The sequence below is a fragment of the Vibrio sp. NH-UV-68 genome, from assembly GCF_042940635.1.
Classification (GTDB): Bacteria; Pseudomonadota; Gammaproteobacteria; order Enterobacterales; family Vibrionaceae; genus Vibrio; species Vibrio pacinii.
This window is the reverse complement of the sequence record NZ_CP134975.1, coordinates 2,825,904-3,056,589: the sequence shown is the minus strand read 5'-3', so window position 1 is coordinate 3,056,589 and position 230,686 is coordinate 2,825,904. Positions and strand designations below refer to the sequence as shown.

The following is a 230,686-nucleotide window of genomic DNA, read 5'->3' as shown; positions in this document are numbered from 1 at the left end:
CCTGATCAGGCTAAAGCACAGGCTCAAGGCGAGCAGCAACAGTTATTTGCTTTCTGTTTTGAAATGTACCAAAAACAGATGAAAGCGTATAACGCACTCGACTTCGATGACTTGATTTTGCTACCAGTACTCTTGTTGCGCACCAATCAAGAGGTGCGTCAGCGTTGGCAAAACCGTATTCGTTATCTATTAGTCGATGAGTATCAAGATACCAACACCACTCAGTACGAATTAGTGAAGTTGATTGTCGGTGAGCGCGGACGCTTGACGGTGGTAGGTGACGACGACCAATCGATCTATTCATGGCGTGGTGCTAAACCGCAAAATTTAGTCTTGCTCGGCGAAGATTACCCGAATTTGCGCTTGATTAAATTGGAACAAAATTATCGCTCAACCAGCCGTATTCTGCGTGCTGCCAATATCTTGATTGCCAATAACCCCCATGTGTACCAGAAGTCGCTGTTCTCCGAAATTCCTGATGGTGAGAAACTCAAAGTACTGTTGGCTAAAAATGAAGAGCATGAAGCTGAACGTGTGACAGGGGAGCTTATCGCCCACAAGTTCCTCAACCGCACCGATTATATAGATTATGCCGTGCTTTATCGTGGTAACCATCAATCGCGTTTGATTGAAAAGTCGCTGATGCAAAACCGCGTGCCTTATAAGCTATCGGGCGGTACTTCTTTCTTTGCTCGCGCTGAGATAAAAGACATCATGGCTTATCTGCGTGTGCTGGTGAACCCGGATGACGACAATGCGTTTCTGCGTATTGTGAATACGCCGCGCCGCGAAATTGGCCCAGTCACCTTAGAGAAACTCGGTAGTTATGCCAATATGCGTGGTAAGAGTTTGTTCGAAGTCAGCTTTGAGATGGGGCTTGAACAGAGCTTATCGGGGCGCGGCTTAGAAAACTTACGTCGCTTTACCACTTGGCTGGTGAAAATTGCTGATCAAGCGGAGCGAGGCGACACCGTTGAGGCGGTACGTTCACTCGTGCGTGATATTAATTATGAAGATTGGCTGTATGAGACATCAACCAGTCCAAAAGCTGCAGAAATGCGGATGAAAAACGTATCGGACCTCTATTCTTGGATTGTTGCTGATCTTGAGGGTGACAACTACGACCAAGAAGAGAAGAGTTTAAAAGAGGTGGTTCAGCGATTGACCCTGCGTGACATGATGGAACGTGGTGAAGACGATGAAGACAGTGATGCAGTGCAGTTAATGACGCTACATGCTTCAAAAGGCTTGGAGTTTCCTTACGTTTACTTAATCGGTGCAGAAGAGGGGATCTTGCCCCATCAAACCAGCATTGATGAAGAGAATGTCGAAGAGGAGCGCCGTTTGATGTATGTCGGTATCACCCGTGCTCAACGCGAACTGACTTTTACTATGTGTAAAGAGCGCCGTCAGTTTGGTGAGTTGATTAAACCGAGTCAGAGCCGATTCTTAGATGAGCTGCCATTTGACGATGTTGACTGGGAACAGACCAAAAAGCCCGTGACTCAAGAAGAGCGGATGGCGAAAGGGCAGGCACATATTGCCAACCTAAGAGCGATGTTTAATAAGAAATAGACAATAAAAAGGCTTGGTGACAACACCAAGCCTTTCTGCTCTATCTTTCTTCTACCTATCTATTATAGATATAGAAGGCAGTTACAGGTCGGCAATCATATGCTCAATGGCCGCGATGATTTCATCATCGGAACAATCCATACATGAGCCGCGCGCTGGCATAGCGTTGAAGCCATTAATTGCATGGTTAGCCAATACATCTTTACCTTGCGCGATACGTGGAGCCCAGTCTTCTGCGTTACCTGTTTTCGGTGCGCCGCTAACGCCTGATGCGTGACAAGCGATACAGAAGGTACCGTAAACGGTCGCGCCATCACGTGGCCCTGTTGGTTCCGCTTTCACTGGCTCTGCACCGGCTAGGTAAACATCACCGACAGGTTTAATGCGTTCTGCAATAGCGTCATATTGTTCTTGGCTTACATTGGCTGCAAAAGAGGCGCTAGAAAAGGTGATTGCAGCGACCAAAGCGGTTAACATTTTTCGAGACATATCCATTAAACTCACTTTACATTCCTGAAGGTAAGTGCGTGCTTACCCGTTATTAGAGTGGGATTTGATCAACATCGAACCAAAGTGCGTAAAACACCAGTGTTGCTGTTAAATCAATGTAAATAATGGGTGATTATATCCTGTTAACTTGTTGCAATAAACAACAAGTTACTTGCTTTATGGCGGTTATCTAATGGGAAATAGGGGTTTATCACACTTTAATTGCCCAAAAAGGCACCAAACGATAAAAAAACTTTAAAAAGTACTAGACGGCATAGTGTGAACTACGTATTATTCCACTCCGCCGATGGGGCATGCGCCCGTAGCTCAGTTGGATAGAGCGTTGGCCTCCGGAGCCAAAGGTCGAAGGTTCGAATCCTTTCGGGCGTACCATTCGCCAAAGGTTTAATCGGTAGAAGTTTCAATGGTGGCTATAGCTCAGTTGGTAGAGCCCTGGATTGTGATTCCAGTTGTCGCGGGTTCAAGTCCCGTTAGCCACCCCATTATTCAGGTAGCTTTGCTTCCTTTCTTGATTCAAGATCGAGAAGAAATATAAGTCGGTGAATAGTGCGTTTGTAGCGCATCTCGGCTTTTGGAATAAGCGGGACCAGAGGGTTGACCTTCTATAACGTAAACCAAGTAAAAAAATATATCGTCGGTGAATAGCGCAGCTTGGTAGCGCATCTGGTTTGGGACCAGAGGGTCGGGGGTTCGAATCCCTCTTCACCGACCACTATTACTATAATTCTGCATCAGCGGGATTAGAGTTGGGTTTATAGCTAGACTTGGCAGTAAACGACAACAATTTGATGGTGGCTATAGCTCAGTTGGTAGAGCCCCGGATTGTGATTCCGGTTGTCGCGGGTTCAAGTCCCGTTAGCCACCCCATTCTTCCTTAGAAAGAATGAAATTTCCGTGAATAGCGTGTTTGTAGCGCATCTCGGCACTTGGAATAAGCGAAACCAGAGGGTTAAACCTCAGAAACGTAGACCAAGTAAAAAAATATATTATCGGTGAATAGCGCAGCTTGGTAGCGCATCTGGTTTGGGACCAGAGGGTCGGGGGTTCGAATCCCTCTTCACCGACCATCTTTGAAAAGGCTCTGCAGAAATGCAGAGCCTTTTTTGCGTTTAGCGACTTGCGACTCGAATCTGAGGTTCGGGGTCAGGGGTCAGAAGCCTAGCCGAATTCCTCATCCACTGAACAACGTTAAAGAGCAGCAACAGTAAGGTTGCCGTTTTGTCTCCTCCCCTCTCAAGTCTAGAAATATCCACCTTTATTACTCTGTTTATGTCTTTATTCTCCTAGTGAAGTGACTGATCTTTGGGTTGATATTGGCTATTTATTGAAAGTGAGTGCCGTTGTTTGACCTTTTTGCATGAATTTGGCGCTAGTACAATCTTTGACTACAAAATTTCTTAGGTTGATAAATCTATAAATATCGCATTTATTTAGAATATAGTTTGGCGTATATGTGATCAATATCGAATCATTGTCTTAATAAGTCATCTTTAATAGTCTTATGTGTTTTTTTTGTTAAAGCCACTTGCTGTGTTTTAAGTGAATTTTTATTCTTTTTGTTAGTAGGGGGGACTTATAACTAAAAGCAGTATTTAATAACTAAAACTCTTGTTTTATCCGTGTTTTAAATCATTTATACCACAGGTATGACCAAATGATGATCTAGCTGGTTTGCATATTTATTTGGCTATAGTGCTTGGTTTTTATGCGATTTCGACTTTTTATTCTATATTTGTTGCTTTTGTGTGAATTATTTGCCAAATTGATGACCTTATAAATTGCCGGAACACTATTCTTCTGGCTTGAATGGATTCACTTTTCAGACAGGGCAGAAAGCTGCCAAAGCAGTAGAGGTCTGGTTAATGTCACTTTTACAAGTAAAAAACCTTCGCATTGAATACCCTTCGCGTCATGGGGTGCATGCCGCAGTCAAATCGCTGTCATTTAATATTGAACGCGGTGAAATCGTTGGTGTGGTTGGCGAATCTGGCGCTGGTAAATCGACAGTCGGCAATGCAGTCATCGATCTACTTAGCCCTCCGGGACGTATCGCTACTGGCGATGTCTACCTTGATGGCGAGCTTATTTCTGGTTTGAGCCCAGAGCAAATGCGTAAAGTACGCGGCTCTAAAATTGGATTTATCTTCCAAGATCCAATGACCTCTCTAAATCCTCTGTTCACCGTAGAGCAGCAGTTGAAAGAGACCATCCACGCCAATATGAAGGTATCGGATGAAGAAGCGTACCAGCGTGCGCTGTCATTGATGCAGCAAGTGGGAATTCCCCAGCCAGAAAACCGTCTTAAGCAGTATCCGCATCAATTTTCTGGTGGTATGCGTCAGCGTGTGGTTATCGCGATTGCATTGGCTGGTGAGCCAGATCTTATCATTGCCGATGAACCAACGACCGCGCTTGATGTGTCGATTCAAGATCAGATCCTGAGTTTGATTCGTGAATTGTGTATCAAGAACAATGTCGGTTGTATGCTCGTTACCCACGATATGGGCGTGGTATCGAATGTGACCGATCGCGTTGCGGTAATGTACCGCGGTGATTTGGTTGAGTTTGGCCCAACCGCTAAAGTACTGGGCGACCCTGATCATACCTATACCCGTAGTTTGATTTCTGCGGTTCCTCGTTCAGATATGAAACTCGATCGTTTCCCTCTGGTGAGCTATATCGAAGAAGCGACAGAGATGAAGCCTCTTGATGTGAAAAACCACTGGTTAGGGCAGAGTCAAGATGAGCGCGAATACAGTGGTCCTTTGCTCAATGTCGAAAACGTCAATCTACGTTTTGTGACCAAAGATTCTCTGTTCGAAAGTCGTCGCGAGTACGTTCAGGCCTCGAACGATGTGAGTTTTGAAGTGTTTGAAGGTGAAACCTTTGGTCTGGTGGGTGAGTCAGGTTCTGGTAAGTCAACCATTGCTCGTGTCATTGCTGGTCTTTACACGCCGAATTCAGGGCGAGTGACCTTTGAAGGTATCGACCTTACCGCACTGAAATCAGAAAAAGAACGTCGTCCAATGCGTCGTCAGATGCAGATGGTGTTCCAAAACCCTTATACATCGATGAATCCGCGCATGAAGGTACTGGATATCATCGCAGAGCCAATTCGATTTCATAAGCTAACCAAGAATGAAACTGAGACGCGTCAGATCGTTAATGATCTGCTGGATCACGTCGGTCTAGGGCGTATGGCTGGGCTTAAATATCCCCATGAGTTTTCGGGCGGTCAGCGCCAGCGTATTTCGATTGCACGCGCGCTGGCAACACGTCCTCGTTTGCTGATTTGTGATGAGCCGACCTCTGCACTTGATGTGTCGGTACAGGCTCAAATTCTTAACCTGCTCAAAGATTTACAAGATGAGCTTAATCTAACCATGCTGTTTATCAGTCACGATTTACCTGTGATTCGCCAAATGTGTGATCGCGTTGGTGTGATGCAAATGGGGACCTTATTAGAGGTCGCTCCAACTGAACAGCTGTTTAAGACGCCTCAGCATGAATATAGCAAACAACTGATTTCTTTAATGCCGGAATTTACTGGCTTAAGAGAAGATGTAGAAACGGCGTAAGTCGTCGATCTTACCCAGAGCTTTTGGGTGAATAAACAGAAGCAAACACAACAACTAGGGATGAATCCCGCATAAGGAGTTATGCAATGAAAACCATGAAAAGCAAACTAGCAGTGGCTTTAATGGCAGCTGGCCTAAGTTTTAGTGCAGCAGCAGCAGATATCACCGTCGCTTATGATGCTGATCCAGTGTCACTTGATCCACACGAGCAGCTGTCTGGCGGCACACTGCAAATGTCTCACATGGTATTTGATCCACTAGTTCGTTACACACAAAAATTAGATTTTGAACCTCGCTTGGCTGAAAAATGGGAACGTGTTGATGACACGACTTTCCGCTTCTCTTTACGCAAAGGCGTTAAGTTCCACTCTGGTAACGAGCTAACTGCAGATGACGTTGTTTGGACTTTTGAGCGTCTAAAGAACTCTCCAGACTTTAAAGCTATCTTCGAACCATATGAGAAGATGGTAAAAGTGGATGACTACACAGTCGAACTAGTATCAAAAGGGGCTTACCCTCTGGTACTTCAAACCGCTACTTATATCTTCCCAATGGACAGCAAGTTCTACTCGGGCATGACAGAAGACGGTAAAGAGAAAGGCGAAGTGGTTAAGCACGGTAACTCATTCGCTTCCACTAACGTTTCTGGTACTGGCCCATTTATCGTCACGCAACGTGAACAGGGCGTAAAAGTCACGTTCGAGCGTTTTGGCGATTACTGGGATAAAAACACAGGTAATGTCGACAAGCTTACGCTGGTACCAATCAAAGAAGACGCAACGCGTGTTGCCGCGCTTCTATCTGGTGATGTGGACATGATCGCACCTGTAGCGCCTAACGACCACAAACGTGTGAAAGACGCAAAAAATGTTGATCTAGTCACGCTGCCTGGTACTCGTATCATCACGTTCCAAATGAACCAAAACAGCAACGAAGCACTGAAAGATGTTCGCGTTCGTCAAGCGATTGTTCACGCAATCAACAACGAAGGTATCGTGAAGAAAATCATGAAAGGCTTCGCTACGACTGCTGGTCAGCAAGGTCCTGAAGGTTACGCCGGTTACAGCGCAGACCTAGTGCCACGCTACGATCTGAAAAAAGCTAAGCAGCTAATGAAAGAAGCGGGTTATGAAGATGGCTTTGCACTTTCTATGATGGCGCCAAACAACCGTTACGTGAACGATGCGAAAATCGCTCAAGCAGCGGCGGCTATGCTATCTAAGATTGGTATCAAGGTTGACCTGAAGACAATGCCTAAAGCGCAATACTGGCCAGAGTTTGATAAATGTGCTGCAGACATGCTGATGATCGGTTGGCACTCAGACACAGAAGATTCTGCGAACTTCTCTGAGTTCCTAACCATGACTCGTAACGAAGAGTCAGGTAAAGGTCAGTACAACTGTGGTTACTACTCAAACGCGGAAGTTGACAAGCTAGTCATGGATTCAAACATTGAAACGGATCCTGCGAAACGTGCGCAAATGCTGCAGAAAGTGGAAGCAACATTGTACAACGAAGCGGCGTTTGTGCCTCTACACTGGCAAAACCTAGCGTGGGGCGCGAAATCTAATGTAGAGATCGCACCGATCGTTAACGCAATGAACTTCCCTTACTTTGGTGACCTTGTCGTTAAATAAGTAAACTGAGTAAGTCGAAGTTGTGGCATTCGCATGGTGCGGATGCCCGCTTAATTTTTGGCACTTGGCTTTGTTTCAGTCGGGTTGAGTGCCATTTTTAAGACTGAAAATTGCGACCGAATTTGATTCGGTTTTGCAGACTGAATTCTATGGAAAGTAAAGGGGCAAGGAATGTTTTCGTTTCTGGTCAAGCGCCTGTTTCAGGCACTGATAGTGATGTTTGTGATCAGTTTGGTGGCGTTTGCCATTCAGGATAATCTGGGTGACCCATTGCGTGAGCTTGTTGGTCAGTCGGTTTCTGAAGCGGAGCGACAAGCTCTGCGCGATGAGTTAGGCCTTAACGATCCCTTCATTACAAAATACACTCGCTTTATTGGCGCCGCCATACAAGGCGATTTAGGTACTTCATATTTCTTCAAGCGCCCTGCGGTTGAAGTGATTTTAGATAAACTCGTCGCGACGCTAGAGTTGGTGTTTGGTGCGACGGTGATTATCGTGGTTTTTTCTATTCCTCTTGGTGTTTACTCCGCCATTCATCCCAAAAGTATTTTGACCAAAGCGGTGATGGCTTTTAGTAGTATTGGTATTTCGATTCCTGTCTTTCTGACAGCAATCATGTTGATGTATGTCTTTTCGATTGAACTCGGTTGGCTGCCTTCCTATGGCCGTGGTGAAACCGCCAATGTGTTTGGGTGGGAGTCAGGCTACTTTACCCTTGATGGATTAGCGCACCTTATTTTGCCATGTGTGGCATTGGCTTCAATCATGTTGCCGCTGTTTATCCGCTTGGTCCGCTCTGAAATGTTAGAGGTACTCAGCTCTGAGTATATTAAGTTTGGTAAGGCGAAAGGTCTGGCGTTAAACAAAATCTATTACCAGCACGCGCTCAAAAACACCATGCTTCCCGTATTGACGGTCGGTGGTGTTCAGATCGGTACTATGGTGGCATATACCATTCTGACTGAAACGGTATTCCAGTGGCCAGGTACCGGCTTTCTTTTCCTTGAGGCAATCAACCGTGTCGACACACCGCTTATCACCGCTTACGTTATTTTCGTTGGCCTGATATTCGTGGTAACCAATACCATCGTTGACTTGCTATACGGCATCATTAACCCGACCGTAAATCTCACTGGAAAAGGAGCATAATCATGAGTCAAGCAATCGCTGCTCCTTCACGCTGGGAGCGTTTTAAACAGTCTGATTTTCTGTATTACTTTAAGCGCGATAAAGTCGCTATGGCGAGTTTTAGTGTCTTTATGGTCTTTTTGGTGCTGGCTCTTGCGGCGCCGATTCTTTCACCTACCGACCCGTATGACCTTATTTCTATCGACATTATGGACTCAGAGTTACCACCATCATGGATGGAAGGGGGCGAAGAGCGCTTTTTGCTCGGCACTGATGAGCAAGGGCGAGATATTTTGTCGACCATTTTGTATGGTTCGCGTTTGTCATTGACGATCGGTTTCTTAGCCGTTGGGTTGCAATTGATTCTCGGCATTATCATTGGTCTGTCGGCTGGCTATTATGGTGGTCGAATTGACAGCTTCTTGATGCGTTTTGCTGATGTTCAGTTGTCGTTCTCAACCATGATGGTCGCGATCATTGTATCAGCCATTTTCAAAGCCAGCTTTGGCAGTGACTTTTACAGTCAGTATGCGGTGGTGATGCTGGTAGTCATTATTGGTGTGGCTGAGTGGCCGCAGTACGCACGTACCATTCGAGCGTCGGTATTGGCAGAGAAGAAGAAAGAGTATGTTGAAGCTGCACGTGTGATGGGCTTTAAAGCGCCGCGCATTATGTTCCGTCATATCTTACCGAACTGTCTGTCACCGATCTTGGTCATTTCAACGGTGCAGGTGGCAAACGCCATCATGTCAGAAGCGGCACTTTCTTTCCTAGGTTTAGGTTTGCCGGTTGACCAACCTTCACTTGGTGCACTGATTAGTATTGGTTTTAACTACATTTTCTCTGGTGCATGGTGGATTACGGCCTTCCCAGGTGTGGTTTTGATTACTCTCGTTTTGGTCATCAACCTGTTGGGTGACTGGTTACGTGATGTATTTAACCCCAAACTCTACAAAGGGTGATCCAAGCCTAAGATTTGACTATAGAAATTTCATTACACTAAGAGCCGTCATTCATTGCGGCTCTTTTTTTGCATTGATAATAGCAAAGCCGTATAACGTCAATAGTGACGCTTTAGTGAGCGGCGTGAGTGAACCAACACGGATCGAGTTAAAAGAGTAAAGGTATCAATATGGCGTTAAAGCCGAAACAATCGCATTGGAAGCAATGGACGCTGTTGGCAGCACTGACTTTGCCTGCCTGGTCAATGCCAACATTGGCTGACGAATTTTTGTGTGATGCCACACAAGCCGCCACGGATCAACTGCCGGTGCTTGATGGTGCTTGCCCAGTAGGAAAAGGGTTGTGGGGCAAAGCGAAACCGACAGGGTCGCTGTCAACGTTTTGGATTCAATGTGGTGTGTTTAGCAAGCCTTTGCCATTGACCAAAGCGAAACAGCTCTATAAGCATATTTCGACCGATGTTTGGGCTAAACCTGAAGACAAGGCTTATCGTTGCTTGATTGGTCCATACACTGATTTCTCTATTGCTCAGCAAGAGTTAGCCAAAGTAAAAACACAACCAGAGTACAAGCAAGCGTTTATCCGTGAGGTCGTCAAAGGTGCACCGCGCCAATCAGTGCGACCTGCGAACAAACCGATCGCCAAACCTAAGCTGGAAAAACAAGCCACGACCGTGCTTGCTGTGCCCGCAGAAAAGGCGCCAGTCATTGCTACGCAGCCTAAAATGGCTTCAAAACCTAAAATGAACAAACCTATGGATGAGGTGATGATTCGCCTTAGCGCAAACGTGGCCAATCTTGAGTACAAAGTGCCTTATAGCATCGCTGATGGTGAGCAGTTCTACATGGAGCACGACTTAGCATGGAATCGTTTAGACTACCAAGGTGCGTATAAAACCTGCTATCGCTTAGGGATGCGTTTAGCGACCCAAGATGAATGGCAAGACTTGATGGATTCGAAAGTGATGCAGCAAGCTAAATGGCCAATGCATTTACCTTATTGGGGAGCCGAGAAAACGGGGCTCTTTACTAGCGGTAAAGTGACCCAACTGAAAGGCACTTCTTTGCTTAATGTCATGTGCGTAAAGTCGTTCGAGCAGCAGTAAGTTAATTACTGCTGTTCTTTTCTGCCTCTTCAAGCAGTTCAAGGTACTTCTTCTCCACGAACTCCTTCTCTTTCCCTAGGTGATGCAACTGTTGTTGTGACGCCTCTAATTCGGCGCTTAGTGCGGCCGTATCGCCTTGTGCTGACAGTTTTTGCTTGTATTGTTCTATTCGTTCAAGCAATTGTTGTTTCTCTTGCTGGAACTCTTGAGCCAAACTGGCTGCGCCTCCGGCCTCACTGATTTGGATGTACTCCTGTTCAAGTTGGTCAAACTGCTTTTTAAGTTGCTGTTTCTCGATTTGCAGGCCTTCAACGGTATCGGTCTGTTGCATCAGTTTATTCTTGGCTCGGCGCAGACCATTAACGCTCTTATCCAAATCCCCTTTGAGTTTTTTGATCAGCCGATGGGAGTTATTGAGCTTCTGATTAAGCTCTTCAATTGACGCTTGCTCTTGCTCAGTGAGATCTTCTTTGGCGGCTTTAATCTGTGAAACCTGACTTTCTAATGCTTGTTGAATGATGATTAAGTCATTGAGAGTGTCACTGTTTTCTGTTGTGTAGCCGAGCGCTTTGTCGACCGATTGCTGACATAAGTCATAGGTGTCTTTGTCCATATCGCGGTGGTTAACCACTTGGCGGGCAAAGTGGCGAAACTCGCGCAAAATCAGCAATAAAATGATAAACCAAGCCAGAAGGATCAGTAGACCGAAATCGATGGCGAGAGCCACGAGGTTTTCTGAGCTCATTAGGGGCGCTAGATCCATTTATTTCCTCAAAATTTGCCACATACATCGACTCTAAGTTTAGTTGTCTGACAAAAATATGCCTATAATTTAAACAGTTCTGATGCTTTAGGTGATGGTGGTTAGTGAAAATACTGATAGTTGATGATAGTAAAGCGACTTTAGAGATTGTTAGGCGAGGTTTAGAGAGCTTCGGTTACTGCCGCTTGTCGATCAAAAAAACCTGTGATGCCCGCGAGGCTATTGAGTTGGCTAAAGAGTGGCAACCCGACATCGTCTTAACGGATTGGTATATGCCCGAAATGTCGGGGCTAACGGTAACCAAAGAGCTGATGAAACTTAACTCTGAGATTAAAGTTGGCATGATTACGACGGTCGATGATCAGTTGCAGATACAGCAGGCCAAAGCAGCGGGGGCGAGTTTTGTGCTGACCAAGCCGTTTGAAGATAGCCAACTACATCGCTTGCTGCTGCCTTTAGTTCAAGGTGCAGAAGAGAGCCGAAAAACTCTCGACTCGGTGAGCGATGTCCAAAAAGAGCTCGCACTACCTAAGTTGTCACAACTTGAGAAATTACTAAAACGCGAACTGGGTGACGCGCTCAGCCTAACCAACTTAGCGGCGCAGAGCTTTGATGAGAGCAAGATTCCTTGCGTACTGGCGGTGTATGAAGACAGTGCGACACAAAGGCCAAGAGCGGTTGCTATGCTCGACTTAGAGGCAATTTGTCTCTTCTCAAAGGCCAGTAGATCTGAGCGTGAGCAAGTGTTAGAGGAAAAATTGGTGAGTAAAGGCACTTTAGATGCTTGTCAGGAAGTATTAGGCCGCTCGGCACTGGCATTTCTCGATAGTCAAACACGTAAAAGTTTACGCCTGAAAAACATCAGCTTTGTTCCTGCTGAATTTGATAAGCTTAAAACATTGTATGACAAACCCGCTGATAAGCGCGTGGATTTCAGCTGCCAGAATGGTGATGAATTAGTAGGAAAGGTCACTTTAGTGGGTTTCTAGGCGAAATAATGAAACAAAAATATTGTATTTTAGCCGTTGGCCCGATTGCTATCGGGATGACTTCAGGTTCTCGATTGCATCGATGATATGCGCTCGCCGATCGTTGTTTTTAACAGCGGCATAGACATCGATATTTAGGTACTTACTATGAGCGTCAGAAAGCTCTTTATAGCATAAGCCTTCATTGTAAAAGGTACACATCGAACGAGGCATCAATGCCATGGCGTTGCCCTTAGCAATTTTGGAGAGCATCACAATAGTGTCGTCGGGCTCTTTTATTCTTTTGAGCGCGAACGGAAGCTTATCAAACAACTTTTCGCATTTTTCGTAAAAAGAAGGGTTAGCGCTCCATGGAAACCAAAACAAAGGCAACTCAGATACATCTTCAAGTGAGACTTGGCTTTGTGTTGCGGCTTCGTGTGAAGAGGGCATAGCGAGCAAGAGTGGCTCGCGATATATCCAATGGAAAGATATATCTTCTTCTACGCGAGTATTTTGTTCTCCAATGAGAGCGATATCCAATGAGTTTTTCTGTAGGCTGTGAATTAGTTGACTTGAATTCATATTATGAACATCAGCGCTCTCAAGCCCAACGAGAGAGTTTAAAGCCCCTGCGATTGGAGAAATATTCTCGAAATTTAGAGTATTAGTCGCCCCCACTCTAATTTTATCGACACTTCTTGCATTCAGAGCTTTTAGTCCACTAATTAGGCATAAAATTTTTTCTGCTTCAATGAGGAGGTCATTGCCTGATTTAGTTAGGTGTACGGCATGTGTGTTACGAGTAAATAATTCATAACCAAGTAAATCTTCTAGGCACCTTATTTGCCGAGTTAGTGGAGGCTGAGTCATATTTATACGCTCTGCCGCCTTTCGGAAGTTAAGTTCCTGTGCAACGGCCAAAAAACATTGAAGTTGCTTAACGGTCGGTAAACTACTGTTGGTTAAAATGGATCTAATACTCATACAGGTCTTATGGATAAAAACAACGTCAATAACATTAAAGCAATGTCTTTGTTTTATTCAGAATGTGAATGGTTTTCATTATAAAGGTTATTATTTATAAATAACAAGATAAATGTAGCTAAATTTTTGGTGAGTGCCGACACACTAAAAACTTTGAAGTTCTCGTTATTGATATTTATGTTTTTATTTTCTCGCTAGAGTTAATGATGAAATTGAATTTAGTAGTGATTCATAAACAAGTTATAAACTCGAAGTTGATTCAAAAATTAAATTACATAATTAGTAATTCCACAACTATCAATAGCTGTTAGTTTTGTTGCTCCTTAATTAAATGGAGTTAAACATGTCTGTAAACTACCTTTTGGTCTCTCGATACCCCGTTAAAAATATTGATAATAAAACAATTGATAGTATTAAATGTAACGAGAGTTCTAGATATTTTATCAGCGAAGATGGAAATAATGAGTTATTAGAATTGAAGGCTATAAATAAAATTGAAGATATTTCAAACTTAGAGAAAGGCCTCATAGATGCATTTACTGTTAATCAAGATTACTTGTCTGGTGATATAAAACGCGAATTGCTTAGATTCATAGAGGCACCAATTGCTAGTGAGTCAGAGTTGCCAAGTACGGAGTTTGTGCAGTTACGACATGTCGAAGTGCCTGCAGAGCGTTACGATGACTATCTTGAGTGGCGTGAGAGAACAATATTTAATGTAGTACGAGATAATGCCGACAAGATTAATAGCTTTGAAGCCTATCATTCTCTAATTAGTGGTCAGCCAGGTGTTCTGTTCGTATCTTCATTCAATGGAAATGTAGAGGAATATATGCAGCCATTTAATGATGAAAACTATAAAGATATTATTAAGCAAGCTGGTGATGATTATATTACTGGTGGGGATGAAGGACTATATACGCGTCTATATAGAGCAATATAAGAGCAATATAAGAGCAAGTAATATGGAAGTTAGTAAAATTATAGTTGTTGGTGATAAGTATTCAGAGTATGCCAATGGGAAAAAAGCTTTAACTATTTCTCAATTAGAGTTGTTAGCAAAGCTACCAGACAATCTATTTCCTGATGAGCATGAACTCATTGCGGGGCAAGGTGTTTGTAAGCACAAAGCCAAGAAAGTTATTGATGATATTGGTAATAATCTAAAGTTGAAACGCAAGCTCAAAACTTGCTCAGTAGAAAAGTTAGCTTCTGAGCATAAAAATCGTCATACCCACAAATGGGACGAGCGAAATATTCTAATTGGTCAAGCTGAAAAAGTTGATCATAAGTTAGATATGTACGCACTGCCCCTCGTTATTGATGATAACTGCGAATTGATGAGAGACCATCAGACAGGACAACATGTTCAAGGAATGTTATTAGTTGAAGCTTGTCGCCAGGCTTTTATTGCGGTTACTGAAGAGTTTGTTTACCAAAAGCAAAACGACAAGTATTACGTTATCAACAATATGTCGATTGATTTTGCGAATTTTTTATTCCCTCTACCTGCAATCGTACATTTTGAGTTTGTCGAGAAGGATGTGAATGAGCGCCGTGGAAGATTCAAAGCTCGTATGAGTGTGATGCAGAATCAAACCGTGTGCGCCAGTATGGACGTATCTTTTGCTGTCTACTCTGCCAAATCGATAATTGCTAAAGAGGGGGAACTAGCTGAATCCGCCACTGAGGCGGTTGTGAGCCCTAGCCACCATTTTAGTATGGAGCAAGACTGTGCGTAGAAGTTACCAACTATCGGCTACGACACAAGGCCCGCTCTATCCTCCCGCAGAAGTTATGGATGCAGAGGGTAACTTTGTCGTTGTAGGGCAAATCCCAAGTGATAGTGGTGTTTCTTGGTCTGGCGCAATTGTTGCGCCAGAAACCCCTGTACCTGCATTTGGCGAGATCAGACCGTATCACATCGTTACTCAAATAGAACAACTCTCTGAGCAGCAGATGAGGGATATTACCTTGTTCACTCTTCCTTTGCCCTTGCCTTCGAACAACTATCCGATGGTTTTTGCTCCAGAACAGAGGCCGCAAGCCAGTACAGAGGTGAGGCCCAGCCTTCCTCTTCATCAGGGATATATTGAGGACTATCGGTATCAAGATGGTAAGCGGCACATTGCACCGATTAACTTGTACGATTGGCTGCAAGCTAAAGGAGAGCTGACCGTTACCTTAAATGATGATAAGCAGCTAGCTCGTTTTGATTTTCAATTTAGCAACTTGGTTCCTAACAGCCTCTATACCGTAATGAGCCTAAGAGAGAAGGATCTCTGTCCCAAATCTCCTACTCGGCCAGGGCCACTAGGTATCCCGAATGTTTTTGTTACTGACTCTTTAGGAAACGCTCAGTTTTGGGCCGAATTACCTGACCCATTTCCTGCCCATGAATCAGAAGGTAACCGAGTAATTAATGTTGTCGTCTTATATATGAGCTCTCGGCAAAGTTATGGTGGCGCGATTGGTCTACATGGTCTCGGTGGAGACATTCACGCCCAGCTCAAGCTTGAGGGACGCTCGTTTGATGAATTTGTGACTACTACTAATAGGGAAGAATAAGATGCCTTTTATCCATATTACCACTTGGAAAATGAACAACGAAGAGCAAGTAAAAGGGATGCTCGAAGACATAACATTGGCGGTGCATAAGAATACTGGTGTACCTTTAGATAAGATCTCTGTCGCTGTGACAGAAGTCGCTCCAAACCGCTGGGCCGACGCTGGAGTGGTAGGAAGTGAGCCTGACTTTCCAGTGAAGAGTCGTCGCTTAAACTACGAGGAGTGATTATGACCAAAGTCGCAGCATTTTTTGATGTGGATGAAACTCTAATCCACACCAAGAGCATGTTTGATTTCTATGAATTTTGGTGTGAAAAAATCGGACAAGGTGACCTGTTTAAGAGTTATAACGCAAAGCTCAATACAGATAGAGCTGCTGGTGTTGTAAGAGAACAGTTGAACAGAGAGTACTATCAACAGTTTGAAGGACAAAGGTACCAAGCACTTGAGAGCGTTGGACAGGAGTGGTTTCAAAGCCGTTGTGATGTTTCTTTCTTTCTCGAACGTTCCGTTACTGCGTTGAAAGAGCATCAGCGCGCAGGCCATCAAGTGGTGTTTGTCTCTGGTTCGATGTGTCCTATCTTGGAGCCTATTGCCCAGTTTCTGAATGTAGAGCACATCCTGTGTACCTCTCTGATCTTAGACCAAGAAGGGATGTTAACTGGTCAAATCGGTAAACCGCAGACTATCGGAAAAGGTAAAAAAGTTGCCATGTCTGATTTTTGTCAAACACATCATATCGATCTGAAGCATTGCTATGCATACGGAGACGATATCTCTGACGTCGATATGCTTGAAGCAACAGGCAATCCAATCTGCGTAGGCGAAAATCCTCACCTTCTTTATCATGCCAAACAGCATGGATGGAAAACTCTTTAAAATATATGGAATGAAGAATGAGTAATAGTGAAAACTCTCAGAAGATGACGCTTCGAATTTGGTTAGCGTTGTTTGTATTAGCTTTGTCGACGTTTAATATCGTCACGACCGAACTGGCCCCGATTGGGTTGCTTACGCCAATGGCCAATGCCCTCGCAACCTCTGAATCATATGTTGGTATGACGGTGTCTTTATATGCTTGGGTTGGTGCTTTGAGCGCACTCGTGGCTTCTGTGTTCCTTGGTGGGGTCGGCAAAAAAAATCTCTTAATTGCTTTGAGCATAGTGTTGGTCGTTTCCAATGGTCTTGCCGCTAGTGCCGAAACCTTTGAAAACCTAATGCTAGCCAGAGTGATTGGGGCCGTTGCCCATGGTGCATTTTGGTCAATAATTGGTGTTAGTGCTGCGTCGATTGTTCCGTCTAACTATATCGGCCTGGCTACCTCGATCGTATTTGGTGGTGTATCGGTTGCCAGTGTATTTGGGGTGCCTATTTCAAATTACATCGGAATGCATATTGGTTGGCGATCCGCATTTATGGTCATGTCAGGGCTCAGTGTATTGTCGCTTGTTGGGATTGCTAGCTTAGTCCCTCAGATTAGCGAGAAGAGCAGTGTGGGCATAGCAGCGATTAAGGCCGTGTTTAAGTCGAGTTCGCTGATCAAAGTCTATTTTGCGACCATCTTGACCATATCGGCGCACTTTACGGCCTTTACTTACATAGAGCCTATGCTTAATTCCCTAACTCACATTAGTGAAGAGTTCGTTCCAGTTTTATTGTTGGTCTTTGGTGTCGCGGGTATTGTCGGCAATGTCATCACGGCGCTGTTTATTGATAAACACCTTAAGACGATCGCGGTTTTGTCTGTGCTATTTGCCGCATCAATGTTGATTCTTATTGGAGAATTCCATGTGCAATGGTATCAGGCTCACATCGGCACAGCACTCGCTATTTGGGGAGCAACGGCATCCTGTATTTTCGTTGCGCTTCAAACTTGGGTGCTTAGGTTGGCTTCAGAGCAAGCATTTCCTGCATCTGCCCTTTATGTTGCCTTCTTCAATTTGGCAATAGGTATCGGAGCCTTTCTTGGGGCGTGGTTAGTTGCATCTTACAATGTTTCCTTTCTCTACATTTTTGCCGGTGTCGCGATGGCGCTTTCCCTTGTGTTTATCACTATCGTCCCGATGGAGTCCGAAAATGTTCAGCGAACGCAAGAGGCTTAAATTATGAGTAATCAACAAACGACGAGCAAAGGCATGCACGTTATGGATCGTTTGGAAGATGGTTTAGCTGAGAGAGTGATTCATCGGCTTTCCGAGCTAGACAGTGACTTACCTCGACTGATTACGGATTACGCGTTCGGCTCTATTGTCGCTCGTCCTGGTTTAGATTTAAAAGTCCGAGAAATGCTGACAGTCGCTTCACTGATTAGCTTAGGTAACGCGACTCCTCAGCTTGAATTACATATGAAAGCAGCGATAAACGTAGGAGTTTCGCCTGAAGAGCTGCTTGAAGTTGTTATTCAGATGGCCGTTTATGCTGGCATTCCTGCTTGTATGAATGGCCTGGCAAGTTACCGTAAGGTTATGAATGAGAAAGGATTGGTTCTTCCTGGTCTTAAAAAGGAAATGAAGTAATGGAAGATATTGTTGTTGTAGCTGCAAAGCGAACGCCTACTGGTGCGTTTATGGGGGAGCTTTCAGGTTTGTCTGCTCCTAATCTTGGTAGTGTGGTGATTAAAGCCCTACTAGCAGAATCCGGCATTAAACCAGAACAAATCGATAGCGTCATTCTCGGACAAGTTTTAACAGCTGGTTGTGGTCAAAATCCAGCTCGCCAAGCCGCAATTGGGGCTGGGTTGACACATAACGCTCAGTGTTTAACAGTAAATAAAGTTTGTGGTTCAGGCTTAAAGGCGGTTCATTTAGCGATGCAAGCAATTTCTTGTGATGACGCTGAATTTGTTATAGCTGGTGGACAAGAAAGTATGTCAAATGCGCCACATATTTGGCCAAACTCTAGAAAAGGAACGCGACTGGGAGGAACTGAGTTACAAGATAGCTTGGTTCATGACGGTCTTTGGGATGCGTTTAATGACTATCATATGGGAGTGACGGCTGAGAACGTCGCCAATAAGTATGGAGTTGCACGTCCCGAGCAAGATGAGTTCGCTTTTCAATCTCATCATAAAGCACTTGCGGCTCAAAAAGCCGGTTTTTTTAAGAATGAGATAGTGCCGATTGAAATGAGAGATCGAAAAGGCAATGTTCGAGTGTTTGGTCAGGATGAAGGCCCACGAGAAACAAGTGTGGACAAACTTGCCAGTTTGCAGCCCGTGTTTTCTAAGCAAGGTACGGTGACAGCAGGTAATGCGTCATCACTCAATGATGGAGCGTCGGCACTTCTGCTTTGTCATCGCCTTACTGCAGAAAAATATCAGTTGAACGTGCTCGCTAGCTTGGGGAAATTCAGCAATTCAGGCATTAGCCCTGATGTCATGGGAGTTGCCCCGATTGAAGCAATCTCTAAGTGCCTTGATCAATCTGGGTGGGAAGCGAGCGAGGTTGCGCAGCTAGAGTGTAACGAAGCGTTTGCATCGCAAGCCATTGCTATCGCTCGTGCGATAGATATTCCTGACGAAAAAATTAATCCATATGGAGGAGGCATTGCGTTGGGGCACGCGATCGGTTCTTCGGGGAGTAGAATTCTGGTAACTCTTATTCACAGTCTGATAAGAGACAATAAAAGTAAAGGTCTTGCGGCTCTTTGCATTGGTGGTGGAGAAGGTGTTGCGATGAGTGTTTATCGCTAGTGAAAAGCCCAGGTAGCTGGGCTTTTTCTTTTTATACGTTGACTCCTTTCATACCCTCTTCAGAGTAACGTTGCCCTTTTACCTCAAATTGAAGTGGGATGTCATTCAATGTAGAGAGATCTGCTATGTCTAAGATAATTTCAGATGCCTGAACATTTTCTTGGAGATAGTGCAGATTCTTAGTTCCTGGGATCGGAATGATATGTTCATATTGAGCTAATAGCCATGCCAAAGCGATCTGACCAGGTGTCGCTTGATATTTTTGTGCAATCGGCTGAATGATGTCTAGAAGGTTGCGATTATGATTGATATTACCATCTAGGAATCGATCGTTGGTTTTTCGAAAATCACCATCTGGGAGGTCACTATTACGAGTTAGCTTACCTGTGAGGAAACCTCTACCTAGCGGAGAGTAGGGCACCAAGCCGATGTTATTGGTTTTCAGTGTTTCAAGAATATCCTGCTCAATGTCGCGAGTCCAAAGTGAGTACTCTGTTTGTAGAGCAGTGACTGGAAAAACAGAGTGCGCTTTAAGCAGTGTTTTCGAAGAAACCTCACAAAGACCGACATGGGCAATTTTGCCTTCTTTGACTAATTCACCTAGGCAATCCATGCTTTGTTCGATGATCTTGTTGTCTACTCGGTGCAGATAAAACAAGTCTATGCACTCTACCCCCAGGCGCTGAAGAGATTCATCGCAGCATTTTCGTATATAGTCAGGTGTATTATTGATGCTGCGAGCATACGCAGCTTCTGCAGGGCGATCGATACCACATTTGGTGGCAATTTTAAGTTGTTGGCGCTGAGAAGGTTGCAGTTTAGATAGATAGTAACCAATCAGCTCCTCATTGTGGCCACGTCCATAGAAGTTTGCGGTATCTATAAAATCAACACCAAGCTCTAGTAACTGGTCAAGTAACTTTAAAGATTGTAAGTCATTTGTGTTGCCATAGAATTCACTCAACCCCATCGCACCATAGCCAATTGAGCTGACAGTCAACCCATTTGTAAGTTCACGTTTAAGCATAAAGCCTCCTTAGTAGAACTTAATTCTTTCATGATCGAATTTGAGGCTGAATTCTCTTTTTGCTTATACCTAAAAGGTATCACCATGTATTGTTGGCCACTGTGTAGAAGTAGTGGATCAAAAAAGCAGACCCTAGAGTCTGCTTCTTATGTTTAACGTTGTATGAGCGGTTACCTCATGGTAACAAACTCTTCAGAGCCCGTCGGGTGAATTGCGACCACAGAATCGAAGTCAGCTTTGGTCGCGCCCATCTTCATCGCAACAGCGAAACCTTGAATCATCTCATCGACGGTAAAGCCGATACCGTGAAGGCCGACAACTGTCTCTTCTTCGCCGGCGCAAACCAGTTTCATTTTACATGGCTGACGGTGCTTGGTGACGGCGGTGTACATCGCGGTAAAACCAGAGGTGTACACTTTGATGTTATCTTTGCCGTATTTCTGCTCAGCTTCTTGAGTAGTTAGGCCAATAGTACCGATTGGTGGGTGGCTAAATACCACCGTTGGGACCAAGTCGTAATCCATCTTGGCATTGGTTTTTCCATTGAATAGACGCTCAGAAAGCTGACGGCCGGCTTTTACAGCTACAGGCGTGAGCTCAATACCGCCTTCCATGATGTCACCCACACAGTAGATGCCAGGCACGTTAGTCGCTTGGAATTCATCGACCTTAATGTAGCCACGATCATTGGTTTCTACACCAGTAGAAGCTAGGTTAATCGCATCGGTTGCTGGGTGGCGGCCAATCGCCCAAATCAATTGGTCAACGTTTTGTGTATTGCCATTCTCTAGATGCAGTGTCAGGCTGCCGTCTGCTTCTTTGACTACTTGTTTTGGTACCGAATGCGTATGGAGTGTTGGACCTTCTGCTGCCATCACTTCGATCAGTGTTTCGATGATCATCGGGTCAAAACTACGCAGTGGTGATTCTTTACGGCAGAATAGATGCGTCTCAGTGCCAAGGGCATTAAGAACTCCGGCAATCTCAACCGCAATGTAGCCAGCGCCAATCACAGCAACACGTTTAGGTTGCTCGTTTAGCTCAAAGAAGCCGTTTGAATCAATGCCGTATTCTGCACCAGGGATGTTAGGAACGGTCGGGCGACCACCAACAGCGATCAAGATGTGATCGGCCGTGTAGTGTTCTCCGTTGACCTCAACCGTTTTCTCATCAACAAACTTAGCGAAACCCTTGATGACATTGATTTTGTTGTTACCTAGTACGCGATCGTAAGATTGGTGAATACGGCCAATGTAGGCCTGACGACTTTCAACCAGTTTACCCCAGTTAAATCCTTTCACATCAACATCGAAGCCGTAGTCTTCAGCGTAAAGGTGCATCGCTTCGGCAATTTGTGCGCCGTGCCACATGACTTTCTTAGGTACGCAACCGACGTTGACACAAGTGCCACCTAGGTCTTGCGCCTCGATAAGCGCGACTTTAGCGCCGTACATTGCTGCTCGGTTTGCTGATGCGATGCCGCCTGAGCCGCCACCGATACAGATGTAATCAAAATGCGTTGACATGACTTTCTCCATTTCCGCAGGTAACTAGCCAGTAACCAGTCCCTATTCGTTTTTAAAGTTATATATCTCTGATATGGAGGATAGAGTGGTTGAACTCAATCGATCCTCGATAATTTAATTTCTTGCTCGCTTGTGCCTCTGTTACTCTGGCACGATCCATTCGACTTTAAAGTGACCGGTTGCTGGGGCAATTGCTTTCTTGAGGAAAGGTAAAATTGCTTGCATCTGACTCTCTAGCTTCCAAGGTGGATTGATCACTATCATGCCCGATGCGGTCATGCCACGCTCGTTGGTATCAGGAGAGACGCCTAACTCGATTTGTAAGATTTTGCGAATCCCAAGCGCTTCGAGGCCATCGAGCATATCGTCGATATCACAGCGATTGACCACTGGGTACCAAATCGCGTAAATGCCCGTTGCCCAGCGCTTGTAGCTTTGATTGATGGCTTGTACGACATCACGATACTCTTTGGCCAACTCGTAAGGTGGGTCAATCAATACCAAGCCACGACGCTCTTTTGGTGGCAAGCTTGCCTTTAAGCGTTGAAAACCATCTTCTTTAAAGATGCTGACTTGGCGATCGCGATGAAACTCTTGTTCAAGCAGTGGGTAGTCACTCGGGTGCAGTTCAGTCAGCACCATGCGATCACCTGGGCGTAGGTGTGCACGAGCAACACGCGGTGAACCTGGGTAATAACGTAATGTATCGCCATTATTGAGCACTTTGATCGAGTCAAGGTAGCTTTCAAGCTCTTGCGGAATGTCATTTTGCTGCCAGAGGCGAGCGATGCCTTGTTTGTACTCGCTGGTCTTTTCCGACCACTCATGCGTAAGATCGTAACGACCTACGCCAGAATGAGTATCGTGATAGACGAGCGGCTTCTCTTTTTGTTTCAAAGCGTTGAGGATAAGGCTTTGGACAATATGTTTAATCACATCGGCATGATTGCCGGCATGAAAGCTGTGGCGATAACTTAACAAAATGACACTCTCAAATGGGGCGAACAATAATGGTCTTTAGTATACGTTACTATTGAAAATTGCTGAACCTGCCTATATTTACTATTTAGACCAACACAAAATAGTTAAGACGAGCTTGTGAGTTCGCTTAGCCAATGAAAGGAATGATTTATGTCTAATCCACTGCTGAACTTCATTGATTTGCCGCCGTTTTCGCAAATCAAACCAGAGCATGTTAAGCCCGCGATTGAACAGGCGATTGCCGATTGCCGGGCGGAAATAGAACAGGCGCTGGACGGCAACAATGAGCCAACTTGGGATAACTTAGTCGCACCGATTGAGGAAGTGGATGACAAGTTGAGTCGCATCTGGTCACCAGTAAGCCACATGAACTCGGTGATTAACAGTGACGAGTTGCGTGACGCCTACGAAAGCTGTTTACCATTATTATCAGAGTACGGTACTTGGGTTGGTCAGCATAAAGGTTTGTTTGAAGCATACAAATCAATCAAAGCCAGTGAGGCATTTGCTTCATTAACTCAGGCGCAAAAGAAAACCATCACCGATTCGTTGCGTGACTTTGAGCTGTCGGGGATTGGTCTACCTGCCGATCAGCAGCACCGCTACGGTGAAATCAGTAAGCGTATGTCAGAGTTAGGGTCAAAATTCTCTAACAATGTGTTGGATGCCACCATGGGCTGGACCAAGCACATTAGCGACGAAAAAGAGTTGGCAGGTATGCCAGAATCGGCCTTGGCCGCCGCCAAAGCAGCGGCTGAGGCGAAAGAGCTAGATGGTTACTTACTAACGTTAGACATCCCTTCTTATTTGCCAGTGATGACCTACTGTGACAATCAAGAGCTGCGCAGAGAGCTGTATGAAGCGTACGTTACTCGCGCTTCTGACCGTGGGCCGAAAGCCGGTGAGTGGGACAACAGCGAAATCATTAACGAGCAGTTGAAACTGCGCTACGAAATTGCCCGCATGCTTGGTTTCAATACCTTCAGCGAGAAGTCTCTAGCGACTAAGATGGCGGAAACCCCATCTCAGGTACTTGGCTTCCTTAACGATCTTGCCAACAAAGTTAAGCCTCAAGGCGAGAACGAAGTCGAACAGCTGCGTCAATTTGCCAAAAGTGAGTTTGGCATTGATGAGCTCAATTTGTGGGATATTGCTTACTACAGCGAAAAACAAAAACAGCACCTGTTCCAAATCTCAGACGAAGAGCTGCGCCCTTATTTCCCAGAAGCCAAAGTGGTCAGTGGCCTATTTGAAGTGCTTGAGCGCGTGTTTGGTATGACTGTCAAAGAGCGTCAAGGTGTGGATGCTTGGCATGAGTCAGTACGCTTCTTTGATATCTTTGATGCTAACGAGCAGTTACGTGGCAGTTTTTATCTCGACTTGTACGCGCGTGAACACAAGCGCGGCGGTGCGTGGATGGATGAATGTCGCGTGCGCCGCATGACTGTTTCGGGCGAACTGCAAACGCCCGTGGCTTACCTAACCTGTAACTTTAACCGACCGATCGGTGATAAGCCCGCGTTGTTTACTCATGATGAAGTGGTCACGCTGTTCCATGAGTTTGGTCACGGCATTCACCATATGTTGACTCAGGTCGATGTGGGGGCGGTATCGGGGATCAACGGTGTGCCTTGGGATGCGGTAGAATTACCAAGTCAGTTTCTAGAGAACTGGTGCTGGGAAGAAGAAGCGTTGGCGTTTATCTCCGGCCATTATCAAACCGGAGAGCCATTGCCAAAAGCGATGTTAGAGAAGATGCTGGCGGCGAAAAATTTCCAATCAGCGATGTTTATCTTGCGTCAGCTTGAGTTTGGCCTGTTTGACTTTACCTTGCACACTGAGTTTGATCCCGAGGTTGGCCCTCGCGTGCTTGAGACGTTGGCCGAAGTGAAGTCAAAAGTGGCGGTTTTGCCTAGCCTAGAGTGGAATCGCTTCTCACACAGCTTTGGTCATATCTTTGCTGGTGGTTATAGCGCGGGTTACTACAGCTATCTATGGGCAGAAGTCTTGTCTTCAGATGCTTTCTCGCGTTTTGAAGAGGAAGGTATCTTCAATACTGAAACCGGACAAAGCTTCCTCAACAACATTCTTGAAATGGGTGGCAGCGAAGAGCCGATGGAACTGTTTAAACGCTTCCGTGGCCGTGAGCCGCAGATTGATGCATTACTGCGTCATGCGGGTATTAGCGCTTAAATAAGATAAATTGACAATTTTACAAATAACCTATCGCCTTGCTACTGCAGCAGGGCGTTTTTTTGGTTACTATGCGGAACTTGATATTGCATGGAGGTAATATGTTGATACGTTTTAAAATCAGTGTTGTGGCTTTGGTTGTGGGATTGTCGGTTAGTGGCTGCGCGGAACTAAAACAAGCGGGTACAGAAATCGGTCATGCTACGCGTGATGCTGGCACCGCAATTGGTCACGCGACACGAGATACCACCAAAGCGATTGGCCATGCATCCCGTGATGCGGTGAATTCAGTCAAAGACGATCTTAGCGACGATAACTAACCAAGTTTGCTGCGGAGCCATTTATCGAGCGATATTGGCTCTGGCCCCCAAATCAACAGCATCAACCCCCACCATTGGTGATCATAAAAACCTTGTTGCGATAAGACAGGATTAAATCAAGTCTAAGTGATTGAAATTAAATAATTTAAATTTCATCCTTCTTGGCCTTATCAAGCGCTGATGGTGATAATAAGATTTGCGCTCTCGATTTACTGTGTGCCTAGCATCTTCAAGTCACTCGGGTATAATGCAGTTATATGTATAGATAAACAGTAGCTGAGCACCCCCCATGGATCCTTCATTACTTCTCGATGGTTTGAACGACAAGCAGCGTGAAGCTGTTGCCGCCCCACTAGAAAACTTACTCATCTTAGCTGGCGCAGGCAGTGGTAAAACACGCGTGTTGGTTCATCGCATTGCGTGGTTAATGTCGGTCGAACAGGCCTCGCCCTTTTCAATCATGTCGGTAACCTTTACCAACAAAGCGGCGGCTGAGATGCGCGGTCGTATTGAAGAGTTGATGATGGGCAGCTCCTCCGGAATGTGGAACGGGACGTTCCATGGGATCTGTCACCGCATTTTGCGTGCGCACTATTTGGATGCCAAGTTACCGGAAGATTTTCAAATTATTGATAGCGACGATCAGCAGCGTTTATTGCGTCGCTTGATCAAAGCGCAAAATTTAGATGAGAAACAGTTTCCTCCACGTCAGGTGGCGTGGTGGATTAACGGTAAAAAAGATGAAGGTCTACGCCCGAATCATATTGACGCTTATCACGACCCTGTGACCAAAACCTATTTGCAGGTCTACAGTGCTTACCAAGAGGCGTGTGATCGTGCTGGCTTAGTTGATTTTGCGGAAATATTGCTTCGCGCCCATGAGTTGTTGCGCGATAAAAAGCACATTCGCGAGCACTACCAAGCCCGTTTCAAACATATTTTGGTCGACGAGTTTCAAGATACCAACAATATCCAATATGCGTGGTTGCGTATGATGGCAGGCCCGAACTCACACGTGATGATCGTTGGCGATGATGACCAGTCGATTTACGGTTGGCGTGGGGCAAAAATCGAAAATATTGAGAAATTTACCCAAGAATTTCCAAGCGTTAAAACCATTCGTCTTGAGCAAAACTACCGTTCGACCAAAACGATTTTGCAAGCGTCCAACGCTCTCATAGCTAATAACACCGAGCGAATGGGAAAAGAGCTATGGACCGAAGGGGTTGAAGGCGAGCCTATCTCGGTCTATTCGGCATACAACGAGTTAGACGAAGCGCGCTTTGCAGTTAGTAAAATCAAAGAGTGGCAAGAGCAAGGCGGAGCGCTGAATGATGCGGCGATGCTGTATCGTAATAACGCTCAGTCGCGTGTGCTTGAAGAGGCATTAATTCAGTCAGGTTTACCGTATCGAATTTATGGTGGGATGCGATTCTTCGAGCGTCAAGAGATCAGAGACGCACTAAGCTACCTGCGTTTGATGTCGAATCGCAATGATGACGCGGCCTTTGAACGTGTGGTCAATACGCCGACTCGTGGTTTGGGTGACAAGACGCTTGAAACCTTGCGTTTTGCCGCGCGTGATCGTGGCTGTACCATGTGGCAAGCGAGTGTGGCATTGCTCGATGAGCAAGTGCTCCCTGGTCGGGCGGCAGGGGCGTTGAGTCGTTTTGTCGAACTGATTCAGGCGCTAGAAGATGATACGGTCGAAATGTCACTGCATGAGCAGACCGACCATGTGATCAAATACTCTGGCCTGTTTGCCATGTACGAGCAGGAAAAAGGCGAGAAGTCGAAAGCTCGAATTGAAAACTTGGAAGAACTTGTCACGGCAACGCGCCAGTTTGAAAAGCCAGAAGAAGCAGAAGAGATGACGCTCTTGACGGCATTTTTGACCCATGCAGCGCTTGAAGCGGGTGAAGGCCAAGCGGATGAGTTTGACGACGCAGTGCAGTTGATGACTTTGCACAGTGCTAAAGGGTTAGAGTTTCCACTGGTCTTTATGGTCGGTGTTGAAGAGGGGATGTTCCCAAGTCAAATGTCAGCAGAAGAGGCCGGCCGCTTAGAAGAAGAGCGTCGTCTTTGCTATGTCGGCATGACACGCGCGATGGTGAAGCTCTATATAACTTACGCTGAAATGCGCCGTTTATATGGTCAAGATAAGTACCATAAACCGTCACGTTTTATTCGTGAGTTACCAGAAAACTGTTTAGATGAAGTGCGAATGAAAGCGCAAGTGAGTCGCCCGACAAGCTCAGGACGTTTTAGCCAAACGGTGGTTAAAGAGAGCTTTAATGAAACCGGATTTAGTTTAGGCTCACGAGTGATGCACCCGAAATTTGGCGAAGGTACCATTATTAACTTTGAGGGCAGTGGTCCGCAAAGTCGCGTTCAAGTTGCTTTTAACGGTGAAGGCATTAAATGGTTAGTGACGGCTTATGCCAAACTAGAAATGCTGTAAGCGCTAAACTCATTTTCTCAAATATGAAGAGAAAAAATAAAGAAAAACCCCGAGGGCCAAGGCCCATCGGGGTTATAGTCTTACTCGCAGCAATCCGGCTACTAGAGGTGCTCCATGCATCAAATCCTTGATAGTAGGCTGAATCCTTCAGCTTAATCCATTCATCGCCATCCTAGCGGTGTCCTTGACCCTATCCTGGTCTGCTAACCATCCTAGCTAGCTCACTTCGCTTGTTCCCTGAGCGGTGTCCTTTTCATCATCCTGATGATCAGTCCTTTCCTCATCCAGAGGTGTCCATTTCCCATCCTTAGTAGCAACCATCCTAGTTACTATTGCGTCCGTTCAATGTCCGTTTGCTATCCATGCCGATTGTTCATCCTGAGCAACCGTATCTTCTTCCTGAAGATTACCTAATCCGTGGTAATTTCCTGTTCCGTGTCAGCATCCTTCCGACAGGGTTCATATTACCTCTTTAAGCGCGCCGAGCAATAGAGCGCAAACGTTTTTCTACATAAAAATTCGCTGTAATTTTATACAAGTCATTGTAAAACAATTACTTACTATGGTTGTGTTACATTTTTCTTAGCAAAAAAACACTATTTACTCACTTGCTTGTGAGAGATCTCGCACAAGCAAGCGAGTCGATCGGCGTTATTGTCCGATCGCGGCACCTTCACGGCGTGGGTCTGCTGCACCTTGTAGCTGACCATCTTGCAATAAAATGGCATGTATTCCAGAGTTCAGATCGCGAATATTGACCTCAAAGCCCATTTTCTCAAGCTCAGATTTAAAGCTTTCGGCATCTGTGCCTTGTTCAATATCCAGTGGGCCGAAACGGTTGAGTAGGTGAGGTTGATTAGCGGCTTGTTGAATGTCCATTCCCCATTGAGTATGCGCAATAATCGCTTGTGCGACATAACCTATGATACGACTTCCGCCCGGCGAGCCAATTGCCATGTAGGGTTGGTCATTGTGCATAATGATGGTCGGTGCCATTGAAGAGCGAGGGCGCTTGCCGGGCTCTAATCGGTTGGCAATCGGCCTACCTTGGTTATGAGTGCGGAAAGAAAAGTCGGTCAACTCGTTGTTGAGTAAGAAGCCATTGGTCATCAAGCGTGAGCCAAAGGCGTTCTCAATGGTGGTGGTGATTGAGACCACATTGCCTGCTTTATCGACCACATTAAAATGGCTGGTGGATGGCAGTTCAATCGACTCATCGGTGCTTTGGCGCTGAGCGTAGTTCCATGGTGGAGTGCCTGCACTAACGGTAGCCAATGCTTTGCCCGGTTGGATAAGTTGTGCGCGCTGCTTTAAGTACTCTTTATCAAGCAAACCTTGAGTTGGCATGGGCACAAAATCTTCGTCTGCCATGTACATGCCGCGATCGGCAAAAGCTAAGCGAGAGGCATCTGCAATCACTTGCCATGATTTGGCGTTGTTTGGCCCCCAGCCTTTGAGATCGAATTGCTCTGTGATGGATAGAATCTGACTCACGGTTAACGCGCCTGAGCTCGGTGGACCCATGCCACAGATCTCATAGCTTTGGTAGTCTGAACAGACGGGTTGACGTTGCTTGATAGTATAAGCATCGAAGTCTTTTTGTGCTAAGACGCCCGGGTTGCCTGGCGCCGTTTGAACCGTTTTAATGATGTCGCTTGCGATCTTACCTTGATAGAACGCCTTTGCGCCTTGTTTGGCAATCGCGGTCAGTGTGGTTGCGTATTGTGGATTCTTTAGTATGGTTCCGGCGGTTTTTGGTGAACCATCTGAGTTTAAAAAGTACGCGCTGGTGGCCTCGAAGCGACTCAGACGCTGTGCATCGGCTTCAATTAATGTGGCGAGACGCGGAGTAATTTCAAAGCCTTGCTGAGCGAGAGCAATCACTGGCTGAATGAGTTCAGCCCAATCTAGCTGGCCATATTTTTGGTGCATATCCCACATCAGCTTAACGGTACCGGGTGTGCCCACCGAGCGGCCACCGACAACCGCATCGTAAAATTTAATTGGCTCGCCATTTTTATCTTGGAATAGGCGCGGTGTTGCGTTGAGCGGCGCGGTTTCTCGGCCGTCGTAAGTAGTGAGCTGTTGTTTGTCAGCATCCCAGTAAACCAGAAAAGCACCGCCACCAATCCCCGATGACTGAGGCTCAACCAGACCGAGCATCAGTTGCGTGGTCACCATGGCATCAATCGCATTACCGCCTTTGGCGAGCACATCAGCACCCGCTTGGGTTGCGACTGGATTGGCGGCCGTGACCATCCACTCTTTAGCGGTGACCAAGGGTTTGTGTTCTAGGCCACTGCTGTGTTCCGGTGCGACGGAATCGGTCGCTTGGTTAGCCCAGCTAGTGATTGACGTTGTGAGCAAGCAGGTGGTGAGAAGTGTAAGTTTCCACTGCATCTTTATTCTCCTTCTATGTATGCAAAGCTAGAGTGACAGTGGAATCTGAACAGGTCTAAGAGTTTGTTATCAAATTGTAACCTTGAATCAAATATTAGACGGTTGAGAGGTTAAACTTGGCTCAGCAGAGATGTGCTAGATTGCCATAAAATGCTGACGCCAATAAAAGTAAATAGCACACCGCAAAGTCCATCGACATAAATGGCCATCGCTTTTACTTTTCGTTGCATGCGTTGAGTCGATAGCACCCAAGCCAAAAACGAAAACCACAGCAAAGATAAGCTCCACAAAATCACCAAGGCGACGCCTTTTCCCGTTAAGGACATCGTGGCAGGCACTAAGCTCGACATTAAACTGACAAAGAACACTAAGGCTTTAGGGTTAAGAATGTTGGTCGCGAAGCCACGCGAAAAGGCTTGGCGCTTATTGCTTAACAACAGACTGGAACGGTCGCGATTTTCGGCATCGCTTTGCTGCGGGCGACGGATGCTTGACCATGTCGCCCTTAGAGCGCCATAGCCGAGATAAAACAGGTAACTGCCCCCGGCGATCTGGAGTAGGGCAAACAGGGTGGGTTGTTGGTGAACCAAATAGCTGACGCCAGTTAAGCTTAAAATTGAGTGCAGTAAAATGCCACAAGAGAGGCCAAGCGCAATATAAAACCCGGTTTGGCGTCCGTAGCGCGTTGCGTTTTGCACCACGAGGGCAAAATCAGGTCCTGGACTCATCAGAGCGACAAAGTGGACCAGAGCAAGGGTGGATAAAATGGTGATTTCATTCATGGAGAGAAAAACTTATCAGTCGTAATTGATAGCGCTATTGTGCCATCTGACACGCTGTGGCGATTGTAAAAAACTGACACTAATTGATTTGTGAGGGTTTGACACCGTAAGTGGCTTTGAACGCTTTACTAAAGTGCGCTTGATCGTAGAAGCCAACTTGGTGAGCCACCTCAGTACCACTGATCCCAGCCTTAAGTAATTTCATACTTTGTTCCATGCGTAAGCGATTAAACCAAGCGTAAGGCGTTAAACCGACTTTGGCTTTAAAGTGACGTTGAAGCTGAGTTGGACTGAGCTGGCAAAGTTGCGATAAATCGTCGAGACGCACTGGTTGGTCAAGATGACTGAGTAAGTACTCTTTCAGTGTTGCGATTGATTGATTGCCAAGCGGTAGCACGGGTTGTTGTCCGTCGCTCGCATAGTGCTTAAAGAGCCGCTCAAAACCTTCATAGGGTAGGCAGTCTTTAGCCAACTGGCTGATATTGTTTTGCGCGAGTCGTTGATGTAGCGAAGCAAGTGAATGGAAAACTTGCGCATCTGAGATGATCAAGTGTTTAAAGTTAATTAATTGGTGAGCGTTGTTTAATTGCGCCAATTCACTGAGCCACAAAGGGTCGAGCTCAAAAACACGCACTTGATAGCCCGACTCAAGCAGTGATTGACCGTCATGCAATTCATCGGGGGGCATGATCACCAATTGTCCTGCGCCAACATGGTGGCTAGAGCCTTGATAGTGAAACTTCTGTTGTCCGCTTGTGATTAGGCCAATATGAAAATCGAGATGATAGTGGCGTGAAAAGGCGAACGAATGGTAGTTCGCTTCAATCAGACTGATCTCTCTATTTTGCGTGCTGTGGTAGTTGACCTTGTCCATAAAACAAAAAAGCTTGGTGACTATTTCACCAAGCTTATAACCTGCTACAAAGATTGTCTTGTAAAAAACGATCAGCTCAAGGCGGCGGCTTTTTTAATTTGGCGATTATTTTTCAAACCATCGAAACTGAATACCACCAGTGCGCTCCAAATAAAGGCGAAGGTGATCGCTTTATCAGCGGTAAAAGCTTCACCGTAAACCAGTACGGCGAGTAAAAACATCAAGCTAGGGCCAATATATTGGAAGAAGCCCAAGGTCGACAGTTTCAAACGGGTGGCCGCGCCAGTAAAGCACAGCAAGGGCAGGGTAGTAATTACGCCTGCAGCAATTAACAGCAAGTTGAGGGTGGTATCATTGAGAGCCATGTTCGATGTTGCTGTCTCTGCAATCCCGATTAAGTAAATCGCCGCGATGGGCAGCAGCAGCAGCGTTTCAACAAACAGGCCAGTTTGCGCATCTAAGTTGACTTTTTTACGCAGCAAGCCGTAACAACCAAAACTAAAGGCCAGTACTATTGCGACAACTGGTACGGAACCAAAGGCAATCAATTGAACGATGACACCGCCGCAGGCCAATGCCACAGCAAACCATTGCATTTTGCGTAATCGCTCACCCAGAAAGATCATCCCGAGCAACACGTTGAGCAGCGGGTTAATGTAGTAGCCTAAACTGGCATCGAGCATATGATTGGCATTGACGGCCCAAATAAAAATCAGCCAGTTTGTCGCGATGACAATTGAAGTAAAAAACAGGTAAGTCATTTTAACCTTTGAGGCCATGACATCACGAACATTGCGCCAACCTCGACCAAAATGCAGTAAGACAGCAAGCAGGATGAACGACCACACGATACGATGGCTGAGAATCTCTAGCGCAGAAACATCGGCTAATGATTTAAAATAGATAGGGGCGATACCCCACATGGTGTAGGCGCCGATAGCGAACAAGACACCTTGCTTGGCTCGCTGTTGTTGTTCTTCTGCCGTCATGGAGACTCACTTATGTTAAGCAATTTTACAAACTGAAACATGCAGTATACGAATCACTCTCAAAATCACCTAGCAATTTGCGGTTTTATTCGCCTCTAAACCCCACTACAATGTGCCTCTTGCGTGACACGCGCACTGCCCTGCAATTCTACTGAGATAATTCATGACCTCGACACTTTTAGCACAGCAACCACCGGCCGAACAGCCTACGCCACAAAGCATCCTCGAAGATGTTTTTGGCTATCAGCGCTTTCGCGATGGCCAGCAAGAGGTGATCGAGTCTGCGGTCGAAGGCCACGACAGTCTGGTGATTATGCCGACAGGTGGCGGGAAGTCGCTTTGTTATCAAATTCCAGCACTGGTCCGTTCAGGGTTAACCTTGGTGATTTCGCCTTTGATTTCATTGATGAAAGATCAGGTTGACCAGCTTAAGGCTGATGGTGTTGCTGCAGAGTGCATCAATTCGACCATGTCGCGTGAGGCGCTCATATCGGTTTATAACCGGATGCATTCTGGCGCGTTGAAATTGGTGTATGTCTCGCCAGAGCGCGTTCTCATGCGCGACTTTATCGAGCGACTCGAAAGCTTACCGCTGTCGATGATTGCAGTCGATGAAGCGCACTGTATTTCTCAGTGGGGGCATGATTTCAGGCCAGAATATGCCTCGCTAGGTCAGCTCAAACAGTATTTTCCTCATATACCGGTCATGGCATTAACGGCGACGGCGGATGATGCGACGCGCAGTGACATTATGCAGCGTTTGCAATTAAATGAGCCTCATACCTATTTGGGCAGTTTTGACCGACCCAATATTCGCTATACCTTGGTCGAAAAACATAAGCCAGTCTCGCAGGTGGTGCGTTTTCTCGAAGAGCAGCGCGGTCATTGCGGCATCATCTACTGTGGTAGCCGTAAAAAAGTGGAAATGGTGACCGAAAAACTGTGCAATAACGGCCTACGCGCAGCCAGCTATCACGCCGGTTTAGATCCAGATGAGCGCGCTTATGTACAAGAAGCATTTCAGCGTGATGATGTACAAATTGTTGTGGCCACTGTCGCGTTTGGTATGGGAATCAATAAGCCTAATGTTCGCTTTGTGGTGCACTTTGATATCCCACGCAATATCGAGTCGTATTACCAAGAAACCGGACGTGCTGGTCGCGACGGTTTACCCGCAGAAGCCATGATGCTCTATGATCCGGCTGACATCAGTTGGCTACGTCGTATGCTCGATGAAAAAGACGAAGGGCCCCAAAAACAGGTTGAAGCGCATAAGCTCAATGCAATGAGTGCCTTTGCTGAAGCACAAACCTGCCGACGTCAGGTGCTGCTTAATTACTTTGGCGAATATCGCGAAAAGCCGTGTGGTAACTGCGATATTTGTCTGGATCCGCCCAAACGTTTTGATGCAACCGAGCAAGCGCAAAAAGCCTTGTCATGTGTTTATCGCGTTAATCAAAGCTTTGGTATGGGCTATGTGGTTGAAGTTCTGCGCGGAATGCAAAATATCCGTGTGCGTGAAAATGGCCATGATAAGTTGTCAACCTATGGGCTCGGACGTGAAAACAGTCACGACTATTGGGTGAGTGTTTTTCGTCAGCTGATCCATAAAGGACTACTGTCTCAAAATATCACTCGTAACTCGACCTTGCAGTTAACCGAGGAAGCACGCCCGTTGCTACGCGGCGAAATGTCTTTAGAGTTGGCGGTTCCGCGTCTTGATACCGCGGCGCGAGCAGCCAAGTCGAATAAGCTTTCCAGCAAGAACTACGACAAAAAGCTGTTTGCTAAACTGCGTAAGCTACGTAAGTCGATTGCCGATGAAGTGGGTTTGCCACCTTATGTGGTCTTTAGCGATGCGACCTTGATTGATATGGCCGACATATTGCCGACATCTTATGGCGAGATGCTAGCGGTAAATGGGGTCGGTCAGCGAAAATTGGAAAAGTACGCCGATCCATTCTTAGATTTAATTCAGGAGCATTTGACCCATCATGGCTGATTCATTGACCACATCATTTAGCTTGCAAGATTACCGACCCCAGCAGGGCATCATCGTGATTGGGACGCCTGATTTCGACTTTGATTGTTTTCCTGAGTTGGCGCAGCATTTAGTGGATTTGCTCTCTGCACGTGTGATTGAAAAGCAGTGGGACGCCGATATTCACTCTTGGTTGATTGATTTTGAAGGGTGCCAGTTATTTCTTAAATCAGAGCATTACAGTGAGTGTATTTGGCTTGAGGCGGTGGCGAATGGTGAGTCACAGCAAGAGCTCGAATTTCTCGCTGGCCTGTTTCAACGCGGCTTTTAAAGCAAAATACTGGCGCCAACGTTTGCCTAATTTTAACCAGTTGCAGCCTAAGTTGGTTAATGTATAATCGCTCGCCGCGATATTTGTCATCGTAGAAGCGGTAAGGTGCTGACTGCATTTGCTGGTCGTCGCTCTTAAAGGCTAACGTTTTCGAGTATCAAATTTTTTAAATACATCATTGGTAAGACTCGTTCCAATTACTTTACTTGGAGTCGGTCGATTTGGGTTCCCTCACCCCCAAACCAAACTAAAAAGGTATCGCATGAGTAACTTTACCCCTGCGCAGCAGCGCAAAGCCCTTCTATTATTGGTTTTATTCCATCTGATCATTATTGCATCAAGCAATTATTTGGTTCAGCTACCCTTTACTATCTTTGGCTTGCACACCACTTGGGGCGCATTCACTTTTCCTTTTATATTTTTAGCCACTGACTTAACCGTACGTGTGTTTGGTGCCAAGCTCGCACGAAAAATCATTTTCTTAGTGATGTTGCCAGCGCTCGCGGTCTCTTACGTATTGTCAGTACTGTTCTTTGAGGGGCAATTCCAAGGCCTATCTCATTTAAGTGAATTCAACCTATTTGTCGCGCGGATTGCGATTGCCAGCTTTATGGCTTATTTGCTCGGCCAAATTTTAGATGTGCACGTCTTCAATCGTTTACGTCAGCTCAAGCAATGGTGGGTTGCACCAACGTGTTCAACGTTGTTCGGCAATGCGTTGGATACGATGGCTTTCTTTGCGATTGCTTTCTACCAAAGCCCAGATCCATTTATGGCGCAGCACTGGACAGAAATTGCACTGGTGGATTACGGCTTTAAGCTAATCATCAGTTTAGGTCTGTTTGTGCCTATGTACGGCGTGCTGCTTAACTACTTAGTGAGAAGGCTGACCGCGGTAAACCCGAACTTTAAAATGTTGGGTGCTAACTAACCACGTTGACAACATTAAACGAATAAAAAAGCCCGAGGAGTCATCACCCTCGGGCTTTTTGTTTTTTAACATGGATGATTACTGCGCGATCACGGTCAGAGGCCAACCAATATCACTTTGACGGTTAGCTTCGATTTCCAACTCGGCGGCCGTTAGTGGATTAGCTTCTAGCCACTGTGCATCAATGGTTAGAACGAGGTTGTCTTCTTGTGATTCTATACTGATTACTGGCTCAAGCGCGGGATTACGGCGATGGGTCAGCAATACCGCAAGGCGCAATAGACGCAACACGCGTTTAGCGCTTGCTCCAGAAATAGCATGCTGCTCAGGCAGTGAGGTCAGTTGTTCACGGTAGCGGCGTGCAATCTCACCCAGTAGGTGCTTTTGAGCTAAGGTATAGCCTGGTAAATCTAGGCTTTGTAGCAAATACGCACTGTGCTCACCACCTTTCTTGAAATCGATGGTTAAACCAATCTCATGTAGCTTCGCCGCCGTTTCTAGGAGTATTTTACCTTGCTCTTCGGCAATCCAATTGGGTTGGCATTGGCTCAATAATGAACGAGCTAATGTCGCCACCTGATCACCATAAGCGCGATCAATCTGATAACGGCTCTGGATGCTGGTAATGGTACGCGCACGAATATCGTCTTGCTTGAGCTCGTCGACCATCTCGTAGACTAGACCTTCACGCAATGCGCCGCCAGCCAAGGTCATCGAATCAATCTCAAGCAATTCGAAAATCGCAATGAGAATCGACAAGCCACTTGGAAACACTAAGGCACGCTCTAACGTCAAACCTTCAATTTCAAGCTCTTCAAGATGGTCTGCTCGCATGGCCTGTTTTTGTAGACGTTTCAATTTAGTATGGGTGATGACCTCATCCATACCTTGCGCCAACATAATTTCTTGCAGTGCTTGAACTGTACCAGAGGCACCGACACAGACATCCCAACCAATGTTTGTGTACTGCTCTAAAATGGGTTCAAGCGTTTGCTTAGCGGCCAAAATGGCGTTGTTGAAATTGGTCACTGTGAGTTGACGGTCTTTAAAATGACGTTCTAACCAAGTCACACAACCCATCTTTAAGCTGGTTAGGGCCTTAGCTTCAAAGCCTTGGCCAATGATGAGTTCGGTACTGGCACCACCAATATCGACCACCAGTCGACGACCGCTGCCGCCAGAAGTATGCGCAACACCTTTGTAGATGGTTGCCGCTTCTTCTTCACCGCTGATCACGTCAATCTTGTGGCCTAAAATTTGGTTGGCTTTATCGAGGAAAATAGCCACGTTGGTTGCAGTACGCAGGGTTGCGGTACCGACGATGCGGATATTTTCCGTCGGGATATCTTGTAGTCGTTCGGCAAACAGACTCAAGCAGTCCCAACCGCGTTGCATAGCTTCATGGTTTAACGCGTTCGTTTCGTCTAAACCAGCGGCAAGACGCACTTTGCGCTTAATTTTCGCCATGGTCTGAACGCTGCCATCAATATGACGCACCACGAGCATATGAAAACTGTTCGACCCGAGGTCGATGGCGGCGTATAGCGGAGATGAAACTGCTTGGCTCATAGACGACTTACGAATCCTTTTGCTGACGTGGGCGAGAGCGGTTGTTTTGGCGACGGTTACCTGAACGAGAGCCCCCAGTATTGGTGCGACGCTGCTGCGGACGGTTTGAACGCAGACGAACTGGCGCTGGTAGATCTTGGATCAGGGCGCTTGGATCGTAGTCGGAAACGGGAATGCTATGCTCAATGTACTCTTCAATCGGTGGCAAGTTAACCGCGTAATCTTCACACGCAAAGCTGAGCGAAAGACCGCTTTCACCAGCGCGACCAGTACGGCCAATACGGTGGACGTAATCTTCGCAATCATCAGGCAGATCAAAGTTAAATACGTGTGTTACCTGTGGGATATGCAGACCGCGCGCTGCGACATCGGTTGCCACCAAAATATCTACTTCACCTTTAGTGAATTGCTCTAGGATACGCTCACGTTTTTTCTGCGGAACATCGCCAGTTAGCAAACCAACACGATGACCATCAGCAGCAAGGTGGCCCCAAACTGATTCACATTTATGTTTGGTATTGGCAAAGATGATCGCGCGATCTGGCCACTCTTCTTCAATTAGAGTCTGTAGTAGTGCCATCTTGTGCTCGTTAGATGGGTAGAACAGCTCTTCTTGAATGCGATGGCCGGTTTTTTGGTCAGGTTCAACCACCACATGCTCAGGGTTGTGCATGTGTTCAAAAGCAAGCTCTTGTACGCGGTAAGATAGTGTCGCTGAAAACAGCATGTTCAAACGCTCTTTTGGCTCAGGCATGCGACGGAACAAAAAGCGAATATCCTTAATAAAACCAAGATCAAACATGCGATCGGCTTCATCAAGCACTACCGCTTGAATGTTATTGAGGTTAAAGACTTTCTGCTTGTAGAAATCGATAATACGACCAGTAGTACCAATCAGGATATCAACACCTTGTTCAAGCTTGCCCAATTGCTTGTCGTAGCTTTCGCCACCGTAAGCCAGTGCCGCTTTAATCCCAGTGCTGGCGATCAGTGACTCTGCATCGTTGTAGATCTGGATCGCCAATTCACGCGTTGGCGCCATAATGATGGCACGCGGTTGATTTGGCTTACGACCTTCAGGCTCGTCGTGAGTCAGTAAGTGGTTAAAAGTAGCAGTCAGGAAAGCGAGTGTCTTACCTGTGCCCGTTTGGGCTTGTCCTGCAATGTCTTGGCCGGTGAGCAGTACCGGCAACGCCAAAGCTTGGATAGGGGTACAAAATTCGAACCCTTTTTTCTCCAAACCTTCAATGATTTGAGGGTGTAAACTCAAATCGGCGAACTTTTGCTCTGTGATATGCGTCTTTTTCATCACTATAGAATATCAGCTTAAGCTTGCAATACGAAAGTAAATACATTCCAATAGGGCATCTAAATGCTGGTTATCATCCAACCAGTTCCGAAAAAACACATTGGAGTGGAAGATGAGTGATAAGATTTTGCAGCTAACTGATGACGGTTTTGAGAACGATGTGATCAATGCTGCAGGCCCAGTTCTTGTCGATTTTTGGGCAGAATGGTGTGGTCCTTGCAAAATGATCGCGCCAATTTTGGACGAAATCGCTGATGAGTACCAAGGCAAACTCACTATCGGTAAATTAAATATCGACCAAAACGCAGGTACTCCACCTAAGTTTGGTATCCGTGGTATTCCAACGTTGCTTCTTTTCAAAGACGGTAACGTAGCAGCGACTAAAGTAGGTGCGCTGTCGAAAACTCAACTTAAAGAGTTTTTAGACGCTAATCTATAATCCGCTGAATAAATAAGACCGTGCATTATACTTAATGCACGGTTTTGTTTTTGAACATCAACAAAATCTAGACTAGGCTAGTATTTAGTGATAATTTATCGCACGTTAATTAAACAAGAATCTCTTCTTGGTCGATCCTGTGACCAAATTCATCTTAACCAAAAAAACAGATCCTATTTTGACTAAACAAGTATCTAACACCATGAATCTAACAGAACTGAAGAACAGACCTGTGTCTGATCTTGTCAAACTTGGCGAAAGCTTAGGCCTTGAAAACCTAGCACGTCTAAGAAAGCAAGACATCATCTTCGCCATACTTAAAGCGCACGCAAAAAGTGGTGAAGATATTTTTGGCGACGGGGTTCTGGAAATACTTCAAGACGGCTTTGGTTTCTTACGTAGCGCAGACTGCTCATACTTAGCAGGCCCAGATGATATATACGTTTCTCCAAGTCAGATCCGTCGCTTCAATCTACGTACAGGTGACTCAATTGCCGGTAAGATTCGTCCGCCAAAAGACGGTGAGCGATATTTTGCTTTACTTAAAGTCAATACCGTTAATGATGATAAGCCAGATAACGCGCGTAACAAGATTTTATTTGAAAACTTGACGCCACTGCACGCCAACGAGCGTATGGTGATGGAGCGTGGAAACGGTTCGACAGAAGACATTACCGCTCGTGTTTTAGACCTAGCATCTCCGATTGGTAAGGGCCAGCGTGGTCTGATTGTAGCGCCGCCGAAAGCGGGTAAAACCATGCTGCTGCAAAATATTGCACAAAGCATTGCCTACAAACATCCTGAGTGTGTGTTAATGGTACTTCTTATCGACGAACGTCCGGAAGAAGTAACCGAAATGCAGCGCCTAGTGAAAGGCGAAGTGATTGCCTCTACCTTCGATGAACCAGCATCACGTCACGTACAAGTGGCTGAAATGGTTATCGAGAAAGCCAAGCGCTTGGTTGAGCATAAGAAAGATGTGGTTATCCTACTTGACTCTATCACGCGTCTAGCACGTGCTTACAACACTGTTGTGCCTTCATCAGGTAAAGTTCTTACTGGTGGTGTTGATGCCAATGCTCTGCATCGTCCTAAGCGTTTCTTCGGTGCAGCACGTAATGTCGAAGAGGGCGGCAGCTTGACTATCATCGCGACAGCGCTTGTTGATACAGGCTCTAAGATGGATGAAGTTATCTACGAAGAGTTTAAAGGTACAGGCAACATGGAACTGCACCTTAACCGTAAGATTGCGGAAAAACGTGTCTTCCCTGCCATTGACTTCAACCGCTCTGGTACTCGTCGCGAAGAGCTTCTCACCAAAGCTGATGAACTACAGAAAATGTGGATTCTGCGTAAAATCGTTCACCCTATGGGCGAAAGTGATGCCATGGAATTTCTTATCGACAAATTGGCAATGACCAAGACTAACGATGAATTCTTTGACGCAATGCGTCGTCAGTAGTCTTTGCTTACTGCTTTAACAAAAACGCCACCGCTTTTAGCGGTGGCGTTTTTGTTTGCATTATCGGTTTGGAGCGAGCACAATAAAAAAATTGTTACAAGGAGGTTAACATGCAACAAGGAATGTTGTCGTCGCTACTCCTATCCAGCCTATTATTGTTGGGCGCGCATAGTGCGACTGCTACCGAGATGCAGTCGCAGCGGGTTGAGCAATGGCTGCAAGAGCCGCAAGTACACGATAAAGTCGCAGAACTACTGCAATACGCTATCGAAGATGATGTTGATGGGCTTAATTTCGCTTTAAATCGTCTCGCGTTGCCTGTGCAAGAAGTTGTGCGTTTTCTACTGCTGAAAAACATCGAAGATCAGCAATTGATCCTTACTCCTCAGATGGCGTTATTTGTCGAGCAGCAAAAAAATCGGGTTCCAACTTACCAAGTACTCGAGCGAGGAGATGGTTATGAGTTCACGGTTCCTGCCTTTAATTACTCTGCTATTGCTAATCGTTTGTTGAAACAGTGGCGTCAAGATCAGTCAACCTTGGGTTTTGTGCTTGTTGCTGAGCGAGGAGAGTTGGTACTCAAGGAGTGGTTATCGGGTAGTGATTATCAGATTCAAACTCGCGAATCGTTGTTGATTCGAGAGCTCGACAGCTTATCCCCACAAGCGGTTACCCAATTAGTTGAGCAACTCACTCAAGAGGCTGTGACGAGCTGGCTTCCATCATCACAAGTCATGGTGCGTTTGGCACAAGTTAGCCAAGATCCGCACATTTATAAATTGTTGTGGCTAATGAAAGCCGACTTTCACAGTGAGCAAGAGCTCGTTCGCTTAGCGCAAGCGGGCGATGTGTTTTCTCTTAACCAAGTGATCGCCGCCGCTCGTAACCCGAGCTTAAAACAGCGCGCGATCAGTGAGCTGACCAAAGTGCGTCCAATGTCCGATCAAGTGAAGCAATTTTTAATCAGTAAAATGTCTGGATCTGATGAGACTCGCTTTATCGCTGGGGAGCTAGCGTTGCACGGTCATTCATCTTGGCTACGAGAGTTAGTAAGTACCAATCAACAAGTGAATCGTCGTGCGATAAACAGTGTGATCGGCCAGTAGTGGCGTTGAGTATAAGCTCATAAAAAAGAGGGCTCAGTCGAATCCTGTTTTTGTTATACTGCCTGCAGATTAACCAGTCGATAATTAGGTCTATGAGTTTTAAGGATTTACGCGATTTTATCGCCCATCTAGAGCAACAAGGTAAGCTGAAACGCATCGCTCACCCCGTTGACCCCAACTACGAAATGACAGAGATCAGCGATCGCACTTTGCGTGCTGGTGGTCCTGCGTTGTTATTTGAAAACCCAGTTGGCTATGACATGCCAGTGTTAACTAACTTGTTTGGTACCCCTGAACGTGTTGCGATGGGGATGGGGCGCGATGAGGTTAAACAGCTCAGAGAGGTAGGAAAATTACTCGCCTATCTAAAAGAACCTGAGCCGCCCAAAGGGTTCAAAGATGCACTCGATAAGCTGCCAGTGTTTAAGCAAGTGCTTAATATGCCTGCCAAACGCTTACGCAAAGCGCCGTGCCAAGAGGTCGTCTGGCAAGGTACAGAGGTTGACTTAGACAAGATTCCGGTTATGAGTTGTTGGTCGGGAGACGTAGCGCCATTGCTGACTTGGGGATTAACCGTCACTAAGGGGCCAAACAAGAAGCGGCAGAACCTGGGCATTTACCGCCAACAAAAAATCGCCAAAAATAAAATTATTATGCGCTGGCTCGCTCATCGAGGAGGCGCACTTGATTTACGCGACTGGATGGAAATGCATCCTGGGCAACCTTTCCCTGTGTCGGTCGCATTTGGTGCCGATCCGGCCACTATTTTAGGTGCAGTCACGCCCGTGCCGGATACTCTATCCGAATACGCGTTTGCTGGATTATTGCGTGGCAGTAAAACAGAAGTGGTTAAATCACTCAGTAATGATCTTGATGTCCCCGCCAGTGCCGAAATCGTTATGGAAGGTTATATTGATCCAAACGAGTTCGCCGATGAAGGTCCATATGGCGATCATACGGGTTACTATAACGAAAAAGAAAAGCATCACGTATTTACCATCACGCACATCACCATGCGTAAAGACCCTATTTACCACAGTACTTATACTGGGCGTCCGCCTGATGAGCCTGCCGTATTAGGTGTTGCACTCAATGAAGTGTTTGTTCCTATCTTACAAAAACAATTCCCTGAGATTGAAGACTTCTATCTCCCGCCAGAAGGTTGCTCGTATCGTATGGCAGTTGTGACGATGAAGAAGCAATACCCTGGGCATGCAAAACGAGTGATGATGGGCGTGTGGTCGTTTTTACGGCAGTTTATGTACACCAAGTTTGTCATTGTCTGTGATGAAACCGTTGATGCCCGTGATTGGAATCAAGTGGTGAAAGCAATGACAGAGCATATGGATCCAGTTAGAGATGCGCTGTTCATTGATAATACGCCTATCGACTCATTGGATTTTGCTTCGCCAGTGGCTGGGCTCGGCTCAAAAATGGGCTTGGATGCCACCGTGAAATGGCAAGCAGAACAACCAGAGAGTGAACACAGTAATAGCGTTTGCCCGAAACTTAATCAGCAACAGTTGGACGAGTTTATCCGCAGTAATCCGCAAGTGATAGATATCTATCTCCCTGACAGTGTGATTAATAATCGCTTTGCCGTAGTGACGATGGATAAGCAAGCTGCAGGTGAATCACAAGCATTAGCTGAGAAAGTGGAGGCGTGGTTAAGTGAACACGGTTTGCCGAAATTTATCGTGATGTGTGACCATGATGTCAATGCTCGTGATTGGAACGACGTTATTTGGGCTATCACCACTCGCATGGACCCGGCACGGGATACGAAACGTGTCAGTGGTAGTGAGTCTTTGCCATCAAGGCTGATACTGGATGCTACTAATAAAGTACAAGGGGAGGAGGTAACTCGCGAATGGGGCACACCAATTAGCAAAGATCCGCAACTTGTTGCGAAAGTCGATGCGTTCTGGGATAAGTTGGGTATCCTATGAGTCATCGTGTTCTCTTGTTGCCTCATAACATACATTTTGAAGTGCAAGATGGACAAACGGTGTTGGAAGCTGCGCTCAACAATAATATTCGCTTTCCTCACCGCTGCCAGGTTGGTGCGTGCGCTGCCTGTTTGTGTCGTAAACTAGAAGGGACAGTCTCTTATCACCTTGAACCTATGCTCACCGATAAAGAGCAACAACAAGGTTGGATATTTGCTTGCCAAGCCTTCGCAGAAAGTAAATTAGTCCTTACTCTGGAAGAGTAAGTTAGAGGAACACCATGACTATTCAATGTAAAGTAAAGTCAATTCAGCCTTTGGCTTGCAATACTTACCAAATCCTATTGCACCCTCAAAGTTCAATGAACTTTAAAGCAGGCCAGTACCTAATGGTGGTAATGGGAGAAAAAGATAAGCGACCATTCTCGATCGCGAGTAGCCCTTGCCGTCATCAAGGTGAGCTAGAGCTGCATATAGGCGCCGCAGAACATAATGCTTATGCGCATGAAGTTGTCGAAGCGATGAAAACTGCGCTAGAAAGTGGCAGTGAGATTACTATTGATGCGCCACACGGTGACGCTTGGTTAAAACAAGAGAGTGAGCGTCCTTTGTTGCTGATTGCTGGTGGCACTGGGTTTAGTTATGTTCGCTCTATTTTAGATCATTGTATTGCTCAAAACTTGACGAACGAAATCCACCTTTATTGGGGCGGTCGCGATGAACGTCAGCTTTATGCTCAGCAAGAGTTAGAACAAATCGCTGAGCAGCATGCTAATGTCCATTTCATTCCAGTCATTGAGCAAGCACCCGAGGGTTGGTTAGGTAAGGTTGGCAATGTTTTACAGGCGATTGATCAAGACTTTGACTCGCTAGCTGAATACGACATCTATATTGCTGGTCGTTTTGATATGGCGGGTGCTGCGCGCGAGCAGTTCACTTTAAATAAGAACGCACTGGCAGAAAGAATGTTTGCTGATGCTTATGCTTTTATCTAAAGCGCGCAGAAAGTGACGAAAAAGGGAGCGTTTTGCTCCCTTTTTGTGTCTCTTTGCACACAATTTCTACGAACGCTCATTTTTTTGATTTTTTTTAAAGAAAGGGCTTGCGCTTAAATCTCAACTCCCTATAATGCGCATCCACTGACACGGCAGACGCCGCAAGGCTTCAAGCCAGTTTCAGTAAAGCCAGCTAGTAAACTTTCGAGACAATACGTTAGAAAGAAAAAATTCAAAAAAGTGTTTGACACTTTAATCTGAATCGCTAGAATGGCTGCCTCTTCCGAAGTGACGTAAGTCACAAAGAAGAACGCTCTTTAACAATATAAACCTATCAATCTGTGTGGGCACTCGTTGATGATAATCCAATAAGTTGTTGCTTAGGCAATGACCGTTTCTTCGGAAACACATTGGGTTCAATGAACTGAGTGACCAATACGAATAGCTACGTGTAGCTATTTGGCACAGTCAATTCATTATCATTCTGTTGGAATGATAATAGCTTTAAAATTACCGTTTACTTTCGAGTAAGCGCAGTTTTGAAGTCAGTATTCATTGAGCCGAAAAAACTTAAATTGAAGAGTTTGATCATGGCTCAGATTGAACGCTGGCGGCAGGCCTAACACATGCAAGTCGAGCGGAAACGACAACATTGACCCTTCGGGTGATTTGTTGGGCGTCGAGCGGCGGACGGGTGAGTAATGCCTGGGAAATTGCCCTGATGTGGGGGATAACCATTGGAAACGATGGCTAATACCGCATGATGCCTACGGGCCAAAGAGGGGGACCTTCGGGCCTCTCGCGTCAGGATATGCCCAGGTGGGATTAGCTAGTTGGTGAGGTAATGGCTCACCAAGGCGACGATCCCTAGCTGGTCTGAGAGGATGATCAGCCACACTGGAACTGAGACACGGTCCAGACTCCTACGGGAGGCAGCAGTGGGGAATATTGCACAATGGGCGCAAGCCTGATGCAGCCATGCCGCGTGTATGAAGAAGGCCTTCGGGTTGTAAAGTACTTTCAGTCGTGAGGAAGGGGGTATCGTTAATAGCGGTATTCTTTGACGTTAGCGACAGAAGAAGCACCGGCTAACTCCGTGCCAGCAGCCGCGGTAATACGGAGGGTGCGAGCGTTAATCGGAATTACTGGGCGTAAAGCGCATGCAGGTGGTTCGTTAAGTCAGATGTGAAAGCCCGGGGCTCAACCTCGGAATAGCATTTGAAACTGGCGGACTAGAGTACTGTAGAGGGGGGTAGAATTTCAGGTGTAGCGGTGAAATGCGTAGAGATCTGAAGGAATACCAGTGGCGAAGGCGGCCCCCTGGACAGATACTGACACTCAGATGCGAAAGCGTGGGGAGCAAACAGGATTAGATACCCTGGTAGTCCACGCCGTAAACGATGTCTACTTGGAGGTTGTGGCCTTGAGCCGTGGCTTTCGGAGCTAACGCGTTAAGTAGACCGCCTGGGGAGTACGGTCGCAAGATTAAAACTCAAATGAATTGACGGGGGCCCGCACAAGCGGTGGAGCATGTGGTTTAATTCGATGCAACGCGAAGAACCTTACCTACTCTTGACATCTACAGAAGCCAGCGGAGACGCAGGTGTGCCTTCGGGAACTGTAAGACAGGTGCTGCATGGCTGTCGTCAGCTCGTGTTGTGAAATGTTGGGTTAAGTCCCGCAACGAGCGCAACCCTTATCCTTGTTTGCCAGCGAGTAATGTCGGGAACTCCAGGGAGACTGCCGGTGATAAACCGGAGGAAGGTGGGGACGACGTCAAGTCATCATGGCCCTTACGAGTAGGGCTACACACGTGCTACAATGGCGCATACAGAGGGCGGCGAGACAGCGATGTTAAGCGAATCCCAAAAAGTGCGTCGTAGTCCGGATTGGAGTCTGCAACTCGACTCCATGAAGTCGGAATCGCTAGTAATCGTGGATCAGAATGCCACGGTGAATACGTTCCCGGGCCTTGTACACACCGCCCGTCACACCATGGGAGTGGGCTGCAAAAGAAGTAGGTAGTTTAACCTTCGGGAGAACGCTTACCACTTTGTGGTTCATGACTGGGGTGAAGTCGTAACAAGGTAGCCCTAGGGGAACCTGGGGCTGGATCACCTCCTTATACGATGATTACTCACGATGAGTGTCCACACAGATTGATGGTTTATTAGTTTTAAAGACGATACTGGGTCTGTAGCTCAGGTGGTTAGAGCGTTCGCCTGATAAGCGAGAGGTCGGTGGTTCAAGTCCACTCAGACCCACCAATTTTCCTGTTAAGGAAATTGGCACACAGTATCAACACCTGATGGGGCTATAGCTCAGCTGGGAGAGCGCCTGCCTTGCACGCAGGAGGTCTGCGGTTCGATCCCGCATAGCTCCACCATCTTTAAGCGCATTAGCGATAGTGTCTTTAGAAATGGTTTCGATAGAAATCTTTGCTCTTTAACAATTTGGAAAGCTGACGAACAACGACCGTGATTGGTGGTTGTTCAATAAAAGTTCTCAAATCCTAACTTACTTTGAAATAGAGGTGATTTAGGTACCAACACACATTCAAGTGTTCTTGGAAACAGCACAATACGTTGTGATGTTTAATATTTGAGTCCGGCAAAATCGTGTCTGCACATGTATAAAAATGCAGACAACTTTGGTTGCTAACAAAGACCCTTTCGGGTTGTATGGTTAAGTGACTAAGCGTACACGGTGGATGCCTTGGCAGTCAGAGGCGATGAAAGACGTAGTAACTTGCGATAAGCCCAGATTAGGTAGTAACAACCTTTTGAGTCTGGGATTTCTGAATGGGGAAACCCACGTGCATAAGCACGTATCATTAACTGAATACATAGGTTAATGAGGCGAACCGGGGGAACTGAAACATCTAAGTACCCCGAGGAAAAGAAATCAACCGAGATTCCGAAAGTAGCGGCGAGCGAAATTGGACTAGCCCTTAAGCTTTTAATGATGCAGGTGAAGAGTCTGGAAAGTCTCGCGATACAGGGTGATAGCCCCGTAACCGACACATCATAATCAGTGAAATCGAGTAGGGCGGGACACGTGATATCCTGTCTGAATATGGGGGGACCATCCTCCAAGGCTAAATACTACTGACTGACCGATAGTGAACCAGTACCGTGAGGGAAAGGCGAAAAGAACCCCTGTGAGGGGAGTGAAATAGAACCTGAAACCGTGTACGTACAAGCAGTAGGAGCCCACTTTGTTGGGTGACTGCGTACCTTTTGTATAATGGGTCAGCGACTTATATTCAGTAGCAAGGTTAACCATCTAGGGGAGCCGTAGAGAAATCGAGTCTTAACTGGGCGTCGAGTTGCTGGATATAGACCCGAAACCAGGTGATCTAGCCATGGGCAGGTTGAAGGTTGAGTAACATCAACTGGAGGACCGAACCGACTAATGTTGAAAAATTAGCGGATGACTTGTGGCTAGGGGTGAAAGGCCAATCAAACCTGGAGATAGCTGGTTCTCCCCGAAATCTATTTAGGTAGAGCCTCGGACGAATACTACTGGGGGTAGAGCACTGTTAAGGCTAGGGGGTCATCCCGACTTACCAACCCTTTGCAAACTCCGAATACCAGTAAGTACTATCCGGGAGACACACGGCGGGTGCTAACGTCCGTCGTGGAGAGGGAAACAACCCAGACCGCCAGCTAAGGTCCCAAAGTATAGCTAAGTGGGAAACGATGTGGGAAGGCTTAGACAGCTAGGATGTTGGCTTAGAAGCAGCCATCATTTAAAGAAAGCGTAATAGCTCACTAGTCGAGTCGGCCTGCGCGGAAGATGTAACGGGGCTAAGCTATACACCGAAGCTGCGGCAATACAGTTTACTGTATTGGGTAGGGGAGCGTTCTGTAAGCCGTTGAAGGTGAATCGTAAGGTTTGCTGGAGGTATCAGAAGTGCGAATGCTGACATGAGTAACGATAATGGGGGTGAAAAACCTCCACGCCGGAAGACCAAGGGTTCCTGTCCAACGTTAATCGGGGCAGGGTAAGTCGACTCCTAAGGCGAGGCCGAAAGGCGTAGTCGATGGGAAACGGGTTAATATTCCCGTACTTCTTACAATTGCGATGGGGGGACGGAGAAGGCTAGGTGGGCCTGGCGACGGTTGTCCAGGTTCAAGTGCGTAGGCGGAAGGTTTAGGTAAATCCGGACTTTCATAACGCTGAGACACGATGTCGAGCATCTACGGATGTGAAGTCATTGATGCCATGCTTCCAGGAAAAGCCTCTAAGCTTCAGATTGTAAGGAATCGTACCCCAAACCGACACAGGTGGTCGGGTAGAGAATACCAAGGCGCTTGAGAGAACTCGGGTGAAGGAACTAGGCAAAATGGTACCGTAACTTCGGGAGAAGGTACGCTCTTGACGGTGAAGTCCCTTGCGGATGGAGCTATTGAGAGTCGCAGATACCAGGTGGCTGCAACTGTTTATTAAAAACACAGCACTGTGCAAAATCGTAAGATGACGTATACGGTGTGACGCCTGCCCGGTGCCGGAAGGTTAATTGATGGGGTTAGACTTAGGTCGAAGCTCTTGATCGAAGCCCCGGTAAACGGCGGCCGTAACTATAACGGTCCTAAGGTAGCGAAATTCCTTGTCGGGTAAGTTCCGACCTGCACGAATGGCGTAATGATGGCCACGCTGTCTCCACCCGAGACTCAGTGAAATTGAAATCGCTGTGAAGATGCAGTGTACCCGCGGCTAGACGGAAAGACCCCGTGAACCTTTACTACAGCTTGGCACTGAACATTGACCCTACATGTGTAGGATAGGTGGGAGACTTTGAAACCGGTACGCCAGTATCGGTGGAGTCAACCTTGAAATACCACCCTTGTAGTGTTGATGTTCTAACTTAGCCCCATTATCTGGGGTGAGGACAGTGCCTGGTGGGTAGTTTGACTGGGGCGGTCTCCTCCCAAAGAGTAACGGAGGAGCACGAAGGTGGGCTAAACACGGTTGGACATCGTGTGGTTAGTGCAATGGCATAAGCCCGCTTGACTGCGAGAATGACAATTCGAGCAGGTGCGAAAGCAGGTCATAGTGATCCGGTGGTTCTGAATGGAAGGGCCATCGCTCAACGGATAAAAGGTACTCCGGGGATAACAGGCTGATACCGCCCAAGAGTTCATATCGACGGCGGTGTTTGGCACCTCGATGTCGGCTCATCACATCCTGGGGCTGAAGTCGGTCCCAAGGGTATGGCTGTTCGCCATTTAAAGTGGTACGCGAGCTGGGTTTAGAACGTCGTGAGACAGTTCGGTCCCTATCTGCCGTGGGCGTTGGAAGATTGAAGGGGGCTGCTCCTAGTACGAGAGGACCGGAGTGGACGAACCTCTGGTGTTCGGGTTGTCACGCCAGTGGCATTGCCCGGTAGCTAAGTTCGGAATCGATAAGCGCTGAAAGCATCTAAGCGCGAAGCGAGCCCTGAGATGAGTCTTCCCTGGCACTTTAAGTGTCCTAAAGGGTTGTTCAAGACTAGAACGTTGATAGGCAGGGTGTGTAAGTGCTGCGAGGCATTGAGCTAACCTGTACTAATTGCCCGTGAGGCTTAACCATACAACACCCAAAGGGTTTTGATTGGACTCAAAGCAAGAATATTGAATGTGTGACGAACTTTTACAGCTTTCCGAATTTTAAGAATTTGCTTGGCGACCATAGCGATTTGGACCCACCTGATTTCCATGCCGAACTCAGAAGTGAAACGAATTAGCGCCGATGGTAGTGTGGGGTCTCCCCATGTGAGAGTAGGACATCGCCAGGCTTTAATTTAGTGTTTGCCTTTTATAAAGGTGAAGACAAAAAATGGACACTTGCGAATGCGAGTACGCCACTGCGGAGTGGTAGTTCAGTTGGTTAGAATACCGGCCTGTCACGCCGGGGGTCGCGGGTTCGAGTCCCGTCCACTCCGCCATTATACTAAGCCCAAGTCGAAAGACTTGGGCTTTTTTACGTCGGTATAAAATAGGCTTGGTGATGGCTAGGCGTTGAAATGTCTGCGTCTCAGTAAAAAGGCCAGCTAGTGCTGACCTCAAACTCAAAGCTCTACCCTTTACTTTAATTAAGGGTATCGAAATATGGATGCCCAGCTATGCTTCAAGAGCACTTTTCACAACAATGCGAATTGAAATGGTCATTGGTTTCTAAAGATCATTGGGTTGGCAGTATCGATAACGTCGTTGACGTCGAGTTTATCCGCTAGGTCGTGACTCATCTTCTATTGTAAAGGTCGTGATTGCGCCTACCACTCCCTTTTCTACAGTTCAAAATTGTCTCTCTCAGATATACCTCCCCCTTGCTCTGCAGAATAAGGCATAAATGGTCCGTCTGTAAGCTTGGATTAAATAGCTTACTTTTGTTGCTGGTAATTCTCTCAGTAATAAAAAAAGCCACCCAGTAAAGGTGGCTTCGTTGTATTTATGTAGAGAAAGCGTTATGCGGCAGGCTCATTGATTAGAGTAAGTGCCTTTTTTGATACCTCATGTGCTGCATTGGTGAGGTTTTGCTTCTCTAAAGCAATGGCAAGGTAGCTGTAATCTGGCACGCTCGAGCGAACTGAGAGTGCTTTCTCTAAATGGTGTTGTGCATCTTGCCATTTGTCATTACGCAGATAAAGCTGAGCGAGTGCACTATGTGCAGCGGCATTGTTAGCATCTTTACGTAATACGCTCTGCAAGAAGGTTATTACTGGATGAGTATCGGCTAGCTTTAATTCAGGAATTAAGCGATACAGATCGCTGTTGGGGTGTTTGCTCAAGGTCTCTTTGATCAGAGTGAATGCTTCATTATCTGCTTGCCGAGCTATGAGTTGTTCAGCAAAGCAATTGATGAGTTCGAGATCAGACTTCATTTTACGCGGTAGCGAGTTCCAGTGGGCAATTAGACCTTCACTGCCGCTCTGTTCGGCAACTTCATGCAGTAGCCCACATTGAGCACGCAGCATCAGAGGTTGTTGTTCTTCCGTCGTAATAATGTTGTTCTTAACTAACTTTGGAATTAAGTCTAAAAGCGGTTGCCATAGCTTGAGTTCGATATAAACCTGTTTAAGCAAGTTAAGTACAATTGAATTGTTTGAGTATTGACTGTTTAGAGTTGACAGTGTGTCGAACGCAGCATTGTAATCAGCATCGCGAATCTGTTGCTTAGCGCGAGTCAGTTCGACTGCGAGTTGTGAGTTGTCTTGTTGGGCGGCAAGTTCGAGGTAGCGATCTCTTTGCTTTTTGTCGCCTAAACCTTGCGCGGCCTCTGAAGCAACGAGGTAACAGAGTAGTGGCATATCATGATGGTTTGCCCAACGAGTCACTTTTTTCTCTGCCTGTTTAAAATCCCCTTCAAGTAACTTGATGATGCCCTCATTGGTATAACGGCGAGAGCGGCGCATCTTTCGTACGCTGAAGTAGTTCCAAGTTGCAGAGCTTGCGTAAAAGACCTTTTTGATTAGGTACTCTAAGCCAAAGAGAACCGCCAATGTCGCGATAATAAAAATCACCAGAGTAGTGACGCTCATTTCGAGGGTTTTATCTGCGATCGAGACTAGCACGTAACCTTGTTGTCCAGAATATTGAGTGCCAACAAACAACCCTAAACCCAACACGACGAATAGAAAAATCAGTCGAAACATTATTTATCCTCCGTAACTAGAGTCGTTACCTCGCGGCGAAGGCGCTCACGAATTACGTCGGAAAGTTGCTGCTGCGTTTCCAGTTTTACCGGGTAATCAACTTGCACTCGCTGTTTGCTCAGTAACTCTAGTGCTTGATTAAACTCAGCCACCTCTTTTGAATCTTGGTTAAAGAAGGTGGCCGACCACTTATCTGCGGTGGTCAGTGCGGTGGTGTAAAGTTCTTGCTGTTCAACATAGATGGCTTTAATCGCCGTTTCTAACTTCGCTTTGATGTTTTCTTTAAGATAGAAGTGCTGTTGTGGAGAAAGCAGTGGAATCACATTGCCATCGCGAGTGCGGAAAGTAATGAAATTGTCTGAGAAATCCTTAAGCGAGGTGAGCAGGTTATCTTGCCAATCATCAATGTCTTGTGATACCGCTTGTGTTTGTTGCTGCTCGGCTTGCGGCAAAATGGCATTGGCTAACGGCAGAGTATCGACTTGTTGTTGCAGTGCGGTGATTCTTAGTACTAGCCCTTCACGATCAATCAATGGGATGGTTTTGAGTTTAGTAATGTCGTTAGCCATAGACTTACGTAACGGGACTAGGCTCGGGTCGTTAAGTGCAGCAATACGTTGATCGGCACTTTCCATTAATTTGGTTGCGCTAACAGCATCGTGCTCTAGGAAAAGTTTACGCCCAGCAAGTTTGACCAAGTAGTCCGCCTCAGCAAGCAACCAATCGTTAGGACGACGACCTTTCACGTCGGCTACTGCGACTTGCAAACTTTCGATACTTTTTTGTTGTTGGGCTAAAACAGTTTCTGCACGATGGGTGGCCTCAAGGGCTTTGGTTACCGCTTGTTGCTCCACCGATGAAAGTTGTGATTGCAGAGTGGATTGCGCTTGTTGAAGTTGCGCTTGCAAGGCATCGATTTTCGCTTGATATTGCGCATCTTTTTGCTGCATTTGGAAAGTTAAGCCTCCGCCAAATAATAGCGACAGTACAATCGCGAGCGTGCCGAGTTTCACGCCGCGTTTGCCTTGCTTCTCGTCCAATGGAACCGTACTAGGGGAAGGTTGTGGTTCAGCGCTTTTAGCTGCGGTATTTTGAGTAGTTGCCGTGTTTGTTTCAGACGCTTTAGCTTCTACTTGTTTTGCATCCTCTGCCTTGTTGTCTTGGTCAGGGGCAATGTTTTCGTTTTTATTCTTGCTTGTCATTACTTATGTCCTGTTTCGTTGACCGGAGAGCAGCCAATAATACTGGGTTCGAGGCACTGAAAGTGTTGGTAACAACGTTAAAACCGACTTCTCGTGCTTGTTGCGCGATACGCTCACTGGGTACCCATAAGTGAAGCGTAAACAACCAGTTCTGTTGTGATGGAGTAAGATTAGAGAGCAAGTACTCCAACTGGCCTGAACTGGTGACGACTAATTGAGTGATGGGTTTATCTTGCCAGATTGGTAACAGTAAATCTGAGCGGAAAGCGAGGTTTTCTCGTTTATAAACTTCACGATATTCCACCTTGGCGTGCCGGGCGGTGAGCGTGTCAAAGATAAGTTCTCGGCCACCATTGCCGCGCAGTATCAGCACGCGCTTTCCAGCGACATCAGCAAGCACTTTTAGGTTTAGCAGATGTTCACTATCACTAATGTCTGGATAGTGTACTTTTTGTTGAGTGGCTTTGCTTAAAACGTGTGCAGTTTTTTGACCAACGCCAAGGTAGGTCTTGCTGGTTGGCCATGGGTGAGCCAATTGAGAGAGGTAATCTTGTGCTGCCGTGACTGCGTTTTGACTGATGGCGATGATAATGTCGAAGTGATCAATATCGTGCTCAAGCCCGGCAAGTTGTTTGCCGGGCGAAATGTTTATCAGAGGTTGATGAAGGTTGTCTATTCCAAGCTCTGAGAGTTGTTGGCACAACGAGAGGCCTTGTTGTCCCGGCCGAGTGACCAGTACTGCCATAGCGTTTACTCGTGCTCTGCGTAAAGCTTGGTTAAGATCTCTTTGGCTCCCTCAGCGAGCAACTGATTGGCAAGTGTCACACCCAGTGTTTCAGCGTCTGCTCGCGCGCCACGAATCTCACCTCGGACGATTTTTGAACCGTCGGGCTCACCGACTAATGCGCGTAACCAAATATTGTCGCCTTCAATCAGTGAATAACTACCGATTGGCACCTGACATCCACCTTCTAGGGTGAGATTCATGGCACGCTCACACAAGACGCGGTCAGTGGTTTCCTTATGGCTAAGTGGTTCGAGTAGTTTGATTAGGCGTTCATCATCAAGACGACATTCAATCCCTACAGCGCCTTGGCCAACAGCAGGTAATGATTGCTCTGGTTCAATAAAGCTGCGAATACGCTGTTCTAATTTAAGGCGTTTTAAACCTGCGGCGGCAAGTACTATCGCATCGTACTCGCCAGCATCGAGTTTACCTAGGCGAGTGCCGACGTTACCACGCAGATCTTTAATTATCAGATCAGGACGTGCTTCTTTTAACTGACACTGACGACGTAAACTACAGGTGCCGACGATGGCGCCTTGTGGCAGATCATCAATATTGCGGTATGTGTTTGAGACAAAGGCATCGCGTGGGTCTTCACGCTCACAAATTGTCACTAGACCCAACCCTTGAGGAAAGTCGACAGGAACATCTTTCATTGAGTGCACAGCGAGGTCAGCACGACCTTCCAGCATTGCCACTTCCAATTCCTTAACAAACAGACCTTTGCCTCCGACTTTGGCCAGTGGCGTATCCAAAATAATATCGCCTTTGGTGACCATGGTAACCAGTTCAACGGCTAAACCAGGGTGCGCGGCTTGCAAGGCATCCTTGACGAAATGAGCTTGCCAAAGAGCAAGTGGGCTTTTACGTGTCGCGATTCTAATGGGAGTGTTTGCAGTCATAGTATTCTAGTGATAACAAGTGAATGAACATAATCCTACCACTGTCGGGTAAAATTGCATTAGCGCTGATTCAATCGGGTGAAGAATCAGTACGCCCTAGCATAAAATCATCAAAAGAGTGTGATTTGGGTCTCGTTTGTAAAATAGGCTATTATTATTAATAGCAGTTACGTACCACACTAACAGCGGCAATATTAGATGGACAAAAATGTGTCGAATCGATCGTACATTTCTTTACCAATCGAAAGAAAAATGATAGATTGATCACGTTTTGTTGGTGCTTTAGAACAATTAATAGTCAAGGCACCCTCTAGGATATAACCAAGGAAACTCCCTTGCAGGCTTACACCAAGACGCTATTAAATAGACTTGATAATCTAAACCAGCAACGCATTGAGCGTGCGCTGGCACTGATGGATTTGTCCAGTCAGAGAGTTTTCCATCTCATTCCGACTCTGCTCCACTTTAATCACCCGCTTTTTCCTGGCTACTACGACGCGAAAGTTCCTTATGGAATTCGTGATTTTGAGCTAAATGAAATACAGCAACAGTTTGTTGAAGATACCGAACTCACCATAGGTCAGTCATTGGCTAGCAATGTGACTGCTGAGATCTTAGGTCTTTATACTATGGGTAGTACTTCGTCTATCGGGCAAAGTACCTCAAGTGATTTAGATATCTGGGTTTGTGTCTCGTCACAAATGGACTGTGACGCGCGTGAGAGTTTGACCAATAAATGTCTGTTGATTACTGACTGGGCTCAGACTCAAGGTGTAGAAGCGAACTTCTTTTTGATGGATGAAGAACGTTTCCGTTCCAACCATTCTGAAGAGATGACTGGCGATAACTGTGGCTCTTCTCAACATTTATTATTGCTTGATGAGTTTTATCGCAGTGCGGTTCGTTTGGCCGGTCAGCGTCTGTTATGGCAAATTGTGCCGCCGGAAATGGAAGAGTGCTACGATGAATACGTCGCCGATCTATGTAGTAAAGGCTATATCGATTGTGCCGAGTGGATCGACTTTGGTAAGTTGAATCGCATTCCGGCAGAAGAGTATTTTGGCTCCAATTTATGGCAGTTGTATAAGAGTATTGACTCGCCATATAAATCGGTGCTGAAAGCGATTCTTCTTGAGGCTTATTCGTGGGAGTACCCACATACGCAATTGTTGAGTTTAGATACCAAGCGTCGTTTCTTTGCCCATGAGCCTGACCTCTATGGGATGGATGCCTATTATTTGATGCTGGAGAAGGTGACTCGCTACTTAGTTCGAATTGGTGATTTCAATCGCCTCGATTTAGTACGTCGCTGTTTCTATCTTAAAACTCATGAAAAGCTCTCGCGTGAACCGAGTGTGGGGTCGGTCGCTTGGCGCCGTGAAGCGTTAGGTGAAATGATTCAGGATTGGCAATGGTCTGAGGGTGTTATTGCCGAGCTCGATGATCGTCGTAATTGGAAAGTAGAGCAGGTTAAAGTCATGCACCATGCTCTGCTCGATGCTTTAATGCAGAGCTACCGAAACCTGATTCAATTCGCCCGTCGTAACGACATTACGTCAGCGATCAGTCCGCAAGATATCAGCATTCTCGCACGTAAGTTATATGCCGCATTTGAGGTGCTACCAGGTAAGGTTACGCTGCTCAATCCGCAGATTTCCCCCGATTTACACGAACCGGATTTAACCTTTATTGAGGTGCGTCCAGGTCGTACTAATAAAGCCGGCTGGTATCTTTATAAACAGCCGTTAACGCCTCATCGAATTATTGGTCAGGCATCACTAGAACATAATGAGTATTTGAGTAAGTTGGTTGCTTGGTCGTTCTTTAACGGCTTGATCACCGAATCTACTCGTTTGCACTCGGTGGTGCGTGATGCGCATCTTGATATCGACAAGTTTTATCAAATGGTGAGTGATTTACGTAACACCTTCTCACTGCGCAAGCGTCGCCCAACCATGCAAGCTTTATCTAGCCCATGTGAAATTAGTCAGTTGGCGATGTTTATTAACTTTGAAAACGATCCAACGACAGAGTTGAGTGGTAAATCGCTCAAACTCGATCCTAAAACAACCGATATCTTCAGCTTTGGCGCCGAGCAAAAATGCTTAGTCGGCAGTGTCGATTTAGTGTATCGCAACTCATGGCATGAAGTGCGCACCCTACATTTTAAGGGTGATACCGCGATGTTGGATGCGTTGAAAACCATTTTAGGTAAAATGCACCAAGATGCGATTCCACCAGAGTCGGTCGACGTCTTCTGTTACAGCAAAAACCTACGTGGTGTGATGCGTAATAAAGTGTATCAATGGTTAGCTGAGTGCATTGATTTGCGTTTGAAGCCAGTAGAGCAAGAGAAACGTCGCCGCTTTAAGGCCTTGCGTCTAGGCCAAAAAACCTATGGATTGTTCTTCGAGCGTCGTGGTGTCTCGGTGCAGATGTTAGAAAACTCGGTCGACTTCTACCGCAGTATTTCGACCAATAAACTGCAAGGCGCGCCACTTATTGTGCTCGATAAAGAGCAAGATTACCAAATGCCAGAAGTGGTCGATAGTTTTGCCAGTGAAGGCTTGGTGCAGTTTTTCTTTGAAGACAGTGACAAGGGCTTCAATATTTACGTATTGGACGAAACGAATCGGGTTGAGGTGTATCACCAGTTTAAAGGTGGCAAAGACGAGATGATTGCGAGCGTCAACAGTTTCTATACCTCAGGCAAAGATGACAACTCATTGTCGTCTAAACTGATCAACTTTAACTTGCCGCAGTACTATCAGATTGTTCACCCTGACGATGATCAACCTTACATTGTCCCATACCGCAATGATGGTGCCAGCTATAGTAAGCCGAGCAAAATCGTCAATGGTTAGTCACGGTTAATCGTTTTGACCAAAAAGAGCATCTGGGATGCTCTTTTTTAATGTCTGAAAACGAGACAATTACCACTATATCTCTTCATCACAGTGCTTCTCACACTCTTGTTTGACCATCGCAATCAGTTCGATACCGGTTTTAGAGCAACGCCACTGCTGATCGACATACGCAAAGTGAAATCCGCCTGATTTCGACGCCAACCAAATCTCTTTCATCGGTTCCTGGCGGTTGATAATGATCTGGCTACGGTCTTCAAATTCGAGCGTCATTACGTTGCCAGAGGTTTCATAGTCGATGTCCGCACCTGAATCATCAATCATTTCTTCGATGATTTGCATTTGAACATCCACAAGTTGATGAAATTCAGTCTCGTTCATCCAATCTATCCTATTGCTTTTCTTGAGTGTGGTGCGATTATAGGGGGCATTGACAGAATAATCACGATACAACCGATGAAAAAATCTATCTTAGCGTTATTTATCTTTTCAGTCCTTGGCTTGGCTGGCTGTGGTCAAACTGGACCACTTTACATGCCTGAAGATGCTCAACAAAATGAGCAGCCTGCGCAATAAATAAAATCAGAATATAAGGGAAAGTACTTTGGATTACTTCAATTATCAGGATGATGGCCAACTTTGGGCCGAAGATGTCGCATTAACCGACCTCGCCGAGCAGTTTGGCACTCCACTTTATGTCTATTCACGCGCGACCTTAGAGCGCCATTGGCACGCTTTTGATAAATCGGTGGGCGAACACCCTCATTTAGTCTGTTATGCAGTGAAAGCCAACTCTAACCTTGGTGTGCTGAATGCGTTAGCCCGCTTAGGTTCAGGGTTTGATATCGTCTCTGGAGGCGAGCTTGAACGTGTGATTGCCGCGGGTGGCGAGCCGAGTAAAGTCGTGTTCTCCGGTGTCGGCAAAACCGAAATCGAGATGAAGCGTGCCTTAGAGCTAGGCATTAAATGCTTTAATGTTGAGTCCGAGCCTGAATTGGAACGTTTGAATAAGGTGGCTGGAGAGCTAGGGGTGAAAGCGCCGATCTCATTACGCATTAACCCCGATGTTGATGCAAATACCCATCCTTATATTTCCACTGGTCTACGTGATAACAAGTTTGGTATCGCATTCGATCGTGCGCCTGAGGTATATCAATTCGCACAAAGTCTAGCCAATCTCGATATCAAAGGGATCGATTGCCATATCGGTTCACAATTGACCGATATTGAACCTTTTATCGATGCAACTGATCGTTTACTTGCCTTGATTGACGCGCTGAAAGCGCAGGGTGTGATCATCGAACACCTTGATGTCGGTGGCGGCTTGGGCGTGGTTTACCGTGATGAATTGCCACCTCAACCTTCAGACTATGCCAAAGCCTTGCTCGGTCGCTTAGAAAATCATCAAGATCTCGAGCTGATTTTTGAGCCAGGACGTGCCATTGCAGCGAATGCTGGTCTGCTACTGACCCGAGTCGAATTCCTCAAGCATACCGAACATAAAAACTTTGCCATCATTGATGCGGCGATGAATGACCTAATGCGTCCGGCCTTGTATCAAGCGTGGCAAGACATCGTGCCTGTGGTTCCACGCGACGGTGAAGCGGTGACGTATGATCTTGTTGGGCCGATTTGTGAAACGGGTGACTTCTTAGGCAAAGACCGTTCACTCGTGCTGCAAGAGAGCGATTTGCTTGCTGTTCGTTCGGCGGGTGCCTATGGTTTTGTTATGTCCTCGAACTACAACACTCGCTGCCGCGCGGCAGAAGTGATGGTTGATGGCAATCAGGTGCATTTGGTGCGTCAGCGAGAAGCGCTCTCAAGCCTTTGGGCACTTGAAAACGTACTTCCGGAGTAATTGAAGTCTTATGCATTTCCATTTTTCTAAAATGCACGGTTTGGGTAATGACTTTATGGTCGTTGACTGCATTACCCAAAACATATTCTTTTCCCCTGATTTGATCCGTCGTTTGGCGGATCGCAATAAAGGTGTTGGTTTTGACCAACTGCTGGTGGTTGAAGCGCCGTATGACCCTGAAACTGACTTCCACTATCGCATTTTTAATGCCGATGGTAGTGAGGTTGAACAGTGTGGCAATGGCGCGCGATGCTTTGCCCGTTTTGTGCTAATGAAAGGATTGACCAATAAATACAGCGTCAGTGTCAGTACCAAAAAAGGCAAAATGGTGCTCAGCATCGAAGAAGACGATCAAGTGACCGTCAATATGGGGGTGCCGCAGTTTGAACCAAGCAAGATCCCGTTTAAAGCGAAGCAAACTGAGAAAACCTATATCATGCGGACCGAAGACAAGACACTCTTTTGTGGTGCGGTGAGCATGGGTAATCCTCATGTGGTTACGGTGGTGGATGATGTTGCCACCGCTGATGTCGAAACACTTGGGCCCCTATTAGAGTCTCATGAACGTTTCCCTGAACGTGTTAACGCAGGTTTTATGCAAGTGGTCAATCGCAATGAAATCAATTTGCGCGTTTATGAACGTGGTGCAGGTGAAACTCAAGCCTGTGGTAGCGGTGCATGTGGTGCGGTCGCGGTTGGTATCGTCCAAGGTTTACTAGATGAAAACGTCACAGTTCACCTTCCGGGTGGTTCGCTCACTATCCGTTGGCAAGGGCCGGACAAGCCGTTGTACATGACGGGGCCTGCGACGCACGTTTTTGATGGTCAACTAACCTGCTAAGTAAAACAAAAGGAATCGATGTGTCTCAAATTGAAGCGGATGCACTGACGGCTGAAGTCGTGGCGGAATACTTGCGCGACAATCCGGATTTTTTTACCGATCGCCGTGAGCTGGTTGATCGATTGGCGCTTGCTCACCAGGAGCAGGGGTCGGTCTCTTTGGTGCATGTACAGATGAATCGTCAGCGACAAAGAATCGAAGAGTTGGAAGAAGAGATCACCGGGCTGATGTCATTAGCCAAAAGTAACGATCGAACTTTTCACGAATTTATGCAGTTACAGGAAGATATCCTCAAATGTGATTGTTTAATTGATGTTGTCAAAGCGATAGAAGAAGTGGCCAAAAATCTTGGTCTCGTGGCTTACGTTCGTTTGTTCGATAGCGAATCGACTCGTTATTCGTTAACGCGTGAGCAATACCAGCGATTCGCAACCAATCACCTTAACGGTAAGTCGGCTTATCTTGGCCGAATGCGTAAAGTTGACCGAGAGTTGTTGTTAGGTGAGCTTTCGCATCAACCAGAGATGGGGTCGTACGTTGTACTGCCGCTGCAAAAGAAAGCGCTACAAGGGGTGTTGATGTTCTCGAGCTGCGATGGAGGGCATTTTCAGCCGCACATGGATACCCTATTCTTACGCCACCTCGCGTTGGTTGTCTCGCATCTTATCGAAACCCTCCCTTGGCAAAGTGAAGCGCATGAGCGAATCAGTAGCACCTCTGCCTAGTGGTCTCAAGCGGCCCCTTGAACGTTTCTATGAATTTCTAAGAAGCGAGAAGGGGCTTAGCCTACACACCCAGCGCAACTATAAACAGCAGCTAGAAACGATGGCTCATCACTTACATCACCTTGGCCTCAAAGAGTGGCAGCAAGTTGATGCGGGTTGGGTGCGTCAACTGGCTAGTAAAGGCATGAGAGAAGGGATGAAGGCGAGCAGCTTAGCCACGCGCCTCTCTTCTCTGCGTAGCTTCTTTGATTTTCTTATTCTGCGTGGTGAGATGAGTGCCAATCCAGCGAAAGGGGTCTCGGCACCACGTAAAAAACGGCCGTTACCGAAAAACCTCGACGTTGATGAAGTGGGCCAACTGCTTGATGTGAAAGACGATGATCCGCTTTCGATTCGTGACCGCGCCATGATGGAACTGATGTATGGCGCTGGCCTACGTTTGGCAGAAATGGTCGGAGTGAATGTTAAAGACGTCAGTTTGTCGTCTGGCGAGTTACGTGTCATTGGTAAAGGTGACAAAGAGCGCAAAGTGCCTTTTTCTGGCATGGCGGCTGAGTGGGTGGCCAAATGGCTGAAAGTGCGAGCAACATTAGCCACAAGTGGAGAGCCGGCTCTGTTTGTTTCTAAGCTTGGTGGTCGAATCTCCCATCGTAACGTACAAAAACGCATGGCCGAGTGGGGGCAGAAACAGTCCGTCGCCAGTCATATTAGCCCGCATAAATTACGTCACTCATTTGCCACTCACATGTTGGAGTCGAGTAATAATCTGCGTGCAGTACAAGAGTTACTTGGCCACGAAAATATTTCGACGACACAAATCTATACCCACCTCGATTTCCAACATTTGGCTCAAGTGTACGATCAAGCTCATCCAAGAGCGAAAAAGAAGGGGAGTGAGTAATGCAGTTTTTTCGCCATTTAAAACCCGTTAAAGCGATGACCTTTGATCTTGATGATACTCTGTATGATAACCGACCGGTGATTCGTCAGGTTGAAGCCCAAATGGTGCAATGGTTGCATGCTACTCATCCTGTCTCTGCAACCCGATCGTTTGATTGGTGGCGTGATATCAAACGCGATTTAGCTAAGCAAGATAATTGGCTGCCTAACGATGTGACGCTATGGCGTTTTAAGCAGATCGAATATGGATTGGGCTTACTTGGTTACACCTCACAACAAGCAAAACTGGCGGCAGAGCAGGCGATTGAAAAAGTGCTGAGTTTGCGTAGTGATTTTACGGTCCCTGACCAAACGCATCGCGTGATGAGAGAGCTGGCTCAACAGTTACCGTTAATTGCCATCACCAATGGTAATGTTGACGTCGAGAAAATTGGTTTAGCGGACTACTTCACTTTGGTGTTAAAAGCGGGCCCCGATGGGTATGCCAAGCCTCATGGTCAGTTGTTTGATAAAGCGCAGCAACACTTAGGGCTGCCAGCACAGCACATTTTACATGTTGGCGACCACTTGATCAGCGATGTGATGGGCGCCAAGCAAAGTGGACTTCAAGCGTGTTGGTTCAATGACCAACAGGTCGATATTTATCACAGTCATCGGGCGCGTCTATTGCCTGATGTAGAAATTACCGCATTACCGCAACTGTTGACCTTGATCGATTAAACCGCAGCTATGTCGCGGTTTAATCTCAAGACTTCGCTTGGAAGGTATGGCCACTCTTGTCGGCTTGAAAAGCGTTAAGATAGTCATCGAAGAAACCCTCTAATTGCTGTGCTTGATTGGTGTAACCTAACTCACGCAGCACTTCACACCCGACCTCTATAGTGCACAAATGGCCTGGTTGTTGATTGCGGCGCAGTCGATAGCGTGATGGTTGGCTAGGCTCTATGTGTACCTGAGGTAGCGCACGTAACCAATCACTTTTACGCAGCATTTTCCCCGCTTCTTGCCAAGTTCCATCTAAGATGATCAATAACAGTGGCTTATGTTGCGAGTTGGCCTCACGATGAGCGTGTTTAACGGCATCACTGTGTTGGCTAGGAAACAGCAGATAGGGGAGATAGTCGCCACTTGCGATCATCGTTATCAGCTCTGGGCAAGGTTGGGTGCGCTGCCAAATGTGGCGGCTACACGATTGCAGACTCTGCGCTAACCACTGGCCGGTATTGGTCTCGCGCGTGGTTTCATTGGGGTGCATTAGCAGCGCTATATGCAAGTCGGCGCTAAATTGAGTTAACCGATCACACACACATTGAAAGCGCAGTTGACACCCCGGGCAGGGCTTACCTTGTTCGATAGGCTTGCTGCTCACAAGCGCGCACCTTCTTGTTGCGGCGTTAGACCATCGGCAAACAGTTGAACCTGGCTGATATCATCATAACTGGCGATAGGTGCCACACTTGGATTGAGTGGGTATTGGTTGCCATCAAAGATCAATTTATGTTGATTAGGTATCGCGCCGCCGCCACTGACGAAGAAAATTAAATCTTGCCAGCCATGATGATTATGACGGCCAAGATTGAGCGGAGTTCTCACTTGGGTGATGCGACTATTGAAGCGCCAGTTTTGCTGGTGGTTGTCGAAAATCAGCAGCGTACAGCCGCCCGTGCCACACTGATCGAGTTGTACCAGCAGTTCATTATTGCCATCCCGATTAAGGTCATAAGTTAGCCAGCGATAGCGCGTGCCAGTTTGCGGGTTATTGGTTTGTTGGAAATAGGCTCGCAGCGCACTGTCGACCATTGGGTTAAATTCGGCCACCGATGGAACCGCATTGCTATCAAGTGGTATTGACGATATCGATGCTGAGTCGGGGATCTGGCCTTGTGGGATGGAAAACAGCGTTAAGCCTCCGTCTCTTATGTCGTAAACCATGTCGCCCACTTTTTCTTTGTGGGCCGTAATTTTGTTGTCTTCTCGACTAAAGATACGTTGTGAGAGCAAAGGTTGTTGCTGGTGGCGAGTCATCACCACTTGTACTTGAGTCGAATTAAGCGATTGCCAGTACCCTTGCTCAACCGAGTCTGACTCGCCATTATCATAGCGATAGGTAGTGGTGGCACTGTGATCAGGATTTAGCTCAAGAAAAACGCTCAAGTTGTTACTGTTGGCTGAGGTGGCTTGGTAGAAGCCGGCCCAATCTTGGCTATGATCTTGATTGGACAAGGTGGCGCAGCCTTGGTAGTTGGCCCCGTCGAGCGTTAAGCTGGCACTCCAGCCGTACAGTGAGTCACTCATCCCATCAATACAACTGCGTTGGTTAAGCTCTAAGTTGCCACCATCAAATTGATAGCGGCGTCGTTGTGGTTCGATCTTGCTATTAACCAAGTCGAGTGTGCGTTTGTCTTGGCCGATTTGGTCAAATATTAGCTGATTGGGTGCAACGCTCACGGACCAAAAAGGTTCGGTGCCAAAAGCTCGGGTCGGTTTTAGGGCTTGATCGCAACGCTTTGGGTTCTCGGCAGTGAGTATATTGAATGAATCGACCACAAAACGGGCGCGGTAATCAGCAACAAAACCATCGGTTTTACGCGTTTCTAAATGACCAATGACTTCACCATACAGTGGTTCATAAGGACCACGAACCAGTGTTAAAGCTTGTTGAAAACGGTCATTCGATAGATCTAACCAGTATTGGTTTTTGCTGCCACATGGCGTGATTGAACGTACCTCATTGCCAAGCACAATTTCTCCGCGCATGACAAACGGTTGCGAGTGAATCGATTTTGGATTGTCCAAGTTGGCGGTATCGTTCGGTGAAGGGTTGATTGCTGGGGTTAATGACGTCATCGAACACGCTTGCAACGTGAGCAAAGTAATGACGGTGACTGGGTTTCGAAGCGCCTTCATGCTATATCTTCCCTATTGAGAAACTGACGGACTCTATTATGGCATACTGGCTATTCAAAACTGAACCCGACACCTTTTCTATTGACACTCTTCGTACACAAACCCGTTCGTGCTGGGAGGGAGTACGCAACTATCAAGCGCGCAATATGTTGCGTGATGAAGTGAAGCAGGGTGATTGGGTACTCATTTATCATTCATCATGCAAAAAAGTTGGCGTCGCGGGGATCGCTAAGGTGGTGAAAGCAGCGTACCCCGATCATTTTGCGTTTGATGCCGAGAGTGATTATTACGACCCTAAATCCAGCCCAGATAACCCGCGTTGGTTTATGGTCGATATTGAGTTTGTGCGTAAAACCGAGAGGTTGATTTCATTGGCGGTGATGAAGGCGATGCCAGAACTGGCCGATATGCCGTTAGTTAAGCGCGGAAACCGCTTGTCGGTGATGCCAGTGACTGAGTCGCAATGGCAGGCTATTTTAGATAAAGAGCGGCGACCGAGTCAGGCGTAATGAGTGATCAGGCTACCGGTAGGCAGCCTGATATTGCAATATTAAAACAGATGTTGATGTAAGTAATGAGCGACTGCATCGTCGGCATTGCTGCCAATAACGTCTAAGTGTGGCAGCGCTTGTTTTACTTTGTGATGCGCGGTTGCCATCACCAGACCTTTGCCTGCCATATCAAGCATTTCCGCATCATTCATCCCATCACCAAACGCGATGCAATTTTCTAACGACAGGTTGAGCGACTTGGCAACGGCTTCTAGCGCATGGCCTTTTGACACTTCTGCGGCCATGACTTCCAGACACCAAGGCGTCGAAAAAGCAATATTGAGCTTGTCACCAAACTGCTCACGTAGTTTGTGCTCATAGGTGACCAAATGCTCGTGATCATGCTCTGGATGGGTGAAGAAAATCTTGGCGATGCCATCGGTTGGCGCGGCACTAGCATCAAAACGCTGATAGCTAAAGCCAGACTCACTATGAAATTTAGCCAACGTCTCGTCGTCTCGGTCGAGTAGCCAATTGTCATCTTGGTACATGTGGATAAAAATATTGTGATCGTCGCGGATCACATCGATCACCGCTTGAACCAAATCCGCAGGCACGTTGTTGCTGTACATCAGTTGATCATTTTGGTCATGCACACGCGCCCCATTTGAGGTGATCATATAAGCGGGGATACCTGCGATCTGGCGAATACTGGCCACATCAATGTGGTGACGGCCAGTGGCAAAGACAAAAGTGAAGCCTTTCTCATGCAGTGCTTTGAGTGTCTGTTTGGAGAAATCGCTTAACTGGTGGTTTGGAGCAAGTAAAGTGCCATCGAGATCCGAAGCCACAATGTGAAAAGGAGTATCTTTGCGTGTTTGTGTCATATCACCCTCGGTAAATAACGCGTTGATGAGCCAATTGGCGAAGTAAACAGTCTACTTGAATAGAAAAGGCAAAAAGAGGGTAAAGATCGCCTTCTATGATTTCCTATTTTAATGCTGGTTGAAAAACGCTAACGTCGCATCTAGCGCTTGATTGCGGTAGTGGTCTTGTTCGAACAACAGTTCATGCCGTGCACCATCAATGACCTTAAATTGGCAACTTGGCTGGGTTTTTTTCAACTTATTAATGAAACGCGCTTGAGCAAGATTAGAAACGATTCTATCGTCGCCCGCTTGCATTACCAATAGGAGAGTGTTGAGGTGACGCGTCATAAGATAACACTGTTTACAGGCTATCAATCCCTGCCAAACCCAGCGCGTACTGGCGCCGCCGATTTTGAGTTCAGGGTGCTGTTCATAGAGATCGCGAAACCAGTGATAGCGCACTGCACTTTGGCTGAGTAAGTTGCCCTCGAAAGGTTTAGCAAAATAGGCCACTTGTCCGGGAGCAAACGTCGGTTTTTTGTGCCACGCCGTTAACACTTGACCAAGCATAGGTGCGAATGGGCGCAGGTGCCAAGGGACATTAACGCCAAACATCGGCGCGCTCAGCGCCGCGGCGTCAAAGGGGGCGTCATGGGTTTGTAAGTAGCGGGTCGCGATGTTACCTCCCATGGAGTGTGCGAGCAGGTAACGTTGTTGGTAATGATCAAGGTTAAAGTGTTTAACAAGGCAATCGAGATCGTAGATATAGTCATCGAATTCTTCGACATAGCCCATTTGCGTGTCTTCTATCATTCGTTGCGACAAGCCTTGGCCACGATGATCATAAGAATAGATGTCGTAACCTTGTTGAAATAGGTCGTAAAACAGCTCTTGATACTTAATGGTACATTCAATGCGCCCGTTGACCACCACAATCGCTTTGGTGTGATGGGGGGCAGTAAACTTTACCCAGTACAGCGACTTTTTATCAAACGATTTTAGGTAGCTCTCCTGCCTAGATCGCCAGAATTTAGCAATATCGCTTTTGATAGCTTGCTCAAAATTGGACTCTTGAGTATAAGAAGGAGTAATGTTGCAACTGGAATCATTCATGGGTGCTCAAGCCTAAGTTCGATTTTATTCTCAACAACAACCGATTATGTGTGGCTAGCTCAGTTTAGTCGAGAGGAAAAACCATGGATATGCATGTTTGGCTTGCTTATGTCGTTACCGCCATTGTGTTCAGCTTAGCGCCGGGATCGGGCACGGTAAACTCGATCAGTAATGGCTTAAGTTATGGAACACGTCGCTCACTAGCCGCTATCGCGGGACTGCAAGTGGGATTAGCGATTCATATTGCGTTAGTTGGGGCTGGCATCGGTGCGCTGGTGGCTCAGTCTGCATTGGCGTTTAGCATTATCAAATGGGTGGGCGCCGCTTATTTGGTCTGGCTTGGCATACAGAAGTGGCGTGATCGCTCAAGTATGGTGACCGCCGATTCCGTACCGCATCTTTCTGGATTCAAATTGATGCGAAAAGCGGTGTTGATCAACTTAACTAACCCTAAATCGATTGTCTTTCTCGTCGCCCTGTTCCCACAGTTTATCGACCCAACGCAAGATCAGTTGACCCAATTGATGGTACTTGGCCTAACCACAGTGACGATTGATGCGATCGTGATGTTAGGGTACACCTCGTTGGCTGCGCAGATGGGACGATTTATTCGCTCTGAGCGGATCATGTCGAAAATCAATAAGGTCTTTGGCTCGATGTTCATGGGATGCGGTGCGTTACTTGCTGCAGCCAAAGCGTAACTCGACCTGATATTATGCATAGAAGAACGAGAGATACCTTTGTTGCAAGACAGCCGATCTTAAATGCTAAGCGCCAGACCCTTGGCTACGAACTGCTGTTTCGGGACGGTGAAAACAATGCTTACCCGGCGCATATTGACTCTAACCGCGCGACCTACCGCATTATTGTTGAGAATTTTTTGTCGCTCGGTACCAATCCAGCGATGGCAACATCACGTTGCTTTATTAATTTCCCTCAGCAAAGCTTGCTGCGTCTGCTGCCTCTTTCGTTGCCAAAAAATAAAATAGTGGTAGAGATACTTGAGACCTGCACACCGAATGATGAGCTTTATGACGCGGTGAAACAGATCCACAATCAGGGCTATCTAATCGCACTGGACGATTTTGTGTATAAGCCTGAGTGGGAGCGTTTCTTGCCTTTGACCCATATCATTAAAATCGACATCATGGCGACGGGATTAGAAACCTCCTGTGAGTTGGTCAAAGAACGCCTTGCAATGGGGGTTAAACGTAAGTTTCTTGCAGAGCGAGTTGAGACCGAAGAAGAGTTTTTGGCTACGCGCTCGGCGGGTTTTACCTTCTTCCAAGGCTATTTTTTCAGTAAGCCCGAAATGGTTCGTCAGCGATACATCAGTCCTGAACACATCATAGCGATGGAGCTATTTCAGGAAGTGTGCAAGCCAGAGGTCGACTTTCTTAAGGTCGAGCAGATCGTGGCGCGTGATGTCGCACTGTCCTACAAACTGCTGCGTTTTGTTAACTCGATGTCAGAGCGAATAGAAATTCCTATTTCTTCATTTCGCCAAGCGCTGGTCTATCTTGGTCAGGATAAAATTAAGATTTTTGTCTCTCTTGCCGTTGCTTCTTACGTTTCGGTCAATAAGCCCAAAGAGCTCTACACCTTATGTTTGCAGCGTGCTCAGTTCTTTATGTTGATGGCGCGCGACAACCCATTCAGTCAATATCGTGACCAAGCGTTTCTGATAGGGCTGTTTTCCATGCTTGATGCGATGCTTGATATGTCGCTCGATGATTTGGTAAAGCAGCTGCCGTTATGTGCCACGATCAAGCTTGCACTGCTTGAGCGTCAAGGTCCGTATGGTCAGCTGATCTCTCTTGAAGAGTGTTACGAGAGCGCTGACTGGCAGGGGATGGAACTGGCTTGTCAGCAACTCAATTTGTCGGTTAGCGAAGTGATGCCACGTATCTCTGAGGCCCAGCGTTGGAGCCGCGAGCTCAATCGCGTCATCTGATACTTCCCGCTACCTGTTATTCCCCCCGTCATTGCTGTGAAACTTTTATGACAATCCGATCTGAAGGGTTGCAATCTCTCTGAGTTTTATTAAATATATATGCATATCCATATGTGAGTATATAAAGTATGTTACCCCATCAGTTTTTCAAGTTACTCGCTGACGAAACGCGCGTGCGCTGCCTGCTGCTAATTATGCGTGAGCAGTGTTTGAGCGTCGGTGAACTGACTGAGGCATTAAACGAAAGTCAGCCAAAAATTTCCCGTCATCTTGCGCAGTTACGATCAAATGGCATTTTGCTCGATGTACGTCAGGGTCAATGGGTGTTCTATCGCTTAGCCAATGACTTACCTGGCTGGATGAAAAAACTGATTGATGATTTGGTGGCTTCTCGCTGTTTAAAAACAGAGTACCAACACGATATTGAACGACTTCATGCAATGCAGGTTCGTCCTGTTTGCTGTCAATAATAGATTAAGAGAATGAACGATGACGATTAAAGTAGGAATTAACGGTTTTGGCCGTATTGGACGATTAGCACTTCGCGCCGCTTTTGATTGGCCAGAGTTGGAATTTGTATTGATTAATGACGTGGCAGGCGATGCCGCGACATTGGGTCATTTACTCGAATTCGATTCAGTGCAAGGTCGCTGGCACCATGGTGTTGCTGTCAACGGCGATAGCATAATCATTGATGGTAAAACCATCACCACCACTCAAGAAAAAGAGATTGATGCGGTCGACTGGTCTGGTTGTGACGTGGTGATTGAAGCTACTGGTGTCCATCGCAAGACCTCACTGCTTAATAAGTATCTTGAGCAAGGGGTGAAACGCGTTGTCGTGTCTGCACCAGTTAAAGAACAAGGTGTGGCGAACATCGTTGTGGGTATCAATGAGGAAATTTTTGAACCTGAGAAACACCGCATTGTTACCGCGGCCTCTTGTACGACCAACTGTATTGCCCCTGTGGTCAAAGTCATTCATGAAAAGTTGGGGATTGAGCAATCTTCGTTTACCACTATTCATGACCTCACCAACACTCAAACCATACTTGATGCGCCACATAAAGACTTGCGACGCGCCCGAGCGTGTGGCATGAGCTTGATCCCAACCACCACTGGCAGCGCCACCGCGATTGTAGAAATCTTCCCTGAATTGAAAGGCAAGATCAACGGCCACGCCGTCCGTGTACCTTTGGCGAATGCCTCTCTGACCGATATCATTTTTGATGTTAAGCGTGATACCACCGCCGAAGAGGTAAATGCCCTGCTAAAAGAAGCCTCACAAGGCGAGCTGAACGGTATCTTAGGTTTTGAAGAGCGTCCATTGGTGTCAATTGATTACCGTGGAGATCAGCGTTCTACTATCGTTGATGCGCAATCAACCATGGTTGTCGGTACTCGTATGGTCAAAATCTACGCTTGGTATGATAACGAAATGGGGTACGCGACGCGCACCGCTGAATTAGTACGTAAAGTCGGTCTGGCGTAAGGGGCACATGATATGACACATCCTACATGGCAACTTGCTCTCGATAGTGGCGCGTTGATCCTAACCCCATGCCCAGGCACTAAGGGCGTCGATTTGGCCACATCACTGGCCGAGCTAAAAGCGCAAGGTGTTACGGCGTTGGTGACCGCACTTGATGATGCCGAATTGGCCAGCAAGCAGGTTGCAGAGTTGGGCGTTAAAGCGCAACAACTTGGTATGCAGTGGTTTCAGATTGAGATTGAAGATGATTGCGCGCCAGATGAACGCTTCGCCGTGAAGTGGCAACAAGCGAGCCCAGCGCTACACCAAGTGCTCCGTGACGGTGGCAAAGTGGCGCTGCATTGTATGGGCGGTTCGGGTCGTACAGGACTGTTTGCTGCTCATCTACTGCTTGAGAAAGGGTGGCCGTTAGACGAGATTATCGCTGAGGTACAAGCACTTCGACCTGGTGCTTTCACTAAAGCGGTTCAGGTTGACTACATTCACTCTATCGCCACTAAGTAGTCACTGCAATAAGAGTGTTTGGATCCTGGTCATTCAAACGCTCTTTTTTACGCCATCACAAAAGGTAAATTGGATATGTTATCGAGTTTGAGCAACAGCGTTCGCCAATACATGCTCGTCACCTTCAATTATTGGAACTTCACCATCACTGATGGTGCGTTGCGTATGTTAGTGGTGCTCTATTTCCACGACCTCGGCTATTCAACCTTAGAAATTGCTTCACTATTTTTGTTCTATGAGTTCTTTGGCGTAGTCACTAACTTAGTCGGTGGGTGGCTAGGCGCGCGGTTGGGGCTGAACAAAACCATGAACATTGGTCTTGGTATGCAGATCTTGGCATTGGTAATGCTCGCCGTGCCGATCACTTGGCTAACGATTCCATGGGTAATGATGGCGCAAGCGCTGTCTGGTATCGCCAAAGATCTTAACAAGATGAGTGCCAAAAGCTCGATTAAAAGTTTAGTGCCTGATGAACAGCAAGGCGCTTTGTACAAATGGGTGGCGATATTAACTGGGTCAAAAAACGCGCTTAAAGGCGCGGGGTTCTTTATTGGTGGTTTATTGCTCTCGCTGGTGGGCTTCAAACTGGCCGTCTTACTGATGGCAAGTGTACTGACCTTAGTGCTTATTGGTAGCTTAATCGGCCTTGAGCGTAACTTGGGCAAAGCCAAAAACAAACCGAAGTTTAGTCAAATTTTTTCAAAGTCAGCGCCGATTAATATCTTATCCGCGGCGCGGTTGTTTTTGTTTGGCGCGCGCGATGTATGGTTTGTTGTTGCACTACCAATTTATCTTGGTAGCGCGTTTGGTTGGTCTCATCTGTGGGTGGGTGGCTTTTTGGCCTCGTGGACCATTGCTTACGGTTTTGTGCAAGGTATTGCCCCGCGGATTACGGGTAAGTCTCAAGGTAAAGTGCCTGACGGCCATGCGGCTTTATTGTGGGCAGGCTTACTCACCGCCGTTACCGCATTGATCGCTTATGCGGTCCAAGTTGGCTGGCAACCCCAATTTGTTATTGTGGCTGGATTGATGTTATTTGGTGCGATTTTTGCGATTAACTCATCACTGCATTCGTACCTTATTGTTAGTTATGCCAAAGGTGATGGTGTATCGCTTGATGTTGGCTTCTACTACATGGCAAATGCGATGGGACGCCTCATTGGCACCATTCTTTCTGGTTGGGTGTTTCAGATGGCGGGATTGGCCGCTTGTTTGTGGGTGTCGTGTGCTTTTCTTGCGCTGACAACGCTTATCTCGATAAAACTGCCGAAGCTCAAAGCGATAGCTACAGCATAACAAAATCGCAGTTATAACCAAAAGCTGACCAAGGTGATACCGAGGTTGGCTTTTTTGTTGTTATAGTCACTCTCTCAGTGACAAGAAGAGTGACAAGCGTGAGAGAAAGAGTGGTGTTTTTTGATGTGCTGCGCTGCGTGGCAGCCATTGCAGTGATAGCGATTCATGTGCTTGCCCCATATCGTCAAATGCTTGGAGACATTCCGTTTGACCAATGGGCAACGGCGGTTGGGGTGAACAGTGTAACTCGTTGGGCGGTCCCCGTGTTTATTCTTATTAGTGGCGCACTTATGCTCAGCGACCGACGTCCGTTTAATGCTCAGTATTACCTCAAGCGTCGCTTAGGCAAAGTATTGGTTCCGTTTCTGTTGTGGTCTGCGTTTTATGCTCTGTTATCTGGTCTCACTATCCAGGGCTATGATTTTGGTGTCACGGAGCAAGTGCTGCGAGACAGCCCGTGGCATGCTACTTATTACCACCTCGGGTTCTTCTACTATTTTATTCCACTCTATTTGCTGATCCCGTTTTTCCAGTTTGTGGTCAGACAGCACGGTGATAATGCGCTGTATGCGTATGTTGCGATTTGGCTGGTGACGACCTTACTCTATTTGCTGGGGATTGACGGCGTGTGGAGCAATCAGCTGTGGCTTTACAGTGGGTATTTACCCTTGGGGTATTTATTGTATCAACGCGTCCCGGTCACATTGGGTTGGACTGTTCTTTTTAGCTTGCTTGGAATCGCGGCACTAGCCACCACCGCTTACATGGTGATTGGTAATAGCCTTGCTGCAGACAAGTATACCGTTGGGCGTTGGTTGTCGTATAAAACGCTTAACGTGGTACTGGCGGCAAGTATGATTTTCATCTTATGCCGTTATGTGGGTGAAAGTTTGTCAGCGCCAGTTAATCGAGTGATTGGCTTTATCAGTCAGCACAGCCTAGGGATCTATTTGCTACACCCTATTTTCCTTTGGCCAATGAAAGAGTTTGGCTGGTATCAAGGTCATCCTGCTTGGGTGATCCCCGTTTGGATTCTTCTCAGTGGTGGCGGTGCATTATGGCTCAGTTGGGTGGTATCACGCTCAGAAAAAACACGCTGGTTATTGCCTTAACGTTTTAGCGCAAAATGGATAAAAGTGTCACCTTGATAGGTGAGCGTACCTTGATCTCCAGGATTGAGCGCTTGGAAGTAATGCACACCCACTTGGAATTCACGTTTGGGGCCAATGCGCCCTTTTTGTACATAAATCCAATATTCCTGCTCATCCTGACCGGGCTGAGCATCTTCAATCGCAATTGACTGTTTGTCTAAAATGGTGACGTCGACTTTCTGTTGTGGGGCATTCTCGCCTTGAATGTGTTTGCGATAGAAGTGGGTAAATGCCCAGCCGCTAACAAGAGCAGTGACAGCAATAGCAATAAGCAGTGTGATAGGCATAATCATTGGGTCTCTGAGGGTTTGGTCTAATACTAGCGATATTTCGGTTGAGATTCAGGGCACGGCTCTTGCTGCAAAAACAAAGTGTTCAGTGCAACAAAAATCTTCGAGTCATATCACGTACGTTGGGCAGTGTAAGCCATTAGCCCCCCTTTTACTGGTTGATTCTTTTACACAAATCTATTTGCATTCGAAACAAAAAGTGGGACATTAGATACAATAAGGATCAAATACCCCCTAAACTTAGAGCGTGGAGGGAGACTATGTCTGATATCGAAAACGTAGTGACACGGACGAGAAAAATCGAGGCGCTACTGCGGACTCAGTATCATGCGAATGGCAAGGGGCTACATCAGTTGATCACCAGCTGTGAAGAGCGTTTGCCTCATGATGTGATTAGCAAGCTGCGCTACATTGCGACCATACGCAATAAAGTTGTCCATGAGCATGATTTTAAACTCGATGGTTGCAATGATTTTATGTCAGTGTGTGATGAGTGTGAAAAAGAACTGACGCCTCGCAGCTCTCGTTTTGTGTGGCGAGCTGCGATTATGTTGATGACATTGATTACTGGTGCTGCCTTGTTTTTCTATTATGCGCATTGGGACGAGTTATCTAAGCATCTATAACGTGAAAGCACGAAAATCGGTTTTTTTTCTTTTGGTGTAAAAGTCGACACATCGCTAGTTTTTTACACCAAAGTTATGAGTATTGGCCTCAGATAGCAAAAAGGGACGCACCAGCGTCCCTTTTTTTATTTGTATTTTACTTAGTACATCATCGGCAGTGTCATTAGGCCTACGACAACTGCGATCATTACAAGTCCTTGTTTTTGTGAAGAAGAAATCATAGCACTGCTCCTAAAAAGTGATGTTTAACGGTATGTAAATAAGAATAGCAGCTTTTTAGGGGTTAGATCAAGCTAATAAGACAATAAGCCTTAAAAAAATAACTTTTCTGGTCTCGATTAAACCTTTTTGTTGAACTTCAGGCGTGGGGTGAGTGATGTTTAACCTGTGTAATTTCTATTCTATATTGCTAATTTTCCTCTTAAGTGATTGTTATTGAAGGTAAAGCAAAGTGGTTAAACTTTGTTTAAATTAGTTTTTTGTGATTTATAGAGCTTTCGTTGATCTGGATTGAATAGTGCGTCCATTTAACTGCTAGCTTGGTTTTAAGTAGGCATTTGGTTGCTAAGTTGCATATTGGTGTCAGTGCGATGTCAAATTATCGTAAGGCTAAAATTAAAATTTACATTAATTAAACATTATGTTTTATTGGTTAAGCTGTTGAATTTTATTTACTTTAAATTCATTTTTCTTGGCAATCGTAGCAAAAGTGATTTTTTTGACGACTCTGCTGTCTCAGCGGCGATTTTGGATCGCCTGGTAAAAAGTTGCCAAATAACCCCGCGCTGTCGCACATATTGCGCCGACAAGAAGTATTATCAAGATCCAACTTTTGCCCCTCAAAACTAGACATCTTTTTCGAGCTGCCTACACTAGCAGCTCATTTTTATTGAGGTGTTCGAATGTGGAGCTGGCTCTCGGTTGCCTTATCTGGGTACATCAGTATTTCTGCGCTTGAAAACAATCGCATCAAGCAAGCGGCGATGTTTAAAATATTGACGTTATTTATGTTGCTCGTCATGCTCTGGAGTCAGGAAGCCTTGGTTGGCATCGTGGCGTGGTGGGTGTCACTGGGTTTAATCATTTCGATGGTTGCAGACGGTCTCTATATCGCCAAAAAGCACCTTAAGTTCTGCTTTGCAGGGTTTGTTGCAGCGCAGCTTTGTTATAGTGCTTCATTTTGGTTTAAGCTTTCTGGCGATATCGTTTGGTGGTTGCCTGCAATGCTGTTCGGTATCGGCGTTGTCTGCTTCTTCCTGTTGTTGCCAAAAATCGATCGATTGATCTTCCCTGTGGTGATGATGGGAATGGTGTTGTTGCAGCTTAACTGGGCCGCAGGTGAAGTGTGGTTGTTGAACCGTACCGTTGCGAGCGCATTAGGCTTTACTGGGTCGTTAACACTGACGTTATCGGCGATGCTATTGGCTATCCATGACTATCGTCATCCGCTCGACAAGGGGCGCTACTTTATTTCTGGGAGCTATCTGTTGGCACACTGCCTGATCACAGCTTCTCTGCTTATCTAAAATCAAGGTACCTGACGGTTTCTATCCGGTACCTTGACGCTCAAACAACCATTGTTGCTATTCAGGTCTCGAGGCTGCGATACTTCGGCCAATTTTCTGTGCTTGATTGATTTATTTTTGGAGGTCTTTTATGGACATTCTTTCTGCCGCGACCATGTTGGTGTTGATCATGGATCCGCTTGGCAATTTACCTATTGTCCTATCGATTTTGAAGCACCTTGATCCAAAGCGCAGGCGTAAGGTTTTGGTTCGAGAGTTGTTTTTTGCTCTTGGTATTTTAATGTTGTTCTTGTTTGCAGGTAAGAGCATCCTTAATTTTCTTCATGTCCAGCCAGAAACATTGAGTATCTCGGGCGGGATCATCCTGTTTATTATTGCCATCAAAATGATCTTCCCAAGCGGTGGCAGTATCACAGGGCTGGCGGCGGGTGAGGAGCCGTTTATTGTGCCAATGGCGATCCCAATGATTGCTGGTCCATCCGTTATTGCGGCGTTGTTGCTCTTATCGAGCCAGCACCCTGAGCAGTTACTTGAATTGTCTGCTGCGGTATTGTTAGCCTGGGGCGTGGCTTTCTTTATTTTGATGTTCTACAACTTTTTCCATCGCGTGTTGGGCGAGCGAGGATTAAAAGCGGTTGAACGCCTGATGGGCTTACTACTTATTATGATATCGACACAGATGTTCCTCGATGGCGTCAAAGGATATCTCGGCTAACGATAGCGACAAAAAAGCCGCTTAACTTAGCGGCTTTTTTGTAATGGCATGTATTTGCTATGACATGTGTTTACGGCGAATATCAAGCAGTGCGAAAATGCCGAAGATTAAAATCGACCATTTTTCCCTACTGCTCATTTTGATCTTGTCACCGAAAGCCCCAATGAAGATCGCCATCTGTAAACCATGCATCATCAACAAGAACGCGCTCATAATGTAGAGGGCGATCGCTGCTTTGCCCGGAAACGGCGCAAAGACGTTGAGGATAAGTATAAACCAGACAAAACCGATGGCTGCTTTGGCTAACCATATCAATGCTTTCATTTTATTATCCTTGTGGTGAGTGTTGACGGTTGAACAGGCGGTAGTTGACTTGACCGGCGGTTTTTTCTCGGTGTAGATGCCAATGAGCTGGAATCACGTTATCCAGTGTCAGCTCTTTTTCGGTCTCGATATAGATAAGCGCATCGTCTGCCAACCAACCATTTTGCTCAAGTAACTGAATTGTCTCATCGAGTAACCCTTGACGAAATGGTGGATCAATGAATACTACATGATGCGGCGTCCCGGCTTGTTTAAGGTAGCTTAACGCATCGCTGTTGACCGCTGTGAGGTTGCTGGCATTGAGCGTAGCAATATTGCTTTGCAACTGCTTAAAGGCACTCGAATTGAGCTCAATCAGCGTGACCATTTCAGCTTGGCGTGAAGCGGCTTCAAAACCTAGCCCTCCAGAGCCAGCAAACAGGTCGAGACACTTGGCTTGTGGCACATCTTGGGCTAGCCAGTTAAACAGCGTTTCTTTGACACGATCTGTGGTCGGTCTTAACCCTTCGGCGTCATGAACAGGGAGTTTACGTCCTCTCCATAACCCGCTAATAATACGAACAAAGCCACTTGAGGGCTTTTTTTGTGATGTGTTTTGCTGGCGACGTCTTACCATAGATTTTTTGACCGCTAATAAAGTGATACTATACGCGCTGACTGCTCTGCTGTTGAGCGCTAACATACAGCCCAAATTTGTTGATGACAGAGTGTATACCATCACTCTGACAGTGAAAACGTTTCACTCTGTTGTCATTTTTCTTTTCTTGTCGGCGACATTGCCGCAAAAAAGAGTCTGAGTTAATTAAGACGATCTAGGATAGCCCCAGATGACGGAAAAAAAGAAGCGTGGATTACTCTCTTGGCTTGGCTTTGGTGACGAAGAACAGGCCAAACAATCCACACAACAACAAACGGAAACCGAACCAACACTCGAACAAACGGTTGACGAGCAACATCAACGCCCTGAGGCTGAGCTAGCAGAAGCAGAAGCAGAAGCAGAAGCAGAAGCAGAAGCAGAAGCAGAAGCAGAAGCAGAAGCAGAAGCAGAAGCAGAAGCAGAAGTAGAAACTGACACTCCCGCTGAACCGCGCGTTGTCGAGCAAGAGAAACCAAGCGAAAGTTTCTTTGTGCGTTTAAAGCGCAGCTTAACGCGCACTAAAGCTAACATTGGGGCGGGCTTTTTTGGTCTGTTCAAAGGTAAGCAAATTGATGATGAGCTGTTTGAAGAGCTTGAAGAGCAATTGCTGATCGCTGATGTCGGTATGGATACCACTGTCAAAATTATCGACAATTTAACCGACAAAGCCTCACGTCAAGATCTGAAAGATGGCGAAGCGCTTTACGGTCTGCTTAAAGATGAGCTGGCGGATATCTTGTCTCAGGTTGAGCAGCCGTTGGTCGTGGATTCGACGAAAACGCCATTCGTCATTTTGATGGTTGGTGTCAATGGTGTCGGTAAAACGACCACAATAGGTAAACTGGCCAAACAGTTCCAAGCCGAAGGTAAAAGCGTCATGCTAGCGGCAGGTGACACCTTCCGCGCCGCTGCTGTCGAGCAGCTTCAAGTATGGGGCGAGCGCAATAACGTCCCAGTGGTAGCGCAGCATACTGGTGCTGACAGTGCTTCTGTGATTTATGATGCGATTGAATCAGCGAAAGCCAAGGGCGTTGATGTGGTGATTGCCGATACCGCCGGGCGCTTGCAAAACAAAGCCAACTTAATGGAAGAGCTGCGCAAGATCGTCCGTGTGATGAAGAAGATCGATGACTCGGCACCACATGAAATCATGCTGACGCTTGATGCGGGCACCGGGCAAAATGCGATTAGCCAAGCTAAATTATTTAGTGATGTTGCGCCATTGACGGGTATTACGTTGACTAAGCTTGATGGGACGGCGAAGGGTGGTGTTATTTTTGCGCTGGCCGATCAGTTCCAAATCCCTATTCGTTATATTGGTGTTGGTGAAGGTATTGACGACCTACGTCCATTTGAGACACAAGAGTTTATTGATGCTTTGTTTAGTCGCGAAGACTAACGTTAAGCGACCAATAGCAGCAACTCAGTAATAGAGGGATTTCGGGTGATAAAGTTTCAACAAGTGAGTAAGGCGTATCGCGGCGGCCGACAAGCCTTGCAGAAAGTCGACTTCCACCTGCGTCGCGGTGAAATGGCTTTTCTTGGCGGTCATTCGGGTGCGGGTAAAAGTACTCTGCTCAAGTTGATTTGTGCGATAGAGCGCCCAACGGACGGTAAGGTGAGCTTTAACGGTCACGACATCACGCGAATTCCTAGTAAAGATATTCCTTTTTTGCGCCGTAATATCGGTATTGTATTCCAAGATCACCGTCTGCTGATGGACAGAACAGTGTTTGATAATGTCGCTCTGCCGATGCGCATCGAATCGATCTCGGAAAATGAAATAAAACGCCGTGTTTCAGCCGCATTAGATAAAACCGATCTGCTCGATAAAGCGAAATGTTTACCTAGCCAGTTGTCTGGCGGTGAACAGCAACGCGTAGGCATTGCTCGCGCAGTGGTTAACCGACCAACATTATTATTGGCCGATGAACCAACGGGTAACCTTGACCCTGAGTTGTCGAATCGTGTGTTGAAGCTATTTGAAGAGTTTAACCGCGCAGGAGTGACGATCTTACTCGCTACTCACGACATCGGTTTAGTGAATACGCGTCCACAATACCGTCACCTTGAGTTAAACCAAGGCTTCCTTAGCGAGGTAGAAGATTATGGCCAATAAACCTCGTGGACGAACCAATGTGACAGCGAAAAATCGCGTCAAAAAAGACAGTTTCTTTAAGGTCCATCTTAAGCAGGCGAAGTTGTCGTTTCATGAATTGTGGCAACGGCCATTAGGTAACTTGCTTACTTTAGCGGTTATCTCAATGGCATTAGCGATGCCATCGGCGCTATATCTTCTGGGTAAAAATATTGCTCAAGCATCCAGTGATGTGACGAGTCCTTCACAAGTGAGTGCTTATATTCAAGAACGTACGCCTGAGGCGCGCGTGATGGTATTAAAAGATCAGCTTGAGAGTGACAGCGATGTCGCGGCGGTCGAATACATCTCTCCACAGCAAGGTTTGGATGATTTGAGCCAGTATTCAGGGTTTGAACAAGCCATTAGCCTACTGGATGATTACGCCCTACCGGGTGTGTTAGTGGTAACGCCGAGTCGTGACGACCAGCAAGTGATTAAGCAATTGGCCGAGCGGATCGCACAGCAGAGCGAAATCACCGATGTTCGTTTGGATGAAGACTGGTTAACCCGGTTGGATGCAATCAAGAACCTTGTGAGTGGTATTGTGATTACGCTGTCGGTACTGATGTTGGGGTCGGTGTTCCTGATAGTAGGTAACACCCTGCGTTTCAATGTGCTGGCAAATAAAGAAGAGATCCAAACCATGAAGCTGATTGGTGCGACCAACAGCTACATTTTACGTCCTTATTTGTACTCGGGAATGTGGTTTGGCTTGCTAGGTGCGGTCAGCGCATGGATCTTAACGGCGTTGATTACCGTATTACTCAACAGTAGCGTTGAGAAGTTAGCGTTACTGTATGACAGTCGTTTTCGTTTGGTAGGTTTAAGCTGGGATGAGTCGCTACTGCTGGTGATGCTCGGCATTTTCTTAGGTTGCTTAGCGGCCAAAGTCTCTGCCCAGCGGCACTTAAAAGAGATCGAACCTATTTAATTGGAACTCGACTGTTTAGTGGTTGTCATACTATTGAAAAAAGTAGACGCTACCGTATACTTCGCTCTTGTGTAGACGATTTGTTTATGCATAATAGTTTCCCCCTGCTTGAATCTTGTTCATTTTAGGTTCAAGATTGTTGGGTTAAAACTTACTCCAGATCAGAGATTGATGAGGACCCGAATGACGAATAAAGCATACCCTATGGCGGTTGTTACACAAGATAGCTTAGATAGCTATATCCGCTCAGTAAACAGTTACCCAATGCTGACTGCTGATGAGGAACGTGAGCTTGCTGAGAGGCTGCATTATGACGGTGAAATTGAGGCGGCAAAAGGGTTGATCCTTTCCCACCTTCGTTTTGTTGTTCACGTCGCGCGAGGTTACTCTGGCTATGGTTTACCAATGGCTGACCTAGTTCAAGAAGGTAACATTGGTCTAATGAAAGCAGTCAAACGTTTCAATCCAGAAGTGGGTGTACGTTTGGTTTCGTTTGCTGTGCACTGGATTAAAGCCGAGATTCATGAGTACGTATTGCGTAACTGGCGTATCGTCAAAATCGCCACGACGAAAGCACAACGTAAATTGTTCTTCAACCTACGTAAGTCGAAAAAACGTTTAGGTTGGTTCAATAACGGCGAGGTGGAAACGGTCGCTCGCGAATTAGGTGTTGCGCCATCAGAAGTGCGTGAAATGGAGTCTCGTTTAGCGGCACAAGATCCTACCTTCGAGATGCCAAACGACGACGATGATTCTGGTTCATCGTACACAGCGCCGATGGTTTACCTAGAAGACAAATCGTCTGATGTTGCTGACAATGTGGAAGCGGCAAACTGGGAAGCACACACCAACAATCGTCTTAGCCTTGCACTTAAGAGCCTAGACGAGCGTAGTCAGCATATTGTTCGCTCTCGTTGGTTAGAAGACAATAAAGCCACGTTGCAAGAACTGGCAGATACTTACAATGTATCTGCCGAGCGTATTCGTCAGTTAGAGAAGAACGCGATGAAGAAGCTTAAAGCGGCGGTTGGCGAGTTCTAATAGCCACGCACAAACTGATTTATCTAAAAAGCCGAGATCAAACGATCTCGGCTTTTTTGTTGCTGATCGCTTATCGATATTTTGCCTGTTTTCGGGATCGAATGTAACCGACTTGCCTGTGGGTAACTCTGTGTGGAAATTATTGGCTATCTGTCAGAAAGCAGGGTGAATAAAGGGCTGTACTCTCTTTATCCAATGGGGATAGTTTTCTCTTTACACACAATCAAATAAGGATCATCACTACATATTGTGGATCGATTCTTATAAAAACACTTTATCAACGTAATCCACAAATTTATCCACAGATGGTTGAATTATGATCACTGGTGGATAACCTTACTGACACAGAGTACTTGTTGACCACTGGATAGGTTACAATCGCGTTAGTAAAATTAGCGATAAAAGAGAAAGATTATGGACCAGTTTAAACATATAGATGTGGCAGGTGCTCAAGCTCTGCTTGAGCAAGGTGACGCGAGAATGGTCGATATCCGCGACCCGCAATCTTTTGCTGTGAGTCATGCCAAACAAGCATTTCATTTGACCAACGATACGATGGTTTCGTTTATGGATGATGTGGCGTTTGAACAGCCGATATTGGTGATGTGTTATCACGGTATTAGCAGTCAAGGCGCGGCGCAATATTTGGTTAACCAAGGCTTTGAGCAGGTGTATAGTGTTGATGGTGGTTTTGAAGCCTGGCACAGGGCAGGGCTTGCTACGGAATCGAGTTTAGGATAGCAGTATGGTGAGACTGATTGCTCTCAACAATCCAAGAATGGCGCAAGCGTTTATCGATTATATGGCGTCTCGAAAAATAGACGTGCAGATGATGCCTGAGGGAGAGGGTCAGTTTGCTCTGTGGCTGGTGGGGGTAGAACATCAAGTGGAAGCGGAAGCTGAGCTGAAGCAGTTCCTGGCCAATCCAAACGCTGGCAAATACCAAGCGGCCTCATGGCAGGTAGCTGAAACAAGGCAGAATCATTTTAAATACCACTCGCCCAGTATGTTGGCAATGATCAAGGCGAAAGCTGGGCCAGTCACATTAAGTGTAATGATGATGTGTATCGTCATCTTTGGTTTGCAACAGTTTGGGTCAGGCCAAGGGGTGTTTAACGCACTCCACTTCCCCGCTTTTTCTACTCAGCAGTGGCAGCTATGGCGTTGGGTGAGTCATGCACTGTTGCATTTTTCCATTATGCATATCGCTTTTAATTTATTGTGGTGGTGGCAGTTGGGTGGCGATATTGAGCAGCGTTTAGGCTCGGCAAAACTGCTTCAGTTGCTGGTGATTTCCGCAGCGTTGTCGGGAGCAGGCCAATACTGGATTGAGGGTGCAAACTTTGGTGGTTTGTCTGGGGTAGTTTATGCGTTAGTCGGCTACTTATGGATGCTCGGTTACAAAGCGCCTCAACTGGGCTTAAACCTTCCTAAACCTGTGGTTGGCTTCATGTTGGTGTGGTTAGTGCTCGGGTTTGTCCAGCCGTTTATGGCTATTGCTAACACGGCTCATTTGGCCGGTTTGATTTCTGGGGTGCTATTAGGTCTGTTGGATGCCAGTCGCATGGTAGAGCGAGACTAGTCAACGCGGCGCCTCATAGAGTGCGCCGTTTGGTTTTATTGGTAGAGATATTTAGTGAACAGTAAATCGGCGATAATGGTTTTGCCAGTTTCAGGCAGCAAGGTCGCATTTAATTGCTCAACTAAGGTTTTACGAAGATCTTCTCGCCCAGCGAGTGATGTGACGGTTTCTTCGGTTTGTTTACCGAGTAATTCTATCACTGCATCTCGAATAAGCGGTTGATGCAGTTCGATGATACCGAGGTCAGCCTGACTGGCAACCATGATGTCGATGCGAACTTGAATATAACCGAGCTTTTTTCCTTTGGTGTAGAAGTTGGTAGTGAGATCAGGCTCTAGAGTAAAATAAGCCAACTTGGGTGCGCCTTCCTCTTCGGCTAGTGTGGGTAAGCTAACAAGCAACCCCCAGACGACAAATATTTGGGCTAGGTAACGTTTAATCATATTTATAACTTTTCTTTCTTCCAATCACGATATTCGAATCGCCTGAGTCTTGTTACAATAGAGCATCTATTTGTAATAAAAATGCGTTAAGCACTCTATCTAGTGGTTAACATCAGAGTTCGAAGCTTTATTATTGTACGATGATAAGGCTACTTATTGAATACTAGTATGAATCAATCAACTGCGCTTTATTTATCTGCTTTACGTCAAGTTGAATGGCAAGACCCAAAACATTTTAGCTTTCCCACTCCAAGTGCGAAGGTTTGGTTGCTAGAACAGGGCTCCTTGTCACGTTTATTAGAGTCTTACTGTCAGGTATTGAGTGTCGACTTGCTACATAACAAAGCCATTGATGGCCAACAGCTTAATTGCCAAGAAGTAAGCTTGCTGACTCAAGAGCAGTGTTTGTTACGCAAAGTCGTCTTAAAAGGCGATGGTCAAGCTTGGGTATTGGGCCGAACCTTGATTCCAAAGAGCTCGATGCAAGGACAAGACTTTGATCTATCCGACCAAGGCGAAATACCGCTAGGGCTAACCGTATTTAGTGCCAGTAATGTTAAACGCGACGCTTTGCAAGTTGGGGCGGTGGACATTGATGGCCAGACACTATTAGCTAGGCGCTCGCGATTATGGATGAATCACAAACCTATGCTGGTGGCTGAATTGTTTTTGCCGACAGCGCCCATTTACACCAAGGAGAATGCGAGCGATGACCGCGGATAAAGCCGTTGCTTATTGGCAATTGATGCGTATGGACAAGCCGATTGGCACTTTGTTACTGCTGTGGCCGACTTTATGGGCGCTGATCATTTCGGCCCAAGGCATGCCAAACGTTAGTGTTCTAGTCGTGTTTACACTTGGGGTGATTTTTATGCGTGCCGCTGGGTGCGTGATTAACGATTTTGCTGATCGTAATGTTGATGGTCACGTCAAACGTACCGAGCAACGTCCTTTGCCTTCCGGGCGCGTCAGTGCCAAAGAGGCGATTGCGCTGTTTCTTCTTCTCGCGTTGAGTTCATTCCTGCTTGTTATGAGCATGAACCCGCTAACCATCAAGCTCTCATTTGTTGGCCTTTTCTTGGCGTTTATCTATCCATTTATGAAGCGCTATACGCATCTGCCGCAACTGTTCCTTGGTTTAGCATTTAGCTGGTCGATTCCTATGGCCTGGGCTGCGCAAGCCAATGAAGTGCCAATAATGGTGTGGTTTATCTTTGCTATCAATGCCCTGTGGACTATTGCCTACGATACGCAATACGCCATGGTTGATAGAGATGATGACTTGAAGATTGGTATCAAATCGACGGCCATTTTATTCGGTCGCTATGACAAGATGGTGATTGGTTTATTGCAACTGGTCACTTTGGCTATGCTGATGTGGGTAGGCAGTTACTATCAACTGGGCGCAAGCTATTACTGGAGCTTGCTGATTGCAGGTGCGCTGTTTGTGTTTCAGCAACATCTTATCCGCCATCGCGAACGAGCGTTGTGCTTTCGAGCTTTCCTCAACAACAACTATGTCGGTATGGTGATAACCATCGGCTTATTTATCGCATTCTGGTAAAACAAAGGGCATCGATATGATGCCCTTTGTTCTTTTATTTTAATGCTTCTTTGTGTGGTCAGTCGCCTGATGGATACTCTCTTTAATGGTCAGGCGTACTTCTGGATAAAGCATTGAGTAGAGCAGTTTTGCAAGCTCATTACTCTTGATGCTATCGCAGTTTCCGTCACCGTCGAGATACGCCTCTTGTTTGAGGGTAGCAAACATGGCCGAGAAGGCGCCTTTATCAAAGAACTCCGGGGCATTAATACCGTGCAACCGACCTAAACGTTGGGCAATATCTTGGCTCTTTTGTTCCAAATCAGACTTACCCAGATCAGGGCTTGAGACCAATAGGTTTAGCGCAATCGAATAACGTTGCAGAGTTTCGGTAATGGTGCGACCCAGTAATACCAGTACTTGGTTATTGGCTTGGTTCATGGCCACATTGTGCTGGTCATCAATGGTGACAAGGCCTTGATGCGCCAATTCTTCGATATACGCTTCAGTAAGTTCTGCCAGCCTCTTTTGTTCCACGCTTAAAAACAACTCTTGCTTAAGAAATGGGTAGATTAGCGCGACATTACGTTGAATCTGTTGCAGTGATAATTGCTGATGGCGAACCAGCATCTGCGCAATCAAGGAAGGTATCGCTAGCAAATGAATGATGTTATTACGGTAATAGGTCATCAAAATCGACTGACTGCGGTCAAGTGAGACAATATCGCCCATACTGTCGGTCTCAATAATAAACTTATCCAGTGACTCAGCATGTTTGACTAAGGCCTTGGCATCCTCAGTAGGGACGGTATAAGTTTCTGAGTACGGCACATTTTTCAAAATCGACAGATAACAGTCGATTTGATTCACCAAGCTGTCACGAGATAGGGCGCGCTGGCGAGAAGCAAGCAGTGCCGTTGCACATAACGTCATCGCGTTGGTTGCTGCTGCATCATTGATGTGCGTCATCATCTTGGTCGCGAGTGAATTGACCACAGGGTTTAGCCATTGTGGTTTGCTACCACCGATAGGATCGATATCTTTGGTCCATTGTGGCGCTTGCTCGTTAAGGTACTGGTTTAACGGGATCGGTTCACCGAAGTTGACATAGCCTTGGCCGAAGTTGCGCAGTTTACGAATGGTGCGTAGCACTTGGCTGGCATTCTCTTTCTCTTTGCGTTTGCCGCGCAGCTCTTTGGCGTAAGTCCCGACTTCCATTACGTGCTCGTAACCAATATAAACCGGTACTAAGGTGACCGGGCGATTTAATCCGCGCAACATGGCTTGAATAGTCATCGCTAACATGCCAGTTTTGGCTTGCAGTAAACGACCAGTCCGAGAGCGGCCACCCTCACTAAAGTATTCGACGGAGTAACCTTTGGCGAACAATTCGGCTAAGTATTCACGGAAAATAGTTGAGTAGAGCTTATTGCCCTTAAAGCTGCGACGAATAAAGAAAGCGCCGCCACGACGGAAAAGCGGTCCGGCCGGGAAGAAGTTAAGGTTTATCCCTGCAGCAATGTGCGGAGGTACCATACCTTCATGGTAAAGCACGTAAGACAATAATAGGTAGTCCATATGACTACGGTGACAAGGAACATAAACAATCTCGTGACCATCTTGAGCGAGTTTACGTACAGTCGCCGCATTGTTAATGTTCAAGCCTTGATAGATGCGATTCCATAGCCAGCCAAGCAGACGGTCACCATTTTTTACCAGTGAGTAAGAAAAGTCTGCGGCGATTTCATCCATAATGGCATGCGCTTCTTTACGCATTTTTTCAATCGAAACGTTTTTCGCTTTTGCCTCATCTTCGATCACTTTTTCAATCGCCTGCGATTTCATTAAACGCTTAAACAGCGCTTGGCGACTTGGCAGGTTAGGGCCTGATGCTGCGAGCTTCTGACGTGAGAAGTGAATACGTGCCACGCGGGCCAGTTTATGGGCAATCGAAGTATCGGTGCCGTGCGAATCAGCCATATAACGCAGTGAGACCACAGGGCTGATACGAACAAGACAGTCGCGCCCAGAGACAATAACCGCCATGGCTTTTTGTGGGCCATTAAGCGATTGAAGGTAAGGCTTGTGCTGAGACTCTTTACCCGGTTTACGTCCCCATAGCACCGTCGTTGGGATCACTTGCACATCGAGATCTGAATCAAATTTATGCAGCTCAAGTAGATCTGAAAAGAGGGTGATCGATTCGTTCGGCACGTCTTGGTCGTTGTTTATCACGGTTTGTCGTGCAGAGGTAAACACATAGCGAGTGAACTGCTTACCATTGATCTCAACAGGCTGGAGGGGGTCTGGTAGACCTAATGCGATAACCTGCTTTTGCAATGCGAGCAAGTCGACATTGGAGCGATATGGTAGCGCGTAAATAATGGGTTTGCTGATATCAATGCTATGATCTTCAATAGGATTTGAAGGAATTGTTGTCCCTTTTACTAACAATGACATGGGCAGTTTCAGTAAAGAGTACGATAACATTCGTCCAGAAGACATAAGGTTCTTGGCCTCAAAATTTGCGAGTTTGCGTAAGCGTATTTCCACTTCTCTAACTATAGAAGTGGGGGACGCTCAAGCGTTATTTTTTATAGCCGGCAAGGATACCAGAAACTGGTCTAACCTTTTACTTATTATTGATTAGGAAAACGTCAATTTTCACATCAACAAAGTCGTTCGATAAATTGCCGATAGAAAGCAACATGCCACTGAAAACCCTACAGGGGATCACACCTCTTAGCAACGTAACCCGATGTTTATGCTAAGGACTAAAAGCGTGTTTTAAAATGACTTGCACCCAAACGGACCACAGTTTGTCATACTCATTCGGCTCTCTGCTCGCATGATCTTAGCCAGTTAACACTCCTGTTAAAAAACAATCAATTGGCTTTTCATTTTTATAAATACTGGATATACTCACAGTCAACTGTATAAAAAGACAGGTGACTTATGAAGCCGCTAACGCCCCGCCAGCAACAAGTGTTTGACCTCATCAAGAACAAAATTGATGTGACAGGTATGCCACCAACACGAGCAGAAATTGCTCGAGAATTGGGGTTTCGCTCCGCTAATGCAGCAGAAGAGCATTTAAAAGCGCTTGCGCGTAAGCAAGCGATTGAGATCATTCCAGGCGCTTCGCGTGGTATCCGTATCTTGCTTCAAGACGCTGCAAATGACGATCAAGGTCTGCCGTTGATTGGCCAAGTTGCAGCCGGTGAACCTATTTTAGCGCAAGAGCACGTCGAGACGCATTATCAGGTCGACCCTGGTATGTTCAAGCCTCAAGCGGATTTTCTTTTGCGTGTAAATGGCGAGAGTATGAAAGATATCGGCATCATGGATGGCGATTTGCTTGCGGTGCACAAGACCCAAGATGTGCGTGATGGTCAAGTCGTGGTGGCCCGTGTCGACGACGACGTAACGGTCAAGCGTCTTGAGCGTAAAGGCTCAACAGTACTGTTGCATGCAGAAAACGATGAGTTTGCACCGATCAAAGTTGATCTTACTAGCCAGCATCTCGCAATAGAAGGGCTGGCTGTCGGCATTATCCGCAATACCGACTGGATGTAGTTAATAATTGAGATCAATTCTCATTTGTTGCTTTTGTAACTGATATTCATTATCATCTTCTTCTGGCGACAGAAGGAAGATGATAATGGCCACTAACCCCCAATCCAATCAACATCGCTATCAAATCCCAGTCAATTTGCTCCAACCTATGTGGCTGCGCAGTCGTGAGAGTTTAATCGACAATGGCCTAGTTTACGATCCGATCGCCGCGCGTGCTTGCCAACGCTGCCAACTCGCTCCCGAATGCTTCTCTGGTGATATTGACCAGAAGCAACTACTTCATGTCACCTTAGCCCGTCTATGCGATCAGCACGTATCCGCTTTTATTAAACGCAATCCCGATGGTTGGATCATTAATGTTGGGGCAGGGTTGGATACGCGTTTCTACCGGGTCGATAATGGCCGTTGTCACTGGCTCGAATTGGATGTAACAGAACACTTGTTGTGGCGAAAAAAACTGTTTCATCATAGCGAACGCTACCATCACCTGTGTGGCAGTGTTGATGATTTAAGCTGGCTGACGCAGTTACCGGTGGGGGATAAGAGCCCGGTCATGATTGTTTGTGAACACGCTTTGTTAGATTGTAATCAACAGCAAATCGCCAAGTTTGTGCAGGCGCTTGGCTGTCATTTCGACAGCGCACGGATTTGTATGGTTTTAGCTGGAGATTTGTGTATGAGTAAGTTGGGACAAAAGATGGGAGCCAGTCATTATCAACATGGTTATCGTTCGCCAGGAGAGGCGATGCTAGGTTATTTGCCTTGGGCACGTTGGGTTAAAACGGATTCACCACTTGAACGTGATTGCGGTCGTTGGAAGCTTTGGCAGCGTTGGATCAGTAAATTCCAGTTCCTAAAGCAGCGTTTAACCCCAGTCGTGGTTCAGCTGCGTTGGTGATCTTACTGTAATGATCCAAACAAACGGGTCGTTTAATTTCTCAATCAGTGACGCAGTCAACCAGTCAGTATTGACTTAAACACAAACAAGCCGGACAGGGTCCGGCTTGAAACAAGACATGAATATTAAAACAGTCGGTTGAGGCCATTGAGCGCAGCGACGCGATACGCTTCAGCCATGGTTGGATAGTTGAAGGTCGTATTGACGAAGTATTCGATGGTATTGGCTTCGCCTTTTTGCTCCATAATCGCCTGGCCGATGTGGATGATCTCAGCGGCTCGTTCACCAAAGCAATGGATGCCTAAAATTTCTTTTGTTTCGCGGTGGAAGAGAATCTTCAAACTGCCAATATCTTTACCTGCGATCTGAGCGCGAGCAAGGTGCTTGAACGAAGAGCGCCCAACTTCATATGGAACTTTGGCTGCCGTTAACTCCTGCTCGGTTTTGCCGACAGAGCTAATCTCGGGAATGGTGTAGATACCCGTTGGAATGTCATCAATCAAAAGCCCTTCTGCTTGGCCTTTATTAATCGCCTGCGCGACGAAGCGACCTTGGTCATAGGCGGCGCTTGCAAGACTTGGATAACCAATCACGTCACCGACGGCGTAGACATGGTCAATGTCTGTTTGATAGTTAGTGTCAACTTTCAACTGACCACGAGAGTCTGCTTCAAGGCCAACAGCAGCAAGATTAAGCTTATCGGTATTACCAGTGCGGCCATTGGCGTACAAAATACAATCGGCGCGCATTTTCTTGCCTGACTCTAAGTGAACAATCACGGCGTCTTCTGTGGCTTCAATTTTCTGATACGTTTCATCATTGCGAATAACGACACCGCTGTTCCAGAAATGATAAGACAGCGCGTCCGACACTTCGTTATCAAGGAAAGAAAGTAGTCGATCTCGGGTGTTAATTAGATCGGTTTTGACACCTAACCCGCGGAAGATAGAGGCGTACTCACAGCCGATAACCCCGGCTCCGTAGATAATGATATGGCGAGGGTCATGTTTCAGACTCAAAATCGAGTCGCTGTCGTAAATACGTTGATGTGTGAAATCGACATCGGCTGGTTGGTACGGGCGTGAACCAGTGGCAATCACAAAGCGATCCGCGCTGTAAGTCTCTTCGGTACCATCACTTTGCATCACGGCGATAGTGTACTTATCGGTGAAGCGAGCGGTACCAAAGATCAATGAACACTGATTACGATCGTAGAAACCTTGACGCAAGCGCGTTTGCTTATCTGTCACTGATTTTGCATGACCAAGAATATTGGAAAAGGTGGAATGCAAACTGGTGTTGTTGTGGCAAAACAGCGGGTTGTTATTGAATTCAATAATACGGCTAACGGCATGACGTAACGCTTTAGAGGGAATCGTTCCCCAGTGAGTACAACCGCCACCGACGCTGCTCTCTTTTTCCACAATGGCAACATTCAATCCCGCTTTGGTTAATCCCATCGCTGCCCCTTCACCTCCGGGGCCACTACCAATAACGATTACATCAAAGTGGTTATTCTCCGCCATAGCGCTTTTCCTTGTTATAGATTCTTAACATTGCTGTAGCGAGATTTTAACTGATTCGCTGACAGCGTAAATGATAAGCGCACTAGAGAGTCGGCGAGATCACGCAGAATAGATCAAAATGGCTAAAGGGTATGCTGTATGTCTCTAATTAGTCGCGAAAGGATTGAATTCTCAACTCAGCTCGATTTAATTGCCATTCGGTCATCAAAGCGAACGATTATGGCTTATCTCGTTACTCCAATCGTTGTATATTAATGGTATTAGAAGTAAAAAACAGAATTACAGCTATGAAATCCATGGGAATCCGAGCACAGCAGAAAGAGAAGACACGACGTTCTTTGATAGATGCTGCGTTTAGTCAACTCAGTGCCGATCGCAGTTTTTCCAACTTGAGCCTACGTGAAGTTGCACGCGAAGCGGGCATTGCCCCCACCTCGTTCTATCGTCACTTTAAAGATATGGACGAGTTAGGTCTGACCATGGTTGATGAAGGTGGTTTGTTGTTACGCCAACTGATGCGCCAAGCGCGCCAGCGAATTGTAAAAGAGGGCAGTGTGATACGCACGTCGGTAGAAACCTTTATGGAATTTATCGAGAGCAGTCCCAATGTCTTGCGCTTGTTATTGCGTGAACGCTCAGGCACCTCATTTGAATTTCGTAATGCTGTGGCGCGTGAAATGCAGCATTTTGTTGCTGAGATGACCGAATACTTAATTAGTAGTGGTATGGCGCGCGATGAAGCTTTTACCCAAGCTGAAGCGTCAGTGACGTTAGTCTTTAGCTCGGGTGCTGAAGCGCTAGATTTAGAGAGACCTGAGCGTGATGAACTCGCTGAGCGTCTTATTATGCAGTTGCGAATGATCGCCAAAGGGGCGTTTTGGTATCGCAAAGAACGTGAACGTAACCGATTAAAAGGTGGGATAGATTAATGTCGAATGAAACAAACCAAGTTAATCGTGGCTCTGAGAAAAAAACACTGGTTCTGGCGCTAGTCGCTGGTATGTGTGGTGATGCAGTGCTGTCATGGTTAACCATGAGCGAAGTCTCTTTCTCTATTTTTCCATTGATTGCGCTGGCTCTGTCAGTCCAAGCTCTGTATCGAGAGTATTTAAGTAACCCGGTCTCTGAAGATATTCCTTTAGTCGGACTGGCGTGTTTCTTTGTTGGTGCTTTTGGTCATTCTGCGTTTATCAAAGCGCAGTATCCTGAGGCAGGATCAAACATGCTCGCAATCTTTATTACCCTTGGTTTACTGTTATGGGTAGCCAAAAAGCTTGGTTTTCTGACTGCCACAGAAAAAGCTCAAGAGTAATCATTATCAACGCCATAAAAAAACGAGCCGTGATGGCTCGTTTTTTTATATCAAAGTGATATTTAGACTTTACGCTCTAGCAGTACGCCCGCTTCCATATGGTGGGTAAATGGAAATTGATCGAATAGTGCAAAACGGGTGATGTTATGAGTGTGACTCAGAATATCGAGGTTATCTTTGAGCGTTTCAGGATTACAAGAGATGTACATGATGCGCTGGTAACCTTGCACCATTTTGCAGGTATCGATGTCCATCCCTGAGCGTGGGGGATCGACAAAAATGGTATGGCAGTTGTAGCTGTTTAAGTCAACGCCCGCTTCTTTTAGACGGCGAAACTCACGTTTTCCTTCAATTGCTTCAGTAAACTCTTCAGCCGACAAGCGCAAAATTTGCACGTTATCAATCTTATTCGCTGCAATGTTATATTGTGCAGAAACCACAGAAGGCTTCGCGAGTTCTGTGGCGAGCACGCGGTCAAAGTTCTGCGCCAGCGCGAGAGAGAAATTACCATTACCGCAGTAAAGCTCAAGTAAGTCACCTTGGCTATCTTGGGTGCAATCAACCGCCCATTCCAACATCTTCTCTGCGACCTTACCGTTAGGTTGAGTAAAACTGTTCTCAACTTGTTGGTAGACATAAGGCTTGCCGTTTACATCCAGTTTCTCGATGACGTAATCTCGATCGAGGACGACTTTCATCTTACGCGCGCGGCCAATAAGATTCAGGTTAAACCCTTCATCGTTAAGGCGTTGTTTGAGTGCTTTGGCGTTTTGTGTCCACTCATCATCAAGTTGACGGTGGTAAAGCAGCGAAACCAAAATCTCGCCGCTTAATGTTGATAAGAAATCCACTTGAAATAGTTTACGGCGTAGAGAGTCGTTGTCCTTGATGGCATCAATGAGTAGAGGCATAAGGTCGTTGATCAGGCGACTTGCCGCTGGGAACTGGTCAACTCGATATTTCTCACGGGTTTGTTGATTGAACATGATGTAATAAAGGTCTTCACCTTCATGCCAAATACGAAACTCAGCACGCATGCGGTAGTTTTGTTCTGGTGATTCAAACACTTCCAATTCAGGTACATTGTAAGCGGCAAACATCTCATTGAGACGCTCGACCTTTTCAGCCAGTTGTTCTTGGTAGCGTTGCGGGTTTACGTCCAGAGTCGCCATGATCATTACCTTTGGTATTTGTACCTGTGGAGGGTGTGTTGTATTTGAGAGCGCAGATTTTATTCAATCTCAGCGTGATGTCCAGCATTGAGCGCCTAATCAACAAAATATAGCGTGTAAAACCTGTGTTGGCTGACCACGAATTAGGCGTTAATTTATAGTTCCGTTCAATATTGGCTGGACAAACTATCAATTGCTTAATAACATCATCGCCAAGCTGGTGCTGTTTAGATGTATAGACGGCCAAAAGGGAATCTGGTGTAAATCCAGAACTGACGCGCAGCGGTAAAAGAGAACGAACGCTCAAATGACACTGCATAGAGATTGATGTGGGAAGTCGAGCAAGTAGGTGGCATAGCCAAGCTCTTAAGTCCGAATACCTGCCAGCGCCTGAGTCACAATGGAATGCTTTCCGACTCAGTAGGACTTACGCGATTTAGGATTAAATAATGAACCGATCTATTTTAGCGATAGCCGTGGCATCGCTGTTGACGCACGCCTCTTATTCATCTGCTCAAGAAATCTCTGCTGACGAAACTATCGTCGTTACCGCTAACCGTTTTGAACAACCGCTACAGGATGTGATTGCTTCGACCACGATCATATCAAAGCAAGAAATTGACGCAATCCAAGCGAAATCACTCGTTGATATTTTTAAACGTATCCCAGGCATAGAAGTCTCTCAAACGGGTGGTCGTGGCCACAGTGCATCGGTATTTATGCGTGGCTACAATAGTGACCAGGTTTTATTCTTAGTCGACGGTGTTCGTATTGACACGGCGGCTGGTGGTATCAAATTTAATCATATTCCAGTTGGAATTATTGAGCGTGTAGAGGTCATTCGCGGCTCTGGTGGTGCTTTATATGGTTCAGATGCTGTCGCTGGCGTGATTAATGTGATTACCGCGTCTGGTGATAGTCGTGAATCAACCTATGTCTCACTTGGAGCAGGAAGTGATGCGCAAAAAGAAGCGAGCTTCTCTAATACCGCCAAACTAAGCAACGGTGGAAGCTTGAAGTTGGCCGGTGGTTTTGAAGAGACTGAGGGTTATGATATTAAAACCCCTGCAACAGGCCTAGACTATGGCTACGAGAGTAAGAACTTATTTGCATCATACTCACAACCGATAACAGATAAGCTACTCGGTAAGGCTTCTTTACGTTGGTTTGACAGTTTGACAGAGTATGACTCAGGCGGTAAGAAATTTGGTTATTCTGAAAATCTCAGCGTAACTGCTGAATTAGAGTACCAAGGAGACTTGCTGAACTCGGTCTTTAGAGCTAACCAACAAGCTATCGACAATTTAGATTACTCTCAAGTTGAAGGCAAGGATAACGCTGGCACGAAAAAAGAGATTGATCTAACAACGCTTCAATTTCTAAATCTTTACCAACTAAACGAAGTCATTGCTCTTGGTGCCGGAGCTGATTGGCGTAGAGAAAAACTCAATGAAGGCGCGTTATCATATGGTTTTGCAGATGCGCTGGCCGGCGAGTCTCGCGATACGACAGGACTTTATGTGTCTGCGGATGCTCACGTTGGTTCTGTACAGCTATCAGGTAGTGTTCGAAACGATAAGCACGATACCTACGACAACTACACCACTTGGTCTTTAGGTGCACGCTATAGCATTAATGACATTCACTCAGTACGTGCCGCGGCGGGTACGGCATTCAAGGCGCCAAGTTACTCTGACTTAACCTACAATTCGGACTTAAAGCCGGAAGAAGCTCTTAATCGAGAGATTGGTTATGTCGGTAACTTTGATCTTTTTGAGCTTGACGTGACCGCTTATGACAATGAAGTTGATAACCTAATTATTTGGTATCAAGGTTCGCCATGGTACCCGCAAAATGTTGATGCCAAACTAAGAGGTCTAGAGATAACCGCTCAGTTTGAAACGCTATTCATTCATCACACGGTGGTTGCTGAGTTTAAAGATCACAATGACTCTAAAGGTAATAAGTTAGCTAAGCGTGCTGATGAAAATTATAAATGGCTGATGGATGTATCGTATGAAGCGCTTGATTTCAACTTGACCTACACGTATACCGGCGAGCGCTTAGGTAATCCAAACGAAACGTACTCTGCAGATAATATACTGCCTTCAATTAGCTTGTGGGATGTATCCGTTGGTTATTGGATTTCTCCTGAATTAGTTGTGAGAGGCCGCATCGATAACCTTATTGACGAGAAGTATGAGACTACGCTCGGCTATAAAGCGCCGGAGCGCAGATTTTTCGCAAACCTAACTTACCAATTCTAATCACTTAAACCGCCTTCGGGCGGTTTTTACTTATCTATATATCGCCTATGAAAAAGAAAGTCATCATCAGTTGGTCGAGTGGTAAAGACTCGACATTGACCCTTGAAAGGTTAATCGAGAGTTCTGATTATCAAGTGATAGGGCTCTATACTACTTACGTCAGTAATGAAGTGCCCTTTCAGGCAACACCAATGAAGGTTGTCGAAATGCAGGCCGCGCTGTTAAACCTACCCTTAGTTAAAATAGAACTGCCACAAGTATTTCCAAGTAACGAAGTTTATCAAACCACTATTGTTACGGCGCTAAAGCAGTGTGGCTTATCAATCGATGCGGTGGCCTTTGGTGATATGTTTTGTAATGGCATTGAAGCGTATCGCCGAAGTTACATCGAACCTGCGGGGTGGGAGTGTGTTTTTCCATTATTAGGTGAAAGCAGCTCGGCACTTGCCAGTGAAATTATGTTACGACAAATTAAAACATTGGTGGTCACAGTTGATGGCCATGCATTGAGTCGGCAATATTGTGGCCGCTGGTATAACAGTGACTTTATTGCCAGTTTGCCTCAAGGTATCGATCCTTGTGGTGAAAATGGAGAGTTTCATACTTTGGTGACCAAAACGCGCAGTTATCGCGGCCAGCTTGAATTGTCTCCAACTCAAATCGACGTTGGTGAACGTTTTAGCCATCAGCGCTATCATGCGAAGATATTGCCAAATTAAGCGCAGCGAGTATTATTGCCAAGTCGAAAACAAACGAGCGAACCCGGTGTCCCAACAAGCAAAAATTCTTATCTTTGACTCTGGCGTTGGTGGCCTTTCAGTTTATCAAGAAATAGAGACTAAGCTGCCTCAACTTGATTACCTCTATATCTTTGACAATCAAGCCTATCCATATGGAGAACTGGATCGTCATACCTTAATAGCTCGGGTTGATACGTTAATCACCTCAATGGTTGAGCAGTATCACGTCGACTTGGTTGTGATCGCTTGTAATACCGCAAGTACCATTGTTCTACCTACTTTGCGGGCCAAACTGTCTATTCCTGTGGTGGGAGTTGTACCTGCGATAAAGCCAGCTTCTAATATGGCGAATAAAGCGGTTGGTCTGATTGCAACACCTGCGACTATCACTCGTCCTTATACGCACGACCTGATTCGCAATTTTTCGCAAAGTAAGCCTGTGAAACTGCTGGGCTCTACAAGACTAGTGGATATTGCGGAAGAAAAACTGCGTGGTGAAAGCATTGATCTAGAGGAACTTAAGCAAATCTTAATGCCGATTGCCAATAAGATAGATGTGGCGGTTCTGGGCTGCACCCACTTTCCGTTGATTAAAACCGAGATTCAAGCTGTGTTGAGTGAACAGGTTCAATTGATCGATTCGGGAGAGGCGATTGCACGTCGAGTAGAAGGCCTGTTAGCGCTGGACGATTTAGTGCTGAACAATAATGAGAGTAAAAAAGGCAGTCGTGACATCTTTTCAACCGCTCCCCCTTGGCAAGAGGAAGCGTTGAATAAGGCTTTAAAGGCGTTCGGTTTTAGTCCTGTTCAATACTATCCGCTTGAGATTTAGGATCGTTAGCGACACGTACTTTTAATGTACGCTGCATGTAATCCTGCTCGTTAAGCGCATCGATAGCGGTTGGGACATCGGTTGCAGCCATCACAACAAAGCCAAAACCTCTTCTTTTACCAGTGCGCTTATCTTTCATTAAGCGTACGGCAAAAACTTCCCCATGCTTAGCAAAGAGATCCTTAACATGTGATTCGTTGGCTTTATACGGCAGATTACCGACATAAAGGGTTTTGGTTGAAGTGTCGCTGGCTTGATCGTCGTCTTCTTCTTTTGCTTCGCTGTCGGTAGTAGAAAGTTTAAAGATAAAAGTAGAGGCAACAACACCTACAACAAAGCTTAAAGCGGGTGAAACCGCTACCTGCGAAAAGATGATTGCACCCAAAACGGCTAAGGCAACAATCAATAAGGTCGATTTGTTTGAATTCATACTGGAATACAACTTTTTAGGTTTAAGAAAAAATAGGTCTACATTAACAAAATAGACACAGCGATATTACGTATATGGTTGATGTTTTTCCAACGCATTGATGTGACATGACTCAAATGTTGAAATTTTATTCTATTTTCAGTGTTTTGATTTCTTTTTAACCAAACGAAAAATTAATTTAAAAAAACGCTTGTCATCCTCTCATACCTCCCTATAATGCCGCCTCACCGACACGGAGTGAGACGGAAGTCACACAGCGAGTTGGAAAATGAGAGAAAAGAAATTATCAAAAAGTTCTTGACTCTCAACACGGGAAGCGTAAGATTCGCACCCCTAACGACGAAGCGCTGAGCGCAACGAAAGTTAGAAAATGCTCTTTAACAATATAAACCTATCAATCTGTGTGGGCACTCGTTGATGATAATCCAATAGGTTATTGCTTAGGCAATGACCGTTTCTTCGGAAACACATTGGGTTCAATGAACTGAGTGACCAATACGAATAGCTACGTGTAGCTATTTGGCACAGTCAATTCATTATCATTCTGTTGGAATGATAATAGCTTTAAAATTACCGTTTACTTTCGAGTAAGCGCAGTTTTGAAGTCAGTATTCATTGAGCCGAAAAAACTTAAATTGAAGAGTTTGATCATGGCTCAGATTGAACGCTGGCGGCAGGCCTAACACATGCAAGTCGAGCGGAAACGACAACATTGACCCTTCGGGTGATTTGTTGGGCGTCGAGCGGCGGACGGGTGAGTAATGCCTGGGAAATTGCCCTGATGTGGGGGATAACCATTGGAAACGATGGCTAATACCGCATGATGCCTACGGGCCAAAGAGGGGGACCTTCGGGCCTCTCGCGTCAGGATATGCCCAGGTGGGATTAGCTAGTTGGTGAGGTAATGGCTCACCAAGGCGACGATCCCTAGCTGGTCTGAGAGGATGATCAGCCACACTGGAACTGAGACACGGTCCAGACTCCTACGGGAGGCAGCAGTGGGGAATATTGCACAATGGGCGCAAGCCTGATGCAGCCATGCCGCGTGTATGAAGAAGGCCTTCGGGTTGTAAAGTACTTTCAGTCGTGAGGAAGGGGGTATCGTTAATAGCGGTATTCTTTGACGTTAGCGACAGAAGAAGCACCGGCTAACTCCGTGCCAGCAGCCGCGGTAATACGGAGGGTGCGAGCGTTAATCGGAATTACTGGGCGTAAAGCGCATGCAGGTGGTTCGTTAAGTCAGATGTGAAAGCCCGGGGCTCAACCTCGGAATAGCATTTGAAACTGGCGGACTAGAGTACTGTAGAGGGGGGTAGAATTTCAGGTGTAGCGGTGAAATGCGTAGAGATCTGAAGGAATACCAGTGGCGAAGGCGGCCCCCTGGACAGATACTGACACTCAGATGCGAAAGCGTGGGGAGCAAACAGGATTAGATACCCTGGTAGTCCACGCCGTAAACGATGTCTACTTGGAGGTTGTGGCCTTGAGCCGTGGCTTTCGGAGCTAACGCGTTAAGTAGACCGCCTGGGGAGTACGGTCGCAAGATTAAAACTCAAATGAATTGACGGGGGCCCGCACAAGCGGTGGAGCATGTGGTTTAATTCGATGCAACGCGAAGAACCTTACCTACTCTTGACATCTACAGAAGCCAGCGGAGACGCAGGTGTGCCTTCGGGAACTGTAAGACAGGTGCTGCATGGCTGTCGTCAGCTCGTGTTGTGAAATGTTGGGTTAAGTCCCGCAACGAGCGCAACCCTTATCCTTGTTTGCCAGCGAGTAATGTCGGGAACTCCAGGGAGACTGCCGGTGATAAACCGGAGGAAGGTGGGGACGACGTCAAGTCATCATGGCCCTTACGAGTAGGGCTACACACGTGCTACAATGGCGCATACAGAGGGCGGCGAGACAGCGATGTTAAGCGAATCCCAAAAAGTGCGTCGTAGTCCGGATTGGAGTCTGCAACTCGACTCCATGAAGTCGGAATCGCTAGTAATCGTGGATCAGAATGCCACGGTGAATACGTTCCCGGGCCTTGTACACACCGCCCGTCACACCATGGGAGTGGGCTGCAAAAGAAGTAGGTAGTTTAACCTTCGGGAGAACGCTTACCACTTTGTGGTTCATGACTGGGGTGAAGTCGTAACAAGGTAGCCCTAGGGGAACCTGGGGCTGGATCACCTCCTTATACGATGATTACTCACGATGAGTGTCCACACAGATTGATGGTTTTGAAGCGCAAGCTTCGAGCTATGATTGCTCTTTAACAATTTGGAAAGCTGACGAACAACGACCGTGATTGGTGGTTGTTCAATAAAAGTTCTCAAATCCTAACTTACTTTGAAATAGAGGTGATTTAGGTACCAACACACATTCAAGTGTTCTTGGAAACAGCACAATACGTTGTGATGTTTAATATTTGAGTCCGGCAAAATCGTGTCTGCACATGTATAAAAATGCAGACAACTTTGGTTGCTAACAAAGACCCTTTCGGGTTGTATGGTTAAGTGACTAAGCGTACACGGTGGATGCCTTGGCAGTCAGAGGCGATGAAAGACGTAGTAACTTGCGATAAGCCCAGATTAGGTAGTAACAACCTTTTGAGTCTGGGATTTCTGAATGGGGAAACCCACGTGCATAAGCACGTATCATTAACTGAATACATAGGTTAATGAGGCGAACCGGGGGAACTGAAACATCTAAGTACCCCGAGGAAAAGAAATCAACCGAGATTCCGAAAGTAGCGGCGAGCGAAATTGGACTAGCCCTTAAGCTTTTAATGATGCAGGTGAAGAGTCTGGAAAGTCTCGCGATACAGGGTGATAGCCCCGTAACCGACACATCATAATCAGTGAAATCGAGTAGGGCGGGACACGTGATATCCTGTCTGAATATGGGGGGACCATCCTCCAAGGCTAAATACTACTGACTGACCGATAGTGAACCAGTACCGTGAGGGAAAGGCGAAAAGAACCCCTGTGAGGGGAGTGAAATAGAACCTGAAACCGTGTACGTACAAGCAGTAGGAGCCCACTTTGTTGGGTGACTGCGTACCTTTTGTATAATGGGTCAGCGACTTATATTCAGTAGCAAGGTTAACCATCTAGGGGAGCCGTAGAGAAATCGAGTCTTAACTGGGCGTCGAGTTGCTGGATATAGACCCGAAACCAGGTGATCTAGCCATGGGCAGGTTGAAGGTTGAGTAACATCAACTGGAGGACCGAACCGACTAATGTTGAAAAATTAGCGGATGACTTGTGGCTAGGGGTGAAAGGCCAATCAAACCTGGAGATAGCTGGTTCTCCCCGAAATCTATTTAGGTAGAGCCTCGGACGAATACTACTGGGGGTAGAGCACTGTTAAGGCTAGGGGGTCATCCCGACTTACCAACCCTTTGCAAACTCCGAATACCAGTAAGTACTATCCGGGAGACACACGGCGGGTGCTAACGTCCGTCGTGGAGAGGGAAACAACCCAGACCGCCAGCTAAGGTCCCAAAGTATAGCTAAGTGGGAAACGATGTGGGAAGGCTTAGACAGCTAGGATGTTGGCTTAGAAGCAGCCATCATTTAAAGAAAGCGTAATAGCTCACTAGTCGAGTCGGCCTGCGCGGAAGATGTAACGGGGCTAAGCTATACACCGAAGCTGCGGCAATACAGTTTACTGTATTGGGTAGGGGAGCGTTCTGTAAGCCGTTGAAGGTGAATCGTAAGGTTTGCTGGAGGTATCAGAAGTGCGAATGCTGACATGAGTAACGATAATGGGGGTGAAAAACCTCCACGCCGGAAGACCAAGGGTTCCTGTCCAACGTTAATCGGGGCAGGGTAAGTCGACTCCTAAGGCGAGGCCGAAAGGCGTAGTCGATGGGAAACGGGTTAATATTCCCGTACTTCTTACAATTGCGATGGGGGGACGGAGAAGGCTAGGTGGGCCTGGCGACGGTTGTCCAGGTTCAAGTGCGTAGGCGGAAGGTTTAGGTAAATCCGGACTTTCATAACGCTGAGACACGATGTCGAGCATCTACGGATGTGAAGTCATTGATGCCATGCTTCCAGGAAAAGCCTCTAAGCTTCAGATTGTAAGGAATCGTACCCCAAACCGACACAGGTGGTCGGGTAGAGAATACCAAGGCGCTTGAGAGAACTCGGGTGAAGGAACTAGGCAAAATGGTACCGTAACTTCGGGAGAAGGTACGCTCTTGACGGTGAAGTCCCTTGCGGATGGAGCTATTGAGAGTCGCAGATACCAGGTGGCTGCAACTGTTTATTAAAAACACAGCACTGTGCAAAATCGTAAGATGACGTATACGGTGTGACGCCTGCCCGGTGCCGGAAGGTTAATTGATGGGGTTAGACTTAGGTCGAAGCTCTTGATCGAAGCCCCGGTAAACGGCGGCCGTAACTATAACGGTCCTAAGGTAGCGAAATTCCTTGTCGGGTAAGTTCCGACCTGCACGAATGGCGTAATGATGGCCACGCTGTCTCCACCCGAGACTCAGTGAAATTGAAATCGCTGTGAAGATGCAGTGTACCCGCGGCTAGACGGAAAGACCCCGTGAACCTTTACTACAGCTTGGCACTGAACATTGACCCTACATGTGTAGGATAGGTGGGAGACTTTGAAACCGGTACGCCAGTATCGGTGGAGTCAACCTTGAAATACCACCCTTGTAGTGTTGATGTTCTAACTTAGCCCCATTATCTGGGGTGAGGACAGTGCCTGGTGGGTAGTTTGACTGGGGCGGTCTCCTCCCAAAGAGTAACGGAGGAGCACGAAGGTGGGCTAAACACGGTTGGACATCGTGTGGTTAGTGCAATGGCATAAGCCCGCTTGACTGCGAGAATGACAATTCGAGCAGGTGCGAAAGCAGGTCATAGTGATCCGGTGGTTCTGAATGGAAGGGCCATCGCTCAACGGATAAAAGGTACTCCGGGGATAACAGGCTGATACCGCCCAAGAGTTCATATCGACGGCGGTGTTTGGCACCTCGATGTCGGCTCATCACATCCTGGGGCTGAAGTCGGTCCCAAGGGTATGGCTGTTCGCCATTTAAAGTGGTACGCGAGCTGGGTTTAGAACGTCGTGAGACAGTTCGGTCCCTATCTGCCGTGGGCGTTGGAAGATTGAAGGGGGCTGCTCCTAGTACGAGAGGACCGGAGTGGACGAACCTCTGGTGTTCGGGTTGTCACGCCAGTGGCATTGCCCGGTAGCTAAGTTCGGAATCGATAAGCGCTGAAAGCATCTAAGCGCGAAGCGAGCCCTGAGATGAGTCTTCCCTGGCACTTTAAGTGTCCTAAAGGGTTGTTCAAGACTAGAACGTTGATAGGCAGGGTGTGTAAGTGCTGCGAGGCATTGAGCTAACCTGTACTAATTGCCCGTGAGGCTTAACCATACAACACCCAAAGGGTTTTGATGGACTCAAAGCAAGAATATTGAATGTGTGACGAACTTTTACAGCTTTCCGAATTTTAAGAATTTGCTTGGCGACCATAGCGATTTGGACCCACCTGATTTCCATGCCGAACTCAGAAGTGAAACGAATTAGCGCCGATGGTAGTGTGGGGTCTCCCCATGTGAGAGTAGGACATCGCCAGGCTTTAATTTAGTGTTTGCCTTTTATAAAGGTGAAGACAAAATAGCGACTTTGCTTATTTACTAAGCAAGTCACCATAAAGTTCTAAATTATTTTAGAGTTTTATGTTGACTTACAGAGTCAATGGCGTATTATACGCATCCGCTTGAGAGGTTAAGGCCTTGAAAAGCAACGCTCTTTAACAATATAAACCTATCAATCTGTGTGGGCACTCGTTGATGATAATCCAATAGGTTGTTGCTTAGGCAATGACCGTTTCTTCGGAAACACATTGGGTTCAATGAACTGAGTGACCAATACGAATAGCTACTTGTAGCTATTTGGCACAGTCAATTCATTATCATTCTGTTGGAATGATAATAGCTTTAAAATTACCGTTTACTTTCGAGTAAGCGCAGTTTTGAAGTCAGTATTCATTGAGCCGAAAAAACTTAAATTGAAGAGTTTGATCATGGCTCAGATTGAACGCTGGCGGCAGGCCTAACACATGCAAGTCGAGCGGAAACGACAACATTGACCCTTCGGGTGATTTGTTGGGCGTCGAGCGGCGGACGGGTGAGTAATGCCTGGGAAATTGCCCTGATGTGGGGGATAACCATTGGAAACGATGGCTAATACCGCATGATGCCTACGGGCCAAAGAGGGGGACCTTCGGGCCTCTCGCGTCAGGATATGCCCAGGTGGGATTAGCTAGTTGGTGAGGTAATGGCTCACCAAGGCGACGATCCCTAGCTGGTCTGAGAGGATGATCAGCCACACTGGAACTGAGACACGGTCCAGACTCCTACGGGAGGCAGCAGTGGGGAATATTGCACAATGGGCGCAAGCCTGATGCAGCCATGCCGCGTGTATGAAGAAGGCCTTCGGGTTGTAAAGTACTTTCAGTCGTGAGGAAGGGGGTATCGTTAATAGCGGTATTCTTTGACGTTAGCGACAGAAGAAGCACCGGCTAACTCCGTGCCAGCAGCCGCGGTAATACGGAGGGTGCGAGCGTTAATCGGAATTACTGGGCGTAAAGCGCATGCAGGTGGTTCGTTAAGTCAGATGTGAAAGCCCGGGGCTCAACCTCGGAATAGCATTTGAAACTGGCGGACTAGAGTACTGTAGAGGGGGGTAGAATTTCAGGTGTAGCGGTGAAATGCGTAGAGATCTGAAGGAATACCAGTGGCGAAGGCGGCCCCCTGGACAGATACTGACACTCAGATGCGAAAGCGTGGGGAGCAAACAGGATTAGATACCCTGGTAGTCCACGCCGTAAACGATGTCTACTTGGAGGTTGTGGCCTTGAGCCGTGGCTTTCGGAGCTAACGCGTTAAGTAGACCGCCTGGGGAGTACGGTCGCAAGATTAAAACTCAAATGAATTGACGGGGGCCCGCACAAGCGGTGGAGCATGTGGTTTAATTCGATGCAACGCGAAGAACCTTACCTACTCTTGACATCTACAGAAGCCAGCGGAGACGCAGGTGTGCCTTCGGGAACTGTAAGACAGGTGCTGCATGGCTGTCGTCAGCTCGTGTTGTGAAATGTTGGGTTAAGTCCCGCAACGAGCGCAACCCTTATCCTTGTTTGCCAGCGAGTAATGTCGGGAACTCCAGGGAGACTGCCGGTGATAAACCGGAGGAAGGTGGGGACGACGTCAAGTCATCATGGCCCTTACGAGTAGGGCTACACACGTGCTACAATGGCGCATACAGAGGGCGGCGAGACAGCGATGTTAAGCGAATCCCAAAAAGTGCGTCGTAGTCCGGATTGGAGTCTGCAACTCGACTCCATGAAGTCGGAATCGCTAGTAATCGTGGATCAGAATGCCACGGTGAATACGTTCCCGGGCCTTGTACACACCGCCCGTCACACCATGGGAGTGGGCTGCAAAAGAAGTAGGTAGTTTAACCTTCGGGAGAACGCTTACCACTTTGTGGTTCATGACTGGGGTGAAGTCGTAACAAGGTAGCCCTAGGGGAACCTGGGGCTGGATCACCTCCTTATACGATGATTACTCACGATGAGTGTCCACACAGATTGATGGTTTATGTAGTTTAAGAGATAGAGCACCCCCCAAGGTGTTCAACTTAGTGTCCCGTTCGTCTAGAGGCCTAGGACACCGCCCTTTCACGGCGGTAACAGGGGTTCGACTCCCCTACGGGATACCATTGGGTCGTTAGCTCAGTTGGTAGAGCAGTTGACTTTTAATCAATTGGTCGCAGGTTCGAATCCTGCACGACCCACCATTTCCTCCCGCGGAAATGCTTACTTTAGGTAAGAAAACAATGTGGGCGATTAGCTCAGTTGGGAGAGCACCTGCCTTACAAGCAGGGGGTCACTGGTTCGAGCCCGGTATCGCCCACCATTCTCTAAATGTTTTTGGATTTGAATTTCCAAACCACTTCAGTAAAACGGGTGTGGTTAGAATTTTCGACCGTCTAAGAATCTTTAGAAAATGTTTTCTTCGGCTACGCAGTAGCAAAGAACTCATGCTCTTTAACAATTTGGAAAGCTGACGAACAACGACTGTGATTAGTGGTTGTTCAATAAAAGTTCTCAAATCCTAACTTACTTTAAAATAAAGGTGATTTAGGTACCAACACACATTCAAGTGTTCTTGGAAACAGCACAATACGTTGTGATGTTTAATATTTGAGTCCGGCAAAATCGTGTCTGCACATGTATAAAAATGCAGACAACTTTGGTTGCTAACAAAGACCCTTTCGGGTTGTATGGTTAAGTGACTAAGCGTACACGGTGGATGCCTTGGCAGTCAGAGGCGATGAAAGACGTAGTAACTTGCGATAAGCCCAGATTAGGTAGTAACAACCTTTTGAGTCTGGGATTTCTGAATGGGGAAACCCACGTGCATAAGCACGTATCATTAACTGAATACATAGGTTAATGAGGCGAACCGGGGGAACTGAAACATCTAAGTACCCCGAGGAAAAGAAATCAACCGAGATTCCGAAAGTAGCGGCGAGCGAAATTGGACTAGCCCTTAAGCTTTTAATGATGCAGGTGAAGAGTCTGGAAAGTCTCGCGATACAGGGTGATAGCCCCGTAACCGACACATCATAATCAGTGAAATCGAGTAGGGCGGGACACGTGATATCCTGTCTGAATATGGGGGGACCATCCTCCAAGGCTAAATACTACTGACTGACCGATAGTGAACCAGTACCGTGAGGGAAAGGCGAAAAGAACCCCTGTGAGGGGAGTGAAATAGAACCTGAAACCGTGTACGTACAAGCAGTAGGAGCCCACTTTGTTGGGTGACTGCGTACCTTTTGTATAATGGGTCAGCGACTTATATTCAGTAGCAAGGTTAACCATCTAGGGGAGCCGTAGAGAAATCGAGTCTTAACTGGGCGTCGAGTTGCTGGATATAGACCCGAAACCAGGTGATCTAGCCATGGGCAGGTTGAAGGTTGAGTAACATCAACTGGAGGACCGAACCGACTAATGTTGAAAAATTAGCGGATGACTTGTGGCTAGGGGTGAAAGGCCAATCAAACCTGGAGATAGCTGGTTCTCCCCGAAATCTATTTAGGTAGAGCCTCGGACGAATACTACTGGGGGTAGAGCACTGTTAAGGCTAGGGGGTCATCCCGACTTACCAACCCTTTGCAAACTCCGAATACCAGTAAGTACTATCCGGGAGACACACGGCGGGTGCTAACGTCCGTCGTGGAGAGGGAAACAACCCAGACCGCCAGCTAAGGTCCCAAAGTATAGCTAAGTGGGAAACGATGTGGGAAGGCTTAGACAGCTAGGATGTTGGCTTAGAAGCAGCCATCATTTAAAGAAAGCGTAATAGCTCACTAGTCGAGTCGGCCTGCGCGGAAGATGTAACGGGGCTAAGCTATACACCGAAGCTGCGGCAATACAGTTTACTGTATTGGGTAGGGGAGCGTTCTGTAAGCCGTTGAAGGTGAATCGTAAGGTTTGCTGGAGGTATCAGAAGTGCGAATGCTGACATGAGTAACGATAATGGGGGTGAAAAACCTCCACGCCGGAAGACCAAGGGTTCCTGTCCAACGTTAATCGGGGCAGGGTAAGTCGACTCCTAAGGCGAGGCCGAAAGGCGTAGTCGATGGGAAACGGGTTAATATTCCCGTACTTCTTACAATTGCGATGGGGGGACGGAGAAGGCTAGGTGGGCCTGGCGACGGTTGTCCAGGTTCAAGTGCGTAGGCGGAAGGTTTAGGTAAATCCGGACTTTCATAACGCTGAGACACGATGTCGAGCATCTACGGATGTGAAGTCATTGATGCCATGCTTCCAGGAAAAGCCTCTAAGCTTCAGATTGTAAGGAATCGTACCCCAAACCGACACAGGTGGTCGGGTAGAGAATACCAAGGCGCTTGAGAGAACTCGGGTGAAGGAACTAGGCAAAATGGTACCGTAACTTCGGGAGAAGGTACGCTCTTGACGGTGAAGTCCCTTGCGGATGGAGCTATTGAGAGTCGCAGATACCAGGTGGCTGCAACTGTTTATTAAAAACACAGCACTGTGCAAAATCGTAAGATGACGTATACGGTGTGACGCCTGCCCGGTGCCGGAAGGTTAATTGATGGGGTTAGACTTCGGTCGAAGCTCTTGATCGAAGCCCCGGTAAACGGCGGCCGTAACTATAACGGTCCTAAGGTAGCGAAATTCCTTGTCGGGTAAGTTCCGACCTGCACGAATGGCGTAATGATGGCCACGCTGTCTCCACCCGAGACTCAGTGAAATTGAAATCGCTGTGAAGATGCAGTGTACCCGCGGCTAGACGGAAAGACCCCGTGAACCTTTACTACAGCTTGGCACTGAACATTGACCCTACATGTGTAGGATAGGTGGGAGACTTTGAAACCGGTACGCCAGTATCGGTGGAGTCAACCTTGAAATACCACCCTTGTAGTGTTGATGTTCTAACTTAGCCCCATTATCTGGGGTGAGGACAGTGCCTGGTGGGTAGTTTGACTGGGGCGGTCTCCTCCCAAAGAGTAACGGAGGAGCACGAAGGTGGGCTAAACACGGTTGGACATCGTGTGGTTAGTGCAATGGCATAAGCCCGCTTGACTGCGAGAATGACAATTCGAGCAGGTGCGAAAGCAGGTCATAGTGATCCGGTGGTTCTGAATGGAAGGGCCATCGCTCAACGGATAAAAGGTACTCCGGGGATAACAGGCTGATACCGCCCAAGAGTTCATATCGACGGCGGTGTTTGGCACCTCGATGTCGGCTCATCACATCCTGGGGCTGAAGTCGGTCCCAAGGGTATGGCTGTTCGCCATTTAAAGTGGTACGCGAGCTGGGTTTAGAACGTCGTGAGACAGTTCGGTCCCTATCTGCCGTGGGCGTTGGAAGATTGAAGGGGGCTGCTCCTAGTACGAGAGGACCGGAGTGGACGAACCTCTGGTGTTCGGGTTGTCACGCCAGTGGCATTGCCCGGTAGCTAAGTTCGGAATCGATAAGCGCTGAAAGCATCTAAGCGCGAAGCGAGCCCTGAGATGAGTCTTCCCTGGCACTTTAAGTGTCCTAAAGGGTTGTTCAAGACTAGAACGTTGATAGGCAGGGTGTGTAAGTGCTGCGAGGCATTGAGCTAACCTGTACTAATTGCCCGTGAGGCTTAACCATACAACACCCAAAGGGTTTTGATGGACTCAAAGCAAGAATATTGAATGTGTGACGAACTTTTACAGCTTTCCGAATTTTAAGAATTTGCTTGGCGACCATAGCGATTTGGACCCACCTGATTTCCATGCCGAACTCAGAAGTGAAACGAATTAGCGCCGATGGTAGTGTGGGGTCTCCCCATGTGAGAGTAGGACATCGCCAGGCTTTAATTTAGTGTTTGCCTTTTATAAAGGTGAAGACAAAATAGCGACTTTGCTTATTTACTAAGCAAGTCACCATAAAGTTCTAAATTATTTTAGAGTTTTATGTTGACTTACAGAGTCAATGGCGTATTATACGCATCCGCTTGAGAGGTTAAGGCCTTGAAAAGCAACGCTCTTTAACAATATAAACCTATCAATCTGTGTGGGCACTCGTTGATGATAATCCAATAGGTTGTTGCTTAGGCAATGACCGTTTCTTCGGAAACACATTGGGTTCAATGAACTGAGTGACCAATACGAATAGCTACTTGTAGCTATTTGGCACAGTCAATTCATTATCATTCTGTTGGAATGATAATAGCTTTAAAATTACCGTTTACTTTCGAGTAAGCGCAGTTTTGAAGTCAGTATTCATTGAGCCGAAAAAACTTAAATTGAAGAGTTTGATCATGGCTCAGATTGAACGCTGGCGGCAGGCCTAACACATGCAAGTCGAGCGGAAACGACAACATTGACCCTTCGGGTGATTTGTTGGGCGTCGAGCGGCGGACGGGTGAGTAATGCCTGGGAAATTGCCCTGATGTGGGGGATAACCATTGGAAACGATGGCTAATACCGCATGATGCCTACGGGCCAAAGAGGGGGACCTTCGGGCCTCTCGCGTCAGGATATGCCCAGGTGGGATTAGCTAGTTGGTGAGGTAATGGCTCACCAAGGCGACGATCCCTAGCTGGTCTGAGAGGATGATCAGCCACACTGGAACTGAGACACGGTCCAGACTCCTACGGGAGGCAGCAGTGGGGAATATTGCACAATGGGCGCAAGCCTGATGCAGCCATGCCGCGTGTATGAAGAAGGCCTTCGGGTTGTAAAGTACTTTCAGTCGTGAGGAAGGGGGTATCGTTAATAGCGGTATTCTTTGACGTTAGCGACAGAAGAAGCACCGGCTAACTCCGTGCCAGCAGCCGCGGTAATACGGAGGGTGCGAGCGTTAATCGGAATTACTGGGCGTAAAGCGCATGCAGGTGGTTCGTTAAGTCAGATGTGAAAGCCCGGGGCTCAACCTCGGAATAGCATTTGAAACTGGCGGACTAGAGTACTGTAGAGGGGGGTAGAATTTCAGGTGTAGCGGTGAAATGCGTAGAGATCTGAAGGAATACCAGTGGCGAAGGCGGCCCCCTGGACAGATACTGACACTCAGATGCGAAAGCGTGGGGAGCAAACAGGATTAGATACCCTGGTAGTCCACGCCGTAAACGATGTCTACTTGGAGGTTGTGGCCTTGAGCCGTGGCTTTCGGAGCTAACGCGTTAAGTAGACCGCCTGGGGAGTACGGTCGCAAGATTAAAACTCAAATGAATTGACGGGGGCCCGCACAAGCGGTGGAGCATGTGGTTTAATTCGATGCAACGCGAAGAACCTTACCTACTCTTGACATCTACAGAAGCCAGCGGAGACGCAGGTGTGCCTTCGGGAACTGTAAGACAGGTGCTGCATGGCTGTCGTCAGCTCGTGTTGTGAAATGTTGGGTTAAGTCCCGCAACGAGCGCAACCCTTATCCTTGTTTGCCAGCGAGTAATGTCGGGAACTCCAGGGAGACTGCCGGTGATAAACCGGAGGAAGGTGGGGACGACGTCAAGTCATCATGGCCCTTACGAGTAGGGCTACACACGTGCTACAATGGCGCATACAGAGGGCGGCGAGACAGCGATGTTAAGCGAATCCCAAAAAGTGCGTCGTAGTCCGGATTGGAGTCTGCAACTCGACTCCATGAAGTCGGAATCGCTAGTAATCGTGGATCAGAATGCCACGGTGAATACGTTCCCGGGCCTTGTACACACCGCCCGTCACACCATGGGAGTGGGCTGCAAAAGAAGTAGGTAGTTTAACCTTCGGGAGAACGCTTACCACTTTGTGGTTCATGACTGGGGTGAAGTCGTAACAAGGTAGCCCTAGGGGAACCTGGGGCTGGATCACCTCCTTATACGATGATTACTCACGATGAGTGTCCACACAGATTGATGGTTTATTAGTTTTAAAGACGATACTGGGTCTGTAGCTCAGGTGGTTAGAGCGTTCGCCTGATAAGCGAGAGGTCGGTGGTTCAAGTCCACTCAGACCCACCAATCTTCCTGTTAAGGGAATTGGCACACAGTATCAACACCTGATGGGGCTATAGCTCAGCTGGGAGAGCGCCTGCCTTGCACGCAGGAGGTCTGCGGTTCGATCCCGCATAGCTCCACCATCTTTAAGCGCATTAGTGATAGTGTCTTTAGAAATGGTTTCGATAGAAATCTTTGCTCTTTAACAATTTGGAAAGCTGACGAACAACGACCGTGATTGGTGGTTGTTCAATAAAAGTTCTCAAATCCTAACTTACTTTGAAATAGAGGTGATTTAGGTACCAACACACATTCAAGTGTTCTTGGAAACAGCACAATACGTTGTGATGTTTAATATTTGAGTCCGGCAAAATCGTGTCTGCACATGTATAAAAATGCAGACAACTTTGGTTGCTAACAAAGACCCTTTCGGGTTGTATGGTTAAGTGACTAAGCGTACACGGTGGATGCCTTGGCAGTCAGAGGCGATGAAAGACGTAGTAACTTGCGATAAGCCCAGATTAGGTAGTAACAACCTTTTGAGTCTGGGATTTCTGAATGGGGAAACCCACGTGCATAAGCACGTATCATTAACTGAATACATAGGTTAATGAGGCGAACCGGGGGAACTGAAACATCTAAGTACCCCGAGGAAAAGAAATCAACCGAGATTCCGAAAGTAGCGGCGAGCGAAATTGGACTAGCCCTTAAGCTTTTAATGATGCAGGTGAAGAGTCTGGAAAGTCTCGCGATACAGGGTGATAGCCCCGTAACCGACACATCATAATCAGTGAAATCGAGTAGGGCGGGACACGTGATATCCTGTCTGAATATGGGGGGACCATCCTCCAAGGCTAAATACTACTGACTGACCGATAGTGAACCAGTACCGTGAGGGAAAGGCGAAAAGAACCCCTGTGAGGGGAGTGAAATAGAACCTGAAACCGTGTACGTACAAGCAGTAGGAGCCCACTTTGTTGGGTGACTGCGTACCTTTTGTATAATGGGTCAGCGACTTATATTCAGTAGCAAGGTTAACCATCTAGGGGAGCCGTAGAGAAATCGAGTCTTAACTGGGCGTCGAGTTGCTGGATATAGACCCGAAACCAGGTGATCTAGCCATGGGCAGGTTGAAGGTTGAGTAACATCAACTGGAGGACCGAACCGACTAATGTTGAAAAATTAGCGGATGACTTGTGGCTAGGGGTGAAAGGCCAATCAAACCTGGAGATAGCTGGTTCTCCCCGAAATCTATTTAGGTAGAGCCTCGGACGAATACTACTGGGGGTAGAGCACTGTTAAGGCTAGGGGGTCATCCCGACTTACCAACCCTTTGCAAACTCCGAATACCAGTAAGTACTATCCGGGAGACACACGGCGGGTGCTAACGTCCGTCGTGGAGAGGGAAACAACCCAGACCGCCAGCTAAGGTCCCAAAGTATAGCTAAGTGGGAAACGATGTGGGAAGGCTTAGACAGCTAGGATGTTGGCTTAGAAGCAGCCATCATTTAAAGAAAGCGTAATAGCTCACTAGTCGAGTCGGCCTGCGCGGAAGATGTAACGGGGCTAAGCTATACACCGAAGCTGCGGCAATACAGTTTACTGTATTGGGTAGGGGAGCGTTCTGTAAGCCGTTGAAGGTGAATCGTAAGGTTTGCTGGAGGTATCAGAAGTGCGAATGCTGACATGAGTAACGATAATGGGGGTGAAAAACCTCCACGCCGGAAGACCAAGGGTTCCTGTCCAACGTTAATCGGGGCAGGGTAAGTCGACTCCTAAGGCGAGGCCGAAAGGCGTAGTCGATGGGAAACGGGTTAATATTCCCGTACTTCTTACAATTGCGATGGGGGGACGGAGAAGGCTAGGTGGGCCTGGCGACGGTTGTCCAGGTTCAAGTGCGTAGGCGGAAGGTTTAGGTAAATCCGGACTTTCATAACGCTGAGACACGATGTCGAGCATCTACGGATGTGAAGTCATTGATGCCATGCTTCCAGGAAAAGCCTCTAAGCTTCAGATTGTAAGGAATCGTACCCCAAACCGACACAGGTGGTCGGGTAGAGAATACCAAGGCGCTTGAGAGAACTCGGGTGAAGGAACTAGGCAAAATGGTACCGTAACTTCGGGAGAAGGTACGCTCTTGACGGTGAAGTCCCTTGCGGATGGAGCTATTGAGAGTCGCAGATACCAGGTGGCTGCAACTGTTTATTAAAAACACAGCACTGTGCAAAATCGTAAGATGACGTATACGGTGTGACGCCTGCCCGGTGCCGGAAGGTTAATTGATGGGGTTAGACTTCGGTCGAAGCTCTTGATCGAAGCCCCGGTAAACGGCGGCCGTAACTATAACGGTCCTAAGGTAGCGAAATTCCTTGTCGGGTAAGTTCCGACCTGCACGAATGGCGTAATGATGGCCACGCTGTCTCCACCCGAGACTCAGTGAAATTGAAATCGCTGTGAAGATGCAGTGTACCCGCGGCTAGACGGAAAGACCCCGTGAACCTTTACTACAGCTTGGCACTGAACATTGACCCTACATGTGTAGGATAGGTGGGAGACTTTGAAACCGGTACGCCAGTATCGGTGGAGTCAACCTTGAAATACCACCCTTGTAGTGTTGATGTTCTAACTTAGCCCCATTATCTGGGGTGAGGACAGTGCCTGGTGGGTAGTTTGACTGGGGCGGTCTCCTCCCAAAGAGTAACGGAGGAGCACGAAGGTGGGCTAAACACGGTTGGACATCGTGTGGTTAGTGCAATGGCATAAGCCCGCTTGACTGCGAGAATGACAATTCGAGCAGGTGCGAAAGCAGGTCATAGTGATCCGGTGGTTCTGAATGGAAGGGCCATCGCTCAACGGATAAAAGGTACTCCGGGGATAACAGGCTGATACCGCCCAAGAGTTCATATCGACGGCGGTGTTTGGCACCTCGATGTCGGCTCATCACATCCTGGGGCTGAAGTCGGTCCCAAGGGTATGGCTGTTCGCCATTTAAAGTGGTACGCGAGCTGGGTTTAGAACGTCGTGAGACAGTTCGGTCCCTATCTGCCGTGGGCGTTGGAAGATTGAAGGGGGCTGCTCCTAGTACGAGAGGACCGGAGTGGACGAACCTCTGGTGTTCGGGTTGTCACGCCAGTGGCATTGCCCGGTAGCTAAGTTCGGAATCGATAAGCGCTGAAAGCATCTAAGCGCGAAGCGAGCCCTGAGATGAGTCTTCCCTGGCACTTTAAGTGTCCTAAAGGGTTGTTCAAGACTAGAACGTTGATAGGCAGGGTGTGTAAGTGCTGCGAGGCATTGAGCTAACCTGTACTAATTGCCCGTGAGGCTTAACCATACAACACCCAAAGGGTTTTGATTGGACTCAAAGCAAGAATATTGAATGTGTGACGAACTTTTACAGCTTTCCGAATTTTAAGAATTTGCTTGGCGACCATAGCGATTTGGACCCACCTGATTTCCATGCCGAACTCAGAAGTGAAACGAATTAGCGCCGATGGTAGTGTGGGGTCTCCCCATGTGAGAGTAGGACATCGCCAGGCTTTAATTTAGTGTTTGCCTTTTATAAAGGTGAAGACAAAAAATGGACACTTGCGAATGCGAGTACGCCACTGCGGAGTGGTAGTTCAGTTGGTTAGAATACCGGCCTGTCACGCCGGGGGTCGCGGGTTCGAGTCCCGTCCACTCCGCCATTATACTAAGCCAAAGTCGAAAGACTTGGGCTTTTTTACGTCGGTATAAAATCGGCTTGGTGATGGCTAGACGGTGAAATGTCTGCGTCTCAGTAAAAAGGCCAGCTAGTGCTGACCTCTCATATCGCTTGTGGCTAAAGAATAATGTCTCTTACTTCTGGATCTTTGCGCTCTAGATAGTGAATAGACTTAATACGGCGAATGGTACGGCAACGGCCTCGGATCAATAGTGTTTCTGTCGTTGCAATATTTCCCGAACGAGTGATCCCTTCTAATAAATCACCTTTAGTGATGCCTGTAGCAGAAAAGATAACATTATCACTACGTGCCATGTCTTCCATGGCAAGTACGACGTTGGCTTGTACATCCATCTCTTCACAGCGCTTGAGCTCATTAGCACCATAAATACGATTTTCTTCACTGTCGCCTTTCACTTGGTGGCGTGGCAGTAAACGGCCATGCATGTCCCCATCAAGAGCGCGGATCACTGCGGCAGAAACAACGCCTTCAGGAGCACCACCAATGCAGTACATCGCATCGACTTCGCTATCTGGCATACAGGTGAGAATTGATGCCGCTACGTCGCCATCAGGCACAGCAAATACGCGCACGCCCATAGATTGCATTTGTGCAATGACATCGTCGTGGCGTGGCTTAGCGAGCGTAGTGACCACTAAAGTATCTAACGTCTTATTGAGCGCTGCGGCGATATTCTCTAGGTTTTCTTTTAATGGTTTATTCAAATCGATACAACCCTTTGCGCCAGGGCCTACAACCAGTTTTTCCATGTACATGTCTGGGGCTTTTAGAAAGCTTCCTTTCTCGCCAGCCGCCAATACTGCCAATGCGTTCGATTGACCCATTGCGGTCATGCGAGTCCCTTCAATTGGGTCAACTGCGATATCGACTTCATCACCACCAATACCAACACATTCACCAATGTAGAGCATGGGTGCATCATCAATCTCGCCTTCGCCAATAACGATCTCGCCACTGATATCGGTTTTATTAAGTAGGCTGCGCATCACTTCCACGGCAGCGCCGTCGGCTGCATTTTTATCGCCACGGCCAAGCCACTTATATCCTGCAAGTGCTGCCCCTTCAGTAACTCGAGAAAAGGCCATTGCTAAATCGCGTTTCATGATGACTCCAAAGTAAAAGGATTGAGAGAAATTAAATCGGCAGAATTTTATCACATCAAAAAGGAAACGTTTGCCTTTTCGCTTTTGTTGGTATTGAACTGGATCAATCTTGTTGGTTATATTGGCCGTGAAACACTCAAACACCTTAAGATGTAAAGGTATTGTCAATTAGCGCTGAATTTTTAATCAAATGATGCAAAAAGTACAATATAGAGAGTGTTTCTCTGCGCATGGCTGAGTAGAATGGGGATAAATAAGGTTTAGGTCACCGATGATCAAAACCCTTCTCCGGATAACCTATAGGTAGGCTAAAATGTCTTTTGAAGTACTAGAACAACTAGAAGCAAAAATTCAAACCGCTGTTGATACAATTGCTCTTTTACAAATGGAAGTAGAAGAACTAAAAGAAGAGAAAGAGAAGCTGGCGACGGAGGCTAACGAGCTACGTAACAATCGTGCAGAGCTTGAACAGAAAGCAGAACTAATGCAACAAGAGCACAACGCGTGGCAAGAGCGTATTCGTAATCTACTGGGTAAAATGGACGACGTTGAGTAATACGTCTTCATATCAATCAAAAAAGGCTGAACCTAACGTTCGGCCTTTTTTCTGGCGTTTTTTGTCTACATCGGCTTAAACTCGTGGGCGTACGCCGAGAGTATGGCATAGCGCGTAGGTCATCTCTGCACGGTTGAGTGTGTAGAAGTGGAAATCCTTTACGCCTTCACGACTTAAAATACGCACCATGTCGATTGCCTGGCTTGCTCCTACCAACTGACGAGTAGTTGGATCGTCATCAAGGCCTTCAAACTGCTTTGCCATCCATCCTGGAACCTTAACTGCATTTTGCGCTGCGAAGCGCGAGGCTTGTTTGAAGTTTGAAACGGGTAATATCCCCGGTACGATCTCGACATCAATGCCAGCCGCTACACAGCGGTCACGAAAGCGTAAGTAGCTCTCGACATCAAAAAAGAATTGGGTTATTGCTCGATTGGCGCCAGCGTCGACTTTACGTTTAAGATTAAGAAGATCTGACTGAGCGCTTTTGGCTTCTGGGTGCACTTCAGGAAAAGCGGCGACTGAAATATCAAAATCATGGCGTGCTTTTAACAGTTCAACTAAGTCAGAGGCATACATATCAGGTTTTCCGCCACTAGGTGGAATGTCACCGCGCAGCGCCACAATGTTTTGAATGCCATTTGCCCAGTAGTCATCTGCAATCTGGATTAGCTCATCACGAGAAGCGTCGATACAGGTCAAGTGCGGGGCTGCCACGAGACCCGTTTCGGCTTTAATCTCTTTGATGATCGAGTGAGTTCTATCACGCTCACCAGAGTTGGCGCCGTAAGTGACGGAAACAAATTTAGGTTTGAGGTTTTTTAAGCGATGTACTGAGTTCCACAACGTTTCTTCCATTTTCTCGCTGCTCGGTGGAAAAAACTCAAATGACACATTGATATTGTCAGATAGTTCCGCGACATTCTGATTTAAAGCGTCAATATGACCCGCGTGTGTGTATCCCATCTTGCTCTCTCCCTGTGGCATCCCAGCCAACAAACATAAATTTTAAATCGATGTTTAGACGTCTATATGTCTACAGAATGTATTGAATACGTTTTAAAGTCAACTGCGTGTGTATGAATTTTTCTCAAGTTAATAATGAGCCAGTTTCAAGTTTAGTGACAGAGCCACTGTTAGCACTAACTAGACACAAAAAAGGCGCTAGATAAGTCTAGCGCCTGATAACTAAAGTAGGCTTGATAATAGATTGAGATCCGATTGAATAGCCCCTGCGGTGACCTCTCTACCCGCACCAGGCCCTCGAATTACCAGTGGATTATCTTTATACCATTTACTCTCAATAGCAAAGATATTGTCGCAAGGCAGCAGGTTGGCGAGTGCATGCTCTTTCGTTAATGCCTCTACGCCAACCGTTGCTTTACCATTTTTCTCTAAGCGCGCTACGTAACGCAGTACCTTGTCTTCGCGTTGGGCTTTTTCAAGCCGCTCTGCGAGTAACTCACTCAATAATTGGCTCTTATCAAGGAACTCATCTAATGAAAGCTGAGCTAACTCATCAGGCACTAAGCTCTCAACTTTGACCGCTTCCGGTTCGATAGCTAATCCAGACTCACGGGCAAGAATGACCAATTTACGCATCACGTCAGAGCCATCAAGATCGCTACGAGGGTCAGGTTCTGTTAAGCCTTGTTGCCAAGCAAGATCGACAAGTTCTGCAAACGGCACGCTGCCATCGTATTGTTGAAATAACCACGAGAGCGTACCGGAAAAAATGCCCGATAAAGCACTAATGTCATCACCACTTTCACGTAAATCTCTGACGGTGTGATTGATTGGTAAGCCAGCTCCGACGGTGGCGTTGTACAGCCAGTGGCGGTTAATTTTGGCAAACGCATCTTGAACTTGATGATAGTAGTGACTTGATGCTGATCCGGCGACTTTATTGGCCGAAATTAAGTGCATTCCTTGTTCGGCGATTTCTAAATAACGTCCGGCAAGCTCTTTACTGGCCGTTACATCCAGTACCACTAAATCGTCATACCCTTGTAGTGCACCGAGCTTTTCGATCCAGTCGCTTCCTTGGTAACTGATCGCCTCTTCATCGAAATGCGCACTCACTTCACTGGCTACTATCCCTTGATCGTTAAACCAATAGGTTTGACTATCGACAACGGCGACGAGCTCAAAATTCATCCCGTGACGTTTTTCAAGTTCATATTTTTGTTCACAAAACAGCTCTAACCAACTTGAGCCGATATTACCTTTACCACATAACGCGATGGCGACGCGCTTTTGTGCTTGAAAAAGCTGGCTGTGGATCGCTTTGACTAATGGGTTGGTATCAATGGTGCGTAGCACGGCGACTAAACTTAGCCCCGACAGTGACTCAGAAATAAATTCCACTGGTGCATTTTTTAGTTGCTGATAGAAACCGTAACAATGGTTAGGGTTCTTAGTGACACCAGCTCCAACCGCCGCGACCATGGCGTAACCTTCTTTGAGTTTGAGCTCAGCTTCAATCGCGGTGTCTTGCAAGTATTCTAGTGCACCACCAACGATTTCGCTGGTATAGGCCAAACGCAGACGATGTTTGTCAGGTTGTGACTCGTAGGTCAGAGGCTCAAGTTGAGCGCGTTTAAGGCTCGCTAAGACTTCGTTCTCGAAGCGTGTGAAATCATGCCCTGACGAGAAGCTCAGTTGAATCAATTGCACTTCATCAAGTGAGGAGATGATTTTTGCACCGCGGCCAGAGGCAAGAACGCGCTCAATGCGGGTTGAGCCTGATTCGGGTTGATAGCTGCAACGTAAGTGCAAATCCATGGTGCTTTGCGCAACAGGCTGGAGAGTCCGGCTGTGCAACACGGGCGCAGCTAGGCGAGCCAATTCACTGGCTTCATCTAACCTTAATAGTGGAAGTAAACAAGCATCAGAGACCAACCTAGGATCAGCACTGTACACACCAGCTACATCGCTCCAAATCGTCACTCGACTGACTTCGGCCAATGCGCCAATCACAGTTGCTGAGTAATCAGAGCCGTTCCGACCGAGTAGTACTGTACGGCCTAACGTGTCCTGAGCCATAAAGCCAGTAATGACGATTCGGTGGTGCGCGTGTTGCACCAAGGCTTCTTTGATCAGAGGATAAGACGCACCGAAATCGACCTCGGGTTGTGTGCCAGTTTGAGCTCGTAAAAAAGCGCGCGCGTCTTGCGCGGTTGCAGGCAGATCTGCTTGATTGAGTAAAGCGGCGAGTAAGCGCGAAGACCATACTTCACCGTGACCGAGTACCGCCGCTTTATCGGCGTCGGTTAATGGCGCCGTTAGCTCACCTAGGGTCGTGAACTCATCGCGCAGCGTGGCAAGCAATAGTTGCTTTTCATCGCCTTCAACAAGCGCTTCAATTAGCTCACTTTGATATTGGCGTAGCGTCTGAAGCTCTTCGTGTGCGAGGCGGCCATCTTTGTTGAGCGCGTCCAAAAAAGCAATCAGACGGTTGGTGGTTTTGCCCGCCGCGGAAACAACGATCAAGTCCTCAGCATTGGAATACTCTTTGAGTATGCCAACGACTCGACGGTAACAATCTGGGTCAGCAAGGCTACTGCCACCGAATTTATGCAGTTGACGTGGCGTGGCAGACATTACGCAGCCTCCTTCACTTTATTAAATGCTTGAGTGAGGTCGTCAATCAGATCTTCACTATCTTCTAAACCAACAGATAAGCGTAATAGCTGTTGTGATATACCCGCTTCGGCTAGCGCAATTTCACCCATAGCTCGATGCGTCATTGAGGCAGGGTGGCAAATCAAGCTTTCAACACCGCCTAATGACTCTGCTAGAGAAAAGAGTTCGAGATGGCCAACAAAGGCTTTAAGTTGTTCAAAGCTACCTGCAAACTCAAAACTTAACATTGAGCCAAAGCCAGTTTGCTGCTTTTTAGCGATCTCATGGCCGGGGTGATTTGGCAGACTTGGATGATAGATGGCGCTGACCAAAGACTCGCTCTGTAGGAACTGTAAGACTTTACTGGCACCTTCTTCGTGGGCTTTCATACGCGCGCCTAGGGTTCGCAGACCGCGCAGCGTCATATAGCTGTCAAATGGCGTTCCTGTTGCGCCAATGCAGTTGCCCCACCAAGAAAGCTCTTCAGCATGTTGCTCGGTTTTGGTGATCACAACACCGCCAATCACATCCGAGTGACCATTAATGTACTTAGTGGTTGAGTGAATAACAAAATCTGCACCTAGCTCGAGCGGCTTTTGGAAAACAGGCGTTAAAAAAGTATTGTCGACCGCGACCAGTGCACCGACTTGTTTGGCTTGTTGACACAGTTTTTCAATATCGACCACGCGTACTAATGGATTTGATGGCGTTTCTATCAAGATAAGTTTTGGCTTTTGAGCGAGCGCATTAGAGAGCGTTTTTTGATCAGATTGGTCAACGAATGCTACTTTGAAGTCTCCTTTCTGAGCGCGGGTATTGAATAGGCGGTATGTTCCGCCGTAGCAGTCATGGGGGGCAACAATTAAATCCTCAGGCCCTAGGAAGGCCGAGACCCACAAATTCAATGCAGAGGTACCACAGTTAGTCACTACCGCCCCTTTGCCTGATTCAAGCTCATACAGTGCGGTTTCAAGCAAGCCTCGGTTTGGGTTGCCCGAGCGGGTGTAGTCATATTGAGGCACTTCACCAAAGGCCGGGAAGCTATAGTTCGTTGAGAGATAAATAGGGGGAACAACGGCGTGATGTTGAGTGTCTGACTCGATACCAGTACGTACCGCGATTGTGGCTGGTTTACGGGTGCTCATGGGCGTTTCCTTTCGAACTATAGTGACTTGTTGCAGGGAATGCGCTATATCTTGAAGATGTCAGATATGAGCAATTCCAACTCCATTTCTGACCACTTTACTTGTCATTTTTGTGGACGTCAATACTTCTAGACGTCTATATGTCTTTGCTTGTGGACATAAATGCCGCTAAAATTGCGGCTTCTAATTTCAAACATACATTTTTACAAAGGTGCGCAATGGCAGACTGGAATGGCGAATACATTAGCCCGTACGCTGAGCATGGAAAAAAAAGTGAGCAAGTAAAGAAGATTACTGTTTCTATTCCATTGAAAGTATTAAAGGTTTTAACTGATGAACGTACGCGCCGTCAGATCAATAACCTGCGCCACGCGACAAACAGTGAGCTATTGTGCGAAGCGTTTTTGCACGCATACACAGGTCAGCCACTGCCAACGGATGAAGACTTGCGTAAAGATCGCCCGGATGATATTCCGACAGAGGTGAAAAAACTAATGACAGAAATGGGCATTGAGTTCGAAGCGTTTGATGAATAATCACCACGGCATGTCATTTTTTTCTGCAAGGTAAAATTCTTAAAAAAAAACCGCTGTATCAAACAGCGGTTTTTTTGTTCATCACAACAGGCTTACTCTGCCATGTAGTTTTCTGGCATTTCTATTCGCGCGACACCAGAGTCGACAGCCGCTTGCGCGACTGCTTTAGCTACGCGAGACAATAGGCGAGAGTCCATTGGTTTTGGAATGATGTAATCTGGACCAAATGACAGCGCGCTAACCCCCGCGGCTTTTAATACTTCTGCTGGCACTTCTTCTTTGGCGAGCTGACGAATGGCTTCAACCGCGGCCAGTTTCATCTCATCATTGATTTCGCTAGCACGCACATCCAGCGCACCACGGAAGATGAATGGGAAACACAGCACGTTATTGACTTGGTTCGGATAGTCACTGCGTCCGGTTCCCATGATCAGATCTTGGCGAACGGCTCTGGCTAGCTCTGGCTTGATTTCTGGATCTGGATTCGAACAAGCAAACACAATCGGCTTATCGGCCATCAATTTAAGCGCCTCGGGCGGCAGCAAGTTTGGACCTGATACACCTAAGAACAGATCGGCCCCTTCAATTACATCTTCTAACGTTCGTTTATCAGTATTGTTAGCAAATAGCTGTTTGTATTCATTGAGATCTTCACGACGAGTATGAATAACGCCTTTGCGATCCAGCATGTAGATTTTCTCACGCATTGCGCCACATTTGATCAGCAGTTCCATACAAGCAACGGCGGCAGCGCCGGCACCAAGACAGACTATGGTTGCGTCTTGAAGTTTCTTTCCTTGCAATTCAATCGCATTTAACATCCCCGCAGCCGTCACAATCGCAGTTCCGTGTTGGTCATCGTGGAACACAGGTACATCACAACGCTCAATCAACTGTCTTTCAATCTCAAAACAATCCGGTGCTTTGATATCTTCTAGGTTAATACCGCCAAAGGTATCGGCGATGTTGGCAACGGTATCAACAAATTCTTCGATAGTGCGGTGTTTGACCTCAATATCAATCGAATCAAGACCTGCAAAGCGCTTAAAGAGCAGTGCTTTACCTTCCATAACAGGTTTTGATGCCATTGGACCTAGGTTACCCAAGCCTAAAATTGCGGTACCGTTTGAGATTACAGCTACCATATTGCCTTTTGAGGTGTACTTATAGACGTTATCGACGTTTTGGGCGATTTCGCGTACGGGTTCTGCAACGCCTGGGCTGTAGGCGAGCGCTAGGTCTCTGGCGGTTTCGGCTGGGGTAGTCAGCTCAACAGAAATTTTGCCTGGCGTCGGGTAGGCATGGTAATCCAATGCTTGCTGACGGAATTGCTCTTCAGGAGATAGTTGTTGAGGATTGTCATCGGACATAGGTGTAGGTACTCGTTAATAATTATATGGAAAGGGGAATCCATTTTAGAGTAACTAAGTCAAGCTGCCTAGGTCAGAATGCGAGCGGAAGCAATAAAAGGTTGTAAAAGTCGGCTGATAAGACCAGATATCAAGAGGGATCACTGGTAATGCCTAGTATCAATAACACAATACTCTGAATGAATGCTAATTACCCTATGATAGATAACAAAAAAGGACGCCTGAGCGTCCTTTCTAGATTCGATATCTAAGCAGAAATTACTTCTTGCTTGATAGAGCACCGAAACGTTTGTTGAAGCGATCAACACGGCCGCCTGTATCTACGATACGTTGCTTACCAGTGTAGAATGGGTGACATTTGTCACATACGTCTAGGTGGATAGACTCTTTGCTTAGCGTTGAGTTGAACTCGAAAGAGTTGCCGCAAGAACAAGTCGCTTTAACTGCTTTGTACTCTGGGTGGATACCAGCTTTCATGGGAGAACCTCTGAATATAGGCCGTGTCGCTATCCGATTCTAAGCCGGACACCACACGTAGTTAATAAAAGTTGCTTGGATACCGCCGCCAAATGACAGCCATATCTCTAAGGCGCGATATAGTAATGAATCGCGCCACAGTGATCAACCGATTTAACCATAAATCTGCTACTTTTTTAGCCGAAACTTGCCGTTGTCGTGGGTGCGGAGTCGCTTTCTTGTCGGTCATTTTTACCTTAGACTAAGCAGCGTTACCTCCCCAAGAGCTCGATAGCCACTATGCGACCAACGATTGCCCGAGTAGCGTTACCTGTGCCACTCGATAAACAATTCGATTATCTGATACCGAATCACCTGTTTCCGATTATCGGTGGCCGTGTATCGGTGCCTTTTGGGCGGCAAACGTTAGTCGGTTTGGTGACGGCTTTGGTTAATGAGTCAGAATTTGAGCTGACAAAAATCAAACCGATTAAACAAGTGCTTGATAGTCAACCAGTTTGGCCTGAACGGCTTTATGCCTTACTTCATTGGTGCAGCCAGTTCTATCAATATCCGCTCGGCGAGACTTTATTCAATGCGATGCCAAGTGCTTTGCGCAAAGGGAAGCCCGCTGATTTTGCCACGCTGGTTTCGTGGCAACTGACCGCGAGTGGTCGCGATCAACTGATGCAGGGATTTGGTCGCGCGGTGAAGCAGGCGAAGGTCATGCACATGCTTGAAGCCGGATCTGTCGCACACCAAGAGTTTATTGATCAAGAGATCAGCTCGTCAGTATTAAAAACCTTAGTGGAAAAAGACTGGATTGCATCGTTAGAAAGCAAGCCAGTGATTCGCGATTGGCATCAAGATGTTGAGGCCAACGTCGACAAACCTAAGCTCAATGCTGAGCAGGCCGTTGCGATTGCGACGGTAAACAGCGCGCAAGGGTTTGGCTGTTATTTACTGGAAGGGGTGACCGGGTCGGGTAAAACCGAAGTCTACTTAAATATGATAAAGCCAGTACTAGAGCAAGGCGCGCAAGCGTTAGTGCTGGTGCCTGAAATCGGATTGACTCCGCAAACCATCAATCGCTTTAAACGCCGCTTTAATGTACCGGTTGAAGTGATCCACTCAGGTTTAAATGATACCGAGCGACTCAATGCTTGGTTGAGCGCGCGTGATAATGCCGCAGGGATTGTCATTGGCACGCGTTCTGCGCTACTGACACCATTTGCTAAGCTAGGCATCATTATTGTTGATGAGGAGCATGACGCTTCATATAAACAGCAAGATAGCTTGCGTTATCATGCCCGCGATGTCGCGGTGATGCGTGCCAATAAAGAGCAAATTCCAATTGTATTAGGATCGGCCACGCCAGCACTAGAAACATTACACAACGCCTTAGTGGGAAAGTACCATCATCTGGTTCTGTCAGCGCGCGCCGGAAATGCGACCCCAACCACCAACAAAGTACTCGACGTTAAAGGCCTCTATCTTGAAAGTGGTTTATCGGCGCCCTTGATTGCTGAAATGCGTAAGCACCTTAATGCAGGCAATCAGGTCATGCTGTTTTTGAATCGACGCGGGTTCTCTCCGGCATTGATGTGTCATGAATGTGGCTGGATAGCCGAATGTAAGCGTTGTGATGCGTACTACACCTATCACCAAAACAGCAGTGAAATTCGCTGCCATCACTGTGGCTCTCAGCAACCGATCATTCACCAATGCCAAGGGTGCGGCTCGACACACCTGGTGACCGTTGGTGTTGGTACTGAACAATTAGAGCATCAGCTATCCGAGTTGTTTCCTGAGTACAAAACCATTCGGATTGATCGCGACAGCACACGTCGTAAGGGAAGTTTGGAAAGCGCCTTGACCGCAATTCGCAATGGTGAGTATCAAATCTTAATTGGAACTCAGATGCTGGCTAAAGGACACCATTTTCCTGATGTGACGCTGGTGGCCTTACTGGATGTCGACGGTTCGCTCTACAGTAGTGACTTTCGAGCGTCTGAGCGACTTGCTCAATTATTTATTCAAGTTGCTGGCCGTGCGGGGCGAGCGAGTAAGCCTGGCGAGGTTGTATTACAAACTCACCACCCAGAGCACAGCTTGCTGCAAGCCTTGCTGAGCAAAAGTTATCGTCACTTTGCTGAAACCGCACTTGAAGAGCGCAAAGTGGCTCAGCTACCACCGTTCTCGTTTTTAACTCTATTTCGTGCAGAGGCCAATCAATCGGCATTGGTTGAAGAGTTTCTTCGCCAGGTGCGCCATACGTTAGAGGCACATCCGTTGTTTGACCAATACTGCCAAGTGCTTGGGCCAACGCCCGCCCCACTGGCTAAGCGAGCTGGCAAGTTTCGTTGGCAATTGCTGTTGCAAACGCAAAGTCGCCCTATGATGCAAAAGTTACTCGCGAGTGCGAAACCAGCAATAGCCTTATTGCCAAATGCGAAAAAAGTACGTTGGACACTCGATATAGAACCGCAAGATCTTAGTTAGTGAAAGGTGGTCTGAAGGACATTTTATTGGCAGAGCCTTGCTTGAATCATAACTACAGCGTTCTCTATTCACCAACTTTTCATTTATTTGTGATGTTAATCACTGGCTGGCTGCCATTTTTGTTAAATCCCCCGTAACTTTGTGTTATGAAATGAATACACTAGGTAGTCTGCAATGCGTTGTTTTCACTTCATACTTTGCAAGTTAAACGATTGCTTAGTGCAGGTAATTACAAGATAGGCTTTAGCCTGCGAATTTGTGTCACTCTGCTCACAGAGAATATGATTATTTTTAACTAGAGGCTTAGGTGGCATCTGCTACCGGATTGGAACATTTAAAGAGGGTTAGTACACTATGGCGACAATGAAGGATGTTGCCCAGCTTGCGGGAGTTTCAACAGCGACGGTTTCTCGAGCGCTAATGAATCCGGAAAAAGTATCATCAGCGACGAGAAAACGAGTAGAAGACGCTGTTTTAGAAGCTGGATATTCACCAAATTCGTTGGCACGTAATCTACGCCGCAACGAATCAAAAACGATCATCGCGATCATTCCTGACATCTGCGATCCTTACTACACTGAAATTATTCGTGGCATTGAAGATGCCGCGATGGAGCATGGCTATATTGTGCTGCTCGGTGATAGTGGTCTACAGAAACGACGTGAAAGCTCATTTGTTAACTTGGTTTTCACTAAACAAGCTGATGGCATGCTGTTGCTGGGCACTGATTTACCATTCGATGTCAGCAAACCAGAACAAAAAAATCTACCGCCGATGGTGATGGCTTGTGAATATGCGCCTGAGCTTGAGCTGCCTACCGTGCATATTGATAACTTAACGTCTGCCTTTGAAGCCGTTAATTACCTTACTCAGATGGGCCATAAACGTATTGCCGAAATTTCTGGACCAGAGAGTGCGGCATTGTGTCATTTCCGCCATCAAGGTTATCAGCAAGCTCTGCGTCGAGCGGGCTTGACAATGAACCCTGCCTATCGCGCATTTGGCGACTTTACCTTTGAAGCCGGGGCGCTAGCGGTTCGTCAGCTATTGGCCCTGCCAGAACCTCCGACTGCGATATTTTGTCATAACGATGCGATGGCGATTGGGGCGATTCAACAAGCTAAAAAGCTTGGTTTGCGTGTGCCTCAGGATTTGTCATTGGTGGGCTTTGATGACATTCAATTTGCTCAATTTTGCGATCCACCGTTGACGACGATCTCTCAGCCACGCTACGAAATTGGTCGTCAAGCGATGTTGATGATGCTTGAGATTTTGCGTGGTCATGATGTACGAGCAGGTTCGCGTCTGCTGGAAACCACATTAGTAATACGTGAAAGTGCTGCACCACCGAGAGTGCTATAAGTTGCAGCGATAGTCAGCGGCGCGTTTTGATGCGCCGCTGCCATTTCAAGTCTGTCATCGTGCAGCAATCTGCATTAACATGTCGGTCAGTTGTAACCAATTACATTGATGTTCAGTCGTGGCGAATAGAGATTACGTAAAAAGAGGTCGTGGCACCCAAAGCCGAAAACCTGCAAAAAACAAAGCCGCTCCGCGTCGAAAGCCGTGGCGTAGTGGTTTGCTTGCCTTAATTCTGTTAGGCGTGTTTGGCTATGGATTGTATTTACTCAGTCAGGATCCTGAACCGCCAACGCCTGTGGCTCAACCCACGCAGACAAAACCGCAAGCGAAGCCTAAGTCGATACTGCCGCCGCCTCCTGAAGAGAAGTGGGATTATGTCGAGTCTTTGCCAAGCCGCGAAGTTGCGGTGAAAGCCAAAGAGCAGGTCGTGTCTGAAATTCCCTACATTATGCAGTGTGGTGCCTACAAAAATGGCAAAGATGCGGAAGCACGTAAGCTAGACATCGCGTTCCAGGGGATCAACAGTAAAATCCGCAAGAAAGAAGACAGCAGTTGGTATCGCGTGGTATTAGGCCCATACAAATTTAAGCGTGATGCAGAGCGAGATAAGCACAAACTCCAGCGTGCCAAGATCGAGCCTTGTGCGATTTGGAAAGAAACGCAATAAATCCTATAAAAACGAACCGAGAGGTTCGTTTTTTGTTCTTGGCGATCCCGAGTTTCTCCCTTGAATTCCTAACGAGCCAACCTCATATAGTTTCTAACACTAAAAATTCATAATTATGAGGCCCTACTCGTGACTACCATTGTCTCTGTACGTCGTAATAATAAAGTCGTCATCGCTGGTGACGGACAAGTATCTCTCGGTAACACAGTAATGAAGGGCAATGCGCGCAAAGTGCGTCGCCTCTATAACAATAAAGTACTGGCTGGCTTTGCTGGTAGTACTGCCGATGCTTTTACCTTGTTTGAGCGCTTTGAAAGCAAGTTACAAATGCACCAAGGTCATTTGACCAAAGCCGCGGTCGAACTGGCGAAAGATTGGCGTAGCGATCGTGCGCTGCGTAAGCTTGAAGCTTTGCTGGCCGTAGCGGATGAAACCGCGTCGTTGATTATTACTGGTAACGGTGATGTGGTTCAGCCAGAGAACGATCTGATTGCGATTGGCTCGGGTGGCAACTTTGCACAAGCGGCAGCCACAGCTTTGCTAGAAAATACCGATTTAGATGCCCGTGAAATTGCTGAAAAAGCACTAAAAATTGCCGGTGACATCTGTGTTTTCACCAACCATCACCACACTATTGAAGAACTAGAAACTGCGCAAGATAAAGCAGAATAAAACCAAAGATAGTGGCGATAAACCTTAAGGAAATTAATTATGTCTGAAATGACCCCTCGCGAAATTGTGCATGAACTGAACCGCCATATCATTGGTCAAGACAATGCAAAACGTTCAGTGGCGATTGCACTGCGTAACCGCTGGCGCCGTATGCAACTTGAAGAAAGCTTACGAGTTGAAGTGACACCAAAAAACATTTTGATGATCGGTCCAACGGGGGTCGGTAAAACCGAAATCGCCCGTCGCTTAGCAAAACTTGCCAATGCGCCTTTCATTAAAGTGGAAGCAACCAAGTTCACTGAAGTCGGTTACGTGGGTAAAGAGGTCGAAACTATCATTCGTGATCTAACCGATGTTGCGGTCAAGATGACTCATCAACAAGCGATGGAAAAAGTGAAGTTTCGCGCTGAAGAGCAAGCGGAAGAGCGTATTCTTGATGCCTTATTACCACCAGCTCGTGATTCTTGGGGCCAGAATGAACCGCAAGAAGAGAGCTCATCGAACACCCGCCAAATTTTTCGCAAGAAATTACGTGAAGGAAAGTTGGATGACAAAGAGATAGAGATCGATGTCGCCGCACCGCAAATGGGCGTTGAAATCATGGCGCCTCCTGGCATGGAAGAGATGACCAATCAGCTGCAAGGCATGTTTCAAAATCTCGCTGGTGACACCAAGAAGAAGCGCAAGCTGAAAATCAAAGATGCCTTCAAAGCTCTAGCGGAAGAAGAAGCTGCCAAGTTAGTGAATCAAGAAGAGCTTAAAGATCAGGCCATTTACAACGTTGAGAATAACGGCATCGTGTTTATCGATGAGATTGACAAAATCTGTAAGCGTGGCGAAAGCTCGGGCCCAGATGTCTCACGTGAAGGCGTACAACGCGATCTATTGCCGCTTATCGAAGGAAGTACCGTATCGACTAAACATGGTATGGTCAAAACCGATCACATCTTGTTTGTTGCTTCTGGCGCTTTCCAAGTGGCGCGCCCATCGGACTTGATTCCAGAGCTGCAAGGCCGTTTACCTATTCGTGTTGAGCTAGAAGCGCTGTCGAGTGAAGATTTCAAGCGTATCCTGACGGAGCCGAAAGCCTCGCTAACCGAGCAATACATCGCTTTGATGAAGACCGAAGATGTTGATATCGAGTTTACCGAAGAAGGGATTACTCAGATCGCAGAAGCGGCTTGGACAGTGAATGAGACCACCGAGAACATTGGTGCCCGTCGTCTTCACACTGTGATGGAGCGCTTGATGGATGAGATCTCGTTTGAAGCGACGGATAAGGCGGGATCGAAAATGACCATCGATGCTGACTATGTTAAAACACGCTTAGATGAGTTTATTGAAGACGAAGACTTGAGCCGCTTTATTCTGTAATTGGTGAGCAAAGTATAAAAAAGCCCGCAGTCGCGGGCTTTTTGGTGTTTGCACGTTATTTGGCTGATTAGATCATAATGATAAAAATCACGGCAAGTGCAGAGATTAAGCCAGCAAACGCATAACAAGCCACTTTGCCGACAATACCAGTGTGGAACTTAAGATCGTGCATGCCATGATGAACACGGTGCATGGCATGCCACATTGGCAACGCGAGTGTGGCGATAATAAACAAAGCACCAATAATGCTGGTGGCGAAGTCGACAACGCGCTCATAGCTTAGCGCTTGTGCATCTATGATACCAAGCGGGGCTAACAGGCCGAGTACCAGAATGGTCACAGGGGTGATCATGGCAAACCAGGTGCCACCTGCGCCAAATAATCCCCACCAAATTGGCTCGTCTGAACGTTTTGGAGCGCTATCCACAGAATAGTTTGGTTTCATCGTTACTGCTCCTTACACCACGATAAGTACAATGAGTGAAATGAACGCGACCGCTGCCCACTGCGTGAGAACAATGATCTTCTTGTCGACCAATTTACCTTTGAGGCGAATCGGCATCACTTGCGGCATCATGCTAAAAAAAGTTTGTGCATGCATTAAGCTACCCGCTAGCGCAACAATATTGATGGCTACAACTAAAGGATTGGCCATAAAGCTTAACCAAGCTTGCCAGGCTTCAGGTCCTTTAACTAATGAACCTAGACCAAAAGTCAGGAAAATAGTGAATAGAATCAGCGGCAGCACGGTAGCTTCACGCAGCATGTAGAAGCGATAAAACGGATGGTCTTTCCACCAAGTGCGTTTCATTTCACGAACGTAAGGTTTGCGATTACTCATCCTTATGCCTCCTCTTTGACTGGTTTGCCGTCAGGCTTAAGCATAGCGATAACAAAGTCCATTGAAGACTCAACTTTACCTTGGTTAACCGCCGCCGCAGGATCAACACTCTTAGGACAAACTTCAGAGCAATAACCGACAAAGGTACAGCCCCAAGCACCATTTTCCCCATTGATAAGTGTCATACGTTCGGCTTTACCGTTATCTCGGCTGTCGAGGTTGTAACGGTGAGCTAACGTCAGTGCCGCTGGGCCGATGAATTCAGGATTCAAACCAAACTGCGGACAGGCGGCGTAACACAAACCACAGTTAATACAGCCAGCGAACTGCTTATATTTGGCCATTTGCTCAGGCGTTTGAAGGTTGGTGCCGTCTTCAGGTGTGCGATCATTACCAATGATGTAAGGTTTGACCGCTTCTAAACGCTCAATAAATGGCGTCATATCAACGATCAAATCTTTCTCGATTGGGAAGTTCGCTAATGGCTCAATTTTGACCCCATTTGGGTAGTCACGCAGGAAACTCTTACACGCGAGTTTAGGCACCCCGTTGACCATCACACCACAAGAGCCACAGATCGCCATACGACAAGACCAACGGTAAGAGAGGTCTTTATCGAGGTTATCTTTGATGTAACCAATCGCATCGAGAATAGACATGGTTTGATCAAAAGGTACTTCAAAGGCTTGTAAATGCGGCTCTGAATCTTGTTGCGGGTCATAACGCAGAATATCGACTTTTTGAATACGATTCGCTGACATTAGGCTTGCTCCTCTGCGTTCTTCGCTGCTGCTTCTTCTGCAGCGGCTTTTTCTGCGGCTTCACCGTATAGACGTGCTTTTGGCTGTGACTTAGTAATGGTCACATGGCTGTAATCGATACTTGGCGCGGCATCGGGTTGGTAGAAGGCGAGTGAGTGCTTGAGGTAGTTAACGTCGTCTCGCTCAGTACAGCCATCATCTAAACGCTGGTGAGCACCACGTGATTCTTTACGCAGAATCGCAGAGTGAACCATGGCTTCAGCAACTTCTAAGCCGTAGCCAACTTCGATAGCGTAAAGCAGGTCAGTGTTAAACACTTTACCCTTGTCTTTGATACTAATGCGCTTGTAACGTTGTTTCAGCTCAGTAATCTTATCGATAGTGGCTTGCATCAAATCTTCTTGGCGATAGATACCACAACCCGCTTCCATGGTATGTCCCATTTCAGTACGGATGCTGGCCCAGTTTTCATCGCCCTGTTGATTCATTAATGCGGCAATGCGCTCCTCAACCGCCTTCACTTGAGCGTCAATCGCCGCTTCATTCCAGCCCTTGAACTCAGCCGCGCGTTGCACCGCTTGTTCGCCTGCAACACGGCCAAAAACAACGAACTCAGCCAGTGAGTTAGAGCCAAGACGGTTGGCACCGTGCAGACCTACAGAGGCACATTCACCAACCGCGAACAAACCTTTGATGCGCGTTTCACATTCACCATTGGTTTCAATACCGCCCATGGTGTAGTGTACCGTCGGACGAATTGGGATCGGTTCTTTGGCTGGGTCGACATTGACGTAGGCTTTCGCGAGCTCACAAATGAACGGCAGACGTTCTTGTAAGTACTCTTCACCAAGGTGACGCAGGTCAAGGTGCACAACATCACCCAATGGGTGTTTAATGGTGTTGCCTTTTTGCTGCTCATGCCAGAACGCTTGTGACACTTTGTCACGAGGGCCAAGCTCCATGTATTTGTTTTTTGGTTGACCGACGGGCGTTTCAGGGCCCATGCCATAGTCTTGTAGGTAACGGTAACCGTTCTTGTTGACAATAATCCCCCCTTCACCACGACAACCTTCTGTCATCAGGATCCCGGTGCCAGGAAGACCCGTTGGGTGATATTGAACGAATTCCATATCACGCAGAGGTACACCATGGCGGAAAGCCATTGCCATACCGTCACCCGTGACGATACCGCCGTTGGTGTTACAGTGGTAAACACGGCCCGCGCCACCAGTGGCTAGCACGACAGATTTTGCTTTAATCGTAACCAGTTCGCCTTCCGACATATGGATAGCGATCAGGCCTTGAACTTCGCCTTCATCAACAATCAAATCGACGACAAAGTACTCATCAAAACGGTTGATGTTGCTGTACTTCATTGACGTCTGGAATAGGGTGTGGAGCATATGGAAGCCAGTTTTATCTGCGGCAAACCAAGTGCGTTCGACTTTCATGCCACCAAATCGGCGTACGTTGACTTCGCCATTTTCTTTGCGACTCCATGGACAACCCCACTGTTCCATTTGGATCATTTCGCGAGTCGCGTTTTTGACAAAGTATTCAACAACATCCTGTTCACATAGCCAGTCGCCACCGCCAACGGTATCGTTGAAGTGGTTGTCTAAGCTATCTTCATCCTTGATAACTGCGGCTGAGCCACCCTCTGCAGCGACCGTGTGGGAACGCATGGGATAAACTTTAGAGATCAGTGCGATGTCCAAGTCAGGGTTTGCTTCAGCTGCTGCAATAGCAGTACGAAGACCAGCGCCGCCTGCGCCGATGACTGCGATATCTGTGGTGATAATTTGCACAGTTATCCTCCAGTGTGTGATTGCGGAATTCCGCTTGTTATTGTGATTACGGGGTCCTCTTTGCTAGAGAACACCTCAAAAGTGGTAGGGTTAGTGTAGAGGAGGACTATGGCGGAAAAATTGATGTATTTGGGTTTTTGCTCCGGTAATGCATGTAAGAGCATAAAATTTATAGGTTATGTGACTGCAATCACGTAAGGAAATTAATTGCTTATTGGTGAGTAAACTCAGTTTGTTAAACCATAGTTACTGGCTATTGTTGAGACGAATAAAGTCTCAGCTGAGCAATGTTTATTGCGCTGTAATACGAAATAAACTTGCTTCATTTTGTCTACATCATGCAGAGATTATTCAGCTGGGCAAAGACGGGTAAAGTTGTTATGTTCGCAGCCAGATTGAATGATGAGAATGAGTTTATGACTACAGATTGGCAACCGACCGCTTCTATTAAACAGCTTCGTCAGCGCGCAAGTATTGTGGCTCAAATTCGCCACTTTTTCGCTCAGCGTCATGTGCTAGAAGTCGATACCCCGGCGATGAGTCACGCCACCGTCACTGATATCCATTTACATACCTTTCAGACTGAATTTGTTGGCCCGGGTTATGCCGATGGTAGCAAACTCTACTTTATGACCAGTCCAGAGTTTCATATGAAGCGACTGCTTGCCGCTGGAAGCGGCTGTATCTATCAAATCAATAAAGCGTTTCGCAATGAAGAAAATGGCCGTTATCACAACCCTGAGTTTACTATGTTGGAGTGGTATCGGGTCGGGTTTGACCATCATCAACTGATGAACGAGATGGATCAACTGCTGCAACTGGTTCTGAATTGTGAAGTGGCAGAGCGTGTGACTTACCAGCAAGCTTTTATCAATGTGTTAGGGGTGTGCCCGCTAGAAGCCCCAATGTCAGAGTTAAAAGCAGTGGCAGCCAAGCTGGGATTGAGTGATATTGCTGAGCCAGAGCAAGATCGTGATACCTTGTTGCAGCTACTGTTTAGTATTGGTGTTGAAAGCGAAATTGGTCAAGCGGCCCCCGCGTTCGTTTATGACTTTCCCGCCTCACAAGCGGCTTTAGCGAAGATCAATCCGCACGATCCAAGAGTCGCCGATCGTTTTGAAGTGTACTTCAAGGGAATTGAGCTGGCGAATGGCTTTCATGAACTGGACAATCCCCAAGAGCAGCTGCAACGTTTTGAAGATGATAACGCCAAGCGCATTGAGATGGGGCTCCAACCGCAACCGATTGATCACCACTTAATCGCGGCGTTAAATGCGGGCTTACCTGATTGCGCAGGTGTTGCATTGGGCATCGATCGTTTAATTATGTTAGCGATCGGCTGTGATCATATCGATCACGTCACCGCGTTTCCGTTTCCACGAGCGTAGAGAAATGTGCAACAGATGCTTTAATAGACTCGCTTCGCTATCTCATCCTCGTTATACTTCCACTCTGAATTTTAGCCTAGAGCTGTTACTTGAACGGACAGCTCTATTATCAAAGAGCACAGGACATGCAAGAGTACATCGCATTTTTTCAAGAGAACATGATTCTTTCTCTGGTTTGGGTTGGCCTATTCGGCGCCCTTATCATGAGCATCGTTAAGTCATCAACCGCCGCTTACAAAGAGGTGACAGCCGCGCAAACGACGCACCTTATGAACCGTGAAAATGGTCTGGTGGTTGATATCCGTAGTAAAGATGAGTTCCGTAAAGGTCACATTACCGATTCAGTTCACATTTTGCCGTCTGATATTAAAGCGGGTAAGTTCGGTAGCCTTGAAAACCGTAAATCAGACCCAATTATTGTAGTATGTAAGTCAGGTCAAACCGCGCAAGAGAGTGCTAACTTACTTGCTAAAGCAGGCTTCGAAAACGTTAACCTGCTTAAAAATGGTTTGATTGCTTGGAGTGAAGCAAACATGCCATTGGTCAAAGGTAAGAAGTAATTCATACCCGCCGATACTTACAACGCTGATGGAAAAATCGGCGTTTGTTTTTGAGAGATGTGAGAAGTTCCACGAAATTCAGTGGAAACCTAGTCATAAACGCCTCTCTCGGTTAGTCTCGAAGCAGACTATTTATTGCAGGATTAAAGGATTTTAAAATGGCTGAAGCAGCACCACAACAAGAAGCACAAAACTTCGCAATTCAACGCATCTTCCTTAAAGACGTGTCTTTCGAAGCACCTAACTCGCCTGATATGTTCCAAAAAGAGTGGAACCCAGATGTTAAACTGGATCTAGACACGCAAAGCCGTGAGCTAGGCGAAGGCGTTTACGAGGTGATTCTACGCCTTACTGTTACCGTTAAGAACGCCGATGACACGGCTTTCCTATGTGAAGTACAGCAAGGTGGTATCTTCACAGCAGATAAGATGGAAGCCGGTCAACTTGCTCATTGTCTAGGTGCTTTCTGCCCGAACATTCTGTTCCCTTACGCGCGTGAAACCATTTCAAGCCTAGTGGTTAAAGGTACGTTCCCACAACTAAACCTAGCACCTGTTAACTTTGATGCTCTGTTTATGAACTACCTACAGCAGCAAGCTCAGCAAGAACAACAAGCTGAAGCGTAATGACTGATTGACCTACTACTTAAATGTAGGGGCTCGGTAAAAATGCACAGAGTATCCGATTGATGATGCGCTGTGCATTTTTTGTTTATGATATGGGTGTTTTTGGCTGCTCTTTAGCTCTGATGAACTAGAGATTACTCATAAGAATCCAGTCTCTTTTATGACAACCAGGCGGAACAATGAAAGATAAGACCAATAATGGCTATGGCAAAGCGATCGCAATGACAGTGCTAGGTGCGGGTTCGTACGGTACCTCTTTAGCCATCTCATTAGCACGTAATGGTGCCAACGTAGTAATTTGGGGCCATGAGCCTGGGCATATGGCTCGCCTAGAAGCGGATCGCGCTAACCATGAGTTCCTACCGGGGATCGAGTTTCCCGAGTCACTGATTGTAGAATCGGATTTAAGCAAAGCGGTGCAAGCCAGCCGTGACCTGTTGGTTGTTGTACCGAGTCATGTGTTTGGTATCGTCCTCAACAATGTTAAACCTTTCTTAGCGGACGATTCTCGTATCTGTTGGGCAACCAAAGGACTCGAACCAGAAACCGGCCGCCTACTTAAAGATGTCGCGCATGACATTTTGGGTCAAGGCTACTCATTAGCGGTATTGTCTGGGCCGACGTTTGCGAAAGAATTGGCGATGGGTATGCCGACGGCGATTTCTGTTGCCTCGCCAGACGCTCAGTTTGTCGCTGATCTGCAAGAGAAAATTCACTGCAGTAAAACATTCCGCGTCTACGCGAATAGCGATTTTACTGGCATGCAACTTGGCGGCGCGGTGAAGAATGTTATTGCGATCGGCGCAGGTATGTCCGATGGGATTGGCTTTGGCGCTAATGCACGCACGGCGTTAATTACTCGAGGCTTGGCAGAAATGACTCGCCTTGGTGCAGCGCTTGGGGCTCAACCTGAGACCTTTATGGGTATGGCTGGGCTTGGTGACTTAGTGTTAACTTGTACCGATAACCAATCGCGTAACCGTCGCTTTGGTTTGGCGCTGGGGCAGGGCAAAGATGTCGATAGCGCACAGGCTGAAATCGGTCAGGTGGTAGAAGGGTATCGCAATACCAAAGAGGTCTTTCTATTGGCGGAACGTATGGGTGTCGAGATGCCGATTGTTGACCAAATATATCAAGTATTGTATCAAGGGAAAGATGCTCACTTAGCAGCGCGTGATCTCCTCGCGCGAGATAAGAAAGCCGAAGCCTAAAAGAAGTAATAGCGACACTGGCTGTGGATGAGTCAGTGCTAGGAAACGACATGAAACATTGTGAAAAACAGAAGGTATGGCAAACCATAGTCAAGGAAGCACGTGAGCTTTCTGAACAAGAGCCAATGTTAGCAAGCTTCTATCATGCGACCATCATTAAGCATGATAGCTTGAACTCCGCACTGAGCTATATTCTCGCCAATAAGCTTAATACTGCCTCTATGCCTGCGATGGCGGTGAGGGAAGTCGTCGAAGAGGCGTTGAATGCTGACTCGACGATCAGTGCTGCTGCGGCTTGCGATATTTGTGCGACGGTTAACCGAGATCCAGCTGTTGCGATGTACTCAATGCCATTGCTTTATTTAAAAGGTTACCATGCACTGCAAGGTTACCGCGTAGCCAATTGGCTGTGGAAACAAGGTCGTATTGCACTGGCCACTTATCTGCAAAATCAGATTTCGGTCGCTTGTCAGGTTGATATCCATCCGGCCGCGCGAATAGGACGCGGTATCATGCTTGATCATGCCACTGGCATCGTGATTGGTGAGACTGCCGTGGTCGAGGATGATGTCTCGATTCTACAAGATGTGACTCTTGGTGGTACGGGTAAAGAGAGCGGTGATCGTCACCCTAAAATCCGTGAAGGCGTAATGATTGGTGCTGGGGCGAAAATTCTTGGCAATATCGAAGTGGGTGAAGGGGCCAAGATCGGCTCTTGCTCGGTTGTGCTGCAACCTGTCCCACCACATACCACGGTGGCGGGTGTGCCGGCGAAGATTGTCGGTCGTCCAACAACAGATAAACCTTCTCTCGATATGGATCAGCAGTTTAACGGCCGCTCCCAAAGTTTTATCGGTGGCGATGGGATTTAATACCGGAAGGTGCTGCGCTGTTAGCACGCTCGAGGCGAAAACAGAACGTATGAAAAAAGGGTTGACGCTTTCACGTCAACCCTTTTTAACATTGCTTGCTTATGCCAGTTCGTCAAGCTCAGCGAGTACTTCTTCCGCCCATTCAATCCATGCTTGGCGAAGTAGCAAGTTTCTGCGTAAAGTAAGACGCTCAAGACGCTGCTGCTTATCGAGGGTTGCTGTCGTTGAGTAGTAAGCGTTTTCAATCTCTTGATAGTGGTTCACTAACTTACGTGACTCGGCAATCAATTCACCAAGCTGTGCTCGGTATGGGGCCGATGATTGGACGGCGCAAGCCATCAATTTTGCCGAAAACTCATCGCGTACTGTTGGGTGTGCGGTTGGTTGGTCGAACCATTCACCGAGCGCAACGCGTCCTGCATCGGTAATGGAATAAACCTTACGATCAGGCTTGCCTTCTTGAGGTTCGAGTACGCAGCTAACGAGGTTGTTTTGAGCCATTTTATTGAGCTCACGGTACACTTGCTGGTGGCTTGCTTTCCAGAAGTAGCCGATAGTGGCAGAAAATTCTTTAGTGATGTCGTACCCGGTAGCGTCGCGGGTGCTTAGAACAGTTAAAATAACGTGTGGTAATGACATGTCTTTTAATCCAAATGGTCAATAAACTACGAAATTCAACCACTTATTACTGCCGTGCTTCTGGAGGCACTGATTATCAGTAGTACAAGTGGCACCAACAAAGTTGGTCATGTCACCTTATTAAAGCCGTATTTATCACCTAGGATCGATATTATGATTATCGACAGGCTGCAACGTATTGATTTTATATTTGCTGCAGTGGCCGAGTAGTATATCTAAATAATAAGCATAAAGTAGAATAGATGGACGAAATAGACTAAAAAACTAATAAAATAATAATTTTGTATGATTGTGTGGGTTTTTGTTTTTAAGAGTGGTCTTAATTGTCTTTTTTTTGATATTTAGTGCTGAGTTTTTTGTTAATTACGAAAGGTGAAGAAGGTTGATGCGTTAACATCAACCTTCTTTGACAAGCAAGCCTTAACCTGTGTTACGCATACCCGCGGCGATACCCGCGATGGTTACCATTAGCGCTTCCTCGAGCTCTGGTAAGGACTCGTCACTTTGACGCGTGCGATACAGCAACTCGGCTTGAAGCATGTTCAATGGCTCGACATAGATATTACGCAAACGAATCGATTCTTGTCCCCAAGGGTCACTTTGCATCAAGTTCTCATTGTTTTCGACGTTCAATACCGCTTTGATGTCTTTTTGCAGTTGAGCGCGTAGACGATCGCCAAGTGGTAACAGAGAAGGTTCAACTAGGCGTTCGTCGTAGTAACGAGAGATTTCCATGTTGCACTTGGTGTAGACCATTTCCAGCATGCCGAGGCGGGTTGAGAAAAATGGCCATTCACGACACATCTCTTCCAGCAAAGCTTGATGGCCTTTATCAATCGAATATTGAATCGCTTCACCAGCGCCAAGCCAAGCAGGAAGAACTAAACGGTTTTGGCTCCATGAGAAGATCCATGGAATAGCACGTAGGCTTTCGACACCGCCGTTGGGGTTGCGTTTTGCCGGTCTTGAGCCTAGAGGTAATTTACCCAGTTCAAGCTCAGGTGTTGCTTGACGGAAATAAGGCACGAAATCGGGCTCGCCACGCACTACGTTGCGATAAGACTCACAACTGACTTCAGACAGCACGTTCATCAAATCACACCACTCTTTCTTTGGCTCTGGTGGTGGCAGAAGGTTGGCTTCCAAAATGGCGCTGGCATACAAACTGAAACTATTCACCGCGACTTCCGGTAAGCCTAATTTAAAGCGAATCATCTCACCTTGCTCAGTCACACGCAGCCCGCCTTTCAAGCTTTTTGGTGGCTGAGAAAGGAGCGCAGCATGCGCGGGTGCACCGCCGCGACCAATGGTACCGCCGCGACCGTGGAAAAGTGTCAGCTCTACCCCTTCTTCTTCGGCGACTTTGACTAATGACGCCATTGCGTGGTATTGCGCCCAACCGGCAGACATCACACCGGCATCTTTGGCCGAGTCTGAGTAGCCAATCATCACCATTTGATGGTTTTGAATAAAGCCACGATAGAGATCGATGCCCATGAGCTGCTTGATGACCGATTCGGCGTTGTTTAAATCGTCGAGGGTTTCAAACAGCGGGCACACGTCCATGCGGTAAGGGCAGCCCGCTTCTTGGAGCAATAGATGCACGGCAAGTACATCTGAGGCGGTGCGCGCCATTGAGATGACGTAAGCACCAAATGCTTCACGTGGCTGCGCAGCAATAATTTTACAGGTATCGAGCACTTCTTGTACTGGCTCAGAAGGCTGCCAGTCACGCGGAAGTAGCGGGCGTTTTGATGCCAGTTCATTGGTCAAGAAAGCGATCTTATCTTGTTCGCTCCACTGATCGTAATCGCCAATGCCTAAGTAGCGGGTGAGTTCTGATAGCGCATCAGAGTGGCGAGTACTTTCTTGGCGAATATCAAGACGGACTAAATGGACACCAAACGCTTTAATGCGGCGTAGAGTATCGAGTAGTGAGCCGTCAGCAATAATGCCCATGTTGCATTCATGCAGTGATTGGTAACAAGCGTACAGTGGTTCCCACAACTGCTCGATACGTTGTAATGGTGCTTTAACCGCCAGTTTTTGACCATTGATTTTAGCGTCAAGGATCTCTTTGGTTTCACTCAGCAGTGAGCGTAGTTTTTTCAAAATCGCGCGATAAGGTTCGTGCTGATCGTCACCAGCGAGTTGGCGCAGGGCATCATTACACTTGGTCATCGACAGTTCGCTGACCAGTTCATTAATATCATTGAGGTAGAGATCAGCCGCTTTCCAGCGTGATAGCAGCAAGACTTCACGTGTAATCGTATGCGTTACGAAGGGGTTGCCGTCACGGTCTCCGCCCATCCAAGATGAAAAGTGAACAGGACGGGCATCAATCGGTAAACCTTCACCGAGATAACCTTCTAGGCGTTCATCAAGCTCTCGTAAGAAGTCAGGTACCGCTTCCCATAGCGAGTTTTCTACAACGGCAAAGCCCCACTTGGCTTCATCTAACGGGGTTGGACGTTGCTTACGAATGGTGTCGGAGTGCCAGCTTTGCGCAATTAACTGTTCCAGTCTGCGTTCAGTCTTATGACGCTCTTTGGCCGATAAGTCACCGAGCTCAAGTTTAGAAAGGCACTTGTTGATTTTGACCAGTTTGTGAATCATGGTCCGACGAGTGATCTCTGTCGGGTGAGCGGTTAACACCAGTTCGATATTTAAATCGCGTACCGCTTGAGCCGTATCGATTTTGCTAATCTTGTTTTGACCTAACTTAGCAAACAGGCTGTTAATCGCGTCTGGTTCACATACGTGCGCATCACAATGGCGAGAAATCGTGTGATATTGCTCTGCCATGTTGGTCAGGTTAAGAAATTGATTGAAAGCATGAGCAACGGGAGTCAATTGATCATTAGGCAGGCTTTTAATCTCATCAATCAAGCTATCACGGTCTTGTTGGTTACCTGCGAGTGCCGATTTGGAGAGTTTACGAATGGTTTCTACTTTCTCTAGAAGTACCTCACCATGAGCGTCCTGAATGGTGTTGCCGAGCAAATGTCCCAGCATACTGACATTGCTTCTGAGCGCAGAGTATTTCTCGTTCATTATCTTCCTGCCTTGTAAAAAAATTACATCCAATGTTCCTTGCTAAGTAGACAATCTAGCGAAAAATGTTGTTAAGAGTCAAATGCTGTAGGCTAAGTTTGCAAATATTGTGCAAGAGAATGTAATTCGCTTACAGAGGTCGCGATGACTAATTATGTTGAAACTTTATTACAGAATTGAATAGGCGTGCCGCTTGTGACGTTTAGACCGTTAGGCTTATCGAAGCGACAATTCACACATTAACACGTGGTGCGTTTGTTTGGCTTATAGAGAAAACCAAGGCTTGGCAAACAGTGCCAAGCCTTGGTGCATTTTCTAGCGCGGGGCTAAAAACAATATTTATGCATGGCTTTAGCTAAAACATTGATGGTTGGTTCAATAAACTCAAAGGCAAGAAACTCATCAGGCTGGTGGGCTTGTTCAATCGAACCCGGGCCTAACACCAGTGTTGGGCACAGTTGTTGTAGGAAAGGTGCCTCGGTGCAGTAGTTCACGGTTTGTGATTCAACCCCACAGATTTGCTCGACACCACCAATGAAAGGGTGGTCGTGTTGGCACTCATAACCGGGAATAGGTTCATGCAGTGGGGTAACTGCAATGCACCCCGGCCATTTAGCTTCAACCTCTTTAAGCGCCCCGCGTAACATATTATCCAGCCCGTCTAAGCTGATGCCGGGGAGTGGGCGAACATCGTAGTGCAACTCGCAGCAACCGCAAATGCGATTGGCACTGTCACCGCCATGGATATGGCCGAGATTAAGCGTTGGGTTAGGAATCGCAAAGCCAGGGTGATGGTACTCTTTGATCAACTTATCACGCAATTGCATTAAGGCGAACAGGACTTCATGCATGATCTCAATCGCATTGACACCTAAAGCGGGATCGGAGGAGTGGCCCGACTTACCCGTTACACGCACTGCATTGGCCACATGACCTTTATGGCCCCGAATTGGCACTAAGCTAGTCGGTTCGCCGATAATGCAGTAATCCGGTTTAAATGGCGCGTTTTCAGTGAAATGGCGAGCCCCGAGCATCGTGGTCTCTTCGTCACAGGTCGCCAGTATGTAGAGCGGCTTGGTTTGCTGCGTCCAATCAACTTTCTTTACTGCTTCGATAATAAAAGCGAAAAAACCCTTCATATCCGCGGTACCTAAACCATAAAAACGGTTATTGGCTTGCGTAAGATCGTGCGGCTCGTAAGTCCAACGGCCCTGATCAAAGGGCACGGTATCGCTGTGGCCTGCGAGCAATAGTCCACCTTCTCCTGCGCCCTTTTTGGCGATCAGATTAAATTTCCCCGCTTCGACTTGGATCAGATTGACTTCAAAGCCGATGTCTTTTAACCAAGTTGCCAACTTTTCAATTACTTGGGCGTTGCCTTCATCCCAACTTGGGTCAGTTGAGCTAATAGACGAGGTCGAAATTAGGCCACGGTAGACCTCAAGAAAACTTGGTAATTGCATAATTAGTTTACATTCCCTGTTGACAGATTTAGGTTAAGAAGGTAAAACACATATTAAATCACTTTTATTGAATAAAAAACCAATAAAAGGCAAATATTTTAAATTTATAGTCACTCTTCGAGCGGCGTTTTTAGGTCAAAATGGATGTCTGAGATGCTCAAAACCACAATCATAGGCGCAAGCGGTTACACCGGGGCAGAACTGGCTCTGATGGTGCACAAACACCCTGAACTTACGCTAACAGGTTTATATGTGTCCGCCAATAGTTTAGATGCAGGTAAAACAATCTCAGAGTTACACGGCAGATTAGCGGGTTTAGTGTCGCATCAGGTCGAAGCATTGACAGATGTCGACGCGGTTGCCAGCGCATGTGATGTGGTGTTCTTGGCGACGGCGCATGAAGTCAGTCACGATCTGGCCCCCATTTTTCTTGAGCACGGCTGCCAAGTTTTCGATCTTTCTGGCGCTTTCCGTGTCCAGCAAGAAGGTTTTTATAGCGAGTTTTATGGCTTTGAACACCAGCATGAAACTTGGCTTGACCAAGCCGAATATGGGCTTGCTGAATGGAATAGCCAAGGCATTAAGCACAGCCAGTTGATCGCGGTGCCAGGGTGTTATCCAACTGCCTCTCAGTTGGCGATCAAACCGTTACTGGTCGAAGGCTTAATCGATAGTACTCAGTGGCCGGTAATTAATGCCACTAGTGGTGTGACAGGCGCAGGGAGAAAAGCGTCGATGACCAACAGTTTCTGCGAAGTGAGTTTGCAGCCATATGGTGTGTTTAGTCATCGTCATCAACCAGAGATCGCAACTCACCTTGCCACTGATGTAATTTTTACTCCGCATTTGGGCAATTTTAAGCGTGGAATTCTCGCCACTATCACCATGAAACTCGCGCAAGGGGTGACGCAACAGCAGGTCGAGAATGCCTTTATTCACGCATATCAAGGTAAACCGGCAGTGCGCCTACTCAATCAAGCACTGCCAAGATTACAGAATGTAGAAAATACCCCTTTCTGCGATATTGGTTGGAAGGTTCAGGGCAAGCATATCATCGTAGTTTCTGCGATTGATAACTTGCTAAAAGGCGCATCGAGTCAAGCGATGCAATGTTTAAACATCCACTACGGATTCCCAGAACTCACTGCTCTCGTGTAGTTAAAGAGCAGCAAGGAACAAGTGATGACAGATAACAAATTGACACCATTAGTGATCAAATTAGGCGGTGCTGCACTGTCGTGTACTGAGACGTTAAGCCAGGTATTTGGCGCGATTGCCAACTATCAGAAGCAAGCTCAGCGACGAATTGTGATCGTCCACGGTGGCGGTTATCTGGTGGACGATCTGATGGCTCAATTGCAGCTGAAAACGGTCAAGAAACAAGGCTTGCGTGTCACGCCTTATGATCAAATTCCTGTTATCGCAGGGGCCTTGGCCGGCACGGCCAACAAAATACTGCAAGGTCAGGCGATCAAAAACGGCCTTAATGCGGTCGGCTTGAGCCTTGCTGATGGTGGTTTATGCCAGGTTGAAGAGTTGGATCCTGAGCTTGGCGCGGTTGGCAAAGCAACGCCAGGTGATTCTGCAGTTTTGCAAGCGGTGCTAGACACTGGCGCACTGCCGATCATTAGCTCTATCGGACTCACGTCACAAGGACAGATGATGAATGTGAATGCTGACCAAGCGGCTGTCGCAGTTGCTGGCGCATTGGATGCAGAGTTGGTTCTGCTCTCTGATGTCAGTGGCGTATTGGACGGTAAAGGGCATTTAATCAAAAGCCTTGATGAGAAGCAGGCGCAAAGCTTGATTACTGGCCATGTCATTACTGACGGCATGATAGTCAAAGTGAACGCGGCACTCGAAGCGGCTAACGATTTAGGTCGACCTATTGAAGTGGCGACTTGGCGTTACCCAGACAAGCTGGTTGACCTGTTCGCAGGGAAAAGCATTGGAACCCAGTTTCTACCTAAGTAGTGAATACTAACTAACGAATACAGAGTCAGCGCTAACGCGTTGATTCCAATAAACAGACATAAGCAGTAACCCGTGGCACTGACCGCCAAGCGCAGCGCCGGGAATTGGAGAAAGAAAATGAGCAAAGTTCAAGTAAATAAAGTAGTTGTCGCATACTCTGGCGGTCTGGATACATCAGTGATTATTCCATGGCTAAAAGAGAATTATGATTGTGAAGTGGTGGCATTTGTTGCCGATGTGGGTCAAGGTGCAGAAGAGCTAGAAGGTATCGAAGCCAAAGCGAAAGCGTCAGGGGCATCAGAGTGTTACATTGCTGATCTTAAAGAAGAAATGGTTGCAGACTATATCTACCCAACGCTTAAAACTGGCGCTTACTACGAAGGTAAGTACTTACTAGGCACTTCAATGGCGCGTCCAATTATTGCCAAAGCGCAGGTTGAAGTGGCACGTCAAGTTGGTGCTGACGCATTGTGTCACGGTTGTACCGGTAAAGGTAATGACCAAGTACGTTTTGAAGGTGCTTTTGCGGCATTGGCTCCTGATCTACATGTGATTGCACCTTGGCGTGAGTGGGACTTGGTAAGTCGTGAAGAGTGCTTGGATTACCTTGCTGAACGTAATATTCCATGCAGTGCCTCACTGACTAAAATTTACTCGCGTGACGCTAACGCATGGCACATTTCCACTGAAGGTGGTGTGCTTGAACAGACATGGAACGCACCGAACGAAGATTGCTGGGCTTGGACAGTTGATCCAGAGCAAGCACCTAACGAAGCTGAATACGTCACTTTGAAAGTGGAAAAAGGCGAAGTGATTGGTGTTGATGGTGAGGCTATGACGCCATACAACGCCTTGGTTTACCTCAATGAAAAAGGTGCCAAACACGGTATTGGCCGTATCGATATCGTAGAAAACCGTCTGGTCGGTATGAAGTCTCGTGGTTGTTACGAAACTCCGGGCGGTACTATAATGATGGAAGCTCTGCGTGCCGTCGAGCAGCTCGTGCTGGATAAAACTTCATTTGAGTTCCGCGAAGAGCTTGGCGTGAAAGCGTCTCACCTTGTTTATGATGGTCGCTGGTTCACCCCACTGTGTAAGTCTATCCTTGCTGCCTCAGAAGAGTTAGCTCAGGACGTTAACGGTGAAGTGGTGGTGAAACTTTATAAAGGCCAGGCCACAGTGACGCAGAAACGTTCAGACAACAGCCTCTACTGCGAACAATTTGCAACCTTCGGTGAAGATGAAGTCTATGACCAGAGTCATGCAGAAGGCTTTATCCGTCTGTACTCACTATCAAGCCGTATTCGTGCCTTAAACAACTTGAAAAAATAACGCCTAATTAGTCCGTTTACTTAAAAGCCCATTTGATACTCAAGTGGGCTTTTTCTATTTTTGTTCATCGTTATTTATAACAAAGATCTTTCGTGAATAAATATGTAAAAATAATGAATTTATACTTTATTTTTGTTCGGTTTTGCCGTAAGTTTGAACCATCATAAAATACTGAATTCGATTCAGAGTTAATTAGAGCAATATTACATCTCGCATTCATCGTGAGCACAGGTAATCAGGAGAGACGCAATGGCATTATGGGGCGGAAGATTTACCCAAGCAGCAGACACAAGATTCAAAGAATTTAACGATTCGTTGCGCTTCGATTACCGATTAGCTGAGCAAGATATTGTTGGCTCAATTGCTTGGTCAAAAGCGTTGCTATCGGTCAATGTTCTTAATGAAGAAGAGCAGCAAAAACTCGAGTTGGCGCTCAATGAGCTGAAGCTTGAAGTGATGGAAGACCCACATCAGATTTTACGTTCTGATGCCGAGGATATCCACTCTTGGGTTGAGCAACAACTGATCAGTAAAGTCGGCGACCTCGGCAAGAAACTCCACACCGGTCGTTCACGTAACGATCAGGTTGCGACGGACCTTAAGCTGTGGTGTCGTCAGCAAGGCCAGCAATTACTGATGGCGCTTGACCGCTTGCAAGCGCAAATGGTCGCAGTGGCTAAGCAGCACCAAGAGACGGTGCTACCAGGCTATACCCATTTGCAACGTGCTCAGCCAGTCACTTTTGCTCACTGGTGTTTGGCGTATGTAGAAATGTTTGAGCGCGATTTTAGCCGCCTTGATGATGCGATTAAGCGTTTAGATACTTGTCCGCTTGGTTCAGGTGCTCTTGCCGGAACTGCATACCCGATTGATCGTGAGCAAGTGGCGCATAACTTAGGCTTTCGCCGTGCTACGCGTAACTCGCTCGACTCAGTCTCAGATCGTGACCATGTGATGGAGCTCATGTCAGTAGCTTCTATCTCTATGTTGCATCTATCGCGTCTTGCTGAAGATATGATTTTCTATAATTCTGGCGAATCGAATTTTATTGAACTGGCTGATACTGTCACGTCTGGTTCCTCTTTGATGCCACAAAAGAAAAACCCCGATGCTCTTGAGCTGATTCGTGGCAAAACTGGCCGTGTTTATGGCGCAATGGCGGCGATGATGATGACGGTAAAAGCATTGCCATTGGCGTACAACAAAGATATGCAAGAGGACAAGGAAGGGCTGTTTGATGCGCTCGATACTTGGAACGACTGTATGGAAATGGCGGCGCTCTGTTTCGATGGTATTAAAGTCAATAGTGAGCGTACGTTAGAAGCGGCTAAGCAAGGCTATGCGAATGCGACAGAGTTGGCGGATTACCTTGTTGCGAAAGGCATTCCATTTCGTGAAGCGCACCATATTGTTGGCGTTGCCGTCGTGGGGGCCATTGCGAAAGGTTGTGCGCTTGAAGAGCTCTCACTCGATGAGCTAAAAGAGTTTTCAGCGGTGATTGAAGCGGACGTCTACGATATTCTGACCATAGAGTCGTGTCTTGAAAAGCGTAGCGCACTGGGTGGTGTATCGCCAAAACAGGTTGCGTACGCGGTAGAGCAAGCGGAAGGGCGTTTAATTAAGCGTGATACTTCGGCGGTCAATGTCCGTCCGGCGCGTTTAACCGACATCGAAGCGCTCGAAGGCATGGTTACGTACTGGGCCAACATGGGCGAAAACTTACCACGCTCGCGTAGCGAACTGGTGCGCGATATCGGCTCGTTTGCGGTCGCTGAGCATCATGGTGAAGTGACGGGTTGTGCCTCGCTCTATGTTTATGATTCTGGGTTGGCGGAAATTCGCTCACTTGGAGTAGAGGCTGGGTGGCAAGGTCAAGGGCAAGGTAGCGCTATTGTGCACTACTTAGTAGACAAAGCGCGTCAGATGGCGATTAAGAAAGTGTTTGTGTTAACGCGTACTCCTGAGTTCTTCATGAAGCAATCTTTCTTGCCAACCTCGAAATCTTTATTGCCAGAGAAAGTACTTAAAGATTGTGAACAGTGCCCACGACAACATGCGTGCGATGAAGTCGCGTTAGAAGTTAATCTGGTTGAGCAAGCCATCGCACGAGTGAATGTTGCGTAACTGGTTGAATAGTAAAGTGACGAATAAAAGATCAAAAAAGATCGATTATTTTGGGAACTATTGAGAAAAAGCTCGGTCTATTAAAGTACCACTGCTTTTTCTTAGAAGAATCTAAGAAGGCCCCAAACCATATATTGGCTTTGGGGCTTTTTTTATGCCTGTAATTCAATGTGTTGGATATTTTTTTACTTTCCGTTACGCCGCCGCCAAGGCAAGATAACGAAACGCATCCACAGGTGCAAAAACAGTAATCCATTGAAGGCGAATCCGGCAAAGATCAATGCAATTGACTCAATCGTCTCTGGATTGTCGCGACACCACACCCACCAAACGATCCAGCAGGCAACGGATAAGACCGTCAGTTGATCCATACAGCGTTGGCAGCGGCCAATTTTGTTCCAAAACCAAGCGCTATTTTTACACGGTTTACATGTCATGGCTGTGACTAATTAGGTAACATTACTGGTCATAGCATATCCCAACTAACCGGAAAGTGATAAAAATGATCGAACGCCAACAAACCAAGCAGCGTATGAGCCGCATCGTAAAACATAACGGAACGATTTATCTTTGTGGTCAAGTGTGTGCAGATGCAACTCAAGGGATTACTGAGCAGACGCAAACTATGTTAGACAAAGTCGAGGAGTTACTGCTTGAAGCCGGAAGTGACAAACAGCATATGCTGTCAGCGACGATTTATCTAAAAGATATGCAAGACTTCCAAGCAATGAACGCCGTTTGGGATGCATGGGTACCTGAGGGTTATGCCCCCGCTAGGGCTTGTGTAACCGCCGATATGGCCCGCGAGGCTCTGCTGGTGGAGATTTCAGTGATAGCCGCACAAAAGTAACCGCGGCGCAGTAATAAAGTAGGCCCCTTCTTGTTGACGAGAGGAGCCTACTTATCATTATGCTGGTTAACCGAGGAAGGCTTCTAGCTCTTCGCTACCGCCGATGTGTTTACCACCGATAAAGACTTGTGGCACGGTTGAGCGACCAGAGATCGCACGTAAGCTAACGGTGGTGGCGTCTTTACCTAACACCACTTCCTCATATTGAAGACCGTGGTCAATCAAGCTCTGTTTCGCCTTGGCGCAGAATGAACAGCCAGGTTTAGTGAACACAGTGATAGACTCTTGGGTTTTATAATTTGGCGCGATGTAGTTGAGCATGGTGTCAGCATCTGACACTTTGAACGGGTCGCCAGGCTCATTTGGTTCGATAAACATCTTTTCTACCACGCCATTTTTGACCAACATGCTGTAGCGCCATGAACGCTTGCCAAAGCCTAAGTCATTTTTATCAACCAGCATGCCCATACCATCAGTAAATTCACCATTACCGTCAGGAATGAAGGTAATGTTGTCGGCTTCTTGGTCTTGTTTCCAGGCATTCATCACGAAAGTGTCGTTGACCGAGACACACAAAATGGCATCAACGCCGTGCTCTTTGAACACCGGGAATAGCTCGTTATAGCGTGGTAAATGGCTTGATGAACACGTTGGTGTAAAGGCCCCTGGTAAACTAAATACGATAACAGTTTTATCTTTAAACAACTCGTCGGTGGTGACGTTAACCCAAGCATCCCCTTGACGAGTTGGGAAAGTAACTTGTGGAATGTTCTGACCTTCTTTTGATACAAACATAGTTGTTTCCTTTTATTTCTAGTGAGTTGCTAACGAGTGTTTCAACTGCAGTTATTGTACTCTGTTTCGATGTGGTTATTATTAAAGAATCTCTTTGATAGTTACAATCGTTTAATGCTATGGTTTCGATAGGTTTTTTCTATCTAATTTAGAGGTGGGGCGAGAATGAATATCCGCGACTTTGAATACTTGGTTGCACTGGCTGAGCACAAGCACTTTCGCAAAGCGGCAGAAGCGTGTTTTGTTAGCCAACCGACACTAAGTGGTCAAATCCGAAAGTTAGAAGATGAGATTGGTACCGCTTTGCTTGAGCGCAGTAGTCGGCGAGTGTTATTTACTGATTCTGGCCTGCAATTGGTCGATCAAGCCAAACGTGTGCTCTCTGAAGTCAAAACGTTTAAAGATATGGCCAGTGGGCAGGCGGGGGAAATGGTTGGTCCACTGCATATTGGTTTTATTCCTACGGTGGGGCCTTATCTATTGCCAAAAATTGTGCCGATGCTTAAACAACGTTTTCCAGATCTTGAGCTCTATCTACATGAAGCGCAGACGCAGCAGTTAGTGCGTCAGTTGGAAGACGGTAAGCTTGATTGTTTAGTGTTGGCTTCTGTCGCTGAAACGGCGCCATTCAAAGAGATCGAGGTGTACAACGAGCCACTGAGCATTGCTGTTCCCAGCGATCATGAGTGGGCGAGTCTTGATCAGGTCGATATGCTCGATTTAAATGGTCGCACGGTGTTAGCGCTCGGTGATGGTCACTGTTTACGTGATCAGGCGTTGGGTTTTTGTTTTGCGGCGGGCGCCAAAGATGATGAGCGTTTTAAAGCGACCAGTTTAGAAACACTGCGCAATATGGTTGCCGCTGGAGCAGGGATCACCTTGCTTCCCGATCTGTCATTACCTAAAGAGAAACAAAAAGATGGCGTTTGCTACGTGAAAGCAGTTAACCCGGTACCATCGCGCAGTATTGTGTTGGCTTATCGCCCCGGTTCACCGTTGCGTGCCCGTTTTGAGCAGTTAGCAGCGGCAATCAAAACGCATTTAAGTCCAGAGCTTGAGAGTTAAAACAAAAAGAGGTTGATGTCATCATCAACCTCTTTTTTATGCCTAGAACAGCTCTTCACCACCATCCGAAGAGGTGTAGATGCTGTTGGTCATTTCACTTTTGACGAATTCCGTTGGCTCGGTGCCCTCTAAGAAGTACTCAAACATAGAGCTTGAGTCAAACTTATTGGTTAGCAAGCCTGATTCCCGGTCAATACGTACGCGGATAATATTATCAGGAATGGTTTTATCTCGTTCTGGTACCCCATCAAGGGCGATACGCATGAAGTCAACCCAAGCAGGCTGCGCCGTTTTTGCCCCCGCCTCAGCTCCAGAGATTTGGTCATTATCTAAGTTGGGGTTGGGTTTGGACCGCCCGAGATTACGGTTATGATCGTCAAAACCAACCCAAGCAATCGCGACCATTCCTGGGCCGTAACCGTTATACCAAGCGTCTTTTGAGTCATTGGTTGTACCGGTTTTTCCGCCGATATCGCGACGTTTCAGTGGCTGAGCACGCCAGCCTGTGCCGTTCCAACCTGTGCCTTCACGCCAGTTGCCGCCACCCCAAATATTGCTGTACATCATCTCGCGGACTAAGAAAGCGGTCTGCTCTGTGATCACTTGCGGTGCGTAGTTCGGTTGTTCACTATCAAGGTCGACATCTTGCTCGGCAAATTCGTTGCTCGCTTGAGGGGCTTGTTCACAATCATGCTGACAAATAGTTTTCGGTGAGGCTTCAAATACCAAGTCACCAAAAGGGCCTTCTATTTTATTGATATAGAAAGGTTCAACATAGTAACCGCCGTTGGCGAACACAGAATAACCTTGAGCCATTTTCATTGGCGTTAAGCTTCCCGCCCCTAATGCGATGGTCTCTGAGCGAGGCAGTTGGTCGATATCAAAACCAAACCGTGTCAGGTATTCACGGGTTTGATCCAAACCGACTTCACGCAGCACACGAACTGCCATCACGTTCTTCGACTGGGCAAGGCCCAGACGTAAGCGGGTAGGGCCGACATAAGTCGGTGGCGAATTCTTTGGACGCCATGCCGTACCTTGGCTTTTATCCCATTGGTTAATCGGTGCATCATTGATCAGCGTGGCCAGTGTTAAGCCTTTATCGATTGCCGCGGAGTAAATGAATGGTTTGATACTAGAGCCGACTTGGCGAACCGACTGAGTCGCACGGTTAAATTTGTTATGGATGAAGTTAAAGCCGCCGACTAACGACAGAACCGCACCATTTTCAGGGTTCATCGCAATAAAGGCAGTGTTAGCATTCGGCACTTGACTAAGATGCCAAGCGTGATCTGGTTGTTGGTCGTCTGAATCGATTTCAATTTGACGCACCCAGATTTGCTCACCACTGTTGAGCACCTCTTTAGCGCTGGTTGGCGCTTTGCCTTGACGGTCATCGGTGAGGAACTTACGTGCCCACTTAATTCCATCCCAGCCAAGAGTTTGCTGACCTTGATCTTTAACCCAAACTGTCGCTTGTTTGTCTTGCACATCAACAACAATTGCCGGTGTCAATTGACCGTAGGTCGGTACGTTGTCTAGGGTCTGTTCAATTTTTTCGCCATCAAAAGCGGCTTGATTTGCCGACCACAACACCTTCTCTGCGCCGCGATAGCCGTGGCGTTGATCGTAAGTCAACAGATTATTGATGGCCGATTCATTGGCCGCGGCCTGAAGTTTTGAATCAACCGTCGTGTAGATACTCATACCCGAGGTGTAAGCTTCTTCGCCATAGCGCGCTACCATCCAAGCACGTGCCAGCTCTGCTACGTAAGGTGCGCTTAGTTCAATCTCTGCACCGTGATAGCGAGCAACAATCTCTTCATTTCGCGCTTGGTCGTACTCTTGCTGAGTAATGTATTGCTCATCAAGCATGCGACGTAAAACCACGTTACGGCGATTGGTCGCGCGCTCAAGTGAATAGATCGGATTCATGGTCGATGGCGCTTTGGGCATTCCCGCCAAGGTCGCTAGCTCGCTGAGCGTTAATTGTTGAAGCTCTTTACCGAAGTAGGTTTGCGCGGCAGCGCCAAAGCCATATGAGCGATAACCCAAGAAGATTTTATTTACGTACAGTTCCATGATCTCTTGCTTGCTCAACAGCTGCTCGATATGGATAGCAATAAAAATCTCTTTGATTTTACGCATAATCTTCTTCTCGTTCGAGAGGAAGAAGTTGCGGGCCAATTGCTGAGTAATGGTACTGGCGCCCTGTTTCGCTGAACCTGATAGTGCAACCACTACCGCCGCCCGGGTAATACCAATTGGGTCGATGCCTGGGTGATCGTAAAAGCGACTATCCTCGGTCGCGATCAAGGCTTCAGTAAGGTGGCGGGGAATATCATCGTAGGCGACTGGGATGCGACGTTTTTCGCCAAACTGAGAGATCAGCTTGCCGTCTTGGCTAAACACCTGCATTGGCGTTTGCAGTTGCACGTCTTTAAGAGTGGCTACATCGGGTAGCTCTGGTTTGACATAAAAATAGAAGCCGAAGATGGTGCCGACGCCAAGAATTATGCAAATCAATGTGAATAAGAACAGTCGCTTTATGAACTTCACCGGATATTCCCTGATTAATGGGGTTAACTGTATGCAAACCCTTGTACTTTAGGCCAAAAATTTTCGCCTAATGGGTTTAAGTGCGTTTGCGCGCATTTTTAACCAATGAGCATAGTACGGAGCCAGCTACATGGGTATTTCATTGGTTACAGGCCTAGATATCGGCCGCCACAGTATCAAAGCGGTAGTGATAAAGCCATCCAAGGATGCGTTTGCGCTTGTGGCTTATCGCACCTTGCCCATTGAAGTGGGCATTCTCGCTGATAACCACAGGTTAAATTATCAGAAAATTGTAAAGAAACTCAAAGAACTAAGGAAGTCTTTACCATTATTTAGTCACAAAGTGGCATTTGCGATACCTGACAATCAAGTAATAACTAAAGTATTACAGATAGATAGCGAGTTTAGTCGAGCCGAACGAGAGCTGGCGATATATCAGACTTTTGCCAGTCAATGTGCATTCGCGGCCGATCAACTGTGTCTTGATTACTCGGTTAGCGACCATGTTACACCGCAAGGTGGCGTGCATTATCGAGTTCATGCGACGAAGAGAGCACCTTTGCTCGAATTGAGTAATGCCATTGCTCAGGCTAATTTTAAACCGATTGTTGCTGATGTGGCTAGCTATGCGCTCAATCAATGCTGGCATCAAGTGGCGCAATCTCAGCACGCCTACGACTGGTTGTTAGTCGATATCGCTGTAGCGCAGTGCCGCTTTTCGATTGGACTGCCAAGTGGAGAGGTTTACGCCAAGTCTTGGCGTTTAGAGGCCCAGCTTAATGATGGACAAGAAGTGGTTAACTCACTGCGTGAGACATTGCGCAGCGCTATGCAGCGACTCATTTCACTGCACCAAATCGAGGTTAAGGGCATTTGGCTTAGCAGCGAAGCAGACCATTGTCCCGATTTAGCGGCCAAGCTGAGCGGTGAGCTTGGGATTAAGGTTGAGCCATTTAATCCCTTGAGACTGTTTCAATATCTGAGTACCAGTGAAGCAAGTAACGGTTATGCATTGGCAGTAGGATTAGCGCTTCGCGCCAGTCAGTGGCAGGAGCGTCAGCATGCCCGAGTCGATTAATTTACTTCCTTGGCGCCAGCAACTCATTACCCGTCATCAACGTCGTTTTTCTCTCATGCTCGTCGTGGCCGCATTGATGGCGGTGGGTATTCAATGGCTGATTGATGAGTACCTTGAGCGCCACATTCAGCTGTTGCAACACGCCAATCAGCAGTTAACTTCGCAAGTAACGCTGTTAGACCAACAACTGACTCTCGCTATCGAGCGGCAAACAGCGGTCCAGTTGCAATTCGCCCATTCTGAGCAGCAAGCGAAGTTTGCGGGTAAGCGCACTCAAGCCGCTCGGTTAATGCGTCGTGTCGCCGAAGTCGTTCCTGCCGACGTTCATCTTGAATCGCTCAGTCTACGCGGAGAACGTGTCACGATGACGGGCGACACTGTACGGCACGGTTCATTAACTGAGTTGTTACAGCGCCTCACTGCAGCGCAAGATATTGACCAAGTTCAACTCCATTCAGTGGCGGATGAGCAAGCCATGCAGCGATTTGTGATCTCTTTTGTTTTGCTCAACAGCGTTGTTAGGCGATGAATATTGAACTTGAGTCGTTGGTTGCATGGCCGATTGGGCGGCAGTTGGGGTTTATCGTGGTGGTTATGTTAGCGATTAATGCGCCCATCGCTTGGTTATGGCATTTGCCGCAATACCAACAGATCATTGCGGCGAAAAAGAGTGAGCAGAGTCTTATCCTCGCGGCGGAGCATAAACAGGCCCGATTGTTGGTGCTTGCACGGACAGAGACCAGTGAGACAGATGCCGGCCAATTGCTTACACCGGCTTCAGCGCTGAGCGCGTCACACTTTTCAATGGCCATCGCTGAGCTCAATCAGATCGCGCAGCGTAACCAACTTAGCGTAGAGGTGCTTGAATTGGCTGCAAATCCGGCCAGTGATGGCGTTGAACTTAGGCTGCTGGGCCGGTACCACGATATTAGGGCATTTTGCCAAGCAGTGGCAGAGAGCTCTCCCTTATTGCGTTTGGATAATGCCGAGTGGCAGCGACGAGATGACATCAGTGGGCAAATCAGCTTCAGCGCTCAGGCGTTGTTTTATCAGGCTCATGCGACGGTGACAGCCAATGACTAGGCTTCTTGTGTGCTTGTGGCTGTGTGCGTGGTCAGTCAATAGCCAAGTTAGTCCTCAATCAACCCACGTTGCCGCTACTACGCCGACTCGTGATCCTTTTGCCTTACCTCAGGCAGACGCTAAAACGTCGCCGTGTCAGCTGCTCGCTCAACCACTCGCAACGTCATTGCCATTCATTCTTGCCGGCGTTCTCGAAACTCACGGTGATTATACGGCGCTGCTAAAAACGCCGGCGGGCGTGCTAGTGACGGCTCAGAAAAATCAGCGACTGGGATCGGGATACAGGATCGTGGCAATCAGTGAGCGTCAAGTCGAGCTCGAACAGACAATCGACAGTCGCCTTGGGTGTCATGCTCATTCACGATTCAAGCTGGAGTTTAACTAATGCGTTCTATTATTGATAACCGTCGAGCAGCAAGGCTCAGCGGCGTGTTGGCAAGTTTGTGCCTATTATTGAACACTGGGTGGGTAAGCCAGTTAAGTGCGGCTGAAATAACGAATAATCAGGCTAAGTTGTCATTCAACTTTCAAGATATCTCAGTTCGGGATGCTTTACGCGTTATCGCACAGAGTCAGAATATCAATATTGCCATCGATGACTCGGTCAGTGGTCAGCTTACGCTGAGTTTGACTGAGGTCACTTGGCAACAAGCGCTTGATACGGTGGTGGGGGTCAAAGGGCTTACTCAACATGAGCAAAATGGCGTTATGCTGATTGGTTCCAAGCAACTTTCTGTTGATGCCGGCAGCGAGTTAAACTCAGAGTTGATCGCCGTTAACTATGCCAGTGCCGATCAATTGATGCAGGTGTTGCTAGGGTCGAGTGGATTTAACCTTTTATCAGAACATGGGGCGTTAGGGGTCGATGAGCGGACCAATGTCTTGCTGATTCGAGACTATCCAGAGCAGATTGCCGCAACCCGAAAAATGGTGGCGCTGCTTGATGTGCCGATCAAGCAAGTGCAAATCGAAGCACGCATTGTGACCATCAATCAAGGCAATCTTGAAGAGTTAGGCGTTCGTTGGGGCTTGAGTCATGTTGGCCATCGCGCAGAGGTCGGTGGCAGCATTGAAGGCATTCGTCTTGACTCGGCCACTATCGATCAGATGTTAAACATCAATCTGGCCGCGCAGGCAGTGAATGCTTCATCGATTGCTTTTCAAGTGGCGAAGTTGGGGTCAGATACCTTACTGGATCTCGAACTGTCGGCGATGCAGCGCGAATCGAAAGCGGAAGTGATTTCGAGTCCGAGCTTAATGACTACCAATAAAAAGCCGGCGTATATTGAACAAGGAACCGAAATTCCCTATCTTGAGTCATCCTCCAGTGGTGCAACGAATGTGGCGTTCAAGAAAGCCGTCTTGAGTTTAAAAGTGACGCCGCAGATCACGCCAGGGGATCATGTGCTGCTCGATTTAAATGTCACTCAAGATAGGCCGGGTGAAGTGGTGAATACTGGCACTGGAGAAGCCGTGGCGATCGATACGCAACGCATCGGAACACAAGTATTAGTGAAGAATGGCGAAACTATCGTGCTGGGAGGGATTTTTCAACACAGTGTATTTGATAGTGTCGACAAGGTGCCATTATTGGGTGACTTACCGCTGCTTGGTGGCTTATTTCGCCGAACTTACCAGAAAATAGGCAAACGTGAACTGGTGATTTTTGTGACTCCGAACGTCATCATTGAGTAAGAAATCGATCTTGAACGAAAATAAATTTGCATTAGTCGCACCTTATCTAGATAATTTCGGGTCTTATCACGAATTATCTGTGAGGAATCGGTGCCACAAGCATCTACATTGCTAATGTTATATTGGCTTTTCTTGTGGCGATGTCATTGAATTAACGTTGTAAATTACTGCTAAACATGGCTGAGAAACGCAATATTTTCCTTGTTGGCCCTATGGGTGCCGGCAAAAGCACAATCGGTAGACACTTGGCTCAACAGCTTCATATGGAGTTTGTTGATTCTGATACCGTAATTGAAGAGCGCACTGGCGCAGATATCGCTTGGGTATTTGACGTCGAGGGTGAAGAAGGCTTCCGTGATCGCGAGGAAAAAGTGATTAACGACCTAACCGAAGAACAAGGCATTGTCCTTGCAACGGGTGGGGGTTCGATCATGAGCAAAGAAAACCGCAATCGTCTATCTGCACGCGGCATCGTTGTCTACTTAGAAACAACGATTGAAAAACAACTTGCTCGTACCAATCGCGATAAGAAGCGTCCACTGCTACAAACAGACAAACCACGTGAAGTGTTAGAGTCTCTGGCTAAAGAGCGTAATCCTCTTTACGAAGAAATCGCGGATTACACCGTACGTACAGACGATCAAAGTGCAAAAGTGGTAGCCAACCAGATCGTAAAAATGCTAGAAGAACGTTAAGACTTTTAGCAACTGGAGAATACCCATGGAACGGATTACGGTCAGCTTAGATGAGCGTAGCTATCCAATCTCAATTGGTGCCGGATTATTTAATGATCCGGCCCACCTTTCTTTCCTTGCAGCAAAACAGAAAGTGGTCGTGATTTCTAATGTCACGGTTGCTCCGCTGTATGCTGACAAAATCCTTGCCCTTCTAGAGCAATTAGGCTGCCAAGCTTCTGTACTCGAACTGCCCGATGGTGAGCAATACAAAACCCTAGAGACCTTCAATACGGTAATGAGTTACCTGTTGGAAGGTAATTATGCCCGAGATGTGGTTGTGATTGCGCTCGGTGGTGGTGTGATTGGTGACTTGGTTGGCTTCTCTGCGGCCTGTTATCAGCGCGGCGTCGACTTCATTCAGATCCCGACGACTTTACTGTCGCAGGTTGATTCATCGGTCGGTGGCAAAACGGCGGTTAATCATAAGCTGGGTAAAAACATGATCGGTGCGTTTTATCAACCGCAAGCGGTGGTGATTGATACCGATTGCCTTAAAACCTTACCAAAGCGTGAGTTTGCGTCTGGTATCGCCGAGGTGATCAAATACGGCATTATTTATGACAGTGCGTTTTTTGTTTGGTTGGAAGAGAATCTCGACAAGCTCTATCAATTGGATGAGCAGGCGCTGACTTATGCTATCGCACGCTGTTGTCAAATTAAGGCCGAAGTGGTGGCACAAGACGAAAAAGAGTCGGGTATTCGTGCATTGCTGAACCTAGGTCATACATTTGGTCATGCGATTGAAGCTGAGTTAGGTTATGGTAATTGGCTGCATGGTGAGGCGGTAGCTTCTGGCACGGTGATGGCAGCAAAAACTGCGCAGCTTCAAGGGCTTATCACTGAGCAGCAAGTTGAACGAATTGTCTCTATACTGAAAAGAGCACAGTTGCCTGTCCATACACCCGAGCAGATGTCGTTTGCTGACTTCATCAAGCACATGATGCGCGATAAGAAAGTGTTATCAGGTGAGCTACGACTGGTATTGCCTACCGGTATTGGCAGTGCAGAGGTGGTAAAAGGGGTATCAGAGTCGGTTATAGAGCAAGCTATCGACTTTGGCCGTACCCTGTAATTCTTGTTGTCTGTAGTACCAAACGGCCGACGTTTTTTTGATGCCGGGTTTTGTTTGGTATTACCGCATTGTCATTAGGATAACTCAATGAGCTCGGCGCATGACCCTCGCGTATTGGAATTGGAATCTCAGGTAGAGCTGCTGGAACGGTTGCGACTGCTGACCAATTTTGGTTCAAATCTTGTCACGATTGGTGGCGCTGCTGGTGCAGGGAAAACCTGGCTAGCGCAACACTATTTAGAAGCGTGGGCGCAAGACAAGAACCAAGCTTTGTTGATGTGTTATCCCAATCAAGACGAAACGCAACGTCGTGTGACTCTTCTCTCGCAGTTGATTTCAGAACCATTATTTAACCCAGCAGACTCATTAGTCGACTCTTTTTCCCGCGTCATGGAGGGGGAAAGTTGTGATGTGTTGATTACGATTGATGATGCGCATTTGCTGACAGAGTCGTTTATCTCTGAACTGTGGATGCTAGTGTTAGAAGCGCAGCTCAACCCACGCTGGACGGTTAATGTGTTGTTGTTCGCGCAATCCAATAGTTTGGAAGCACTGTTAACTCGCTTAAGTTATGGTCAAGAACACAAACCCATCGATCTTGAAATTGAACCACTTAGCCAACAAGAAGCGGATCGGTTTTTTGAACATTTGGTGATTCGTTTTGTCGAAGATGACATGGAGAAACGGGTGCGTAATGCATACCGTAGCGTTGCCCGCCATCCGGGCGACATCATGGCTTTAGGGGATCAAAAAGTGGAAAAAAGGATTATTATCCGCTCGATTGTCGGCTCTCCCGTCAATATTGCACTGTTAGTTGTTGTGTTGCTACTCGCGATTGGCGGTGGTTATTGGTGGATGATGTCACAACCATCACCGGATGAGAAAGCGCAACAAATGACGCAAAACATCGAACAAACGGTGATTCCTACCTTGCCGGAACTGAGCTCACAAGACAATCAACCAACAGCGACTATCCAACCTGAGCCCGTGATTGATCCGATGTTAGCCGGTGCTGACGATGATTCGCTGGCGCTTCCACCGGATGTCACCGAACAGGTTGACAGTGTGGGTAGTGCTGACAACGATCAGCAGCGAGTCGTGATTACGTCTGATGTCGTCGATGCCTTACTTGAGGGGAAAGCGCAACAAGCCGATACTCGTGGCATTGATCAAGTGGTTGAGCAGTCGCAAACGCCACAAACCGCTGTGCCACAGGCTGAACCTGTTACGCAGCAGACAACGCCAGCAAGTGAAACCGTCATCAAGTTTTCGTTTACCAAAGATGAACTAAAGAGCTTCTCGCCGCGCAGTTATACCTTGCAGTTGGCTGCCGTCCAGTCGCTTGAAGAAGTGCAATCCTTCATCGGCCAGTACCAGCTCACCAATCAAGTGTTTATCTACCCAACCGTACGCAATAATATTGACTGGTATATCATCACTTATGATAATTATCCGACCATTCAAGTGGCGCGCGATGCGGTACAAGGTTTGTCGAGTGAGTTGCGACAGCTTGAGCCTTGGGCAAAATCACTCAGTCAGGTTCAACGTGAAATCGACCGAGTCGAATAAGTTGGCGAAATCCGCTGATTAAGCGGCAAAATTGCCTGAGTTTAGTTGTAAAATATGTTACATTCCGCAGCCTTAATTTGTGGTTGAAAAATAGAGCAGTCGATGAAGAAGCAGCGGGCCTTCCTGAAGTGGGCGGGTGGAAAATACGGACTTGTTGAAGATATTCAGCGTCACTTGCCTGAAGCACGTAAGCTGGTGGAACCGTTCGTAGGCGCAGGTTCTGTGTTTCTTAATACTGACTACGAACACTACTTGCTGGCTGATATCAACCCAGATTTAATCAATCTCTACAACTTGCTCAAGCAAGATCCGCAGACATACATCTCAGAATCCAAACGTTGGTTCTGTGCCGAGAACAACCGCAAAGAAGCTTATCTGGATGTTCGTGCGCAGTTCAATGCCACCGATGACGTGTTGTACCGTTCATTGGCATTTCTGTATATGAATCGCTTTGGTTTTAATGGCTTGTGTCGTTACAACAAAAAAGGCGGTTTTAACGTCCCGTTTGGATCATATAAGAAGCCGTATTTCCCCGAAGCTGAACTTGAGTTCTTTGCAGAAAAAGCCAAGAAAGCGACGTTTGTTTGTGAGGGTTACCACGAGACGTTCAAGCGAGCGCGCAAAGGCTGTGTGGTGTATTGCGATCCTCCTTATGCACCGCTTTCAACCACCGCAAACTTCACGTCGTATGCGGGCAATGGTTTTAGCCTCGATGATCAGGCCGCGCTGGCAGATGTCGCAGAAAAAGCGGCGCAGCAACGAGGTATTCCGGTGTTGATTTCAAATCATGATACGACGTTAACTCGTCGCCTTTATCATGGTGCGAGCCTGAATGTGGTGAAGGTTAAGCGAACCATCAGTCGTAACGGCGCAGGACGCAATAAGGTCGATGAGTTGTTGGCGCTGTTTAAGCCCTCGGACAGCAAATAGTCACATTTCCTCACGCTTGGCTATATTCTTACCGCTAGCTTAGGTAGAATTGCGCGCAAAATACTCTGTTCGCGGAGTTTCTCTTTTGTGTGCAATGATGCCAATTAATACTAGAGGTCAGGTATGAAAGATTTCCTTATCGCTCCATCGATTCTGTCTGCTGATATGGCTCGCCTTGGCGAGGATGTTGAAAAAGTTCTCGCAGCAGGGGCGGATGTGGTTCACTTTGACGTAATGGACAACCACTACGTACCCAACCTGACTTTCGGCGCGCCAATCTGTCAAGCCTTGCGCGATTACGGCATTACCGCACCTATCGATGTACACCTGATGGTGAAACCGGTTGACCGTCTTGTGCCTGATTTTGCCAAAGCTGGTGCATCGATGATCACTTTCCATATCGAAGCGTCTGAACACGTTGACCGTACCTTGCAACTGATCAAAGAGAACGGCTGTAAAGCGGGTGTGGTGTTAAATCCTGCGACTCCGCTGTCGCATCTCGACTTCATCATGGATAAAGTGGATATGATTCTACTGATGTCGGTTAACCCAGGCTTTGGTGGCCAGTCATTTATTCCGAAAACGTTAGATAAGCTGCGTGCAGTACGTAAAATGATTGATGAGTCGGGCCGCGATATTCGTTTGGAAATCGATGGTGGGGTTAAAGTGGACAACATTAAAGAGATTGCTGAAGCAGGAGCGGATATGTTCGTTGCCGGTTCGGCGATTTTTAATCAACCTGATTATCAACAAGTCATTGATCAAATGCGCGAACAATTAGCGCAGGTAAAGTAATTTAATGAGCAATATTAAACTGATCGCTTTCGATTTAGACGGTACGCTGCTTGATAGCGTACCTGATTTGGCGGTTGCTGCTGATCAAGCTGTGCAAGCGCTTGGCTTCCCTGCAGTAACTGAAACACAAGTGCGTGATTACGTGGGTAATGGTGCCGATGTATTGATTGGCCGCTCGCTAAGTCGAAGCTTAACGGTAGACCCAAGTCTAGCGCCTGAGCTACGGGTTAAAGCGCGAGAGCTGTTTGATGATTACTACGATAAGAGTGGTCATAAACTTAGCCACCTTTATCCACATGTTAAAGAGACATTAGCCGCACTTGACCAGGCTGGTTTTACCATGGCCTTAGTGACCAACAAGCCGTCTAAGTTTGTTCCAGACGTATTAGCCAAACACGACATCGACAAATATTTTGTCGATGTGATCGGTGGCGATACCTTCCCGGAAAAGAAACCCAACCCAATGGCGCTAAACTGGTTGCTCGAGAAACACAACTGCCAGCCAAGTGAAATGCTGATGGTGGGTGATTCGAGCAACGATATTAAAGCGGCAAAGAATGCGGGTTGTCACTCGTTTGGTTTAACTTACGGTTACAACCATGGTGAGCCAATCGCAAACGCCAAGCCAGACTTTGTCGCCGACAGCATCGCAGATCTTGTTGAAGCGGTAGCGGTTTACGCATAAGCGCGACAAAAGGTCTTCCAAAATACTCGTTAATGAGTACACTGGAAAACCGTGCACACGTCGCTGCACGGTTTTTCATTATTTATCTTAAGAAGTCAAAGGAATCATTCTAATGAGCAAACCCATTGTATTGAGTGGTGTTCAACCGTCAGGTGAACTAAGTATCGGTAACTACTTGGGTGCTCTACGTCAATGGCAACAGATGCAAGACGATTATGATTGCCAGTATTGCGTTGTTGACCTTCATGCGATTACGGTTCGTCAAGATCCTAAGTCTTTGCATGAAGCGACGCTAGACGCACTCGCAATCTGCCTCGCTGTTGGTGTTGACCCGAAAAAGAGCACGCTATTTGTTCAGTCACACGTCCCTGAGCATGCTCAACTTGGTTGGCTTCTTAACTGTTATACCCAAATGGGTGAGCTGAGCCGTATGACTCAGTTTAAAGACAAATCTGCTCGTTATGCCAATGACGTTAATGCTGGCCTATTTGGCTACCCAGTATTAATGGCGGCCGACATTCTGCTTTACGGTGCCCACCAAGTCCCCGTTGGCAATGACCAGAAGCAGCACTTAGAGTTAGCACGTGATATTGCGACGCGTTTTAACAACATCTATTCGCCTGAAAGCCCAATCTTTACCGTACCAGAGCCTTACATTCCAACGGTCAATGCCCGCGTGATGAGCCTGCAAGATGCGACTAAGAAGATGTCGAAGTCTGATGATAACCGCAAGAATGTCATCACCTTACTCGAAGAGCCTAAGTCTATCTTGAAGAAGATCAACAAGGCGCAAACTGATACCGAAACGCCACCACGTATTGCGGCGGATTGGGACAACAAAGCGGGTATCTCGAATCTCATGAGTCTGTACTCTGCCGCTAGCGGATTGAGCTTTGAACAGATCGAAGCGCAATATCAAGGCGTGGAAATGTACGGCCCATTCAAGAAAGATGTTGGTGAAGCGCTGGTCGCGATGCTTGAGCCAATTCAAGCTGAATATCGTCGTATTCGCGCAGATCGCGCTTATATGGATCAGGTGATGAAGCAAGGTGCAGAGAAAGCATCGGCTCGCGCTGCTGAAACATTGAAGCAAGCGTACCAAGCTGTCGGCTTTGTTGCTCGCCCATAGGTTAAGTATTTTAGTGTCTATAGGTCAAATTCTAGTAACTAGGCACTCACCTCTAGGACCAGATTCCAGATAGCTCGTTCCTCACTTCTGGAATGACGACTTTAACCTCGCCATTCTGAACAGCGAGGCACGAGCGTGATGCAGAATCTGTTGCAGTAGTGCAAGTTATTAGCGTCTAGAGGTCAAATGCTAGTAACTAGGCACTCACCTCTAGGATCAGATTCCAGATAGCTCGTTCCTCACTTCTGGAATGACGACTTTAACCTCGTCATTCTGAACAGCGAGGCACGAGCGTGATTCAGAATCTGTTGCAGTAGTGCAAGTTATTAGTGTCTAGAGGTCAAATGCTAGTAACTAGGCACTCATCTCTAGGAACTTCCCCCTACTGCGCGCCTTCAAAGCCCATCTGACGCCAGGCTTCAAAAGCAATAATCGCGACGGCGTTAGACAAGTTTAAGCTACGCGCATCTGGCATCATTGGAATACGGATACGTTGCGCCATCGGCATACTCTCTATCAGTTCGGCAGGAAGACCGCGGGTCTCTGGGCCGAAAAGTAGGACATCGCCTGGTTGGAAGTCGGCATCGACATGATGACCTGTCGTTTTGGTGGTGCAGGCGAAAATGCGGTATTGCTTGCGTTCAGCCTCAAGGTAATCAATAAACGCTTGATAGTCTTTATGGCGAGTAACGCGCGCAAGGTCATGGTAATCAAGACCAGCACGGCGCACTTTTTTCTCTTCTAAATCAAACCCTAATGGTTCAATCAAGTGAAGGTTGGCACCACAGTTGGCACTCAGGCGAATGATGTTACCAGTGTTAGGGGCGATTTCTGGCTCATATAAAGCGATATCAAACATGATGCGATTCTTTATGACGTGAGTTAAGGAAGCAAAGTATAAGGCGGCGAGAGATCGCCGCCAAGTATCGAGTGAATTTTTCTGCGGCATTAACTCACAGTGCTTAGCGGTAGACCAATCTCGATACGCAACCCACCCAACGCACTGTGCTTGGCGACAATGCTGCCGCTGTGTTGCCTGATGGCACTTTCGGTAATGGCGAGGCCAAGGCCAGTCCCACCACTATGACGATCACGCGCGGTTGAAACGCGATAAAAAGGGCGAAAGATGGCTTCCAGTTCTTGTTCAGGAACGCCCTCACCGTCGTCATCGACACTAATGACGAGCTGTTGCGCCGCAGCCGTAAACTCAACGTCAATCCGGCTTTTTCCATAGCAGATAGCATTACGGACTACGTTGTCTAGCGCACTCATCAACAGTTTAGGGTTGCCCGAGATCATCTCTTCGGGAATGGCATTGTAGCTGAATGTTTTGTTCATTTGCTGCGCTTCAAATTGTGCATCTGACAAAATAGCTTCCCACAGGCTGGTCATCGGTTGCCGTTCACGGGTTAAATGACTATCGACTTGCATCCGCGACAGCTCCAGTAACTCGCTGATCATTTGTTCTAGCCGCTGCGCTTCAGTATCAATTCGGCTTAGCTCGGGGCTTTGGCCTTGTTTGCGGGTCGCAAGCGCATTGGCCATCCGCAATCGAGTCAAAGGAGATCGCAGCTCATGAGAGATGTCAGACAGCAGACGTTGTTGGCCAGAGATCATTTGATTGACCGCTTCGACCATTTGGTTGAAGCTGGCGCCCGCTTGGCGAAATTCACTGGTGCCTTTTTCAAGGCTAGGATCGACAACGAATTCACCTTGCGCCACGCGTTTGGCGGCGCGCTCTAGCTTACGTGCTGGCTGACTGAGTGCCCAAGCAAGCCACAATAGCAAAGGTGTGCTCACCAGCATGACGGCAAACAACAGTTGTAGAGGCTTATCAAACATGCGCAGTAAAAACGGCGGAGGTTGATTCCATTTCATTCCGACATAAAGCAATAGATCTTGTTGGGCGAGCTGAATGGGCAGCGGCCCGGCGATCATGTAGTGACCATAGAGCTTTTGCTGTGGTGTGCCAGTTAGGTCGATACTGGTAATAAAGTTTTGTAGGGCGCGATAGCGAAAATCTTTTCGCTCTTGAGTGGTCATAATATTGCCGTCGAGATCGGTGACGAAAAAGCGTGGCCTGTCATCGCGTCCACCACGCTTTGAACCTTCAAGCTTAAACAAAATTCGGCCGAGATTAGTTTCATTAGCATAACGCTGTTCGGTATTCGTCTTGACTTCGATTAAGCGCTCTAGGTCATCGGCGGGAATGTCGCGCGCTTTACGTGGGTCTAGGTGAGGCAAAGAGAGTACCGCAATCAACACCAACAACATCGTCAGCCAGAAAATGGCAAAAATACGTCCGTAAAGACTGGTGATTTTAGGTAGCCGCATCAATCCTCCTCGATCAATAGGTAGCCACGTCCACGTAAGGTTTTAATGCGCGATTTTCCATCTGCACGTTCCGGCAGCTTTTTGCGTAAATTAGAAACATGCATGTCGATGGCGCGATCAAACGCGGCTAGGCGCTTGCCCAATACATCTAAACTCAATGTTTGCTTAGTGACCGTTTGGCCAGGGTGTTGAATAAAGTGGCTTAACAACGCAAATTCGGTGGTGGTCAGCTCGATCAGTTGTCCTTGGCAGTAGGCTTCTTGTTTACCGGGATACACTTGAATGTCTTGATATTCAATGCAGTCGGGCGCTTTGTTGGCTTTGTTTTCTGCACTGTGCTGAGTGCGACGTAAGATTGCGCGAATGCGTGCTAGCAGTTCTCTATCGCTAAAGGGCTTAGGTAGGTAGTCATCCGCCCCCAGTTCAAGACCAATGACTCGGTCGATCTCTTCCCCTTTTGCCGTCAGCATCAAGACTGGCGTTTGCCACGTTTCGCGTAATCGTTTTAAGGTTTCCATGCCATTGAGTTTCGGCATCATGACATCAAGTAGTACCAAATCAATATCGGTACTGAGCTGCTCGAGTCCTTGCTCGCCATTATTGGCTTCAGATACGTCAAAGCCTTCAAATGAGAGCACTTCTTTGAGTAGTGCCGTCAGCTCGGTATCGTCATCAATAAGTAGGATGTGTGGCATAGCAAGATTCTCTGTGGTTTGGACAGTTTACATAGTACTGCGATTTATCGGTTTGATTTAGGCCTAATGTCGCTCTTTACGATTCTTTACGCTCGCTAAACGTTACTTTACTCAGCAGATCGTATTCTAAGCTTAAGCGCTGTGAAGGCAGCAAGTCGATTGATAAGTGAAAAGGGTACGATGATGAAAATGACAAAAAAACTAGTATTGGCCGCTGTTGTTGTTCCATTAACATTAGGCACCGCAAGCGCATGGGCTTTTGGTGGCAAAGATCATAAGCGAGGTGGCCCTGAACAATGCGGCGCAGGTGTTGACCGAGGCATCATGCGTCAGCTCGATTTGACCAATGCGCAGCAAGACCAGCTTAAGCAGATGCGCAGTGAAGGAAAGCAGGCGATGAAGGCTGAATTTAAACAAAACGCTGAGGCGCGCCAAGCACAAAGACAGGCTCACCAAGCGCAAGTGCAACAACTGATCTTGGCTGACAACTTTGATCAAGCCGCAGCCAATGAGCTCGCCAAGCAAATGGTTGAGCAGCAGACCGAACGTAAAGTGAAGATGCTAGAGAAGCAACATCAGATGCTGAGCATTTTAACGCCAGAGCAAAAATCCCAATTCGTTGAGCTGCAACAACAGCGTTCAGCGCAGTGCAGTGAAAAAATGCAGCAACGCTTGAATAGTTAATCGTTGTTACCCTGTTGCAGACAAACCATTGATGGCGGCCTTGAGGTCGCCATTTTTATTCGCTCAATGACAGGTTATACTCAGTCAATGTTCGTTTACTAATCAAAGCGCTATGAAACAAGAATATGCACGTTTAGTCACGATGGCAGCGTGGACCGCCACGATCGTCGCGACGCTTTTGTTGGTGGTCAAAGTCGGGGCTTGGTGGGCGACAGGTTCGGTGAGTTTGTTGGCCTCTTTAATCGATTCAATGCTTGATATTGCCGCGTCGTTGGTCAATGTGGTGGTGGTGCGTTATTCATTACAACCGGCAGATCGTGAACATACGTTTGGTCATGGTAAGGCCGAGTCGCTGGCTGCTTTAGCTCAAGCCATGTTCATCTCGGGTTCAGCGGTGTTTCTTATTCTTAATGGTATCGACCGATTCTTTAGACCGCATGAGCTGCAATCGCCAGAATACGGCGTGTATGTTAGCCTATTTGCGATGGTAGTGACCTTCGGTTTGGTCTCATTCCAAAAGCATGTGGTGAAGAAAACTGGCAGTCAGGCCATTGCCGCTGACTCGCTGCACTACCAATCTGACTTATATATGAATGCGGCCATTATGTTGGCGCTCGGCCTAAGTTGGTTTGGGGTGACGCAAGCCGATGCACTATTCGCGGTGGGGATTGGTATCTTTATCCTCTACAGCGCTATTCAGATGGTGCGAGAAGCAACTCAAACCTTATTGGATCGTAAATTGCCTGACAGTGAACTGCGTGCTATCCGCGAAACCAGCTTGCAAGTCGAAGGGGTTCTTGGGGTACACCAACTCAGAACGCGCATATCGGGACCAACCCGTTTTATTCAGTTGCATTTAGAATTAGAAGATCAAATGCCATTGCTTGAGGCGCATCGAATATCTGATGAAGTGGAAGACAAACTGCTTGAACTCTTCCCCGATTCAGATGTACTCATTCATCAGGATCCGTATTCAGTGGTTCTCGGTGCAGAGAAAAAGCAAAAGGCGCAAGATTGGTAATATAGAATCGCGACAAATCGTGACTTATTGGCTATCTTTTCAGCGTAAACACTTTTAACGCTGTTCCTGATATGTATCAATTAAGTAAATCAGCAAAGCTGTAATACTCTTACATAAGTAGAAAAGTTACATAAATTACTACAAATAAAAGTAGTATTCCTTTCGGGGAAAGGTAACATATTACACAATTAAAGGAATTTTGTTGGTAGCTTGTATGAAAGCAACCGACGTAAAAATTGAAATAAGATTCCCAAATATCGAGGGTGAGCATGATTAAGAAGATCGGTGTTTTGACAAGTGGTGGTGACGCTCCAGGCATGAACGCAGCAGTTCGTGGCGTAGTTCGTACCGCACTTTCTGAAGGATTAGAAGTTTTCGGTGTATTTGATGGTTACTTGGGCTTATACGAAAACCGTATCGAAAAGCTAGACCGTTCAAGTGTGTCTGATGTGATCAACAAAGGCGGTACTTTCCTAGGTTCAGCGCGTTTTCCTGAATTTAAAGAAGTGGAAGTGCGTCAAAAAGCGATTGATAACCTCCAGAAGCACGGCATTGAAGCACTGGTCGTTATTGGTGGTGATGGCTCTTACATGGGGGCAAAAAAGCTGACAGAAATGGGTTACCCATGTATTGGTCTGCCAGGCACTATCGATAATGATATTGCGGGTACCGATTACACGATCGGGTACCTGACGGCATTGAATACCGTGATCGATGCGATTGACCGTCTGCGTGATACGTCATCTTCTCACCAACGCATTTCTATTGTTGAGATCATGGGCCGCCACTGTGGTGATCTGACTCTGATGTCTGCTATTGCGGGTGGTTGTGAGTACATCATCACACCAGAAACGGGTCTCGATAAAGAGAAGTTAATCGGTAACATCCAAGACGGTATTGCGAAAGGCAAAAAGCACGCGATTATCGCCCTGACTGAGCTGATGATGGATGCTAACGAACTGGCAAAAGAGATTGAAACGGCAACAGGTCGTGAAACTCGCGCGACGGTTCTTGGCCACATTCAACGTGGTGGTCGTCCAACCGCGTTTGACCGTGTACTTGCGTCTCGCATGGGTAACTACGCTGTTCATCTATTGATGGAAGGTCATGGCGGTCGTTGTGTCGGTATTCAGAAAGAGCAGCTTGTTCACCACGATATCATCGATGCGATTGAGAACATGAAGCGTCCGGTACGTGAAGACCTATACAAGGTAGCTGAAGAGCTATTCTAATTCAGCATTAAAGCTTGAATTTAAAAAGCCAGTTGGGGAACCAACTGGCTTTTTTGTTGCTGACGGCGAGCTTGTTAGTTGACTAACATGGTTGAAAGTAGGTAGCCAATGATGGTGGCGGTAACGACGCCAATAAAGCCGGGTAATAAGAAACTGTGGTTAAGCACATACTTACCAATCTGCGTTGTCCCAGAGCGGTCAAAAGTGATTGCCGCCAGGTCACTTGGGTAGAAGGGGAAGAAGAAATAGGCGTAACACGCTGGTAGTACACCGATCAGTACTGGCGCTGGAATGCCCATCGTAAAACCCAGTGGCAACATGATGGTCAGTACGGCCGCTTGGCTCTTCAGAAAAACCGACACGACAAACATTGCGATAGCAAAGGTCCATGGATGTGCTGCAACAATATCACTGACCAAACTAATCAAGTAGGGTTTGTGGAAGCTAATAATCGTGTCACTCATCCAGGCAATACCAAAGATGATCACAACGGCGGTCATACCCGCAATAAACACATTACTGTGGACGATTTTTTTTGGCTCAACCTTAGTGGTGAGGAGAATCAACGCACCAACGGAAAGCATCAAGAATTGAATCGCGACCGACATCTTGACACCCTGTGGCAGCAGTGAGAGATCTTTACCAAACATCGCGACAAAAATAACCGTAACAATACCGGCGAGGAAGATGGTTAAGCCTTTTTTCGCTTGGCTACTCACTTCACTCTCTTGTCCCTCGACTTGATCGCTATCGATAAGCTGGGCTTTAAATTCTGGATCTTGGCAGCGCTCGGCAAACTGACTATCTTGCGCTAGATCTTTGCCGCGTTTAAGGCTCCAAGTACAACCGACCAGAACACCAATTAAAGTCGCTGGAATCGTCACCAATAGGACATTGCCTAAACTAATATCAAGTTGATTATCCGCGGCTGTTGCCATCACTACCGCTGCGGCCGCGGCGATTGGGCTAGCAGTAATACCCATTTGAGAGGCAACAGTCGCCATCGCCATTGGACGCTCTGGACGGATGCCTTTTTTGTAGGCGACATCGTAAATCACGGGTAGGAGCGGATAGACTGAGTGACCTGTACCGACTAACACGGTCAATGAATAGGTACAAAGCGGGCCTAAGAAAACAATCTGGTTTGGGTGTTTGCGTAGCAAGCGTTCGGCAAAGCGAACCAATAGTTTTAGACCACCAGTGGCTTCTAATGTTGCCGATGCCGCGACAACGGCGAGAATGATCAGCATAACACTGATTGGTGGAGACCCAGGCGCAACACCAAACACAAAGGCGAGAATTGAAACCCCTAGGCCGCCGAGCAAACCAAATGCGATGCCGCCATGACGAATACCGATGAAGATAATCGTCAACAGCAGGAGCATATGAATATAAAACATAATCCTTTCCTACACTATTATTTGAATTTGCAATAATGCTACTCCAAAGGGGTAGGGCGAAATGTGAGGTAATATACTTATTGAGGCGTAAAGTTTACTATCCGCCGATTCCTTGTCGGGAATCAAAAGTTGGCACTAAAATACTGATACGCCTTACTTTTCATTCGTTTTAAGGCTGGTGGCGAGATATTTTACGGCTCTGGAATTTTTGATGTACACCTCGACGTAGCGCTTTTATTCGACTTTCTGCTTTATCGACGCCCAATAGCACGCTCAGTGACAATAGAGTAATGATCACGGATTGTTGCATGTAGCCCAGACCAATCATCATACCGAGAGCTGCTAACATCCAGATAATTGCCGCCGAGGTCACACCGTGAATTTTTCCATCAAGTGTCATCATCACACCCGCGCCAAGAAACCCGACACCAGTAATGATCTGACCGAGCACTCGAGCTTGATCTAGGGTGTTAGGTGACAGAGAGACCGCCATCGACATGAATAAGTAGGTACCAGAAATAATTAAGATCGAGGTACGGATCCCAACAGGTTTACCACGAGTTTGTCGCTCGACACCAATCAAAATACCGTTGAGTGCACAACAAAAAAGTGCCAGCCAACTGAATGGGCCGAGATCAAGATAATGAGTCCAAGTTGCTTGCATAGTGACCTCCAAAAACGCGGAGTATGCATACAAAGCCCTTTGTGAGCGAACAAATTTTTTTTACCTTAACGGTAAATATTACTCGCTGTTGGTAAGGGCCTACTTGATGACGGCGTTGGCGCTATTCGAGATGGAGATCAAGCGGTGTTTTGCTGGCCCGACCGCCAATTTCTCGGGTGAGTTTTGGCACTAAGTAGCCCGAGGTTTGCTCAAGTACACCGGTCATGATGTTTTTCGCCTCTTGGTCAGAAATGAAGAAGTGCGCCGCTCCTTGCACTTTATCGAGTACATGCATGTAGTAGGGCATGACATCAGCATCGAATAAAGCATGACTGAGCGCCAGTTGCGCCTCAACACTGTCATTGACCCCTTTTAGCATCACGCCTTGATTGAGTAGGGTCACACCAACGTGCTTGAGTTGACTTAATCCATCTCGCAGCGCTTGATTGATCTCGTTGGCGTGGTTGATGTGTGTCACTAAGACCACTTTTAGATGAGAGTGGCTGAGCATATCGATGAGCGAAGGAGTGATTCGAGCAGGGATAACAACAGGTAAGCGCGAGTGGATACGCAGACGTTTAATATGCTTAATATCCGCAATTTGCGCGATGAGCCAAGCCAACTCTTGATCTTTGGCCATCAGTGGGTCGCCGCCTGAAAGAATGACTTCATCAATTTCTGGGTGCGCGCCTAGGTAATCGAGAGCTTGTAACCAGACCGATTTAGAGCCTTTATTGTCTTGATACGGAAAGTGACGGCGGAAGCAATAACGGCAATTAATCGCACAGCCTCCTTTGACTATCATTAACGCGCGGTTGTGGTACTTATGCAGCAAACCTGGAATGGCGTTGTTTTGCTCCTCGAGCGGATCATTGGAGTAGCCCGGATGAACGTCAAACTCCTCACTAAGCGGTAGCACCTGACGTAACAATGGATCAAAGGGATTGCCTTTCTCCATTCGATCGACAAAATTTTGTGGCACTCGCTGGGCAAAAAGCTGGCGCGCTTGAAATCCTTCCCGCCATGGGCTGGGATCGATCTCAAGCTGTTTGAGCAGCGCTTCAGGATCAGAGATCCCATTCGCTAGCTGTTTGAGCCAGTTTTGCTCAACAGATTCGGCTTTTCGGGTTATGATGTGCGGCATTCAATTAAGCTCTAAGATTTTAAAGAGGACAAAATGGCGACTGTTAGCACCAATGAATTTAAAGGCGGTTTGAAACTAATGCTGGATAACGAGCCTTGCGTAATTCTAGAAAATGAATACGTAAAACCAGGTAAGGGCCAAGCGTTTAACCGTGTCAAAATTCGTAAACTTCTGTCTGGTAAAGTGCTAGAGAAAACCTTTAAGTCTGGCGAAACTTGTGAAGTTGCCGACGTAATGGATATCGACCTAGATTATCTATATAACGACGGCGAATTCTACCACTTTATGAACAATGAAACATTCGAGCAAATTGCGGCGGATACAAAAGCGGTTGGCGAGAGCGCGAAATGGTTGGTAGAAAACAATACTTGTATGCTAACCCTGTGGAACGGCAACCCAATTGTAGTCACCCCACCAAATTTCGTTGAACTTGAAGTGACGGAAACTGATCCAGGTCTTAAGGGCGATACTCAAGGCACTGGTGGTAAACCTGCAACACTATCAACGGGTGCGGTAGTACGTGTTCCACTTTTCATCTCTATCGGTGAAGTGATCAAAGTAGATACTCGCTCTGGTGAGTACGTTGGCCGCGTGAAGTAATCGACGCTTAGCCCAAGATTTATAAAAAGGTCACTTCGGTGGCCTTTTTTGTTTTTAAGCTTGAGCTTTGATGTGCCACAATTCACTCTTAGTCTTATGCCTCTAAACTGGTAGCTATGAAACAGTCTCTTAGAATTTGGCTTGACGCCGCCCGACCAAAAACCTTGCCTTTGGCGTTGGTTTCTATTTTAACTGGCAGCGTGTTAGCGTACTCCACTCATCATTTTTCATTGCTGGTGTCACTGCTGGCATTTTTGACGGCGACGTTATTACAGATCTTGTCGAATCTTGCCAACGATTACGGTGATGCGGTGCAAGGTACTGATAACGATCAGCGCTTGGGACCATTGCGTGCAATTCAGTCAGGCGCAGTGACGCAACAAGACATGAAGTACGCCATGGCAATCAATGTCGTATTAACCGTTATCTCTGGTTTAGCGTTAGTCATCTATGCCCTGGAAAGCCTGCAAAGCATTTTGGCGTTTATCGGTTTAGGGGTTTTAGCCATTATTGCCGCGATTGCCTATACCGTAGGTAACAAACCTTATGGGTATGTTGGCCTTGGTGACATCTCGGTGTTTATCTTTTTTGGTTTGCTCGGCGTGGCAGGTACCTATTTTCTCCATACCGGCATTGTCGACCTTCAACTGATCCTGCCTGCGATCGGCTGTGGTTTATTGGCGGTGGCGGTACTCAATATCAACAATATGCGCGACATTGAAAATGACCAACAGTGCGGCAAAAAAACCGTCGCGGTTCGTTTGGGTCAAAAGCGCGCTAAACAGTACCACTTTGTGTTGTTATCAGGCGCGGTATTGGCTTTTGCTATTTACCTGATTAATCAGCCAAGCCCACTTTGGGTCAGTTTGCCCTTTTTATTCAGTTTGCTGGTCACTTATAAACATGGCAGAGCCGTATGGTTGGCGGAAAAGCCCGCGCAAATTGCGCCGATGATGCCGGTAGTAGTGAAATGTTCGATGGTGACTAACTTATTGTTTGCTGGAGTGGTTATAGCTCAAACTCTAGTCAGTTAAATGATGCATGTCATTGCAATGACTTAATCACTCTATATACTCGATCTAGATAACGACCGGTACGGGAAACAATACTATGGAATACAATACCTCTGCTTTATGCGACATATACATGGAGCAAGTCGATGTGGTTGAACCCATGTTCAGCAACTTTGGAGGATGTGCATCGTTCGCAGGTCAAGTCACGACAGTGAAGTGTTTTGAAGACAATGGCTTAATTCGTCAACTTCTTGAGCAAGATGGCTTAGGCCGTGTATTACTTATTGATGGCGGCGGTTCGTTGCGCCGTGCACTGGTCGATGCCGAAATTGCCTCGCTCGCCGAAGAGAACGACTGGGAAGGTATTGTCGTCTACGGTTGTGTGCGTGAAGTCGACGAGTTAGAAGATATGAGCATCGGTATTCAGGCGATCGCGTCGATTCCTGTCGGTGCCACCGCACAAGGTATTGGCGAATTTGATATTCCAGTTAACTTTGGTGGGGTGACCTTCCTACCAGAAGATTATTTGTATGCCGATAATACGGGCGTCATTCTCTCCCAAGAGCCGCTGGATGTTGATCTTGAACTGGAAGCGCAAGATGAATTAGTCGTTGTCGATTAATTAGCGTTGTTAGAAAAGCACCGACACTCGCGTCGGTGTTTTTTGTTTATTCAGGGTGCAAGTAAAGTTGCCTTAGTTTGAGCGCGTAGAGATAACCTGCCACACCGCCGAAAATATTGCCGATGGCAATGCCGATAAACAGCCCTTCAATGTCATACCACTGACTTCCTAGCCATGAACACGGCAAGGTAAACAGAAATAGTCGCATAAAGCTCCATTGAAATGCCTTGAGAGGCTGATGGAGTGCGTTGAGACCCGACACCAACATCATCATAATCCCCTGAAAACCGTAACTAAATGGCACGACTAATAGATAGTGCCAGAGTAGATCGCTGACCGCTTGCTCTTGCGAGAACAGGGCCGCGAGCGGAACGCTCAGTGGCACCATCATGACGAAAATGCCCAGTTGAAACACCATCGAGAAACGCATGCTAAGAAATAAACCTGCGAAGCTACGAGCTGGGCTATTGGCACCCATGTTCTGAGCAATAAAAGGCGTGAGCGCGGATGTTAACGACATCAAGACCAAAATAAGCAGCGATTCAACACGCTGCGCCGCACCATAGGCCGCTACCGCAGCGGTGCCATGTGCCGACAGCATCATCATTAAGATCGCCCCAGATAGTGGTGTTAGTGCATTGGAAAGCGCGGCAGGGGTGCCAATCTTTAATATTTGTTGCCAATCAGCAAGTAAGCGGGTGGTTTTAGGTAATGCCAGCAGTTTTTCGCGCTTTGCCAATACGTATAGAGAACCACACAGCGCGCCTAGCCAACTAAACGCACTAGCAATCGCCGCGCCTTGGATGCCGAGTTCAGGAAACGGACCATAACCAAAGATAAGCAGTGGGTCGAGTACACCGTTAATCAGCCCGGCGAGCATCATGATTTTTGCGGGTGTTTTGGTATCGCCAGTCGCACGAATCGCACTATTGCCAGCCATAGGGATCACTAACAGCGGAATGGTCAGATACCAAATGTGCATATATTGTTCAATCAGAGGCAGTAATTGAGCGTCGGCACCAAGAGCTAAAAACAGCGGCTTAATCGTGACAATGCCGATAGATGAGGCAATTGTCACCAATACTACGGCGAGCAACAACCCGTGCGATGAGAAACGCGCCGCGTCTTGGTCCTGACCTTGACCGAGGAGACGACCAATGTTGGTCGATAGCCCCATGCCGATTCCCATCGTAATGCAGTTGACGCCAAAGGTGACCGGAAAGGTGTAACTGATGGCGGCCAGAGCCTCAGTGCCCAGCAATGAGATGAAGAAGGTATCGACTAAATTAAACATTAAGATCGCGACCATACCGAAGGTCATCGGTACGGTCATTTGACGGAGTACGAGGGGAATGGAGCCTGTTAAGAGGCCGTGCTTATCCTGCATGAGTGCGACTAATGTTAAGGCGGAAAGCGCTAGGATACTGTATTGCCGTCTCAGACACAAAAAAGGCCAGCCGAAGCTGACCTTATATAAGTTTTTCAATTAATTGATGCCGTCGCTACGCGACAATCGGGCACAGCCCTTGAGAGCCGTTAACCACTCTACGGCATCAAATAAGAAGAAAAATTATGCTTTAGCTGCTGCCGCTGCTTTAGCAATAGCTGCGAAGCTTTTCGCGTCTAGAGCTGCGCCGCCAACTAGAGCACCGTCGATGTCTGGTTGTGAGAAGTAAGCTTGTGCATTTTCTGGCTTAACCGAACCACCGTACTGGATGATCACTTGCTCAGCGACTGCGGCATCTTTTGCTGCGATCATTGCGCGGATTGAAGCGTGAATACGTTGTGCATCTTCAGCAGTCGCTGCTTTACCAGTACCGATAGCCCAGATTGGTTCATAAGCGATGATAGCACCGTTTAGCGCTTCAACGCCGTATGCGTCGATCACTGCGTTAATTTGACGAGCACAAACGGCTTCTGTTTCGCCCGCTTCGTTTTGCGCGTCAGACTCACCGATACAGAAAACAGGCGTTAAACCGTTTTCTTTCAGGAAGTTGAATTTCTTCGCGATGAACTCGTCAGATTCGTTGTGGTATTCACGACGCTCAGAGTGACCGATAATGATGTGAGTCGCACCGAAATCTTTTAGCATTTCTGGAGACATGTCGCCAGTGAAAGCACCGCTGTTGTTTAGGTCTGTGTTTTGTGCACCAAGGATTAGCTTGTTACCGCCTTCAGCGATTAGACGCTCAGCAAGGTCAATATAAAGTGCTGGTGGCGCTACGGCTACGTCAACACCTTCTACGCCTTCAAGTTCAGCGTTAAGACCAGTCAGCAGCTCAGTAACCATTGCTTTGCTGCCATTAAGTTTCCAGTTACCCATCACTACAGGACGACGCATAGGAATATCTCCGTATTTAATCAATTAATGTAAAAAATCTTCGTAAGAATATAACAGATAAAATCGCTTAGATCATGATTACCGTCATGTCTTACCCGGATATCATCGATTGGTTGGAGCAGTCACGGCGCATATATAGTTTGAATCCGATCGCTATCAGTGATCCATCATGCAGATTAGGTCAAAGTGCCTCGGCATTAGTGATAAAAGTTGTTAATAGTGAAGAGTTATTGTTTTGTATCGTGAAACTCTCTTACATTTGAGGAATACTATGCCCAATCTAGTCATGGAATACTCCAACTCTGTTGATCAACGTGTCAATGTGCAAGGGTTGTTAGCAGACTTACATCAAGTGGCTTTGCAATCTGGTCTGTTTGATGTCGGGTCGGTGAAATCACGCGCATTGCGCTGCCACAATTGGCTCATTGGTGACGAAGGCGACAGTGTCGACTTTATTCATATCAGCTTTGAGTTGTTAGATGGTCGCAATGCTGAGCAAAAACGAGAATTGTCTCGTCAGCTTATGGATGTCCTACAGCAGCAAGCCAGTCAGGTACGTAGTTTGACAGTGAATATTCGTGATATGGATAAAGAAAGTTTTCAGAAAGTGATTAACTAGCGCTCGCCGTAGCGTCTTGTATTGTAAAGGTTTTTAGGATGTCGATAAAAGAATTGCTGTTTTCCTTTCAAGGTCGGATAGGGCGTAAAACCTACTGGACTTGGAATATTGCTTATTATGTCATTATTGTTGGCTTTGCCCTTGGTGTGAACACCATTTTCCCTTCGATTGCCCATCTGATTTTGCCGATTTTTCTTTTGGTAGTGTTAATTCCCGATTTGGCGATTACCGCCAAACGTTGGCATGACAGAGGCAAATCCAGTTGGTGGTTATTACTCAATATTCCCTTGGTTATTGGCCGCATGGCCATGCCAGTGGGAGAAGCCGCACAAGCCGCACCACCGACGACACTGCAAACCATGAGTTCATTTGCTGCTATCATTTGTGGCTTATGGATTTTGGTTGAATGTGGCTTATTAAAAGGCACTGACGGTGATAACGATTATGGAGTAGAGCCCAAATAACGTGGTAACGCTTTGCTCTAAGGGCAGATTTCGCCCTGACAGGTGCTGGTGATATAAAGAGCCGAAATGCTATTGCTCTACATAAAGCAGAGAAGGGTTGCCACTATGTGCCAACCCTTTAATTTTTATCGCTATTTACGCAGTAGAATCTCTTCGACTTTGTGGTCTTGGGCTTTTTTTAGGATCAACTGAGCCCGTTCTTTGGTCGGAAGAATGTTATGGCCGAGGTTGACGCCATTGATCGATTGCCAAATCTCGTGTGCCTTGTCGATGGCTTGCTGCTCTGACAGTTGGGTGTAGTGACTAAAGTATGAGCCCGGCTTAGTGAACGCGCCTTGACGAAACTTTAAAAACCGATCGACGTACCACTGCTCAATCACATCACTATCGGCATCGACATATAAAGAAAAATCTAAAAAGTCAGAAACAAAGACTCGATGTGGATCGTGAGGGTAGTCCATACCGCTTTGCAGCACGTTCAGCCCTTCAATGATCAGAACATCCGGCCTATCAACCACTTTGACTTCATTGGTAATGTCATAGGTAATGTGTGAGTAGACAGGAACTTGCAAGTTTGGTTTGCCAGCTTTGACATCTGAGACAAAGTTGACCAAGCGTTTGATATCGTAAGACTCAGGAAAGCCTTTACGATGCATAATGCCGCGTTCATCAAGCGTTTTCTTCGGGTAGAGAAAACCGTCGGTAGTGACTAGTTGGACATTAGGATGATCATCCCAACGGGCCAAAAGGGCTCGGAGTAAACGTGCCGTGGTGCTTTTTCCCACCGCAACACTGCCGGCGATACCGATGATAAACGGTGGTGCTGACTCTTGGTTGCTGAGGAAGTTATTTAATACCGTATTACGGCTCTGCCTTGCGGTGACATACAGGTTAAGCAATCGAGCTAGAGGCAGATAGATTTCGGTCGCCTCATCCATGGTCAGGCTTTCGTTGACCCCCTGAAGCTCAGTGAGATCGTCCTCGGATAACGTCATCGGCACTGAATTGCGCAATTCAGCCCACTGTTGACGATTAAAAGAGAGATACGGGGTCATAGTCATCCTAACTTGAAAACGCGTTCGAGCAGCGAAAATACAACAACCGACCACGATTGCAAATGACATTGTCGACATAAGTGATTTTTTGCTGACAAATTGGGTGAATTTTCAACAAAAAACGCGAAACAAGCGAAAAAGAGATTTTTTTTTAATTTAGCTATTGCAAGCCAGAAAATCATTCAATAGAATGCGCACCACTTATGCCGACTTAGCTCAGTAGGTAGAGCAACTGACTTGTAATCAGTAGGTCACCAGTTCGATTCCGGTAGTCGGCACCATTTTTCCTAGATGAGAAAAATGGAGTAAAAATTTGGAGGGGTTCCCGAGTGGCCAAAGGGATCAGACTGTAAATCTGCTGGCACTGCCTTCGATGGTTCGAATCCGTCCCCCTCCACCATATTCTTAAGGAAATAGCTCACAGAGTTACGTGTTGCGGGCATCGTATAATGGCTATTACCTCAGCCTTCCAAGCTGATGATGCGGGTTCGATTCCCGCTGCCCGCTCCACTCTATTTTGAGTGCTGATATAGCTCAGGTGGTAGAGCGCATCCTTGGTAAGGATGAGGTCGGCAGTTCGAGTCTGCCTATCAGCACCAGCTCTAAGCAACGTTTTCCTTTTGATACTTTCTTTTAACTAAACTACGTTTAGTGTTTAAGATTAAGTTTATCACCAATACTTTTTGGTTGCGTGGTCATCAAAGCCACCTAAATCCGTACCTAGAGGGACAACTCATGTCTAAAGAAAAATTTGAACGTACGAAACCGCACGTAAACGTTGGTACTATCGGCCACGTTGACCACGGTAAAACAACTCTAACTGCTGCTATCTGTACTACACTTGCAAAAGTGTACGGTGGTGTTGCGAAAGACTTCGCATCAATCGATAACGCTCCAGAAGAGCGTGAGCGCGGTATCACAATCGCTACTTCTCACGTAGAGTACGACACTCCAGCACGTCACTACGCACACGTAGACTGTCCAGGACACGCGGATTATGTTAAAAACATGATCACAGGTGCTGCACAGATGGACGGTGGTATCCTAGTTGTTGCTGCAACAGATGGTCCAATGCCACAAACACGTGAGCACATCCTACTAGGCCGTCAGGTTGGTATTCCTTACATCATCGTATTCATGAACAAATGTGACATGGTTGACGATGAAGAGCTACTAGAACTAGTAGAAATGGAAGTTCGTGAACTTCTTTCTGAGTACGACTTCCCAGGTGATGACCTTCCAGTAATCCAAGGTTCTGCACTAGGCGCCCTAAACGGCGAAGAGCAGTGGGAAGCGAAGATTGTAGAACTAGCAGAAGCGCTAGATTCATACATCCCAGAGCCAGAGCGCGCAGTAGACATGCCGTTCCTAATGCCAATCGAAGACGTATTCTCAATCCAAGGTCGTGGTACAGTAGTAACTGGCCGTATCGAGCGCGGTATCCTACGTGTAGGTGACGAAGTAGAAATCGTTGGTATCAAAGAGACAACAGTAACGACGTGTACTGGTGTTGAAATGTTCCGTAAGCTTCTAGACGAAGGTCGTGCAGGTGAGAACGTAGGTGCCCTTCTACGTGGTACTAAGCGTGATGACGTAGAACGTGGTCAAGTACTAGCAGCGAAAGCTTCTATCAACCCACACACTAAGTTTGAGTCAGAAGTCTACGTACTTTCTAAAGACGAAGGCGGCCGTCATACTCCGTTCTTCAAAGGCTACCGTCCACAGTTCTACTTCCGTACAACTGACGTAACTGGTGATATCTCACTACCAGAAGGCGTAGAAATGGTAATGCCAGGTGATAACATCAAGATGACTGTAGAGCTAATCGCACCAATCGCGATGGACGAAGGTCTACGTTTCGCAATCCGCGAAGGTGGCCGTACAGTTGGTGCTGGTGTTGTTGCTAAGATTTTCGCTTAATTCTAACGAATTAGCTAAAGTCTTCGGAAAATCTTGGAATAAGATTTGACGAACCAGTAGCAAAAAGGGCATCATTTGATGCCCTTTTTCTGCACTAAAGAAAATGTCTGTTGATTTCTTATTCAAATAGTCATTTCGCAGGTTTTTTGGTTGAGGTGTTGCGTTTCAACCAATAAAAGAGTACGTCAATTAAGTTTAATTGACGTTTCATGGATTTGCCCTGCAACAGCGGGGTTGTTGTCGTCTATATTAAGACTTAGACAGGTTGGTTTTATGAAAGCAAATAATGCTGAAACTCCTGATAGCTCAAATGGCGCAGACATTTTTAAGTGGATTGTCACTTTTACTCTGCTAGCTGCCGCTGTTGTGGGTAATTACCTGTATGGTGAAATGTCTGTAGTGATTCGCGCTGCAGGTGTTGTTGTACTAATCGCTGGGGCACTGGGTGTCGCGGCTACAACAACTAAAGGTAAAGCTGCGATTGAGTTTGCAAAAGAATCGCGTATGGAAGTACGTAAAGTGGTTTGGCCTACACGCCAAGAAACGATGCAAACGACATTTATCGTTTTAGCTGTAAGTATTGTAATGGCTCTAGTGCTTTGGGGCATTGACGGCATTATGGTTCGTCTTGTTGCATTTGTGACTGGGGTATAGAGGGTTTTAATTCATGAGTGAAGCTCCAAAAAAACGCTGGTATGTGGTTCAAGCCTTCTCTGGATTTGAAGGCCGCGTAGCTCAATCGCTTCGTGAGCATATCAAAATGCATGGCATGGAAGAGCTGTTTGGTGAAGTTCTTGTCCCTACAGAAGAAGTAGTGGAAATGCGTGCAGGTCAGCGTCGTAAGTCTGAGCGCAAGTTCTTCCCAGGCTATGTGCTTGTTCAGATGGTTATGGAAGATGAATCATGGCACTTGGTTCGCAGTGTGCCGCGCGTCATGGGCTTCATTGGTGGTACCTCTGATCGTCCAGCTCCTATTACTGATAAAGAAGCTGATGCGATTCTTAACCGTCTTGAGAAAGCAAGTGAAGCGCCTCGCCCACGTACTATGTACGAAGCGGGTGAAGTGGTTCGTGTTACTGACGGCCCATTTGCTGACTTTAACGGTACCGTTGAAGAAGTCGATTATGCTAAGAGCCGCGTTAAAGTGTCTGTTTCGATCTTTGGTCGAGCGACACCTGTTGAGCTTGAATTTGGTCAGGTTGAAAAACTTGATTAAAAAACCAGCTTTTTAGGCTTGTATAAGGCGCGAATTATGACTATAATTTCGCGCCTTTTTACTTCCTGTGAAGTAAAAAGTTTTTGTTGAAACGGGGAGCTGATCAGTCGATTAGCGTTCGTACCCAAAATTAGGAATAATCATGGCTAAGAAAGTTGAAGCTTATATCAAGCTACAAGTTGCTGCTGGCGCTGCAAACCCAAGTCCACCAGTTGGTCCTGCTCTAGGTCAACACGGTGTTAACATCATGGAATTCTGTAAAGCGTTTAACGCAAAAACAGAATCTATCGAGAAGGGTCTTCCTACTCCAGTAGTTATCACTGTATACAGCGATCGCTCTTTCACGTTCATCACTAAGACTCCACCTGCTGCAGTTCTTCTTAAGAAAGCGGCTGGCGTTAAGTCTGGTTCAGGTCGTCCAAACACTGAAAAAGTGGGTACGGTAACTGACGCTCAAATCCAAGAAATCGCAGAAACTAAAGCTTCTGATATGACTGGTGCTGATATCGAAGCAATGAAGCGTTCAATTGCGGGTACTGCTCGTTCAATGGGCCTAGTGGTAGAGGGTTAATAAGATGGCTAAACTAACTAAGCGCATGCGCGTAATCCGCGACAAAGTTGACGTAACTAAAGAATACGAAATCAACGAAGCTGTAGCTCTTCTTCAAGAACTAGCAACTGCTAAGTTCGTTGAATCTGTAGACGTTGCCGTTAACCTAGGCATCGATGCTCGTAAATCTGACCAGAACGTACGTGGTGCAACTGTACTACCTCACGGTACTGGCCGCGACATCCGCGTTGCAGTGTTCACTCAAGGTGCAAACGCTGAAGCAGCTAAAGAAGCTGGCGCAGACATCGTTGGTATGGAAGATCTAGCTGAGCTAGTGAAAAAAGGCGAAATGAACTTTGACGTAGTTGTTGCTTCTCCAGATGCAATGCGCGTTGTAGGTCAACTAGGTACTATCCTAGGTCCTCGCGGTCTAATGCCAAACCCTAAAGTTGGTACTGTAACTCCTAACGTTGCTGAAGCAGTTAAGAACGCTAAAGCTGGTCAGGTTCGTTACCGTAACGACAAGAACGGCATCATCCACACTACTATTGGTAAAGCAAACTTCTCTGCTGAGCAGATCAAAGAGAACCTAGAAGCACTTCTAGTGGCTCTGAAGAAAGCTAAGCCATCTTCTGCAAAAGGTACATTCCTGCAGAAAGTAAGCATCTCTACTACTATGGGTGCTGGTGTTGCTGTTGATCAGGGTAGCCTGAATACAGTTGCGTAATTAGTTTTACGAAACACTTATTTACTTAGGCGCAAAGTTTATGTATAATTTTGCGCCTAATATTTGTGGTTGGGGCTGAACTTTGGTTCATCGAATTCGTTAAGAATTCACTGTGAATTATGACCCAGTCTCCGTCCAAGACCGTAGGTGTCTGTTTTTTAAATAGGCTTAATCCTCCTACGTAGATGGTGCCCGAACTGACAGAAAGCTCTATGTAAATAGTTACCTTTCTTCTGGGAAGCACCTCAATAGCTCTCACTGTTGTGATAATAGTGAGTGGTGTAACGACAACCAGGAGTAAATCCAAGATGGCTTTAAACCTTCAAGACAAAAAAGCAATTGTTGCTGAAGTCAACGAAGCTGCCAGTGGTGCACTTTCTGCAGTTGTAGCTGATTCTCGTGGCGTTGAAGTGGGCGCGATGACTTCTCTACGTAAACAGGCTCGTGAAGCTGGTGTTTATGTACGAGTGGTTCGTAACACTCTAATGCGTCGTGCAGTTGAAGGTACAGACTACGAGTGTCTAAAAGACACTTTCACTGGTCCTACTTTAATTGCATTCTCTAACGAGCACCCAGGTGCCGCAGCGCGTCTTTTCAAAGACTTCGCTAAAGAGAACAAAGACTTCGAGATCAAAGCTGCTGCATTTGAAGGCGCGCTAACTGACGCTGAAGTACTAGCGACACTACCAACTTACGACGAAGCTATTGCACGCCTAATGATGTGCATGAAAGAAGCTTCTGCAGCCAAGCTGGTACGTACCTTCGCTGCTATCCGCGATCAAAAAGAAGAAGCTGCGGCGTAAGCCTTGCTTTTTTCTGGTTGCTTAATAAACTTATTGTTGATTTAAAAGAGAATTGTTATGTCTATTACTAACGAGCAAATCCTAGACGCAGTTGCAGAAATGTCTGTAATGCAAGTTGTTGAACTAATCGAAGCAATGGAAGAGAAATTCGGTGTTTCTGCTGCAGCTGCTGTTGTAGCTGGCGGCGCTGCTGGTGGCGAAGCTGCTGCTGAGCAAACTGAATTCGACGTTATCCTAGAATCTGCTGGCGGCAACAAAGTTGCTGTAATCAAAGCAGTACGTGGCGCAACTGGCCTAGGTCTTAAAGAAGCTAAAGGTCTTGTAGACTCAGCTCCTGCAGCTGTTAAAGAAGGCGTAGAGAAAGACGAAGCTGAAGCTCTTAAAGCTCAGCTAGAAGAAGCTGGTGCAAGTGTTACTGTTAAGTAATCATTGTATAGTTTCTTAGCCTAACGGCTAATGGCTGGTGGTTTTATAACCACCGGCCTTTTTGCGCTGTAGGGGTCGGGTGATTTTTCCGCTGTTTGAGCACCTAATCTCTAGCAAAAAACATTTCATTAGCTCTTAATGCAATGTCACTACGATCAAACAGATATTCAGTCACTGTCTCATAACGATTGGAGACAGTTTGGGTCACTTATCAGCGAGCTGAGGAACCCCATGGTTTACTCTTATACCGAGAAAAAGCGCATCCGAAAGGATTTTGGTACTCGTCCACAAGTGTTGGACATTCCATACCTGCTATCGATCCAGCTCGATTCGTTCGAGAAATTTATCGAACAGGATCCTGAAGGTCAATATGGTCTTGAAGCTGCTTTCCGTTCTGTGTTTCCAATTCAGAGCTACAACGGCAATTCCGAGCTGCAATACGTTAGCTACCGTCTTGGTGAGCCAGTTTTTGACGTTAAAGAATGTCAAATTCGCGGCGTAACTTATTCAAAACCACTACGCGTAAAACTGCGCCTAGTTATTTTTGATAGAGACGCGCCAGCGGGTACTGTAAAAGACATTAAAGAACAAGAAGTCTACATGGGCGAAATTCCGCTTATGACAGACAATGGTACCTTCGTTATCAACGGTACCGAGAGGGTTATCGTATCCCAGCTGCACAGAAGCCCAGGCGTTTTCTTCGACAGCGATAAGGGTAAAACCCACTCATCAGGTAAAGTTCTTTATAACGCACGTGTTATTCCTTACCGTGGTTCATGGCTTGATTTCGAGTTTGATCCTAAGGATAACCTGTACGTTCGTATTGACCGTCGTCGTAAGCTGCCAGCATCGATCATCCTGCGCGCTCTAGGTAAAACGACAGAAGAGATCCTAGACCTCTTCTTCGAGAAGATTAACTTCGAAGTTAAAGACCAAACCCTAATGATGGAGTTGGTCCCAGATCGTCTACGTGGTGAAACTGCGTCATTCGATATCGAAGCGAACGGTAACGTTTACGTTGAGACTGGTCGTCGTGTAACTGCACGCCATATCCGTCAGCTTGAAAAAGATGGCGTTGATCAAATCGAAGTACCAGTAGAGTACATCGTAGGTAAAGTTGCGTCGAAAGATTACATCAACGAAGCTACAGGCGAAATCATTGTGGGTGCGAACCACGAGATCAGCCTAGAAGCGTTAGCGAATCTGTCTCAAGCGGGTCACAAAGCGCTAGAAGTTCTATTTACGAACGATCTAGACCACGGTCCATTCATGTCAGAAACCGTACGCATCGACAGCACCGTTGATCGTATTTCTGCATTGGTAGAAATCTACCGCATGATGCGCCCTGGTGAGCCGCCAACGAAAGAAGCTGCTGAGTCTCTATTTGATAGCTTGTTCTTCTCTGAAGATCGTTATGATCTATCGACTGTTGGTCGTATGAAGTTCAACAGTTCAATCGAACGTGAAGATGCTCAAGAGCAAGGCACGCTTGATGAAACTGACATCATCGAAGTGATGAAGAAGCTAATCGCTATCCGTAACGGCATCGGTGAAGTGGACGATATCGACCACTTGGGTAACCGTCGTATCCGTAGTGTTGGCGAAATGGCAGAAAACCAATTCCGCGTTGGTCTAGTACGTGTTGAACGTGCTGTTAAAGAGCGCCTAAGCCTTGGTGATCTTGACGCTATCATGCCTCAAGACCTAATCAACGCTAAGCCTATCTCTGCTGCGGTTAAAGAATTCTTTGGCTCTTCACAGCTGTCACAGTTTATGGACCAAAACAACCCATTATCAGAAGTAACGCACAAGCGTCGTATTTCTGCGTTGGGTCCTGGCGGTCTAACTCGTGAACGTGCTGGCTTCGAAGTTCGAGACGTACACGTAACGCACTACGGCCGTCTATGTCCGATCGAAACGCCGGAAGGTCCAAACATCGGTCTGATTAACTCTCTGTCTGCGTTTGCACGTTGTAACGAGTACGGTTTCCTTGAGACGCCATACCGTCGTGTCGTTGATGGCATAGTAACAGACGAAGTAGATTACCTATCTGCTATTCAGGAAGGCCAGTATGTTATCGCTCAGGCGAACACGGTTCTTACTGAAGAAGGCACATTCGCTGAAGAGCTGATCACAGCTCGTCAAAAAGGTGAATCAGGCCTACACCCACGCGAACATGTTGATTACATGGACGTTGCAACTAACCAGGTTGTATCTATCGCTGCATCGCTTATCCCGTTCCTAGAACACGATGATGCGAACCGTGCATTGATGGGTGCCAACATGCAACGTCAGGCCGTTCCAACACTTAGAGCTGATAAGCCGCTTGTTGGTACTGGTATTGAGCGCAACATCGCTGTTGACTCGGGTGTTACTGCTGTCGCCAAACGTGGTGGTATGGTTCAGTCTGTAGATGCGTCTCGTATCGTTATTAAAGTTAACGAAGACGAATTGATTCCTGGTGAAGCCGGCATCGATATCTACAACCTAACTAAATACACACGTTCTAACCAAAACACGTGTATCAACCAGCGTCCATGTGTGATGCCAGATGAACCAGTCGCACGTGGTGACGTTCTTGCTGATGGTCCTTCAACAGACCTTGGTGAGCTAGCGCTTGGTCAGAACATGCGTATCGCATTTATGCCTTGGAACGGTTACAACTTCGAAGACTCGATCTTAGTTTCTGAGCGTGTTGTTCAAGAAGACCGTTTCACCACGATCCACATTCAAGAGCTTTCTTGTGTGGCGCGTGATACTAAGCTTGGTGCTGAAGAAATCACAGCTGACATTCCAAACGTAGGTGAATCTGCTCTGTCTAAACTAGACGAGTCAGGTATCGTTTACATCGGTGCGGAAGTGAAAGGCGGTGACATCCTTGTAGGTAAAGTAACGCCTAAAGGTGAAACTCAGCTAACACCAGAAGAGAAGCTACTGCGTGCTATCTTCGGTGAGAAAGCGTCAGACGTTAAAGACACGTCTCTACGCGTACCAAACTCAGTTTCAGGTACGATCATCGACGTTCAAGTATTTACTCGTGACGGTGTTGAAAAAGACAAGCGTGCACTTGAAATCGAACAGATGCAGCTGAAAGAAGCGAAGAAAGACCTAACTGAAGAATTCCAGATTCTTGAGGGTGGCCTTCTGAACCGTGTTAAAGCGGTACTTCTTGATGGTGGTTACACTGAAGCTAAGCTAGATGCTATCGATCGTAAGAAGTGGCTAGAGCTAACGCTTGAAGACGATGCTCAACAAACTCAGCTAGAACAACTAGCCGAGCAATATGACGAGCTACGTTCAGACTTCGATAAGAAGTTTGAAACTAAGCGTCGTAAGATCACTCAAGGTGATGATCTTGCCCCTGGCGTACTGAAGATTGTGAAAGTTTACCTCGCGGTTAAACGTCGCATTCAGCCTGGTGATAAGATGGCTGGTCGTCACGGTAACAAGGGTGTTATCTCTAAGATTAACCCTGTTGAAGACATGCCTTACGATGAGAAAGGTCAGCCTGTTGATATCGTGCTAAACCCACTGGGTGTACCGTCACGTATGAACATCGGTCAGATCCTAGAAGTACACTTAGGTCTAGCAGCGAAAGGCATCGGTGACAAGATTAACCAGATGGTTAAAGAGCAGCAAGAACTGGCTAAGTTCCGTGACTTCTTACAGAAAGTTTACGACCTTGGTGATACGCGTCAGAAAGTTGATATTGCATCACTGACTGATGGCGAAGTTCGCACGCTAATCGGCAACCTACGTGGTGGTCTACCGATCGCGACGCCAGTATTCGATGGTGCAAACGAGACATTAATCAAAGAGCTTCTAAAACTAGGTGACCTACCAACATCTGGTCAGCTAACGCTATTTGATGGTCGTACAGGCGATGAGTTTGAGCGTCCGGTAACCGTTGGTTACATGTACATGCTGAAACTAAACCACCTTGTTGATGACAAGATGCACGCTCGTTCAACTGGTTCGTACAGCCTAGTAACTCAGCAACCACTTGGTGGTAAAGCTCAGTTCGGTGGTCAGCGTTTCGGTGAGATGGAAGTATGGGCACTAGAAGCATACGGTGCTGCTTACACGCTTCAAGAAATGCTAACCGTTAAGTCGGATGATGTTAACGGCCGTACTAAGATGTACAAAAACATCGTAGACGGTAACCACAGCATGGAACCTGGTATGCCAGAATCGTTCAACGTATTGTTGAAAGAGATTCGCTCGCTAGGCATCAACATCGAGCTAGAAGACGAAGAGTAATCCTTTCTCTTTAGAGAATGCGATTATTTGGTAGAAGGTGCTCACTTTTGCGGGTGAGCTCCTTTTAACTCCTTACAGGAGCTGATTGTGAAAGACTTATTAAACTTTCTAAAAGCGCAGCATAAGACCGAAGAATTTGATGCAATCAAAATCGGTCTATCTTCACCAGACATGATCCGTTCATGGTCTTTTGGTGAAGTTAAGAAACCAGAAACAATCAACTATCGTACGTTCAAGCCTGAGCGTGATGGTCTGTTCTGTGCGCGTATCTTTGGTCCAGTAAAAGACTACGAATGTCTTTGTGGCAAGTACAAGCGTCTAAAACACCGTGGCGTTATCTGTGAGAAGTGTGGCGTTGAAGTTACACAAACTAAAGTTCGTCGTGACCGTATGGGCCACATTGAGCTTGCTTCGCCAGTTGCTCACATCTGGTTCCTAAAGTCGCTACCGTCTCGTATCGGTCTACTGATGGATATCCCGCTACGTGATATCGAACGTGTTCTTTACTTCGAAATGTACGTAGTAACAGAACCAGGTATGACGGATCTAGAAAAATCGCAGATGCTGACTGAAGAAGAGTATCTCGATCGTCTAGAAGAGTGGGGTGATGAATTCACGGCTAAGATGGGCGCGGAAGCGATCAAAGACCTTTTAGGGTCTATGGATCTGCCTGCTGAAATCGAAGAGATGCGTGAAGAGCTTCAGTCTACTAACTCAGAGACTAAGCGTAAGAAGGTCACTAAGCGTCTGAAGCTAGTTGAAGCGTTCGTTCAATCGGGTAACAAGCCTGAGTGGATGATCCTAACTGTGCTTCCGGTACTTCCGCCAGATCTACGTCCTCTAGTACCTCTAGATGGCGGTCGCTTTGCGACGTCTGATCTGAACGATTTATACCGTCGTGTGATCAACCGTAACAACCGTTTGAAGCGTCTATTAGAGCTAGCGGCTCCGGACATCATCGTACGTAACGAAAAACGTATGCTGCAAGAGTCTGTTGATGCGCTTCTAGATAATGGTCGTCGCGGTCGTGCGATCACAGGTTCGAACAAGCGTCCTCTGAAATCTCTTGCTGATATGATCAAGGGTAAACAAGGTCGTTTCCGTCAGAACCTTCTTGGTAAACGTGTAGACTACTCTGGCCGTTCTGTAATCACAGTAGGTCCATACCTTCGTCTGCACCAGTGTGGTCTTCCTAAGAAGATGGCACTTGAGCTATTCAAACCATTCATCTATAGCAAACTAGAGACTCGTGGCCTAGCGACGACAATCAAAGCTGCTAAGAAAATGGTTGAGCGTGAAGAAGCGATTGTTTGGGATATCCTAGACGAAGTTATCCGTGAACACCCAGTACTATTGAACCGTGCACCGACACTTCACCGTCTCGGTATCCAAGCGTTCGAACCAGTACTAATCGAAGGTAAAGCGATTCAGCTACACCCACTAGTGTGTGCGGCGTACAACGCGGACTTCGATGGTGACCAAATGGCGGTTCACGTGCCTCTAACTCTAGAAGCACAGCTTGAAGCACGTACTCTGATGATGTCGACGAACAACATTCTGTCGCCAGCATCGGGCGATCCGATCATCGTACCTTCTCAGGACGTTGTATTGGGTCTTTACTACATGACTCGTGACAAGATCAACGTAAAAGGCGAAGGTATGTACCTTGCTAGCTCAGCTGAAGCTGAGAAGGCATACCGCACTAAGAGCGCTGAGCTACATGCTCGTGTTAAGGTTCGTATTACTGAGACTGTTGTCGACGAAGATGGTAATAGCACCACAGAGACTAAATTAGTTGATACAACGGTTGGTCGTGCAATGCTATGGCAAATCGTGCCAAAAGGCCTTCCGTACAGCATCGTTAACCAAAAGTTAGGTAAGAAACAGATCTCTAACCTACTTAACGAAGCGTATCGTAAGCTTGGTCTTAAAGACACGGTTATCTTTGCTGACCAAATCATGTACACAGGTTTTGCTTACGCGGCACTTTCTGGTGTGTCTGTTGGTATCGACGATATGGTTGTTCCAGCGGCTAAGTACACTGAGATCGAAGAAGCAGAAGCAGAAGTTCGCGAAATTCAAGAACAGTACCAATCTGGTCTTGTAACGGCGGGTGAGCGCTACAACAAAGTGATCGATATTTGGGCATCGACCAACGATCGCGTAGCGAAAGCGATGATGGAAAACCTTTCATCTGAAACGGTCGTTAACCGTGACGGTGAAGAAGAGCAACAAGAGTCATTCAACAGCATCTACATGATGGCTGACTCGGGCGCTCGTGGTTCTGCAGCTCAGATTCGTCAGCTTGCCGGTATGCGTGGTCTGATGGCGCGTCCAGATGGTTCAATCATCGAAACGCCAATCACTGCGAACTTTAAAGAAGGTCTAAACGTACTTCAGTACTTTATCTCAACGCACGGTGCTCGTAAGGGTCTTGCGGATACCGCACTGAAAACAGCAAACTCGGGTTACCTAACTCGTCGTCTAGTAGACGTTGCTCAAGACGTTGTAGTACACGAACATGACTGTGGCACGCATGAAGGTGTTGACATGATGCCTCATATCGAAGGTGGTGATGTTAAAGTTGCCCTTTCTGAGCTGGCACTAGGTCGTGTTGTTGCAGAAGATGTTCTTAAGCCAGGTACTGATGAAGTTCTTATTCCACGTAACACCCTGATCGATGAGAAGTGGTGTCAGATCATGGAAGAGAACTCAGTGGACAGCATGCGTGTTCGCTCAGTGGTTACTTGTGATGCAGACTTTGGTTGTTGTGCACAGTGTTACGGTCGTGACCTAGCACGTGGTCACCTAGTGAACCAAGGTGAAGCAGTCGGCGTTATCGCTGCTCAATCTATCGGTGAACCAGGTACACAGCTTACCATGCGTACGTTCCACATCGGTGGTGCAGCATCGACTGCAGCCGCAGAGAACAGCATCCAAGCTAAGACAACTGGTACGGTTAAGCTACACAACGCTAAGTTTGTAATCAACAAAGATAAGAAGCTTGTCATCACCTCTCGTGCCTCTGAACTTACCATCATTGATGAGTTTGGTCGTACCAAAGAGAAGCACAAACTTCCTTACGGTTCGTTACTAAGCAAAGGCGACAACGACGCAGTTGAAGCTGGCGATACAGTGGCAAACTGGGAAGCGCACACCATGCCAATCATCACTGAAGTGGCAGGTCGCATCCAGTTCGTAGACATGATTGATGGTGTAACGGTTTCTCGCCAAACAGATGACCTAACGGGTCTATCTTCAAGTGAAGTGAGTGAGCCAGCCGCTCGCCCAGCAGCAGGTAAAGATATGCGTCCAGCTATCAAACTTGTTGATGCGCAAGGTAAAGATGTAATGATCCCTGGCACTGATATGCCAGCTCACTACTTCCTACCTGGTAAAGCGATCGTGAACATGGAAGACGGTGCAGAAGTAGGTGTCGGTGATACCCTTGCTCGTATTCCTCAGAAATCTGGTGGTAACCGAGACATCACGGGTGGTCTACCACGCGTAGCGGATCTATTCGAAGCACGTAAGCCGAAAGAGCCTGCGATTCTTGCTGAGCACACAGGTACTGTGAGCTTTGGTAAAGAGACCAAAGGTAAACGTCGTCTAATTATCACTCGTGAGGGTGGTGATGCGTACGAAGAGATGATTCCTAAGCACCGTCAGCTTAACGTCTTTGAAGGCGAGAAAGTTGAACGTGGTGATGTAATCGCAGATGGTCCTGAGTCTCCTCATGACATTCTACGTTTACGTGGTATTCACGCTGTGACGCAATACATCGCGAACGAAGTTCAAGAAGTATACCGTCTACAAGGTGTTAAGATTAACGATAAGCACATTGAAACTATCGTTCGTCAAATGCTACGTAAGTGTACGATTACGTTCGCTGGTGACTCTGATTTCCTAGCGGGTGAGCAAGTAGAATTTGCTAACGTTAAGATTGCTAACCGTGCACTTGAAGCTGAAGGCAAAGAGCCTGCACGCTTCGAACGTGAGCTTCTAGGTATCACTAAAGCGTCGCTAGCTACAGAATCGTTCATCTCTGCGGCATCGTTCCAAGAGACAACTCGCGTACTAACAGAAGCTGCGGTTTCTGGTAAGCGTGATGAGCTACGTGGTCTGAAAGAAAACGTAATTGTAGGACGTCTAATTCCTGCAGGTACTGGTTTCGCTTACCACCAAGAGCGTCAAGCTAAACGTGTAGAAGTGCAAGAAGGTCCGTCTGCTGAACAAGCGACAGACAACCTTGCAGCGCTACTAAACGCTGGTTTCTCTTCGGATGAATAAATCTTCAGACGAGTAATCGCTCTGTAAGACATGATAAAAGGCACCTTCGGGTGCCTTTTTGTTTTTGGAGAAAGGGAAAGTCTTTTCTTGAGGATGACGATTATAGTCATTGTTGGAAAGTGTCATTCCATAGAGCGACGAAGGATCGAATAGGGAATCTGTATTAGCTGGTGAATGACCGCTCTAAAAACGCAAAAGGGTTGACGAACATACGTCAACCCTCAGGAATTATCTCGCTTCTCGCTTCTCGCTTCTCGCTTCTCGCTACGCGCCAGGTGGAACGGCTAAACTGTCGGCGATTAATTGAATCAAATGATCTTCGACTTCAAAGCGTGCTTCAATGGTTTCACCGATCAAAGACAAATCACTATCAAACGCTTCGAGGTCGTCATCTTCATCGATGGCTGCGTATTTATCGGTGAAATCCAGTAGTGGTTCGGTCGTTGCAACGATTTGGCTGTAAGTGCTATTGATTTCGTCGGTGGCTTCGAAGCCTGTGGCGCTCCATTTTCCCATGACCATATCGTAAATCTTGAAATGGCCTTCGGAAATGTAATCGACAACATGTTGGCAGAAATTTTGTAGCTCAGCAGGAGTAGGAAGAGATGAAAGTGCTTGTTTCGATGAGCAAGGTTTCAGTGCTGCAAGCTTGCAGTACTCAATGATCAGTGACTGTCTGGTGTCAAGCCAGTGGTCGATGACTTCGTTTGAGCCACCCCATTGTTCTTGTGTTTTTTTGAATTTATTTAGCATGACCATATCCTCATGATCGGATCACGGCTCCGGTGATCGTAACGCTTTGAATCACAAAGCACCTACAGAGATATAACCTCTTGTCCTTACAAAAATTTATAGTCGCAAATATACGTAACTACAAACTCTGGTATCAATTTAGATTGCCAGTAAAATAGAACAACTGCAAGCGAAGAGGTGAGCTCATGTTAAAGAAAGGTGACATAAACCGTACGAAGGCGGCTTATTGGTGTGTGGTATCAGGAAGTGACATTTGGCTCAGTCAAGATACGCTTCCTTTCGGCTCCGCCGAGGCGTTAGGCTTACCTTATCAGCAAGCGGTTGAAGTGGGGCGCTACCAAAATTTTCCAGTATTGTGGCTCAATGAGTGTGATGTTGAAAAACCGCTAGAGTTAGTGTCTCTACGCGAATGTTTAGACTTTCCTCAATCGTTATTTCTACTGATGAGCAAAGCGGTGCAATATGGTCATATGAGCCAAACCATGCGCTTTTGCCCTCAGTGCGGTGGACGTAACCATCTTAATCACAATCAATTGGCCATGCAGTGTAGTGATTGCCGGACCTTACATTATCCACGCATCTTCCCGTGCATTATTGTTGCGGTCAGAAAGCAGCAGCAGATCTTATTGGCTCAACATCCACGTCATCGTAATGGCATGTACACGGTGATCGCCGGTTTTGTTGAAGTGGGAGAGACGTTAGAGCAGTGTGTCGCACGAGAAGTGAAAGAAGAGACCGGTATTGATGTGACCAATATTCGCTACTTTGCTAGTCAACCTTGGGCGTTCCCATCGAGCATGATGGTTGGCTTTGTTGCTGACTATCATTCAGGTACACTCAAGCCTGACTATAGCGAATTAAGTGATGCATGTTGGTTCGATGTCGATCAGATGCCACTCGTGGCGCCGCCGGGCACCATTGCACGCGAGTTGATTGAGCACACCGTAGGTGAAATTAATCGATCTCTCTGAAAAAAAGCCAAAAAAAACCCTCCAAGAAGGAGGGGGTAAGTAAGATGTCGTTATGAGATGCCAAGCACTGAGTGCTCGGTTTATTATTGTAGTTTTCGCTAGCAAACAAATATTTAACACTGATACAGAGTGGGTGCAAATTAAGCACTAATTTAAAAGTTAATAACTTGATCTAGGTTGCAAAGCACGCCGCTTTTGCGAGCTAAACAGTGTTAGAATAGCCGCCACAAAAAGTAAGCCTAATAATTGGAAAAACGGAATGACTGAATTAAAAAATGATCGCTACCTGCGCGCGTTACTAAAACAGCCAGTTGATTGCACTCCGGTATGGATGATGCGCCAAGCAGGTCGCTATCTGCCAGAATACAAAGCCACACGTGCACAAGCAGGCGATTTCATGTCGTTATGCAAAAATGCCGAGCTTGCATCAGAAGTAACCCTTCAGCCGTTGCGCCGTTTTCCTCTTGATGCTGCGATTTTATTTTCTGATATCCTGACCATTCCTGATGCAATGGGGCTTGAGCTCCGTTTTGCGGCTGGTGAAGGTCCGGTGTTCGATAAACCAATCACCTGTAAAGCGGATGTCGAAAAAATTGGCATTCCTGATCCTGAAGGTGAATTGAAGTACGTGATGAACGCGGTACGCCAGATCCGTAAAGATCTCAATGGCGATGTTCCTCTGATTGGTTTCTCTGGCAGCCCATGGACATTAGCCACTTATATGGTCGAAGGAAGCAGCTCAAAAGCCTTCACCAAGATTAAGAAAATGATGTACGCCGAACCACAAACGCTGCACCTGCTGCTCGATAAGCTTGCTGATAGTGTGATTGACTACCTCAACGCACAAATTAAAGCCGGCGCTCAGTCTGTGATGGTATTTGATACTTGGGGTGGTGTATTGACTCCGCGTGATTACAACCTGTTCTCATTGCAATACATGCACAAGATTGTCGATGGTCTTATTCGTGAAAATGATGGTCGCCGTGTTCCGGTTACGCTATTTACTAAGAACGGCGGTATGTGGCTTGAACAGATCGCAGCAACCGGTTGTGATGCAGTTGGCCTTGACTGGACAATTAATATCGCGGATGCCAAAGCACGTATCGGCGATAAGGTGGCACTGCAAGGTAACATGGACCCGTCGATGCTGTATGCGTCACCAGAACGCATTCGTGAAGAAGTTGCAACCATCCTTGACGGTTTTGGCGATCAAGGTACTGGTCATGTCTTCAACTTAGGCCACGGTATTCACTTAGATGTGCCGCCAGAAAATGCGGGTGTGTTCGTTGAAGCTGTGCATGAGTTATCTAAGCCATACCACAAATAATTGAGTAATCTATGAAAAGCGCCTGATATGACCAGGCGCTTTTTTATTATCAGTTATACTAACTGCTGTACGCTGTAATAATTATTAGGGAATCCGGATCATTCATGAAAACTCGTGACAAGATAGTGCTAGCCGCACTGGAACTTTTTAATGAACACGGTGAGCGCAATATCACCACCAATCATATTGCAGCGCATATCGATATCAGTCCGGGTAATCTGTATTATCACTTTCGCAATAAGCAAGAGATAGTGCGTGAAATCTTTACGCTTTATTCCAATGAGTTACTGGAACGTTTTACGCCTATTCAAGGTCAACAAGAGAGTCTAGTGCTACTCAAGCACTACCTAGATTCAATTTTTACCCTGATGTGGAAATACCGTTTTTTCTACGCTAATTTGCCGGAAATTTTGCAGCGTGATGAGCAGCTACACGAAGAGTACATTCAAGTACAAGATAAGCTGCAAGGTAACCTAGTCAATATTATGCGTGCGTTTGTTGAGCTCGAATTAGTGACCGTTGATAACGACGACCTTAAATCACTAGTGAAAACACTGCATATGATTGCAACAAGTTGGCTTGGCTATCAGTCTGCAATGTCACCCAAAACCCAGATTACCGAGCAGGTGATCCATCAGGGTATGTTACAAATGATTTCTGTGGTCAAACCACGAGCAACAGTACAGGGCCTTGAACAGTTGCAACTGCTTGAAGATGGCGTTAAAGCTATGCATGCTTAAGCCATTGGCTAGCATTGAATCTTAGCTAAGATATAACCAATTCACATTGTTCCCCGTTTGCTAACCGATTAAAGTATCGAGAGATATTTTAATCGGTTTATTTTATGCACTACGATGTTTTTAATGGTGATGCAGATGGCATCATCGCGCTGCTTCAATTGCGTTTGGCTCAGCCAAAAGTCTCAACGTTGGTGACTGGGGTTAAGCGAGATATTCAACTGCTTGAGAAGCTCGCTGTTGCTGCTGGAGACACGGTGACGGTATTAGATATCTCGATGGAGAGCAACAAAGCGGCGCTAGAAAAGCTCCTCGCAGCTAGCGCGCATGTGTTTTATGCCGATCATCATAAAGCTGGCGAGATTCCCTCTCATCCCAATTTAGACGCGCATATCGACTTAGATGCCAATACGTGCACCGCTTTGATTGTCGATACGTTACTAGAGGGGCGTTTCCATACTTGGGCGATTACGGCCGCTTATGGCGACAACTTGATCGCGAAAGCCGATGATTTGGCGGCAAAAGCGGGTTTGAACTCAGAGCAGAAAGCTCAGTTAAAAGAGTTAGGAACCTTGATCAACTACAATGGTTATGGATCCGAACTTAAAGACCTACATTTTGATCCTGCCATCTTGTTTAAACAGCTTTTGGCTTATGATGATCCTTTTGCTGTTATCGCTGATCAACATTCGCCATTTGCAGCGCTGCAGTCCGCTTATCAGCAAGATATGGCGAAAGCGCTTGCTGTCGCACCACGATATCAAAGCGAGTTGTTAGCAGTGTTTGAGCTGCCTAATGAAGCTTCCTCACGTCGTATTAGCGGTGTTTATGGCAACTTGCTGACGAACCAGGCCCCTCATGCTGCACATGCGGTACTTACCGAAAATTCAGATGGGACTTATACCGTTTCGCTGCGAGCGCCTTTAAATAATAAGCACGGAGCTGGTGATATCTGCTCACAGTTTTCATCGGGAGGCGGTCGCGCGGCAGCAGCGGGTATCAATGCGTTGGCGAAAGAGCAAGTCTCGGCCTTTATCGATGCGGTAGAAGGTTATTACCGCTAGCTAGGCTGGCATCAGCATGCTGCACAATAGGCCATGATGCGGCAGTAAAATCACCATGATATGAGGCTTAGCGTGTGAGCCAAGACTTTGGATTTTGTGTTTTACTGTTGCGGCGAATTTCGAAGTAGAGTGAGGGTTGTGGTTGGCCGCCTGTGTCTCCGGCTAGGGCAATGGTTTCCCCAGCCGTGACTTTGTCGCCCTCTTTTTTCAGCAAGCTTTGGTTAAAACCATAAAGAGTCATATCGCCCTTACCATGGTCAAGCAACACCACTAAGCCATAGCCACGTAAGTAGTCAGCAAACACGACAGTGCCTGAATAGACGGATTTCACTGCCTGACCATAGTTTGCGTCAATCACCATCCCTTTCCAATTAATTTGCCCAGTTTGGCGCGTGCCGTAGTTGTGCAGAGTTTGCCCTTTTAACGGCCATGGTAGCTTGCCTTTTTGACGTGCTAAACCATCCATAGGGACTGAATTGCGTTTGGCGGCTTTGGCTATTTCCGCTTTGAGTCGTGTTTCATTACGTTGCAACTCTGATAGGTAGACTTTGTCGTTGGAAATGCTGTTGCGGATTTTGGAGACAGTGCCTTTGCGTTGTGACTGAGCTTTGGCTAATTGATCGCGCTTATTGGTTTGCTGTTTGAGCAACGTCGTGATCTGCTGTTTTTCGAGATCCAACTGCTCACGACTATTGGCCAGCTCAGTCACCACGGTTTCAAGTTCGGCGATGGTTTTGGCGCGTTGTTTGGCCAAATTTTGGAAATATTGGCTGATCCTATCTTCTTCGACACCTTGATTGAGGATCTTGGTAGAAGACTTAGCTCTTTGGGTGACATAATAGGTTTGCAGTAACGCGGCCAGTTTGTCGCTTTGCGCCTGTTTTTGTTGCTCAAGATTAAGAACTTTACTTTCTAGCTGATCAATATTGCTGTTGGTGTTGGCTAACGAGGCTTTAGTCTGCTTAATTTCATTTTCTATGCGGTTAATAGAAATCTCTTGGTTTTTAAGCGATTGCTGTAGCGTATCAAGCTTGTTTTGCTGACTCGACAGTGATTGCTTTTGACGAGAGATTTCGCCACTTACGCCTTTAAGCTCATCATTGCTAGCCGAATAGCTAGGAGTTAGGTAACAGGTGGATAGTATCAATCCGAGCGCAAAAGCTGTTCTTTTGGCTAAGAGTATCCGGTTTGCAATCACCACCATTGAGTAAGAATGTCCTAACTATCTGAGAGAGAATCAGTATACCCAAACCTCTTGTGTAGAAGAAAGGGGAAAGTCAAAACTTGTCGAAGTGCGAGGTATTTCACTTCAATAAAAAAGCCCGAGCATAGGCCCGGGCTAGAAACAGAGAAGACAGGGTTACTTAAATAACACGTCGCCAGTCATTTCTGATGGGATCTCTAGGCCGGTAAGCGCTAGCATCGTTGGCGCAAGATCAGACAGTTTACCACCTGATTTGAACTCAATCGCTTTGTCACCAACGTAAATCAGTGGCACGGGTAGGTTGGTGTGCGCGGTGTGAGTGCCACCCGTTTCCGGATCGACCATCATTTCTGCGTTACCGTGGTCTGCTGTGATCAGCATTTGACCACCAACTTCTTCGATAGCAGCAACGACTTTACCAACACAGGCATCGACAGCTTCGATGGCTTTTTCTGCCGCTTCATATACGCCAGTGTGGCCAACCATGTCTGGGTTCGGGTAGTTACAGATGATCGCGTCGTATTTACCAGATTTGATCGCGGCAACCATTTTCTCGGTCAGTTCTTCAGAACTCATTTCTGGTTGAAGATCATAAGTAGCCACTTTTGGTGATGCGACAAGTTGACGCTCTTCACCTTCAAATTCGTTTTCAACACCGCCGTTGAAGAAGAAAGTCACATGAGCGTATTTTTCAGTTTCTGAAATACGTAGTTGAGTTTTACCCTGTTTAGAGAGCCACTCACCATAAGTGTTTTCCAGTGATGCTGGTGGGAAAGCAGTAGCAAGAGGGATGTCAGCTGCGTATTGAGTGAGCATCACGAAGTGAGTGCTAGGGAATACCGCGCGTTCGAAACCATCAAAGTCAGCAACGAAGGTGCGAGTAATTTGACGGGCACGGTCAGCACGGTAGTTCATGAAGATAACAGCATCGCCATCTTGCATGATTGCATCTTCTTGATCTTCTGCTTTGATTGCGGTCGCTTTAACGAATTCATCGTTCTCTTCACGAGCGTATGCTGCTTCAAGGCCTGCAACTGCTGTATCGAAAGTGAATTCAGCTTTAGCTTGAGTTAGAAGATCATAAGCAACTTGAACGCGATCCCAGTTGTTATCACGGTCCATTGCGTAGTAACGGCCTACTAGAGATGCCACGCGGCCTTTACCCAGCTTCGCAAACAGATCTTGGAAGCGCTGTAGTGAGTTTTGTGCGCTACGTGGCGGCGTGTCACGGCCATCTAGGAAACAGTGTAGGTAGATTTTCTCAGCGCCGCGTGCTGCTGCCATTTCAACGGCTGCGTAGATGTGGTCTTCGTGAGAGTGAACGCCACCTGGAGACATTAGTCCCATGATGTGAACTGCTTTATCTGCTTTGACGGCAGCATCGACCGCTTCAACCAATGCTGGCGTGTGAGCAAATTCGCCATCTGCAATCGATTTAGTGATACGAGTTAGATCTTGATAGACCACACGACCAGCACCAATATTGGTGTGACCCACTTCTGAGTTACCCATTTGACCATCAGGCAGACCTACGTCCATACCAGAAGCTGAGATAAGAGTGTTCGGTTTGTTAGCAAAAAGGCCGTCTAAAACAGGTGTTTTTGCATTTGCGATCGCGTTGCTTGCGGTATCTTCACGGTGACCGTAACCGTCAAGAATAACTAGAGCCATTGGCTTCTTAGCTGACATAGTGATGACCTCGTCAAATTTCAAAATAACTTTAGAAACAAAATTAGCGTAATTTTACTACACTTTTTAACCAAAACTGTAGGTTAAGATCAATTATTGTTTGGGAAATATCGTTGCTATCTTTCACTTTACTCGCTATTGGCGTGATTTCAACTCGTTTGCGTCGAATGCCGGTTAGTGGTTATTGTCGCATCTGGTCAGAAAAAAGAAATTCGGTTTTGGCTATTAACTAGATAGCCGTTAACCGACCAGAATTCCTGTCCCTGCGACCGCCATCATCGCGCCTATCCAAGCGAAGCGATTGGGGCGTTTTCCTGAATAAATCCAAAGTATAGGCAATAACATAATCGGTGTAGTCGATGAGAGTAACGCGACCATTCCTACATTGCCTTGTTTTAGAGCGTAGAGAATCAGCGTCATTCCTACTGCCATGGCTAAAAAACCGTTGACGGCGGTAATAGCAAAGATTTTGATATTCATCGGCAAAGTGGCTCGGGCCAATTTAACGCCACTGATGAAAAGCAGGCAGTGAGCGGCAAAGGCGGTCATCATTCGGATTGCAGAAGCGGCGACCGGATCAATATCCGTCTGCATCACTGGTTTGGCGATAATCCCGCCCAGAGCTTGGCATAACGCCGCAAGGAGGCCGAGGCTGATTCCTGCCCACACATTGCCTTTAATCGATTCAAGTTGATTGGCCGCTTGACCTTTGCGGCCGAAGAAAATCGCTGTCAGCACGCCAGAAAACACCAATAGCGCGCCAATAAACTCGATGTGAGTCATGGTTTCGCTAAACAGGAAGTAGCCAAGAATCGCGGAGAAAACAGCATGGCAAGAAAACAGCAAGCCTGCTTGTCGCGGGCCCATCCGATTTAGGCAAGCAAACAGCGCCGTGTCACCAATAAAAATACCAATAACACCAGAGAGCATCATGGCAGAAACAGCGCTTTGTTCAACGCTCGACCACCCCCCTGTATAGAGCGCCATCGAACCGAGGATAATTGAGGTGCAACCCATACGCCAACGGCTATAGGCAAAGGTTCCTAAATGTTGCGCCGGAACGACAGAGAGAAGACTGGCCACGGCCCAGAGAAAGGCCGCGGCCAATGCCAGCCATTCATAACCCATCGACACGTTATCCTTGTGAATATGGAACAGTAATGGCTGACAATATGCATTAAAAATGCGTTAAAACAAACCTTAAACTTTGAAGCGCCCGACCTCTTTACGCATGGTCTGAGCAGACTCACGCATGTTATCGGCACTGTCACTGCTTTGTATCGCTTGTGCTGCAAGTACGTCAGAGGCGTCTTTAATCCCTTGAGTGTTACGACTGATGTCTTCACTGACCGCACGTTGCTCTTCAGCCGCGCTAGCGATTTGTAGCGCCATATCATTGATTTCGGTAATCGCATCGGTGATACGGCCTAAGCTTTCTGCGGCTTGTTGTGCGTAATTGACACTGGTATCGGCCAAAGAGGTACTGCTCTGCATGCTATTAACTGCTTGCTTAGTGTTGTTCTGCAACGTCTCTATCATGTTGCGAATCTCTTCGGTCGAGCCATGGGTTCGTTGACTCAAGACTCGAACTTCATCTGCGACCACGGCAAAGCCACGTCCTTGTTCTCCTGCACGCGCCGCTTCGATGGCTGCGTTGAGGGCAAGCAAGTTGGTTTGCTCGGCTATTCCCTGAATGGTAGACAGAATTTGGTTGATGCTCTGAGTGTTACTTTCAAGCTCTGAAATGACGCTCGCAGCGGCCATGACTTGGTCAGCCAAATCAACAATCGCTTGACGGTTTTTCTGAATGACTTGTTGGCCATCTTGGCAGGCGAGCGAAGAGGTCTGTGAAGCGTTTGCCGTCAGTTCAGCGTGGCTCGCAACCTCAGCGGCCGTTGCTGACATTTGATGGATCGCGGTGGCAATTTGATTGACATCATTTTGCTGCACTTCAACTTGATGCGATGACTGCTGTGATAGTTGGTTCGCTTGTACTGCTTGAGCTGCCAGCGTGTCACTGTGTTGAATAATACCGCTGATCATTGCTTGCATCTGCGCGAGAAATTGATTGACGTGCTCCGCGACTTCGCCGATTTCATCGCGGCGTTTAATTTCAATACGCTGAGTTAAGTCTCCTTCCCCTTTTGACAGCTGTGATAAAGAAGCCGATAAGTCTTGCAGTGGTTTAAGGAGCTTGGTGATGGTGTAAGTGCTAAAGGTCGCAATCACAAAATACAGTATCAGTGAGGCGAGCGCCGTAAACTGAATCTGCTCACTGACCGATGCAAAAGCGAGTGTTTTATCGACAACGATGCCCAGTGACCAATCCGTCGAAGGGACGCTGATCATGTAGATCAACTTGTCACCTTGATTGGGCCAGTGAATCGTCGAGATTTGCGCGCTGTCGATCAGTTGCTCGATGGTATTGCTCGTTAATGCTGGGTTTAGCTCGGTGACGGGCTTTTGGCTCAATTTTTCATCTTGATAGGCGACAATGTTGTTGTTGCCGTCGATGAGAAAGGTAAAACCGTCGTTGTCGAGCGTAACGTTCAGCACTTCATCGATAATGTTAGTGACGGTAAGGTCAGCTGCCAGTACGCCAGGTTTTTGGCCAGTAAAAGCTTTGGCAAAACTGACGACGATGCTGCCATCAAAGTCTTGATAGGGTTCGGTTAAGATAAGCCCTGAGGCTTTCATTGCATCTTGATACCAAGGGCGAGTGCGCGGATCGTAATCGGCAGGCCAATCTTCGCTTTTATCGCCGTAGGCTATCGAACCATCTTCAAAGCCAGCGTAGACCGAAAGAAAGTCTCCGGCGCGCTTGGTGACTAACATCTCACGTTCAGGGTTTTGCGCCGCTACAATGACTTTTTCGTTTGCTAACATCATGTCACTGCGAATCTCTAACCAGTCACTGATGTAGCGCGAGGTAGCATGGCTGACATTAGCCATTTCACTATTGAGGGCTGAGGTTGTCTCGTTTTTGAGTTGGCTTACCGAGATCCAAGCTTGAACGCCACTAACAATGGCGATGACGATTGCTATCGCAATCTGCATTTTTAATTTAATGGTATTTCTCATTGCCTTTCCTTTAGTTACTAGACAATCAATCGAGAAGGGCGGTGTGGCAGTGAATTTGCCGCATCTGCATTGGACCGTTGATGGACAAATTGATCTGTGCCGCCAGAATGACTCACGTTGAAAATTGAATTGGATGTTATTGTTATTATTGAATTTATTTTATATGTCTTATTGATGGATTAGGTTGATCTAAGTATGGAATTGCAGATTCACTGTGTGGCGGCTTAGTGATATTTGAACAAAATGTGACCTCTAGTCCATAAACCAGAGGTCACGGTTATTTTAGGTGAGAATCAGTGCCCCGATGTAAACCAACACTAAGCCGATGACACCGATGATTAGGCCTGTTTTTGCCATATCTTTGCTCTCAATAAGGCCGGTAGAGTAGGCCAGAGAGTTGGGGGGTGTTGAAACTGGCAGAATCATCCCTAATGATGCAGAGAAGGCGACGACCACTAACAAGCCTTGCAAACCGCCAACACTGACTAGGCTCTCCATCGAGGCGCCAATGGCCGCAGCAATCGGCATCAATAAGTTGGCCGTGGCAGTATTCGACATAAAGTTTGCCATGATCCAACAAACGAGTGACAAGGTTAACACGACCGCGATTGGTGACAGAGACTCATAGTCGATCGCATGGGCTAGCGCCGATGCCAAGCCTGTTTTGTCAAGACCAATCCCGATAGCAATCCCCCCAGCAACCAACCACAGTACATCCCAGTTGATCTGCTTCAGCTCCGCTTTGCCCATGATGCCAGTCAACGTGAAAACCGCGAGAGGAATAATGGAAACCACATAGGTGTTCATGCCATGAAGTTTGGTCGTCATCCACAATAAAATCGTTGATGCAAAAGTGATGTAGACAACAATAGCGCGCCAATTTTTTTGAAATTGACCGTCGAGTTTCAACGTCATGGTCGGCTGTGAAGAAGGAAACAGTTTTTGCAATAAGAACCAAGCGATCGTCAACTGAATAACAACAAAGGGCAGTCCCATCATCATCCATGTAAGAAAGTCGATGGCGTTTTCGCCGGTCAAATATTGCAATGCGATCGCATTTGGCGGTGTACCAATGGGTGTCGCAATACCACCAGTATTGGCCGCTATCGGAATACACAACACCAGAGCTTTGATGCCGATGTCACCTTTCGGAGCTGAGGCCACAATCGGGCCGAGTAGCGCTAACATCATCACTGTGGTCGCGGTATTGGACATAAACATCGAAAAGACAGCAGTAATTAACATCAACCCGAGCATGATGAATTTCGGTTGGTGGCCGAAAGGTCGCAGTAAAACGCGCGCTAGGTTGTTGTCGAGTTCGTATTTAGAGGCCGCAATCGCTAGGGCAAAACCACCCATAAATAGAATAATGATCGGTGATGAGAAGGCGCTAAAAATGTCGGTGTAATTCATCAGCTCGCCGAGTTCGTGTCCCGAGGGAGGCGTACGAAACAGGTGCAGCCCTTTATTCGAGATCATCACCAGTTCTAGTGCGATGATCAGAATCGACGTTGCGAACACCGGAACAGGTTCAAGCACCCACAATAATGCCGCGAGCAAGAAGATAGCCAACAAACGATGCTGGATGAGGGTTAGATCATCAATCGGAATCCAGTCGATGGGCATGAATAGTACCCCAATAGGAATCGCGAAACTGATTAAAAGTTTTATTAGAATTCCAGACTCAACCTTGAGCATAGCGGATTCTACCTCGTGATAAACAAAAGCCAGCTCATAGATTAATTTACAATCATATTGAGGTCTTCGACCGAGCCTAGAATTTTGATAAACAGTTGAATTTGTTCACGTGGATTTGCTTTGAATCAAAAAAGCCCCGCATAAGCGAGGCCAGTAGTAGAGCTTTGGTAGAAAAGGCAGTTAGTCTTGTTGATACTCTGTGGACGTCACATGAGCGTATGGTGTACCCATCACAGTGGCCTGACTATTTTGCATCGTCTCATCAAACTCAATCGCGCCTTTGGCAAACAGGTTTATCACCGTTGAACCTAGTTTGAAGCGGCCCATTTCTTGACCTTTTTTGAGAATAACGGCGTTATTCCCTTGAGCTGGGTAGTCCCATTTGTACACGCTGTTACCACGAGGCGGAGTCACGGTGCCTGCCCATACTTGCTCGATACTGCCAACAATTGTGGCACCGACGAGCACCTGCGCCATAGGGCCAAACTCAGTATCAAAGATAGAGACGACACGCTCGTTACGTGCGAACAGGTTAGGTACGTTTTCTGCAGTGAGTGGATTAACCGAAAACAGGTCGCCAGGAACATAAATCATCTGACGTAAGGTACCATCACATGGCATGTGCACGCGGTGGTAATCACGTGGTGACAGATAAAGCGTGGCAAACTCGCCGTCTGCAAATTCAGCGGCTAATGTGCCGTCGCCACCTAATAGCTCTTGTGCGCTAAAGTTGTGGCCTTTAGCTTGAATCAACTGACCATCAGTAATCGGACCGAATTGGCTCACGCAAGCGTCTGCCGGGTGAGTGATCACAGACTCATCATCTGTAATTGGTCGTGCGTCAGGCTTGAGCTCACGAACAAAAAATTCGTTAAACGTCTTGAAGTGCTTCGGATCTGAGTGCAAAGCCTCTGCCATATTGACGTTATATTGTTTAATGAACCAGCGAATGACTGCTGTTGTCAGACCGCCAGCTTGCGCGGATGCGAGCTTGCCCATAAGGCGTGTTAGACCATGCTGTGGGATCCAATATTGCAGTCCAACTTTAATCTTATCCATTGTGTTCAATTCCAATGTTATGTGTACGATTGACGAGTTTCTGGGCGCGAGATGTTACTCAACTTGCTCGTAAATGTCAGCAGTTGCGCGCGTTTGCTTACAAATTTGCGGCTACAAATCGGCTTTTTTGCTGCGTGAGTACTGTCGGTTTGCCTTCATCTCAGCCATGCTTTCTAAAATGCGGTGATAGTTTGCAAAGCGAGTTTTATTAATCTCACCGTCTTCGACCGCCTGGCGTAGTGCGCAACCAGGATCGTCATTGTGTTTACAATCACGGAACTTACAGCCACCAAGGTAAGGTCTAAATTCAATAAATGATTTGGTAATTTCTTCGGCTTCTAGGTGCCATAAACCAAATTCACGCACCCCGGGTGAATCAATCAGATCGCCCCCGGTCGGAATATGATACAAGCGAGAGGCGGTGGTTGTGTGTTGGCCTAAACCAGAGTTGGTTGAAACCGCGCCTTCTTCAATGTTGAATTGTGGCATTAACGCATTGACTAAGCTTGATTTGCCCACGCCAGATTGGCCAACGAAAATATTAATGCGATCGGCCAGTTCGGCTTCCAATTCAGCAATGCCTTCTCCGGTTTGTTTACTGACAAACAAAACCTTATAACCGATCCGTTGGTACTCACTTAGCGCCTGTTTATACTCACTCAACTGCTGTGGTTCAAGTAAGTCGATTTTATTTAAAACCAACAGCGGTGAAATCTGCAGTGTTTCTGCGGCAACGAGGTAGCGATCGATGATATTAAGAGAAAGTTCCGGAAGTACCGAAGAGACAATGACAATCTGATCAACGTTCGCTGCAACGGGTTTTAAGCCATCGTAATAGTCAGGACGAGTCAGTACTGAGGTTCTAGGCTCAACCGCTTCCACAACGCCACTGATACCTTCCATCGATTCTAAACCCGCGCGCCAAATCACTTTGTCACCCGAGACCAATGTTTCGATACCACGGCGAAGATTACAGCGTTGAACTTCACCAGTGTCGAGATCTTCGATGTCGGCGTGTTGTCCAAAACGAGTGATAACCAGGCCTGCTTTGCTACTCCCCAACATGGACTCATCCCATTGAATGGTCTCTTCTTGTTTGAGTTTGCGTCTTTGGTTATGACGTACACGTCTGACCTGACCTTTGGTTAGCTTTTTCTTTTTAGCCACGTTTCTCTACTTCAATTGTTTAATTTATCGAGTGACCCCTGAGTGACAGCCTCTATCTCAAACTATCTTGGGGATCGGAATTTGGGTATAGTACCTCTTTTAGCGCAAAACCAATAGGCAACGATTTATGTCCTTTAGCGATCAAAATTTAATTTGGGTGGATCTAGAGATGACAGGGCTAGACCCGGAAACTCACAAAATTATCGAAATCGCCACCATAGTCACCGATAGTGAACTGAATATTTTAGCTGAAGGACCAGTACTTGCTATTCATCAATCTGAACAAGAGCTGCAAAAAATGGATGAGTGGTGTACGACAACTCATACAGGCAGTGGGTTGGTGGAACGTGTTCGAGCCAGTAATATTGATGAGCAAGAGGCGATTCGCCAGACGATCGCGTTTCTGGAACAGTGGGTACCAAAAGGTAAATCGCCAATTTGTGGCAATAGCATAGGCCAAGATCGCCGTTTCTTGTACAAACATATGGCGCAGTTGGAGCAGTATTTCCATTATCGTTACATTGATGTCAGCACTCTGAAAGAGCTGACACGCCGTTGGAAACCAGACGTTTTGGACGGATTTAGCAAGCAAGGTAGCCACCTAGCGCTGGATGATATCCGCGAGTCGATTGCAGAACTGCAGTACTATCGAAAAACGATTTTCAGCATCTAGTCGTCGTGTTCCAGTCTGTTATACAGATTTAAATTGCTCACAAAGCCGCACCCCATAGTGCGGCTTTGTGTGTTTTTAGGGAATGGGTAAGAAGACAAATTGTGCAACGCCATGGGCCACTTTGGTAATGCTGCGATTGGTTTTGTCGGCCACAATCAACGCCATCATGTCTTGGATCGTGACCATTTTGGTAAACAAGCGGTCAAAGCTAAAATCGCCGCCTTGTTCATCGGTGTCATTGGTAAAGATGAGTGGATTGCCCAATGCGTCCCTGCGGTGATAGAGACGCCAGACAAAAATTTCGATGTTTCTGGCACTGTTGTACAGCGCTTGCTCGTCAAGTGAATCTAGAATAAAAAACTCTTGCTGGTGGTTGTAAGAGCGACGGAGCATCTCAGCTAACCCTACCATCGCCGCAAACACGCGATCACCTTCGTAATCCTGCTCAAAGCTCAGCAATATGGCATCAATGCTAGTTAACCCATTAAGCTCATCAAAAACCAATGGCGGTAGTTCGATTTGGTCTTTAGGCCCTAGAATCTGCTCAATCCGACTTTCAATGGTCGCGTGTGGGTTTTTACTAAGTTGAATTGGATTACGTACGTACAGCTTACGCGTTAGCTCGGCAATGTGTATTTTGAGTTGACGCGCATGGGTATCCATTACAAAATCTACATCGCTTTTTCCAAGGTTGCGCACAGGCTTGGGTAGAGAACCGCACCCTGAAACCGCAAGCATGACTATGATGAGCAAAGGTGTTTTGAAACGAAAACTGCAAAAGTGCATACCACATCACGTCCATGTTAATGATTGAGCGCATCAAAGAGAGAGCTGTCCGTTATATATAAAATTACTCAGCACTGCGATGGAGATGATTAAAAAGGCAGGTCAACATCCCATTTTGTAGCTTGTGAGCAACTGAGATGATTTTCCTTCGCGTATTTTGTGTGAATTTCAAGCTATTTAAGCAATTGCTGTGCGCTTTTTGCTCACATGCAAAAAAAAACATTTTTTTTTGCATGAAGGACTTGCATCACAAAAAAATGCTCTTATAATTCGCAGCCCTGAACGACGGAAACGTTGTTGATGCGACACTAGCTCAGTTGGTAGAGCGCAACCTTGCCAAGGTTGAGGTCACGAGTTCGAACCTCGTGTGTCGCTCCAATCTCTTCTAGAGAAGCAGGAAAGGTTTTCATCGTACCAAACGGTGATACAATTCGGACGCGGGGTGGAGCAGTTTGGTAGCTCGTCGGGCTCATAACCCGAAGGTCGTTGGTTCAAATCCAGCCCCCGCAACCACATTTTGATCAATAGCGTTGGCTGTTGATATGCGACACTAGCTCAGTTGGTAGAGCGCAACCTTGCCAAGGTTGAGGTCACGAGTTCGAACCTCGTGTGTCGCTCCAGTTAATAGCTTTCATTGTGCTTAACAATGACATGCGACACTCGCTCAGTTTAACGAGCGCAACCTTACCAAGGTTGAGGTCACGCCTTTCTGTTTATGAATAGGGAACCTCGTGTGTCGCTCCACTTTCTTTATTAGAAAGTCAGGTTCTCATCGTACCAAACGGTGATACAATTCGGACGCGGGGTGGAGCAGTTTGGTAGCTCGTCGGGCTCATAACCCGAAGGTCGTTGGTTCAAATCCAGCCCCCGCAACCACATTCAAAGGTGTTGTGATTCGCTAGCTCGTCGGGCTCAGCTATTCATAAAACCTCGCGAAGGTCACGGATTCACATTCGGTCTCGCAAGTACGTTTTAATCAATAGCGTTGGCTGTTGATATGCGACACTAGCTCAGTTGGTAGAGCGCAACCTTGCCAAGGTTGAGGTCACGAGTTCGAACCTCGTGTGTCGCTCCACTTTCTTTATTAGAAAGTCAGGTTCTCATTGTACCAAACGGTGAATACAATTCGGACGCGGGGTGGAGCAGTTTGGTAGCTCGTCGGGCTCATAACCCGAAGGTCGTTGGTTCAAATCCAGCCCCCGCAACCACATTCAAAGGTGTTGTGATTCGCTAGCTCGTCGGGCTCAGCTATTCATAAAACCTCGCGAAGGTCACGGATTCACATTCGGCCTCGCAAGTACGTTTAATCAATAGCGTTGGCTGTTGATATGCGACACTAGCTCAGTTGGTAGAGCGCAACCTTGCCAAGGTTGAGGTCACGAGTTCGAACCTCGTGTGTCGCTCCAGTTGATAGCTTTCATTGTGCTTAACAATGACATGCGACACTCGCTCAGTTTAACGAGCGCAACCTTACCAAGGTTGAGGTCACGCCTTTCTGTTTATGAATAGGGAACCTCGTGTGTCGCTCCACTTTCTTTATTAGAAAGTCAGGTTCTCATCGTACCGAACGGTGAATACAATTCGGACGCGGGGTGGAGCAGTTTGGTAGCTCGTCGGGCTCATAACCCGAAGGTCGTTGGTTCAAATCCAGCCCCCGCAACCACATTCAAAGGTGTTGTGATTCGCTAGCTCGTCGGGCTCAGCTATTCATAAAACCTCGCGAAGGTCACGGATTCACATTCGGCCTCGCAAGTACGTTTAATCAATAGCGTTGGCTGTTGATATGCGACACTAGCTCAGTTGGTAGAGCGCAACCTTGCCAAGGTTGAGGTCACGAGTTCGAACCTCGTGTGTCGCTCCAGTTGATAGCCCTCATTGTGCTTAACAGTGACATTGCGACACTCGCTCAGTTTAACGAGCGCAACCTTACCAAGGTTGAGGTCACGCCTTTCTGTTTATGAATAGGGAACCTCGTGTGTCGCTCCAGTTGATAGCTTTCATTGTGCTTAACAATGACATGCGACACTCGCTCAGTTTAACGAGCGCAACCTTACCAAGGTTGAGGTCACGCCTTTCTGCTTATGAATAGGAAACCTCGTGTGTCGCTCCAAATCTTCCTCAAGTGAATCACTTGAAGCGGCCTCAGGGCCACCGCTCTTTATCTAATGCTGAGAAGCATGAACCCCAAAAAGCCAATAGTCCTCCTATTAATTAGGTGGACATTTTTATGTCTGAATTTAATCTCTCAGCACGTAAAGTGTTTATTGTAGATTGATGGTAAGCACCATCCTAGCTAGGCTATCACACATTCGTCAACAGACTTATCCACAGAATATGAATTGTGGATAACTTGGTGGGTAAGCTGAAATTTATTTATGCATAACACTTGACTAAAACGATCTTTTTGTTTTTTTTAAACAGATGATGATGACGATTATTTTATTAAGTTGCTGATTTTGAAGGGTTAATTTGTTTTTGTTTGTGTTTTTAACCAAATAGCGCTCGATCATTAAGTCATTGTTTGTTGATCCTAGTCATTTATTTGATATGTGGTTAACTTCTCTAACCGCAAGCAAATAACCAATGCTGCTCTTTTTTTTCCACATTATGATTTTTGGAACTAAATCAAGTTCTGAACACTACGATCCGGCAAGCATTATGCATCCCTAGGTAACCCTTTCTCGACGATTCTGATTAAACGTTGGGTTTGTGTCGAAGAGTAAGGCAGTTGACTTTGTTGCTGTTGCAAAGCCCAATGAATATGCTCATCAACTAAGCCACTAATGCCCAAACGCTTTATAAGTGCATCAACGATAGCCTGAGAGTAAGGGGCGTTACCCATCGCGATCGCGAGGTTTCTTAGCCATTGAATATGGCCGATACGACGAATGGGCGAACCTTGCATCTTGTTAAGAAAGGTCTCTTCATCCCAAAGAAACAGCTCGACAAGATCATTTTTGGTTAAAGTCTCACGACGATGAAAATCACTCTGTTCAGTCAGCTCAGCAAATCGATTCCACGGACAGACCAACTGGCAATCATCGCAGCCATAAATACGGTTACCCATCGCACGGCGGAATTGTTCAGGAATGACGCCATCAAATTCAATTGTGAGATAAGAGATGCACCGGCGCGCATCAACGATACCATCATCAATAATCGCTTGGGTCGGGCAAGAGGTAATGCATGCTTTGCACTTGCCGCATTGATTGCTGCTCGGCTCATCGACTGGTAGTGGTATGTCAACCAGTAGCTCACCAAGGAAAAACCATGACCCCGCGTCTTGGTCAAGAATCAGTGAATGTTTTCCTGTCCAACCTAATCCCGCTTTCTGGGCCAGTGGACGCTCTAAGATCGGCGCAGAGTCAACAAAAGGTCGATAGCCGAGTTTTCCCATTTCCTGTTCGATTTTTTGACCGAGTTTTTTAAGCTGATTACGCACCAGTTTGTGATAATCACGTCCGAGCGCGTAGCGGCTAATATAGGCTTGACTTGGATTGGCGAGGTTGGCGGCAAACTCAGCTTGCGGAGGCAGATAGTTCATTCGTACGCTGATGACTCGCAGTGTTCCGGGGAGTAGCTCCGCCGGGCGCGCTCTCATCATCCCGTGACGAGCCATCCAATCCATCTCACCATGAAAGCCTGCATCAAGCCATGCTTGTAGTGCTTGTTCATGTTCGGATAGATCGACATCGCATATGCCCACTTTCTGGAAGCCAAGTTCTTGGCCCCAGATTTTGATCTTGTCTGCGAGCTGTTGTTCGTTCATGCTGATGTGCTCCTCACTAAGGGGGCGGGATCTTAACGGATCTTATATCAGGGATCTAGCGAGGAAAAATCGGAAAAGCGAGATAAATTGACGATTTTTCGTTTTACTAACACAAGATCGCTTGTCTCTCAATTCAAACCCAGTTTACTATTCCTGTTCTTTTGATTTTTATATAGTCACAGCGTAGAGATTGATCTTCATGACCACAAAACAATTTGCCCTTCAAGATGAACAAGCCACGATTCAACTGGGGACTGCTTTAGCGCAACTGTGTTCGCAGCAGACAACCATTTATCTGCATGGTGATCTTGGTGCAGGGAAAACCACGTTCAGTCGCGGATTTGTGCGTGCGTTAGGCCATGAAGGTAACGTAAAGAGCCCGACTTATGCCTTAGTAGAACCTTATCAACTAGCAGATTGGCAGGTTTATCACTTTGACCTCTACCGTTTAGCTGATCCGGAAGAATTAGAGTTTATGGGGATCCGCGACTATTTCACTCCAGATGCAATCTGTTTGGTTGAGTGGCCAGAGAAGGGCGTTGGTTTATTGCCTGAGGCGGATTTGGATATTGTTCTGCGTTATCACGGTGAGCAGCGTATTGTTGAGCTTACGGCCAACAATCCTTATGGATGTCAGTTATTAGAACAGTTGGAGCTATGTTGAAGCGCATTGTATTGAGGTTGGCGTTATTGCCCGTTTTACTCGGGCTAAGTTTGTTGTCAAACTTGGCATTTGCCAATACTTTGGAAGGGATCCGAGTATGGCCATCTCCTGATGAAACTCGCGTGGTCATCGATCTTCAATCAGAAGCGGATTACAGTTTTTTTACCCTTTCAAGTCCTGAACGCTTGGTTGTTGATCTGAAAAAAACGTCACTTAGTACCCAATTACCGCTGACGGTTTCAGATAGCCCAGTATTAAAAAAAATTCGTAACAGCTCGCCACCAGAAAAGAGCACTTATCGTTTGGTGTTTGAACTGAAAAAAAAATCGACAGCGCAAATTTTCAAACTTGCTCCCACGCCTGGTGGTCAATATGGTCATCGTTTGGTGCTTGATTTACCCCATCAAACGTCGTCAGCTGCGCCTGAAACCAAGAGCTCGACCAGTCAGGCTACTGTCAGTCGTGATGCATCTCAACTGCTAGGAACGGCTGATATTGTGGTGGCGATCGATGCTGGACATGGGGGCGAAGACCCTGGTTCAATCGGGCCAACACGTAAATATGAGAAACATGCCACGCTCGCCGTCTCAAAAAAGATCGCCGCCCAGATTAACATGGTTCCGGGCATGAAAGCGGTACTGACGCGCGGTGGCGATTATTATCTCAATCTAAATAAGCGCTCAGCCATTGCCCGCACAAATAAAGCACACTTATTAGTCTCGGTGCACGCCGATGCATTTCATTCACCCAAGCCGCGTGGTGGTTCGGTGTTTGTCCTCAATACGCGCCGTGCTAACTCAGAAATTGCCCGCTGGGTTGAGAATCATGAAGAGCAATCCCAACTGCTTGGTGGGGCTGGGGAAGTGCTTGCCAAAAACAACAGCGATCGCAATATCAGTCAAACGCTACTCGATCTGCAATTTAGTCATTCCCAAAAAGAGGGCTATAAAGTCGCGACCAATATTTTACGTGAGATGGGCCGTGCGGGAATCTACTTACATAAGAAAGAACCCGTTAACGCTAGTCTTGCGGTGCTAAAATCACCAGATATTCCGTCGGTTTTGGTTGAAACCGGCTTTATCTCAAACCCGAGCGAAGAAAAACTACTGTTTCAGCGTAGCCATCAAGACAAGCTAGCCCGCTCTTTGGCCAAAGCTATCGTTCAGTATTTTGAAGATAACCCTCCAGAGGGAACTTTATTTGCTAATCGTGGTAAAAGTATTAAGCATAAGGTGTCGCGTGGTGAGTCATTATCAGTGATTGCCAGTAAATATGGTACGTCGACTAAAGCCATCATGCAGACGAATAAGCTCAAGAGCAGCAGTCTAGCGATTGGACAAATCTTGGTGATACCAGGTGCGAAAAGCGCGATCAAAGTGCCAGAGATCAAAAATCCAGTCGAAACTAAAACACTGACGCACGTGGTTCAACGCGGTGAATACTTAGGTAAGATTGCCAGTAAATATAAGGTCTCAGTTGCCGAGATCAAGCGCGAAAATAGCTTGAAATCTGATACCTTGAAGCTTGGGCAAAAACTCAAGGTCACGGTTAGCTTAAAGGATCAGCCACTGCGTAAGCATAAAGTTCAACGCGGTGAATTCCTGGGTAAAATAGCCTCTAAATATGACGTAAGTGTCGACAGTATTCGTCAAGCAAACAAGTTACGTTCCGATCAACTGGCGGTTGGCCAAGTGTTGATCATTCCGCATAACTAACATGAGTGGTCGCGATGACAATTAAGATCCTCCCAGCCCGTCTTGCCAACCAAATCGCCGCAGGAGAAGTCGTTGAAAGACCGGCTTCTGTGGTGAAGGAGTTAATTGAGAATAGTCTCGACTCTGGCGCTACTCGTATCGATGTAGATATCGACAAAGGTGGCGCAAAATTGATCCGTGTGCGCGATAACGGCAAAGGGATCATCAAAGATGAGTTAGGGTTGGCGCTCAGCCGTCACGCGACATCGAAGATTCATACCTTAGATGATCTTGAAGCGATTATTAGCCTTGGTTTTCGTGGTGAAGCGCTTGCCAGTATTAGCTCGGTCGCACGTTTAACCATGACCTCACGTCCAGCGACGCAAGATCAAGCCTGGTCAGCCTACAGTGAAGGGCGTGACATGCAGGTAAAACTGCAGCCTACGGCGCACCCTATCGGTACGACCGTTGAGGTGTTAGATCTGTTTTTTAATACCCCGGCACGACGTAAGTTTCTTCGCACCGAGAAAACCGAATTTGCTCATATTGACGAGCTTGTTAAACGTATTGCATTGAGTCGATTCGATGTCACGATCAACCTTAAACACAATGGTAAGTTGGTCAAACAATACCGAGCGGCAAAAAATGAGGCGCAAGCCGAAAAGCGTATTGCGGCAGTGTGCGGCAGTGCATTCGTACGCCACATGCTTAATATAGAGCTTGAGCATCAAGGTCTTAAGCTGCATGGCTGGATCACTACACCTGAGGGCGCTCGCCAGCAAAGCGATTTGCAATATTGCTATGTCAACGGGCGGATGATGCGCGACAAGCTGATTAACCACGCGATTCGTCAAAGTTATGAAACCAGCCTTCGTCCTGATCAATTTGCTACCTATGTGTTGTTTATCGAGCTCGATCCACATCAAGTGGACGTGAATGTGCATCCGGCTAAGCATGAAGTCCGTTTTCATCAAGGACGCTTAGTTCACGACTTTATCTACCAAGCGTTAAGTGATGCGTTAGCACAAAGTGCGCACATCACCAAAACTGAGCAAACCGCTTCGGCTTTTCATGTTGAGTCGCAGCAACAGCCCGAGCAACAGCTTGAGCCAAGGTCTTCGTCGTCGTCTCATTTTGCTCAAGAGCAGCAAGCGATTGAGTCGGTACCTGCCTATCCGGGACGTAATGACTACCAGCGTGACCGTGAGCATGTACGAGAGGCCAAGCCGCGCAGTGAATGGAGCGAACCTCGTCCAGCAAGTAAGCCTAGAGTCACCGAACGTTATGGTGAGCCTGCGCCGCGCAAACAGGAAGTTCGTGCTTATCAAGAGTTACTCAAAACCCCATCGCAGCCGTCAGTTGAAGCGACGTTGAAGAAAAGTGCGCCGCAGGTTGAACAACCTGAGCTTGATGTGGTCGAAGCGTTAGGTAAGGCGATAACCATCGTCCAAGGTCAATACTTGGTGATGGGTGATAAAAATGGTGCTCGTCTGGTCAATTTAGCGCGCGCAGAATGGTTAAGGGTCAATGGGCAGTTAGCGACTGATCAAGGTAACTTAACCAGTCAGCCTCTTTTGGTTCCTTTGTCACTCAAGCTCGATGAATCACTACTCGGCGCGGCAGAGCGTTTTGCACCGTTATTGAATCAGTTCGGTATTGAGCTTAAAGCGCGCAGTAATAAAGCCCTGATGGTAATGGGCGTTCCGCAGCCGCTGAGGCAACAAAACTTACAACAACTGGTACCAGATCTGCTATCTTACGCCGTCTCGCATACTAGCGAGCCACAGTCATTGAGTCATACTCAGTTAGCCAATTGGCTCTGCGATCATATTACCCAAGTGAAAAGCGACTACACTTTGTCAGAAGCGATTCAAATGGTGTCTGATATTGAACAATTGTGGCAGGGTCGGTTGCCATTGAGTGATACGACATTTGTTAGGCCGATAGATTTTTCTGCAACGATTGCAGCTTTAGAGTTATGAATAACGAACAATTACCTTTGGCGCTATTTTTAATGGGGCCAACCGCATCAGGCAAAACTGATCTAGCGATTCGTTTACGCCAGCAATACCCGGTTGAGATCATCTCGGTCGACTCCGCGTTGATCTACAAAGACATGGATATTGGTACCGCTAAGCCCGATGCGCATGAGCAAGCACAAGCGCCCCATCGTTTGATTGATATCTTAGACCCGAGTGAGTCTTATTCGGCCGCCGATTTTCGTCGTGATGCTCTCCATGAAATGAACCAGATTGTTGCTGAGGGTAAAATTCCCCTTTTGGTCGGCGGCACGATGCTTTACTACAAGGCGCTGCTAGAGGGATTATCACCACTTCCTGCGGCAAACCCTGAAATTCGTCAGCAAATTGAACAACAAGCGTTGACTATTGGGTGGGATCAGTTGCACGATCAACTGAAGCAAATTGATCCTGTCTCAGCCGAGAGAATTCACCCCAATGATCCACAAAGGTTATCGCGGGCATTGGAAGTTTATCGAATTTCAGGTAAAACTCTTACTGAGTTGACTCAAACCAAAGGGGAAAGCCTGCCGTTTAGAGTCAAACAATTTGCTATTGCTCCCAAGGAAAGGGCAGAACTCCATCGTCGTATTGAACTACGCTACGAGAAGATGATAGAAGCGGGCTTTGAAGATGAAATGCGTACACTGTATGCACGCGGCGATCTTCATCCTGATCTCCCATCGATCCGTTGTGTGGGGTATCGACAGATGTGGGACTATTTGGAAGGGAAATGCACACTTGATGACGCTGTATTTAAGGGCATCTGTGCAACCCGCCAATTGGCCAAGCGACAAATTACCTGGTTGCGCAGCTGGGATAATTTAACTTGGTTAGATAGTGAAAACATTGAACAGGCACTCGAAACTGTCTCAAATGCCATAGCATCTGAAGGTTTTAGCTGTGTATAATGTGATCGCTTTTGCGTGAATCCATCCTGTGAAGGATCCGTTACTTGAAATTTGAGTGTTTAACCACCATAACAAGTAACAACAGGGTGTTATTTTATTCGTTTAGCTCAGAGCAAAGGGCACACCTTTTGTGCCGGGCACCACTAGCTAAATAACTAAAACAGAATTACAAAATAAGGAAAATAAAATGGCTAAGGGGCAATCTTTACAAGACCCATTCTTAAATGCATTACGTCGTGAACGTATTCCTGTATCTATCTACCTTGTAAACGGAATTAAACTACAAGGCCAGATCGAGTCTTTTGATCAGTTTGTGATCTTGCTGAAGAATACAGTTAACCAAATGGTTTACAAGCATGCTATTTCTACAGTTGTGCCTGCTCGTCCAGTGAATCATCACAACGGTGAGCGTCCACAAGGTGAGCGTCAACCAGAGAAGTCAGAAGATTAATTATTCTAAATAACCTAAACAGTCCATTAAGGAGTTGATTGCTTGTTTGACCGTTATGAAGCCGGTGAGCGAGCCGTACTTGTTCATATCAACTTCACGCAACAAGGGGAGTGGGAAGATCTCAGCGAGTTTGAAATGCTGGTCTCTTCAGCTGGCGTCTCTGCGTTACAAATCGTAACTGGAAGTCGCCAGACACCACACCCTAAGTACTATGTCGGTGAGGGTAAAGCCCAAGAAATTGCTCATTCAGTGCAATTGATGGAGGCTGATATTGTGATTTTTAATCACGCCCTCTCTCCTGCCCAAGAACGCAACCTAGAAGCACTGTGCCAATGCCGTGTGTTAGACCGTACTGGTTTGATCCTCGATATCTTTGCTCAGCGCGCACGAACTCACGAAGGTAAATTGCAAGTTGAGCTCGCTCAGCTGCGACATATATCTACCCGACTGATCCGTGGTTGGACTCACCTAGAAAGACAGAAAGGTGGGATTGGTTTGCGTGGTCCAGGTGAAACTCAGCTAGAAACTGACCGACGTCTATTGCGTGATCGTATTAAAGCGATATTGCGCCGCTTAGATAAAGTGGCCAAACAACGTGAACAAGGTCGCCGAGCTAGAAACCGCGCCGAAATACCAACCATCTCACTGGTTGGCTATACCAATGCCGGAAAGTCGACCCTATTTAACCGTATCACCGAAGCAGGTGTGTACGCGGCCGACCAACTATTTGCTACTTTGGACCCGACATTACGTAAGATAGAATTAGCGGATGTTGGGCCAGCAATCTTGGCGGACACCGTAGGATTTATTCGCCATTTGCCGCACGATCTTGTGGCCGCATTTAAAGCAACATTACAGGAAACCCAAGAAGCTGACATTTTGTTACATGTTGTTGATGCCAGTGACGAGCGTTTTCGTGAGAATATTCGAGCTGTTGATGAAGTGCTTGAGGAAATAGACGCCCATGAGGTGCCTTCCTTAACCGTCATGAACAAAATTGATAACCTTGAAGGGCAGCGACCACGTATCGACCGTGATGAGGACGGTATTCCCCGTACGGTTTGGGTTTCTGCGATGGAAGGGATTGGTATTGAATTGCTGTTTGATGCGCTCACCGAGCGACTTGCCAGCCAAATGGTTCAGTATCAATTGCGAATCCCGCCACAATATCAAGGGCGGATCCGTAGTACATTCTTCCAGATGAAATGTATTCAACGAGAAGAATATGACCAAGATGGTAACTTGTTGATCGAAGTTCGAATGCAGCAGGTAGATTGGTCTAGACTTGAAAAAAGAGAAGGGGCAGTTTTTCGTGACTTTATAGTTACTTAAATGACTGCTAAAGTATAACGTCATATCAAATGATGGAGCTTTCTAATGGCGTGGAATGAGCCTGGTAATAACAACGGCAACAACGGCCGCGATAATGACCCTTGGGGTAATAATAATCGTGGTAACAAAGGTGGCCGTGATCAAGGACCGCCAGACTTAGATGAAGTGTTTAATAAACTAAGTCAGAAACTAGGTGGAAAGTTTGGTGGTAAGGGTGGTAAAGGCATGCCTATGGGCGGCGGTGGAGCACTAGGTTTTGGTGTTGTCGCTGTTATCGCAATTGCGATTTGGGCCTTTTCTGGCTTTTACACTATTGGTGAAGCAGAGCGTGGCGTTGTGCTACGTCTTGGTAAGTACGATCGTGTGGTCGATCCTGGTTTGAACTGGCGTGCTCGTTTCATCGACGAAGTGACGGCGGTTAACGTACAGGCAATTCGTTCGCTACGTTCATCAGGCCTAATGCTCACTAAAGATGAAAACGTGGTAACCGTTGCGATGGATGTTCAGTACCGTGTTGCTGACCCATACAAATACCTATTCCGTGTTACCAATGCTGACGACAGCTTACGCCAAGCAACCGACTCTGCATTGCGCGCCGTTATAGGTGATTCATTAATGGATAGCATTCTAACGAGTGGTCGTTTGTCGATTCGTCAAAATACACAGATTACCCTTGAAGATATCGTGGATAGCTACGACATGGGTATTGAAGTTGTCGCAGTTAACTTTGAAGACGCTCGTCCGCCTGAAGAAGTGAAAGATGCCTTTGATGATGCCACCGCATCTCGTGAGGACGCGCAACGATTCAAGCGTGAAGCAGAAGCTTATCAAAACGACATTATTCCTAAAGCGAAAGGTCGCGCAGAGCGACTACTTAAAGAAGCTCAGGGTTACAGTGAGCGAGTGACTAACGGTGCGTTAGGTGAAGTGGCACAATTTGAAAAGCTACTACCAGAGTATCAAGCATCGCCAGAAGTAACTCGTAACCGTCTGTACTTAGATACGATGGAAAAGGTTTACTCTAATACCTCTAAAGTGCTGATTGATTCAGAGTCGAGCGGTAACCTATTGTACTTACCGATCGATAAGTTGACGGGTGGCCAGAACGATAAAAATCGTTCAATGCAAGACACATCAACCTATGATCAGATCGAGCTTGAGCCACAATCGAGCAACCAGAGCAATGACTCAACATCTCGCTCTACTTCACGTCAAGGGAGATATTAAGAATGCGTAAGTTAATGATCCCTGTATTAGTCGTTGCACTAGCACTAATGCTAATGTCGCTATTCGTGATCCCAGAAGGTGAACGCGGTATCGTAATTCGATTTGGTCGTGTTTTGAAAGACAACAACGAGATCGCGCGAATTTACGAGCCGGGCTTGCACTTCAAAATGCCACTGTTTGACCGCGTCAAAACGCTTGATGCACGTATCCAAACCATGGATGGCCGCTCTGACCGTTTCGTAACGTCTGAGAAAAAAGACGTGATTATCGATTCCTACGTGAAATGGCGCATTGAAGACTTTGGTCAGTACTACTTGGCGACAGGCGGTGGTAACTCATCAACTGCTCAAGCACTACTGAGCCGTAAAGTGACCGATGTGTTGCGTTCTGAAATCGGTTCACGTGAAATTAAACAGATCGTTTCAGGCCCTCGTAATGATGACATCCTGCCGGATAGCGCTGACAGCGAAGTCGTGACCACTGTAGCCGCGAAAGAGGCCTTAGAAGTCGACGGTGAGCGCGATATCATCATGAAAAACGTGCTCAACGATACGCGTCAAGACGCAATGGGAGATTTAGGTATTCATGTCTTCGATTTCCGCATGAAGAAAATTAACCTTCCAGACAGTATCAGTAAGTCAATCTATGACCGCATGAGAGCTGAACGTGAATCAGTCGCAAGACAGTTCCGTTCTCAAGGCCGTGAGCAAGCGGAGATAATCCGTGCGCAAGCCGAGCTTGAAGTAGCAACCATTCTTGCTGAAGCAGACAGAGCCGCTCGAGTAACACGAGGTGGTGCGGATGCGGAAGCGGCGAGTATCTATGCTGGGGCGTACAATAAAGATCCAGAATTCTTTAGCTTTGTCCGTTCACTACGTGCATACCAATCGTCGTTCAAAGATAAGAGTGACATCTTGGTCCTTGATCCGAAAAGTGATTTCTTCCAGTACATGAACAATGCTGCTGGTGGCACATCGAAATAAGCAAATTATTGCTAGCATAAAGGCTCCTCTGGGAGCCTTTATTTTTATTGGGATAACTATGTCGAACTCACTATGGATAGCGTTTGGGCTAGTATTGATCGTCGAAGGGTTGGGACCTTTGATTGCACCGAATGGTTGGCGCACGATGGTGGCACAACTGAGCCAACAACCCGACACTCAATTGAGACGGATTGGAGGGTGCTTAGTGGTCGCTGGGGCAGTAATCGCGTATGTGTTTAGCTAAGCTTGCCCATTAGTAATGGGGAGGAGGCGTCTCTTGCGCAGCATCGGCTAAGTTAGAGCTATCGATGTTTTTCACTTTGCCAACCATGTACTTCATCTGATCTTGCATCTTAACAATCAGCAGTTGTTGCTGACTCAAGGCTTGATTCAATTCTTCAATGGTCTGTTCTTGGAAAGCTAATTGACACTCTAAGTCATTCACTCGGCCTTCCAACTGCTTAATTTGCTGTTCTGTCGTCATGCTAATAATCCACATTCCAAGCTTGGGCGATACCCGCTGAGGTGCCCGAAATTACGCGGTTTTGCGTATCAAAGGCTGCATCATACACCACTGCACGGGGAGGACGGGTATCTTTTAATGGCTCGGCCTCAAATCCATCGACTCGCTTTCCGCTGTGGCTATCCCACACCATAATCCGACTTGAGGGCGTTCCGGTAACCAAGTAACGCCCATCGTCAGAAAATCGTGCGGTAGAGAAGATCAACTGACGAGAAAAACTGCGTAATTTGGCGAGTTGCTTGCCGCTTGATAAGTCCCAGATAATGGACTGATTGCCACCATCCGAGGTAAACGCATAGTTGCCATCCCGGTGCAGCGCGACTCGATTGACTCTTTGTTCATGCTCAAATGTCTTCAGTACCTGGCCAGTTTGGGTATCCCATAAGTAGGCTTTGTGATCATTGCCTCCTGACAGTGCGAAGCGACCATTCGGCGACAAAGCGACAGTATTGACTTTTTCATTGTGGGCAAGGAACTCTAAGCGCCTGCCGGTGACTAAGTTGACGTAGATGGCCTTACCGTTGGATAGTCCAAGCAGAACCTGTTCGCCATTGCTGGCAATATCAATGTCTCGAATAAGACCATCTGATATTGACCATAGTCCTTGTGCCTGAGTCCAGGCCAGGTCCCATACGGCGAAATTTACTTGTGTCGCGGTCACGGCAAAGCGGCCGTTGTCTGAAATACGAATGCGTGACACGGTGCTAGATTGAGGGTCTTGCGAGCCCAGTTTAGCGAGCTGTTGGCTTTCGTACAGGTCCCACAGGACAAGTTGATGTTCTTTAGAGTAGAGCAGCGCAAAACGCGCATCTCGGCTCAATGCGAAGCTTGTGGTTCCTTTGGGCTCAATTGTCCAGCGTTGGCTGTCTCGAGTGGAGAAAAAACAGCCATTTAACGCGGTGATGACAATCGCAATAATAAGTGAGTTAAAAATTACACGCATTGAGTCCAAATATCCGCTTGGTTTAGTTTAATTACAGCGCATATTGGTTATATTGGTACAACATGCAAATGTGTACCAGTCTTTCTTAAAGATTTGTGCACAAAGACAAAAAGTCTCAATTGGAGAGTTAAATGAAATCGATTTTTAAAGTGTCACTGCTTGCTGCAACTGTTGCACTGGCTGCTGGCTGTCAGAAAGAAGAAGAAACGAAAGTAGAAACCGCTGCTGCGGTTGAGCAAGTACAAGCTGAAACTGGCAAAACGGTTGCTTTTACAACAGAAGATGATAAAGCGGCGTACGCGATTGGTGTTTCATTTGCAAACTATCTTAGTACCAGCCTAGATAAACCGAGTGAAATCGGTATCACGCTAAATAAAGATTTGGTACTGAAAGGTATTGAACATGTGTTTGCTGGTAATGCAGAGCTTAACGAAGAAGAAACGCGTGCGGCTTTAGAAGCGTTAGATAAGCGCGTTGCTGCGACCATGCAAGAGCAAGCGGCTGAAAAATCAGCAGAAGCGAAAAAAGCAGGCGATGACTTCCGTGTTGAATTCGAGAAGCAAGATGGCGTAAAGAAAACGGAAACAGGTCTACTTTACCAAGTAATGACGCCAGCTGAAGGCGAGCAGCCAAAAGATACCGATACCGTTCAGGTGCATTACAAAGGCACATTGATCGATGGTACTCAGTTTGATAGCTCATACGATCGCGGTGAACCAGCCACTTTCCCACTTAATCGTGTGATTTCAGGTTGGACGGAAGGCGTACAATTGATGCCTGTAGGCTCTAAATTTAAGTTCGTTATCCCGCCAGAGTTGGCATACGGTGAACAAGACACGCCAACGATTCCTGCCAACTCCACCTTAGTATTTGAAGTTGAATTGCTAAAAATTGATAACGGTGAAGAAGCCGCGCAGTAGTCAGCTAACATGATTTAAACCAAGGTCTAGCTTCGGCTAGGCCTTTTTTGTTGTCATAAATCTGTTCATTAAGCCATAATTTTTTGTCCTAAATCACTAGATAGCAGGTTAGCTAGGTGTGCTTATCAAAATTTCTGATAAACTTACACCAATTTGTTGATTTTTCGTGCGAAGGCTTAAAGAAGTGACAACTACAGAAACAGTAAACACGGATATGTTGCTCGAAATGGAATCTGTTAATGTGATGCCATTTAGCGAGCACGATAAAATAATTCTCAGATCGTATGAAGCCGTGGTTGATGGTATCGCGAGTCTGATTGGCCCGTTTTGTGAAATTGTGCTGCACTCACTCGAAGACCTCAATACCTCGGCGATTAAAATTGCCAATGGTGAGAATACCGGTCGCCAAGTTGGTTCGCCGATCACTGATCTTGCACTCAAAATGTTACGTGATATTGAAGGTTCGGAGCGAAATTTCTCTCGTTCCTACTTTTCGCGCGCCAAAGGTGGCTTATTGATGAAGTCGATCACTGTCGCGATCCGTAACGGGGAAAACCGCGTGATTGGCTTGCTGTGTATTAACGTCAATCTTGATGCCCCTTTCTCACAGGTACTGCAATCCTTCATGCCAACGGAAGAAGCCAAGCAAGCGGCGTCATCGGTCAACTTTGCGAGTGATGTCGAAGAGCTGGTGGACCAAACCGTTGAGCGCACCATTGAAGAGATCAATGCTGACAAGTCAGTATCAAACAATACCAAGAATCGCCAGATTGTCATGGAGCTGTTTGATAAGGGGATTTTTGATATTAAGGATGCGATCAACCGTGTGGCCGATCGGCTTAATATCTCTAAGCACACCGTTTATCTGTACATTCGTCAGCGCAAAATTGAGGAAGATGAAAGTTGAATCCACTGACCTACACTTTGGTGGTTAACGGTTCTGTGTATGGTAGTCAGTCGGCGCGTCATGCTCACCAATTTGCTTGTGCCTTGATAGCCAAAGGGCACACCTTAGTCAGTGTGTTCTTTTATCAAGAAGGCGTGACCAATGGTAATGGCTTAACGGTGCCTGCCAACGATGAATTTGATTTGGTTAAGGCGTGGCAAGAGCTAGCCTTACAACACAATGTGCGTTTAGAAACCTGTGTTGCCGCCGCACTGCGCCGTGGCATCGTTAGCCAAGATGAGGCTAATCAGCATGGTTTAGCCCAAAGTAATCTTGCTTCAGGTTTCCAGCAAGCGGGATTAGGCAGCCTTGCAGAGGCGATGTTAGTTCAAGATAGGGTGGTACAATTTTGAGCCAGTTAACTTATCTTTTTCGCACCGCACCTCACAGCAAGGCTTCAGGTCGAGAAGGGGTTGATGCCTTGCTCGCGGCTTCAGCCTATTGTGAAGACATCAGTGTTATTTTTACTGGCGATGGTGTCTATCAACTGCTGCAAGGGCAGCAAACGACAGCCATCCTTAGCAAAGATTACGCGCCGATGCTCAAACTGTTCGACTTATATGATATTGAACAGGTATACGTCTGTCAGGCGTCCTTAGCGTTGCGAGGGTTAGCGCAAGCGGATCTTATTATTGCCGCTGAGCGACTCGATGAGTGGCAGCTGAGCGAGCAACTCCATCGCGCTGGTAAAGTGCTTACCTTTTAGGTTGTTTATGCTACATATTGTCAAAACCGATCAAGCGTTAACAGAGGCATGTCGTGTCTTCTCTCAGCAAGATGAAATGGTGCTTATTGAGCAAGCTGTTTATGCGGCGAATCCTCAACATCATGCTTTTCCGCTGCTTCAAGGGCGCAAAGTTGCTGTGTTACAGAGCGATGCTGAAGCTCGAGGCATCGTGAATCGAATCAGTTCAAATTTCGCCATTATCGACTATTCTGGTTGGGTCGATTTGACGGCAACACACGCCAGCTCTATCACGTGGGAATAGCCCAACCTGTTAACCTGCATTTCTCGGTCTCTGTTTTCTTCGCTTTTTACTCAAGTTGAGCAAAAAAGATTCGTATATTTCTTGACACACCTCTCACTGCTGAATAGAATTTTGCGTCCCTAACTGGCTATAGCCGTTGGGGCTAGATTTTTCACAAAGCTTACTTTCAAGTAATTCAGGAGCTAGTTAATGGCAACTATTAACCAGTTGGTACGTAAGCCTCGTGCAAAGCAGGTTGTTAAAAGCAACGTGCCTGCACTAGAAGCGTGCCCGCAAAAACGTGGTGTATGTACTCGTGTTTACACTACTACACCTAAAAAACCTAACTCAGCACTTCGTAAAGTATGTCGTGTTCGTCTAACGAACGGCTTCGAAGTGACTTCGTACATCGGCGGTGAAGGTCACAACCTTCAAGAGCACTCTGTTGTTCTAATCCGTGGCGGTCGTGTTAAAGACCTTCCGGGTGTACGTTACCACACTGTTCGCGGCGCACTTGACTGTGCTGGCGTAAACGACCGTAAGCAAGGTCGTTCTAAGTACGGTGTGAAACGTCCTAAGTCTTAATGCCCTTCTTTTGATAAAGAAGCGTTAAGTAAGG

General features: G+C 46.9%; 192 protein-coding genes, 27 tRNA genes, 12 rRNA genes, 2 pseudogenes and 1 riboswitch (1 of these 234 running past the window's edge). Of the genes and pseudogenes, 167 read left to right on the top strand and 66 right to left on the bottom strand.

Features of this window, described 5'->3' with window-relative positions:
• On the top strand, positions 1 to 1,575 hold the 3' portion of the coding sequence (gene rep, locus ViNHUV68_RS14045; RefSeq protein ID WP_391088648.1) for a DNA helicase Rep. It extends 444 nt beyond the left edge of the window; 1,575 of the gene's 2,019 nt are visible here — the last part of the coding sequence; its start codon lies beyond the left edge, outside the window; it ends in the stop codon at positions 1,573 to 1,575.
• An 81-nt stretch (positions 1,576 to 1,656) separates the two neighbouring features.
• On the opposite strand, the gene ViNHUV68_RS14040 is transcribed toward rep, so the two are convergent.
• A complete protein-coding gene (locus ViNHUV68_RS14040; RefSeq protein WP_038175597.1) occupies positions 1,657 to 2,070 on the bottom strand; it encodes a cytochrome c5 family protein in 414 nt (137 codons plus the stop codon).
• Between the two features lie 310 nt (positions 2,071 to 2,380).
• Between ViNHUV68_RS14040 and ViNHUV68_RS14035 the strand changes: the two genes are divergently transcribed.
• From ViNHUV68_RS14035 to ViNHUV68_RS13990, 10 genes are all read left to right on the top strand, one after another.
• Positions 2,381 to 2,457: transfer RNA gene (locus tag ViNHUV68_RS14035), tRNA-Arg, on the top strand.
• A 34-nt stretch (positions 2,458 to 2,491) separates the two neighbouring features.
• Positions 2,492 to 2,567 (top strand) — tRNA-His (locus tag ViNHUV68_RS14030).
• A 153-nt stretch (positions 2,568 to 2,720) separates the two neighbouring features.
• Positions 2,721 to 2,797: transfer RNA gene (locus ViNHUV68_RS14025), tRNA-Pro, on the top strand.
• 79 nt (positions 2,798 to 2,876) lie between these two features.
• Positions 2,877 to 2,952, top strand: a tRNA-His gene (locus ViNHUV68_RS14020).
• A gap of 123 nt (positions 2,953 to 3,075) precedes the next feature.
• Positions 3,076 to 3,152, top strand: a tRNA-Pro gene (locus tag ViNHUV68_RS14015).
• Between the two features lie 795 nt (positions 3,153 to 3,947).
• Complete coding sequence (locus ViNHUV68_RS14010; RefSeq protein ID WP_391088646.1) at positions 3,948 to 5,663, top strand: dipeptide ABC transporter ATP-binding protein; 1,716 nt, start codon at positions 3,948 to 3,950, stop codon at positions 5,661 to 5,663.
• 86 nt (positions 5,664 to 5,749) lie between these two features.
• Positions 5,750 to 7,300, top strand: coding sequence for an ABC transporter substrate-binding protein (locus ViNHUV68_RS14005; protein WP_038175599.1), 1,551 nt, complete (start codon positions 5,750 to 5,752; stop codon positions 7,298 to 7,300).
• A gap of 171 nt (positions 7,301 to 7,471) precedes the next feature.
• Positions 7,472 to 8,449, top strand: coding sequence for an ABC transporter permease (locus ViNHUV68_RS14000; protein ID WP_038175600.1), 978 nt, complete (start codon positions 7,472 to 7,474; stop codon positions 8,447 to 8,449).
• Between the two features lie 2 nt (positions 8,450 to 8,451).
• Positions 8,452 to 9,390, top strand: coding sequence for an ABC transporter permease subunit (locus tag ViNHUV68_RS13995; RefSeq protein ID WP_391088643.1), 939 nt, complete (start codon positions 8,452 to 8,454; stop codon positions 9,388 to 9,390).
• A gap of 170 nt (positions 9,391 to 9,560) precedes the next feature.
• Positions 9,561 to 10,496, top strand: coding sequence for an SPOR domain-containing protein (locus tag ViNHUV68_RS13990; RefSeq protein WP_391088642.1), 936 nt, complete (start codon positions 9,561 to 9,563; stop codon positions 10,494 to 10,496).
• 1 nt (position 10,497) lies between these two features.
• Here ViNHUV68_RS13990 and ViNHUV68_RS13985 read toward each other — a convergent pair whose 3' ends face one another.
• The gene (locus ViNHUV68_RS13985) at positions 10,498 to 11,259 is read right to left on the bottom strand and encodes a hypothetical protein (RefSeq protein ID WP_038175603.1); all 762 of its coding nucleotides are present in this window, start codon (positions 11,257 to 11,259) and stop codon (positions 10,498 to 10,500) included.
• Positions 11,260 to 11,363: 104 nt separating this feature from the next.
• Between ViNHUV68_RS13985 and ViNHUV68_RS13980 the strand changes: the two genes are divergently transcribed.
• On the top strand, positions 11,364 to 12,248 hold the full coding sequence (locus ViNHUV68_RS13980; RefSeq protein ID WP_038175604.1) for a response regulator: 885 nt from the start codon (positions 11,364 to 11,366) through the stop codon (positions 12,246 to 12,248).
• Positions 12,249 to 12,296: 48 nt separating this feature from the next.
• Here the strand turns inward: ViNHUV68_RS13980 and ViNHUV68_RS13975 are convergent, their stop codons facing one another.
• Positions 12,297 to 13,151 (bottom strand): LysR substrate-binding domain-containing protein, encoded by an 855-nt coding sequence (locus ViNHUV68_RS13975; protein WP_391088639.1) that lies wholly within the window; start codon positions 13,149 to 13,151, stop codon positions 12,297 to 12,299.
• 406 nt (positions 13,152 to 13,557) lie between these two features.
• On the opposite strand from ViNHUV68_RS13975, the gene ViNHUV68_RS13970 reads away from it, so the two are divergent.
• From ViNHUV68_RS13970 to ViNHUV68_RS13935, 8 genes are read left to right on the top strand one after another with little or no spacing between them, the layout of a single operon-like run.
• The gene (locus tag ViNHUV68_RS13970) at positions 13,558 to 14,157 is read left to right on the top strand and encodes a hypothetical protein (RefSeq protein WP_391088637.1); all 600 of its coding nucleotides are present in this window, start codon (positions 13,558 to 13,560) and stop codon (positions 14,155 to 14,157) included.
• A gap of 22 nt (positions 14,158 to 14,179) precedes the next feature.
• Complete coding sequence (locus ViNHUV68_RS13965; RefSeq protein ID WP_391088635.1) at positions 14,180 to 14,956, top strand: AfsA-related hotdog domain-containing protein; 777 nt, start codon at positions 14,180 to 14,182, stop codon at positions 14,954 to 14,956.
• On the top strand, positions 14,949 to 15,782 hold the full coding sequence (locus ViNHUV68_RS13960; RefSeq protein ID WP_391088633.1) for a hypothetical protein: 834 nt from the start codon (positions 14,949 to 14,951) through the stop codon (positions 15,780 to 15,782). The genes ViNHUV68_RS13965 and ViNHUV68_RS13960 overlap by 8 nt, the downstream gene beginning before the upstream one ends.
• A 1-nt stretch (position 15,783) precedes the next feature.
• Entirely contained in the window at positions 15,784 to 16,008 is a 225-nt protein-coding gene (locus ViNHUV68_RS13955; protein WP_391088631.1) for a 2-hydroxymuconate tautomerase, read from the top strand.
• Between the two features lie 2 nt (positions 16,009 to 16,010).
• Positions 16,011 to 16,661, top strand: coding sequence for an HAD-IB family hydrolase (locus tag ViNHUV68_RS13950; protein WP_391088629.1), 651 nt, complete (start codon positions 16,011 to 16,013; stop codon positions 16,659 to 16,661).
• Between the two features lie 17 nt (positions 16,662 to 16,678).
• Positions 16,679 to 17,884 carry an MFS transporter gene (locus tag ViNHUV68_RS13945; RefSeq protein WP_391088627.1) on the top strand — a complete coding sequence of 402 codons (1,206 nt, stop codon included), beginning with the start codon at positions 16,679 to 16,681 and terminating at the stop codon, positions 17,882 to 17,884.
• 3 nt (positions 17,885 to 17,887) lie between these two features.
• Positions 17,888 to 18,298, top strand: coding sequence for a carboxymuconolactone decarboxylase family protein (locus tag ViNHUV68_RS13940; protein ID WP_391088625.1), 411 nt, complete (start codon positions 17,888 to 17,890; stop codon positions 18,296 to 18,298).
• Positions 18,298 to 19,473: an acetyl-CoA C-acyltransferase gene (locus ViNHUV68_RS13935; RefSeq protein WP_391088623.1), complete on the top strand. Its 1,176-nt coding sequence runs from the start codon at positions 18,298 to 18,300 to the stop codon at positions 19,471 to 19,473. The genes ViNHUV68_RS13940 and ViNHUV68_RS13935 overlap by 1 nt, the downstream gene beginning before the upstream one ends.
• Positions 19,474 to 19,504: 31 nt before the next feature.
• Here ViNHUV68_RS13935 and ViNHUV68_RS13930 read toward each other — a convergent pair whose 3' ends face one another.
• From ViNHUV68_RS13930 to ViNHUV68_RS13920, 3 genes are all read right to left on the bottom strand, one after another.
• Complete coding sequence (locus tag ViNHUV68_RS13930; protein ID WP_391088621.1) at positions 19,505 to 20,500, bottom strand: aldo/keto reductase; 996 nt, start codon at positions 20,498 to 20,500, stop codon at positions 19,505 to 19,507.
• 170 nt (positions 20,501 to 20,670) lie between these two features.
• Complete coding sequence (gene gorA, locus ViNHUV68_RS13925; RefSeq protein ID WP_391088619.1) at positions 20,671 to 22,026, bottom strand: glutathione-disulfide reductase; 1,356 nt, start codon at positions 22,024 to 22,026, stop codon at positions 20,671 to 20,673.
• 141 nt (positions 22,027 to 22,167) lie between these two features.
• The gene (locus ViNHUV68_RS13920) at positions 22,168 to 23,007 is read right to left on the bottom strand and encodes a 23S rRNA (adenine(2030)-N(6))-methyltransferase RlmJ (RefSeq protein ID WP_038175626.1); all 840 of its coding nucleotides are present in this window, start codon (positions 23,005 to 23,007) and stop codon (positions 22,168 to 22,170) included.
• A gap of 150 nt (positions 23,008 to 23,157) precedes the next feature.
• Between ViNHUV68_RS13920 and prlC the strand changes: the two genes are divergently transcribed.
• From prlC to uvrD, 3 genes are all read left to right on the top strand, one after another.
• Positions 23,158 to 25,200 (top strand): oligopeptidase A, encoded by a 2,043-nt coding sequence (gene prlC, locus ViNHUV68_RS13915; protein ID WP_038175606.1) that lies wholly within the window; start codon positions 23,158 to 23,160, stop codon positions 25,198 to 25,200.
• 101 nt (positions 25,201 to 25,301) lie between these two features.
• Positions 25,302 to 25,520: a hypothetical protein gene (locus ViNHUV68_RS13910; RefSeq protein WP_391088617.1), complete on the top strand. Its 219-nt coding sequence runs from the start codon at positions 25,302 to 25,304 to the stop codon at positions 25,518 to 25,520.
• 289 nt (positions 25,521 to 25,809) lie between these two features.
• A complete protein-coding gene (uvrD, locus tag ViNHUV68_RS13905) occupies positions 25,810 to 27,981 on the top strand; it encodes a DNA helicase II (protein WP_038175608.1) in 2,172 nt (723 codons plus the stop codon).
• Between the two features lie 651 nt (positions 27,982 to 28,632).
• Here uvrD and ggt read toward each other — a convergent pair.
• The 4 genes from ggt to rarD form a co-directional block, all read right to left on the bottom strand.
• Positions 28,633 to 30,381 carry a gamma-glutamyltransferase gene (ggt, locus tag ViNHUV68_RS13900; protein WP_391088615.1) on the bottom strand — a complete coding sequence of 583 codons (1,749 nt, stop codon included), beginning with the start codon at positions 30,379 to 30,381 and terminating at the stop codon, positions 28,633 to 28,635.
• Positions 30,382 to 30,491: 110 nt separating this feature from the next.
• Positions 30,492 to 31,163 (bottom strand): LysE family transporter, encoded by a 672-nt coding sequence (locus ViNHUV68_RS13895; RefSeq protein WP_391088613.1) that lies wholly within the window; start codon positions 31,161 to 31,163, stop codon positions 30,492 to 30,494.
• A gap of 79 nt (positions 31,164 to 31,242) precedes the next feature.
• Positions 31,243 to 32,037, bottom strand: a complete 795-nt coding sequence (locus ViNHUV68_RS13890) for an AraC family transcriptional regulator (protein ID WP_038175611.1) — start codon at positions 32,035 to 32,037, stop codon at positions 31,243 to 31,245.
• A gap of 71 nt (positions 32,038 to 32,108) precedes the next feature.
• Positions 32,109 to 33,026, bottom strand: coding sequence for an EamA family transporter RarD (rarD, locus tag ViNHUV68_RS13885; protein WP_038175612.1), 918 nt, complete (start codon positions 33,024 to 33,026; stop codon positions 32,109 to 32,111).
• 163 nt (positions 33,027 to 33,189) lie between these two features.
• Here rarD and recQ point away from each other — a divergent pair, with 163 nt between their 5' ends.
• The 3 genes from recQ to ViNHUV68_RS13870 all read left to right on the top strand — a co-directional run bounded on the left by recQ (position 33,190) and on the right by ViNHUV68_RS13870 (position 36,269).
• Positions 33,190 to 35,028, top strand: coding sequence for an ATP-dependent DNA helicase RecQ (gene recQ, locus ViNHUV68_RS13880; protein ID WP_391088610.1), 1,839 nt, complete (start codon positions 33,190 to 33,192; stop codon positions 35,026 to 35,028).
• Between the two features lie 4 nt (positions 35,029 to 35,032).
• Positions 35,033 to 35,338, top strand: a complete 306-nt coding sequence (locus ViNHUV68_RS13875; RefSeq protein ID WP_391090330.1) for a DUF3630 family protein — start codon at positions 35,033 to 35,035, stop codon at positions 35,336 to 35,338.
• 262 nt (positions 35,339 to 35,600) lie between these two features.
• Positions 35,601 to 36,269 (top strand): 7-cyano-7-deazaguanine/7-aminomethyl-7-deazaguanine transporter, encoded by a 669-nt coding sequence (locus tag ViNHUV68_RS13870; RefSeq protein ID WP_391088609.1) that lies wholly within the window; start codon positions 35,601 to 35,603, stop codon positions 36,267 to 36,269.
• 78 nt (positions 36,270 to 36,347) lie between these two features.
• On the opposite strand, the gene gppA is transcribed toward ViNHUV68_RS13870, so the two are convergent.
• Together gppA and rhlB are read right to left on the bottom strand one after the other, a co-directional pair.
• On the bottom strand, positions 36,348 to 37,838 hold the full coding sequence (gppA, locus tag ViNHUV68_RS13865) for a guanosine-5'-triphosphate,3'-diphosphate diphosphatase (protein WP_038175616.1): 1,491 nt from the start codon (positions 37,836 to 37,838) through the stop codon (positions 36,348 to 36,350).
• A 7-nt stretch (positions 37,839 to 37,845) separates the two neighbouring features.
• The gene (gene rhlB, locus ViNHUV68_RS13860) at positions 37,846 to 39,147 is read right to left on the bottom strand and encodes an ATP-dependent RNA helicase RhlB (protein WP_038175617.1); all 1,302 of its coding nucleotides are present in this window, start codon (positions 39,145 to 39,147) and stop codon (positions 37,846 to 37,848) included.
• Positions 39,148 to 39,259: 112 nt separating this feature from the next.
• On the opposite strand from rhlB, the gene trxA reads away from it, so the two are divergent.
• The 13 genes and pseudogenes from trxA (at position 39,260) to ViNHUV68_RS13795 (ending at position 51,026) form a co-directional block, all read left to right on the top strand.
• A complete protein-coding gene (gene trxA / locus ViNHUV68_RS13855; protein ID WP_038175618.1) occupies positions 39,260 to 39,586 on the top strand; it encodes a thioredoxin TrxA in 327 nt (108 codons plus the stop codon).
• A gap of 202 nt (positions 39,587 to 39,788) precedes the next feature.
• The gene (rho, locus tag ViNHUV68_RS13850; protein WP_038175627.1) at positions 39,789 to 41,048 is read left to right on the top strand and encodes a transcription termination factor Rho; all 1,260 of its coding nucleotides are present in this window, start codon (positions 39,789 to 39,791) and stop codon (positions 41,046 to 41,048) included.
• A 110-nt stretch (positions 41,049 to 41,158) separates the two neighbouring features.
• Positions 41,159 to 42,154 (top strand): hypothetical protein, encoded by a 996-nt coding sequence (locus tag ViNHUV68_RS13845; RefSeq protein ID WP_391088606.1) that lies wholly within the window; start codon positions 41,159 to 41,161, stop codon positions 42,152 to 42,154.
• A gap of 92 nt (positions 42,155 to 42,246) precedes the next feature.
• Positions 42,247 to 43,624: pseudogene (gene ubiD / locus ViNHUV68_RS13840) on the top strand (4-hydroxy-3-polyprenylbenzoate decarboxylase); the annotation flags it as partial.
• 83 nt (positions 43,625 to 43,707) lie between these two features.
• Positions 43,708 to 44,103 (top strand): annotated as a pseudogene (locus ViNHUV68_RS13835) (3-octaprenyl-4-hydroxybenzoate carboxy-lyase); the annotation flags it as partial.
• Positions 44,100 to 44,369, top strand: a complete 270-nt coding sequence (locus tag ViNHUV68_RS13830; protein ID WP_038175622.1) for a 2Fe-2S iron-sulfur cluster-binding protein — start codon at positions 44,100 to 44,102, stop codon at positions 44,367 to 44,369. The pseudogene ViNHUV68_RS13835 and the gene ViNHUV68_RS13830, both read left to right, overlap by 4 nt.
• Positions 44,370 to 44,383: 14 nt before the next feature.
• On the top strand, positions 44,384 to 45,097 hold the full coding sequence (gene fre / locus ViNHUV68_RS13825; protein WP_038175623.1) for an NAD(P)H-flavin reductase: 714 nt from the start codon (positions 44,384 to 44,386) through the stop codon (positions 45,095 to 45,097).
• A gap of 572 nt (positions 45,098 to 45,669) precedes the next feature.
• A 16S ribosomal RNA gene (locus ViNHUV68_RS13820) occupies positions 45,670 to 47,222 on the top strand.
• A gap of 65 nt (positions 47,223 to 47,287) precedes the next feature.
• A tRNA-Ile gene (locus ViNHUV68_RS13815) sits at positions 47,288 to 47,364 on the top strand.
• 43 nt (positions 47,365 to 47,407) lie between these two features.
• Positions 47,408 to 47,483, top strand: a tRNA-Ala gene (locus ViNHUV68_RS13810).
• Positions 47,484 to 47,780: 297 nt separating this feature from the next.
• Positions 47,781 to 50,671: ribosomal RNA gene (locus ViNHUV68_RS13805) — 23S ribosomal RNA — on the top strand.
• An 88-nt stretch (positions 50,672 to 50,759) separates the two neighbouring features.
• Positions 50,760 to 50,876: ribosomal RNA gene (rrf, locus tag ViNHUV68_RS13800) — 5S ribosomal RNA — on the top strand.
• Together the 16S, 23S and 5S rRNA genes with 3 tRNA genes alongside form the textbook arrangement of a ribosomal RNA operon.
• Before the next feature lie 73 nt (positions 50,877 to 50,949).
• A tRNA-Asp gene (locus tag ViNHUV68_RS13795) sits at positions 50,950 to 51,026 on the top strand.
• A 519-nt stretch (positions 51,027 to 51,545) separates the two neighbouring features.
• On the opposite strand, the gene ViNHUV68_RS13790 is transcribed toward ViNHUV68_RS13795, so the two are convergent.
• From ViNHUV68_RS13790 to hemC, 4 genes are read right to left on the bottom strand one after another with little or no spacing between them, the layout of a single operon-like run.
• Complete coding sequence (locus ViNHUV68_RS13790) at positions 51,546 to 52,733, bottom strand: heme biosynthesis HemY N-terminal domain-containing protein (protein ID WP_391088604.1); 1,188 nt, start codon at positions 52,731 to 52,733, stop codon at positions 51,546 to 51,548.
• Positions 52,733 to 53,935, bottom strand: a complete 1,203-nt coding sequence (locus ViNHUV68_RS13785; RefSeq protein ID WP_391088602.1) for a uroporphyrinogen-III C-methyltransferase — start codon at positions 53,933 to 53,935, stop codon at positions 52,733 to 52,735. Before ViNHUV68_RS13785 ends, ViNHUV68_RS13790 begins: the two co-directional genes overlap by 1 nt.
• Entirely contained in the window at positions 53,919 to 54,680 is a 762-nt protein-coding gene (locus tag ViNHUV68_RS13780) for a uroporphyrinogen-III synthase (RefSeq protein WP_038175744.1), read from the bottom strand. The genes ViNHUV68_RS13785 and ViNHUV68_RS13780 overlap by 17 nt, the downstream gene beginning before the upstream one ends.
• A 5-nt stretch (positions 54,681 to 54,685) precedes the next feature.
• Positions 54,686 to 55,624: a hydroxymethylbilane synthase gene (gene hemC, locus ViNHUV68_RS13775; protein ID WP_038175743.1), complete on the bottom strand. Its 939-nt coding sequence runs from the start codon at positions 55,622 to 55,624 to the stop codon at positions 54,686 to 54,688.
• A 335-nt stretch (positions 55,625 to 55,959) separates the two neighbouring features.
• On the opposite strand from hemC, the gene ViNHUV68_RS13770 reads away from it, so the two are divergent.
• On the top strand, positions 55,960 to 58,488 hold the full coding sequence (locus ViNHUV68_RS13770) for a class I adenylate cyclase (RefSeq protein ID WP_391088599.1): 2,529 nt from the start codon (positions 55,960 to 55,962) through the stop codon (positions 58,486 to 58,488).
• 75 nt (positions 58,489 to 58,563) lie between these two features.
• On the opposite strand, the gene cyaY is transcribed toward ViNHUV68_RS13770, so the two are convergent.
• Positions 58,564 to 58,869, bottom strand: a complete 306-nt coding sequence (gene cyaY, locus ViNHUV68_RS13765; protein WP_391088597.1) for an iron donor protein CyaY — start codon at positions 58,867 to 58,869, stop codon at positions 58,564 to 58,566.
• On the opposite strand from cyaY, the gene ViNHUV68_RS13760 reads away from it, so the two are divergent.
• Genes ViNHUV68_RS13760 through yigB form a run of 6 tightly spaced genes read left to right on the top strand, consistent with a single transcriptional unit; the run spans position 58,849 to position 63,532 of the window.
• Positions 58,849 to 59,064: a lipoprotein gene (locus ViNHUV68_RS13760; protein ID WP_084185989.1), complete on the top strand. Its 216-nt coding sequence runs from the start codon at positions 58,849 to 58,851 to the stop codon at positions 59,062 to 59,064. The genes cyaY and ViNHUV68_RS13760 overlap by 21 nt on opposite strands.
• Before the next feature lie 28 nt (positions 59,065 to 59,092).
• Positions 59,093 to 60,346 carry a diaminopimelate decarboxylase gene (lysA, locus tag ViNHUV68_RS13755; RefSeq protein ID WP_391088595.1) on the top strand — a complete coding sequence of 418 codons (1,254 nt, stop codon included), beginning with the start codon at positions 59,093 to 59,095 and terminating at the stop codon, positions 60,344 to 60,346.
• A 10-nt stretch (positions 60,347 to 60,356) separates the two neighbouring features.
• The gene (gene dapF, locus ViNHUV68_RS13750) at positions 60,357 to 61,187 is read left to right on the top strand and encodes a diaminopimelate epimerase (RefSeq protein ID WP_038175734.1); all 831 of its coding nucleotides are present in this window, start codon (positions 60,357 to 60,359) and stop codon (positions 61,185 to 61,187) included.
• A gap of 20 nt (positions 61,188 to 61,207) precedes the next feature.
• On the top strand, positions 61,208 to 61,912 hold the full coding sequence (locus ViNHUV68_RS13745; protein ID WP_391088593.1) for a DUF484 family protein: 705 nt from the start codon (positions 61,208 to 61,210) through the stop codon (positions 61,910 to 61,912).
• Positions 61,884 to 62,813, top strand: coding sequence for a tyrosine recombinase XerC (gene xerC / locus ViNHUV68_RS13740; RefSeq protein WP_391088591.1), 930 nt, complete (start codon positions 61,884 to 61,886; stop codon positions 62,811 to 62,813). Before ViNHUV68_RS13745 ends, xerC begins: the two co-directional genes overlap by 29 nt.
• Complete coding sequence (gene yigB, locus ViNHUV68_RS13735) at positions 62,813 to 63,532, top strand: 5-amino-6-(5-phospho-D-ribitylamino)uracil phosphatase YigB (protein WP_391088589.1); 720 nt, start codon at positions 62,813 to 62,815, stop codon at positions 63,530 to 63,532. Before xerC ends, yigB begins: the two co-directional genes overlap by 1 nt.
• A gap of 25 nt (positions 63,533 to 63,557) precedes the next feature.
• Here the strand turns inward: yigB and ViNHUV68_RS13730 are convergent, their stop codons facing one another.
• Positions 63,558 to 64,181, bottom strand: coding sequence for a DTW domain-containing protein (locus tag ViNHUV68_RS13730; protein WP_391088588.1), 624 nt, complete (start codon positions 64,179 to 64,181; stop codon positions 63,558 to 63,560).
• Positions 64,178 to 65,719: a COG3650 family protein gene (locus ViNHUV68_RS13725; RefSeq protein WP_391088586.1), complete on the bottom strand. Its 1,542-nt coding sequence runs from the start codon at positions 65,717 to 65,719 to the stop codon at positions 64,178 to 64,180. Before ViNHUV68_RS13725 ends, ViNHUV68_RS13730 begins: the two co-directional genes overlap by 4 nt.
• Before the next feature lie 38 nt (positions 65,720 to 65,757).
• Between ViNHUV68_RS13725 and ViNHUV68_RS13720 the strand changes: the two genes are divergently transcribed.
• Complete coding sequence (locus tag ViNHUV68_RS13720) at positions 65,758 to 66,228, top strand: EVE domain-containing protein (RefSeq protein ID WP_391088584.1); 471 nt, start codon at positions 65,758 to 65,760, stop codon at positions 66,226 to 66,228.
• A gap of 41 nt (positions 66,229 to 66,269) precedes the next feature.
• On the opposite strand, the gene ViNHUV68_RS13715 is transcribed toward ViNHUV68_RS13720, so the two are convergent.
• Entirely contained in the window at positions 66,270 to 67,097 is an 828-nt protein-coding gene (locus ViNHUV68_RS13715; protein WP_038175724.1) for a Cof-type HAD-IIB family hydrolase, read from the bottom strand.
• A 108-nt stretch (positions 67,098 to 67,205) separates the two neighbouring features.
• The gene (locus tag ViNHUV68_RS13710) at positions 67,206 to 68,192 is read right to left on the bottom strand and encodes an alpha/beta fold hydrolase (protein ID WP_391088581.1); all 987 of its coding nucleotides are present in this window, start codon (positions 68,190 to 68,192) and stop codon (positions 67,206 to 67,208) included.
• 83 nt (positions 68,193 to 68,275) lie between these two features.
• On the opposite strand from ViNHUV68_RS13710, the gene rhtB reads away from it, so the two are divergent.
• The 7 genes from rhtB to ViNHUV68_RS13675 all read left to right on the top strand — a co-directional run bounded on the left by rhtB (position 68,276) and on the right by ViNHUV68_RS13675 (position 74,549).
• Positions 68,276 to 68,893 (top strand): homoserine/homoserine lactone efflux protein, encoded by a 618-nt coding sequence (gene rhtB, locus ViNHUV68_RS13705; protein WP_038175720.1) that lies wholly within the window; start codon positions 68,276 to 68,278, stop codon positions 68,891 to 68,893.
• Positions 68,894 to 68,907: 14 nt separating this feature from the next.
• Complete coding sequence (locus ViNHUV68_RS13700) at positions 68,908 to 70,146, top strand: EAL domain-containing protein (RefSeq protein ID WP_391088579.1); 1,239 nt, start codon at positions 68,908 to 68,910, stop codon at positions 70,144 to 70,146.
• A gap of 128 nt (positions 70,147 to 70,274) precedes the next feature.
• Positions 70,275 to 70,616 carry a metalloregulator ArsR/SmtB family transcription factor gene (locus tag ViNHUV68_RS13695; protein WP_038175717.1) on the top strand — a complete coding sequence of 114 codons (342 nt, stop codon included), beginning with the start codon at positions 70,275 to 70,277 and terminating at the stop codon, positions 70,614 to 70,616.
• A 19-nt stretch (positions 70,617 to 70,635) separates the two neighbouring features.
• Complete coding sequence (locus ViNHUV68_RS13690) at positions 70,636 to 71,637, top strand: ArsJ-associated glyceraldehyde-3-phosphate dehydrogenase (RefSeq protein WP_038175713.1); 1,002 nt, start codon at positions 70,636 to 70,638, stop codon at positions 71,635 to 71,637.
• A 12-nt stretch (positions 71,638 to 71,649) separates the two neighbouring features.
• Positions 71,650 to 72,141: a tyrosine-protein phosphatase gene (locus ViNHUV68_RS13685; protein WP_391088576.1), complete on the top strand. Its 492-nt coding sequence runs from the start codon at positions 71,650 to 71,652 to the stop codon at positions 72,139 to 72,141.
• Positions 72,142 to 72,216: 75 nt separating this feature from the next.
• Positions 72,217 to 73,437, top strand: coding sequence for an organoarsenical effux MFS transporter ArsJ (gene arsJ, locus ViNHUV68_RS13680; protein ID WP_391088574.1), 1,221 nt, complete (start codon positions 72,217 to 72,219; stop codon positions 73,435 to 73,437).
• Positions 73,438 to 73,535: 98 nt separating this feature from the next.
• Complete coding sequence (locus tag ViNHUV68_RS13675; protein ID WP_391088572.1) at positions 73,536 to 74,549, top strand: acyltransferase family protein; 1,014 nt, start codon at positions 73,536 to 73,538, stop codon at positions 74,547 to 74,549.
• On the opposite strand, the gene ViNHUV68_RS13670 is transcribed toward ViNHUV68_RS13675, so the two are convergent.
• Positions 74,546 to 74,875 (bottom strand): DUF2500 domain-containing protein, encoded by a 330-nt coding sequence (locus ViNHUV68_RS13670; RefSeq protein ID WP_038175759.1) that lies wholly within the window; start codon positions 74,873 to 74,875, stop codon positions 74,546 to 74,548. The two genes, ViNHUV68_RS13675 and ViNHUV68_RS13670, sit on opposite strands and share 4 nt — an antisense overlap.
• A gap of 263 nt (positions 74,876 to 75,138) precedes the next feature.
• Between ViNHUV68_RS13670 and ViNHUV68_RS13665 the strand changes: the two genes are divergently transcribed.
• The 3 genes from ViNHUV68_RS13665 (at position 75,139) to ViNHUV68_RS13655 (ending at position 77,745) form a co-directional block, all read left to right on the top strand.
• Positions 75,139 to 75,504 (top strand): hypothetical protein, encoded by a 366-nt coding sequence (locus tag ViNHUV68_RS13665; RefSeq protein ID WP_038175708.1) that lies wholly within the window; start codon positions 75,139 to 75,141, stop codon positions 75,502 to 75,504.
• 902 nt (positions 75,505 to 76,406) lie between these two features.
• Positions 76,407 to 77,030: a lysoplasmalogenase gene (locus ViNHUV68_RS13660; RefSeq protein ID WP_038175707.1), complete on the top strand. Its 624-nt coding sequence runs from the start codon at positions 76,407 to 76,409 to the stop codon at positions 77,028 to 77,030.
• Positions 77,031 to 77,160: 130 nt separating this feature from the next.
• Complete coding sequence (locus ViNHUV68_RS13655) at positions 77,161 to 77,745, top strand: YhgN family NAAT transporter (protein WP_038175706.1); 585 nt, start codon at positions 77,161 to 77,163, stop codon at positions 77,743 to 77,745.
• 57 nt (positions 77,746 to 77,802) lie between these two features.
• On the opposite strand, the gene ViNHUV68_RS13650 is transcribed toward ViNHUV68_RS13655, so the two are convergent.
• Both ViNHUV68_RS13650 and rsmD read right to left on the bottom strand, forming a co-directional pair.
• On the bottom strand, positions 77,803 to 78,069 hold the full coding sequence (locus ViNHUV68_RS13650; protein ID WP_391088570.1) for a DUF1145 domain-containing protein: 267 nt from the start codon (positions 78,067 to 78,069) through the stop codon (positions 77,803 to 77,805).
• Between the two features lie 4 nt (positions 78,070 to 78,073).
• Positions 78,074 to 78,685 (bottom strand): 16S rRNA (guanine(966)-N(2))-methyltransferase RsmD, encoded by a 612-nt coding sequence (gene rsmD / locus ViNHUV68_RS13645; protein WP_038175758.1) that lies wholly within the window; start codon positions 78,683 to 78,685, stop codon positions 78,074 to 78,076.
• 211 nt (positions 78,686 to 78,896) lie between these two features.
• Here rsmD and ftsY point away from each other — a divergent pair, with 211 nt between their 5' ends.
• From ftsY to glpG, 6 genes are all read left to right on the top strand, one after another.
• Positions 78,897 to 80,105, top strand: a complete 1,209-nt coding sequence (gene ftsY, locus ViNHUV68_RS13640; protein WP_391088567.1) for a signal recognition particle-docking protein FtsY — start codon at positions 78,897 to 78,899, stop codon at positions 80,103 to 80,105.
• Between the two features lie 45 nt (positions 80,106 to 80,150).
• Positions 80,151 to 80,825: a cell division ATP-binding protein FtsE gene (ftsE, locus tag ViNHUV68_RS13635; RefSeq protein ID WP_038175701.1), complete on the top strand. Its 675-nt coding sequence runs from the start codon at positions 80,151 to 80,153 to the stop codon at positions 80,823 to 80,825.
• Positions 80,815 to 81,777, top strand: coding sequence for a permease-like cell division protein FtsX (gene ftsX / locus ViNHUV68_RS13630; protein ID WP_391088565.1), 963 nt, complete (start codon positions 80,815 to 80,817; stop codon positions 81,775 to 81,777). Before ftsE ends, ftsX begins: the two co-directional genes overlap by 11 nt.
• Before the next feature lie 183 nt (positions 81,778 to 81,960).
• Positions 81,961 to 82,818: an RNA polymerase sigma factor RpoH gene (rpoH, locus tag ViNHUV68_RS13625; RefSeq protein WP_038175697.1), complete on the top strand. Its 858-nt coding sequence runs from the start codon at positions 81,961 to 81,963 to the stop codon at positions 82,816 to 82,818.
• Between the two features lie 414 nt (positions 82,819 to 83,232).
• A complete protein-coding gene (gene glpE, locus ViNHUV68_RS13620; RefSeq protein WP_038175696.1) occupies positions 83,233 to 83,559 on the top strand; it encodes a thiosulfate sulfurtransferase GlpE in 327 nt (108 codons plus the stop codon).
• 4 nt (positions 83,560 to 83,563) lie between these two features.
• Complete coding sequence (glpG, locus tag ViNHUV68_RS13615; protein ID WP_391088562.1) at positions 83,564 to 84,400, top strand: rhomboid family intramembrane serine protease GlpG; 837 nt, start codon at positions 83,564 to 83,566, stop codon at positions 84,398 to 84,400.
• Positions 84,401 to 84,435: 35 nt separating this feature from the next.
• Here the strand turns inward: glpG and ViNHUV68_RS13610 are convergent, their stop codons facing one another.
• The gene (locus tag ViNHUV68_RS13610) at positions 84,436 to 84,843 is read right to left on the bottom strand and encodes a flagellar basal body-associated protein FliL (protein WP_038175694.1); all 408 of its coding nucleotides are present in this window, start codon (positions 84,841 to 84,843) and stop codon (positions 84,436 to 84,438) included.
• 168 nt (positions 84,844 to 85,011) lie between these two features.
• On the opposite strand from ViNHUV68_RS13610, the gene ViNHUV68_RS13605 reads away from it, so the two are divergent.
• Both ViNHUV68_RS13605 and ubiA read left to right on the top strand, forming a co-directional pair.
• On the top strand, positions 85,012 to 85,566 hold the full coding sequence (locus ViNHUV68_RS13605; protein WP_038175692.1) for a chorismate lyase: 555 nt from the start codon (positions 85,012 to 85,014) through the stop codon (positions 85,564 to 85,566).
• Positions 85,553 to 86,407, top strand: coding sequence for a 4-hydroxybenzoate octaprenyltransferase (ubiA, locus tag ViNHUV68_RS13600; RefSeq protein ID WP_391088560.1), 855 nt, complete (start codon positions 85,553 to 85,555; stop codon positions 86,405 to 86,407). The genes ViNHUV68_RS13605 and ubiA overlap by 14 nt, the downstream gene beginning before the upstream one ends.
• A 39-nt stretch (positions 86,408 to 86,446) precedes the next feature.
• Here ubiA and plsB read toward each other — a convergent pair whose 3' ends face one another.
• Complete coding sequence (plsB, locus tag ViNHUV68_RS13595; protein WP_391088558.1) at positions 86,447 to 88,891, bottom strand: glycerol-3-phosphate 1-O-acyltransferase PlsB; 2,445 nt, start codon at positions 88,889 to 88,891, stop codon at positions 86,447 to 86,449.
• Positions 88,892 to 89,341: 450 nt separating this feature from the next.
• Here plsB and lexA point away from each other — a divergent pair, with 450 nt between their 5' ends.
• Together lexA and ViNHUV68_RS13585 are read left to right on the top strand one after the other, a co-directional pair.
• The gene (gene lexA, locus ViNHUV68_RS13590; protein ID WP_038175688.1) at positions 89,342 to 89,962 is read left to right on the top strand and encodes a transcriptional repressor LexA; all 621 of its coding nucleotides are present in this window, start codon (positions 89,342 to 89,344) and stop codon (positions 89,960 to 89,962) included.
• A 79-nt stretch (positions 89,963 to 90,041) separates the two neighbouring features.
• Entirely contained in the window at positions 90,042 to 90,860 is an 819-nt protein-coding gene (locus tag ViNHUV68_RS13585) for a class I SAM-dependent methyltransferase (protein WP_391088556.1), read from the top strand.
• 125 nt (positions 90,861 to 90,985) lie between these two features.
• Here the strand turns inward: ViNHUV68_RS13585 and sthA are convergent, their stop codons facing one another.
• The gene (gene sthA, locus ViNHUV68_RS13580; protein WP_038175686.1) at positions 90,986 to 92,386 is read right to left on the bottom strand and encodes a Si-specific NAD(P)(+) transhydrogenase; all 1,401 of its coding nucleotides are present in this window, start codon (positions 92,384 to 92,386) and stop codon (positions 90,986 to 90,988) included.
• Positions 92,387 to 92,673: 287 nt separating this feature from the next.
• Between sthA and fabR the strand changes: the two genes are divergently transcribed.
• Positions 92,674 to 93,315 (top strand): HTH-type transcriptional repressor FabR, encoded by a 642-nt coding sequence (gene fabR / locus ViNHUV68_RS13575; protein WP_038175685.1) that lies wholly within the window; start codon positions 92,674 to 92,676, stop codon positions 93,313 to 93,315.
• On the top strand, positions 93,315 to 93,698 hold the full coding sequence (locus ViNHUV68_RS13570; protein ID WP_038175684.1) for a YijD family membrane protein: 384 nt from the start codon (positions 93,315 to 93,317) through the stop codon (positions 93,696 to 93,698). The genes fabR and ViNHUV68_RS13570 overlap by 1 nt, the downstream gene beginning before the upstream one ends.
• 62 nt (positions 93,699 to 93,760) lie before the next feature.
• On the opposite strand, the gene trmA is transcribed toward ViNHUV68_RS13570, so the two are convergent.
• Positions 93,761 to 94,870: a tRNA (uridine(54)-C5)-methyltransferase TrmA gene (gene trmA / locus ViNHUV68_RS13565; RefSeq protein ID WP_391088553.1), complete on the bottom strand. Its 1,110-nt coding sequence runs from the start codon at positions 94,868 to 94,870 to the stop codon at positions 93,761 to 93,763.
• A 201-nt stretch (positions 94,871 to 95,071) separates the two neighbouring features.
• A riboswitch (cobalamin riboswitch) is annotated at positions 95,072 to 95,273 on the top strand.
• Between the two features lie 46 nt (positions 95,274 to 95,319).
• On the opposite strand from trmA, the gene ViNHUV68_RS13560 reads away from it, so the two are divergent.
• From ViNHUV68_RS13560 to murI, 3 genes are read left to right on the top strand one after another with little or no spacing between them, the layout of a single operon-like run.
• On the top strand, positions 95,320 to 97,137 hold the full coding sequence (locus ViNHUV68_RS13560; RefSeq protein WP_391088551.1) for a TonB-dependent receptor domain-containing protein: 1,818 nt from the start codon (positions 95,320 to 95,322) through the stop codon (positions 97,135 to 97,137).
• Between the two features lie 47 nt (positions 97,138 to 97,184).
• On the top strand, positions 97,185 to 97,856 hold the full coding sequence (locus ViNHUV68_RS13555; protein ID WP_391088550.1) for an ATPase: 672 nt from the start codon (positions 97,185 to 97,187) through the stop codon (positions 97,854 to 97,856).
• Between the two features lie 46 nt (positions 97,857 to 97,902).
• Positions 97,903 to 98,709 (top strand): glutamate racemase, encoded by an 807-nt coding sequence (gene murI / locus ViNHUV68_RS13550; RefSeq protein WP_391088548.1) that lies wholly within the window; start codon positions 97,903 to 97,905, stop codon positions 98,707 to 98,709.
• On the opposite strand, the gene ViNHUV68_RS13545 is transcribed toward murI, so the two are convergent.
• The gene (locus tag ViNHUV68_RS13545; protein WP_391088546.1) at positions 98,675 to 99,139 is read right to left on the bottom strand and encodes an RNA recognition motif domain-containing protein; all 465 of its coding nucleotides are present in this window, start codon (positions 99,137 to 99,139) and stop codon (positions 98,675 to 98,677) included. The two genes, murI and ViNHUV68_RS13545, sit on opposite strands and share 35 nt — an antisense overlap.
• Before the next feature lie 632 nt (positions 99,140 to 99,771).
• On the opposite strand from ViNHUV68_RS13545, the gene ViNHUV68_RS13540 reads away from it, so the two are divergent.
• From ViNHUV68_RS13540 to ViNHUV68_RS13470, 15 genes are all read left to right on the top strand, one after another.
• A 16S ribosomal RNA gene (locus tag ViNHUV68_RS13540) occupies positions 99,772 to 101,324 on the top strand.
• A 313-nt stretch (positions 101,325 to 101,637) separates the two neighbouring features.
• A 23S ribosomal RNA gene (locus ViNHUV68_RS13535) occupies positions 101,638 to 104,528 on the top strand.
• A gap of 87 nt (positions 104,529 to 104,615) precedes the next feature.
• A 5S ribosomal RNA gene (gene rrf, locus ViNHUV68_RS13530) occupies positions 104,616 to 104,732 on the top strand.
• Between the two features lie 430 nt (positions 104,733 to 105,162).
• Positions 105,163 to 106,715, top strand: a 16S ribosomal RNA gene (locus tag ViNHUV68_RS13525).
• A gap of 89 nt (positions 106,716 to 106,804) precedes the next feature.
• Positions 106,805 to 106,880 (top strand) — tRNA-Glu (locus ViNHUV68_RS13520).
• A 2-nt stretch (positions 106,881 to 106,882) separates the two neighbouring features.
• Positions 106,883 to 106,958 (top strand) — tRNA-Lys (locus ViNHUV68_RS13515).
• A 43-nt stretch (positions 106,959 to 107,001) separates the two neighbouring features.
• Positions 107,002 to 107,077 (top strand) — tRNA-Val (locus ViNHUV68_RS13510).
• 369 nt (positions 107,078 to 107,446) lie between these two features.
• Positions 107,447 to 110,337, top strand: a 23S ribosomal RNA gene (locus ViNHUV68_RS13505).
• Between the two features lie 87 nt (positions 110,338 to 110,424).
• Positions 110,425 to 110,541 (top strand): 5S ribosomal RNA (rrf, locus tag ViNHUV68_RS13500).
• 430 nt (positions 110,542 to 110,971) lie between these two features.
• Positions 110,972 to 112,524 (top strand): 16S ribosomal RNA (locus ViNHUV68_RS13495).
• Between the two features lie 65 nt (positions 112,525 to 112,589).
• A tRNA-Ile gene (locus tag ViNHUV68_RS13490) sits at positions 112,590 to 112,666 on the top strand.
• A gap of 43 nt (positions 112,667 to 112,709) precedes the next feature.
• Positions 112,710 to 112,785 (top strand) — tRNA-Ala (locus ViNHUV68_RS13485).
• Between the two features lie 297 nt (positions 112,786 to 113,082).
• Positions 113,083 to 115,973, top strand: a 23S ribosomal RNA gene (locus ViNHUV68_RS13480).
• Positions 115,974 to 116,061: 88 nt separating this feature from the next.
• Positions 116,062 to 116,178, top strand: a 5S ribosomal RNA gene (rrf, locus tag ViNHUV68_RS13475).
• 73 nt (positions 116,179 to 116,251) lie between these two features.
• Positions 116,252 to 116,328, top strand: a tRNA-Asp gene (locus ViNHUV68_RS13470).
• Between the two features lie 134 nt (positions 116,329 to 116,462).
• On the opposite strand, the gene glpX is transcribed toward ViNHUV68_RS13470, so the two are convergent.
• The gene (gene glpX, locus ViNHUV68_RS13465) at positions 116,463 to 117,470 is read right to left on the bottom strand and encodes a class II fructose-bisphosphatase (protein WP_391088544.1); all 1,008 of its coding nucleotides are present in this window, start codon (positions 117,468 to 117,470) and stop codon (positions 116,463 to 116,465) included.
• A 313-nt stretch (positions 117,471 to 117,783) separates the two neighbouring features.
• On the opposite strand from glpX, the gene zapB reads away from it, so the two are divergent.
• Positions 117,784 to 118,026 (top strand): cell division protein ZapB, encoded by a 243-nt coding sequence (zapB, locus tag ViNHUV68_RS13460; RefSeq protein WP_038175962.1) that lies wholly within the window; start codon positions 117,784 to 117,786, stop codon positions 118,024 to 118,026.
• 75 nt (positions 118,027 to 118,101) lie between these two features.
• Here zapB and metF read toward each other — a convergent pair whose 3' ends face one another.
• The 3 genes from metF to ViNHUV68_RS13445 form a co-directional block, all read right to left on the bottom strand.
• Entirely contained in the window at positions 118,102 to 118,992 is an 891-nt protein-coding gene (gene metF / locus ViNHUV68_RS13455) for a methylenetetrahydrofolate reductase (protein WP_038175961.1), read from the bottom strand.
• Between the two features lie 222 nt (positions 118,993 to 119,214).
• On the bottom strand, positions 119,215 to 121,629 hold the full coding sequence (locus ViNHUV68_RS13450; RefSeq protein ID WP_391088541.1) for a bifunctional aspartate kinase/homoserine dehydrogenase II: 2,415 nt from the start codon (positions 121,627 to 121,629) through the stop codon (positions 119,215 to 119,217).
• A complete protein-coding gene (locus ViNHUV68_RS13445) occupies positions 121,629 to 122,795 on the bottom strand; it encodes an O-succinylhomoserine (thiol)-lyase (protein ID WP_391088539.1) in 1,167 nt (388 codons plus the stop codon). Before ViNHUV68_RS13445 ends, ViNHUV68_RS13450 begins: the two co-directional genes overlap by 1 nt.
• 218 nt (positions 122,796 to 123,013) lie before the next feature.
• Here ViNHUV68_RS13445 and metJ point away from each other — a divergent pair, with 218 nt between their 5' ends.
• Positions 123,014 to 123,331: a met regulon transcriptional regulator MetJ gene (metJ, locus tag ViNHUV68_RS13440; RefSeq protein ID WP_038175957.1), complete on the top strand. Its 318-nt coding sequence runs from the start codon at positions 123,014 to 123,016 to the stop codon at positions 123,329 to 123,331.
• Positions 123,332 to 123,423: 92 nt separating this feature from the next.
• Here metJ and ViNHUV68_RS13435 read toward each other — a convergent pair whose 3' ends face one another.
• Positions 123,424 to 124,701: a malic enzyme-like NAD(P)-binding protein gene (locus tag ViNHUV68_RS13435; protein WP_038175956.1), complete on the bottom strand. Its 1,278-nt coding sequence runs from the start codon at positions 124,699 to 124,701 to the stop codon at positions 123,424 to 123,426.
• 258 nt (positions 124,702 to 124,959) lie between these two features.
• Positions 124,960 to 125,178, bottom strand: a complete 219-nt coding sequence (gene rpmE / locus ViNHUV68_RS13430) for a 50S ribosomal protein L31 (RefSeq protein ID WP_038175954.1) — start codon at positions 125,176 to 125,178, stop codon at positions 124,960 to 124,962.
• A gap of 279 nt (positions 125,179 to 125,457) precedes the next feature.
• Here rpmE and priA point away from each other — a divergent pair, with 279 nt between their 5' ends.
• The 5 genes from priA to hslU all read left to right on the top strand — a co-directional run bounded on the left by priA (position 125,458) and on the right by hslU (position 131,734).
• Positions 125,458 to 127,659, top strand: coding sequence for a primosomal protein N' (gene priA / locus ViNHUV68_RS13425; protein WP_038175952.1), 2,202 nt, complete (start codon positions 125,458 to 125,460; stop codon positions 127,657 to 127,659).
• Between the two features lie 354 nt (positions 127,660 to 128,013).
• On the top strand, positions 128,014 to 129,021 hold the full coding sequence (gene cytR / locus ViNHUV68_RS13420) for a DNA-binding transcriptional regulator CytR (protein ID WP_038175950.1): 1,008 nt from the start codon (positions 128,014 to 128,016) through the stop codon (positions 129,019 to 129,021).
• A 118-nt stretch (positions 129,022 to 129,139) separates the two neighbouring features.
• Positions 129,140 to 129,688: an SPOR domain-containing protein gene (locus ViNHUV68_RS13415; RefSeq protein ID WP_038175949.1), complete on the top strand. Its 549-nt coding sequence runs from the start codon at positions 129,140 to 129,142 to the stop codon at positions 129,686 to 129,688.
• Between the two features lie 129 nt (positions 129,689 to 129,817).
• On the top strand, positions 129,818 to 130,360 hold the full coding sequence (gene hslV / locus ViNHUV68_RS13410; RefSeq protein ID WP_038175948.1) for an ATP-dependent protease subunit HslV: 543 nt from the start codon (positions 129,818 to 129,820) through the stop codon (positions 130,358 to 130,360).
• Positions 130,361 to 130,399: 39 nt separating this feature from the next.
• Positions 130,400 to 131,734 carry an HslU--HslV peptidase ATPase subunit gene (hslU, locus tag ViNHUV68_RS13405; protein WP_038175947.1) on the top strand — a complete coding sequence of 445 codons (1,335 nt, stop codon included), beginning with the start codon at positions 130,400 to 130,402 and terminating at the stop codon, positions 131,732 to 131,734.
• 67 nt (positions 131,735 to 131,801) lie between these two features.
• Here the strand turns inward: hslU and frdD are convergent, their stop codons facing one another.
• Genes frdD through frdA form a run of 4 tightly spaced genes read right to left on the bottom strand, consistent with a single transcriptional unit; the run spans position 131,802 to position 135,144 of the window.
• Entirely contained in the window at positions 131,802 to 132,179 is a 378-nt protein-coding gene (gene frdD, locus ViNHUV68_RS13400; RefSeq protein ID WP_038175944.1) for a fumarate reductase subunit FrdD, read from the bottom strand.
• 12 nt (positions 132,180 to 132,191) lie between these two features.
• Complete coding sequence (gene frdC, locus ViNHUV68_RS13395) at positions 132,192 to 132,575, bottom strand: fumarate reductase subunit FrdC (RefSeq protein ID WP_038175943.1); 384 nt, start codon at positions 132,573 to 132,575, stop codon at positions 132,192 to 132,194.
• A gap of 2 nt (positions 132,576 to 132,577) precedes the next feature.
• Complete coding sequence (locus ViNHUV68_RS13390) at positions 132,578 to 133,336, bottom strand: succinate dehydrogenase/fumarate reductase iron-sulfur subunit (protein ID WP_038175942.1); 759 nt, start codon at positions 133,334 to 133,336, stop codon at positions 132,578 to 132,580.
• The gene (gene frdA, locus ViNHUV68_RS13385; protein WP_038175941.1) at positions 133,336 to 135,144 is read right to left on the bottom strand and encodes a fumarate reductase (quinol) flavoprotein subunit; all 1,809 of its coding nucleotides are present in this window, start codon (positions 135,142 to 135,144) and stop codon (positions 133,336 to 133,338) included. The genes ViNHUV68_RS13390 and frdA overlap by 1 nt, the downstream gene beginning before the upstream one ends.
• Before the next feature lie 416 nt (positions 135,145 to 135,560).
• On the opposite strand from frdA, the gene epmA reads away from it, so the two are divergent.
• The 5 genes from epmA (at position 135,561) to cysE (ending at position 139,801) form a co-directional block, all read left to right on the top strand.
• The gene (epmA, locus tag ViNHUV68_RS13380) at positions 135,561 to 136,532 is read left to right on the top strand and encodes an elongation factor P--(R)-beta-lysine ligase (RefSeq protein ID WP_038175967.1); all 972 of its coding nucleotides are present in this window, start codon (positions 135,561 to 135,563) and stop codon (positions 136,530 to 136,532) included.
• A gap of 125 nt (positions 136,533 to 136,657) precedes the next feature.
• A complete protein-coding gene (locus ViNHUV68_RS13375; RefSeq protein ID WP_038175940.1) occupies positions 136,658 to 137,092 on the top strand; it encodes a rhodanese-like domain-containing protein in 435 nt (144 codons plus the stop codon).
• A 158-nt stretch (positions 137,093 to 137,250) separates the two neighbouring features.
• A complete protein-coding gene (gene secB / locus ViNHUV68_RS13370; RefSeq protein ID WP_038175939.1) occupies positions 137,251 to 137,718 on the top strand; it encodes a protein-export chaperone SecB in 468 nt (155 codons plus the stop codon).
• A 179-nt stretch (positions 137,719 to 137,897) separates the two neighbouring features.
• The gene (gene gpsA, locus ViNHUV68_RS13365; protein ID WP_100753654.1) at positions 137,898 to 138,929 is read left to right on the top strand and encodes an NAD(P)H-dependent glycerol-3-phosphate dehydrogenase; all 1,032 of its coding nucleotides are present in this window, start codon (positions 137,898 to 137,900) and stop codon (positions 138,927 to 138,929) included.
• Positions 138,930 to 138,979: 50 nt separating this feature from the next.
• Positions 138,980 to 139,801 carry a serine O-acetyltransferase gene (cysE, locus tag ViNHUV68_RS13360; RefSeq protein ID WP_038175936.1) on the top strand — a complete coding sequence of 274 codons (822 nt, stop codon included), beginning with the start codon at positions 138,980 to 138,982 and terminating at the stop codon, positions 139,799 to 139,801.
• A gap of 99 nt (positions 139,802 to 139,900) precedes the next feature.
• Here cysE and ViNHUV68_RS13355 read toward each other — a convergent pair whose 3' ends face one another.
• From ViNHUV68_RS13355 to argE, 3 genes are all read right to left on the bottom strand, one after another.
• Complete coding sequence (locus tag ViNHUV68_RS13355; RefSeq protein ID WP_391088532.1) at positions 139,901 to 140,440, bottom strand: helix-turn-helix transcriptional regulator; 540 nt, start codon at positions 140,438 to 140,440, stop codon at positions 139,901 to 139,903.
• 420 nt (positions 140,441 to 140,860) lie between these two features.
• Complete coding sequence (gene ppc / locus ViNHUV68_RS13350; RefSeq protein WP_391088530.1) at positions 140,861 to 143,494, bottom strand: phosphoenolpyruvate carboxylase; 2,634 nt, start codon at positions 143,492 to 143,494, stop codon at positions 140,861 to 140,863.
• Positions 143,495 to 143,820: 326 nt separating this feature from the next.
• Positions 143,821 to 144,957, bottom strand: a complete 1,137-nt coding sequence (argE, locus tag ViNHUV68_RS13345) for an acetylornithine deacetylase (protein WP_391088528.1) — start codon at positions 144,955 to 144,957, stop codon at positions 143,821 to 143,823.
• A gap of 153 nt (positions 144,958 to 145,110) precedes the next feature.
• On the opposite strand from argE, the gene argC reads away from it, so the two are divergent.
• From argC to argH, 4 genes are all read left to right on the top strand, one after another.
• Positions 145,111 to 146,115: an N-acetyl-gamma-glutamyl-phosphate reductase gene (gene argC / locus ViNHUV68_RS13340; RefSeq protein ID WP_038175931.1), complete on the top strand. Its 1,005-nt coding sequence runs from the start codon at positions 145,111 to 145,113 to the stop codon at positions 146,113 to 146,115.
• A gap of 24 nt (positions 146,116 to 146,139) precedes the next feature.
• Positions 146,140 to 146,931 (top strand): acetylglutamate kinase, encoded by a 792-nt coding sequence (gene argB / locus ViNHUV68_RS13335; RefSeq protein WP_038175930.1) that lies wholly within the window; start codon positions 146,140 to 146,142, stop codon positions 146,929 to 146,931.
• Between the two features lie 117 nt (positions 146,932 to 147,048).
• A complete protein-coding gene (locus ViNHUV68_RS13330; RefSeq protein ID WP_038175929.1) occupies positions 147,049 to 148,263 on the top strand; it encodes an argininosuccinate synthase in 1,215 nt (404 codons plus the stop codon).
• A 249-nt stretch (positions 148,264 to 148,512) separates the two neighbouring features.
• Positions 148,513 to 150,387, top strand: a complete 1,875-nt coding sequence (gene argH, locus ViNHUV68_RS13325) for an argininosuccinate lyase (protein ID WP_038175928.1) — start codon at positions 148,513 to 148,515, stop codon at positions 150,385 to 150,387.
• 185 nt (positions 150,388 to 150,572) lie between these two features.
• On the opposite strand, the gene ViNHUV68_RS13320 is transcribed toward argH, so the two are convergent.
• Positions 150,573 to 150,824, bottom strand: a complete 252-nt coding sequence (locus ViNHUV68_RS13320; RefSeq protein ID WP_084185994.1) for a DUF3624 domain-containing protein — start codon at positions 150,822 to 150,824, stop codon at positions 150,573 to 150,575.
• Between the two features lie 65 nt (positions 150,825 to 150,889).
• Between ViNHUV68_RS13320 and ViNHUV68_RS13315 the strand changes: the two genes are divergently transcribed.
• Complete coding sequence (locus ViNHUV68_RS13315; RefSeq protein WP_391088525.1) at positions 150,890 to 151,237, top strand: Rid family hydrolase; 348 nt, start codon at positions 150,890 to 150,892, stop codon at positions 151,235 to 151,237.
• A gap of 66 nt (positions 151,238 to 151,303) precedes the next feature.
• On the opposite strand, the gene ViNHUV68_RS13310 is transcribed toward ViNHUV68_RS13315, so the two are convergent.
• Positions 151,304 to 152,032 carry a glutathione peroxidase gene (locus ViNHUV68_RS13310; protein ID WP_038175924.1) on the bottom strand — a complete coding sequence of 243 codons (729 nt, stop codon included), beginning with the start codon at positions 152,030 to 152,032 and terminating at the stop codon, positions 151,304 to 151,306.
• A gap of 165 nt (positions 152,033 to 152,197) precedes the next feature.
• Here ViNHUV68_RS13310 and oxyR point away from each other — a divergent pair, with 165 nt between their 5' ends.
• A complete protein-coding gene (oxyR, locus tag ViNHUV68_RS13305; protein WP_391088523.1) occupies positions 152,198 to 153,097 on the top strand; it encodes a DNA-binding transcriptional regulator OxyR in 900 nt (299 codons plus the stop codon).
• Positions 153,098 to 153,139: 42 nt separating this feature from the next.
• Here oxyR and ViNHUV68_RS13300 read toward each other — a convergent pair whose 3' ends face one another.
• Positions 153,140 to 155,656 carry a PBP1A family penicillin-binding protein gene (locus tag ViNHUV68_RS13300; RefSeq protein ID WP_391088521.1) on the bottom strand — a complete coding sequence of 839 codons (2,517 nt, stop codon included), beginning with the start codon at positions 155,654 to 155,656 and terminating at the stop codon, positions 153,140 to 153,142.
• A gap of 130 nt (positions 155,657 to 155,786) precedes the next feature.
• On the opposite strand from ViNHUV68_RS13300, the gene pilM reads away from it, so the two are divergent.
• The 12 genes from pilM (at position 155,787) to trpS (ending at position 166,429) form a co-directional block, all read left to right on the top strand.
• A complete protein-coding gene (gene pilM, locus ViNHUV68_RS13295) occupies positions 155,787 to 156,734 on the top strand; it encodes a type IV pilus assembly protein PilM (RefSeq protein WP_391088519.1) in 948 nt (315 codons plus the stop codon).
• A complete protein-coding gene (locus ViNHUV68_RS13290; RefSeq protein ID WP_391088517.1) occupies positions 156,718 to 157,263 on the top strand; it encodes a PilN domain-containing protein in 546 nt (181 codons plus the stop codon). The genes pilM and ViNHUV68_RS13290 overlap by 17 nt, the downstream gene beginning before the upstream one ends.
• On the top strand, positions 157,260 to 157,817 hold the full coding sequence (gene pilO / locus ViNHUV68_RS13285; protein ID WP_391088515.1) for a type 4a pilus biogenesis protein PilO: 558 nt from the start codon (positions 157,260 to 157,262) through the stop codon (positions 157,815 to 157,817). Before ViNHUV68_RS13290 ends, pilO begins: the two co-directional genes overlap by 4 nt.
• Positions 157,810 to 158,202 carry a pilus assembly protein PilP gene (locus tag ViNHUV68_RS13280; protein ID WP_391088513.1) on the top strand — a complete coding sequence of 131 codons (393 nt, stop codon included), beginning with the start codon at positions 157,810 to 157,812 and terminating at the stop codon, positions 158,200 to 158,202. Before pilO ends, ViNHUV68_RS13280 begins: the two co-directional genes overlap by 8 nt.
• On the top strand, positions 158,202 to 159,512 hold the full coding sequence (locus ViNHUV68_RS13275; RefSeq protein WP_391088511.1) for a type IV pilus secretin PilQ: 1,311 nt from the start codon (positions 158,202 to 158,204) through the stop codon (positions 159,510 to 159,512). Before ViNHUV68_RS13280 ends, ViNHUV68_RS13275 begins: the two co-directional genes overlap by 1 nt.
• A 176-nt stretch (positions 159,513 to 159,688) precedes the next feature.
• Positions 159,689 to 160,207, top strand: coding sequence for a shikimate kinase AroK (gene aroK / locus ViNHUV68_RS13270; protein WP_038175914.1), 519 nt, complete (start codon positions 159,689 to 159,691; stop codon positions 160,205 to 160,207).
• Between the two features lie 25 nt (positions 160,208 to 160,232).
• Positions 160,233 to 161,321: a 3-dehydroquinate synthase gene (gene aroB, locus ViNHUV68_RS13265; protein WP_391088509.1), complete on the top strand. Its 1,089-nt coding sequence runs from the start codon at positions 160,233 to 160,235 to the stop codon at positions 161,319 to 161,321.
• Positions 161,322 to 161,408: 87 nt separating this feature from the next.
• Positions 161,409 to 162,890, top strand: coding sequence for an AAA family ATPase (locus ViNHUV68_RS13260; protein WP_391088507.1), 1,482 nt, complete (start codon positions 161,409 to 161,411; stop codon positions 162,888 to 162,890).
• Between the two features lie 102 nt (positions 162,891 to 162,992).
• The gene (locus tag ViNHUV68_RS13255) at positions 162,993 to 163,820 is read left to right on the top strand and encodes a Dam family site-specific DNA-(adenine-N6)-methyltransferase (RefSeq protein WP_391088505.1); all 828 of its coding nucleotides are present in this window, start codon (positions 162,993 to 162,995) and stop codon (positions 163,818 to 163,820) included.
• A 123-nt stretch (positions 163,821 to 163,943) separates the two neighbouring features.
• Complete coding sequence (rpe, locus tag ViNHUV68_RS13250) at positions 163,944 to 164,615, top strand: ribulose-phosphate 3-epimerase (RefSeq protein ID WP_391088503.1); 672 nt, start codon at positions 163,944 to 163,946, stop codon at positions 164,613 to 164,615.
• A gap of 4 nt (positions 164,616 to 164,619) precedes the next feature.
• Positions 164,620 to 165,300: a phosphoglycolate phosphatase gene (locus tag ViNHUV68_RS13245; protein WP_391088501.1), complete on the top strand. Its 681-nt coding sequence runs from the start codon at positions 164,620 to 164,622 to the stop codon at positions 165,298 to 165,300.
• A 112-nt stretch (positions 165,301 to 165,412) separates the two neighbouring features.
• Positions 165,413 to 166,429, top strand: a complete 1,017-nt coding sequence (gene trpS, locus ViNHUV68_RS13240; protein WP_038175905.1) for a tryptophan--tRNA ligase — start codon at positions 165,413 to 165,415, stop codon at positions 166,427 to 166,429.
• A 382-nt stretch (positions 166,430 to 166,811) separates the two neighbouring features.
• On the opposite strand, the gene ViNHUV68_RS13235 is transcribed toward trpS, so the two are convergent.
• From ViNHUV68_RS13235 to ViNHUV68_RS13225, 3 genes are all read right to left on the bottom strand, one after another.
• Positions 166,812 to 167,288, bottom strand: a complete 477-nt coding sequence (locus tag ViNHUV68_RS13235; RefSeq protein ID WP_038175904.1) for a tRNA (cytidine(34)-2'-O)-methyltransferase — start codon at positions 167,286 to 167,288, stop codon at positions 166,812 to 166,814.
• Positions 167,289 to 167,377: 89 nt separating this feature from the next.
• Positions 167,378 to 168,763, bottom strand: coding sequence for an envelope stress sensor histidine kinase CpxA (cpxA, locus tag ViNHUV68_RS13230; protein WP_391088499.1), 1,386 nt, complete (start codon positions 168,761 to 168,763; stop codon positions 167,378 to 167,380).
• Positions 168,763 to 169,458, bottom strand: a complete 696-nt coding sequence (locus ViNHUV68_RS13225) for a response regulator (protein WP_391088497.1) — start codon at positions 169,456 to 169,458, stop codon at positions 168,763 to 168,765. The genes cpxA and ViNHUV68_RS13225 overlap by 1 nt, the downstream gene beginning before the upstream one ends.
• Before the next feature lie 183 nt (positions 169,459 to 169,641).
• Between ViNHUV68_RS13225 and ViNHUV68_RS13220 the strand changes: the two genes are divergently transcribed.
• From ViNHUV68_RS13220 to pfkA, 3 genes are all read left to right on the top strand, one after another.
• On the top strand, positions 169,642 to 170,142 hold the full coding sequence (locus ViNHUV68_RS13220; RefSeq protein ID WP_391090327.1) for a CpxP family protein: 501 nt from the start codon (positions 169,642 to 169,644) through the stop codon (positions 170,140 to 170,142).
• Between the two features lie 112 nt (positions 170,143 to 170,254).
• Positions 170,255 to 171,163: a CDF family cation-efflux transporter FieF gene (fieF, locus tag ViNHUV68_RS13215; RefSeq protein ID WP_038175899.1), complete on the top strand. Its 909-nt coding sequence runs from the start codon at positions 170,255 to 170,257 to the stop codon at positions 171,161 to 171,163.
• A gap of 269 nt (positions 171,164 to 171,432) precedes the next feature.
• The gene (gene pfkA, locus ViNHUV68_RS13210; RefSeq protein ID WP_038175897.1) at positions 171,433 to 172,395 is read left to right on the top strand and encodes a 6-phosphofructokinase; all 963 of its coding nucleotides are present in this window, start codon (positions 171,433 to 171,435) and stop codon (positions 172,393 to 172,395) included.
• Positions 172,396 to 172,469: 74 nt separating this feature from the next.
• On the opposite strand, the gene ViNHUV68_RS13205 is transcribed toward pfkA, so the two are convergent.
• The 3 genes from ViNHUV68_RS13205 to epmB form a co-directional block, all read right to left on the bottom strand.
• Entirely contained in the window at positions 172,470 to 173,795 is a 1,326-nt protein-coding gene (locus ViNHUV68_RS13205; protein WP_038175895.1) for an anaerobic C4-dicarboxylate transporter, read from the bottom strand.
• Positions 173,796 to 173,964: 169 nt separating this feature from the next.
• Positions 173,965 to 174,459: an MgtC/SapB family protein gene (locus tag ViNHUV68_RS13200; protein WP_038175894.1), complete on the bottom strand. Its 495-nt coding sequence runs from the start codon at positions 174,457 to 174,459 to the stop codon at positions 173,965 to 173,967.
• Between the two features lie 121 nt (positions 174,460 to 174,580).
• Positions 174,581 to 175,603: an EF-P beta-lysylation protein EpmB gene (gene epmB / locus ViNHUV68_RS13195; protein WP_391088494.1), complete on the bottom strand. Its 1,023-nt coding sequence runs from the start codon at positions 175,601 to 175,603 to the stop codon at positions 174,581 to 174,583.
• A gap of 33 nt (positions 175,604 to 175,636) precedes the next feature.
• Between epmB and efp the strand changes: the two genes are divergently transcribed.
• The 3 genes from efp to rraA all read left to right on the top strand — a co-directional run bounded on the left by efp (position 175,637) and on the right by rraA (position 177,838).
• Positions 175,637 to 176,203 (top strand): elongation factor P, encoded by a 567-nt coding sequence (gene efp / locus ViNHUV68_RS13190; RefSeq protein ID WP_038175892.1) that lies wholly within the window; start codon positions 175,637 to 175,639, stop codon positions 176,201 to 176,203.
• A gap of 116 nt (positions 176,204 to 176,319) precedes the next feature.
• Complete coding sequence (locus tag ViNHUV68_RS13185; protein ID WP_038175891.1) at positions 176,320 to 177,237, top strand: 1,4-dihydroxy-2-naphthoate polyprenyltransferase; 918 nt, start codon at positions 176,320 to 176,322, stop codon at positions 177,235 to 177,237.
• Between the two features lie 76 nt (positions 177,238 to 177,313).
• The gene (rraA, locus tag ViNHUV68_RS13180; protein WP_038175889.1) at positions 177,314 to 177,838 is read left to right on the top strand and encodes a ribonuclease E activity regulator RraA; all 525 of its coding nucleotides are present in this window, start codon (positions 177,314 to 177,316) and stop codon (positions 177,836 to 177,838) included.
• A 46-nt stretch (positions 177,839 to 177,884) separates the two neighbouring features.
• Here rraA and ViNHUV68_RS13175 read toward each other — a convergent pair whose 3' ends face one another.
• The gene (locus ViNHUV68_RS13175) at positions 177,885 to 179,225 is read right to left on the bottom strand and encodes an MATE family efflux transporter (protein ID WP_391088491.1); all 1,341 of its coding nucleotides are present in this window, start codon (positions 179,223 to 179,225) and stop codon (positions 177,885 to 177,887) included.
• Positions 179,226 to 179,408: 183 nt separating this feature from the next.
• Complete coding sequence (tpiA, locus tag ViNHUV68_RS13170) at positions 179,409 to 180,179, bottom strand: triose-phosphate isomerase (protein ID WP_038175885.1); 771 nt, start codon at positions 180,177 to 180,179, stop codon at positions 179,409 to 179,411.
• A gap of 271 nt (positions 180,180 to 180,450) precedes the next feature.
• Between tpiA and ViNHUV68_RS13165 the strand changes: the two genes are divergently transcribed.
• Complete coding sequence (locus ViNHUV68_RS13165; protein WP_038175883.1) at positions 180,451 to 180,798, top strand: 5-carboxymethyl-2-hydroxymuconate Delta-isomerase; 348 nt, start codon at positions 180,451 to 180,453, stop codon at positions 180,796 to 180,798.
• A 38-nt stretch (positions 180,799 to 180,836) separates the two neighbouring features.
• A complete protein-coding gene (locus tag ViNHUV68_RS13160; protein ID WP_391088489.1) occupies positions 180,837 to 181,262 on the top strand; it encodes a DUF805 domain-containing protein in 426 nt (141 codons plus the stop codon).
• 131 nt (positions 181,263 to 181,393) lie between these two features.
• Here the strand turns inward: ViNHUV68_RS13160 and coaA are convergent, their stop codons facing one another.
• Positions 181,394 to 182,317, bottom strand: a complete 924-nt coding sequence (coaA, locus tag ViNHUV68_RS13155) for a type I pantothenate kinase (RefSeq protein ID WP_038175880.1) — start codon at positions 182,315 to 182,317, stop codon at positions 181,394 to 181,396.
• A gap of 205 nt (positions 182,318 to 182,522) precedes the next feature.
• On the opposite strand from coaA, the gene ViNHUV68_RS13150 reads away from it, so the two are divergent.
• The 13 genes from ViNHUV68_RS13150 (at position 182,523) to rpoC (ending at position 196,509) form a co-directional block, all read left to right on the top strand.
• Positions 182,523 to 182,598 (top strand) — tRNA-Thr (locus ViNHUV68_RS13150).
• Between the two features lie 34 nt (positions 182,599 to 182,632).
• Positions 182,633 to 182,717 (top strand) — tRNA-Tyr (locus ViNHUV68_RS13145).
• A gap of 35 nt (positions 182,718 to 182,752) precedes the next feature.
• A tRNA-Gly gene (locus ViNHUV68_RS13140) sits at positions 182,753 to 182,827 on the top strand.
• 13 nt (positions 182,828 to 182,840) lie between these two features.
• Positions 182,841 to 182,916 (top strand) — tRNA-Thr (locus ViNHUV68_RS13135).
• Positions 182,917 to 183,052: 136 nt separating this feature from the next.
• Positions 183,053 to 184,237: an elongation factor Tu gene (tuf, locus tag ViNHUV68_RS13130; RefSeq protein ID WP_391088452.1), complete on the top strand. Its 1,185-nt coding sequence runs from the start codon at positions 183,053 to 183,055 to the stop codon at positions 184,235 to 184,237.
• A 273-nt stretch (positions 184,238 to 184,510) separates the two neighbouring features.
• Positions 184,511 to 184,891, top strand: a complete 381-nt coding sequence (secE, locus tag ViNHUV68_RS13125) for a preprotein translocase subunit SecE (RefSeq protein WP_038176019.1) — start codon at positions 184,511 to 184,513, stop codon at positions 184,889 to 184,891.
• A gap of 13 nt (positions 184,892 to 184,904) precedes the next feature.
• A complete protein-coding gene (gene nusG / locus ViNHUV68_RS13120; RefSeq protein WP_038176020.1) occupies positions 184,905 to 185,453 on the top strand; it encodes a transcription termination/antitermination protein NusG in 549 nt (182 codons plus the stop codon).
• A gap of 142 nt (positions 185,454 to 185,595) precedes the next feature.
• Entirely contained in the window at positions 185,596 to 186,024 is a 429-nt protein-coding gene (rplK, locus tag ViNHUV68_RS13115; RefSeq protein ID WP_038176022.1) for a 50S ribosomal protein L11, read from the top strand.
• Positions 186,025 to 186,028: 4 nt separating this feature from the next.
• A complete protein-coding gene (gene rplA / locus ViNHUV68_RS13110) occupies positions 186,029 to 186,730 on the top strand; it encodes a 50S ribosomal protein L1 (RefSeq protein WP_038176023.1) in 702 nt (233 codons plus the stop codon).
• 308 nt (positions 186,731 to 187,038) lie between these two features.
• Positions 187,039 to 187,533, top strand: coding sequence for a 50S ribosomal protein L10 (gene rplJ / locus ViNHUV68_RS13105; RefSeq protein ID WP_038176024.1), 495 nt, complete (start codon positions 187,039 to 187,041; stop codon positions 187,531 to 187,533).
• Between the two features lie 57 nt (positions 187,534 to 187,590).
• Positions 187,591 to 187,959 carry a 50S ribosomal protein L7/L12 gene (rplL, locus tag ViNHUV68_RS13100; protein ID WP_038176026.1) on the top strand — a complete coding sequence of 123 codons (369 nt, stop codon included), beginning with the start codon at positions 187,591 to 187,593 and terminating at the stop codon, positions 187,957 to 187,959.
• A gap of 231 nt (positions 187,960 to 188,190) precedes the next feature.
• Positions 188,191 to 192,219: a DNA-directed RNA polymerase subunit beta gene (rpoB, locus tag ViNHUV68_RS13095; protein WP_038176028.1), complete on the top strand. Its 4,029-nt coding sequence runs from the start codon at positions 188,191 to 188,193 to the stop codon at positions 192,217 to 192,219.
• An 87-nt stretch (positions 192,220 to 192,306) separates the two neighbouring features.
• Positions 192,307 to 196,509, top strand: coding sequence for a DNA-directed RNA polymerase subunit beta' (gene rpoC, locus ViNHUV68_RS13090; protein ID WP_038176033.1), 4,203 nt, complete (start codon positions 192,307 to 192,309; stop codon positions 196,507 to 196,509).
• A 264-nt stretch (positions 196,510 to 196,773) separates the two neighbouring features.
• On the opposite strand, the gene rsd is transcribed toward rpoC, so the two are convergent.
• The gene (rsd, locus tag ViNHUV68_RS13085; RefSeq protein ID WP_157631180.1) at positions 196,774 to 197,268 is read right to left on the bottom strand and encodes a sigma D regulator; all 495 of its coding nucleotides are present in this window, start codon (positions 197,266 to 197,268) and stop codon (positions 196,774 to 196,776) included.
• Positions 197,269 to 197,447: 179 nt separating this feature from the next.
• On the opposite strand from rsd, the gene nudC reads away from it, so the two are divergent.
• From nudC to ViNHUV68_RS13065, 4 genes are all read left to right on the top strand, one after another.
• Complete coding sequence (gene nudC, locus ViNHUV68_RS13080; RefSeq protein ID WP_391088483.1) at positions 197,448 to 198,233, top strand: NAD(+) diphosphatase; 786 nt, start codon at positions 197,448 to 197,450, stop codon at positions 198,231 to 198,233.
• Between the two features lie 259 nt (positions 198,234 to 198,492).
• A complete protein-coding gene (gene hemE / locus ViNHUV68_RS13075) occupies positions 198,493 to 199,560 on the top strand; it encodes a uroporphyrinogen decarboxylase (RefSeq protein ID WP_391088481.1) in 1,068 nt (355 codons plus the stop codon).
• Positions 199,561 to 199,664: 104 nt separating this feature from the next.
• The gene (locus ViNHUV68_RS13070; protein WP_391088479.1) at positions 199,665 to 200,300 is read left to right on the top strand and encodes a TetR/AcrR family transcriptional regulator; all 636 of its coding nucleotides are present in this window, start codon (positions 199,665 to 199,667) and stop codon (positions 200,298 to 200,300) included.
• A gap of 104 nt (positions 200,301 to 200,404) precedes the next feature.
• On the top strand, positions 200,405 to 201,361 hold the full coding sequence (locus tag ViNHUV68_RS13065) for a DHH family phosphoesterase (RefSeq protein WP_391088477.1): 957 nt from the start codon (positions 200,405 to 200,407) through the stop codon (positions 201,359 to 201,361).
• Between the two features lie 67 nt (positions 201,362 to 201,428).
• On the opposite strand, the gene ViNHUV68_RS13060 is transcribed toward ViNHUV68_RS13065, so the two are convergent.
• The 7 genes from ViNHUV68_RS13060 to rsgA form a co-directional block, all read right to left on the bottom strand.
• Positions 201,429 to 202,565, bottom strand: coding sequence for a DegQ family regulator (locus ViNHUV68_RS13060; RefSeq protein ID WP_391088475.1), 1,137 nt, complete (start codon positions 202,563 to 202,565; stop codon positions 201,429 to 201,431).
• 156 nt (positions 202,566 to 202,721) lie between these two features.
• On the bottom strand, positions 202,722 to 204,254 hold the full coding sequence (gene gpmM / locus ViNHUV68_RS13055) for a 2,3-bisphosphoglycerate-independent phosphoglycerate mutase (RefSeq protein WP_391088473.1): 1,533 nt from the start codon (positions 204,252 to 204,254) through the stop codon (positions 202,722 to 202,724).
• Between the two features lie 240 nt (positions 204,255 to 204,494).
• A complete protein-coding gene (locus ViNHUV68_RS13050; protein WP_038176049.1) occupies positions 204,495 to 205,382 on the bottom strand; it encodes a DMT family transporter in 888 nt (295 codons plus the stop codon).
• A 72-nt stretch (positions 205,383 to 205,454) separates the two neighbouring features.
• Complete coding sequence (locus ViNHUV68_RS13045) at positions 205,455 to 207,335, bottom strand: methyl-accepting chemotaxis protein (protein WP_038176050.1); 1,881 nt, start codon at positions 207,333 to 207,335, stop codon at positions 205,455 to 205,457.
• A gap of 282 nt (positions 207,336 to 207,617) precedes the next feature.
• A complete protein-coding gene (locus ViNHUV68_RS13040; protein WP_391088470.1) occupies positions 207,618 to 209,033 on the bottom strand; it encodes a DASS family sodium-coupled anion symporter in 1,416 nt (471 codons plus the stop codon).
• Positions 209,034 to 209,213: 180 nt separating this feature from the next.
• Positions 209,214 to 210,092 carry an archaetidylserine decarboxylase gene (gene asd, locus ViNHUV68_RS13035; RefSeq protein ID WP_391088468.1) on the bottom strand — a complete coding sequence of 293 codons (879 nt, stop codon included), beginning with the start codon at positions 210,090 to 210,092 and terminating at the stop codon, positions 209,214 to 209,216.
• A gap of 111 nt (positions 210,093 to 210,203) precedes the next feature.
• Complete coding sequence (rsgA, locus tag ViNHUV68_RS13030; protein WP_038176055.1) at positions 210,204 to 211,259, bottom strand: small ribosomal subunit biogenesis GTPase RsgA; 1,056 nt, start codon at positions 211,257 to 211,259, stop codon at positions 210,204 to 210,206.
• A gap of 127 nt (positions 211,260 to 211,386) precedes the next feature.
• On the opposite strand from rsgA, the gene orn reads away from it, so the two are divergent.
• On the top strand, positions 211,387 to 211,932 hold the full coding sequence (gene orn, locus ViNHUV68_RS13025; RefSeq protein WP_038176057.1) for an oligoribonuclease: 546 nt from the start codon (positions 211,387 to 211,389) through the stop codon (positions 211,930 to 211,932).
• 75 nt (positions 211,933 to 212,007) lie between these two features.
• Here orn and ViNHUV68_RS13020 read toward each other — a convergent pair whose 3' ends face one another.
• Complete coding sequence (locus ViNHUV68_RS13020; RefSeq protein WP_391088467.1) at positions 212,008 to 212,595, bottom strand: hypothetical protein; 588 nt, start codon at positions 212,593 to 212,595, stop codon at positions 212,008 to 212,010.
• A 425-nt stretch (positions 212,596 to 213,020) separates the two neighbouring features.
• Here ViNHUV68_RS13020 and ViNHUV68_RS13015 point away from each other — a divergent pair.
• The 9 genes from ViNHUV68_RS13015 (at position 213,021) to ViNHUV68_RS12975 (ending at position 214,579) form a co-directional block, all read left to right on the top strand.
• A tRNA-Gly gene (locus tag ViNHUV68_RS13015) sits at positions 213,021 to 213,096 on the top strand.
• A gap of 58 nt (positions 213,097 to 213,154) precedes the next feature.
• Positions 213,155 to 213,231: transfer RNA gene (locus tag ViNHUV68_RS13010), tRNA-Met, on the top strand.
• Between the two features lie 31 nt (positions 213,232 to 213,262).
• Positions 213,263 to 213,338, top strand: a tRNA-Gly gene (locus tag ViNHUV68_RS13005).
• Between the two features lie 179 nt (positions 213,339 to 213,517).
• A tRNA-Met gene (locus tag ViNHUV68_RS13000) sits at positions 213,518 to 213,594 on the top strand.
• Between the two features lie 123 nt (positions 213,595 to 213,717).
• Positions 213,718 to 213,793 (top strand) — tRNA-Gly (locus tag ViNHUV68_RS12995).
• Positions 213,794 to 213,849: 56 nt separating this feature from the next.
• Positions 213,850 to 213,926: transfer RNA gene (locus ViNHUV68_RS12990), tRNA-Met, on the top strand.
• Positions 213,927 to 214,048: 122 nt separating this feature from the next.
• Positions 214,049 to 214,124 (top strand) — tRNA-Gly (locus ViNHUV68_RS12985).
• 180 nt (positions 214,125 to 214,304) lie between these two features.
• Positions 214,305 to 214,381 (top strand) — tRNA-Met (locus ViNHUV68_RS12980).
• 122 nt (positions 214,382 to 214,503) lie between these two features.
• Positions 214,504 to 214,579 (top strand) — tRNA-Gly (locus tag ViNHUV68_RS12975).
• Between the two features lie 795 nt (positions 214,580 to 215,374).
• On the opposite strand, the gene queG is transcribed toward ViNHUV68_RS12975, so the two are convergent.
• Positions 215,375 to 216,487, bottom strand: coding sequence for a tRNA epoxyqueuosine(34) reductase QueG (gene queG / locus ViNHUV68_RS12970; RefSeq protein WP_391088466.1), 1,113 nt, complete (start codon positions 216,485 to 216,487; stop codon positions 215,375 to 215,377).
• 199 nt (positions 216,488 to 216,686) lie between these two features.
• Here queG and tsaE point away from each other — a divergent pair, with 199 nt between their 5' ends.
• From tsaE to ViNHUV68_RS12925, 9 genes are all read left to right on the top strand, one after another.
• Positions 216,687 to 217,151 (top strand): tRNA (adenosine(37)-N6)-threonylcarbamoyltransferase complex ATPase subunit type 1 TsaE, encoded by a 465-nt coding sequence (tsaE, locus tag ViNHUV68_RS12965; protein ID WP_038176120.1) that lies wholly within the window; start codon positions 216,687 to 216,689, stop codon positions 217,149 to 217,151.
• Positions 217,145 to 218,866 carry a LysM peptidoglycan-binding domain-containing protein gene (locus tag ViNHUV68_RS12960; protein WP_391088465.1) on the top strand — a complete coding sequence of 574 codons (1,722 nt, stop codon included), beginning with the start codon at positions 217,145 to 217,147 and terminating at the stop codon, positions 218,864 to 218,866. Before tsaE ends, ViNHUV68_RS12960 begins: the two co-directional genes overlap by 7 nt.
• Positions 218,867 to 218,880: 14 nt before the next feature.
• Complete coding sequence (gene mutL / locus ViNHUV68_RS12955) at positions 218,881 to 220,827, top strand: DNA mismatch repair endonuclease MutL (protein ID WP_391088463.1); 1,947 nt, start codon at positions 218,881 to 218,883, stop codon at positions 220,825 to 220,827.
• Positions 220,824 to 221,774, top strand: a complete 951-nt coding sequence (gene miaA / locus ViNHUV68_RS12950) for a tRNA (adenosine(37)-N6)-dimethylallyltransferase MiaA (protein ID WP_038176115.1) — start codon at positions 220,824 to 220,826, stop codon at positions 221,772 to 221,774. The genes mutL and miaA overlap by 4 nt, the downstream gene beginning before the upstream one ends.
• 187 nt (positions 221,775 to 221,961) lie before the next feature.
• Complete coding sequence (hfq, locus tag ViNHUV68_RS12945) at positions 221,962 to 222,225, top strand: RNA chaperone Hfq (protein ID WP_038176114.1); 264 nt, start codon at positions 221,962 to 221,964, stop codon at positions 222,223 to 222,225.
• Between the two features lie 42 nt (positions 222,226 to 222,267).
• Positions 222,268 to 223,557 carry a ribosome rescue GTPase HflX gene (gene hflX / locus ViNHUV68_RS12940; protein WP_038176113.1) on the top strand — a complete coding sequence of 430 codons (1,290 nt, stop codon included), beginning with the start codon at positions 222,268 to 222,270 and terminating at the stop codon, positions 223,555 to 223,557.
• Between the two features lie 45 nt (positions 223,558 to 223,602).
• On the top strand, positions 223,603 to 224,784 hold the full coding sequence (hflK, locus tag ViNHUV68_RS12935) for an FtsH protease activity modulator HflK (protein ID WP_038176112.1): 1,182 nt from the start codon (positions 223,603 to 223,605) through the stop codon (positions 224,782 to 224,784).
• A 2-nt stretch (positions 224,785 to 224,786) separates the two neighbouring features.
• Positions 224,787 to 225,767: a protease modulator HflC gene (hflC, locus tag ViNHUV68_RS12930; RefSeq protein WP_038176111.1), complete on the top strand. Its 981-nt coding sequence runs from the start codon at positions 224,787 to 224,789 to the stop codon at positions 225,765 to 225,767.
• A gap of 58 nt (positions 225,768 to 225,825) precedes the next feature.
• Complete coding sequence (locus ViNHUV68_RS12925) at positions 225,826 to 226,011, top strand: DUF2065 family protein (protein ID WP_391088459.1); 186 nt, start codon at positions 225,826 to 225,828, stop codon at positions 226,009 to 226,011.
• Positions 226,012 to 226,020: 9 nt separating this feature from the next.
• Here the strand turns inward: ViNHUV68_RS12925 and ViNHUV68_RS12920 are convergent, their stop codons facing one another.
• Positions 226,021 to 226,251 (bottom strand): SlyX family protein, encoded by a 231-nt coding sequence (locus tag ViNHUV68_RS12920; RefSeq protein WP_038176108.1) that lies wholly within the window; start codon positions 226,249 to 226,251, stop codon positions 226,021 to 226,023.
• A 1-nt stretch (position 226,252) separates the two neighbouring features.
• Entirely contained in the window at positions 226,253 to 227,233 is a 981-nt protein-coding gene (locus ViNHUV68_RS12915) for a WD40 repeat domain-containing protein (protein ID WP_038176106.1), read from the bottom strand.
• A gap of 131 nt (positions 227,234 to 227,364) precedes the next feature.
• On the opposite strand from ViNHUV68_RS12915, the gene fkpA reads away from it, so the two are divergent.
• The 6 genes from fkpA (at position 227,365) to rpsL (ending at position 230,652) form a co-directional block, all read left to right on the top strand.
• The gene (gene fkpA, locus ViNHUV68_RS12910) at positions 227,365 to 228,153 is read left to right on the top strand and encodes an FKBP-type peptidyl-prolyl cis-trans isomerase (RefSeq protein WP_038176104.1); all 789 of its coding nucleotides are present in this window, start codon (positions 227,365 to 227,367) and stop codon (positions 228,151 to 228,153) included.
• 184 nt (positions 228,154 to 228,337) lie between these two features.
• Positions 228,338 to 229,060: a transcriptional regulator gene (locus ViNHUV68_RS12905; RefSeq protein WP_038176102.1), complete on the top strand. Its 723-nt coding sequence runs from the start codon at positions 228,338 to 228,340 to the stop codon at positions 229,058 to 229,060.
• Positions 229,057 to 229,452 (top strand): sulfurtransferase complex subunit TusD, encoded by a 396-nt coding sequence (gene tusD / locus ViNHUV68_RS12900; protein WP_038176101.1) that lies wholly within the window; start codon positions 229,057 to 229,059, stop codon positions 229,450 to 229,452. Before ViNHUV68_RS12905 ends, tusD begins: the two co-directional genes overlap by 4 nt.
• A complete protein-coding gene (gene tusC, locus ViNHUV68_RS12895; RefSeq protein WP_391088456.1) occupies positions 229,449 to 229,805 on the top strand; it encodes a sulfurtransferase complex subunit TusC in 357 nt (118 codons plus the stop codon). The genes tusD and tusC overlap by 4 nt, the downstream gene beginning before the upstream one ends.
• A 7-nt stretch (positions 229,806 to 229,812) precedes the next feature.
• Positions 229,813 to 230,088 carry a sulfurtransferase complex subunit TusB gene (gene tusB / locus ViNHUV68_RS12890; RefSeq protein WP_038176098.1) on the top strand — a complete coding sequence of 92 codons (276 nt, stop codon included), beginning with the start codon at positions 229,813 to 229,815 and terminating at the stop codon, positions 230,086 to 230,088.
• Between the two features lie 189 nt (positions 230,089 to 230,277).
• Positions 230,278 to 230,652 (top strand): 30S ribosomal protein S12, encoded by a 375-nt coding sequence (gene rpsL, locus ViNHUV68_RS12885; protein WP_004399892.1) that lies wholly within the window; start codon positions 230,278 to 230,280, stop codon positions 230,650 to 230,652.
• Positions 230,653 to 230,686: the final 34 nt, after the last annotated feature.

Coding starts and splice junctions, on each gene's coding strand:
- trpS (WP_038175905.1), top strand. CDS start 165,413: ATGAGCAAACCCATTGTATTGAGTGGTGTTCAACCGTCAGGTGAACTA.
- ViNHUV68_RS13050 (WP_038176049.1), bottom strand. CDS start 205,382: ATGGGTTATGAATGGCTGGCATTGGCCGCGGCCTTTCTCTGGGCCGTG.
- ViNHUV68_RS13695 (WP_038175717.1), top strand. CDS start 70,275: ATGTTACCCCATCAGTTTTTCAAGTTACTCGCTGACGAAACGCGCGTG.
- rplL (WP_038176026.1), top strand. CDS start 187,591: ATGTCTATTACTAACGAGCAAATCCTAGACGCAGTTGCAGAAATGTCT.
- ViNHUV68_RS13560 (WP_391088551.1), top strand. CDS start 95,320: ATGAACCGATCTATTTTAGCGATAGCCGTGGCATCGCTGTTGACGCAC.
- lexA (WP_038175688.1), top strand. CDS start 89,342: ATGAAGCCGCTAACGCCCCGCCAGCAACAAGTGTTTGACCTCATCAAG.
- ViNHUV68_RS12920 (WP_038176108.1), bottom strand. CDS start 226,251: ATGACGACAGAACAGCAAATTAAGCAGTTGGAAGGCCGAGTGAATGAC.
- rpmE (WP_038175954.1), bottom strand. CDS start 125,178: ATGAAAGCTGGTATCCACCCAGAGTACAAAGCAGTTAAAGCGACTTGT.
- argE (WP_391088528.1), bottom strand. CDS start 144,957: ATGCAATTACCAAGTTTTCTTGAGGTCTACCGTGGCCTAATTTCGACC.
- prlC (WP_038175606.1), top strand. CDS start 23,158: ATGTCTAATCCACTGCTGAACTTCATTGATTTGCCGCCGTTTTCGCAA.
- sthA (WP_038175686.1), bottom strand. CDS start 92,386: ATGGCGGAGAATAACCACTTTGATGTAATCGTTATTGGTAGTGGCCCC.
- ViNHUV68_RS13545 (WP_391088546.1), bottom strand. CDS start 99,139: ATGAATTCAAACAAATCGACCTTATTGATTGTTGCCTTAGCCGTTTTG.
- ViNHUV68_RS13570 (WP_038175684.1), top strand. CDS start 93,315: ATGTCGAATGAAACAAACCAAGTTAATCGTGGCTCTGAGAAAAAAACA.
- ViNHUV68_RS14010 (WP_391088646.1), top strand. CDS start 3,948: ATGTCACTTTTACAAGTAAAAAACCTTCGCATTGAATACCCTTCGCGT.
- ViNHUV68_RS13830 (WP_038175622.1), top strand. CDS start 44,100: ATGAGTCATCGTGTTCTCTTGTTGCCTCATAACATACATTTTGAAGTG.
- ViNHUV68_RS13655 (WP_038175706.1), top strand. CDS start 77,161: ATGGACATTCTTTCTGCCGCGACCATGTTGGTGTTGATCATGGATCCG.
- ggt (WP_391088615.1), bottom strand. CDS start 30,381: ATGCAGTGGAAACTTACACTTCTCACCACCTGCTTGCTCACAACGTCA.
- ViNHUV68_RS13720 (WP_391088584.1), top strand. CDS start 65,758: ATGGCATACTGGCTATTCAAAACTGAACCCGACACCTTTTCTATTGAC.
- ViNHUV68_RS13985 (WP_038175603.1), bottom strand. CDS start 11,259: ATGGATCTAGCGCCCCTAATGAGCTCAGAAAACCTCGTGGCTCTCGCC.
- ViNHUV68_RS13225 (WP_391088497.1), bottom strand. CDS start 169,458: ATGCCACACATCCTACTTATTGATGACGATACCGAGCTGACGGCACTA.
- rpe (WP_391088503.1), top strand. CDS start 163,944: ATGAAAGATTTCCTTATCGCTCCATCGATTCTGTCTGCTGATATGGCT.
- rplA (WP_038176023.1), top strand. CDS start 186,029: ATGGCTAAACTAACTAAGCGCATGCGCGTAATCCGCGACAAAGTTGAC.
- ViNHUV68_RS13945 (WP_391088627.1), top strand. CDS start 16,679: ATGAGTAATAGTGAAAACTCTCAGAAGATGACGCTTCGAATTTGGTTA.
- ViNHUV68_RS13175 (WP_391088491.1), bottom strand. CDS start 179,225: ATGCAGGATAAGCACGGCCTCTTAACAGGCTCCATTCCCCTCGTACTC.
- uvrD (WP_038175608.1), top strand. CDS start 25,810: ATGGATCCTTCATTACTTCTCGATGGTTTGAACGACAAGCAGCGTGAA.
- miaA (WP_038176115.1), top strand. CDS start 220,824: ATGAATAACGAACAATTACCTTTGGCGCTATTTTTAATGGGGCCAACC.
- queG (WP_391088466.1), bottom strand. CDS start 216,487: ATGAACGAACAACAGCTCGCAGACAAGATCAAAATCTGGGGCCAAGAA.
- ViNHUV68_RS13275 (WP_391088511.1), top strand. CDS start 158,202: ATGCGTTCTATTATTGATAACCGTCGAGCAGCAAGGCTCAGCGGCGTG.
- ViNHUV68_RS13780 (WP_038175744.1), bottom strand. CDS start 54,680: ATGGCAGTACTGGTCACTCGGCCGGGACAACAAGGCCTCTCGTTGTGC.
- ViNHUV68_RS13165 (WP_038175883.1), top strand. CDS start 180,451: ATGCCCAATCTAGTCATGGAATACTCCAACTCTGTTGATCAACGTGTC.
- fieF (WP_038175899.1), top strand. CDS start 170,255: ATGAAACAAGAATATGCACGTTTAGTCACGATGGCAGCGTGGACCGCC.
- dapF (WP_038175734.1), top strand. CDS start 60,357: ATGCATTTCCATTTTTCTAAAATGCACGGTTTGGGTAATGACTTTATG.
- ViNHUV68_RS13315 (WP_391088525.1), top strand. CDS start 150,890: ATGATCGAACGCCAACAAACCAAGCAGCGTATGAGCCGCATCGTAAAA.
- ViNHUV68_RS13935 (WP_391088623.1), top strand. CDS start 18,298: ATGGAAGATATTGTTGTTGTAGCTGCAAAGCGAACGCCTACTGGTGCG.
- ViNHUV68_RS13610 (WP_038175694.1), bottom strand. CDS start 84,843: ATGATTAAACGTTACCTAGCCCAAATATTTGTCGTCTGGGGGTTGCTT.
- ftsX (WP_391088565.1), top strand. CDS start 80,815: ATGGCCAATAAACCTCGTGGACGAACCAATGTGACAGCGAAAAATCGC.
- aroB (WP_391088509.1), top strand. CDS start 160,233: ATGGAACGGATTACGGTCAGCTTAGATGAGCGTAGCTATCCAATCTCA.
- ViNHUV68_RS13870 (WP_391088609.1), top strand. CDS start 35,601: ATGAGTAACTTTACCCCTGCGCAGCAGCGCAAAGCCCTTCTATTATTG.
- gpsA (WP_100753654.1), top strand. CDS start 137,898: ATGAAAGATAAGACCAATAATGGCTATGGCAAAGCGATCGCAATGACA.
- rsd (WP_157631180.1), bottom strand. CDS start 197,268: ATGGTCATGCTAAATAAATTCAAAAAAACACAAGAACAATGGGGTGGC.
- ViNHUV68_RS13255 (WP_391088505.1), top strand. CDS start 162,993: ATGAAGAAGCAGCGGGCCTTCCTGAAGTGGGCGGGTGGAAAATACGGA.
- nusG (WP_038176020.1), top strand. CDS start 184,905: ATGAGTGAAGCTCCAAAAAAACGCTGGTATGTGGTTCAAGCCTTCTCT.
- ViNHUV68_RS13390 (WP_038175942.1), bottom strand. CDS start 133,336: ATGTCAGCGAATCGTATTCAAAAAGTCGATATTCTGCGTTATGACCCG.
- ViNHUV68_RS13790 (WP_391088604.1), bottom strand. CDS start 52,733: ATGTTTCGACTGATTTTTCTATTCGTCGTGTTGGGTTTAGGGTTGTTT.
- ViNHUV68_RS14000 (WP_038175600.1), top strand. CDS start 7,472: ATGTTTTCGTTTCTGGTCAAGCGCCTGTTTCAGGCACTGATAGTGATG.
- ViNHUV68_RS13060 (WP_391088475.1), bottom strand. CDS start 202,565: ATGGTGGTGATTGCAAACCGGATACTCTTAGCCAAAAGAACAGCTTTT.
- ViNHUV68_RS13955 (WP_391088631.1), top strand. CDS start 15,784: ATGCCTTTTATCCATATTACCACTTGGAAAATGAACAACGAAGAGCAA.
- ViNHUV68_RS13330 (WP_038175929.1), top strand. CDS start 147,049: ATGAGCAAAGTTCAAGTAAATAAAGTAGTTGTCGCATACTCTGGCGGT.
- ViNHUV68_RS13970 (WP_391088637.1), top strand. CDS start 13,558: ATGTCTGTAAACTACCTTTTGGTCTCTCGATACCCCGTTAAAAATATT.
- glpX (WP_391088544.1), bottom strand. CDS start 117,470: ATGAAACGCGATTTAGCAATGGCCTTTTCTCGAGTTACTGAAGGGGCA.
- ViNHUV68_RS13895 (WP_391088613.1), bottom strand. CDS start 31,163: ATGAATGAAATCACCATTTTATCCACCCTTGCTCTGGTCCACTTTGTC.
- ViNHUV68_RS13725 (WP_391088586.1), bottom strand. CDS start 65,719: ATGAAGGCGCTTCGAAACCCAGTCACCGTCATTACTTTGCTCACGTTG.
- mutL (WP_391088463.1), top strand. CDS start 218,881: ATGACAATTAAGATCCTCCCAGCCCGTCTTGCCAACCAAATCGCCGCA.
- ViNHUV68_RS12915 (WP_038176106.1), bottom strand. CDS start 227,233: ATGCGTGTAATTTTTAACTCACTTATTATTGCGATTGTCATCACCGCG.
- ViNHUV68_RS14040 (WP_038175597.1), bottom strand. CDS start 2,070: ATGGATATGTCTCGAAAAATGTTAACCGCTTTGGTCGCTGCAATCACC.
- ViNHUV68_RS13160 (WP_391088489.1), top strand. CDS start 180,837: ATGTCGATAAAAGAATTGCTGTTTTCCTTTCAAGGTCGGATAGGGCGT.
- rplK (WP_038176022.1), top strand. CDS start 185,596: ATGGCTAAGAAAGTTGAAGCTTATATCAAGCTACAAGTTGCTGCTGGC.
- orn (WP_038176057.1), top strand. CDS start 211,387: ATGTCCTTTAGCGATCAAAATTTAATTTGGGTGGATCTAGAGATGACA.
- hfq (WP_038176114.1), top strand. CDS start 221,962: ATGGCTAAGGGGCAATCTTTACAAGACCCATTCTTAAATGCATTACGT.
- ViNHUV68_RS13045 (WP_038176050.1), bottom strand. CDS start 207,335: ATGAGAAATACCATTAAATTAAAAATGCAGATTGCGATAGCAATCGTC.
- rpoH (WP_038175697.1), top strand. CDS start 81,961: ATGACGAATAAAGCATACCCTATGGCGGTTGTTACACAAGATAGCTTA.
- ViNHUV68_RS13710 (WP_391088581.1), bottom strand. CDS start 68,192: ATGAATGATTCCAGTTGCAACATTACTCCTTCTTATACTCAAGAGTCC.
- ViNHUV68_RS13375 (WP_038175940.1), top strand. CDS start 136,658: ATGCAAGAGTACATCGCATTTTTTCAAGAGAACATGATTCTTTCTCTG.
- hflC (WP_038176111.1), top strand. CDS start 224,787: ATGCGTAAGTTAATGATCCCTGTATTAGTCGTTGCACTAGCACTAATG.
- oxyR (WP_391088523.1), top strand. CDS start 152,198: ATGAATATCCGCGACTTTGAATACTTGGTTGCACTGGCTGAGCACAAG.
- ViNHUV68_RS13355 (WP_391088532.1), bottom strand. CDS start 140,440: ATGTCATTACCACACGTTATTTTAACTGTTCTAAGCACCCGCGACGCT.
- asd (WP_391088468.1), bottom strand. CDS start 210,092: ATGGATAAGATTAAAGTTGGACTGCAATATTGGATCCCACAGCATGGT.
- ViNHUV68_RS13320 (WP_084185994.1), bottom strand. CDS start 150,824: ATGACATGTAAACCGTGTAAAAATAGCGCTTGGTTTTGGAACAAAATT.
- frdD (WP_038175944.1), bottom strand. CDS start 132,179: ATGAAACCAAACTATTCTGTGGATAGCGCTCCAAAACGTTCAGACGAG.
- ViNHUV68_RS13260 (WP_391088507.1), top strand. CDS start 161,409: ATGAGCTCGGCGCATGACCCTCGCGTATTGGAATTGGAATCTCAGGTA.
- ViNHUV68_RS13660 (WP_038175707.1), top strand. CDS start 76,407: ATGTGGAGCTGGCTCTCGGTTGCCTTATCTGGGTACATCAGTATTTCT.
- ViNHUV68_RS12925 (WP_391088459.1), top strand. CDS start 225,826: ATGTCGAACTCACTATGGATAGCGTTTGGGCTAGTATTGATCGTCGAA.
- ubiA (WP_391088560.1), top strand. CDS start 85,553: ATGACCGCGGATAAAGCCGTTGCTTATTGGCAATTGATGCGTATGGAC.
- trxA (WP_038175618.1), top strand. CDS start 39,260: ATGAGTGATAAGATTTTGCAGCTAACTGATGACGGTTTTGAGAACGAT.
- ViNHUV68_RS13290 (WP_391088517.1), top strand. CDS start 156,718: ATGCCCGAGTCGATTAATTTACTTCCTTGGCGCCAGCAACTCATTACC.
- zapB (WP_038175962.1), top strand. CDS start 117,784: ATGTCTTTTGAAGTACTAGAACAACTAGAAGCAAAAATTCAAACCGCT.
- tusB (WP_038176098.1), top strand. CDS start 229,813: ATGCTACATATTGTCAAAACCGATCAAGCGTTAACAGAGGCATGTCGT.
- xerC (WP_391088591.1), top strand. CDS start 61,884: ATGAGCGAATCAGTAGCACCTCTGCCTAGTGGTCTCAAGCGGCCCCTT.
- yigB (WP_391088589.1), top strand. CDS start 62,813: ATGCAGTTTTTTCGCCATTTAAAACCCGTTAAAGCGATGACCTTTGAT.
- gorA (WP_391088619.1), bottom strand. CDS start 22,026: ATGTCAACGCATTTTGATTACATCTGTATCGGTGGCGGCTCAGGCGGC.
- pilO (WP_391088515.1), top strand. CDS start 157,260: ATGAATATTGAACTTGAGTCGTTGGTTGCATGGCCGATTGGGCGGCAG.
- coaA (WP_038175880.1), bottom strand. CDS start 182,317: ATGACCCCGTATCTCTCTTTTAATCGTCAACAGTGGGCTGAATTGCGC.
- rhtB (WP_038175720.1), top strand. CDS start 68,276: ATGGATATGCATGTTTGGCTTGCTTATGTCGTTACCGCCATTGTGTTC.
- gpmM (WP_391088473.1), bottom strand. CDS start 204,254: ATGTCAGCTAAGAAGCCAATGGCTCTAGTTATTCTTGACGGTTACGGT.
- ViNHUV68_RS13555 (WP_391088550.1), top strand. CDS start 97,185: ATGAAAAAGAAAGTCATCATCAGTTGGTCGAGTGGTAAAGACTCGACA.
- ViNHUV68_RS13665 (WP_038175708.1), top strand. CDS start 75,139: ATGTCTGATATCGAAAACGTAGTGACACGGACGAGAAAAATCGAGGCG.
- ViNHUV68_RS13310 (WP_038175924.1), bottom strand. CDS start 152,032: ATGTTTGTATCAAAAGAAGGTCAGAACATTCCACAAGTTACTTTCCCA.
- ViNHUV68_RS13070 (WP_391088479.1), top strand. CDS start 199,665: ATGAAAACTCGTGACAAGATAGTGCTAGCCGCACTGGAACTTTTTAAT.
- recQ (WP_391088610.1), top strand. CDS start 33,190: ATGACCTCGACACTTTTAGCACAGCAACCACCGGCCGAACAGCCTACG.
- ViNHUV68_RS12960 (WP_391088465.1), top strand. CDS start 217,145: ATGTTGAAGCGCATTGTATTGAGGTTGGCGTTATTGCCCGTTTTACTC.
- hemE (WP_391088481.1), top strand. CDS start 198,493: ATGACTGAATTAAAAAATGATCGCTACCTGCGCGCGTTACTAAAACAG.
- rpsL (WP_004399892.1), top strand. CDS start 230,278: ATGGCAACTATTAACCAGTTGGTACGTAAGCCTCGTGCAAAGCAGGTT.
- hslU (WP_038175947.1), top strand. CDS start 130,400: ATGTCTGAAATGACCCCTCGCGAAATTGTGCATGAACTGAACCGCCAT.
- tpiA (WP_038175885.1), bottom strand. CDS start 180,179: ATGCGTCGTCCTGTAGTGATGGGTAACTGGAAACTTAATGGCAGCAAA.
- ViNHUV68_RS13605 (WP_038175692.1), top strand. CDS start 85,012: ATGAATCAATCAACTGCGCTTTATTTATCTGCTTTACGTCAAGTTGAA.
- tuf (WP_391088452.1), top strand. CDS start 183,053: ATGTCTAAAGAAAAATTTGAACGTACGAAACCGCACGTAAACGTTGGT.
- cysE (WP_038175936.1), top strand. CDS start 138,980: ATGAAACATTGTGAAAAACAGAAGGTATGGCAAACCATAGTCAAGGAA.
- frdC (WP_038175943.1), bottom strand. CDS start 132,575: ATGAGTAATCGCAAACCTTACGTTCGTGAAATGAAACGCACTTGGTGG.
- ViNHUV68_RS13685 (WP_391088576.1), top strand. CDS start 71,650: ATGACACATCCTACATGGCAACTTGCTCTCGATAGTGGCGCGTTGATC.
- gppA (WP_038175616.1), bottom strand. CDS start 37,838: ATGAGCCAAGCAGTTTCATCTCCGCTATACGCCGCCATCGACCTCGGG.
- nudC (WP_391088483.1), top strand. CDS start 197,448: ATGTTAAAGAAAGGTGACATAAACCGTACGAAGGCGGCTTATTGGTGT.
- rplJ (WP_038176024.1), top strand. CDS start 187,039: ATGGCTTTAAACCTTCAAGACAAAAAAGCAATTGTTGCTGAAGTCAAC.
- ViNHUV68_RS13690 (WP_038175713.1), top strand. CDS start 70,636: ATGACGATTAAAGTAGGAATTAACGGTTTTGGCCGTATTGGACGATTA.
- plsB (WP_391088558.1), bottom strand. CDS start 88,891: ATGTCTTCTGGACGAATGTTATCGTACTCTTTACTGAAACTGCCCATG.
- ViNHUV68_RS13235 (WP_038175904.1), bottom strand. CDS start 167,288: ATGTTTGATATCGCTTTATATGAGCCAGAAATCGCCCCTAACACTGGT.
- ViNHUV68_RS13200 (WP_038175894.1), bottom strand. CDS start 174,459: ATGCAAGCAACTTGGACTCATTATCTTGATCTCGGCCCATTCAGTTGG.
- ViNHUV68_RS13065 (WP_391088477.1), top strand. CDS start 200,405: ATGCACTACGATGTTTTTAATGGTGATGCAGATGGCATCATCGCGCTG.
- ViNHUV68_RS13950 (WP_391088629.1), top strand. CDS start 16,011: ATGACCAAAGTCGCAGCATTTTTTGATGTGGATGAAACTCTAATCCAC.
- cyaY (WP_391088597.1), bottom strand. CDS start 58,869: ATGAACGAGACTGAATTTCATCAACTTGTGGATGTTCAAATGCAAATC.
- priA (WP_038175952.1), top strand. CDS start 125,458: ATGCGACCAACGATTGCCCGAGTAGCGTTACCTGTGCCACTCGATAAA.
- efp (WP_038175892.1), top strand. CDS start 175,637: ATGGCGACTGTTAGCACCAATGAATTTAAAGGCGGTTTGAAACTAATG.
- cpxA (WP_391088499.1), bottom strand. CDS start 168,763: ATGCGGCTACCTAAAATCACCAGTCTTTACGGACGTATTTTTGCCATT.
- secE (WP_038176019.1), top strand. CDS start 184,511: ATGAAAGCAAATAATGCTGAAACTCCTGATAGCTCAAATGGCGCAGAC.
- ViNHUV68_RS13185 (WP_038175891.1), top strand. CDS start 176,320: ATGAAACAGTCTCTTAGAATTTGGCTTGACGCCGCCCGACCAAAAACC.
- fre (WP_038175623.1), top strand. CDS start 44,384: ATGACTATTCAATGTAAAGTAAAGTCAATTCAGCCTTTGGCTTGCAAT.
- ViNHUV68_RS13650 (WP_391088570.1), bottom strand. CDS start 78,069: ATGAAAGCATTGATATGGTTAGCCAAAGCAGCCATCGGTTTTGTCTGG.
- secB (WP_038175939.1), top strand. CDS start 137,251: ATGGCTGAAGCAGCACCACAACAAGAAGCACAAAACTTCGCAATTCAA.
- hflK (WP_038176112.1), top strand. CDS start 223,603: ATGGCGTGGAATGAGCCTGGTAATAACAACGGCAACAACGGCCGCGAT.
- ViNHUV68_RS13715 (WP_038175724.1), bottom strand. CDS start 67,097: ATGACACAAACACGCAAAGATACTCCTTTTCACATTGTGGCTTCGGAT.
- ViNHUV68_RS13435 (WP_038175956.1), bottom strand. CDS start 124,701: ATGTCCGATGACAATCCTCAACAACTATCTCCTGAAGAGCAATTCCGT.
- hemC (WP_038175743.1), bottom strand. CDS start 55,624: ATGACTGCAAACACTCCCATTAGAATCGCGACACGTAAAAGCCCACTT.
- argB (WP_038175930.1), top strand. CDS start 146,140: ATGACAGATAACAAATTGACACCATTAGTGATCAAATTAGGCGGTGCT.
- rhlB (WP_038175617.1), bottom strand. CDS start 39,147: ATGAAAAAGACGCATATCACAGAGCAAAAGTTCGCCGATTTGAGTTTA.
- ftsY (WP_391088567.1), top strand. CDS start 78,897: ATGACGGAAAAAAAGAAGCGTGGATTACTCTCTTGGCTTGGCTTTGGT.
- ViNHUV68_RS14005 (WP_038175599.1), top strand. CDS start 5,750: ATGAAAACCATGAAAAGCAAACTAGCAGTGGCTTTAATGGCAGCTGGC.
- metF (WP_038175961.1), bottom strand. CDS start 118,992: ATGGGATACACACACGCGGGTCATATTGACGCTTTAAATCAGAATGTC.
- argH (WP_038175928.1), top strand. CDS start 148,513: ATGGCATTATGGGGCGGAAGATTTACCCAAGCAGCAGACACAAGATTC.
- ViNHUV68_RS13930 (WP_391088621.1), bottom strand. CDS start 20,500: ATGCTTAAACGTGAACTTACAAATGGGTTGACTGTCAGCTCAATTGGC.
- rsmD (WP_038175758.1), bottom strand. CDS start 78,685: ATGGTAAGACGTCGCCAGCAAAACACATCACAAAAAAAGCCCTCAAGT.
- rarD (WP_038175612.1), bottom strand. CDS start 33,026: ATGACGGCAGAAGAACAACAACAGCGAGCCAAGCAAGGTGTCTTGTTC.
- ViNHUV68_RS13450 (WP_391088541.1), bottom strand. CDS start 121,629: ATGTCTGCCACGCCACGTCAACTGCATAAATTCGGTGGCAGTAGCCTT.
- trmA (WP_391088553.1), bottom strand. CDS start 94,870: ATGGCGACTCTGGACGTAAACCCGCAACGCTACCAAGAACAACTGGCT.
- ViNHUV68_RS13845 (WP_391088606.1), top strand. CDS start 41,159: ATGCAACAAGGAATGTTGTCGTCGCTACTCCTATCCAGCCTATTATTG.
- rraA (WP_038175889.1), top strand. CDS start 177,314: ATGGAATACAATACCTCTGCTTTATGCGACATATACATGGAGCAAGTC.
- ViNHUV68_RS13280 (WP_391088513.1), top strand. CDS start 157,810: ATGACTAGGCTTCTTGTGTGCTTGTGGCTGTGTGCGTGGTCAGTCAAT.
- glpE (WP_038175696.1), top strand. CDS start 83,233: ATGGACCAGTTTAAACATATAGATGTGGCAGGTGCTCAAGCTCTGCTT.
- ViNHUV68_RS13220 (WP_391090327.1), top strand. CDS start 169,642: ATGAAAATGACAAAAAAACTAGTATTGGCCGCTGTTGTTGTTCCATTA.
- ViNHUV68_RS13670 (WP_038175759.1), bottom strand. CDS start 74,875: ATGCCTATCACACTGCTTATTGCTATTGCTGTCACTGCTCTTGTTAGC.
- ViNHUV68_RS13700 (WP_391088579.1), top strand. CDS start 68,908: ATGCATAGAAGAACGAGAGATACCTTTGTTGCAAGACAGCCGATCTTA.
- arsJ (WP_391088574.1), top strand. CDS start 72,217: ATGTTATCGAGTTTGAGCAACAGCGTTCGCCAATACATGCTCGTCACC.
- ViNHUV68_RS13245 (WP_391088501.1), top strand. CDS start 164,620: ATGAGCAATATTAAACTGATCGCTTTCGATTTAGACGGTACGCTGCTT.
- pilM (WP_391088519.1), top strand. CDS start 155,787: ATGGGTATTTCATTGGTTACAGGCCTAGATATCGGCCGCCACAGTATC.
- rho (WP_038175627.1), top strand. CDS start 39,789: ATGAATCTAACAGAACTGAAGAACAGACCTGTGTCTGATCTTGTCAAA.
- ppc (WP_391088530.1), bottom strand. CDS start 143,494: ATGAACGAGAAATACTCTGCGCTCAGAAGCAATGTCAGTATGCTGGGA.
- ViNHUV68_RS13965 (WP_391088635.1), top strand. CDS start 14,180: ATGGAAGTTAGTAAAATTATAGTTGTTGGTGATAAGTATTCAGAGTAT.
- ViNHUV68_RS13995 (WP_391088643.1), top strand. CDS start 8,452: ATGAGTCAAGCAATCGCTGCTCCTTCACGCTGGGAGCGTTTTAAACAG.
- ViNHUV68_RS13205 (WP_038175895.1), bottom strand. CDS start 173,795: ATGTTTTATATTCATATGCTCCTGCTGTTGACGATTATCTTCATCGGT.
- ViNHUV68_RS13760 (WP_084185989.1), top strand. CDS start 58,849: ATGAAATTCAGTCTCGTTCATCCAATCTATCCTATTGCTTTTCTTGAG.
- ViNHUV68_RS13785 (WP_391088602.1), bottom strand. CDS start 53,935: ATGACAAGCAAGAATAAAAACGAAAACATTGCCCCTGACCAAGACAAC.
- metJ (WP_038175957.1), top strand. CDS start 123,014: ATGGCAGACTGGAATGGCGAATACATTAGCCCGTACGCTGAGCATGGA.
- ViNHUV68_RS13020 (WP_391088467.1), bottom strand. CDS start 212,595: ATGGATACCCATGCGCGTCAACTCAAAATACACATTGCCGAGCTAACG.
- epmA (WP_038175967.1), top strand. CDS start 135,561: ATGACTACAGATTGGCAACCGACCGCTTCTATTAAACAGCTTCGTCAG.
- ViNHUV68_RS13445 (WP_391088539.1), bottom strand. CDS start 122,795: ATGAGCACCCGTAAACCAGCCACAATCGCGGTACGTACTGGTATCGAG.
- cytR (WP_038175950.1), top strand. CDS start 128,014: ATGGCGACAATGAAGGATGTTGCCCAGCTTGCGGGAGTTTCAACAGCG.
- ViNHUV68_RS13890 (WP_038175611.1), bottom strand. CDS start 32,037: ATGGACAAGGTCAACTACCACAGCACGCAAAATAGAGAGATCAGTCTG.
- argC (WP_038175931.1), top strand. CDS start 145,111: ATGCTCAAAACCACAATCATAGGCGCAAGCGGTTACACCGGGGCAGAA.
- ViNHUV68_RS13585 (WP_391088556.1), top strand. CDS start 90,042: ATGATAATGGCCACTAACCCCCAATCCAATCAACATCGCTATCAAATC.
- tsaE (WP_038176120.1), top strand. CDS start 216,687: ATGACCACAAAACAATTTGCCCTTCAAGATGAACAAGCCACGATTCAA.
- fabR (WP_038175685.1), top strand. CDS start 92,674: ATGAAATCCATGGGAATCCGAGCACAGCAGAAAGAGAAGACACGACGT.
- pfkA (WP_038175897.1), top strand. CDS start 171,433: ATGATTAAGAAGATCGGTGTTTTGACAAGTGGTGGTGACGCTCCAGGC.
- ViNHUV68_RS13910 (WP_391088617.1), top strand. CDS start 25,302: ATGTTGATACGTTTTAAAATCAGTGTTGTGGCTTTGGTTGTGGGATTG.
- glpG (WP_391088562.1), top strand. CDS start 83,564: ATGGTGAGACTGATTGCTCTCAACAATCCAAGAATGGCGCAAGCGTTT.
- fkpA (WP_038176104.1), top strand. CDS start 227,365: ATGAAATCGATTTTTAAAGTGTCACTGCTTGCTGCAACTGTTGCACTG.
- rpoB (WP_038176028.1), top strand. CDS start 188,191: ATGGTTTACTCTTATACCGAGAAAAAGCGCATCCGAAAGGATTTTGGT.
- aroK (WP_038175914.1), top strand. CDS start 159,689: ATGGCTGAGAAACGCAATATTTTCCTTGTTGGCCCTATGGGTGCCGGC.
- ViNHUV68_RS13990 (WP_391088642.1), top strand. CDS start 9,561: ATGGCGTTAAAGCCGAAACAATCGCATTGGAAGCAATGGACGCTGTTG.
- epmB (WP_391088494.1), bottom strand. CDS start 175,603: ATGCCGCACATCATAACCCGAAAAGCCGAATCTGTTGAGCAAAACTGG.
- ViNHUV68_RS13940 (WP_391088625.1), top strand. CDS start 17,888: ATGAGTAATCAACAAACGACGAGCAAAGGCATGCACGTTATGGATCGT.
- ViNHUV68_RS13040 (WP_391088470.1), bottom strand. CDS start 209,033: ATGCTCAAGGTTGAGTCTGGAATTCTAATAAAACTTTTAATCAGTTTC.